Annotated in this window: 205 protein-coding genes, 1 other RNA gene and 1 riboswitch (2 of these 207 only partly in view); of the genes, 112 read left to right on the top strand and 94 right to left on the bottom strand. The window is 67.8% G+C overall.

The features are described from left to right. The 3 genes from fhuE to C1927_RS17825 all read right to left on the bottom strand — a co-directional run. On the bottom strand, nt 1-1,102 hold the 5' portion of the coding sequence (fhuE, locus tag C1927_RS17835; RefSeq protein ID WP_108747363.1) for a ferric-rhodotorulic acid/ferric-coprogen receptor FhuE. The gene continues 1,061 nt to the left of window position 1, outside the view; 1,102 of the gene's 2,163 nt are visible here — the first part of the coding sequence; it begins with the start codon at nt 1,100-1,102; the stop codon falls past the left edge of the window. A gap of 271 nt (nt 1,103-1,373) precedes the next feature. After that, nucleotides 1,374-1,925: a M23 family metallopeptidase gene (locus tag C1927_RS17830; protein ID WP_108747362.1), complete on the bottom strand. Its 552-nt coding sequence runs from the start codon at nt 1,923-1,925 to the stop codon at nt 1,374-1,376. Then, nucleotides 1,922-2,395, bottom strand: a complete 474-nt coding sequence (locus tag C1927_RS17825) for an Lrp/AsnC family transcriptional regulator (RefSeq protein ID WP_108747361.1) — start codon at nt 2,393-2,395, stop codon at nt 1,922-1,924. The genes C1927_RS17830 and C1927_RS17825 overlap by 4 nt, the downstream gene beginning before the upstream one ends. A 72-nt stretch (nt 2,396-2,467) precedes the next feature. Here C1927_RS17825 and C1927_RS17820 point away from each other — a divergent pair, with 72 nt between their 5' ends. Beyond that, on the top strand, nt 2,468-3,343 hold the full coding sequence (locus C1927_RS17820; RefSeq protein WP_108747360.1) for an EamA family transporter: 876 nt from the start codon (nt 2,468-2,470) through the stop codon (nt 3,341-3,343). 106 nt (nt 3,344-3,449) lie between these two features. On the opposite strand, the gene C1927_RS17815 is transcribed toward C1927_RS17820, so the two are convergent. From C1927_RS17815 to C1927_RS17800, 4 genes are all read right to left on the bottom strand, one after another. Then, on the bottom strand, nt 3,450-4,187 hold the full coding sequence (locus C1927_RS17815; RefSeq protein WP_174208737.1) for an endonuclease/exonuclease/phosphatase family protein: 738 nt from the start codon (nt 4,185-4,187) through the stop codon (nt 3,450-3,452). A gap of 54 nt (nt 4,188-4,241) precedes the next feature. Beyond that, on the bottom strand, nt 4,242-5,060 hold the full coding sequence (locus tag C1927_RS17810) for a thiol:disulfide interchange protein DsbA/DsbL (protein WP_079223323.1): 819 nt from the start codon (nt 5,058-5,060) through the stop codon (nt 4,242-4,244). Nucleotides 5,061-5,166: 106 nt separating this feature from the next. After that, nucleotides 5,167-5,811 (bottom strand): thiol:disulfide interchange protein DsbA/DsbL, encoded by a 645-nt coding sequence (locus C1927_RS17805; RefSeq protein ID WP_079223321.1) that lies wholly within the window; start codon nt 5,809-5,811, stop codon nt 5,167-5,169. Nucleotides 5,812-5,917: 106 nt separating this feature from the next. Beyond that, nucleotides 5,918-6,718: a c-type cytochrome gene (locus C1927_RS17800; RefSeq protein WP_108747359.1), complete on the bottom strand. Its 801-nt coding sequence runs from the start codon at nt 6,716-6,718 to the stop codon at nt 5,918-5,920. 157 nt (nt 6,719-6,875) lie between these two features. On the opposite strand from C1927_RS17800, the gene yihA reads away from it, so the two are divergent. Then, entirely contained in the window at nt 6,876-7,478 is a 603-nt protein-coding gene (gene yihA, locus C1927_RS17795) for a ribosome biogenesis GTP-binding protein YihA/YsxC (protein WP_079223317.1), read from the top strand. A gap of 98 nt (nt 7,479-7,576) precedes the next feature. Here yihA and C1927_RS17790 read toward each other — a convergent pair whose 3' ends face one another. The 3 genes from C1927_RS17790 to C1927_RS17780 all read right to left on the bottom strand — a co-directional run bounded on the left by C1927_RS17790 (nt 7,577) and on the right by C1927_RS17780 (nt 10,787). Beyond that, nucleotides 7,577-8,551 (bottom strand): MBL fold metallo-hydrolase, encoded by a 975-nt coding sequence (locus tag C1927_RS17790; protein ID WP_079223316.1) that lies wholly within the window; start codon nt 8,549-8,551, stop codon nt 7,577-7,579. Nucleotides 8,552-9,261: 710 nt separating this feature from the next. Then, complete coding sequence (locus C1927_RS17785; protein ID WP_079223314.1) at nt 9,262-10,086, bottom strand: helix-turn-helix transcriptional regulator; 825 nt, start codon at nt 10,084-10,086, stop codon at nt 9,262-9,264. Then, nucleotides 10,083-10,787 (bottom strand): VIT family protein, encoded by a 705-nt coding sequence (locus C1927_RS17780; RefSeq protein WP_108747358.1) that lies wholly within the window; start codon nt 10,785-10,787, stop codon nt 10,083-10,085. Before C1927_RS17780 ends, C1927_RS17785 begins: the two co-directional genes overlap by 4 nt. A 151-nt stretch (nt 10,788-10,938) precedes the next feature. Between C1927_RS17780 and C1927_RS17775 the strand changes: the two genes are divergently transcribed. Both C1927_RS17775 and C1927_RS17770 read left to right on the top strand, forming a co-directional pair. Beyond that, entirely contained in the window at nt 10,939-12,303 is a 1,365-nt protein-coding gene (locus C1927_RS17775; protein ID WP_108747357.1) for a glutamate--cysteine ligase, read from the top strand. A gap of 48 nt (nt 12,304-12,351) precedes the next feature. Then, nucleotides 12,352-12,759 (top strand): hypothetical protein, encoded by a 408-nt coding sequence (locus tag C1927_RS17770; protein ID WP_159095377.1) that lies wholly within the window; start codon nt 12,352-12,354, stop codon nt 12,757-12,759. A gap of 86 nt (nt 12,760-12,845) precedes the next feature. Here C1927_RS17770 and C1927_RS17765 read toward each other — a convergent pair whose 3' ends face one another. Then, the gene (locus C1927_RS17765) at nt 12,846-13,898 is read right to left on the bottom strand and encodes an NAD(P)-dependent alcohol dehydrogenase (RefSeq protein ID WP_079223306.1); all 1,053 of its coding nucleotides are present in this window, start codon (nt 13,896-13,898) and stop codon (nt 12,846-12,848) included. A gap of 107 nt (nt 13,899-14,005) precedes the next feature. Here C1927_RS17765 and C1927_RS17760 point away from each other — a divergent pair, with 107 nt between their 5' ends. Beyond that, nucleotides 14,006-14,890, top strand: coding sequence for a LysR family transcriptional regulator (locus tag C1927_RS17760; protein ID WP_108747355.1), 885 nt, complete (start codon nt 14,006-14,008; stop codon nt 14,888-14,890). Nucleotides 14,891-14,938: 48 nt separating this feature from the next. Here the strand turns inward: C1927_RS17760 and C1927_RS17755 are convergent, their stop codons facing one another. Next, entirely contained in the window at nt 14,939-15,355 is a 417-nt protein-coding gene (locus tag C1927_RS17755) for a VOC family protein (RefSeq protein ID WP_079223302.1), read from the bottom strand. A 115-nt stretch (nt 15,356-15,470) separates the two neighbouring features. On the opposite strand from C1927_RS17755, the gene C1927_RS17750 reads away from it, so the two are divergent. Further along, nucleotides 15,471-16,148 (top strand): SMI1/KNR4 family protein, encoded by a 678-nt coding sequence (locus tag C1927_RS17750; RefSeq protein WP_108747354.1) that lies wholly within the window; start codon nt 15,471-15,473, stop codon nt 16,146-16,148. A gap of 49 nt (nt 16,149-16,197) precedes the next feature. Here C1927_RS17750 and C1927_RS17745 read toward each other — a convergent pair whose 3' ends face one another. Next, the gene (locus C1927_RS17745) at nt 16,198-17,301 is read right to left on the bottom strand and encodes an alkene reductase (RefSeq protein WP_079225371.1); all 1,104 of its coding nucleotides are present in this window, start codon (nt 17,299-17,301) and stop codon (nt 16,198-16,200) included. Nucleotides 17,302-17,429: 128 nt separating this feature from the next. Here C1927_RS17745 and C1927_RS17740 point away from each other — a divergent pair, with 128 nt between their 5' ends. The 5 genes from C1927_RS17740 (at nt 17,430) to fghA (ending at nt 21,068) form a co-directional block, all read left to right on the top strand. Next, complete coding sequence (locus tag C1927_RS17740; protein ID WP_079223299.1) at nt 17,430-18,338, top strand: LysR family transcriptional regulator; 909 nt, start codon at nt 17,430-17,432, stop codon at nt 18,336-18,338. Nucleotides 18,339-18,419: 81 nt separating this feature from the next. Beyond that, nucleotides 18,420-18,695, top strand: a complete 276-nt coding sequence (locus C1927_RS17735; protein ID WP_079223297.1) for a metal/formaldehyde-sensitive transcriptional repressor — start codon at nt 18,420-18,422, stop codon at nt 18,693-18,695. Between the two features lie 58 nt (nt 18,696-18,753). Continuing rightward, the gene (locus C1927_RS17730) at nt 18,754-19,863 is read left to right on the top strand and encodes an S-(hydroxymethyl)glutathione dehydrogenase/class III alcohol dehydrogenase (protein WP_108747353.1); all 1,110 of its coding nucleotides are present in this window, start codon (nt 18,754-18,756) and stop codon (nt 19,861-19,863) included. 8 nt (nt 19,864-19,871) lie between these two features. Further along, nucleotides 19,872-20,216: a YqcC family protein gene (locus C1927_RS17725; protein ID WP_108747352.1), complete on the top strand. Its 345-nt coding sequence runs from the start codon at nt 19,872-19,874 to the stop codon at nt 20,214-20,216. A gap of 21 nt (nt 20,217-20,237) precedes the next feature. After that, nucleotides 20,238-21,068: an S-formylglutathione hydrolase gene (fghA, locus tag C1927_RS17720; protein ID WP_079223294.1), complete on the top strand. Its 831-nt coding sequence runs from the start codon at nt 20,238-20,240 to the stop codon at nt 21,066-21,068. A 90-nt stretch (nt 21,069-21,158) separates the two neighbouring features. On the opposite strand, the gene C1927_RS17715 is transcribed toward fghA, so the two are convergent. Next, nucleotides 21,159-22,022, bottom strand: coding sequence for a PA4780 family RIO1-like protein kinase (locus C1927_RS17715; RefSeq protein ID WP_079223293.1), 864 nt, complete (start codon nt 22,020-22,022; stop codon nt 21,159-21,161). A 234-nt stretch (nt 22,023-22,256) separates the two neighbouring features. Between C1927_RS17715 and C1927_RS17710 the strand changes: the two genes are divergently transcribed. Continuing rightward, complete coding sequence (locus tag C1927_RS17710; RefSeq protein WP_108747351.1) at nt 22,257-23,702, top strand: GGDEF domain-containing protein; 1,446 nt, start codon at nt 22,257-22,259, stop codon at nt 23,700-23,702. A 62-nt stretch (nt 23,703-23,764) separates the two neighbouring features. On the opposite strand, the gene C1927_RS17705 is transcribed toward C1927_RS17710, so the two are convergent. Beyond that, complete coding sequence (locus C1927_RS17705) at nt 23,765-24,106, bottom strand: hypothetical protein (RefSeq protein WP_108747350.1); 342 nt, start codon at nt 24,104-24,106, stop codon at nt 23,765-23,767. Between the two features lie 69 nt (nt 24,107-24,175). Continuing rightward, on the bottom strand, nt 24,176-24,616 hold the full coding sequence (locus tag C1927_RS17700; RefSeq protein ID WP_108747349.1) for a universal stress protein: 441 nt from the start codon (nt 24,614-24,616) through the stop codon (nt 24,176-24,178). Nucleotides 24,617-24,757: 141 nt separating this feature from the next. Between C1927_RS17700 and C1927_RS17695 the strand changes: the two genes are divergently transcribed. The 4 genes from C1927_RS17695 to C1927_RS17680 all read left to right on the top strand — a co-directional run bounded on the left by C1927_RS17695 (nt 24,758) and on the right by C1927_RS17680 (nt 29,856). Further along, nucleotides 24,758-25,666, top strand: a complete 909-nt coding sequence (locus C1927_RS17695; RefSeq protein WP_079223289.1) for a LysR family transcriptional regulator — start codon at nt 24,758-24,760, stop codon at nt 25,664-25,666. A 199-nt stretch (nt 25,667-25,865) separates the two neighbouring features. After that, entirely contained in the window at nt 25,866-27,380 is a 1,515-nt protein-coding gene (locus tag C1927_RS17690) for an MFS transporter (RefSeq protein ID WP_108747348.1), read from the top strand. A gap of 26 nt (nt 27,381-27,406) precedes the next feature. Continuing rightward, on the top strand, nt 27,407-28,444 hold the full coding sequence (locus C1927_RS17685; protein WP_108747347.1) for an HlyD family secretion protein: 1,038 nt from the start codon (nt 27,407-27,409) through the stop codon (nt 28,442-28,444). After that, entirely contained in the window at nt 28,441-29,856 is a 1,416-nt protein-coding gene (locus C1927_RS17680; protein ID WP_108747346.1) for an efflux transporter outer membrane subunit, read from the top strand. The genes C1927_RS17685 and C1927_RS17680 overlap by 4 nt, the downstream gene beginning before the upstream one ends. 147 nt (nt 29,857-30,003) lie before the next feature. Here the strand turns inward: C1927_RS17680 and C1927_RS17675 are convergent, their stop codons facing one another. From C1927_RS17675 to C1927_RS17655, 5 genes are all read right to left on the bottom strand, one after another. After that, nucleotides 30,004-30,342: a hypothetical protein gene (locus C1927_RS17675; protein WP_079223285.1), complete on the bottom strand. Its 339-nt coding sequence runs from the start codon at nt 30,340-30,342 to the stop codon at nt 30,004-30,006. Between the two features lie 69 nt (nt 30,343-30,411). Beyond that, entirely contained in the window at nt 30,412-31,353 is a 942-nt protein-coding gene (locus tag C1927_RS17670) for a DegV family protein (protein WP_108747345.1), read from the bottom strand. 92 nt (nt 31,354-31,445) lie between these two features. Then, nucleotides 31,446-32,078 (bottom strand): DsbA family protein, encoded by a 633-nt coding sequence (locus C1927_RS17665; protein WP_108747344.1) that lies wholly within the window; start codon nt 32,076-32,078, stop codon nt 31,446-31,448. Nucleotides 32,079-32,097: 19 nt separating this feature from the next. After that, nucleotides 32,098-33,360: an amidohydrolase family protein gene (locus tag C1927_RS17660; RefSeq protein WP_108747343.1), complete on the bottom strand. Its 1,263-nt coding sequence runs from the start codon at nt 33,358-33,360 to the stop codon at nt 32,098-32,100. Continuing rightward, nucleotides 33,360-34,766 carry an amidohydrolase gene (locus C1927_RS17655; RefSeq protein WP_108747342.1) on the bottom strand — a complete coding sequence of 469 codons (1,407 nt, stop codon included), beginning with the start codon at nt 34,764-34,766 and terminating at the stop codon, nt 33,360-33,362. Before C1927_RS17655 ends, C1927_RS17660 begins: the two co-directional genes overlap by 1 nt. 152 nt (nt 34,767-34,918) lie before the next feature. On the opposite strand from C1927_RS17655, the gene C1927_RS17650 reads away from it, so the two are divergent. Further along, nucleotides 34,919-35,695 carry an AMP nucleosidase gene (locus C1927_RS17650; protein ID WP_079223275.1) on the top strand — a complete coding sequence of 259 codons (777 nt, stop codon included), beginning with the start codon at nt 34,919-34,921 and terminating at the stop codon, nt 35,693-35,695. 43 nt (nt 35,696-35,738) lie between these two features. Continuing rightward, entirely contained in the window at nt 35,739-36,278 is a 540-nt protein-coding gene (locus tag C1927_RS17645) for a DUF924 family protein (RefSeq protein WP_108747341.1), read from the top strand. Between the two features lie 71 nt (nt 36,279-36,349). Here C1927_RS17645 and grxD read toward each other — a convergent pair whose 3' ends face one another. Next, the gene (gene grxD / locus C1927_RS17640; protein WP_108747340.1) at nt 36,350-37,276 is read right to left on the bottom strand and encodes a Grx4 family monothiol glutaredoxin; all 927 of its coding nucleotides are present in this window, start codon (nt 37,274-37,276) and stop codon (nt 36,350-36,352) included. Nucleotides 37,277-37,336: 60 nt separating this feature from the next. Here grxD and C1927_RS17635 point away from each other — a divergent pair, with 60 nt between their 5' ends. Then, a complete protein-coding gene (locus tag C1927_RS17635; protein ID WP_108747339.1) occupies nt 37,337-38,116 on the top strand; it encodes a polysaccharide deacetylase family protein in 780 nt (259 codons plus the stop codon). A 75-nt stretch (nt 38,117-38,191) separates the two neighbouring features. On the opposite strand, the gene C1927_RS17630 is transcribed toward C1927_RS17635, so the two are convergent. From C1927_RS17630 to C1927_RS17620, 3 genes are read right to left on the bottom strand one after another with little or no spacing between them, the layout of a single operon-like run. Then, nucleotides 38,192-38,908, bottom strand: a complete 717-nt coding sequence (locus C1927_RS17630; protein WP_108747338.1) for a class I SAM-dependent methyltransferase — start codon at nt 38,906-38,908, stop codon at nt 38,192-38,194. Nucleotides 38,909-38,911: 3 nt separating this feature from the next. Continuing rightward, a complete protein-coding gene (locus C1927_RS17625; protein ID WP_108747337.1) occupies nt 38,912-39,529 on the bottom strand; it encodes an SGNH/GDSL hydrolase family protein in 618 nt (205 codons plus the stop codon). A gap of 2 nt (nt 39,530-39,531) precedes the next feature. Beyond that, on the bottom strand, nt 39,532-40,806 hold the full coding sequence (locus C1927_RS17620; protein ID WP_108747336.1) for a pyridoxal phosphate-dependent aminotransferase: 1,275 nt from the start codon (nt 40,804-40,806) through the stop codon (nt 39,532-39,534). A gap of 123 nt (nt 40,807-40,929) precedes the next feature. Here C1927_RS17620 and rsgA point away from each other — a divergent pair, with 123 nt between their 5' ends. The 3 genes from rsgA (at nt 40,930) to C1927_RS17600 (ending at nt 46,378) form a co-directional block, all read left to right on the top strand. Then, nucleotides 40,930-42,030, top strand: coding sequence for a ribosome small subunit-dependent GTPase A (gene rsgA, locus C1927_RS17615; RefSeq protein WP_237772109.1), 1,101 nt, complete (start codon nt 40,930-40,932; stop codon nt 42,028-42,030). A 185-nt stretch (nt 42,031-42,215) separates the two neighbouring features. After that, complete coding sequence (locus C1927_RS17610; RefSeq protein WP_108747335.1) at nt 42,216-43,469, top strand: flavohemoglobin expression-modulating QEGLA motif protein; 1,254 nt, start codon at nt 42,216-42,218, stop codon at nt 43,467-43,469. A 620-nt stretch (nt 43,470-44,089) separates the two neighbouring features. Further along, nucleotides 44,090-46,378: a TonB-dependent receptor gene (locus C1927_RS17600; RefSeq protein ID WP_108747334.1), complete on the top strand. Its 2,289-nt coding sequence runs from the start codon at nt 44,090-44,092 to the stop codon at nt 46,376-46,378. Between the two features lie 94 nt (nt 46,379-46,472). Here C1927_RS17600 and C1927_RS17595 read toward each other — a convergent pair whose 3' ends face one another. The 9 genes from C1927_RS17595 to tssI form a co-directional block, all read right to left on the bottom strand. Beyond that, on the bottom strand, nt 46,473-46,742 hold the full coding sequence (locus C1927_RS17595; protein ID WP_079223245.1) for a PAAR domain-containing protein: 270 nt from the start codon (nt 46,740-46,742) through the stop codon (nt 46,473-46,475). Nucleotides 46,743-46,746: 4 nt separating this feature from the next. After that, nucleotides 46,747-47,277 carry an META domain-containing protein gene (locus C1927_RS17590; protein WP_079223244.1) on the bottom strand — a complete coding sequence of 177 codons (531 nt, stop codon included), beginning with the start codon at nt 47,275-47,277 and terminating at the stop codon, nt 46,747-46,749. Then, nucleotides 47,274-48,737, bottom strand: coding sequence for a DUF2875 family protein (locus tag C1927_RS17585; RefSeq protein ID WP_079223242.1), 1,464 nt, complete (start codon nt 48,735-48,737; stop codon nt 47,274-47,276). Before C1927_RS17585 ends, C1927_RS17590 begins: the two co-directional genes overlap by 4 nt. Next, nucleotides 48,734-50,722 carry a DUF2235 domain-containing protein gene (locus C1927_RS17580; protein WP_159095376.1) on the bottom strand — a complete coding sequence of 663 codons (1,989 nt, stop codon included), beginning with the start codon at nt 50,720-50,722 and terminating at the stop codon, nt 48,734-48,736. Before C1927_RS17580 ends, C1927_RS17585 begins: the two co-directional genes overlap by 4 nt. Further along, a complete protein-coding gene (locus tag C1927_RS17575; protein ID WP_079223238.1) occupies nt 50,715-51,296 on the bottom strand; it encodes a DUF3304 domain-containing protein in 582 nt (193 codons plus the stop codon). The genes C1927_RS17580 and C1927_RS17575 overlap by 8 nt, the downstream gene beginning before the upstream one ends. Further along, nucleotides 51,293-51,868, bottom strand: a complete 576-nt coding sequence (locus C1927_RS17570) for a DUF3304 domain-containing protein (RefSeq protein ID WP_108747333.1) — start codon at nt 51,866-51,868, stop codon at nt 51,293-51,295. The genes C1927_RS17575 and C1927_RS17570 overlap by 4 nt, the downstream gene beginning before the upstream one ends. Beyond that, nucleotides 51,868-52,503: a hypothetical protein gene (locus C1927_RS17565; RefSeq protein WP_152027116.1), complete on the bottom strand. Its 636-nt coding sequence runs from the start codon at nt 52,501-52,503 to the stop codon at nt 51,868-51,870. The genes C1927_RS17570 and C1927_RS17565 overlap by 1 nt, the downstream gene beginning before the upstream one ends. Before the next feature lie 101 nt (nt 52,504-52,604). Continuing rightward, nucleotides 52,605-53,438, bottom strand: coding sequence for a DUF4123 domain-containing protein (locus tag C1927_RS17560; protein WP_079223233.1), 834 nt, complete (start codon nt 53,436-53,438; stop codon nt 52,605-52,607). Further along, complete coding sequence (gene tssI / locus C1927_RS17555) at nt 53,435-55,948, bottom strand: type VI secretion system Vgr family protein (protein WP_159095375.1); 2,514 nt, start codon at nt 55,946-55,948, stop codon at nt 53,435-53,437. The genes C1927_RS17560 and tssI overlap by 4 nt, the downstream gene beginning before the upstream one ends. Nucleotides 55,949-56,172: 224 nt before the next feature. On the opposite strand from tssI, the gene C1927_RS17550 reads away from it, so the two are divergent. Next, a complete protein-coding gene (locus C1927_RS17550; protein WP_159095374.1) occupies nt 56,173-57,276 on the top strand; it encodes a DUF4274 domain-containing protein in 1,104 nt (367 codons plus the stop codon). 33 nt (nt 57,277-57,309) lie between these two features. Here C1927_RS17550 and phbB read toward each other — a convergent pair whose 3' ends face one another. From phbB to C1927_RS17535, 3 genes are read right to left on the bottom strand one after another with little or no spacing between them, the layout of a single operon-like run. Then, complete coding sequence (gene phbB, locus C1927_RS17545; protein ID WP_079223230.1) at nt 57,310-58,050, bottom strand: acetoacetyl-CoA reductase; 741 nt, start codon at nt 58,048-58,050, stop codon at nt 57,310-57,312. A gap of 25 nt (nt 58,051-58,075) precedes the next feature. After that, entirely contained in the window at nt 58,076-59,404 is a 1,329-nt protein-coding gene (locus tag C1927_RS17540) for a CitMHS family transporter (RefSeq protein ID WP_079225368.1), read from the bottom strand. Nucleotides 59,405-59,459: 55 nt separating this feature from the next. Further along, nucleotides 59,460-60,596, bottom strand: a complete 1,137-nt coding sequence (locus C1927_RS17535; protein ID WP_108747878.1) for a porin — start codon at nt 60,594-60,596, stop codon at nt 59,460-59,462. A 307-nt stretch (nt 60,597-60,903) separates the two neighbouring features. Here C1927_RS17535 and C1927_RS17530 point away from each other — a divergent pair, with 307 nt between their 5' ends. The 5 genes from C1927_RS17530 to C1927_RS17510 are packed head-to-tail and all read left to right on the top strand — an operon-like array spanning nt 60,904 to nt 65,165. Continuing rightward, complete coding sequence (locus tag C1927_RS17530) at nt 60,904-61,596, top strand: response regulator transcription factor (RefSeq protein WP_108747331.1); 693 nt, start codon at nt 60,904-60,906, stop codon at nt 61,594-61,596. Beyond that, the gene (locus tag C1927_RS17525; RefSeq protein ID WP_079223226.1) at nt 61,589-62,980 is read left to right on the top strand and encodes a sensor histidine kinase; all 1,392 of its coding nucleotides are present in this window, start codon (nt 61,589-61,591) and stop codon (nt 62,978-62,980) included. The genes C1927_RS17530 and C1927_RS17525 overlap by 8 nt, the downstream gene beginning before the upstream one ends. Further along, on the top strand, nt 62,977-64,032 hold the full coding sequence (locus C1927_RS17520) for an ABC transporter substrate-binding protein (protein ID WP_108747330.1): 1,056 nt from the start codon (nt 62,977-62,979) through the stop codon (nt 64,030-64,032). Before C1927_RS17525 ends, C1927_RS17520 begins: the two co-directional genes overlap by 4 nt. A 29-nt stretch (nt 64,033-64,061) precedes the next feature. After that, nucleotides 64,062-64,709 (top strand): response regulator transcription factor, encoded by a 648-nt coding sequence (locus C1927_RS17515; RefSeq protein WP_079223223.1) that lies wholly within the window; start codon nt 64,062-64,064, stop codon nt 64,707-64,709. A 3-nt stretch (nt 64,710-64,712) separates the two neighbouring features. Then, complete coding sequence (locus C1927_RS17510; RefSeq protein ID WP_079223222.1) at nt 64,713-65,165, top strand: DUF695 domain-containing protein; 453 nt, start codon at nt 64,713-64,715, stop codon at nt 65,163-65,165. 37 nt (nt 65,166-65,202) lie between these two features. Here the strand turns inward: C1927_RS17510 and C1927_RS17505 are convergent, their stop codons facing one another. The 3 genes from C1927_RS17505 to C1927_RS17495 form a co-directional block, all read right to left on the bottom strand. Beyond that, nucleotides 65,203-66,039, bottom strand: coding sequence for an ankyrin repeat domain-containing protein (locus C1927_RS17505; RefSeq protein WP_079223220.1), 837 nt, complete (start codon nt 66,037-66,039; stop codon nt 65,203-65,205). 92 nt (nt 66,040-66,131) lie between these two features. Then, a complete protein-coding gene (locus C1927_RS17500; protein WP_079223218.1) occupies nt 66,132-68,780 on the bottom strand; it encodes a PAS-domain containing protein in 2,649 nt (882 codons plus the stop codon). Between the two features lie 68 nt (nt 68,781-68,848). Next, entirely contained in the window at nt 68,849-70,015 is a 1,167-nt protein-coding gene (locus C1927_RS17495) for a porin (protein ID WP_079223216.1), read from the bottom strand. Between the two features lie 331 nt (nt 70,016-70,346). Between C1927_RS17495 and C1927_RS17490 the strand changes: the two genes are divergently transcribed. Beyond that, nucleotides 70,347-71,690, top strand: a complete 1,344-nt coding sequence (locus C1927_RS17490) for a dicarboxylate/amino acid:cation symporter (protein WP_079223214.1) — start codon at nt 70,347-70,349, stop codon at nt 71,688-71,690. 228 nt (nt 71,691-71,918) lie between these two features. Then, complete coding sequence (locus C1927_RS17485) at nt 71,919-74,210, top strand: NADP-dependent malic enzyme (RefSeq protein ID WP_079223212.1); 2,292 nt, start codon at nt 71,919-71,921, stop codon at nt 74,208-74,210. A 140-nt stretch (nt 74,211-74,350) separates the two neighbouring features. On the opposite strand, the gene C1927_RS17480 is transcribed toward C1927_RS17485, so the two are convergent. Further along, nucleotides 74,351-75,007: a basic secretory family protein gene (locus tag C1927_RS17480; RefSeq protein WP_237772108.1), complete on the bottom strand. Its 657-nt coding sequence runs from the start codon at nt 75,005-75,007 to the stop codon at nt 74,351-74,353. 65 nt (nt 75,008-75,072) lie between these two features. Beyond that, nucleotides 75,073-78,423 (bottom strand): GH92 family glycosyl hydrolase, encoded by a 3,351-nt coding sequence (locus C1927_RS17475; protein ID WP_079223209.1) that lies wholly within the window; start codon nt 78,421-78,423, stop codon nt 75,073-75,075. Between the two features lie 418 nt (nt 78,424-78,841). Between C1927_RS17475 and C1927_RS17470 the strand changes: the two genes are divergently transcribed. From C1927_RS17470 to C1927_RS17450, 5 genes are all read left to right on the top strand, one after another. Next, nucleotides 78,842-81,583, top strand: a complete 2,742-nt coding sequence (locus C1927_RS17470; RefSeq protein ID WP_079223207.1) for a TonB-dependent receptor — start codon at nt 78,842-78,844, stop codon at nt 81,581-81,583. A 142-nt stretch (nt 81,584-81,725) separates the two neighbouring features. Beyond that, nucleotides 81,726-81,923: a zinc-finger domain-containing protein gene (locus C1927_RS17465; protein ID WP_079223205.1), complete on the top strand. Its 198-nt coding sequence runs from the start codon at nt 81,726-81,728 to the stop codon at nt 81,921-81,923. Between the two features lie 12 nt (nt 81,924-81,935). Continuing rightward, a complete protein-coding gene (locus tag C1927_RS17460) occupies nt 81,936-83,051 on the top strand; it encodes a glycosyltransferase (RefSeq protein ID WP_108747329.1) in 1,116 nt (371 codons plus the stop codon). Then, entirely contained in the window at nt 83,032-84,363 is a 1,332-nt protein-coding gene (locus tag C1927_RS17455; RefSeq protein ID WP_079223201.1) for an O-antigen ligase family protein, read from the top strand. The genes C1927_RS17460 and C1927_RS17455 overlap by 20 nt, the downstream gene beginning before the upstream one ends. Nucleotides 84,364-84,693: 330 nt before the next feature. Further along, the gene (locus C1927_RS17450; protein ID WP_108747328.1) at nt 84,694-85,143 is read left to right on the top strand and encodes a transposase; all 450 of its coding nucleotides are present in this window, start codon (nt 84,694-84,696) and stop codon (nt 85,141-85,143) included. Nucleotides 85,144-85,611: 468 nt separating this feature from the next. Here C1927_RS17450 and C1927_RS17445 read toward each other — a convergent pair whose 3' ends face one another. Next, a complete protein-coding gene (locus C1927_RS17445) occupies nt 85,612-86,529 on the bottom strand; it encodes an LpxL/LpxP family Kdo(2)-lipid IV(A) lauroyl/palmitoleoyl acyltransferase (protein ID WP_079223198.1) in 918 nt (305 codons plus the stop codon). 60 nt (nt 86,530-86,589) lie between these two features. On the opposite strand from C1927_RS17445, the gene waaA reads away from it, so the two are divergent. Both waaA and C1927_RS17435 read left to right on the top strand, forming a co-directional pair. Then, entirely contained in the window at nt 86,590-87,888 is a 1,299-nt protein-coding gene (gene waaA / locus C1927_RS17440; RefSeq protein WP_079223196.1) for a lipid IV(A) 3-deoxy-D-manno-octulosonic acid transferase, read from the top strand. A gap of 212 nt (nt 87,889-88,100) precedes the next feature. Further along, on the top strand, nt 88,101-89,354 hold the full coding sequence (locus C1927_RS17435; protein ID WP_079223194.1) for a hypothetical protein: 1,254 nt from the start codon (nt 88,101-88,103) through the stop codon (nt 89,352-89,354). A 468-nt stretch (nt 89,355-89,822) separates the two neighbouring features. Here C1927_RS17435 and C1927_RS17430 read toward each other — a convergent pair whose 3' ends face one another. The 3 genes from C1927_RS17430 to C1927_RS17420 all read right to left on the bottom strand — a co-directional run bounded on the left by C1927_RS17430 (nt 89,823) and on the right by C1927_RS17420 (nt 92,662). Continuing rightward, a complete protein-coding gene (locus C1927_RS17430; protein ID WP_079223192.1) occupies nt 89,823-91,181 on the bottom strand; it encodes a TolC family outer membrane protein in 1,359 nt (452 codons plus the stop codon). Between the two features lie 16 nt (nt 91,182-91,197). Beyond that, complete coding sequence (locus C1927_RS17425; protein WP_079223190.1) at nt 91,198-91,845, bottom strand: protein-L-isoaspartate O-methyltransferase; 648 nt, start codon at nt 91,843-91,845, stop codon at nt 91,198-91,200. Between the two features lie 139 nt (nt 91,846-91,984). After that, nucleotides 91,985-92,662, bottom strand: coding sequence for a TetR/AcrR family transcriptional regulator (locus C1927_RS17420; RefSeq protein ID WP_079223188.1), 678 nt, complete (start codon nt 92,660-92,662; stop codon nt 91,985-91,987). A gap of 121 nt (nt 92,663-92,783) precedes the next feature. On the opposite strand from C1927_RS17420, the gene C1927_RS17415 reads away from it, so the two are divergent. From C1927_RS17415 to C1927_RS17395, 5 genes are all read left to right on the top strand, one after another. Then, entirely contained in the window at nt 92,784-93,914 is a 1,131-nt protein-coding gene (locus tag C1927_RS17415) for an efflux RND transporter periplasmic adaptor subunit (protein WP_108747327.1), read from the top strand. Between the two features lie 4 nt (nt 93,915-93,918). Further along, nucleotides 93,919-97,071 (top strand): efflux RND transporter permease subunit, encoded by a 3,153-nt coding sequence (locus C1927_RS17410; protein WP_079223184.1) that lies wholly within the window; start codon nt 93,919-93,921, stop codon nt 97,069-97,071. Nucleotides 97,072-97,495: 424 nt separating this feature from the next. Continuing rightward, complete coding sequence (locus C1927_RS17405) at nt 97,496-97,798, top strand: hypothetical protein (protein ID WP_152027115.1); 303 nt, start codon at nt 97,496-97,498, stop codon at nt 97,796-97,798. Nucleotides 97,799-97,981: 183 nt separating this feature from the next. Beyond that, nucleotides 97,982-98,458 (top strand): hypothetical protein, encoded by a 477-nt coding sequence (locus C1927_RS17400; protein WP_079223180.1) that lies wholly within the window; start codon nt 97,982-97,984, stop codon nt 98,456-98,458. After that, nucleotides 98,458-98,685 (top strand): hypothetical protein, encoded by a 228-nt coding sequence (locus C1927_RS17395; protein WP_079223178.1) that lies wholly within the window; start codon nt 98,458-98,460, stop codon nt 98,683-98,685. The genes C1927_RS17400 and C1927_RS17395 overlap by 1 nt, the downstream gene beginning before the upstream one ends. Nucleotides 98,686-98,724: 39 nt before the next feature. Here C1927_RS17395 and C1927_RS17390 read toward each other — a convergent pair whose 3' ends face one another. Then, nucleotides 98,725-99,057: a hypothetical protein gene (locus C1927_RS17390; protein WP_079223176.1), complete on the bottom strand. Its 333-nt coding sequence runs from the start codon at nt 99,055-99,057 to the stop codon at nt 98,725-98,727. 128 nt (nt 99,058-99,185) lie between these two features. On the opposite strand from C1927_RS17390, the gene C1927_RS17385 reads away from it, so the two are divergent. Then, on the top strand, nt 99,186-99,656 hold the full coding sequence (locus C1927_RS17385; RefSeq protein ID WP_079223167.1) for an SEL1-like repeat protein: 471 nt from the start codon (nt 99,186-99,188) through the stop codon (nt 99,654-99,656). Nucleotides 99,657-99,796: 140 nt separating this feature from the next. On the opposite strand, the gene gdhA is transcribed toward C1927_RS17385, so the two are convergent. From gdhA to ilvC, 10 genes are all read right to left on the bottom strand, one after another. Beyond that, nucleotides 99,797-101,146, bottom strand: a complete 1,350-nt coding sequence (gene gdhA / locus C1927_RS17380; protein WP_108747326.1) for an NADP-specific glutamate dehydrogenase — start codon at nt 101,144-101,146, stop codon at nt 99,797-99,799. 100 nt (nt 101,147-101,246) lie between these two features. Further along, a complete protein-coding gene (leuB, locus tag C1927_RS17375; protein ID WP_108747325.1) occupies nt 101,247-102,308 on the bottom strand; it encodes a 3-isopropylmalate dehydrogenase in 1,062 nt (353 codons plus the stop codon). Further along, the gene (leuD, locus tag C1927_RS17370) at nt 102,298-102,876 is read right to left on the bottom strand and encodes a 3-isopropylmalate dehydratase small subunit (RefSeq protein ID WP_108747324.1); all 579 of its coding nucleotides are present in this window, start codon (nt 102,874-102,876) and stop codon (nt 102,298-102,300) included. The genes leuB and leuD overlap by 11 nt, the downstream gene beginning before the upstream one ends. Further along, nucleotides 102,876-104,294, bottom strand: coding sequence for a 3-isopropylmalate dehydratase large subunit (gene leuC, locus C1927_RS17365; protein WP_108747323.1), 1,419 nt, complete (start codon nt 104,292-104,294; stop codon nt 102,876-102,878). Before leuC ends, leuD begins: the two co-directional genes overlap by 1 nt. Nucleotides 104,295-104,354: 60 nt before the next feature. Then, nucleotides 104,355-105,128 (bottom strand): class I SAM-dependent methyltransferase, encoded by a 774-nt coding sequence (locus C1927_RS17360; RefSeq protein ID WP_108747322.1) that lies wholly within the window; start codon nt 105,126-105,128, stop codon nt 104,355-104,357. Nucleotides 105,129-105,138: 10 nt separating this feature from the next. Further along, complete coding sequence (locus C1927_RS17355) at nt 105,139-106,722, bottom strand: 2-isopropylmalate synthase (RefSeq protein WP_079223156.1); 1,584 nt, start codon at nt 106,720-106,722, stop codon at nt 105,139-105,141. Continuing rightward, on the bottom strand, nt 106,719-107,810 hold the full coding sequence (locus C1927_RS17350; protein ID WP_079223154.1) for a threonine dehydratase: 1,092 nt from the start codon (nt 107,808-107,810) through the stop codon (nt 106,719-106,721). Before C1927_RS17350 ends, C1927_RS17355 begins: the two co-directional genes overlap by 4 nt. A 93-nt stretch (nt 107,811-107,903) precedes the next feature. Beyond that, nucleotides 107,904-108,152 carry an ACT domain-containing protein gene (locus C1927_RS17345; RefSeq protein WP_079223152.1) on the bottom strand — a complete coding sequence of 83 codons (249 nt, stop codon included), beginning with the start codon at nt 108,150-108,152 and terminating at the stop codon, nt 107,904-107,906. Further along, entirely contained in the window at nt 108,136-109,872 is a 1,737-nt protein-coding gene (gene ilvG / locus C1927_RS17340) for an acetolactate synthase 2 catalytic subunit (protein WP_108747321.1), read from the bottom strand. Before ilvG ends, C1927_RS17345 begins: the two co-directional genes overlap by 17 nt. A 38-nt stretch (nt 109,873-109,910) precedes the next feature. Next, nucleotides 109,911-110,885, bottom strand: a complete 975-nt coding sequence (gene ilvC, locus C1927_RS17335; RefSeq protein WP_079223148.1) for a ketol-acid reductoisomerase — start codon at nt 110,883-110,885, stop codon at nt 109,911-109,913. Nucleotides 110,886-111,611: 726 nt separating this feature from the next. Between ilvC and ggt the strand changes: the two genes are divergently transcribed. Beyond that, entirely contained in the window at nt 111,612-113,330 is a 1,719-nt protein-coding gene (gene ggt, locus C1927_RS17330) for a gamma-glutamyltransferase (protein WP_108747320.1), read from the top strand. A gap of 555 nt (nt 113,331-113,885) precedes the next feature. Here the strand turns inward: ggt and C1927_RS17325 are convergent. Beyond that, nucleotides 113,886-115,463 carry a BCCT family transporter gene (locus tag C1927_RS17325; protein WP_079223146.1) on the bottom strand — a complete coding sequence of 526 codons (1,578 nt, stop codon included), beginning with the start codon at nt 115,461-115,463 and terminating at the stop codon, nt 113,886-113,888. Between the two features lie 138 nt (nt 115,464-115,601). Continuing rightward, nucleotides 115,602-115,703: riboswitch (TPP riboswitch) on the top strand. 83 nt (nt 115,704-115,786) lie between these two features. Here C1927_RS17325 and thiC point away from each other — a divergent pair. The 5 genes from thiC (at nt 115,787) to C1927_RS17300 (ending at nt 124,883) form a co-directional block, all read left to right on the top strand. Further along, nucleotides 115,787-117,583, top strand: coding sequence for a phosphomethylpyrimidine synthase ThiC (gene thiC / locus C1927_RS17320; RefSeq protein WP_108747319.1), 1,797 nt, complete (start codon nt 115,787-115,789; stop codon nt 117,581-117,583). 122 nt (nt 117,584-117,705) lie between these two features. Then, a complete protein-coding gene (locus C1927_RS17315; protein ID WP_079223143.1) occupies nt 117,706-118,377 on the top strand; it encodes an ion channel in 672 nt (223 codons plus the stop codon). 258 nt (nt 118,378-118,635) lie between these two features. Beyond that, nucleotides 118,636-120,951: a winged helix-turn-helix domain-containing protein gene (locus C1927_RS17310; protein WP_108747318.1), complete on the top strand. Its 2,316-nt coding sequence runs from the start codon at nt 118,636-118,638 to the stop codon at nt 120,949-120,951. Between the two features lie 115 nt (nt 120,952-121,066). Next, nucleotides 121,067-121,966, top strand: a complete 900-nt coding sequence (locus C1927_RS17305; RefSeq protein WP_079223139.1) for a helix-turn-helix transcriptional regulator — start codon at nt 121,067-121,069, stop codon at nt 121,964-121,966. A gap of 49 nt (nt 121,967-122,015) precedes the next feature. Beyond that, entirely contained in the window at nt 122,016-124,883 is a 2,868-nt protein-coding gene (locus C1927_RS17300; RefSeq protein ID WP_079223138.1) for a TonB-dependent receptor, read from the top strand. 153 nt (nt 124,884-125,036) lie between these two features. Here the strand turns inward: C1927_RS17300 and C1927_RS17295 are convergent, their stop codons facing one another. Together C1927_RS17295 and ppa are read right to left on the bottom strand one after the other, a co-directional pair. Beyond that, nucleotides 125,037-126,158, bottom strand: coding sequence for an HDOD domain-containing protein (locus C1927_RS17295; RefSeq protein WP_079223137.1), 1,122 nt, complete (start codon nt 126,156-126,158; stop codon nt 125,037-125,039). A 151-nt stretch (nt 126,159-126,309) separates the two neighbouring features. Next, nucleotides 126,310-126,846 carry an inorganic diphosphatase gene (gene ppa, locus C1927_RS17290; protein WP_005410935.1) on the bottom strand — a complete coding sequence of 179 codons (537 nt, stop codon included), beginning with the start codon at nt 126,844-126,846 and terminating at the stop codon, nt 126,310-126,312. Nucleotides 126,847-127,032: 186 nt separating this feature from the next. Here ppa and C1927_RS17285 point away from each other — a divergent pair, with 186 nt between their 5' ends. The 5 genes from C1927_RS17285 to C1927_RS17265 all read left to right on the top strand — a co-directional run bounded on the left by C1927_RS17285 (nt 127,033) and on the right by C1927_RS17265 (nt 132,719). Further along, entirely contained in the window at nt 127,033-127,530 is a 498-nt protein-coding gene (locus tag C1927_RS17285) for a hypothetical protein (protein ID WP_079223136.1), read from the top strand. Next, nucleotides 127,530-128,006 (top strand): hypothetical protein, encoded by a 477-nt coding sequence (locus C1927_RS17280; RefSeq protein WP_079225364.1) that lies wholly within the window; start codon nt 127,530-127,532, stop codon nt 128,004-128,006. The genes C1927_RS17285 and C1927_RS17280 overlap by 1 nt, the downstream gene beginning before the upstream one ends. Before the next feature lie 82 nt (nt 128,007-128,088). Continuing rightward, complete coding sequence (locus tag C1927_RS17275) at nt 128,089-128,589, top strand: RNA polymerase sigma factor (protein ID WP_079223135.1); 501 nt, start codon at nt 128,089-128,091, stop codon at nt 128,587-128,589. Between the two features lie 103 nt (nt 128,590-128,692). After that, the gene (locus C1927_RS17270) at nt 128,693-129,649 is read left to right on the top strand and encodes a FecR domain-containing protein (protein ID WP_108747316.1); all 957 of its coding nucleotides are present in this window, start codon (nt 128,693-128,695) and stop codon (nt 129,647-129,649) included. A gap of 154 nt (nt 129,650-129,803) precedes the next feature. Next, the gene (locus C1927_RS17265) at nt 129,804-132,719 is read left to right on the top strand and encodes a TonB-dependent receptor (RefSeq protein ID WP_108747315.1); all 2,916 of its coding nucleotides are present in this window, start codon (nt 129,804-129,806) and stop codon (nt 132,717-132,719) included. Between the two features lie 97 nt (nt 132,720-132,816). Here C1927_RS17265 and C1927_RS17260 read toward each other — a convergent pair whose 3' ends face one another. Beyond that, nucleotides 132,817-133,074 (bottom strand): DUF2789 domain-containing protein, encoded by a 258-nt coding sequence (locus C1927_RS17260; protein ID WP_079223132.1) that lies wholly within the window; start codon nt 133,072-133,074, stop codon nt 132,817-132,819. Between the two features lie 109 nt (nt 133,075-133,183). On the opposite strand from C1927_RS17260, the gene C1927_RS17255 reads away from it, so the two are divergent. The 5 genes from C1927_RS17255 to C1927_RS17235 are packed head-to-tail and all read left to right on the top strand — an operon-like array spanning nt 133,184 to nt 136,109. Next, on the top strand, nt 133,184-133,774 hold the full coding sequence (locus tag C1927_RS17255; RefSeq protein ID WP_079223131.1) for a biliverdin-producing heme oxygenase: 591 nt from the start codon (nt 133,184-133,186) through the stop codon (nt 133,772-133,774). Nucleotides 133,775-133,787: 13 nt separating this feature from the next. Then, a complete protein-coding gene (locus C1927_RS17250) occupies nt 133,788-134,252 on the top strand; it encodes a YbaN family protein (protein WP_079223130.1) in 465 nt (154 codons plus the stop codon). Next, the gene (exbB, locus tag C1927_RS17245; RefSeq protein WP_079223129.1) at nt 134,239-134,967 is read left to right on the top strand and encodes a tonB-system energizer ExbB; all 729 of its coding nucleotides are present in this window, start codon (nt 134,239-134,241) and stop codon (nt 134,965-134,967) included. The genes C1927_RS17250 and exbB overlap by 14 nt, the downstream gene beginning before the upstream one ends. Further along, on the top strand, nt 134,968-135,393 hold the full coding sequence (exbD, locus tag C1927_RS17240; protein ID WP_079223128.1) for a TonB system transport protein ExbD: 426 nt from the start codon (nt 134,968-134,970) through the stop codon (nt 135,391-135,393). After that, a complete protein-coding gene (locus tag C1927_RS17235; protein WP_079223126.1) occupies nt 135,390-136,109 on the top strand; it encodes an energy transducer TonB in 720 nt (239 codons plus the stop codon). The genes exbD and C1927_RS17235 overlap by 4 nt, the downstream gene beginning before the upstream one ends. Nucleotides 136,110-136,144: 35 nt before the next feature. Here C1927_RS17235 and C1927_RS17230 read toward each other — a convergent pair whose 3' ends face one another. After that, nucleotides 136,145-138,172, bottom strand: coding sequence for a sodium-translocating pyrophosphatase (locus C1927_RS17230; protein ID WP_079223124.1), 2,028 nt, complete (start codon nt 138,170-138,172; stop codon nt 136,145-136,147). 266 nt (nt 138,173-138,438) lie between these two features. On the opposite strand from C1927_RS17230, the gene C1927_RS17225 reads away from it, so the two are divergent. After that, nucleotides 138,439-138,942 carry a hypothetical protein gene (locus C1927_RS17225; RefSeq protein ID WP_108747314.1) on the top strand — a complete coding sequence of 168 codons (504 nt, stop codon included), beginning with the start codon at nt 138,439-138,441 and terminating at the stop codon, nt 138,940-138,942. A 98-nt stretch (nt 138,943-139,040) separates the two neighbouring features. Here the strand turns inward: C1927_RS17225 and C1927_RS17220 are convergent, their stop codons facing one another. The 3 genes from C1927_RS17220 to C1927_RS17210 all read right to left on the bottom strand — a co-directional run bounded on the left by C1927_RS17220 (nt 139,041) and on the right by C1927_RS17210 (nt 141,794). Further along, on the bottom strand, nt 139,041-139,433 hold the full coding sequence (locus C1927_RS17220) for a DUF488 family protein (RefSeq protein ID WP_079223120.1): 393 nt from the start codon (nt 139,431-139,433) through the stop codon (nt 139,041-139,043). A 126-nt stretch (nt 139,434-139,559) separates the two neighbouring features. After that, the gene (locus C1927_RS17215; protein ID WP_079223118.1) at nt 139,560-140,354 is read right to left on the bottom strand and encodes a hypothetical protein; all 795 of its coding nucleotides are present in this window, start codon (nt 140,352-140,354) and stop codon (nt 139,560-139,562) included. 183 nt (nt 140,355-140,537) lie between these two features. Continuing rightward, entirely contained in the window at nt 140,538-141,794 is a 1,257-nt protein-coding gene (locus C1927_RS17210) for a 6-phosphofructokinase (RefSeq protein ID WP_079223116.1), read from the bottom strand. Nucleotides 141,795-141,930: 136 nt separating this feature from the next. Here C1927_RS17210 and C1927_RS17205 point away from each other — a divergent pair, with 136 nt between their 5' ends. The 3 genes from C1927_RS17205 to C1927_RS17195 all read left to right on the top strand — a co-directional run bounded on the left by C1927_RS17205 (nt 141,931) and on the right by C1927_RS17195 (nt 144,764). Continuing rightward, nucleotides 141,931-142,494: an adenylate kinase gene (locus C1927_RS17205; RefSeq protein ID WP_079223114.1), complete on the top strand. Its 564-nt coding sequence runs from the start codon at nt 141,931-141,933 to the stop codon at nt 142,492-142,494. Between the two features lie 330 nt (nt 142,495-142,824). After that, the gene (gene mpl, locus C1927_RS17200) at nt 142,825-144,189 is read left to right on the top strand and encodes a UDP-N-acetylmuramate:L-alanyl-gamma-D-glutamyl-meso-diaminopimelate ligase (RefSeq protein ID WP_108747313.1); all 1,365 of its coding nucleotides are present in this window, start codon (nt 142,825-142,827) and stop codon (nt 144,187-144,189) included. After that, nucleotides 144,186-144,764: an LON peptidase substrate-binding domain-containing protein gene (locus tag C1927_RS17195; protein WP_079223110.1), complete on the top strand. Its 579-nt coding sequence runs from the start codon at nt 144,186-144,188 to the stop codon at nt 144,762-144,764. Before mpl ends, C1927_RS17195 begins: the two co-directional genes overlap by 4 nt. 150 nt (nt 144,765-144,914) lie before the next feature. Here the strand turns inward: C1927_RS17195 and C1927_RS17190 are convergent, their stop codons facing one another. Next, complete coding sequence (locus tag C1927_RS17190) at nt 144,915-146,909, bottom strand: bifunctional DedA family/phosphatase PAP2 family protein (protein ID WP_108747312.1); 1,995 nt, start codon at nt 146,907-146,909, stop codon at nt 144,915-144,917. Nucleotides 146,910-146,994: 85 nt separating this feature from the next. Between C1927_RS17190 and C1927_RS17185 the strand changes: the two genes are divergently transcribed. The 6 genes from C1927_RS17185 (at nt 146,995) to C1927_RS17165 (ending at nt 150,566) form a co-directional block, all read left to right on the top strand. Next, nucleotides 146,995-147,657: a serine/threonine-protein kinase gene (locus tag C1927_RS17185; RefSeq protein ID WP_108747311.1), complete on the top strand. Its 663-nt coding sequence runs from the start codon at nt 146,995-146,997 to the stop codon at nt 147,655-147,657. Further along, complete coding sequence (locus C1927_RS17180; protein ID WP_079223106.1) at nt 147,654-148,160, top strand: DUF2867 domain-containing protein; 507 nt, start codon at nt 147,654-147,656, stop codon at nt 148,158-148,160. The genes C1927_RS17185 and C1927_RS17180 overlap by 4 nt, the downstream gene beginning before the upstream one ends. A 123-nt stretch (nt 148,161-148,283) precedes the next feature. Next, the gene (locus tag C1927_RS21470; protein WP_152027114.1) at nt 148,284-148,769 is read left to right on the top strand and encodes a hypothetical protein; all 486 of its coding nucleotides are present in this window, start codon (nt 148,284-148,286) and stop codon (nt 148,767-148,769) included. 302 nt (nt 148,770-149,071) lie between these two features. Then, a complete protein-coding gene (locus C1927_RS21465; protein WP_159095167.1) occupies nt 149,072-149,542 on the top strand; it encodes a hypothetical protein in 471 nt (156 codons plus the stop codon). A gap of 125 nt (nt 149,543-149,667) precedes the next feature. Next, nucleotides 149,668-150,171 (top strand): hypothetical protein, encoded by a 504-nt coding sequence (locus C1927_RS17170; protein WP_108747310.1) that lies wholly within the window; start codon nt 149,668-149,670, stop codon nt 150,169-150,171. Between the two features lie 32 nt (nt 150,172-150,203). Continuing rightward, a complete protein-coding gene (locus tag C1927_RS17165; protein WP_108747309.1) occupies nt 150,204-150,566 on the top strand; it encodes a DUF4288 domain-containing protein in 363 nt (120 codons plus the stop codon). 95 nt (nt 150,567-150,661) lie between these two features. Here C1927_RS17165 and C1927_RS17160 read toward each other — a convergent pair whose 3' ends face one another. Continuing rightward, complete coding sequence (locus C1927_RS17160) at nt 150,662-151,342, bottom strand: hypothetical protein (protein WP_108747308.1); 681 nt, start codon at nt 151,340-151,342, stop codon at nt 150,662-150,664. A gap of 108 nt (nt 151,343-151,450) precedes the next feature. On the opposite strand from C1927_RS17160, the gene C1927_RS17155 reads away from it, so the two are divergent. The 3 genes from C1927_RS17155 (at nt 151,451) to C1927_RS17145 (ending at nt 154,347) form a co-directional block, all read left to right on the top strand. Then, entirely contained in the window at nt 151,451-152,269 is an 819-nt protein-coding gene (locus C1927_RS17155) for an NAD(P)-dependent oxidoreductase (protein WP_108747307.1), read from the top strand. Nucleotides 152,270-152,367: 98 nt separating this feature from the next. Continuing rightward, nucleotides 152,368-153,363 (top strand): YiiG family protein, encoded by a 996-nt coding sequence (locus C1927_RS17150; RefSeq protein WP_108747306.1) that lies wholly within the window; start codon nt 152,368-152,370, stop codon nt 153,361-153,363. A 33-nt stretch (nt 153,364-153,396) separates the two neighbouring features. Continuing rightward, nucleotides 153,397-154,347 carry a YiiG family protein gene (locus C1927_RS17145; protein WP_108747305.1) on the top strand — a complete coding sequence of 317 codons (951 nt, stop codon included), beginning with the start codon at nt 153,397-153,399 and terminating at the stop codon, nt 154,345-154,347. A gap of 119 nt (nt 154,348-154,466) precedes the next feature. Here the strand turns inward: C1927_RS17145 and C1927_RS17140 are convergent, their stop codons facing one another. Further along, complete coding sequence (locus C1927_RS17140) at nt 154,467-155,339, bottom strand: ion transporter (RefSeq protein WP_108747304.1); 873 nt, start codon at nt 155,337-155,339, stop codon at nt 154,467-154,469. A 63-nt stretch (nt 155,340-155,402) separates the two neighbouring features. On the opposite strand from C1927_RS17140, the gene C1927_RS17135 reads away from it, so the two are divergent. Then, the gene (locus tag C1927_RS17135) at nt 155,403-156,629 is read left to right on the top strand and encodes an acetylornithine transaminase (RefSeq protein ID WP_079223099.1); all 1,227 of its coding nucleotides are present in this window, start codon (nt 155,403-155,405) and stop codon (nt 156,627-156,629) included. A 57-nt stretch (nt 156,630-156,686) separates the two neighbouring features. Here C1927_RS17135 and C1927_RS17130 read toward each other — a convergent pair whose 3' ends face one another. After that, on the bottom strand, nt 156,687-157,289 hold the full coding sequence (locus tag C1927_RS17130; protein WP_108747303.1) for an HAD-IA family hydrolase: 603 nt from the start codon (nt 157,287-157,289) through the stop codon (nt 156,687-156,689). Nucleotides 157,290-157,411: 122 nt separating this feature from the next. On the opposite strand from C1927_RS17130, the gene azu reads away from it, so the two are divergent. After that, on the top strand, nt 157,412-157,861 hold the full coding sequence (azu, locus tag C1927_RS17125) for an azurin (RefSeq protein WP_079223097.1): 450 nt from the start codon (nt 157,412-157,414) through the stop codon (nt 157,859-157,861). A gap of 145 nt (nt 157,862-158,006) precedes the next feature. On the opposite strand, the gene hemL is transcribed toward azu, so the two are convergent. Further along, a complete protein-coding gene (gene hemL, locus C1927_RS17120; RefSeq protein ID WP_108747302.1) occupies nt 158,007-159,296 on the bottom strand; it encodes a glutamate-1-semialdehyde 2,1-aminomutase in 1,290 nt (429 codons plus the stop codon). 16 nt (nt 159,297-159,312) lie between these two features. Next, complete coding sequence (gene thiE / locus C1927_RS17115) at nt 159,313-159,939, bottom strand: thiamine phosphate synthase (RefSeq protein ID WP_108747301.1); 627 nt, start codon at nt 159,937-159,939, stop codon at nt 159,313-159,315. Nucleotides 159,940-159,973: 34 nt separating this feature from the next. Between thiE and C1927_RS17110 the strand changes: the two genes are divergently transcribed. After that, the gene (locus tag C1927_RS17110) at nt 159,974-160,198 is read left to right on the top strand and encodes a rubredoxin (protein WP_108747300.1); all 225 of its coding nucleotides are present in this window, start codon (nt 159,974-159,976) and stop codon (nt 160,196-160,198) included. 34 nt (nt 160,199-160,232) lie between these two features. Here C1927_RS17110 and C1927_RS17105 read toward each other — a convergent pair whose 3' ends face one another. The 8 genes from C1927_RS17105 to C1927_RS17070 all read right to left on the bottom strand — a co-directional run bounded on the left by C1927_RS17105 (nt 160,233) and on the right by C1927_RS17070 (nt 164,287). Continuing rightward, complete coding sequence (locus C1927_RS17105; RefSeq protein ID WP_079223091.1) at nt 160,233-161,078, bottom strand: SirB1 family protein; 846 nt, start codon at nt 161,076-161,078, stop codon at nt 160,233-160,235. 125 nt (nt 161,079-161,203) lie between these two features. After that, nucleotides 161,204-161,647 (bottom strand): DUF192 domain-containing protein, encoded by a 444-nt coding sequence (locus tag C1927_RS17100; RefSeq protein ID WP_108747299.1) that lies wholly within the window; start codon nt 161,645-161,647, stop codon nt 161,204-161,206. 19 nt (nt 161,648-161,666) lie between these two features. Continuing rightward, nucleotides 161,667-162,314, bottom strand: coding sequence for a ribose-5-phosphate isomerase RpiA (rpiA, locus tag C1927_RS17095; protein WP_108747298.1), 648 nt, complete (start codon nt 162,312-162,314; stop codon nt 161,667-161,669). Between the two features lie 22 nt (nt 162,315-162,336). Further along, on the bottom strand, nt 162,337-162,816 hold the full coding sequence (locus C1927_RS17090) for an EVE domain-containing protein (RefSeq protein WP_079223085.1): 480 nt from the start codon (nt 162,814-162,816) through the stop codon (nt 162,337-162,339). Next, entirely contained in the window at nt 162,813-163,406 is a 594-nt protein-coding gene (locus tag C1927_RS17085) for a 5-formyltetrahydrofolate cyclo-ligase (protein WP_079223083.1), read from the bottom strand. The genes C1927_RS17090 and C1927_RS17085 overlap by 4 nt, the downstream gene beginning before the upstream one ends. 83 nt (nt 163,407-163,489) lie before the next feature. Continuing rightward, nucleotides 163,490-163,675: non-coding RNA, 6S RNA (gene ssrS, locus C1927_RS17080), on the bottom strand. Nucleotides 163,676-163,772: 97 nt separating this feature from the next. Further along, on the bottom strand, nt 163,773-164,069 hold the full coding sequence (locus C1927_RS17075) for a cell division protein ZapA (protein WP_108747297.1): 297 nt from the start codon (nt 164,067-164,069) through the stop codon (nt 163,773-163,775). Then, nucleotides 164,066-164,287: a TIGR02449 family protein gene (locus tag C1927_RS17070; protein ID WP_079223080.1), complete on the bottom strand. Its 222-nt coding sequence runs from the start codon at nt 164,285-164,287 to the stop codon at nt 164,066-164,068. The genes C1927_RS17075 and C1927_RS17070 overlap by 4 nt, the downstream gene beginning before the upstream one ends. A 151-nt stretch (nt 164,288-164,438) precedes the next feature. Here C1927_RS17070 and C1927_RS17065 point away from each other — a divergent pair, with 151 nt between their 5' ends. After that, on the top strand, nt 164,439-164,987 hold the full coding sequence (locus tag C1927_RS17065) for a UPF0149 family protein (RefSeq protein WP_079223078.1): 549 nt from the start codon (nt 164,439-164,441) through the stop codon (nt 164,985-164,987). A 5-nt stretch (nt 164,988-164,992) separates the two neighbouring features. Continuing rightward, entirely contained in the window at nt 164,993-166,315 is a 1,323-nt protein-coding gene (locus C1927_RS17060; RefSeq protein WP_108747877.1) for an aminopeptidase P N-terminal domain-containing protein, read from the top strand. Nucleotides 166,316-167,199: 884 nt separating this feature from the next. Here the strand turns inward: C1927_RS17060 and pepQ are convergent. From pepQ to rph, 7 genes are all read right to left on the bottom strand, one after another. Continuing rightward, nucleotides 167,200-168,531 (bottom strand): Xaa-Pro dipeptidase, encoded by a 1,332-nt coding sequence (gene pepQ, locus C1927_RS17055; protein ID WP_108747296.1) that lies wholly within the window; start codon nt 168,529-168,531, stop codon nt 167,200-167,202. A gap of 75 nt (nt 168,532-168,606) precedes the next feature. Then, on the bottom strand, nt 168,607-168,981 hold the full coding sequence (locus tag C1927_RS17050; RefSeq protein ID WP_108747295.1) for a PilZ domain-containing protein: 375 nt from the start codon (nt 168,979-168,981) through the stop codon (nt 168,607-168,609). After that, nucleotides 168,978-171,254 (bottom strand): DUF1631 family protein, encoded by a 2,277-nt coding sequence (locus C1927_RS17045; protein ID WP_108747294.1) that lies wholly within the window; start codon nt 171,252-171,254, stop codon nt 168,978-168,980. The genes C1927_RS17050 and C1927_RS17045 overlap by 4 nt, the downstream gene beginning before the upstream one ends. 157 nt (nt 171,255-171,411) lie before the next feature. Next, nucleotides 171,412-172,644 carry a radical SAM family heme chaperone HemW gene (gene hemW, locus C1927_RS17040; protein WP_254051595.1) on the bottom strand — a complete coding sequence of 411 codons (1,233 nt, stop codon included), beginning with the start codon at nt 172,642-172,644 and terminating at the stop codon, nt 171,412-171,414. Nucleotides 172,645-172,701: 57 nt separating this feature from the next. Continuing rightward, entirely contained in the window at nt 172,702-173,298 is a 597-nt protein-coding gene (gene rdgB / locus C1927_RS17035) for an RdgB/HAM1 family non-canonical purine NTP pyrophosphatase (RefSeq protein WP_108747293.1), read from the bottom strand. Continuing rightward, the gene (locus C1927_RS17030) at nt 173,298-173,684 is read right to left on the bottom strand and encodes a VOC family protein (protein WP_108747292.1); all 387 of its coding nucleotides are present in this window, start codon (nt 173,682-173,684) and stop codon (nt 173,298-173,300) included. Before C1927_RS17030 ends, rdgB begins: the two co-directional genes overlap by 1 nt. Beyond that, nucleotides 173,681-174,406, bottom strand: a complete 726-nt coding sequence (gene rph / locus C1927_RS17025) for a ribonuclease PH (protein WP_079223066.1) — start codon at nt 174,404-174,406, stop codon at nt 173,681-173,683. The genes C1927_RS17030 and rph overlap by 4 nt, the downstream gene beginning before the upstream one ends. Before the next feature lie 124 nt (nt 174,407-174,530). On the opposite strand from rph, the gene C1927_RS17020 reads away from it, so the two are divergent. The 11 genes from C1927_RS17020 (at nt 174,531) to C1927_RS16965 (ending at nt 186,571) form a co-directional block, all read left to right on the top strand. Further along, the gene (locus tag C1927_RS17020; RefSeq protein WP_108747291.1) at nt 174,531-175,391 is read left to right on the top strand and encodes a YicC/YloC family endoribonuclease; all 861 of its coding nucleotides are present in this window, start codon (nt 174,531-174,533) and stop codon (nt 175,389-175,391) included. 59 nt (nt 175,392-175,450) lie between these two features. Beyond that, nucleotides 175,451-175,900, top strand: a complete 450-nt coding sequence (locus C1927_RS17015; protein ID WP_108747290.1) for a hypothetical protein — start codon at nt 175,451-175,453, stop codon at nt 175,898-175,900. A 197-nt stretch (nt 175,901-176,097) separates the two neighbouring features. Then, nucleotides 176,098-176,763, top strand: coding sequence for a guanylate kinase (gmk, locus tag C1927_RS17010; RefSeq protein ID WP_108747289.1), 666 nt, complete (start codon nt 176,098-176,100; stop codon nt 176,761-176,763). Nucleotides 176,764-176,873: 110 nt separating this feature from the next. Further along, complete coding sequence (gene rpoZ, locus C1927_RS17005) at nt 176,874-177,170, top strand: DNA-directed RNA polymerase subunit omega (RefSeq protein ID WP_079223054.1); 297 nt, start codon at nt 176,874-176,876, stop codon at nt 177,168-177,170. A 105-nt stretch (nt 177,171-177,275) separates the two neighbouring features. Continuing rightward, a complete protein-coding gene (locus C1927_RS17000; protein WP_079223044.1) occupies nt 177,276-179,438 on the top strand; it encodes a bifunctional (p)ppGpp synthetase/guanosine-3',5'-bis(diphosphate) 3'-pyrophosphohydrolase in 2,163 nt (720 codons plus the stop codon). A 134-nt stretch (nt 179,439-179,572) separates the two neighbouring features. Then, nucleotides 179,573-179,959 (top strand): RidA family protein, encoded by a 387-nt coding sequence (locus C1927_RS16995; protein WP_046987316.1) that lies wholly within the window; start codon nt 179,573-179,575, stop codon nt 179,957-179,959. A 7-nt stretch (nt 179,960-179,966) separates the two neighbouring features. After that, nucleotides 179,967-182,078 (top strand): ATP-dependent DNA helicase RecG, encoded by a 2,112-nt coding sequence (gene recG / locus C1927_RS16990; RefSeq protein ID WP_108747288.1) that lies wholly within the window; start codon nt 179,967-179,969, stop codon nt 182,076-182,078. Nucleotides 182,079-182,514: 436 nt separating this feature from the next. After that, nucleotides 182,515-183,453 (top strand): nucleoside hydrolase, encoded by a 939-nt coding sequence (locus C1927_RS16980; RefSeq protein ID WP_108747286.1) that lies wholly within the window; start codon nt 182,515-182,517, stop codon nt 183,451-183,453. Nucleotides 183,454-183,541: 88 nt separating this feature from the next. Next, a complete protein-coding gene (locus C1927_RS16975) occupies nt 183,542-183,784 on the top strand; it encodes a type B 50S ribosomal protein L31 (protein WP_079223041.1) in 243 nt (80 codons plus the stop codon). 296 nt (nt 183,785-184,080) lie between these two features. Further along, the gene (locus C1927_RS16970) at nt 184,081-185,358 is read left to right on the top strand and encodes a citrate synthase (protein ID WP_079223040.1); all 1,278 of its coding nucleotides are present in this window, start codon (nt 184,081-184,083) and stop codon (nt 185,356-185,358) included. A gap of 163 nt (nt 185,359-185,521) precedes the next feature. Then, nucleotides 185,522-186,571: a hypothetical protein gene (locus C1927_RS16965; protein WP_108747285.1), complete on the top strand. Its 1,050-nt coding sequence runs from the start codon at nt 185,522-185,524 to the stop codon at nt 186,569-186,571. Between the two features lie 154 nt (nt 186,572-186,725). On the opposite strand, the gene C1927_RS16960 is transcribed toward C1927_RS16965, so the two are convergent. Together C1927_RS16960 and C1927_RS16955 are read right to left on the bottom strand one after the other, a co-directional pair. Next, entirely contained in the window at nt 186,726-187,388 is a 663-nt protein-coding gene (locus C1927_RS16960) for a hypothetical protein (RefSeq protein WP_108747284.1), read from the bottom strand. A 229-nt stretch (nt 187,389-187,617) separates the two neighbouring features. Then, complete coding sequence (locus C1927_RS16955) at nt 187,618-190,038, bottom strand: penicillin-binding protein 1A (RefSeq protein WP_079223037.1); 2,421 nt, start codon at nt 190,036-190,038, stop codon at nt 187,618-187,620. Between the two features lie 219 nt (nt 190,039-190,257). Between C1927_RS16955 and C1927_RS16950 the strand changes: the two genes are divergently transcribed. The 13 genes from C1927_RS16950 (at nt 190,258) to tkt (ending at nt 206,018) form a co-directional block, all read left to right on the top strand. Beyond that, nucleotides 190,258-191,316 carry a pilus assembly protein PilM gene (locus tag C1927_RS16950; protein WP_079223036.1) on the top strand — a complete coding sequence of 353 codons (1,059 nt, stop codon included), beginning with the start codon at nt 190,258-190,260 and terminating at the stop codon, nt 191,314-191,316. Then, nucleotides 191,316-192,197 carry a PilN domain-containing protein gene (locus C1927_RS16945; RefSeq protein ID WP_108747283.1) on the top strand — a complete coding sequence of 294 codons (882 nt, stop codon included), beginning with the start codon at nt 191,316-191,318 and terminating at the stop codon, nt 192,195-192,197. Before C1927_RS16950 ends, C1927_RS16945 begins: the two co-directional genes overlap by 1 nt. Next, complete coding sequence (gene pilO, locus C1927_RS16940; protein WP_108747282.1) at nt 192,194-192,850, top strand: type 4a pilus biogenesis protein PilO; 657 nt, start codon at nt 192,194-192,196, stop codon at nt 192,848-192,850. Before C1927_RS16945 ends, pilO begins: the two co-directional genes overlap by 4 nt. 26 nt (nt 192,851-192,876) lie before the next feature. Next, nucleotides 192,877-193,383: a pilus assembly protein PilP gene (locus tag C1927_RS16935; protein ID WP_079225360.1), complete on the top strand. Its 507-nt coding sequence runs from the start codon at nt 192,877-192,879 to the stop codon at nt 193,381-193,383. A 21-nt stretch (nt 193,384-193,404) separates the two neighbouring features. After that, the gene (locus tag C1927_RS16930; RefSeq protein ID WP_108747281.1) at nt 193,405-195,372 is read left to right on the top strand and encodes a type IV pilus secretin PilQ family protein; all 1,968 of its coding nucleotides are present in this window, start codon (nt 193,405-193,407) and stop codon (nt 195,370-195,372) included. Between the two features lie 166 nt (nt 195,373-195,538). Then, nucleotides 195,539-196,588, top strand: coding sequence for a MoxR family ATPase (locus tag C1927_RS16925; RefSeq protein ID WP_079223032.1), 1,050 nt, complete (start codon nt 195,539-195,541; stop codon nt 196,586-196,588). Nucleotides 196,589-196,596: 8 nt separating this feature from the next. After that, nucleotides 196,597-197,526 (top strand): DUF58 domain-containing protein, encoded by a 930-nt coding sequence (locus C1927_RS16920; protein ID WP_108747280.1) that lies wholly within the window; start codon nt 196,597-196,599, stop codon nt 197,524-197,526. Further along, complete coding sequence (locus C1927_RS16915) at nt 197,523-197,972, top strand: DUF4381 family protein (RefSeq protein ID WP_108747279.1); 450 nt, start codon at nt 197,523-197,525, stop codon at nt 197,970-197,972. The genes C1927_RS16920 and C1927_RS16915 overlap by 4 nt, the downstream gene beginning before the upstream one ends. Beyond that, nucleotides 197,969-198,973, top strand: coding sequence for a VWA domain-containing protein (locus C1927_RS16910; RefSeq protein ID WP_108747278.1), 1,005 nt, complete (start codon nt 197,969-197,971; stop codon nt 198,971-198,973). The genes C1927_RS16915 and C1927_RS16910 overlap by 4 nt, the downstream gene beginning before the upstream one ends. Next, nucleotides 198,970-200,781, top strand: coding sequence for a VWA domain-containing protein (locus C1927_RS16905; RefSeq protein WP_174208695.1), 1,812 nt, complete (start codon nt 198,970-198,972; stop codon nt 200,779-200,781). The genes C1927_RS16910 and C1927_RS16905 overlap by 4 nt, the downstream gene beginning before the upstream one ends. A gap of 44 nt (nt 200,782-200,825) precedes the next feature. Further along, a complete protein-coding gene (locus C1927_RS16900) occupies nt 200,826-202,472 on the top strand; it encodes a BatD family protein (RefSeq protein WP_254051594.1) in 1,647 nt (548 codons plus the stop codon). Between the two features lie 57 nt (nt 202,473-202,529). Further along, nucleotides 202,530-203,864 (top strand): dicarboxylate/amino acid:cation symporter, encoded by a 1,335-nt coding sequence (locus C1927_RS16895; protein ID WP_079223022.1) that lies wholly within the window; start codon nt 202,530-202,532, stop codon nt 203,862-203,864. A gap of 156 nt (nt 203,865-204,020) precedes the next feature. Further along, on the top strand, nt 204,021-206,018 hold the full coding sequence (gene tkt, locus C1927_RS16890; protein ID WP_079223020.1) for a transketolase: 1,998 nt from the start codon (nt 204,021-204,023) through the stop codon (nt 206,016-206,018). Between the two features lie 88 nt (nt 206,019-206,106). Here the strand turns inward: tkt and C1927_RS16885 are convergent, their stop codons facing one another. From C1927_RS16885 to C1927_RS16875, 3 genes are read right to left on the bottom strand one after another with little or no spacing between them, the layout of a single operon-like run. Continuing rightward, nucleotides 206,107-206,709 (bottom strand): NADAR family protein, encoded by a 603-nt coding sequence (locus C1927_RS16885; RefSeq protein ID WP_237771968.1) that lies wholly within the window; start codon nt 206,707-206,709, stop codon nt 206,107-206,109. A gap of 44 nt (nt 206,710-206,753) precedes the next feature. Continuing rightward, the gene (locus tag C1927_RS16880; RefSeq protein ID WP_079223017.1) at nt 206,754-208,706 is read right to left on the bottom strand and encodes an acetyl-CoA hydrolase/transferase C-terminal domain-containing protein; all 1,953 of its coding nucleotides are present in this window, start codon (nt 208,704-208,706) and stop codon (nt 206,754-206,756) included. Nucleotides 208,707-208,740: 34 nt separating this feature from the next. Next, on the bottom strand, nt 208,741-209,298 hold the full coding sequence (locus C1927_RS16875) for a flavin reductase family protein (protein WP_079223015.1): 558 nt from the start codon (nt 209,296-209,298) through the stop codon (nt 208,741-208,743). Nucleotides 209,299-209,415: 117 nt separating this feature from the next. On the opposite strand from C1927_RS16875, the gene C1927_RS16870 reads away from it, so the two are divergent. Genes C1927_RS16870 through C1927_RS16860 form a run of 3 tightly spaced genes read left to right on the top strand, consistent with a single transcriptional unit; the run spans nt 209,416 to nt 211,605 of the window. Then, nucleotides 209,416-209,781, top strand: coding sequence for a BlaI/MecI/CopY family transcriptional regulator (locus C1927_RS16870; protein ID WP_079223013.1), 366 nt, complete (start codon nt 209,416-209,418; stop codon nt 209,779-209,781). Beyond that, nucleotides 209,774-211,036 (top strand): M56 family metallopeptidase, encoded by a 1,263-nt coding sequence (locus C1927_RS16865; RefSeq protein WP_108747276.1) that lies wholly within the window; start codon nt 209,774-209,776, stop codon nt 211,034-211,036. Before C1927_RS16870 ends, C1927_RS16865 begins: the two co-directional genes overlap by 8 nt. 8 nt (nt 211,037-211,044) lie before the next feature. Beyond that, on the top strand, nt 211,045-211,605 hold the full coding sequence (locus C1927_RS16860) for a hypothetical protein (protein WP_079223010.1): 561 nt from the start codon (nt 211,045-211,047) through the stop codon (nt 211,603-211,605). A 43-nt stretch (nt 211,606-211,648) separates the two neighbouring features. On the opposite strand, the gene C1927_RS16855 is transcribed toward C1927_RS16860, so the two are convergent. The 3 genes from C1927_RS16855 to C1927_RS16845 all read right to left on the bottom strand — a co-directional run bounded on the left by C1927_RS16855 (nt 211,649) and on the right by C1927_RS16845 (nt 214,026). Next, nucleotides 211,649-212,449 carry an MBL fold metallo-hydrolase gene (locus tag C1927_RS16855; RefSeq protein ID WP_079223008.1) on the bottom strand — a complete coding sequence of 267 codons (801 nt, stop codon included), beginning with the start codon at nt 212,447-212,449 and terminating at the stop codon, nt 211,649-211,651. Between the two features lie 10 nt (nt 212,450-212,459). Next, nucleotides 212,460-213,278, bottom strand: a complete 819-nt coding sequence (locus C1927_RS16850; RefSeq protein WP_079223007.1) for a S1/P1 nuclease — start codon at nt 213,276-213,278, stop codon at nt 212,460-212,462. A 118-nt stretch (nt 213,279-213,396) separates the two neighbouring features. Further along, nucleotides 213,397-214,026 carry an OmpW family outer membrane protein gene (locus C1927_RS16845; RefSeq protein WP_079223005.1) on the bottom strand — a complete coding sequence of 210 codons (630 nt, stop codon included), beginning with the start codon at nt 214,024-214,026 and terminating at the stop codon, nt 213,397-213,399. Nucleotides 214,027-214,219: 193 nt separating this feature from the next. Between C1927_RS16845 and gap the strand changes: the two genes are divergently transcribed. The 8 genes from gap to C1927_RS16805 form a co-directional block, all read left to right on the top strand. After that, a complete protein-coding gene (gene gap, locus C1927_RS16840) occupies nt 214,220-215,224 on the top strand; it encodes a type I glyceraldehyde-3-phosphate dehydrogenase (RefSeq protein WP_079222994.1) in 1,005 nt (334 codons plus the stop codon). A gap of 123 nt (nt 215,225-215,347) precedes the next feature. Then, the gene (locus tag C1927_RS16835) at nt 215,348-218,038 is read left to right on the top strand and encodes a DUF2339 domain-containing protein (protein ID WP_108747275.1); all 2,691 of its coding nucleotides are present in this window, start codon (nt 215,348-215,350) and stop codon (nt 218,036-218,038) included. Further along, nucleotides 218,035-219,411, top strand: coding sequence for a DUF3999 domain-containing protein (locus tag C1927_RS16830; protein WP_108747274.1), 1,377 nt, complete (start codon nt 218,035-218,037; stop codon nt 219,409-219,411). The genes C1927_RS16835 and C1927_RS16830 overlap by 4 nt, the downstream gene beginning before the upstream one ends. Nucleotides 219,412-220,125: 714 nt before the next feature. Next, on the top strand, nt 220,126-221,301 hold the full coding sequence (locus C1927_RS16825; protein ID WP_108747273.1) for a phosphoglycerate kinase: 1,176 nt from the start codon (nt 220,126-220,128) through the stop codon (nt 221,299-221,301). After that, a complete protein-coding gene (locus C1927_RS16820; protein WP_108747272.1) occupies nt 221,298-221,966 on the top strand; it encodes an HAD hydrolase-like protein in 669 nt (222 codons plus the stop codon). Before C1927_RS16825 ends, C1927_RS16820 begins: the two co-directional genes overlap by 4 nt. A 214-nt stretch (nt 221,967-222,180) precedes the next feature. Continuing rightward, nucleotides 222,181-223,647: a pyruvate kinase gene (gene pyk / locus C1927_RS16815; RefSeq protein ID WP_108747271.1), complete on the top strand. Its 1,467-nt coding sequence runs from the start codon at nt 222,181-222,183 to the stop codon at nt 223,645-223,647. 226 nt (nt 223,648-223,873) lie between these two features. After that, nucleotides 223,874-224,878, top strand: coding sequence for a class I fructose-bisphosphate aldolase (locus tag C1927_RS16810; RefSeq protein ID WP_079222984.1), 1,005 nt, complete (start codon nt 223,874-223,876; stop codon nt 224,876-224,878). Between the two features lie 136 nt (nt 224,879-225,014). Beyond that, on the top strand, nt 225,015-225,708 hold the 5' portion of the coding sequence (locus C1927_RS16805; protein ID WP_108747270.1) for an ABC transporter substrate-binding protein. 344 nt of this gene lie beyond the right edge of the window; the window shows 694 of its 1,038 coding nt (coding positions 1-694); the start codon lies at nt 225,015-225,017; its stop codon lies beyond the right edge, outside the window.

The following is a 225,708-nucleotide window of genomic DNA, read 5'->3' as shown; positions in this document are numbered from 1 at the left end:
CCTTGCGTTCGGTGTTGTAGAAGCCGGCCGACGGCGAAATGCCCGCACCGGTGTTCTTGTCAAAGAACGAGGCGCCGGTAACCCAGTCGTTGTAGGCCGGGTAGAACAGCTTGTCGTCGGCCTTGGTCTCGTCATGCGTGGCGCCGATCTTGAACTTCCAGCCGTTGGCGAAGCCGTGCTCCAGGGTGGCGAAGGCGCGCTTGCTGGTGGTGTCCCAGTAGGTCCAGTTCGGGCTGGCATTGAACGATTCGTCGTAGCCGGTGCTGGTGCCATCGGAGAACAGCATCGGGAAGCCGCCCCAGGTCGCGCCGTTGGCGCGCTTCTGCTGGTAGTCGTAGCCCACGCTCAGCTGCGTATCGGGGGTCAGGTCGGCATCGATGACCATGTAGCCCAGCGTCTTGTGCTGGTTGTAGCGGTCCATCTGCGCATCGGTGTCCAGGTAGCTGCCGATGACACGGCCACGCACGGTGCCGCTGGCATTCAGTGCGCTGCCCACGTCCACCGTGGTGCGGGTGCGGCCCCAGCTGCCGACGTTGACCGAGACGCTGCCGGCCAGCTCGGCGCTGTCGGCGTGCTTGCGGATCAGGTTCACCGACGCCGACGGGTTGCCGGCGCCGCTGAGCAGGCCGGTGGCACCACGCACCACTTCGACGCGGTCGTACAGGGCCAGGTCCAGGCCGGAATCACCGTAGCTCCAGTTCTGCACCATCTGCGTCGGCAGGCCATCGAACTGGTAGCTGTCGATGTAGAAACCGCGCGCGTAGAACTCGGTGCGCTCGGTATCGGACTGGGTGCTGCTCACGCCCGTGGTGTTGCCCAGCACGTCGATGATGTCGTCGAGGTTCTGGTCCTCGATGCGCTGGTGGCTGATGATGCTGACCGACTGCGGAATCTCGCGCGGAGCCAGGTCGAAGCGGGTACCGGCCGAGGTCCTGCGCACCGAGTAGCCTTCGGCGCGCTCACCCTTCACCACCACCTTGTCGAGCGTGGTCGGGTCGGCGGCGGTTTCGGCGAAGGCGGCGGGCGCGGCGGCCAGGCACAGGGCGGAGAGCACCGCCGCGGAGAGGCGATGCGGCAGCAGGGCAGGGGTCGAACGGATCATTGGGTTTCCTGGACGGGCACGTGCGTGCGTCCGACCGGCTTCCCGGATGGTCTGGCGCCGCGGCTGGTGGGGGTCTCACGCCGCTGGCGGGGCCCTGCGCTGCAGGGCGGTGGCTGGGCAATGCGAAGAAGGGCGAACCGTCCTGGCTGCCCGGAAAACGCAAACATGGTAATGCGAATTGTTTCTATTTACAAATGGGCGAGGTCGTGCCTACATGCGGCCAGTCCGTCGTAGAGTCGAGCTTGCTCGACTGCACTGGACTGCAGGCCTTTCAACGCAGCAGCGGCAGCGGGTCGCGGGCGCCGTCCGTACCGTAGATGCCCCAGTGCAGGTGCGGCGGCGTGCCCTTGGCATTGCCACTGTCGCCCACGTAGCCCAGCAGCTGGCCGGCCTGCACCACCTGGCCACGTGCCAGGCCGTCGGCCCAGTCTTCCAGGTGCGCGTAGTAGTAACGCTCACGACCGGGCCCGATCACCCATACCTGGCGTCCGCCCAGCCCGCTTTCGCGCACGTCGGCGATGACGCCCACCGTGGCACTGCGCACGGGCGTGCCGCGCTTGCCGAAGATGTCGATGCCGGCATGCGTGCGGTCACGGCCGCGCGGGGCACCGAAGGTGTCGGCGATCTGCCTGGGCCGCACGCCGTCTACCGGTACCGGCAGTTCAGTGGCCACAGGCATGCGCCCCAGCGTCCACAGCATCTTCGGTGCCGCCGCCCACGGGCTGTTCCACAGGGAGAGCGCGGCGATGCCGGCGGCCAGCAGCAGGGCGCCGGACAGCAGCCAGCGGCGCAGGCGTCGGGCAGGGGAGGGCGGCGAGGTCATGCCAGCGGGACCGAGAAGCTGCGCTTCAACGTGCCCAGCGCCACCGAGGTGCGGAAGCGCTCGATGTTGTCGTCGCCGCCGAACAGTCGCTCGGTGATCGCTTCGTACTCTTCCATCGAGGCCGCCGAAAGCAGCAGCATGAAATCGCCGTCGCCGGTGATCGAGTAGCACTGCTGCACGGCCGGGTCATCCTGCACGCGGCGGCGGAACGGGGCGACCTTCTCGCGCTGCTCGCTGACCACGCGTACCTCGACGATGATCGTGAGCGGGCGCCCGACCCTGGCCGCGTCGAGCACGGCCACGTTGGCGGAAATCACGCCGCTGTCCTGCAGTCGCTTGATGCGCCGCTGCACGGCGGGCGTGGACAGGTGCACGGCCTCGGCAATCTGCCGCTGCGGCAGGGCGTTGTCCCGCTGCAGCAGGTCGAGGATGGCGTGGTCGAAACTGTCCAGCACGGGGGCGGTAGCCATGGCGAGCAGAAATTGCGCGGACGGGCCCTCAATTGAGCCAAGTGCTCGCCGCCAGCGCAATAGACTGGGCGCATGCAGACTTCCCGATTCGCGCCGATGTTGCCGGCGCTGGCGGTGCTCGGCTCGGTTACCGCGCTGGCCATCGGCACTTCCTATGCCAAACACCTGTTCCCCCTGGTCGGCGCGCAGGGCACCAGCGCGTTGCGCGTGGGCTTCTCGGCCCTGTTGCTGCTGCTGTTCTGGCGGCCGTGGCGCTGGAAAACCAGCCGCGTGGATGCGATGACCATCCTGCGCTACGGGCTGACCCTGGGCCTGATGAACCTGCTGTTCTACATGGCCATCCGCACCATTCCCTTCGGCATTGCCGTGGCCATCGAGTTCACCGGCCCGTTGACGGTGGCGATGCTGTCCTCGCGGCGGCCGATCGACTTCCTCTGGGTGGGCTGCGCGCTGCTGGGCCTGTTGCTGCTGCTGCCGCTGGGCGGCGGGCCGGCGCTGGATCCTGCCGGCGTGCTCTACGCCATGGGCGCCGCGGCGTGCTGGGGCCTGTACATCGTCTTCGGCAAGCGCGCCGGCCACCTGCATGCCGGCCATACGGTTTCGCTGGGGCTGCTGGCCGCGTCACTGGTGGTGGTGCCGGTGGGCGTGGCCCACGCCGGCATGGCGCTGCTGGAGCCGAAGATCCTGCTGGCGGGCCTGCTGGTGGCGCTGGTGTCCAGCGCGATCCCCATGTCGCTGGAAATGATGGCGCTCAAGCGCCTGCCCAAGGAAACCTTCGGGATCCTGATCAGCATGGAACCGGCGGTGGCCGCGCTGTGGGCGATGCTGTTGCTGCACGAGCAGCTGGCCGGCGTGCAGTGGCTGGCAATCGGCTGCACGGTGGTGGCTTCGGTAGGCAGCACGATGACCGCGCGGCGGTTGAGAACGCCGGTGGTGCAGGCGGGGTAGCGCCGGGGTGTGCCCGGCGGAGAGCGTGCGGACCAACGGTCCGCACCCACCAGAGCGGTAGGTGCGCACCCACCGCGCCAACCAAGGTTGGCACCTACCAAACGGGTCAGCGCAGGGCGTCGGCGGGGACGTCGATGGCCATGGCCAGGGCCAGGTGGTCGGAGAACGCGGCCGGTACGGCTTCCACGCTGCGGGTCTGCAGGTTGCTGCTGACCAGGATGTGGTCGATGGCCCGGTCCGGGCGCCAGCTGGGGAAGGTCGGCACCACGCAGCCCGGCGGCTGCAGCCGGGTCTTCTGGTACAGCACCTGCATTTCCGGGCGCTCGGCCAGGCAGTTGAAATCGCCCATCAGCACGGCGTTGGGATGGTCGGACAGCAGCTCGGCGATGAAGCCGAGCTGGGACATCCGCGAACCCGCACCCAGTGACAGGTGGGCCACCGCCACGGCCAGGCCGTCCTCGCCATCGCCGAACTTGGCCAGCAGTACGCCGCGCCCGCCGATACGGCCGGGCAAGGCGTGGTCCTGTACTTCCACCGGTTCCAGCTTGCTCAGCAGGCCGTTGGCGCTGGACGCCACCCCTCCCATGCGCCTGTTCGGCTGGTGGCTCCAGTAGTTGAAGCCGGCGCGCTGGGCCAGGTAGTGGGTCTGGTTGGTGAAGCCCGACCGCAGGCTGCCCGGGTCGGCCTCCTGCAGGCCGACGATGTCATGGCCGCGCGCCAGGGTGGCGATCGCGTCCAGGCTGCTGCGCTTGCGTCCCGCCGGCAGCGCATGTGACCAGCTGCGGGTCACATAGTCGCTGTAGCGGCGGGTGCTCGAGCCGGCCTGGATGTTGGCCGTCAGCAAGCGCAGGGTCCGTGTGTGGGGGGAAGTCACGGCCGGCAATGCTTTCTCTCTGGATCAGTGCGCCTGGGCCGCACCGCGTTCGCGGGCGATCAGGTGGTCGGCGATGCGCAGCATGTCCGGGAAGGTCTTGCCCTTCACCAGGTACTTGCCGTTGATGATGATCGACGGGGTGCCGCTGATCTGGCTGCGCTGGGCGAACTGCTTGGCCGAGTTGGTCTTGGCATTCACCGCGAAGCTGCCCATGGTGGCGGCGAACTGCTTCGGATCCACGCCGTAGCCGGCGTAGAACTTGGCGATGTCGTCGACCGAGTCGGCGCCGCGCTCACCCTTCAGGGTCTGCTGCGAGTGGATGGCGGCGTACAGCGCCTCGTGGGTCTTTTCCTGCACGCCCAGGGTCTGCGCGGCGTAGAAGGCACGGGCGTAGTTGTCCCAGGTGCCGCCGAACATGGCCGGCACGTAGACGAAGTTCACGTCGCTGGGCAGGCCGGCCTTCCACGGGCCGACCAGTGGCTGGAAGGCGGCGCAGGCCGGGCAGACGTAACCGAAGATCTCGACCACTTCGACCTTGCCGGCAGCCGGCTGGAACGGCTGGCCGTTGCTGATCAGCTGGTAGTCGGCGCCTTCCACCGGGGCCGGGCCGGTCAGCGCGGTGGTGGTCGGGGCGGGGGCCGCAGCGGTGTCGGTGGCGGCCGGGGCAGCGCCTTCGGCGCCGGCAGCGGGCTCGGCGGCGGGGGTCGCGGCAGGCTCGGCGGCAGCCGGGGTCGCGGCCGGTTCAGCCGGAGCGGTGGTGTTGGTGGTGCCATCGTCGGCCTTGCAGGCCGCCAGGATCGGCAGCAGGGCTGCAAGTGCGAAAGCAGCGATACGGGTCTTCATTGAAACGTCTCCAGCATCTGGAAAGGTGGGGCCGGCGGCGGGCGCCGGCCAGGGGGAAATGATGACATGCGGCGGCGACAGCGCCGTGTCGATGGTCGGGATTGGTTCAGCGGCGGGCGCGGGCTTCGGAAATCAGCTTGGACGCGATGCGCAGCTGGTCCTCGAAGCTGTTGCCACGCACCAGGTACTGGCCGTTGATGATGATGGCCGGCGTGCCCGGGACCTGGGTGCGCTGGGCGAAGGCACGGGCCTCGGCGACCTTCTTCTGCACCGCATCGCCACGCAGGGCCTGCTTGTAGCGGTCGGCGCTCACGCCATAGGCGCTGTAGAAGGTGGCGAGCTCATCGGCCGAGACGTTCTGCATCGGCAGCGAACCCTGCTCGTGCAGGGCCTTGAACACGGCGGCGTGGCTGCGCTTGGCCACGCCTACTTCATCGGCGGCGTAATAGGCCAGGGCCCAGGCATCCCAGGCACCGCCGAAGGCGGCCGGGACCGGGGTGAAGCGCACGTCGGCCGGCAGCTTGGCGGCCCAGGCTTCCAGTTGCGGCTCGAAGTGGGCGCAATGCGGGCAGGTGTAGCCGAAGACTTCAACGACTTCGATCTTGCCGGCCAGGGGCTGGAACGGGCCGGACTTGGCGATGCGTTCGTAGTCTTTGCCTTCAACCAGCGGGGCATTGGCGGGGGTGGCGGCGTAAGCGGCCAGCGGCAGCATCACCAGCAGGGACAGCAGAAGGCGGGGAATCAACCTCATCGACACGCATCTCCATTGAAAATAACAACGCCGGCGCAGCCGCCGGCGTGAAGGAAACATACCGCAGCCGCGGGCCGCCGTGGCGACCCGGGCCGACCAGTGGCGGTCAGGGGGCGGCGGCCGGTTGCGCGGCGGCGGCTTCGGCGGCGATGTCATCGGCCTTGTTGTGCAGGCCCTGCAGGTAGCTGGAGAGGGCCTGGACTTCCTGTTCGCTGAGCTTCTGGGCCACGGCGGCCATGATCTGGAAGTGCGCCTTGTCGGTCTCGTTGGTCTGCCCGGCCTGGTACTCCTGCAGGCGGCGAGCGACATAGCTGGCGTGCTGGCCGCCGATATGCGGATAGGCCGGGCCCGGGTTGCCGGCGCCGCTGGGGCCGTGGCAGGCCATGCAGGCCGGCAGGCCGCGCGTGGCGTCGCCGCCGCGGTACAGCTGCTGGCCGATCTCGTAGAACTTCATGCCCTTGTAGGGGCCATCGGTCACGGCGGTATCGTCGGCGATGCCGGCGGTGGCCTTCTGGGTGGCGAAGAACGCGCCGATATCGCGCATGTCCTGCGGGGTGAGGTTCTGCACGAAGGGCACCATCGCCACCGATGCGCCGGAACTGCGCTGGCCGTTGGCGATGAGGGCCATCTGCTGGGCCACGTAGCGCTCGCTCTGGCCGGCGATGGACGGGTACATCTCCACCGTGGAATTGCCGTCGGCCCCGTGGCAGGCCGCGCAGGCCGAGGCCTTGGTCTGGCCGGCCTTGGCGTCGCCCCACGTGGTCTTGCTGAAATCGACCTCCAGCGAGGCCGTGCGGATCGGCCCGTTGTCCGGCAGCGGGGTCAGCGTGGTCTGCGCGAAGGCAGCAGCGGCAACGACGACGGCAGTGGCAAGAGCGGATACGGCAAGAACGCGAGCGTGGCGCATGCTAAAGCTCCGTATGGACCGGGCCGGGCGGTGGCCGCCGGCATCGCCCGGATTATCAACGCCGTTTCCGCGCACGGTCAACGCAGCAGTGCAGCATTTTCCCGGCCGGCGGCGCCGGGAACGGGCGCGCGGCGCCGCAACATGCGATCCTAGGCACATGTCATTGCTCATCGAACGCGCCCGTTACCACCTCTCGGCCCATAACGTGCGGCAGCTGCCGCCCGATGAAGGGGCCGAAGTGGCTTTCGCCGGCCGCTCCAACGCCGGCAAGTCCAGCGCCCTCAACGCGCTGACCCGGCAGAACTCCCTGGCCCGTGTGTCCAAGACCCCCGGCCGCACCCAGCAGCTGGTGTTCTTCCAGATCACCCCGGAAGCGCACCTGGTCGACCTGCCCGGTTACGGCTACGCCAAGGTGCCGCTGGACCTGCAGGCGCACTGGCAGGCCTTCATCGACCGGTACTTCCGCACCCGCGAAGCCCTCAAGGGCCTGGTGGTGGTGATGGACATCCGCCACCCGCTGAAGGACTACGACCGGCAGATGCTGTCCTACGCCGTGCAGCGCGGCATGCCGGCGCACGCGCTGCTGACCAAGGCCGACAAGCTCAGCCGCAGCCAGCAGATGCAGACCCTGCAGAAGGTGCGCAAGGAACTGCATTCGGCCTACGGCGACAGCGTCAGCGTGCAGGTGTTCTCCGGTGAGGACCGCACCGGCGTGGATGAAGCCCGCGGCGTGATCGGCGGCTGGCTGGGGCTGGCGTAAGGCGTCTGCTGGTCGCCCGGCTGGCAGCCGGGCGCTACCGACCTGCCTTCTGGTAGTGCCGGCCGCTGGCCGGCAACGGCGCCATGCCCGGCGGCACTTCATTTCAACGGCGAATACTCCGCCGGTACCCACGCATAGGCCTCGCCCTCGCGGCGCACGTGGCCCAGGCCGGGGAACGGCAGGTGCGCACCGGCCACCCACCAGCCCTGGGCGGTGGCCTGCTGCAGCAGCCCGCGACGGCTGGCGATGGCCGCCGTGCGGTCCGCATCGGCCTCGAAGGCCGCTTCCGGGTGTGCGAACTGCACCGCGTGGAAGTGCAGCACATCGCCCCACACCAGCAATGACTGGCCCTGGCTGTCGAACCGGTAGGAGACATGGCCGGGGGTATGGCCGTGGGTGTCCATCGCCACCGCGCCACCGGGCAGGGCATCGCCGGGGCTGAAGGTGCGCAGGTGACCGCTGGCCTGATACGGCGCCACCGCGTTGCGCGCCAGCGGGAAAGCGAAGCGCACGCCCTCCGGCGCACCGGCTTCGCTGGCCGGGTCCAGCCAGTAATCGGCATCGGCCCTGGACAGCCACACGGTGGCATTGGGGTAGGCCGGCTGGCCCTGCGCATCCAGCACGCCACACATATGGTCAGGATGGGCGTGGGTGAGCAGCACGTCGTCCACCTCCGCCGGGTCCACGCCAGCCGCGCGCAGGTTGCCCAGCACCTGGCCCAGGCCGGGACCGAAGCACTGCGCGGTGCCGGTGTCGACCAGGGTGAGGTGGTTGCCCTGGCGGACCAGGAAAGCGTTGACCGCGGTCTGCAGGCCTTTGCTGTCTTCGGGTACATAGCGGCCATCGAGCAGGCGGGTGACCAGGGTGGGCGCGACACCCACCACTTCCTGCCGGCCCAGCGCGACCACGCCATCGAACAGGGCGGTGACCTGCAGGGCGCCGACGCGCTGGTGGTAGACGCCCAGCACCTGTTGGGCGGGGGGCGGCGAGGTGGCTTCGGCCATGGCAGCCAGCGGCAGGGAGGACAGTGCCAGCAGCAGCGCGGCGCGCAGGGGCAGGTGATGGAGGTTCATGAGGGACTCGGCAAGGCGGGGGATTCCGTTGCCGTGCAGCGTGCCGGGTGGCGCGCGCGCGATGCGCTCAAACCACTGCGTGGAATGCTCAGGGGGCTGTGTACGGCAGGGCTTGCAGCCCTGCACCTGCTGCAGATCAACGTCAACGTCAACGTCAAAAGCAGAAGCTGGCTTCCTGTGGGTTGGCGGGGTGGGTCCGGTAGCAGGGGACGCCGTAAACCCATCCATGGGGGCTTGGTCGCGGCATCCATGCCGCTCACACCCCTGCCACCGGACCCACCCCGCCTTCGACAGTTTCCCGCGGCTGTTGGTGCCAGCTGCTGTTGGTGCCAGCTGCAATTGGTGGGTGCCGACCGTTGGTCGGCACGGGGTCGGCTATCGATGTCTGACAGATGTGTCGACCAAGGTCGACACCTACCAACCGCCTGCGGCAGTAGATCCACGCCATGCGTGGATGAATTCATTCGATATCTGACAGATGTGCCGACCAACGGTCGGCACCCACCAACAGCTGCGTGAACCTGTCGAAGGCGGGGCACTGTGGGTTTGCGGGGTGTGAGCCGCATGGATGCGTCGACCAAGCCCCCATGGATGGGTTTACGGCGTCCCCGCAAACCCACAGTGCCCCGCCATCCCACGGAATGCAGGCTTTTGACGTTGACGTTGCTTCTGCAGGTGCAGGGCTGCAAGCCCTGCCAGACAACCCCACCCTAGATGTCTGTCGGAGCCAACCCGTACCGCTCGGCGAAGCGCTTGCTGAAACTCGCCGCCGATCGATACCCCGCGCGTGCGGCCACCGTCTTCAGTGGCAGGTCCGTCGTGTACAGCAGCGTCATGCCGTGTGCCAGCCGCGCTTCGGTCAGCAACTGCCGCAGGCTGGTGCGCTCGGCCGCCAGGCGACGGCGCAGGGTCGCGCCGCTCAGCGCGAACTGGTCTTCAACGTCGCGCGACTGCCAGTCCCGCGCCGGCTCGGCCGCGATGCGGTCGCGGATCTGTTCGCCCAGGCTCGGTGCCTGCGGCAGCAGCAGGTTGCCGTGGCCCTGCCGGCACCACGCCAAGACCAGCTCGGCCAGGGCCAGCCGTGCCTCGCTGTAGTGCCCATCCTGCAGCGCCTGGCGCCAGCGCCGCAGCACTGTGCCGTGGTCGCCCAGGCGTGGCTGCGCGATCGCATCGCCAGCGGCCGGCAACGCCTCGCTCCACAACGTGCGCGCCGCGCCCAGCACTTCCGCGCACAACGGCACGATGGCACTGAGGTAACGGCCGGTGCCCGCATCGGGCGTGTTGACCACATCGATCCGGCAGCGCTGGGTGAACAGCAGCATGTCGCCGGCGTGCACGGTCAGCGACTGGTGCGCCGTGCGTACCTGCTTGCTGCCTTCCAGCAGGATCACGAACTGCGGTTGTGGAATGTCCACCGAGCTGGCGCCGTGTTCGCGGCGCGCGGTGATGCAGGCATAGCCTTCGGCGCGGTCGCAGCCGGCCAGGCTGGCCATCTCCGCCAGCAGGGCGACGGCCGGTGGCAGCATCGCGGTCATGACAGGTGGGCTCCCAGCAGTCTGCCAATGCCGGCGGCGGCGGCCATCGCCAGCGCGCCCCAGAACATCACCCGCACGGCACCGCGCACCGGCGGCGCACCACCGGCACGGGCGGCCATCGCGCCGGTCAGGCACAGGCCGAGCAGGGTGCTGGCGGTGGTGGCCACGGTGACCTGCGCCGCGCTGGAGAACAGGGCGGTGAGCACCGGCAGCGCCGCGCCGCAGGTGAAGGCACCGGCCGAGGCGAGGGCGGCCTGCAGCGGGCGCGCGCGCAGGGTGTCGGTAATGCCGAGTTCGTCGCGCGCGTGTGCGCCCAGCGCGTCGTGTGCGGTCAGCTGTTCGGCCACCTGCCGGGCCAGTGCCGGCTCCAGGCCGCGATGCCGGTAGATCGCGGTCAGCTCGTCCAGTTCGCTGTGCGGGTCTTCGTGCAGTTCGCGCATTTCCACGGCCAGGTCGGCCGCTTCGGTGTCGGCCTGGGTCTGCACCGACACGTATTCGCCGGCGGCCATCGACATGGCACCGGCGACGGTGCCGGCCACGCCAGTGGCCAGGATCGTGCTGGCCGAGGCGCCGCTGGCGGCCACGCCCACCACCAGGCCGGCCACCGAGACGATGCCGTCATTGGCTCCCAGTACGGCGGCGCGCAGCCAGCCCACGCGATCGGCGCGGTGCAGTTCCGGGTGTCGTGAATGGCGGCTCATGGCCTGAGTGTACGGGGGTCAAGAGGTCGTCGGTAGGATGCTGAAACCCGTCACCGTCGCATGCTGCGAAGGGCCGCCACGCTATAGTGCGCCCTTGCGATGGAAGGCCCCCAGCCCCACATCCCCTGCCACTGTCCAGCGAGTCCTCCCCTTGTCGAGCCCCAGCCACGTCGCCGATACGCCCATTACCGACCGCTCGGAGCTGGTCGAGGTGCTTGCCTCCGGCGAAAAGCCCCGTGCGCAGTGGCGCATCGGTACCGAACACGAGAAGTTCGGGTTCCGCCTGGATGACCTGCGCCCGCCGACCTTCGAAGGCGAGCGTGGCATCGAAGCCCTGCTCAACGGCCTGACCCGCTTCGGCTGGGAACCGGTGCAGGAGAACGGCAACACCATCGCCCTGCTGCGTGACAACGCCTCGGTGACGCTGGAGCCGGCCGGCCAGCTGGAACTGTCCGGCGCGGCGCTGGAAACCATCCACCAGACGTGCGTGGAAACCGGCACCCACTTGAATGAAGTGGCACAGGTGGCCGGCGAACTGCAGCTGGGCTTCCTCGGCATGGGCTTCCAGCCGAAGTGGCGCCGCGATGAAATGCCGTGGATGCCCAAGGGCCGCTACAAGATCATGCGTTCGTACATGCCCAAGGTCGGTTCGCTGGGCCTGGACATGATGACCCGCACGTCCACCGTGCAGGTGAACCTGGATTACGCCACCGAAGCGGACATGGTGAAGAAGTTCCGCGTGTCGCTGGCGCTGCAGCCGATCGCCACCGCGCTGTTCGCCGATTCGCCGTTCACCGAAGGCAAGCCGAACGGCTACCTGAGCTACCGCTCGCACATCTGGACCGACACCGACGCCGACCGCACCGGCATGCTCGACTTCGTGTTCGAGGATGGCTTCGGTTACGAGCGCTATGTCGATTACCTGCTCGACGTGCCGATGTATTTCTCCTACCGCGATGGCATCTACCACGACGCCAGCGGGCAGAGCTTCCGTGATTTCATGCAGGGCAAGCTGCCGGTGCTGCCCGGTGCGCTGCCGACGCTGCGCGACTGGTCGGACCACATGACCACCGCCTTCCCGGAAGTGCGCCTGAAGAAGTACCTGGAAATGCGCGGTGCCGACGGTGGCCCGTGGAGCCGCCTGTGTGCGCTGCCGGCGTTCTGGGTGGGCCTGTTGTACGACGACACCGCGCTGGATGCTGCCTGGGACCTTGTGCGCGATTTCAGCCTGGCCGAGCGCCACGCGCTGCGCGACGGCGTGCCGAAGCATGCCATGGGCCTGCCGTTCCGCAACGGCACCGTGCGCGACCTGGCCCGCGAAGCCGTGAAGATTTCCGTGGAAGGCCTCAAGCGCCGCGCCGCGCGCAATGCCGATGGCCAGGACGAAAGCAAATTCCTGGACGTGCTGCAGGAAATCGTCGAGTCGGGCCTGACCCCGGCCGAGCGCAAGCTGGCGCTGTTCCATGGCCGCTGGCATGGCGACGTGGACCCGGTGTTCCGCGAGTTTGCTTATTGATCGCGCTGCGTGGCCGCCGGGCATGGCCCGGCGCTACCGTCCCTTGCCATGAGCCAGTTCATCTTGTTCGAGCAGAATCCTGCCGCAGAGGGAACAGGGCGGGATGAAATGGCGGCAGCGCGGAACAGTGACTTCCTGGCTGAAGTTGCCGACCTCTACTTCCCTGGGGCGGAACAGGTAGTCAGTTGCGCCGCAGTTGCCGGGGATGCCAGTGATCTGATCAACGACGTCTACCTGCGCATCAGATCCAACTCAGATGTGGAAGGCTCGCGTATCGCCCGGCTGGTGAAGCGTGCGTTCGAGATGAACATCGGGTTCGTGTTCTGGGCTGGATCGGACTACAGGGATCTGCCCGCCATAGGGTCCTATGCGGACTTCCTGCAGGCGCTGGCGGAGCAGGCTGAGCAACAGCCCGTTGACGTCTTCATGAAATGGATTCCGCATCGTGTCGGTTGATTTGACTGGGCTGACCGTGTCAGCCGGCTGTGCGCCAGAAAAAACCCCGGCATTGCCGGGGTTTTTTCGTTCCATGACTGTGGCGATCAGGCCTTGATGGTGGCCATGTCGATCACGAAGCGGTAGCGCACATCGTTCTTCGCCATGCGCTCCCAGGCCTGGTTCACGTCCTTGATGTTGATCACTTCAACATCGCTGACGATGCCGTGCTCGGCACAGAAGTCCATCATTTCCTGGGTTTCGGCCATGCCGCCGATCGCAGAACCGGTGACGTGCTTGCGGCCGAAGATGACCGTGCCGCCCATCAGCGGCGGGTCCAGCTCGGTGATGACGCCGACCAGGCACATGGTGGCATCGCGCTTGAGCAGGCTCATGTACGGGTTGGTGTCGTGGCTGACCGGCACCGTGTTGAGCAGGAAGTCGAAGCTGTTGGCGTGGGCCTTCATCTGTTCGGCGTCGCGCGAGACCAGCACTTCGTCGGCGCCCAGACGCTTGGCGTCGGCACCCTTTTCCGGGGTGGTGGTGATCATCACCACGGTGGCGCCCATCGCCTTGGCGAACTTCACGCCCATGTGGCCGAGGCCACCCAGGCCGATCACGCCCACCTTCTGGCCCGGGCCGACCTTCCAGTGGCGCAGCGGCGAGTAGGTGGTGATGCCGGCGCACAGCAGCGGTGCGGCAGCCTTCAGGTCCAGCTTTTCAGAGACCTTCACCACGAAGCGCTGCTCGACCACGATGTGGTCGGAGTAGCCGCCCATGGTCAGCTCGCCGGTGTTGCGGTCGTGGCTGTTGTAGGTATAGGTCGGGCCCTTTTCGCAGTACTGCTCCAGGTCGTGGTCGCAGGCATCGCAATGGCGGCAGGAATCGACCATGCAGCCGACGCCGGCGAAATCGCCGACCTTCAGGGTGGTGACGGCCGGGCCGACCTCGACCACGCGGCCGATGATCTCGTGGCCGGGCACCATCGGGTATTCGGCGCCGCCCCAATCGTCGCGGGCCTGGTGCAGGTCGGAATGGCAGATGCCGCTGTACAGCACTTCGATGCGGATGTCGTTGGCGCCGACGGCGCGGCGTTCGAAGGTGAAGGGCTCAAGCGGGGCGGTGTTGGTGCGTACCGCATAACCATGGGCGAGGGACATGGGGAATCCTTGGCGGGGTTTGTCGAAAGGCGCTTTACAATACGCCCCTCGTTCCGGCCTACAAAGCCCGGATATCGGCATGATTCATCAAGGCAGACTGCACAATCATGGCCACTGACAATCTTTCGCACCTGGCGGCCTTTGCTGCGGTGGCGCGCCATCGCAGCTTCCGCAAGGCTGGCGGCGAGCTGACGCTGTCGACCTCGGCGGTGAGCTATGCGATCCGCGCGCTGGAAGAGCGGCTGGGGGTGGGCCTGTTCCACCGCACCACCCGCAGCGTGGCCCTGACCGAGGCCGGGCAGCGCCTGCTGGACCGGCTGCAGCCGGCGCTGGGCCAGGTGCATGACGCGCTGGAAGAAATGAACCAGTTCAGGGACAGTCCGACCGGCCTGCTGCGCATCAATGCGGCCCGCTCGGCGGTGCCGAACCAGCTTGGCCCGCGGCTGACCCGCTTCCTGCGCGCGCACCCGGATGTGCGCCTGGAGCTGACCGAGAACGATGGGCTGGTGGACATCGTGGCCGAAGGTTTTGATGCCGGCGTGCGCCTGCACGAGTTCGTGCCCGAGGACATGGTGGCGGTGCCGTTGGGGCGGGCGCTGCACGGCATGATCGTGGCCTCGCCGGACTACCTGCGCCGGCACCCGGCGCCGCAGCATCCGCGCGACCTGCTGCAGCACGAATGCATCCGTTTCCGCTTCGCCAGCGGGCACCTGTACAAGTGGCAGTTCGACCGCAATGGGCAGTCGCTGGAAATCGATGTGCGCGGGCGGCTGACGCTGAGCGAGCAGACCACCATCATCCGCGCGGTGCTCGATGGGTTCGGCCTGGCCTACGTGCTGGAAGATGCCGCGCGCCCGCACCTCGAGGCCGGGACAATGGTGGCGGTGCTGCAGGACTGGAGCGAACCGTTTCCCGGCTTCGTGCTGTATTACCCGAAGCAGCGGCAGATGGCGTCGGCGCTGCGTGCGTTCGTGGACATGCTGCGGGAGTGATGCGGTGCCGACCAACGGTCGGCACCCACCGTGGATGGCCGGCGCCGCTCACTCCACCAGCGCGTCGTACCCCAACCCGACGAACTGGATCAGGCAGAACCCGTGCCCGAAGGGATCGGCCAGCACCGCCAGCCGTCCCCAGCGCCGCTCGCTCACCGGCAGTTCGATCACCGCGCCTGCAGCCACCGCGCGTGAGAGCGCGACGTTGATGTCTTCCACCACCCAGTCCAGGTGCAGCGGCGTCCAGTGCCGCTCGAAATCGCGCACGTCGCCCTCATCGGTAGCCACGCTGCCGTCGTCGCTCTGCAGCAGGTACAGCGGGGTGGGGCCGCCGAGCAGTTCCAGCGCGGCCGCCCCCAGGCGGCGGCCGGCATGCAGGCCGAACGCTGCAACGTAGAACGCTTCGGCAGCGGCCAGGTCGGGCACATCGATGTTGACGATGAAGGTGCGGGCGGGGGAGTCCATGGCAGGGGTCTGCGGAGGCCGGTTGCACGCAGTCTAGACCTGCTGGAGCAGGCTGCGGGTTCATCTGCCGGGTGAATTCAGGCAAGGTAGGTGGCTCCCCATGAAAAGGACATCCATGAGCAGATTGACCGACATCGAACAGGCGACCGGCCAGGCATTCCCGCCGCTGTTCCAGCAGCTGCATGACGCAGGTCGGTTGAGCTGGGGTGGCAGCCACCCGCAGTGGTCCGAAACGGTGTTTCCCACGCTGCAGGACGACCCGCCGGTGCTGCTGTATGCGCAGGAGTACGAGCCGCTGGAGCACGACGAGCTGCTGGAGGCGTGGCAGGAGCTCACGGCCGAAGATCACTACAATCCCCTGCGCGCGGACCTGCAGCTGCTGCCGTTCGCACGCACCGGCGCAGGTGACAGCTATTGCTTCTGGACCAATGCCCCCGGTTTTGACGAGCCGCCGGTCGTGCTGGTGTGGCATGACGATGATCGTGCCGATGTACTGGCCGCCAACTACCAGGACTTCGTGTTCCGCAAGATGGTTGAAGCGGTGGCGGACTATGAGCGGCCGTACTCGCTGCTGTCGCATGGCGAGCTGGCCGTGAACCTGCAGCGCTGGTTGCAGAACCACCAGCCGGTTCTGCGCGCCGACCAGTATGCGGCAGTGGCGGCGCTGTTCGCGCGCGAGGGCGAAATCGCTGAAGGCGACATCACCGATGACGACGCGCAGGCGCTGGTACAGCAGGTGATCGGCTTCCCGCGGCTGGACGAGTCGTTCGCCTACGTGCGCGAGGACGCTTGAACGCATGGGGTCAGATCCGCGCCTGGCGCGGCTCTGACCCCATGCCCGGTCAGACCGCGACCGGGTAATCCAGATACCCTTCGCGGCCGCCGCCGTAGTAGGTATCGCGATCGGGGGTGGCCAGTGCGATGTCCTGCTGCAGCCGCGCGACCAGGTCCGGGTTGGAGATGAAGGGCTGGCCGAAGGCGGCGATGTCGATGGTGCCTTCATCGACCAGGCGCAGCGCGTACTCACGGGTCATGCCGCCGGCCAGCAGCACGGTGCCGCCGTAGGCCTGCTTGAAGGCCTTCAGGAACGCCTCGCCGATGGCGCGCTCGCCGTGCAGGTAGTTGTCATTCAGATGCACGTAGGCCAGCCCGCGCTTGCCCAGTTCTTCGGCCAGGTACAGGTAGCTGGCCTCGTTCTCGGCATAGGCCGGCATGTCGAAGACCTGGCTGTTCGGTGCCAGGCGCACGCCGACGCGGTGCGCACCGATGCGCGCGGCCATCGCATCCACGGTGTCCAGGATCAGCCGTGCGCGGTTGCGCAGCGACCCGCCGTACAGGTCCTGCCGATCGTTGGTGAGCGGGTTGAGGAACTGCTCGAACAGGTAGCCATTGGCAGCATGCAGTTCGATGCCATCAAAGCCGGCGGCGATGGCATTCTCCGCGCCGCGCACGAAGTCGCTGACGATGCCCGGCACTTCCTCGGTGCGCAGGGCGCGCGGCGGGGTCGGGTCGACGCGGCCGCGGCTGCCATCGTCCAGGTACACGAACGCGAAGTACCTCGGATCGCTGCCCACCGCACGCGTACCGGCGCTGACCGGCTGGCCGCCGTCGGGCTGCAGCGAGCTGTGCGACATGCGGCCGACGTGCCACAGCTGGGCGAAAATGGTGCCCTGCGCCGCGTGCACGGCGTCGGTCACCTGCTTCCAGCCCGCCACCTGTTCGTCCGACCAGATGCCGGGCACATCGACGTAGCCCTGGCCCTGCGGCGACACCGGCGTGCCTTCACTGATGATCAGGCCGGCACTGGCGCGCTGCTGGTAATACTCGGCGGTCAGCGCGTTGGCCACGGCGCCGGGGTTGCGCGCGCGGGTCATCGGCGCCATCGCGATGCGGTTGTGCAGCGGGGTTCCCGCCAGGTCGAAGGGGCGGAACAGCAGGTCGGTCATCTCGGTCATCTCGGTGTGGGGGAGGGCGCCCGCGGCGCCATGCACACAGGATGGAGTTGACATCGAGGCACATAAAGAGCTTCGATTTCCCATTTGGCGGGACATCATGTCCCCAATGGAGGCTGCAGATGCTGCCCGTGGAATCCCTGAACGGCCTGGTGACCTTCGTCACCACGGCCCGTGCCAGCACCTTCACCGAAGCGGCCGAGGCGCTGGGCATCTCGCGCTCGGCGGTGGGCAAGGCCATCGCGCGGCTGGAGGCGCGGCTGGGCGTCCGCCTGTTCCATCGCACCACCCGGCGCATCTCGCTGACCACCGACGGCGAGGCCTACTACGCCTCGTGCGCGGCCGCGCTGGATGAGATTTCCGCCGCCGAGGCCTGCCTGGGCTCGGCCGCGCACCTGCCCAGCGGGCGCCTGCGCATCGACATGCCCTCGTCGTTCGGCCGCCTGGTGGTGATGCCGGTGCTGCTCAAGCTCTGCCAGCAGTACCCGGACCTGCAGCTGACGGTGACCTTCACCGACCACTTCGTCGACCCGATCGAGGAGGGCATCGACCTGCTGATCCGCTTCGGCAGCCTGCAGCAGGCCGAGCACCTGGTGGCGCGCCGGCTGGGCAGCCAGCGCCTGGTCACCTGTGCGGCGCCGTCCTACCTGCAGGCGCACGGCGTGCCGCGCAACGTGGACGAGCTGCGCCAGCACCGCAGCATCGTCGGCTACCGCCATGGCCAGCCGATGGCATGGCGGATCGGCCCGGACGGGGAGGGCGGCACCTTCATTCCCTCGGCCACCCACCAGCTCAACGATGGCGACGCGGTGATCGACGGCGCCATTGCCGGGCTCGGCATCTGCCAGATGCCGGTCTCGCTGGTGCGGCGGCACCTGCAGTCCGGCGCGCTGCAGTCGGTGCTGGACGACTGCATGCAGCGGCACATCGAGATCCACGCGCTGTGGCCGCCCACCCGCCACCTGCGGCCGAAGGTGCGCTACGTGGTGGATGAGCTGACCCGGCTGGCCAGCACCGGTGCGTTCGACTGAACGCCTTCGATCGCCTGCTGGATTGAGTGCCGGCGCCGCCTGTGTATACTATCCCCCAGTATAGTTCCGCAGGTGGCCGCCATGCCGCATTCCCCCGAAGAGAAGAAGAAGGTCCTGGCCCGCGTGCGCCGTATCCGCGGCCAGTGCGATGCGCTGGACCGTGCGCTGGAGGCGGGTGCCGACTGCGGGCCCGTGCTGCAGCAGATCGCCGCCATCCGTGGCGCGGTCAACGGGCTGATGTCCGAGGTGATGGAAGCCCATCTGCGCGAGGAATTCGGCCAGCCGGCCACTTCCGACGAACAACGCGCCGAACGCGTGCGCGAGATGAGCGGGCTGATCCGCTCGTACCTGAAATAAACAACGGCGCAACATAGCGCCGCCCATCCTGTTACTGCCTGTCTTTGGAGAGTCCGCCATGAAATCCCGTGCCGCCGTCGCCTTTGGTCCTGGCCAGCCGCTGCAGATCGTCGAGATCGACGTCGCCCCGCCGAAGGCTGGCGAAGTGCTGGTCAAGATCACCCACACCGGTGTCTGCCACACCGATGCGTTCACCCTGTCCGGCGATGACCCGGAAGGCCTGTTCCCGGTGGTGCTGGGCCATGAAGGCGCCGGCATCGTGGTGGAAGTGGGCGAGGGCGTGACCAGCGTCAAGCCGGGCGACCACGTGATTCCGCTGTACACCGCCGAGTGCGGCGAATGCCTGTTCTGCAAGAGCGGCAAGACCAATCTGTGCGTGTCGGTGCGCGCCACCCAGGGCAAGGGCGTGATGCCCGACGGCACCAGCCGCTTCAGCTACAACGGCGAGCCGATCTACCACTACATGGGTTGCTCGACCTTCAGCGAGTACACCGTGGTGGCCGAAGTCTCGCTGGCCAGGATCAACCCGGACGCGAACCCGGAGCACGTGTGCCTGCTCGGCTGCGGCGTCACCACCGGCATCGGTGCGGTGCACAACACCGCCAAGGTGCAGGAAGGCGACAGCGTGGCCGTGTTCGGCCTCGGCGGCATCGGCCTGGCGGTCATCCAGGGTGCGCGCCAGGCCAAGGCCGGCCGCATCATCGCCGTGGACACCAACCCGTCCAAGTTCGAGCTGGCCCGTGAATTCGGCGCCACCGACTGCATCAACCCGAAGGACTTCGACAAGCCGATCCAGCAGGTCATCGTTGAAATGACCACCTGGGGCGTGGACCACAGCTTCGAGTGCATCGGCAACACCAGCGTGATGCGTGCGGCGCTGGAATGCGCGCACCGTGGCTGGGGCCAGAGCGTGGTGATCGGCGTGGCCGGTGCCGGCCAGGAGATCTCCACCCGTCCGTTCCAGCTGGTAACCGGCCGCAAGTGGATGGGCACCGCCTTCGGCGGCGTGAAGGGCCGCAGCCAGCTGCCGGGCATGGTGGAAGACGCGATGAAGGGCGATATCGAGCTGGCCCCGTTCGTGACCCACACCATGGACCTGGACAAGATCAACGAAGCCTTCGACCTGATGCATGAAGGCAAGTCGATCCGCTCGGTCGTCCATTACTGAGCCTGGGCATGGGCTGGCTGGATGCCCTGCGCCGGCCGCGTGCGGAAGATCCGCGCGCGGCCCTGGTCGCCCCGATCGAGCAGGCGCTGCGCGCGCTGGGCTGGGTCGAGGGCGAGGTTGGTGCGCCGCGTGCGGTGGATTCGCCGTTCGGCATCGATGAGATGCCGTTCGAGCACTGGCTGGCGCAGGTGTTCCTGCCGCGCCTGCACGAGGCGCGCGCCGATGGCCACTGGCCGCCGCGCAGCGACGTGGCGGTGGCGGCCTGGCGCAACCTGGACGGCCAGCCCGGCGTCGAACCACTGCTGCAGCTGCTGACCCGGCTGGATGCAACGATCAATACAGGCGTGCGCTGACGCGCCGCGCAGGAGAACACCATGGAACGCATCGAACACCGCGCCTGTTTCGGTGGCTGGCAGGACGTCTACCGCCACCACTCGGCCACCCTGGGCTGCGATATGCAGTTCGCCGTGTACCTGCCGCCGCAGGCGGCCACGCAGGCGCTGCCGGTGCTGTACTGGCTGAGCGGCCTGACCTGCACCGAACAGAACGTCATCACCAAGGCGGGTGCGCAGCGCTACGCCGCCGAGCACGGCGTGATCCTGGTGGCGCCGGATACCAGCCCGCGCGGCGATGACGTCGCCGATGCCGAAGGCTACGACCTGGGCAAGGGTGCCGGTTTCTATCTCAACGCCACCGAACAGCCGTGGGCGAAGCACTACCGCATGCACGACTACGTGGTGCACGAACTGCCGGCGCTGATCGAAGCGAACTTCCCGGCCAGCGATGCGCGTGCGATCAGCGGCCATTCGATGGGTGGGCATGGCGCGCTGGTGCTGGCGCTGCGCAACCCGGGCCGCTACCGCAGCGTGTCGGCGTTCTCGCCGATCGTCGCGCCCAGCCAGGTGCCGTGGGGCCAGAAGGCCTTCACCGCGTACCTGGGCGACAACCCGGCCGACTGGGCGCAGTGGGATGCCACCGCGCTGGTGGCCGATGCCAGCGAGCGCCTGCCGCTGCTGGTCGACCAGGGCGATGCGGATGAGTTCCTGCAGAACCAGCTGCAGCCCGAACGCCTGCAGCAGGCCTGCGAGGCCGCCGGCCACCCGCTGACCCTGCGCCTGCAGCCGGGCTATGACCACAGCTATTACTTCATCGCCAGCTTCATCGGCGAGCACATCGCCCACCACGCCCGCGCGCTGCACGCCTGAGTTGTAGTGCCGGCCGCTGGCCGGCATTGCCTTCGGAACCGTCGAGCACGCTCGACGTTACGGCGGCCAGCCGCCACGCATGGCGTGGCGCTACCTGTCGTCGTCTTCTTCCGCCGCTTCACGGCCCTGCTGGCGGATCAGGGCTTCTTCGCGCGCATCGTTGATGGCGTGGCGCACGCTGTCCAGGTCGATGGTGGATTCATCGTGCACGAAGGTGCCGGTCAGCTCGCTGTCCGGCAGCAGGTTGCCCGCCTCGAACAGCGCCCACATTTCCTCGCCATACCAGGTGTCCAGCAGTTCGGGGGCGAAACGGCCCAGGTAGGCGGTGAGGTTGTTGACGTCCCGCAGCAGCATGCTGCGCGCGGCATTGTTGCCGCCGGCACTGACCACCTGCGGGAAATCGATCACCACCGGGCCATCGGGACCGACCAGCACGTTGTACGGCGACAGGTCGCCATGGATCAGGCCGCAGCACAGCATGCGCACCACCTGGCGGACCAGGGTCTGGTGGAACTGGCGGGCCTGTTCCGGCTCCAGCACCACCTCGCCCAGGCGGGCGGCAGAGAAACCGTCGGCATCGGTGACCAGCTCCATCACCAGCACGCCGTGGTAGTAGCCGAACGGCTCGGGCACGCGCACGCCGGCATCGCGCAGCTGGTACAGCGCGTCCACCTCGGTGTTCTTCCAGGCCGTTTCCTGCTGCTTGCGGCCGTACTTGCTGGCCTTGCCCACCGCACGCGCCTCGCGGCTGCCGCGCACCTTGCGGCCTTCCTGGTACTGCACGCGCTGCTGGAAGCTGCGCTGGGCCATGTCCTTGTAGACCTTGGCGCAGCGCACCTCGTTGCCGCTGCGTACCACGTACACGGCCGCTTCCTTGCCGCTCTTGAGCGGGCGGAGCACTTCATCGATCACGCCGTCGTCGATCAGCGCACGCAGTCCTTCAGGAGTTTTCACGGGGTCTCGGGGCGGCCGGCGCGGAGGCGCTTGCTGGGATGGGGAGGGATTTTCGCATTTACAGGTCGCGGCTGCCCAGCGGCTTCCCGGGGTGGCCTGCGGCAGTCGCCTGGCATCCGCCCCAGGAGACGGCGGCCACCGTCGCGGATCCGCCTTTTCCAAAGCGGATCACGCCGCGGTGGCCGTGTGCTGCGGTATGGTGCGCGCATACGGCCTTGCGGATGGGGGTAGTGCATGCCGGTAGTGCTGGCGCTGCTGTACCTGTTTTGCCACGGGTTGGTCGTGGCGTTCTGGCCTGGGACGGCCGGTGGCGGTTCGTTTGGCTTCCTGACCGCGGCCCCCTTGCTGGCCGCGGCCGCCTGCCTGTGGCGGGCGCAACGTGACCGGGCGGCGCTGGGGTGGCGTGCCACCGCGCTGGCCCTGCTGCTCTGGGCCGGCGGCATGGGCTTCAACATGCTCGATGCGCTCAGTGCCGGGCGGGCCAACATCACCCCCAGCGTGAGCCTGCTGCTGTATGTGCTGTATGGCGTGCCGCTGGTGTTCATCCTCGCCCGGGCCCGGCGCGAGCGCTGGACCATCAGCCTCATCGACGGCCTGATGGCCGCCCTGCTCGGCGTGCTGTTCTTCGTGCACACGCAGTCCTTCGCCGACCGCATCGACGTCGATGACCAGGCGATGGCCAACATGCAGCACATGTTCGACATCCAGAACCTGTGCATCGCCGCCTTCGCCGTGGTGCGCTGGCTGGCCGGCGATGTGCCGGAGCGGCGGGTGTTCTTTCGTGCGCTGGCCCTGTACGCGCTGGGCTACCTGCTGGTGGCGTTCTACATCAACCATTACACCGCCGAGCAGTCCTTCGGCGCCTATAACGACCTGCTGATCGACATGCCGTTCCTGCTGCTGGCCCTGCTTGCACTGCGCCAGGCACCGGCCCGCGGCGTGGTGCTGCACCCGCGGCTGTCGCGGCTGGTGCAGGCCGGCGGGCCGATGATCCTGCCGCTGCTGCTGCTGGTGGTCGGCACCCTGGTGGTGGACCACGCGCGGCCGCTGGCGCTGGCTGGGTTCGTAGTGGCCACGCTGGGCTTCAGCCTGCGCAGCACCCTGCTGCAGATCGATCTGCTGGAACGCCAGGCCGGGCTGGACCAGCTGGCGCGGCAGGATGGCCTGACCGGCGTTGCCAACCGGCGCCAGTTCGACACGGTGCTGCAGGCCGAGTGGAACCGCGCCCGCCGCAGCGGCACCGAGCTGGCCCTGCTGCTGGTGGATATCGACCACTTCAAGGCGTTCAACGACCAGCACGGCCACCCGGCGGGCGACCGATGCCTGCGCGCCGTGGCGGCCGTGCTGCAGGCCACCGCCGGGCGCGCGGCTGACAGCGTGGCGCGCTATGGCGGCGAGGAATTCGCGGTGATCGTGCCGGGCAGTTCGCTATCGGGCGTGCTGGCGCTGGCCGAGCGGCTGCGCCTGGCAGTGGAAGCGCTGAGCCTGCCCGAAGGCCCGGTCAGCATCAGCATCGGCGTGGCTTACCTGCACCCGCCGGCCACGGCCAGCGCCGACCAGCTGCTGGCCGACGCCGATGCCGGGCTGTACGCCGCCAAGCGTGCCGGCCGCAACCAGGTGACCCTGCACGCCCGGGTGCTGGACGATGAGAGCGGCGAAGAAGGCGTGATCGACTGCTGAGGCGTTGCCGGCCTGGCGATCAGCACAGGCCCGGCAACGACGCCGGGTCTGTGCGTGGCATGTCAGTCGGCAGTGACGTCGACAATCTTGACGTCGTTTGCATCCTGCGCCAGCGCGATGATCTCCGCGGCGGTCATGCCGCTCACATCGTCCTTGATCGGCACGATGGACGGATCCGGTCTGCCGGCGAGATCGTAAGCGCTATTCACGCCGCGCATGTTGAGCTTGAGCATCGCGACGGCCAGCTCCGCCTGCCCGGCAGCAGGCAGGGCATCGAACATGGCCGCGAAGCTGCTGCTGGCCGCTTCATCACTGCTCGCGTCGATGCGCGGCACTTCCTTGGCGATGGCGCTGCCGGCACACATTGCCAGCAGCAGGCCGGTACAGATCAGGGTCTTGCGCATGACAGATCCTTGTCTCGGTTGATGGGACCACAATAGCGGCCCGGCACCGTGCGGGCAACGTGCGCGATGTCAGCCGCCGCGCGTTTCCACCAGCACCGGGCACGGCGCGTGGTCCAGCGTCCACTGCGCCACCGAGCTGTCGAGCAGCCGCTGCAGCCGCGACAGGTGGCGATGGCCGATCACGATCAGGTCGGCCCCCAATTCGCGCGCCTGGGTGCTGATCACTTCGCCCGGATCGCCCGCCGGCAGCAGCGGGCGGGCATCGATGCCGCGCTCGCGCAGCTGTGCGATGGCGTCCTGCAGCAGGCCCTCGGCCTTCGCCTGCTGGCGCGCCGCGGCGGGGTATTCGCGGCGGTCGGCGTCGCCGGCATCGGCGGGCAGGGCAAACTCCGGGTCGATCACGCAGAGCAGGTGGATGCGGCTGCGCGGGCCGGCAACGTGGGTGACCAGGTCCAGCAGGGCGTCGTGCTGGGGGCCGCCATCGAGGGCGACCAGCAGGGTGGTGAACATGGGGAGGCTCCTTGGCAGGCGGTGATGGTCGCCCATGCCGCGCCGCGCACCCATGCCGTGCGGCGCAGGCAATACCTGCACGGGATGCAATCGACTTTGGCCAAGGGTGTCGTAGAGTCATTCCATCTGCTGGAGAATGCCATGCCCTTGCCTGACCTGAACCTGCTGCTCGCGCTGGATGTCCTGCTGGATGAAGGCAGCGTCGCCGGTGCGGCACGCCGGATGAACCTCAGCGCCCCGGCCATGAGCCGTACCCTCGGGCGGATCCGCGAGGCGCTGGGCGATCCGGTGCTGGTGCGGGCCGGCCGCGGGCTGGCGCCGACCCCGCGCGCGCTGGAGCTGCGCGAGCAGGTGCGTGATGTGATCGAGCAGGCGCACCGGGTGTTCCATGATGGCCGCGAAGTGGACATCCAGACCCTGGAGCACACCTTCAGCATCCGTGCCAACGATGTGTTCATCGGCAGCTACGGCGGTCGCCTGCGCGAGGTGTTCCGCCAGCAGGCGCCACGCTGCACGCTGCGCTTCATGCCTGAAGGCGATACCGACGATGATGCGATGGTGCAGGGCCGGATCGACCTGTTCATCAGCACCGCCGGCAAGCATGCACCGGAGACCAAGGTGCAGAACCTGTTCACCACGGCGCTGCTGGGCGCGGCGCGCGAGGATCATCCGTTGTTCGACGGGGACATCACCGCCGAGCGTTTCGCCGCCTGCGACCACATTGCCGTCTCGCGGCGGGGCATCGCCCATGGTCCGATCGATGATGAGCTGGCGCAGATGGGCCTGGCCCGACGGGTAGCGATGGTGATCCCCACCTTCCATGGCGCGATCTTCGCAGCGGCCGCGTCGGACCTGGTGCTGCCGCAGATGCCGAGCGTCATGCTCGATCGCATCGCTTACATGGGGCTGCCGCTGCGCATGTTCCCGCTGCCGGTATCGGTGCGCACGGTTGCCCTGGTGCAGGCCTGGCACCCGCGCATGGACAACGATCCGGCACACCGCTGGCTGCGCCGCGCGATCAAGGCGATGTGCGACGCTGACGCCGTGTAGGTCCTGAAGGCGTGCCGACCAACGGTCGGCACCTACCAGAATCGACATCCCCCCGGATACGTGCGTCCCGCGCACGGGTGGCATCGCACCCACGCCATTTTTCGCAGCAGTGGGCCTGCCTAGACTGCGCTCCCCACCGTCACCGAGCGCACGCCATGTCGCTTCACCTGCCGTGCGCTGCACGGATCGGCCGGCACCGATGAGCGCGGTCGCCTTGCCCCGGGCACCCGCCGCGCCCTCTGCCCCCACCTTCGACCGCCGCATCGTGGTGGGCCTGTGCGGCGTGCTGCTGGTGGTGCTGGTGTCGGGTTTCAACGAGAACATCACCAAGGTCGCGCTGGCCGACATCCGCGGCGCGATGGGCTTCAGCGTCGATGACGGCAGCTGGATCATCAGCGTGTACAGCGCGATGTCGGTCAGTGCGATGGCATTCGCGCCGTGGTGTGCGGTGACGTTCTCGCTGCGCCGCTTCGCCCTGGTGATGATTGCCGCCTTCATGCTGCTGGGCGTGCTGTGCCCGCTGGCACCGGACCTGCCCACCTTCCTGCTGCTGCGCGCGCTGCAGGGCCTGGCCGGTGGCGCGCTGCCGCCGCTGCTGATGAGCGTGGCGCTGCGCTTCCTGCCACCGGGCATCAAGCTGTACGGCCTGGCCGGCTATGCACTGACCGCCACCTTCGGGCCAAGCATGGGCACGCCGCTGGCCGCGCTGTGGGTCGAGCACGCGGGCTGGCAGTTCGCGTTCTGGCAGATCGTACCGTTCTGCGTGGCTGGCATGGCGATGGTCGGCTGGGGCCTGCCGCAGGACCCACTGCGGCTGGAGCGCTTTGCCCAGTTCAACGGCGTGGGCCTGGCCCTGGGGCTGCCCGCGCTGGTCATGCTGGTGCTGGGCCTGACCCAGGGCGCGCGCCTGAACTGGTTCGATTCGCCGTTGATCACGGTGCTGCTGGGCGGCGGCAGCGGCCTGCTGGTGCTGTTCCTCATCAACGAATGGTTCCACCCGCTGCCGTTCTTCAAGCTGCAGCTGCTGGCCCATCGCAACCTCAGCTACGCGCTGGTGACCTGCGTGGGCGTGCTGTTCGTGCTGCTGGCCGTCATTTCCATTCCCTCCGGCTACCTGGCCAGCGTGCAGGGTTACCGCCCGCTGCAGACCGCGCCGATGCTGCTGTGGGTGGCGCTGCCGCAGGTCATTGCGCTGCCGCTGGTGGCCACCCTGATGAACCAGCGTGCGGTGGATTGCCGCTGGGTACAGGCGGCAGGGCTGTTGCTGCTGGCCGCGGCCTGCTTCCTCGGCGCGCACCTGGACGTGCAGTGGAACCGCGACAACTTCCTGTGGGTGCAGTTGCTGCAGGTGGTGGCACAGCCGATGGCGGTGCTGCCGTTGCTGCTGCTGGCGACCACCGGCCTGGCACCGCAGGACGGTCCGTTCGCCTCGGCCTGGTTCAACACCGTCAAGGGTTTCTCCGCGGTGTTCGCCGGCGGCGTGCTCGATGCGGTCGGGCAGTCGCGGCGCCACCTGCATTCCACCGCGCTGGTGGACCACCTGGGCAACCAGCCGTGGCTGCCGGCCAGCACCGATCTGCCCGCACGCCTGCACGCCCAGGTCCAGGCGCTGACCTCGGCCGACCTGTACTGGCTGGTGGCGCTGGTGGCCCTGGGCTGCCTGCCGCTGCTGCCGTGGGCGACCCGCGTCCATCCGCCACGTGCCGTGGCCTGACTCCCACTTTTCAAGGACTCCCCCGCATGAGCCTCAACAAGACAACCCTCAATACCGGCCTTGCGCTGGGCGTGCTGGCGCTGGCCATCGGCGGCTGGCTGCTGCTGCGCGACGGTCGCTACCAGCGCACCGACAACGCCTACGTCAATGCTGATTTCACCGTGGTCGCACCGAAGGTGGCCGGCTTCGTCAGCAGCGTCGAGGTGCAGGACAACCAGAAAGTAAAAGCAGGTGATGTGCTGGCCCGCATCGATGACCGCGACTACCAGGTGGCACTGCAGGCGGCGCGCGCCGACCTGGCCAATGCGCGCGCGCAGCTGGCCAATGCGCAGGCCGCGCTGGCACAGCAGGGCTCGCTGATCGAACAGGCCCGCGCCAGCGTCGATGTCAGCCGTTCCGAGCTGACCCTGGCCAGCGCCGACCAGCAGCGCTACCGCGAACTCGCCCGCGATGGCGCCGGTACGGTGCAGAACGCGCAGCAGGCGCAGTCGAAGCAGGCCGTGGCCAATGCGCACCTGCAGCAGGGGCAGGCGGCGCTGAGCACCGCGCGCCAGCGCACCGGCATCCTCGCTGCCGGCGTGCAGTCGGCGCAGGCCGCCGTGCAGCGCGCCGAAGCGGCGCAGGCGCGGGCGGAACTGGATCTTTCGCACACCGAACTGCGCGCACCCATCGACGGGGTGGTCGGCCGCCGCGCGGTACGCGTCGGTGCCTACCTGACGCCGGGCACGGCGGTGGCGGCCGTGGTGCCGCTGCAGCGCGCCTTCGTGGTCGCCAATTTCCAGGAAACGCAGATGACCCGCATGCACGCCGGCCAGCCGGTGGAGCTGACGGTGGACGTGTTCCCCGGCACGCGCCTGCACGGCCACATCGACAGCATCGCCCCGGCCACGGGCGTGACCTTCGCCGCCGTCGCGCCGGAAAACGCCACCGGCAACTTCACCAAGGTGGTGCAGCGCATTCCGGTGAAGATCGTGCTGGAACCGGGCCAGCCGCTGCTGGACCAGTTGCGCGCCGGCATGTCGGTGGAAGCGCGCGTGGACCTGCAGGGCGGGGAGGGCGCATGAGCACGCGTCGCGCAATGAAGACGCTTGCCAGTGCTGCGCTGTGCCTGGCCGTGGCGGCGTGCACGATGGGGCCGGACTTCGTGCGGCCGCAGGCCGGGCTGCCGGCGCAGTGGCAGGGCGAGGCCGTGACCACCACGCCTCTCGACGACGATGCAGCCTGGTGGGCCGGTTTCCATGATCCGCTGCTGGGCCAGCTTGCCGGGCAGGTGCTGCAGTCCAACCTGGACCTGCAGCTGGCCGCCAACCGGGTGCAGCAGAGCCGCGCGGCGCGTGGCATCAGCGCGGCCGACCGGCTGCCCTCGGTGGCGGCCAGCGCCAGCGGTGTGCGCGCACGCAACAGCGAGGTCGGCCTGAGCGATCCCTCCGGCAATGCGGGCCGCGAGGACTTCGGCCTGTTCCAGGCCGGCATCGGCCTGAGCTGGGAGCTGGACCTGTGGGGCCGCGTGCGCCGCCAGGTGGAAGCGGCCGACGCCCGCGTGCAGATGGCCGAGGAGGACGCGCATGCGGTGCGCATTGCGCTGCTGGCCGAAACCGCGCGCTCCTACCTGCAGCTGCGTGCGACCGCGCAGCTGCTGGCGATCACCGAGGACAACCTGCGCATCGCCGCCGACATCCAGCGCCTGACCGAGGCGCGCCAGCGCCAGGGTGTGGCCAGCACGCTGCAGGTCTCGAGCGCCGCGGCGCAGGTGGCCGCGCTGCAGGCACGCATCGCCCCGCTGCGGCACCGCCAGTCGCAGCTGCGCAATGCACTGGCCTTCCTGCTGGCCAGGCCACCGCAGGCAGTGGATGCGCAGCTGCAGGACGTGCGTGCCGATTGGCCGGTGCTGCCGCCGGTGGCGGTGGGGCTGCCCAGTGAACTGGCCGAACGCCGACCGGACATCCGCCGCGCCGAAGCGGCGTTGCATGCGGCCACCGCGAACATCGGCGTGGCCAAGGCCAGCTTCCTGCCGCGCATCACCTTGAATGGCGATGCGGGATTCCAGGCAAAGCAGCTGGATGACCTGGACGGCTGGGATGCACACCGTTTCAGCATCGGGCCGTCGATCAGCCTGCCGATCTTCCAGGGCGGGCGCCTGAAGGCCAATCTGGCGTTGAGCCGGCTGCAACAGCAGCAGTCGGCGCTGCAGTTCCAGCGCACGGTGCTGCAGGCCTGGCATGAAGTGGACGATGCCATCGACGGCTACGCGGCCGAGCAGCAGCGCAGCACGCAGCTGCAGGTGGCCGTTGCGCAGAGCGAAACCGCCCTGGGCGCGGCGCGCCGGCAATACCAGGCCGGCGTGGTGGACATGCTGGATGTGCTGAGTACCCAGCGCATCGCGCTGGACAACCAGGCCGCGCTGGCCAACAGCCAGGCCACGGCCGCCATCGCCCGGGTGGAGCTGTACCGCGCGCTGGGCGGTGGCTGGCAATGACATGAAAACGCCGGGCATGGCCCGGCGCTACCCATCATGGCGGTAGCGCCGGGCCATGCCCGGCGGCTCGGTAGTGCCGGCCGCTGGCCGGCATCTCGGTGGATGCCGCGGTTGCCGGCCAGCGGCCGGCACTACCAGAACGAGGCCTCAGCGCACGTCGCGCAGTTCCCAGTGGTGGCCGGCCAGCAGCCGCAGGCGCTGCTTGAACACGTCGCTGTCGATGCGGGTGGTGGCCACCAGGTTGATGCGCAGGTCCTTCTGCTCACCGGTAACGGTGGCGTCCGGGTCGGTCACGCCCCACTGCGGTTCCACCGCATCCGGGTCGGGCTGCTTGGCCTTCCAGCGTTCGAACAGGGTGCCGCTGCGCAGGGCGTCCTGCAGCTCCTCGGCGAAACCGCCGGCGCTCTGCGAATGGAAGGACAGGTCAGGGTCGTTGCCGCGGGCCTTGGACGGGTCGGGCAGGCTGATGTGGTACTGCGCAGGCATGGTTCTTCTCCTTGAGGTGCGGCAAGGCTGGCACAGCCGCAGTGCAATGCTTGTGTACGCCAGAACGGCTTATTCGAAGCGATGCGGCCCGTCGGCAAAGCCCACCGTCACCGCGCCCTTGCCGACGTTGACCATGCCGGTCAGGCTCATCACCGATTCGTACACGGCCACCGCGTGGCTGGCGCAGACCTCCTTCATCTGCGCATAGCCGGGCAGGGCCCGCAGTTCCTCCAGCTCGCCGCCGTAGCTGACGCAGACGGCGGGGGTCATCAGGCCGCTGCGCACGCGCTGGCTGACCACGCCGAACAGCTTCTGCACGGCGTTGTCGAAGCCCTTGATCTTGGCCACCGGGCCGGTTTCGCCACGGTAGCCATGCAGCACCGGCTTGATGTCCAGCGCACTGCCCAGCGCCGCGCTGAGCAGGCCGACGCTGCGGTCGCCCTTGTGGCGGGCGCGGGCGCGCATGTAGTACAGGTCGCGGGTGACCATGTAGCCGTGCACGTTGCCGGACAGTTCTTCCAGCCGCTCGCGGATCTGCTGCACGCTGGCGCCACTGTCGCGCAGGCGCACCGCTTCCACCGCGGTCACCGCCTGCGCGGCGAACAGGTTCTGGGTATCCAGCACGCGCAGCGCGAACGGCGAGTTGTAGCCCGCCGCCTGGCGCACCGGCTTGTAGTCGTTGAGGATGGCGAAGCTGGCCTGCAGCGCGTTGTCGTGGATCGGACTGCGCGTCTTGGTGATGGTCATGCAGAACACGTGGTCGTAATCGATCACCAGCTGCTGCAGGAACAGATCGCGGATCTGGTTGACGCTGAAGGGGATGGTTTCGGCTTCGGCGCCATGCTCGGCCACGTGGGCGTGCAGGAAGCTGAGGGTGGCCTGCTCGTCACGGTGGTCGGCCAGGACCGCTTCGCCGATCCGCACGGTGATCGGCAGCAGCACGATGTTGTGCTCGGCAATGAAATCCTGCGGCAGGTCGCAGGCCGAATCGACGACGATTCCGATGCGCATCCGGCTCCCCCTCCAGGGCGGTTGTAGGTTCGGAATGTGAAAGCTATCGCAATTTTATCCGGGGCGCGCGAGGGAATCACGCCACGTCCTGTTCAGCGACTGCGCTGCGCCGCCACTGGAAGCGTTATCACGGCCTGCCAGTCCGGGCGCTGCAGCAGGCTGGGGTCGGCCAGCACGGCGGCCATCATCGGGTGGGCATCGTTGCCCCAGAACAGTTCCCCATCGATGGACAGGGTCGGTACGCCGAAAATGCCACCGTCGATGGCCGCTTCGGTATTGCGGCGCAGCTGCTCCTTCACCGCAGGCTCGGCGCAGGCCGCCTGCACGTCGCTGATGCCCAGCCGCGCCGCCGGAATGCGCAGCATCTCGGCACTGTCACCGGCGTTGCCCTCGCGCCAGATCCAGTCGAACAGCACGTCCACCGCCTGGGGGCTGGCACCGGCGGCCAGGCACAGGCGCAGCGCGGCCAGCGGGTTGAACGGATGGGCGGGCGGGAAGCGCAGCGGCGTGCCTTCGGCCTGTGCGGTCCACAGCAGCTGCCGGTAGATGAAACGGCGCTTGGCCGGAATCTCGGCCGGGCCCAGGTTGCCCAGGTGGTGCAGCACCGCACCGAAGGCGATGGGCACCGGCTGGATGGCCGCGAACTGCGGCAACTGCTTGACCTTCTGCCAGTGCAGGTAGGAATAGGGCGAGACGAAATCGAAATACCAGCGCAGGGTCGGCATCGGCGGATTCCTCGGGCGGTCAGGGGTGCGCGTTGTGCTGCAGGTAACGGTCACGCAGTTCGGTCTGGCGCGAGCGCATCGGCATGGCGCGTCCGCCCAGCCAGACCTGTTCGGCATAGTGCGCTACATCCAGCGGGTCGCCTTCCCACAGCACCAGGTCGGCGCGCTTGCCCGGTTCGATGGTGCCGATCTGGTCGGCCACGCCCAGCACCTGGGCGGGCACCCGGGTCAGGCCGGCCAGGCCATCGGCCCACGGCAGGCCATTGGCCACCGCGTTGCCGGCCAGCTGGCGCATCTTGCGCGCGTTGTGCGAGGCATCGTCGCGCTGGGCGAAGCTGACCGGCACGCCCGCACGCTGCAGGCGGGCGGCGTTTTCCAGGGTGGCGCCGATCTGGTCGAAGCTGGTGGGCAGGTTGCCCAGTGCATCGACGAACACCGGTACCTGCGCGGCCGCCAGGTCCGCCGCCATCTGCCAGGCCTCTGCGCCGCCGGCGATGGCGATCTTCACCTTCTCGCGCGCGGCCCAGCGCAGCAGCTGGCGGATGTCGGCGGCACGGTCCACCTCCACCACGATGCGGCCCTGGCCGGCGAGGTAGCGGGCCAGGGTGCGGCGGCCCGCGGGCGTCAGCAGGGCATGCGGCGAATCGGCGGCGACCTGGCCGCGCGCTTCGTCCACCATCTGCTGCAGCAGCATCCACTGCGCCGCACGCGACTGTCCGGTCAGTTCCGAAGCGGCCGCGCCCAGGCGCAGGAACAGCGCACGCGGTCCGATCGGGTCGGCACTGCCATCCAGGCGCATCACCCCGCCCTGGCCGGCCACGAAGCCACCGCCGGTGGCGGCCCCCAGCGCGGTGAAGCCGATGCCGTCCAGGCGCGCCACGGGAATCAGCACCGACGCCGGGTTGTAGGCGAGGGTGACGTCGAATTCCGGTCGCAGCGGCTGCTCGCCCAGCTTCAGCGTGCTGTCCACGGTGCTCGATTCACCGGAGACCTCCTCGATGCCGATCTCGGTGATGCCACCGAACAGCGCCGGGGTCAGCGGGCGGCCATTGGCCTCGACCACGGCCACCCCGGCCGGTGCGGCCAGGCCGGGGCCGACGGCACGGACCAGGCCGCCCTGCACCAGCACATCGGTGTTCTGCAGGCTGCCGCGCGCGCTGGCGGTGTGCACCGTGGCATTGCGCACCAGCAGGTCCTGCGCCGATGCAGTACCCGCGATGCCTGCCAGCACGATGACGGTAGCGCCGAGCCATGCGCGGCGGCTCTTGTTCAACACGGCCATCAGCGCACCTCCTGGCCAAGCTGGAAATCCGAGCGCGGCAGCGATTCCGGCGCGGTGCGGTCGTACAGGCGGCGGCCGTCGACGAACACCTGTTCGGCCAGCGCATACGAACTGAAGGGATTGCCGTTCCACACCACCACGTCGGCCATCTTGCCGGCCTCCAGGGTGCCGGTCTGGCCTTCGATGCCCAGCGCCTTGGCGGCGTTGGCGGTCATCCAGGTGATGGCATGTTCCGGGGCGATGTCCGGCATGCGCGCGCGGCGCGCCGCCGCCATCACCTTGGCGGCCTCCTGGTTGAGGCGCTGGATGCCCTCGGGCGAGTCGGAATGGACGATGGCGCAGCTGTTCTTCGGCCGGTCCACCAGCGCGATGTTCTCGGCGATACCGTCGAAGGCTTCCATCTTGAAGCCCCACCAGTCGGCCCAGAGCGCGCCGCAGACGCCGTCGGCAGCCAGCCGGTCGGCCAGCTTGTAGGCTTCCACGCCGTGGTGGAAGGCGGCCACCTTGAAGCCGAATTCCTTGGCCAGGTCGAGCATGGTGGCCATCTCGTCGGCGCGGTAGCAGTGGATGTGCACGCGGATGTCGCCCTGGATGGCGCCGGCCAACGTGTCCAGCTTGAGGTCGCGCTTGCCGCCGGCATCACCGGCGCTGTCACCCTTGTCGCTGCCGAACCAGCCCTTGCGCTTGGCCGGCTTAGGGCTGTTCTTGGCGATGTAGTCGGCCGCGTCGATGAAGGCGGCGCGGTAACCGGCCACGTTGCCCATGCGGGTGGCCGGGGCGGTGCCCTTGCCGCCATAGACGCGCTTGGGGTTCTCGCCGCAGGCCATCTTCAGGCCCCAGGGCGCACCGGGGAACTTCATCGCCTGATAGGTGGTGGCCGGCACGTTCTTCAGCACCACGCCACGGCCGCCGACCAGGTTGGCCGAACCGGGCAGCACCTGCATGCTGGTCACGCCGCCGGCCAGTGCGGCGGTGAAGCCCGGATCCTGCGGCCACACCGAGTGCTCGGCCCAGACGTTGGCGGTGACCGGGGCGGTCATCTCGTTGCCGTCACTGTGGGCGCTGACCCCCGGGCTGGGGTACACGCCCAGGTGCGAATGCACGTCGATCAGGCCGGGGGTGACCCACTTGCCCTGCGCATCGATGCGGGCGATGCCGGCATCGGCCTGCAGCTGCGGGCCGACGGCGACGATGCGGCCGTCGCGCAGCAGCACGTCGGCGTGCTCCAGACGCTGGCCGGTGCCGGTCAGCACGGTGGCGTTCTGGATCAGCACCGGGCCATCGGGATGGGCCTGGTAAGTGCTGGGGTAGGGGTCGGCGACGAAGCGCGAGGCGCCCACCGCGGGGGCGGTGCCCAGTGAGGCCAGTGCCAGGCCCAGCCCGGCGCGCAACAGCGTGGATGGCATGCAGATTCCCCTGGCAGGCACGTGAATCCGCCGACGCTATCCGGCGCCGGGGGCGCTTGCCAAGTGACCTTGGGCACCCCGCAGGCGGCCCCAGGTGTAGGGCGGCAGGCACACGCCTACAATGGCACCCCCCACGCCGTACCGGATGCGCCATGAAGAGCAAGCAGGAAATCGTCGACAACTGGCTGCCACGCTATACCGGCGTGCCCCTGGACCAGTTCGGCCAGCACATCCTGCTGACCAACTTCGGCGGCTACCTGCACACCTTCGCCGAGCTGACCGGGGCGCCCATCGTCGGCCTGGACCGGCCGATGGCCAGTGCCACCTTCGACGACATCACCATGATCAACTTCGGCATGGGCAGCCCCAATGCCGCGATCATCATGGATCTGCTGTCGGCGGTGATGCCCAAGGCGGTGCTGTTCCTCGGCAAGTGCGGTGGGCTCAAGCGCAAGAACCAGCTGGGCGACCTGGTGCTGCCGATCGCCGCCATCCGTGGCGAGGGCACCTCCGGCGACTACCTGCCGCCGGAAGTCCCGGCGCTGCCGGCATTCGCCCTGCAGCGGGCGGTGTCCACGATGATCCGCGACCTGGGCCACGACTACTGGACCGGCACGGTCTACACCACCAACCGCCGGGTCTGGGAGCACGACGAGGCCTTCAAGGAGCGGCTGCGGGCAATGCGCTGCATGGCCATCGACATGGAAACGGCCACGGTGTTCGCCGCCGGCTTCGCCAACCACATCCCCAGCGGCGCCCTGCTGCTGGTGTCCGACCAGCCGATGATCCCCGACGGGGTCAAGACCGAGGCCTCCGATGCCAAGGTCAGCTCCCAGTTCGTGGAAAACCATATCCAGATCGGCATCGAGGCGCTTAAGCTTATCCGGCGCAACGGCAAGTCGGTCCGCCACCTGCGCTTTGACGAATGATGATGACGGCCTGGCGCGGCGCGCCGGCCCTGGAGAGCAGGTGATGGACGTTGCCGCGCAAGTGGTGGAATTCTGGAAGGAGGCGGGCCCGGCGAAGTGGTTCGCCCGCGATGATGCGTTCGACGCGCGGTTCCGCGAGCTGTTCCTGGAGGAACACCATGCGGCGGCCTCGCGCGGGCGCGAACACTGGCTGGGCAGTGCCGAAGGCGCGCTGGCGCTGATGCTGCTGCTGGACCAGTTCCCGCGCAACTGCTTCCGTGGCACGGCCCATTCCTTCGCCACCGATGGCCTGGCCCGGCATTACGCCATGCGTGCCATCGAGGAAGGGCTGGACCTGCAGCTGGTGCCCAAGCTGCGCGCCTTCATCTACCTGCCGTTCGAGCATTCCGAAGATCCGTTCGACCAGGATCGTTCGGTGGCCATGTTCGACGTGCTGGGTGACAAGGAATACCTGCAGTACGCCGAAGTGCACCGTGACGTCATCCGCCGCTTCGGGCGCTTCCCGCACCGCAATGCCGTGCTGGGCCGCATTCCCAGCCCGGAAGAACTGGATTTCCTCGCCGAAGGCGGGTTTGCAGGGTAGGTCCACGCCATGCGTGGATAAAAAAACGCCGGCATTCGCCGGCGTTTTTCGTAGGTTCCAACCGTGGCCGATCAGTACTTCGGCACGCCGTTGTCCACCTCGTCCGACCAGGCGTCAATGCCGCCGGTGACGTTGAACACCTTGGTGAAGCCCAGGGTGCGGAACTGCTCGGCGGCCTGCGCGCTGCGGCCACCGTGGTGGCACAGGAAGGCCAGCGGGGTGTCCTTGGGCAGGCCTTCCAGCTCGGCGCGGCCGTTGCCGTCGAAGCTCTTGAATGGCACGCCGATCGCGGCGATGGCGCGCTCGTCGGCCGGGCGCACGTCGACCAGGGTCACGTTGCCGGCGCGCACGAGGTCGTCGGCGTCACGCACGCTGATTTCCTGCACGGGCTTGGGCGCGTTCGGGTTGTCGATGGCCAGGCCCTTGCCGCGGATGTCATCGACCCAGTCGATGGTGATGCCGTCGGCGCGGCGTGCGCTGGACAGGTCGAACTGCACGCGCAGGCCGTTGGATTCGGCAGCGATCGCGCTGTCATCGTGCGGAGCCAGCTGGAAGTTCGGCTGGAAGCGCGCATCGATGGTCAGCTGCAGCGAAGCGCCCGGGGCATCGGCCAGCGCACCCTTCAGCATTTCCACGGCGGCCGGGGTGACGGTGATGCGCGGCGGGGTGCGGTCCGGCGCGGCCAGGCCGAGCACGCTGCTCAGTTCGCCGCTGGCGGCCATCTGCAGGATGATGTCGCTGCCACCGACCAGTTCGCCGTCGATGTACAGCTGCGGGATGGTCGGCCAGTCGCCGTAGGCCTTGATGCCTTCACGGATTTCCTGGTCGGCCAGCACGTTGACGTGGGCGAAGTCGACGCCCAGGTCCTGCAGGGCGCCCACGGCCTTGGCCGAGAAGCCGCACTGCGGCATCGACGGCTGGCCCTTCATGAACAGCACGACGCGGTTGTCGTTGAGGAGGGATTCGATGCGCGAACGCAGGGCGGGATCGAGGGACATGGGCAGTCTAGGGTCCGTAAATTCGAATCACCCATTCTACGCCCCATGGCATCATGGGGCATGACCAACGCAGGAACATTGCATCGCATCCCGACCCGGCCGTGGCGCTGGCTGCCCTGGCTGGTGGCGTCGCAGGTGGCGGTGATCCTGGTCTGGGTGCTGGCCGGCTGGCGCTGGGGGCTGCCGCTGATGGTGGCCACCCACGCGCTGTTCATGGTGCCGGTGTTCCTGCCCAACAGCCGTTTCTACACGCCGGTGCTGGACCGCCTGGCCGACCCCGGTGACAGCGTCTGGCTGACGATCGACGATGGCCCCAGCGCGGAGACCCCGGCGCTGCTGGACCTGCTGGACCGGCACCAGGCGAAGGCGACTTTCTTCCTGGTCGGCGAGCGCGCATTGGCGCACCCGGCCCTGGTGGGGGAGATCCTGCGCCGCGGGCATGACCTGGGCAACCACAGCCACACCCACCCGCAGACCCGGTTCTGGCGGCTGGGCCCGGCGGCGATGCGTGCCGAGATCGAAGGCTGCCACCAGGCGCTGGAAGCGGTCAGCGGCCGCCCGGCGCGCTGGTACCGCTCGGTGGTGGGCATGACCAACCCGTTCGTGGCGCCGGTGCTGGCGGCGCTGGGCCTGGTGCGCGTGGGCTGGAGCGCGCGCGGCTATGACGGCGTGGGCTGCACGCCTGACGGCGTACTGGCCCGCCTGCTGCCCGACCTGCGGCCCGGTGCCATCGTGCTGCTGCATGAAGGTGCCGCACACGGCCACAACCTGGCCATCATCGAACGCGTGCTGCAGGTGCTGGACCAGCGTGGCCTGAAGGCGCGGCTGCCGTCCCTGTAGTGCGGTAGCGCCGGGCCGCGCCCGGCGAGCGCATGGCGCGGCCTGCTTCTGGAATCCGCCGGGCATGGCCCGGCGCTACCGCGCCCGCTGTGCCACCAGCAACCAGCTGTTGAACGGCGTGCGCCCATGCAGCGGCCGCACCTGGCCCACCTGCAATCCCGCCTCGGCCAGCGTCGCCCGCAGCCGTGCGGGGTCGGGGTAATGCCGCGGCCGCGTACCCATCCAGCCCACCAGCCAGGCCAGGCGATCGGCCACGCGCGTGGTGCGGTCGCGGCGGTCGCCGGTGGCCAGCGGCGTGCGCAGCAGCAGGCTGCCCCCGGGGGCCACCCGTGCGCTGGCGGCGTTCAGCAGCGCCAGCTGCGGCTGCGCGTCCAGATACTGCAGCACGTCCAGCAGCAGCACGTGCCCGGCCTGCGCAGGCAGCGGCGCCTGCACGTCCAGGCAGTCGAAACGCACATCGTCCAGGCCGGCACCGGCCCGCTGCGCGCGGGCGATCTTGCCGGCATCCACGTCCACGCCCAGGTAGGGCTGGCGGCGGCCGCGCTGGCGCAGCACGTGGGCGAACAGGCCCAGCCCGCAGCCCAGGTCGAGCAGCGGCAGGGCATCGTCGGGAAGGTGCTGCAGCACGCCGTCGTACAGCGGGTCGCTGCCCAGCTTGCCGCGCGTGTAGTAGTAGTCGCGGCGGTTGCCCCAGGCCTGCACCGGGCGGAACGCCTCGGCAATGGCCCGTGCCTGGCCGCGCTCCAGCGGCGAACAGTCCAGCGGTGTGCCGTTCCCTGGCAGGCCATCCATCGCTCAGTCCGTGCGCTGCAGCAGCTGCGTGGCCACGGGCAGAGCGCGTTCGGCCCACAACGCATACATCCGCGCGGACGGATGCAGGCCATCCCCGGCGATCATCGCCGGGTCGGTGCCGTGCGTGCGGCTGATGTCGGTGATGTCGACGAAGGCCACGCCACGCTGGGTGCTGATCACCTCGGCGGCGGCGTTGAATTCGTCGGTCTCGATCTCGACGCGGGCCAGGTCACGACCGCTGCCGGCGCCGAACGGGGTCGAGCCCCAGTCGGGGAAGGACAGCACCAGCACGCGGCCGGCATCGCCACCGGCAAAGCCGATCGCACGCTGCAGCAGCGCCTCGAACTGGTGGCGGTACTCGTCCAGCGGGCGCCCGCGGTACTGGTTGTTGACCCCGATCAGCATGCTGACGAACCCAAACGGGCCCTGCGGTGCGGCCGCATCGATGCCGGCATCGAGCTCGTCGGTGGTCCAGCCGGTGGTGGCGATGGTCTGCGGGTCGGCCAGGTCCACGCCCTGCGCGCGCAGCGCCGCCGCCAGCTGGTGGGGCCAGCGGCCTTCGACCGCGACCGCCTCACCGATGGTGTACGAATCGCCAAGTGCCAGGAAGGACAGCGCCACGCTCAGGCCACCGAGCGGCGCGGCTTCAGCGGCACGACCTTGGTGGCGTCTTCGGCACGGCGGGCCAGCACGCGGTCGATGCGCGCGAACACATCGCGCATCACCGAGGCTTCCGGCAGCAGGGTCACGCGGAAGTGGTGGCGGTAGGGCACGTTGAAGCTCGAGCCCGGTACCACCAGCACGCCTTCGTTGTTCATCAGGTCCAGCGCGAAGTTGTGGTCGTCGAAGCCCTTGGCGGCAGCACCGACCACGGCCGGGAACGCGTACAGGGCGCCGGCCGGCGCGACCAGCGACAGGTGTTCGCTGGCTTCGCAGGCCTCGATCACCGCGCGGCGGGTTTCATACAGGCGGCCGCCGGGGGCACACAGTTCGGAAATGGTGTCCGGGCCGTTTACCGCGGCGTCGATGGCGTACTGGCCCGGCACGTTGGCGCACAGGCGCAGCGCACTGAGCAGGTCCAGTGCGGCGCGGAACTCACCCAGGCGCGCATCGTCGCCAGTGAGGTGGGCCCAGCCCACGCGCCAGCCGCAGGCGCGGTGCACCTTGCTCAGGCCACTGAAGGTCAGGCACGGATGGTCGCCGGCCAGTGGCGCGACCGGCTGGAACACCGCGTCGTCGTACAGGATCTGGTCGTAGATCTCGTCGACCAGCAGCAGCAGGTTGTGGCGGCGGGCGATCTCGACCACGCGCTCCAGCAGCTCGCGCGGGTAGCTGGCGCCGCTGGGGTTGTTCGGGTTGATCAGCACGATGGCGCGGGTGCGCGAGGACACCAGCGTCTCGATCTCGGTCGGGTCGGGCTGGAAGCCGTTCTCCGGCGCGCAGCGGTAGTACACCGGGCGGCCGTCGTTGAGGATGGCGGCGGCCGACCATAGCGGGTAGTCCGGCGAGGGCACCAGCACTTCGTCGCCCGGGTTCAGCAGGGCGCGCAGCGACAGGTCGATCAGCTCGCTGACGCCGTTGCCGACGAACACGCGGTCCGGATGTGCATCGGGCGCACCACGGCGCGCATAGGCGGCGGCGATGGCATCGCGGGCCACCGGCAGGCCCTGCTGGTGGGTGTACGGGTCGGTGCGGCCCATGTCATCGGCAATCGCGTGCTGCAGGTGCTCGGGCGCGCGGAAGCCGAAGTTGCCGGGGTTGCCGATGTTCAGCTTGATCAGCTTGCGGCCCTGCGCTTCCAGCTCCCGCGCTCGCCGGGCCAGTTCTCCGCGGATTTCGTAGCGCACTTCGGAAAGGCGCTCGCGGGTGGCCAGGGGCTTGTGCGACGTGGTGGACATGGGGGCTGGGCCGTCAAAAGGCATGGGGTTTCCATCCTACCGGAATTGCTGCAGTGCATGGCAAGGCCCCAGGGCCTGCCATTGCTGGGCTGGCAGGGCATCGGGCCGGTTAGAATGGCGGCGATGACCCAGACCCCCGATTTCAACGCCCTGCAGACCATCGGCTGGCCCTGGCCGGGCCCGCCGCAGCAGGCCGACTGGCAGGCCGCCATGGCCGCGCACCCGCAGGCCCGCCCAGCGCGCGTGATCGAACAGCACCGCACCCACTATGTGGTGGCCGATGGCCCGGACGCCTCGATCAAGGCCGAGTCGCTGCCGGAATGGCAGCGCCCGCGCTTCCCCAGCCACGAGCGGCCGGCGGTGGGTGACTGGGTGCTGCTGGAAGGCATCCGCATCGTTGCGCTGCTGCCACGGCGTACCGCCATCAAGCGCGGCGCGGCTGGCGAGCATTACCACCAGCAGGTGATCGCGGCCAACATCGATACGGTGTTCATCGTCTGTGGCCTGGATGCCGACTTCAACCCGCGCCGCATCGAGCGCTACCTGCTGCTGGTCGGCGGCGGCGGTGCCGAACCGGTGGTGGTGCTGACCAAGGCCGACCAGACCGAGTACAGCGAAGACGCGCTGGCGGTGCTGGAGGAGCTGGAGATGCAGGGCATCGCGCTGCACGCGATCAATGGCCTGGATGCCGACAGCGTATCGGTGCTGGAGCCGTGGCTGGGCCCGGGCCGCACGGTGGTGCTGGTGGGTTCGTCGGGCGCCGGCAAATCCACGCTGACCAACACCCTGCTGGGCGAGCAGCGGATGAAGACCAATGCCGTGCGCGCCAACGATTCGCGCGGCCGCCACACCACCACCCACCGCGCGCTGATGCCGCTGCCGATGGGCGCGTGCCTGATCGACACGCCCGGCATGCGCGAGCTGAAGCCGACCGGCGAAGAAACTCTGTCCGAAGGCGGCTTCGCCGACATCGAGGCACTGGCGGCGCAGTGCCGTTTCAATGACTGCATGCACCAGCAGGAGCCGGGCTGCGCCGTGCGCGCTGCCATCGATGCCGGTGAGATCGAAGAGAGCCGGCTGCAGAACTACTTCAAGCTGAAGGAAGAAGTGGCTGCCGCCGCCGCCAAGCTGGCTGTGCGCCAGGCCGAAACCGCGCAGGAGCGCGGCGGCAAGAAGGGCAAGGGCCAGCAGTTCCGCCCGGCGGGCAAGCCGCGCAGGCGCTGATGGGTATCGCGGGGTCGGATCCCATTGCGCGGCAATGGGTTCTGACCCCTGCAATGGACCCGCCTTCACCTGCTCTGGTAGGTGCCAACCTTGGTTGGCACGGAGGTGTCCGTAGCCCCGCCTGTGGCGGATGCCAACCAAGGTTGGCAACTACCATCTCGCGGGCAGGGCGTTATAGTCCGCCCATGGAAACGACCGCGACGCTGGACCATGACGTGGCCCACCATGCGGCACTCGACGCACGACTGGTCGAGGCCGTGGGCGGCATCCGCCTGCTGGGGCTGACCAGTTGGCCGGCAACGGTGCAGGCACCGTTCCTGGACAGCGTGGCCCGAGGCCAGCCGGTGCTGCCGAAGGTGGAGTACCCGAAACTGGATTTCAGCGAGGAGCGCCGCGCGCTGGCCGCCATCGCCGCCGAATGTGATCCCGGCCATCCGTTGGGCCACTACGTGCAGCAGTCCGCGCAGAGCTGGGACCTGGCCGCGCAGTTGTTGGAAAGCCTCGGCACCGCCGCCGTGGACCGCTGTTCGGTGCAGCTGTTCGGTGCGCCGGAACAGCCGTTGCCCGGCAACGGCCCAAGCACGCGCGAGGCCGCCCGCCACTTCATCCAGATCGCCAGCGAACTGGACAGCGAACTGCTGGCGCCGGAAGAACAGGTGCCGGTGTCGGCCATCGCCCTGCAGCTGCAGCTGCAGAACGACCTCGACGGCTTCTTTGAATCGCGCATCATCCAGGTGCAGCTGGACCCGGAACTGGTGTCCAAGGCGGCCGCTGGCCCGACCCGCATACGCCTGCGCACCAGCGCACGTTTCAGCGCCTACGACCGCGCGCAGCTGTTCCACCACGAAGCGCTGGTGCATTCGCTCACTGCATTGAACGGCCGCGAACAACCGGTGCTGCCCAGCCTGGCCCTGTCTTCGCCACGGGTGACCGCCACCCAGGAAGGCCTGGCCACGTTCGCCGAGCAGATCACCGGCAGCATCGACATCGAACGGCTGAAGCGCATCAGCCTGCGCACCGAAGCCATTGCGATGGCACGCGAAGGTGCGGACTTCATCGAGGTGTACCGCTATTTCTGCGAGGCCGGGCAGAACCCGGAAGAAAGCTTCGCCTCGGCGCAGCGCGTGTTCCGCGGCGTGCCGCCGAGTGGAGGCCTGGCCTTCACCAAGGACACGGTGTACCTGCGCGGGCTGGTGTCGGTGCATACCTTCTTCCGGCACATGCTGGCCGAGGATCGCCTGCAGGTCTGCCGCTGGTTGTTTGCCGGCAAGATGAGCCTGACCGATGCGATTGCCTTCGCACCGTTGTTCGAAAGTGGCGTGTTGAAGCCACCGCGCTGGCTGCCGCACTGGGTGAGCCGTGCGAACGGATTGGCGGGCATGCTGGCGTTCTCGTTGTTCGCCAACCGGATACGGATGGACCAGCTGGCGCCGGAGTGAAAGGCGTTGGTGTGGTTTACGCGCCTTCCTGATATCGGAGGGGAGGAGGCGGGTCACCCTGGCCAGGACACGCAAAATCCCCTCCATGGTGCTCGATGGCGCCATCCATGGCGCCAACGGTCCTGTCCAGGGTGACCCGCCTCCTCCAGATAGTTTCCTGCGGGCGCGGTGGAAATCCCCACCGAAGGAATTCGCAAGAATCAAGAACAGAACCGGGATCCGACCCCGTGCCGACCAACGGTCGGCACCCACCAACAGCAGCAGGTTCCAACAGCTCGCAGGAAACTGTCGAAGGCGGGGTGGGTCCGGTTGCGGGGGCGTGAGCCGCATGGATGCGGCGACCGAGCTTACATGGACGTACTTGCAGCGTCCCCCGCAACCGGACCCACCCCGCCATCCCACGGAGTGCAGGCTTTTGCTTCTGAAGTTGCCGGCCAGCGGCCGGCACTACCGCTTCTGCGGGTGCAGGGCGCAGCCCTGCCGAAAAACCCCCCGAACGAGACGCGCGTCACTGCCCGCAACACCCGCGCCACTTCGTAAAAAACATTTCATCTTCCATTCGCATAGTGGCGGCGCGCCGTGCCGAGTCGCGGCGGACTCCCCCCATGCAATGGATCCACATGCAGACCCGACACCTCACGATCGCCGTGGCGATCGCGCTTTCCGCCGCCAGCGCGCATGCCGCTGAAACCACCGATGCCACCGCCGACGCCGCGCTGAGCGCACAGACGCTCGACACCGTGTCCGTCATCGGCCAGGGCGAAACCCGCCAGGTGCAGCGCATCACCGCCGTGGACAAGCAGGTGCTGCCGCCTGGCACCAGCGGCCAGAAGATCCTCGACCGCCTGCCGGGCGTGTCGGTGCAGTCCAACGATGCCTTCGGTGCGAACGAAGAATCGCAGACCATCAGCCTGCGCGGCTTCGACAAGAGCCGCCTCGGCTACACGCTTGATGGCATCCCGCTGGGCGACAACAGCTACGGCAACTACAACGGACTGAGCATCGCCCGCGCACTGATCGCCGAAAACCTCGCCGGTGCTGAACTGTCGCAGGGCATCGGTTCACTGGGCGTCGCCTCCACCAGCAACCTCGGCGGCACCATCCAGTATTTCTCGATGGACCCGTCCACCGAATTCGGCGGCCGAGCCAGCGTCACCGTGGGCGATGACAACCAGCGCCGCGGCTACCTGCGCGTGGATACCGGCGACATCAACGGCTTCTCGGCCTATGTCTCCGGCGTGCACCAGGACCAGGACATGTGGGCCGCGCCTTACCAGAACCAGACCACCCGCCAGTTCAACGCCAAGGCCGTGTGGAACGTGGGTGACCACCGCTTCGGCGCGTTCGTCGCCACCTCGCGCGCCAGCCAGGCCAACTACGCCTATCTCTCCAAGGACATGCTGGACCGCGGCCTGGGCTGGGACTGGAACATCTACGCGCCGGACTGGGACCGCGCCGTCGCGGCCGCCTGGTGCGCCCCCGGCACGCGCGATCCGGCCAAGTGCCAGTTCAGCGGCGGCGTCAACAGCATCGACGATGCCTACTACCAGAGCCGCGCACTGCGCGATGACAACCTGTACTCGGTCGATGCCGACCTGCGCCTGGGTGAGCAGGGCCGCCTGAAGCTGGTGGCCTACCACCATGACAACCGTGGCCAGGGCCACTGGTGGGCGCCGGGCCAGCCGTCCTATCCGGGCACCGACCAGATGCTGCCGATCTCCATCCGCAGCACCAACTACACCATCAACCGCGATGGCCTGACCGCTGCACTGTCGTGGCAGGTGGGCATCCACGAGCTGGAAGCCGGCCTGTGGTACGAGCAGAACGACCACAACGTGTCGCGCAATTTCTACTACATCAGTGGCCCGTTCCTGGATGATCTGTACCTGAAGAATCCGGACCGCCTGCTGTTCAACCAGGACTTCGACATCCGCACGCAGCAGTTCTACGTGCAGGACCGCATGCGCTTCCTCGACCAGCGCCTGACCGTGGACGTGGGCATCAAGAGCCCGAACACGCGGATGCGCGCCACCGCAAAATCCGGTGTGGAAACCAGCATCGCCTCGGGCACGCTGACCGCCAAGGAATCGGTGCTGCCGCAGGTCGGCCTGGGCTTCAAGCTCAACGCCAACAATGAGCTGTTTGCTTCGTACGCCGAAAACATCGCGGCCTTCGTCGGCGGCGGCAGCGGCGGCCCGCTGCAGGTCTCGCCGGAATCGTTCGCGGCCAGCGCCGGGCTGGAACCGGAAAAGTCGAAGAGCCTGGAAGCCGGCTTCCGTACCTTCGGCGAGAAGTACCAGGCCTCCATCGCTGCGTACAACGTGAAATTCGACAACCGCCTGCTGTCGCTCAACCCGTGCTCGAGCATCGAAGTCGGCACGCGCCCGGAGTGCGTCACCCGCTTCATCAACGTGGGTTCGGTGAAGAGCCATGGCGCCGAGCTGACCTTCATCCTCAAGCCGGTTGATGGGCTGCAGTGGTACAACGCGCTGTCCTGGAACAAGACCACCTACGAGGATGACTACACCTCCGGTGGCGCGATCGTGCCGGTGGCCGGCAAGATCACCGTGGATACGCCGCAGCGCATGGCGTCCAGCGAGATCAGCTGGAACCGCGATGGCTTCTTCGCCAGCCTGCGCGCCAAGTACACCGGCAAGCGCTACTACACCTACACCAACGACCAGTCGGTGCCGGGCGTGACCACCTTCGATGCCGGTGCCGGCTATGACTTCGGCCCCGGCATGGGTTTGCGCAACATCCGCGTGTCGTTGAACGCGACCAACCTGACCAACAAGCGTTACGCCGGCCAATTGAGTTCGTTCGCACCGACCGATCCGACCGGCACGCGTTATGCCATCCATGCCAGCGCGCCGCGCCAGGTGTTCATGACGGTGGCGGCGGAGTTCTGATCGGGTAGGGATGACGCATCCACGCGTGGCGTGGATCTACTGAACGGTGGATCCACGCTGTCGGGGAGGGGCACGGGTCGGCTATTGGTCGTGGTCACTCCACCTTGATGTGTGCGGCCTTGCCGGCGATGGCATGGCAGCCGCAGCTGAGCAGGTGGCCTTCCAGCACGATCGGCATGCCGTTGGCCAGATGGGTGCTGCTGCCCTCGACGAAACTGTGCTCGCCGGGGTGCAGGGAACAGCTGGCGTAGTCACCCTTCACCGCCAATGGATGCCCATTGATGCGATGGGTGGAAGCATGTTGGCAGCGGGTGACCTCGCCGCCGCCCGTGGTGGAATCGCCTTGGCAGATGGGGGAAGGCATGGCATCACCACCGGCCCGGAGGAGGCGTGCGGTAGATCAATGTCGCGGTCACGCGCTCGCCGTCCAGCAGTTCCAGCACCGCATCGTCCTTGCCAAGGCGGTAGCCGGTTGCGGTGCTGAGTGCGGTGGCAAAGCGGTCACCGATCGTGTCGAACGTTGCCTTGTGGCACCTCGCACCTGTGCGGGCGACAGCCTCGATGGCCAACCCTTCATTGCCTTGCAGGTGGTAGACGCCGCTCAGCGGCTGGCAGCCCGCGAACCCGGTGAGGCGGTGGCCGTCCGCCTCGAAGATGACGAAGCCGGCCTGGGAGCGAGGGACGAGCTGGACCGCAGGGTGATGGTCGTCAACCGGAAGGTGGCTCAGTTTCCAGACGGTATGAAGCAAAGGCTGCGGGGCTTCGGGACCCGCCTGCCAGGGCTCCGGGGCGTACCAGGGGCGGGATGGGGCTTCAACGGCCTGAGGCGCTTCTCTCCTGCACGCTGCCAGAGTGAACGGAAGTGCCAACGCCAGAAGCAGCGTGGTGTAGTTCTTCATGCGATTTCCTTGTGGAGCGACGCATCTGATGGGGCGTGGGCAAGGACCGGCTGCAGCAGCAATCCTTCTGCGGAAGCAAACACGACCACATGGTTGCCCCCGCTGTGGGCGGCCAGGGCCAGCGAGGAGGCGCCTGAGCCACTGCCCAGCGCGCCCACCTCCGTGTGAATATCCGTGGCGTGTTCGGGGGCGGCCAGGTCGATGGGCTCACTCAGGCCAGCCAGCGCACGCCGGAGCGCGCGGAGTGACCCAGGCTCGGCCTGGCTGTCGAACCAGATGTGAAACGCACCTTGAGGAAGGGCGGTGGTAAGCGCGTTCCATGCATCCACAATGCGCTGCTGCTGTATGCCATGAGAATCCGGAGCTTCGGTGCGCCGCTGGATCGGGATGAAGACCGGATGTGGCAGCGATGCCAACACGGGCGCAGCCTCCCACTGTGCGACCTGTTCGTGTGTCCACGGCGCGGGGTACCACGGGTCATGGGTGCCCGCCGCGCGCTCTGGAACACCGTCGGTCATTTCCCCGGACATGGCCTGGTGCCAGGTTGAGCTTGGATGAACGTGGGTTTCGGGTATGGCGAAGCGCGATGGGATCATCGATTCCATGGCGTCCCGCCACCAACGATAGGGCATGCGCAACGCGTCTACATCCACACGCGACCCCGGTATGGCTTCAGTGCGGATACGCGACGGCAGATGCTCACGAGTGATCCAGAGCAGCACGATGCTGTCGCAAGGAGATTGTCGAGGCGCTTGCTGCCCCGTGTCGCCGCGGATCAGGCGCCCATCGACGCTGAGCAGTGCGATGCTGTCCAGCAGTGGCGTCTCGTCCATCATCCGATGCAGTTTCTGCAGCAGCGGCGCGAGTGAGAGCCCATCCACATCCTGTTCGCGCAGCAGTAGTCGGGCGGGCTGATCGGATTGCATCTTCATCAGGCCCGGCCAATGCCGGGCGGCATAGCGACTGGCCTCTGTAATGGAAGGGGCCAGTGTCAGAATCGGCAGCGGACCGCCATCGGGTACGCGCGCTGCAAGCATGTCCATGGCGAGGGCCAGTTGCACCTGCAGCTGCATTCCGTGTTCGGCAGAGTCGTTGTCGACAGGCGCGCCTGCATTCTCCGCAGGCACTGAGTGCCTGCGATGCACAATCGAGGAAGCCAGCTCCGCAGCGGCGCTGCCCGCCACCCAGGCATGACACGCGCGGATGCTGAGCGTGGCGGGTGCACGTGTTGGGGTGTGGGCGTGAGGCTGGGCCGGAGCCTGGGCAGCCGGAGACCGGAACGCCTGCTGCAACGCGTACCCTGCCGTGCAGACAAGCGCGGCCGCGATCACGCCGCCGAGCCAGGGCACCAGCGCCGCAGCCCCGGCATTCTCTGTCGGGTCAGTCGCATAGAGGGCCATCAGCACAGACCAGGCCACGGCCAGCAGGAGGAATGCGAGCGTCCAGGCAGAGCGGCTCATGACAAGCCATCCGCATAGGTAAGGCGTCGGCTCATGCCCACTGGCTTGATTGTCGGGGACGGCTGTGCCAGTGGTCCAGAAGGCGTTACCGGCGTCGTTGTACCGGAAGTGATGCGAAACACCTGACGACGACGCAGGTAGCTCCAACGAGGCTCGCGGCGGGTGGATGTGGCAATTGCATCCAGGGCGTCGAGCTTGCCATCCATGACTGATGCCGGTCTGGCATCCGTGAAGATCGGTTGGCCGCCATCACGGAAGATCTTCAATGCCCGCCGGTCCTCGACGTTCAACGGGTCGATCGGTGGCGGTGGCCTGTCCTCACCAGAGGCCGGACGCTGTTCCAGCCGTCGCTGATACTCCGGCAGCGTGACCTCGTCATAACGGCGCCGCGCATCTCTATAGCGTCGATCCTTCTCCTCCAGTTCCTTGTGCATGTTGTCGTAGTCGCGCTGGCACTGCGGGTCAGTCAGAACGAATGCCGCGCGGGAATCATGGACGTGGTCTTCCAGCAGTCTGCGGACGGCGGGCGAGGGATCGGGCGAGGTATTCCAATAACGCTTGTACATCTCCCGCATGGGCGGAAAGCCGGTGGCGTAGCCGTAGACCGCGGACCAGCGACTCACCATGCTGCGAACGGTGCCACCCATGCCCTCGCAGGCCTCCACATCCTGGTGCAGCTCGACGTTGGACTGGTCGAGATTGATGTAGTCCTGCATCAAGGCTGGCTTGCACTGCCGGACGAACGGCTGGGCAATGTAGTCGTTCCTGCGCAGCACGCTGCGACGCCAGCCGATGTAGTCGAGATAGTGATGGTGCAATTGCCGCATCAAAGGTGCACCGCCCTTGAAGCTGCCGAGGCGGCTTTGATGCGCATCAAACGCACTTTGAAGCTCGGGGGAGATGGCGAAGTCATCTGCGAGCCCCTGTTCCTTCAGGGTTTCGAGGTCAACCAAGGGCACACCTGCTGCATGTGCCCGGCGATACATGTCGTTGAGCGGAATCTGCGACAGCATGTCCTGCTGCTGCTGACGAATGGCGCCGGAACGGTTCGTGCCTTTACCCTGGGTAATGGGGCCGTAGCCGCCACCCACGTCTGAGTGCATGCCAGGGTAGATGATCTCCAAGCGCTGAGGCGCATCACCCTGTCCTGCGCCGATGGTGGTAAGCGGGAACGAATTTCGCGCCTCGTGGGCAGCGATCATGTGCACGCACTGCTCGACGAAGCCTGGAATTTTCATGTGAAGGGGCTCAGCCCACTTCAAGTGACCATCGCCGGGCAGTATGGGCACCGAGTCGGCTACATGCACCGATGCCACCGTGTCGAACAGCCCCATGAAACGCACCCGCAGCGGAATGCCACAGATGGCAGCCTGTTTTCCGCCGGTCCAGTCGATGAGCTGATTGAGGAACGCGCGGGCAGCAGTGGCGCCACGTGAGAAGCCAAACAAGTCCAGGGTGATGCCGGCAATGTGGGGTGCGGCGGGCTTGGGGTGGGCGAGAATGCCAACCAGTGTAGTGGTCCAGACCTTCACCTGCTCCTCGTCTTCGATGGCGCGGATGAGCGCCTGCTCGTTCTCTTCGACGATGGGCGGGTAGCCACTGAGCCTGGCGATCCGGTTGGCGACGTATAGGTAGGCATAGCGCAGGCGGCGGTCGCCATAGAAGCCATCACGCGCGCCAAGAGGGTGCGGTTCGTGCTCGCCGATGGACGGAAACGGCGTGCCGACGCCGGGGATGTAGAGTCTACTTTGACCAGTTTCGGATTTTTCCAGGCAGACATCGAAAAGCCGTGCGACGTTGCTGTGTGATCCACTCGGCCTGTCTTCATCTGCGTGGTTGCGCGTGCCATCGAAAAAGATGGAGAACTCAGCGGTGATCTGACAAGGCATCGAGCCTGAGCTGAATTGTTGCGCTACAGGATTGAAGTGAAGGGTGCCCGGTGCGTCGCCGGGCAGCCAGGCGAACTCGATCTGCTGCTTACTCATGTTCGCCAATGCCTCTCTTCTCATTGAAGTTCTTGTAGGGAAAGGACGCGCCCGGATAGTCCGGATCGCTTGGAAAGAGCGCACTGGGAATGACCAGCACTTCATCGTTCTCAAAGATGTGCACCCAGGTCTCCGCAACGTAGGTGTAGGGTTGGACCGATACGTCCTTTTCCACCCAGCGGCAGCCCTTGTCCTTTGGCTCTCCCGGCACGTAGTCAATGTTTCGCCTGCAGCGGCGCCATTTCACGCGAACCGTCAGTCCGGGATACCAGCGGGTCGGCAGGCTGAGGACGCCCAGCATCGTGCTGCCTCCTGTGCCCGCGCTGTCACCTCCCTTTCCGTTCACATAGACCGGCCGAACGAAGGTATCCGTCGGCTCGTAATCCATGGAGGTCAGGTTGCTGCCGATGTACGTCGGCGGCTCGGGTGCCCTGTCTGCACGCGCGCATGCGCAGAGCGCTGCGATCACAATCAGCGGTAGGGTGCGGGTTGGCCCACGCCAAGGTCTGATGCGTGTCGTGAGCTGGCGCAGAGTAGAGCTTTCGCAAAGCTTCTCGATCTTCTGCTTGTTCATGCAGCACCAATGCCCCTCTTCTTATCGAAGCTCTTGTATGGATGTCTCGCGCCGGGATAGTCGGGATCGCGTGGGGAGAGCGCACTGGGAATAACCAGAACCTCATCGTCCTCAAAGATGTGCAGCCAGGTCTCGGCCACATACGTATAGGGCTGGAGTGCAACATCCTTCTCTACCCAGCGGCACCCTTTGTCCTTGGGCTCTCCAGGGACATAGTCCAGATTCCGATCGCAGCGCCGCCACTTCACGCGAACGGTAAGGCCCGGATGCCACCGCGCTGGAAGGGTCAAGACACCCAGCATGGTGCTGCCTCCCGTCCCCGCGCTGTCGCCTCCCTGTCCATTGACATAGACCGGCTGAACAAACGTATCGGTTGGTTCGTAATCCATCGAGGTCAGATTGCTGCCTATCCAGGTCGGCACGGGTTGCGGTACTTCTCGGGTCTTCCAGATCACCAGCAGCACGGCGGACAGGGCGACGTACACAATGAGCAGCGCTGCTTTTGCCACGGGGTGCAGCGAACCCAGTTTCAGCAGAAGCGAACCTCCCGGCGAACGAGAACGGTCGTGCATCACTCCTCCTCAACGGCTCCGGTCACCGCGTCCACCGGGTAATGGAGCTGAGCATCCTCTTCCCCCGCGTCTGCATCAGCGCGGTGTGGAACAAGCGTGCATATGCCAAACGCGGCCGACGCTGCGGTCGTCAACAGCGCTACGGTGATCCACGCTCGGCCTGCAGATCGGGCCTCAATGGCACGTTCAGCCGCCGAGCGCTCGTCCGCTTTTTCCAGCTCCCGGGCCCATCTCGCTTCTTCCCGCCTGGCGCGGAAGTGCAGGCCGAAGATCACCAGACCGGCCGGCACCATGACCGCGGGCAGGTACAGGGGCAGCAGCATCCGCAGATATCCGTCGCCGTACTGCGCATAGCCGAACGCCATCACCAGCACGGCGGCGGCGGATCCCACGGCCATCTGATCGAGTGCACGTGCATGCCGCATTGCGACGGCGTGGTTGAGGAAACCCCGGCGCATGCCATTGACGATGAGAAATACGGGCACTGCCAGTACCAGCGCGAAGCCAACCGGACTTTCCTCGCTTGCGTAGGGCCTGCTGCCAGCGATATCGGGCTGGAAGGCGGGCAGCAGCGAGACCGCCAGAGTGACCAGGGCCAGGGACACCAACACGTCCAGCAGGATCCAGTCGAGCATGATGGCTTCCTCCCGCAGACTTCCGTCTCCATCGTCGGCCTTCGGTGCGTCCGGGGAAGCGTTCTTTCGATCTGTGCCGTTCAAAGGTGTGTTCTCCATTGTCAGATTGAATCGGATGAAGGTCGAACGACCTCCGCATTCCCCAGGGCCATCCACAGATCCGCGCCTCGCAGCGCTTGTGCATGCACCGGATGCGCGCGAAGCGCGTCGGCGTCCTCACTGCAACGCATACCCCAGGCAACCCAGCTGGCCAGATCGCTGGGTTCGACATAGCCGTGCTGCCGTGCTGCGGCAATCAGTGTTGTCGCCAGAGCGTGGCGCGCTTCCCGGGATGTAGCTGACGGCATGGAGCGAAGCGTGGGTTTCAGTGACTGCAGCAGCGCATCAGCCAATCCCGATTCAGCGAGCGCCGCCGTCTGGTCCGCGTCCCAGCCAGGAGACGCATCCCCCACAGCAGCCATGGCATGCAGCGGGGGAATCGCCAGGGGCATCGCCCGTCCGTCGCGGTCTGACAGCCACCACCCGGCCCACGGCGTGCTGAAAGCGACAAGCTGGGCGGGACGCCACACTTGGATCGCCGCACGCAGCACCCGCCCATCTGCCAGCCGGGTGTACTGCATGCCGGCTGCGTCGCCGTCGCGGAGCCAATGGCGCAGGTGCACGAGCGTCTCTCCGAAGGTGCAGCGGCTGGCCAGCCAGTTCATTCCCGGGCCGCTGCCGTCCAGCCCCAACGACACGGCGTGGGCAGGGGACATCAGCCAAGGGCCGAGCGCCTGTGCCGCCCCGGGCAGATCTGAAAACAGCGAGACGGCGTCGCCTGCTCGGTCTGCCAGGCGTGCGCCCACGTCGCGCTGCATTGCGCCGTCCACCAGCACCAGCGGCTCGATACCGGGCTGCGTGCTGCAGTCATTCCACCGTGGGGGCAGCGGATTCATGCCGCGCCCGCCAGCTGCACGCGGGCACTGCCTGCGGCCGCCGCTCTGGCCAGGCAGGGCAGGCAGATCGGCGGGAGTTCGGTCGGCAACGTGCGGCTCCAGTGGTCGCTTGCCGGGCCTTCCCAGCGGTGCTCGGCACCGTGGAACGCCAGAGCCCCCTTGCTGCCGACCGTCACCCCATCACCGATGCGGATGAAGCTGCCATCGGCGGCCACCAGGCGGATGCTGGGCGCGGACAGCACGATGTCCCCCTTTTCGGTGCTCAGCTGCATGCCGGCGAGCGCATGACCGTCCAGCAGCCCATCACGGGCCTGCAGCTGCAGGTCACCCTGGTTGGCGACGGCCTGCACGCCGCCCTCGGCCACGAACATCGACAGACCTTTGCCGGCCAGCAGTTGCATGCGTTCACCGCTGGTGTGCTGCACCCGTCCCTGCGCCACCACATCGTGGTGCTGGCCGCTGACATGCAGCTGGCTGGCAGGCGAGGCACTGACCAGGCCGGCAGATGCCGCCAGAGCAATGACTGGCTCGTTGGCTGCGACGGCATCCCCCGACCAGCCCTGGAGTGCCGTATCCATCGCTGCCTGGGCATCGGCGTCCGGTGCGCCGGCCTGCAGGCGCGTGGCCATCTCGGCCAGGGTGCCGAACAGCTGGCGGCAGGTGCCAAGTACGTCCAGCAGCTCCGGCAACGCCATCTGCGGGCCGTTGCCACCGGTCTGCGCATGGCTGCTTACCAGCAGGCCTTTGGCCGAGCGCAGCGCCAATGCCGCATCGGTGCGCAGCTCCGCACCCTGGCCGCGTGCCTGCGCGTTGCCATCGCGGCGTGGTGTTGCCACATGGCCCAGGTGCAGTGCACTTTCGAAGGGGCTGGATCGCAGCGTCGTGCCCAGTGCCTGGCCGGTGTCGTCCATCGAGAGTTCATTGAATCCGTCACCACCGTGCTCGTGGCTGCGGATGCCCGACACGGCGCGGTTGGCCGGCAGGCTGCCCATGCCACCAAAGCGTGGCGTTGCGTGGCGCCCGTTGTAGACGCCAGCGATGACCAGAGGACGATCAATGTCGCCGTGAAGAAAGGCGACGACCACTTCCTGACCCACCCGTGGCAGGAACTGATGGCCAAAACCGTCACCTGCACTGGGCATGGCCACGCGCACCCAGGTGGATGACCACGCGTCCTGCCCATCGCGATTGGCCGGTTCATCCTGGTCACGCTGCCAGTGAAAGCGGATGCGGATGCGCCCAAAGGCATCGGTGTACACGGTCTCGCCCTCCGGCCCCACCACCGTCGCGGTCTGCATGCCGGGCGCATTGGGACGCAACAGGGGGCGCGTGTGCATGGGTACCAGCGGCATATCGCCCGGCACCGCGCGGAACCGGGTGAGGCATTGGCCTGCCGGAGGCAGGTGCCCAGCTGCCGGAGCGAGGGAGGCCATCGCATCAGGGAGGTTGTTGGTGGCAAGCACGTGCACGCCACTGATGAGGAAGCCCGCAGGCGCCGGTGCCCCGGCTGTACCAGGTCGTCCTTCCACCAGCACGCTGTCGGCGGTGGCAAGCCCGCGGAAGTCGCCCTCGCCGAGCCACGTCCTCGACCTCAGCTCCTGCGCCTGCATCTGCAGGCGCGCGTAGCGGTTCATGTCTGCGGTGTTGCTGCCGTAATAGAGGGTGCGTGCCTGATGGCTCTCCAGGCCCTGCACACTCCGGGCCAGATCGGCACGTGCCGAAAGCGCGAGATCGTCGCTGCCGCGCAGGCGCTGTGCGCTCGCATAGTCGAAGCTGGACAGCGTGTGGCGCGAGGGAATCAGCCTGTGCAGCAACTGCCACCCCTGCAGATGCGGCGTGCCGTCATCCGTACCGGCGGCGCGGTGCGGCAGGGCGACGGCGCCGTCAGGATCAAACAGGGGCTGGTCGCTCAGAACAAGCACGTGGCGCGGCGTGCCGTCCACCCGATCGAACTCGAACCGGTAGCTGATGCCTTCTTCGGCCAGCAGGCGCTCGATGAACTGCTTGTCCGATTCGTTGAACTGCACGCAGTACGAGCGCACGTCATGCTGCGCCAGCAATGAGCGCCGGTGGTCGAACGCCAGGGCAATGCTGGCGTTACCCTGGCGGTGCTCTTCAAGGATGCATGCCACGATATCCGGCACGCTCATGTCCTGGAAGACGCGGCAGGCCGTCCGTCGGTCCAGCAGGGCCAGCGCTGACACGACCCGCAGCGTGACGTTCTGCCACACGCCGTCCTGTGCTGTACACCGGATGGCATCGACGATGCCGCAGAACCAGCGACGCCCGTTGCCGGGGCGGGTGATGCCGACGCCTACAACGCGGCCCTGCAGTGCCTGTACGTCTTCAGGGCTACCCTGCACCAGACCGTAGGCGTTGAGAGCGAAATCCTCGTTGAATGCATCCCGGTAGTCGAGCGACTGGATGAAGACCGACGGTTCATCTGCGCCCGGTCCCCAGCAGGTATCGATCAGGCGATCGCCACTCACGGGTTTCGCAATCGTGTGCATTACAGCGTGCCTCCCTGGCAGAGTGTTGGCACAGGGTGCGGTCCGTTGACTGCCGTGGTCTATAAGACGATTACGAAAAATGAAGCTGGTTTTTGGCTGGGTGCGCTGTAAGGGTGGCGTGGATCGTGGCGGATGCATCCACGCACGGCGTGGATCTACTGATTCCACGCCAGAGGGGAGGGGCGACTAGACTGCGCGGGTCCCGCTGTGATGGAAGCCTCCCCTTGACCCCCGACGAGTACGACCGCGCCTCGCGCACGCTGCTGCAGGAGTACCTGCTGCAGGCATCACCTGCGCAGCGCCATATCTATGTTGCGCGCCGCAACTACGACGACAGCCCCGAGGTGCTGGCCTGGCTGGCAGGGCGCAGCGAGCTTGATCGCGCGACGGCCCTGCTGATGTACTGGTCGCTGGGCGCAGCCTGGTTCGCCCAGTACGCCAGCGATGGCGACGTGCCCGAGCATGAGCGCGATGCCTACGCGATCGTCCACGGCATCGAGCAGCGCTATCTGGCAGGCTTCTATGCCGATCATGGGCTCGCCTTCGATCCGTGCAACTGGCCGGGCCCATCGGCGGGCGATCATCCCGCGCTGACGGTACGCCGTGCCGTGCCGGACACCCTGCTGGCTGCCGTGGTGGGCGCGCGGGCGGTCGATCCTTTCGCGGAGGTGATTGACGAAACCTTCGATGACGGCCTGCCATTGGACGTGGCTGCACAACTGCAGGATCTGGCCGCTGCGATGCAGCCTGATCGTGGCCCGGCCCTGGGCGATGCCGTCGCCGGCAACGTCGACATCTATGCTGAAGCGGTCCCACCATTGTTGTCGCCGCTGACGACGGCATCGGATGCGGGCTGGCCGGTACTTGAGTCCTTCCTGCGCCAGGCATCGCCGCAGCAACGCCACCAGGTGATGCTGTTCGCCGAGGCCAGCTCACTGTCAGATGCGCTGCAGTGGTTGCTGGAACAGCCGACGCTGGCGGCGTCCAGCGCACTGGCGCTCTACTGGAACCTGGGCGCGTCGTGGTACGTCCCGTTCGCCATGATCGAGGATGTGCCGGAGTCGCACCGCTACACCGCTGCGGTGTTGCGACAGATCGAGCAGCGCCTGGCTGAAGGCGCCTACGCGGATCACGGGCTGGGTTTCGACCTGGAATGGAACCGGCCACGGTTCCCTACACGCTGGCCGGGCCGGGAAGTGCTGCGCGCGATTCCCGCCCTGATGTGGCTGCCGCGCCCGGGTCAGATCGTGCAGGAATCGGACGACGTGGATTTCATCAGCGGCCTGCCCGAAGACATCGCCGATGCGCTGGCGAACGCCCGCGGGTAGAAGCAGTAGATCCACGCCGTGCGTGGATGGGCCTCACCCCATGTACAACCCACCATTGACCGGGTAATCCGCACCGGTCACATACGAGGCTTCATCCGAGGCCAACCAGGCCACCAGGCCGGCCACTTCCTCCGGCCGGCCCAGGCGGCGTACCGGCACCGATGCGGCCAGCCGGTCCAGCACGTCCGGCGGGAAGCTGCTGATGGCCTGGCTGGCGATGTAGCCGGGCGACAAGGTGTTCACGGTGACCCCGCGCGAAGCGACTTCAGCAGCCAGGGCACGGCTGAAACCGTGCATTGCCGCCTTGGCCGTCGCGTAGTTCACCTGGCCGATCTGGCCCTTGTGGGCGCTGACCGAACCGATGTTGACGATGCGGCCCCAGCCGCGCGTGGCCATGCCATCGACCACCTGCTTGGTCAGGTTGAACAACGCGTTGAGGTTGGAGGCGATCACCGCATTCCAGTCCTCCACCGTCATCTGCCGGAACAGCAGGTCGCGGCTGCCGCCGGAGTTGTTGACCAGCACGTCCACTTCGCCCACTTCGGCGCGCACCTTGGCGAAGGCTGCCGAGGTGGATGCCCAGTCGGTGGCGTTGCCTTCGGAGGCGATGAAGTCGAAACCCTGTTCGCGCTGCTCGCGCAGCCAGTTGGCCTTGCGCGGCGAGTTGGGGGCGCAGCCGGCGACCACGGTATGGCCCGAACGGGCCAGGCTCTGGCAGATGGCAGTGCCGACACTGCCCATGCCGCTGGTGACGTAAGCGATTCGAAGCGTCATTGCAGAAGGCTCCTTGGTGTCCGGATCAGGATGCGAAGGGATACAGGCCGAACAGCAGGCCGCCGACCATCAACAGCAGCGAGATGGCGATCGCCCACTTCAGGGTGAACTTCTGGTGGTCGGCGAACTCGACCTTGGCCAGGCCCACCAGCAGGTAGGTGGACGGCACCAGCGGGCTGAGCAGGTGCACCGGCTGCCCGGCCAGCGAGGCACGGGCCATTTCCACCGGGGTGATGCCGTAGTTGCCGGCGGCCTCGGACAGGATCGGCAGCACGCCGAAGTAGAAGGCGTCGTTGGACATGAAGAAGGTGAACGGCATCGACGCGATGGCGGTGATGACGGCCAGGTACGGGCCCCACGACTCGGGGATGATCGCCAGGAAGCTGTGCGACATCGCCTCGACCATGCCGGTGTTGTTGAGGATGCCGGTGAAGATGCCCGCGGCGAAGATCAGCGCCACCACCGACAGCACGTTGCCGGCGTGGTTGACCACGCGACGGCGCTGTTCGGCCAGGTTCGGGTAGTTGATGACCAGGGCGATGGCGAAGCCGACCATGAACAGCACCGGCATCGGCAGCACGCCGGCGATCAGCGCGCCCATCAGGGCCAGGGTCAGTGCCAGGTTCACCCACAGCAGCTTCGGGCGCTTGATGTCCTCGGCGTCTTCCACCGACGGCAGCGCGTTGTTGTCATCAGACACGCTGTTGTCCATCCAGCTGCCACCCTGCGGCAGGGTCACCACGCCCAGGCGGCGGCGTTCCTTCATGCCCAGGTACCAGGCCAGCAGCAGCACGCCGGCACAGGCGATCACCATCGACGGGATCAACGGCACGAACACATCGGCCGGGTCCACGTGCAGCGCGGTGGCCGCGCGTGCGGTCGGGCCACCCCAGGGGGTCAGGTTCATCACGCCGCCGGCGAGGATGGTCACGCAGGTCATGTTCAGCGCGTTCATGCCCAGGCGCTGGTACAGCGGCAGCATCGCCGAGACGGTGATCATGTAGGTGGTCGAGCCATCGCCGTCGAGCGAGATCAGCATCGCCAGCACGGCGGTGCCGAGCACGATCTTCATCGGATCGCCCTTGACGAAGCGCAGGATGATGCGCACCAGCGGGTCGAACAGGCCCGCATCGATCATCACGCCGAAGTAGAGGATGGCGAACATCAGCATCACGCCGGTCGGCGCGATCTTCTTGATGCCTTCCAGCATCATTTCGTCGATGTTGGCGCCAAAGCCGCCCAGCAGGGCGAAGATGATCGGGATGGTGATCAGGGCGACCAGCGGCGACAGTCGTTTGCTCATGATCAAGTACATGAACGTAATGACCATGCCAAAGCCGAGGATGCTCAGCATCATCTGCGGACTCCTTGCGTACTGCGGTTGAAGAGGGGGGGAGGGAGTGCGTGGCTCAGAAGTCGAACTGCAGGCGGCCGGTGACCGCGCGGGTGCGGTCCAGCGTCACCCCGGCCAGGCGGTCACGGTTGCGGCTTTCGATCAGGTCGAGCATGAAGCGCAGGTTGTCGCGCAGGTACCAGTTGCCGCCCAGCGTCCAGGCGGCGGTGCTGCCGCGGCGCAGGTCGGGCGCGCCGTCGAGGTGCTGGGCGCCCCACATCTGGTCGTAGCGCAGCGCCAGTTCGAAGGCACCGGCCTTGTGGCGGATGTCCTTCACCCGGGCGAAGCGGCCGGTCTTGCGGTCGTAGGCCTTGCTTTCGCCGGTGACGAACCAGCTGAGCATGCCGTAGGCGGCCATCACATCGCCGCGCTGGGCGCCGTCGTCGAAGGTGGCACCGCTGAATTCGCCCTGCCAGGACAGCGGGCCGCGCACCTGCGCGTATTCCAGCGACCACTTGTTGACGTCGGTGTCGCGGCCGGCAGAGAAGTCGACCAGGGTCAGGCGGCTTTCGTCGGACAGGTGGCCGGCCGGGCGCGGGCGGATCTTCAGGCCCGGGGTGCCGTTGCTGCCGGGGTTGTCGTAGGCCTCATGCGCCAGCGACAGGCCCAGGTGCAGCACGTCGCCATCGCTGGGCGAGGGCGCCCAGGTGACGCGGCCACCGGCGGCGCGACCCTTCACCTGCCAGGCATCGATGCTCTCCAGGCTGTAGAGGCTGGCGGCCCAGGTGAAATCACCCGGGTTGGCCTGCCAGGACGCGCCCAAGCGGTACAGCGGCGCCAGCGTGGTGCCGGCGTTGCCGCGCTCCAGGAAGCTGCCGTAGTTGGAGCTGGTGCGGTCATCCAGAGAGAAGTACTGCTTGAACTGGCCCACCGTCAGCTTGCCGGCCTTGCCGAAGCTGCGGCTGAGGTAGACATCCTTGGCCTCGACGCGGTCACCGGAAAAGTCCGCCTCGGCCTTGTAATCGACCACGAAGAACTTGCCCGACACGTCCAGCCAGGCGCGGCGGATCTCGGTGTCGTCCTTGTTCGGGGTGCCGCGGTCGTCGTTGTCGAACGTGGCGAAATCCAGGTGCAGGCGGCCGCCGACGGTGGCGGTGACCGGCCGGTCGTCTTCCGCAAAGGCCGGCGCGGCCAGCGCAGCCAGGGCCATCATGGCGGCGGGGCGCTGCCAGGCAAACTTCAGTTCCACAAACCCTCCCAGGTGCGCGCCGGGCGCGCGGCAATCGTGGGCACCGGATGGTGCGCGGCCGCAGTCTGGGTTGCCGTAGCTGTCATCGTCCTGTCAGCGGTTTGTGCGGTGCAGCGTAAAACGGGCCGCCGCGCTCGCTGGGCACGGCCCGGCGCTACCGCCGCGACGGTGCCCCGGTAGCGCCGGGCCATGCCCGGCGGATTGCCCGCCACACGCCGCCACGCCGCACGCGGTAGCATTCGCTTCCCCCGATCTCCTCCATTGCCTGCCGATGCGCCTGCTGCTGGTCGAAGACAATCCGGATCTGGCCGATGCCATCATCCGCCGCATGCGCCGCAGCGGGCACGCGGTGGACTGGCAGGCCGACGGCCTGGCCGCCGCCAGCGTGCTGCGTTACCAGAGCTTCGACCTGGTGGTGCTGGATATCGGCCTGCCCAAGCTGGATGGCCTGCGCGTGCTGGCCGGCATGCGCGAGCGTGGCGACAGCACGCCGGTGCTGATGCTGACCGCGCGCGATGGCATCGAGGACCGCGTGCAGGCACTGGATGTCGGTGCGGACGATTACCTCGGGAAGCCCTTCGACTTCCGCGAATTCGAAGCGCGCTGCCGCGTGCTGCTTCGCCGTGCGCGCGGCCAGGCCAGCGAAGTGGTGCAGGTGGGCGGCTTCCAGTTCGACAACGCTGCGCACCGCGTCAGCGTCGATGGCGAGCCGATCGAGCTGCCCAATCGCGAATACCGCCTGCTGGAAATCCTGGTCGGCCGCCTGGGCCAGGTGGTGGGCAAGGACGAGATCGGCAATGGCCTGTTCGGCTTCGATGACGAGGCGGGGCCGAACGCCATCGAGCTGTATGTGGGGCGGCTGAGAAAAAAACTGGCCGGTGCACCGCTGCGCATCACCACCGTGCGGGGTGTCGGCTACCTGCTGGAAGAAGCCGGCGACGGCAGCAGTGACGCCGATGGCTGAGGCACGCAGCGCAGCGGCCGCGCCAGGATCGCTGCGGCGCACCCTGCTGCTGTACCTCGGCACATTGCTGGCGGTATTCGCGGTGGCCCTGCTGTTTGCTGCGCGCGACTACGGCCAGCGCGCCGCCAACCGTTCCTACGACCATCTGCTGGTGTCCTCCGCCCTGTCCATCGCTGATTCGGTGGCGCTGGTCGATGGCCAGTGGCAGGTGGACCTGCCGTACGCCGCGCTGGACCTGCTGGCGATGGCACCGGAAGACCGCGTGTTCTACCGGGTGGCCGACAGCCGCGGCAACCTCATCACCGGCTACGGCGATCTGCCCGCGCCACCGCGCCGGCCCGGCACGCAGCCGCAGCTGTTCGACGCAGGCTACAGCGGCGAGACCGTGCGCTTCGTGGTGGTCAGCCGCAGCTTCGCCGCAGCCTCCGCACAGGGTGAGGTGCAGGTGCAGGTCGGTCAGACCCGCCGTGCGCGCGAGGCGCTGGCGCAGGACATGGTCAACCGCGCGCTGCTGGCCATCGGCGTGCTGTCGCTGTTGCTGCTGGCTCTGGTTGCCTTCGGCGTGCACCGCGCGTTCCGGCCGCTGGTGCGGGTGGAACGAGAGTTGTCGCGCCGCGAACCGTCCGACCTGAAGCCGCTGGATGCGCGCGTGCCGCGCGAGATGGACCAGATGGTGGCCGCACTGAACCGCTTCATGGAACGCCTGTCCAGCAGCAACGAGACGCTGCGCGCGTTCATGGCCGAGGCCGCCCACCAGATGCGCACGCCGCTGGCCGCGCTGCGTGCACAGGCGCAGCTGGCACTGGACGATGACGACCCGGATGACATGCGGCGCAGCCTGCAGGCCATCGAGCGCAATGCCACCCACATGAGCCGCCTGCTCAACCAGCTGCTCAGCGATGCCAGTGTGATCCACCGTTCCAACCTGCAGCGGTTTGCTGCGGTGGACCTGGCCGAGACCGTGCACCAGGCCCTGCATGAAGCATTGCCACAGGCGGGGCCTGCGCCGCGCGTGCAGCTGGCGATGACCGCCGAGCCGGTGCAGGTGCATGGTGATGCGCTGCTGCTGCGCGAGGCGATCAAGAACCTGGTCGACAACGCATTGAAGTACGGCGGCGACGGCGCGCTGCAGATTGCGCTGACCGTGGAAGGCGGGCAGGCCGTGCTGACCATTGCCGACCATGGCGCCGGCATTGCCGCGGCCGATGCCGGGCGCGTGTTCGAGCGTTTCGCCCGTGGCGAAGGCGCGCCCGCCGGTGGTGCCGGCCTGGGCCTGGCCATCGTCAAGCGCGTGGTCGACAGCCATGGCGGCCACATCGACCTGAGCAACCGCCCGCAGGGCGGCCTGGTCGCCACCATCCGCCTGCCCCGGAGCAGCCCATGATCCGCCTGATCGTCGCCGCCTTCGCCCTGCTGCTGGCCGTGCCCGCCGTGGCCGCACCGGGCGATGTGCGCCGCTTCGCCGCGCAGGGCCCGGCCACCGCGCAGCTGCGCATCCACGGCAGCACCGATATCGAGGTGTTCGCCGTGGTCATCGCCGATTACCAGCGCCTGCACCCCGGCACCGAAGTGGTGTACGAAGACATCATCACCCAGGACCTGTACGCGCGTTACCTGCACGACCGGGCCGGACCGGACTCGCCGGACCTGCTGATTTCCAGCGGCATGGACCTGCAGACCAAGCTGGTGAACGACGGCCACGCGCTGCCGCACCGCTCGGCGCAGACCGCCGCGCTGCCGGCCTGGGCGCAGTGGCGCAGCGAGGCGTTCGGCATCAGCTACGAGCCGGTGGTAATGGTCTACAACACCCGCCGGCTTCCCGCCGCGCGGGCCCCGCATACGCGCCGCCAGCTGCTGGACCTGCTGCGCGCCGAGGGCACGCCGCTGCGCGGCAGGGTCGGCACCTACGATATCGAGCGCAGCAGCGTGGGTTACCTGCTGGCTACCCAGGACGCGCAGCGCGGCAGCATCGCCGGTGCGCTGCTGGGCGCGCTGGGCGACAACGCGGTGCTGCGCGAGGAGCGCACCGGCGTGCTGCTGGACAAGGTCGCCAGTGGCGAACTGTCGCTGGTGTACAACGTGCTGGGTTCGTACGCACAGGCACGCATCGATGGCGGTGCGCCACTGGCCATCATCGAGCCGGAGGACTACACCCTGGTGGTGCTGCGCACGGCGGTGATTCCGCGTACCGGGCCGCACCCGGAGGAAGCGCGGCGTTTCCTCGATTACCTGCTGTCGCCGCGTGGCCAGCAGGTGCTTTCACGCGAGGCGCGGCTGATGCCGATCGTCACCGGCAACGCGCGCAGCGACGACGCACCGGGCCGCAGCCGCCGCCCGATCCAGCTCGGCCCGGGGCTGCTGGTGTACCTGGACGCGCTGAAGCGCCGGCAGTTCCTCGATGCCTGGCGCAGCAGCGTGGAGCCGGCCGGGCGCTGACGGCGCCGGCCTGCACGTACAATGGCGCCATGAGCGAATACACCATCCTGATCGCCGATGACCACCCGCTGCTGCGTTCGGCGGTGGTGCAGTCGCTGCGGCAGAGCCTGCCGCTGGCGCAGGTGCGCGAGGTGGCCAGCGCCGATGCCTTGGCCGAAGCCCTCGACGCCCAGCCCGAGGTCGACCTGGTGCTGCTGGACCTGACCATGCCCGGCGCGCACGGTTTCTCCGCGCTGCTGCACGTGCGTGGCTCGCATCCGGATATCCCGGTGGTGATCCTTTCCTCCAACGACCACCCGCGGGTGATCCGCCGTGCCCAGCAGTTCGGCGCGGCCGGCTTCATCCCCAAGTCCGCCCCGGCCGAAACCATCGGCCAGGCGGTACAGGCCGTGCTCGACGGCAGCTTGTGGTTCCCGGCGATGGCACCGGAGCGCAGCGAGTCCGATGCGCTGCTGGCCGCGCGGTTGGCCCAGCTCACCCCGCAGCAGTTCCGCGTGCTGCTGTGCCTGGCCGATGGCCTGCTCAACAAGCAGATCGCCTACGAACTGGGCCTGGCCGAGAACACGGTGAAGGTGCACGTGACCGCCATCCTGAAGAAGCTCGAGTGCCACAGCCGCACCCAGGCCGCAGTGCTGGTGAAGGCACTGGAGCCGGAAGGCGACGCAGGCGGAATCTGACCGATGCGGGTCATCCCGGCACCGTTCTACGCCCTTGTCGACACGGCCTTCGGCGACGATCCGGCGGTGGTGGTGGTCAACACGGCGCTGCGGAACTTTGCAGGTCGCGACGCATTTCCCTGGCACCTGCGGATCGGCATCGCCTGCAGCGGGTTGGGTGACAACGGCATGCCCACCGCGGAGGAACTGGAGGTGGTCACGCGGCTGGAAGGCCACTTCGAATCAAGTATTGGCGCGGACGGCAATGCCGTTTTCCTCGCGCGCATCACCGCCCGTGGCGAACGCGTGCTGCTGTATCGGGTAGATGATCCCGAACAGGCGAATGACCGCCTGCAGCAGCTGCTCGCTGCACCCGTGCAGCTGCGGGAATGGGAGTTCCAGATGGAATACGACCGCGACTGGACGCTGGCCCAGCCCGAGCTTGACCTGCCGCTGCAGGATCCCCGGGTCAACTGACCCGTGTAGCGCCGAGCCCATGCTCGGCTGATTCCTGTCACGCACTGAGGGACCGCAGATCGATGCTGGGGCGCATGCGTTCGGTGCCGTCCCACTCGGCAGGCAGGCCCACGCTGGCGAAGGCATCGACGATGGCCTGGCCGATCCGCTCCATGGCAGCGCTGTCGGGCGGGCCCCAGAAGCCAATGGAAATATCGCTGGTGCGCTTGGCGCGCTTCATGTCATCGCCGGAATAGAAGCAGAAGCCCTTCAGGCCGGCAGCGGTGCCGCCGCGCTCTACAAAGCGCTCATGGGTGTCGTCATGGCCGTCGTCCTGGGTATCGCCCTGCGCGTGGGCAGTCACGATGCCTGCGGCTTCCAGAGCTACGAACGCCGCATCGATCCTGGTCCGCGCCAGCTTCCACGCGGTGGCGGACATTTTTTGGTCCAGCTTGCGCACGATGACCTCGGGAGTGGCGCGGCCGGTCAGCGCGGACAGCAAGGCCTTCACCCGCGGTGACCAGGCGTTTTCCACTATGTGGTTGCCATGTGCGTCGCATACATCCGGCCGCGCTCCAGCGTCCACCAGCAGCTGCACCGCCTCGGGTCCGTCAGGCGAGAACTCCGCCGCAAGGTACAGCGCTGTGCGTCCGCCCGCGTCGATGTGCTCCAGCGGGCTGCCGGCATCGATCAGCAGGCGGAGCGTTGCGAGGACGTTCTCCATGGGGGCGCGATCCAGGCTGGATGCGGCCCTTTCCAGTGCGGTGAATCCAAAGGCATCCACTGCATGCACATCTGCGTCAGCAGCGAGAAACGCCGCCGTGGTCTGGGCGTCGGCAGCGCACGCGGCGGCAAACAGATCAGCGGGAGTTTCCGTCTTCGGGGGTGTTGGCATGCGTCAACCGTCCGGGCACAGGGAGGGCTGTCGATTGTAGGCACTGCAGCCGAGCATGGGCTCGGCGCTACAACGAGCAACGTCAGATTCCGTTACCCGCGATGCCGCAACAGCATCTGCGTCATCAACGCGCGCAGCGCCGGCGGTCGCACCGGCTTGGGCAGGAAGCCCCAGCCCTGCTCGGCCGCATGGGCCTTCAGCGCGTCATCGCGCTCGGCAGTCACCAGGATCACCGGCGGCCGTGCCTGCCACAGCGTGCACAACGCTTCGTACAGATCCGGGCCGTGCCACTGGCCCATGCGCACGTCCAGCAGCAGCAACTGCGGCACGTTCAGTGCGCTGGCAATCTCCAGCGCGCCCTGCGGGCCATCGGCCAGCTCCACGTTGCAACCCCAGCGCTCCAGCAGGGCACGCGTGGCCGCGCACACGCGCGGGTCATCGTCGATGCTCCACACCCGGCACCGGCGCAGCGGGCTGTCGTCGGACGGTTCGGCCGCCAGCACGGGTGGCGGTGCCGGCGCGGCCACATCGTCGGCATGGCCCAGCGCCACGCTCACTGCAAACACGCTGCCCTTGCCCAGGGTGGAGCGCAGGCTGATGCGATGGCCCAGCAGGCGGCCGATGCGTTCGACGATGGCCAGGCCCAGGCCGGCGCCACGTTCCTGTTCGACGCCATCGTTCAGGCGGCGGAATTCCTCGAAGATCTCGCCCTGCAGGCTTTCCGGAATACCCGGGCCCTGATCGTGCACTTCGATGCGCAGCTGGTCGCCCACGCGGCGGCAGCCGATCAGCACGCGCCCGCGCGGGGTGTAGCGCAATGCGTTGGACAGGAAGTTCTGCAGGATGCGGCGCAGCAGTGCTTCATCGCTGACCACCACGGCGCGCGTGTCGACCCAGTGCAGCTGCAGGCCGCGGCTCTGTGCGGCGATGCCGAACTCGCGGGCCAGGGTTTCCAGCAGCGGCGACAGCGCGAACGTGCGCACGCGGGTCTGCAGCGAGCCTGATTCCAGCCGCGAGATGTCCAGCAGGCTGTTGAGGATGGCGTCCTGCGCGGCCAGTGCGGCATCGACGTGCTCGCTCAGTTCGCGTGCTTCACCGCTCAGGCGGGCGCGCAGCACGGAGACGAACATGCGGGCGGCATTGAGCGGCTGCAGCAGGTCGTGTACCGCCGAGGCGACGAAGCGGGTCTTGTAGCGGTTGGCCTGCACGGCTTCGCGGCGTGCTTCGTCCAGGTCGTGGGTGCGCTCGGCCACGCGGTGTTCCAGCGCATCGGCCAGCGAGCGCAGTTCGCGCGCGGCGTTCTTGTAGCTGGTGATGTCCGCGTAGCTGGTGACGAAGCCGCCGTCGGGCAGGGGGTTGCCGCGGATTTCCAGCACCGTGCCGTCGTCCTTCTCGCTTTCGCGCATGTGCGGGCGGCCGCTGCGCAGGTGGTTCAGGCGGCGCTCGATGGCATCGTCGATGGGACCGGGGCCGAGCAGGCCGCGGCGGGCGTTGAAGCGGAACAGCTCCTCGATGGGCCGGCCCACGCGGACCAGCCCCTGCGGGAAGCGGAACAGCTCGATGTAGCGCGAATTCCATGCCACCAGGCGCAGTTCGCGGTCGATGATGACCACGCCCTGCGGCAGGTGTTCCAGGCTGCGGCTGAGGCCACTGTCGGCATCGGTGGCGGCCTGCAGCAGGCCATCCTGGGCGGTGCGCAGTTCCTGCGCGTGCTGCTTGAGCAGGGTTTCCAGCTCGCTGCGGCTGCGCTGGCGGTGCCGCGACAGGCGCCGGCGCTGCTGCACGAACAACACCAGGAAGCCCAGCGCCAGCCAGACGGCGGCACCGGCCATCGCGGCGGCGCGGCCCGCGCTGGCCGCACCGCTGGCGTCGTGCAGCAGGTGCAGGCTCCAGTCCTCGTCGGGCAACGGCAGTGTCTGCCAGAGCATCGCCTGCGGCAGGGCCGGGTCGAGCAGGCGGACCATGCGCCCGCCATCGGCCAGCACGTCCTCGGTGCGCACGCGCAGCGGCTGCAGCGAACGGTCGGCGTACTGGCGGGCGTCGAGCATCTCGCGGCGCTCGTCCGCGCCCAGCGGGCGCAGCAGGCGGTAGCGCCACTCATCGCGGTTGGCCAGGAACACCACATCGTGGTTGTCGCTGGCCAGTACTACGTCGGGGCTGCCCAGCCATTCCTGTTCCAGCGCGGACAGCTCGATCTTGATGACGATCACGCCGATGCGCTGGCCATCGCCATCGACGATCGCCTCGGACATGAAGTAGCCCGGCACGCCGGTGGTCATGCCGATGCCGTAGAAGCGGCCCCGGCCGTGCGCCAGTGCCTGCTGGTAGTAGGGGCGATAGGCGTAGTCCTCGCCGACGTTGGTCGAGGGCTGGTCGAAATTGCTGGCCGCCACGGCCACGCCATTGCGGCCGACCAGGGTGAGGGTCGAGGTGCGGGTGACCTGGTTGGCGCGCTGCAGCTTGAGGTTCAGGCGCTGCGTTGCGGCCGGTGTCAACGGCGCGCGCAGCGCCTGCAGCAGGTCCGGGTCCAGCGCCATCACCTGCGGCAGGGTGCCGAAGCGGTCGATGCGCTGCTGCAGGCCCTGGCCGTACAGCTGCAGCTGGCGCTGCACCTGGTTGCTTTCAGCGGCCAGTGCCCGCCGCCAGGCGAAGTGGCCAGCGGCGATCGCGCACAGCACGGTGCCACCGACCATCACCGCGATGGTCAGCAACAGCATCCGGTGGCGGCTGAGCCAGTACATGGCGGCAGTCTACGCAGGGCCGGCGGGCGTGGCATGCACGCCCGCCGGTTTCTGGACCGTGGAAGGGATCAGAAGTGCATCTGCGCGCGCAGTTCGAAGATTTCCGGGGTGCTGTGCACGCCACGGCGGCTGGCATCGACCTTCACGTAGTTCGCCTGGAACTTGAAGTGGCTGGTCAGGTACCAGTTGGCGCCCACGGTCAGGTCGTGCTGGCGGCCGCCGAGGATGCTGCCATCGTCCAGATCCAGGCGGCTGTAGCGGGCCAGCAGCTCGACCGCGCCGTAGCTGTGGGCCGGCTTGATGTTGGCCACCGCGCCGGCGTTGTACGGGCGCGATTCGCCGGTCAGCACCCAGCTGGCCATGGCGTACTCGCCATTGCCGGTGTAGTCGGGCAGGCCCTTGCGGGTCACCGTCGCCTGCAGGGCTTCGGCCTGCAGCGAGAACGGGCCGCGGATCCAGATGCCTTCCAGGCCGGTGCGGCGGATCTGGTCGGCGGTGACCAGGGCGCCGGAGTCGACCAGGCGGATGTCGGTCAGGCCGGCTTCCGGGCGCGCGCGCAGGCGGGCGCTGGCTTCGTGGTGCACGTCGCGGCCGTCGCTGTAGCCGCGCGGGTTTTCCTGCGAATAGGCCAGGCCCAGGTGGACCACATCGCCCGGTGCCTTCACCGGGGTCCAGACCGCGCGCACGGCCTGGGTGGTGCCCGGGTTGTCACCCTGCAGGTCCTTGCCGCCGTAAGCGCCAGCCTGCAGCAGGTACTGCGGGCGTTCCAGCACCCATTCCACGCCGGTGCGGCGGCCTGCGTAGAAGGCCTGCACGGGCAGCGCGGTCTCCAGGAAGCTGCCGGCGCGCGAGGAGGTGTTGGCGTCCAGGCCGACCGGGGTCTTCATGTAGCCGAAGCGGAAACGGCCGACGTCACGGCCGAAGAAGGCCTTGCTCTCGAAACGCACGAACACGTCCAGCCAGGTGTCGGCCTGGAAATCGTAATAGACCATCGCGTCGTACACGCCCTTCTTCTTCAGGGTCGCGCCGAATTCCTTGCGACGCACCGCGTCATCGTCTTCGATGCCGCTGGCCGAGGAAAAGTCGTTGTAGTCGTAGGCGATGTTGGCGGTGGCAGCCAGCTCGGTACCGTCGCTGAAGGCGTACTTGGTCGGCCAGTTGTCGAAATCGGCGGCGGAAGCGAAGGCGGGCAGGGTGGCCAGCGACAGGGCCAGCAGGGTCGGAATCGGGCGCATGGTGGTGCGGCTCTCTCTCTCGGATGCGTGTGGACAGGACAACAACGGCCGCAATGGCCGGAACTTTCGCAGGGGGGCGCCCGATCGTTCAGGTCGGGCCGGCGGCCGTGCCCGGGACAGGCGGTACGGCGCCAGTGTAGGCACCCGCGCCACCTGAACCGGGGGGCTAGTACCAATAGGTTATCTGCGCTGGCGTGCCCGGCGCGTACAAAGGCGTCCATTGGTCGCACCTCCGCACACGCCGTGCCGGGCCTGCGGCCAGATCCACGGAGGCGGTCCCTGTGCCATCAGGGGCCGTTCGCGACAGAACTCTCCCCTTCCGGAGTCCGCCATGCACATCCCGACCACCCCGGCGCTGCCCAGCAAGCCGCTGCCGCTTTACCGCCAGCTGTACTTCCAGGTGATCGTGGCGATCATCCTGGGCGCCGTCCTCGGCCATTACGAGCCGTTGATCGGCGAGAAGATGAAGCCGCTGGGCGATGCCTTCATCAACCTGGTGAAGATGATCATCGCGCCGGTGATCTTCCTGACCATCGTCACCGGCATCTCCGGCATGACCCACCTGCGCACGGTGGGCCGCGTCTTCGCCAAGGCGATGGCGTACTTCCTGTTCTTCTCCACCCTGGCCCTGATCGTGGGCATGATCGTGGCGCACGTCGTGCAGCCCGGCGCGGGCATGAACATCAACCCGGCCGAGCTGGACCAGACCGCGGTCCACAGCTACGTCGAGAAGTCGCATGACCTGACCCTGGTCGGCTTCCTGATGGACGTCATCCCGAAGACGCTGATCAGCGCCTTCGTCGATGGCAACATCCTGCAGGTGCTGTTCGTGGCCGTGCTGTTCGGCATCGCGCTGGCCTCGGTGGGTGAGAAGGGCAAGCCGATCGTGAACTTCCTGGAGGCGCTGGTCGCCCCGGTGTTCAAGCTGGTGCATATCCTGATGAAGGCCGCCCCGATCGGTGCCTTCGGTGCCATCGCCTTCACCATCGGCAAGTATGGCGTGGGCTCGCTGATCAACCTGGCCTGGCTGGTGGGTTCGTTCTACCTCACCGCCTTCCTGTTCGTGGCCGTCATCCTGGGCGTGGTCTGCCGCCTGTGCGGGTTCTCGGTGTTCAAGCTGGCCCGCTACCTGAAGGCCGAACTGCTGCTGGTGCTGGGCACCTCGTCCTCCGAATCGGCGCTGCCGTCGCTGATGGAGAAGATGGAACGCGCCGGCTGCAGCAAGTCGGTGGTCGGCCTGGTGGTCCCCACCGGCTACTCGTTCAACCTGGACGGCACCAACATCTACATGACCCTGGCGGCGCTGTTCATCGCCCAGGCCACCAACACCGAACTGACCCTGGGCCACCAGATCGCCCTGCTGCTGGTCGCCATGCTCAGCTCCAAGGGCGCGGCCGGTGTCACCGGTGCCGGCTTCATCACCCTGGCCGCCACCCTGGCCGTGGTGCCGGAAGTGCCGGTGGCCGGCATGGCGCTGATCCTCGGCGTGGACCGCTTCATGAGCGAATGCCGCTCGCTGACCAACTTCATCGGCAATGCGGTGGCCACGGTGGTGGTCTCGCGCTGGGAAGGCGCGCTGGACCGTGACCGCCTGAAGCTGGCGCTGGACGGCCGCGAGAGCGAGCTGCCGCCGCCGGTCGATGCCGTGCCGGAGGCACTGCCCGCCAAGGGCTGACACAGGTGTGTGGTACTGCGGGGCCGGTCACGTGAGTGGCGCGGCCCCGCAACGTTTCAAGGCGACCCATGGCTGTCATGGGCAACGCCGAAGCTGGTCCCCGGACCCGTCGCATACGGCACGGAATTGTGCGGTCGCAGCATGGTTGCGACAGGATAGCGACAGGTCCAGGCCCTCCAACGGGGGTATCATCCCCTGTCCCCCTTGCCCATTCATTAATCCAAGTCGATGTCCAACGAAGATTTCAAACAGGCCGCCCTCGATTACCACCGGATGTCCCCGCCGGGCAAGATCAAGGTCTCTGCAACCAAGCCCATGCTGACCCAGCGCGACCTGTCGCTGGCGTATTCGCCGGGCGTTGCGTACGCCTGTGAAGCGATCAAGGCGGACCCGCAGCAGGCCAGCGAGCTGACCGCGCGCGGCAACCTGGTGGCGGTCATTTCCAACGGCACCGCGGTGCTGGGCCTGGGCAACATCGGCGCGCTCGCCGGCAAGCCGGTCATGGAAGGCAAGGGCGTGCTGTTCCAGAAGTTCGCCGGCATCGATGTGTTCGACATCGAAGTGGACGAGACCGACCCGGACAAGCTGGTCGACATCATCGCCTCGCTGGAGCCGACCTTCGGCGGCATCAACCTGGAAGACATCAAGGCCCCGGAATGCTTCGTGGTCGAGCGCAAGCTGCGCGAGCGCATGAAGATCCCGGTGTTCCATGACGACCAGCACGGCACGGCGATCATCGTCGGCGCAGCGGTGCTCAACGCCATGGCCATCACCGGCAAGAAGATCGAGGAAGTGAAGCTGGCGACCACGGGCATGGGCGCCGCCGGCATTTCCTGCGTGAACATGCTGGTGCAGCTGGGCCTGAAGCCGGAGAACATCCTGGCCTTCGACCGCGAGGGTGTCATCCACACCGGCCGTACCGACCTTGACCCGGAAAAGCAGCGCTATGCGCGCGACACCGACAAGCGCACCCTGGCCGAGATCGTCGACGGCGCGGACATCTTCCTGGGCCTGTCGGCCCCGGGCATCCTGACCGCCGAGATGGTCAAGACGATGGCACCGGATCCGGTGATCTTCGCCCTGGCCAACCCGACCCCGGAAATCATGCCGGAACTGGCGCGCGCCGCCCGTCCGGACGCGATCATCGGCACCGGCCGTTCGGATTACCCGAACCAGGTCAACAACGTGCTGTGCTTCCCGTACCTGTTCCGCGGCGCGCTGGACGTCGGCGCCACCGCGATCAACGAGGAAATGAAGATCGCCTGCGTGCGCGCCATCGCCGCGCTGGCCCGCCGTGCGGCCACCGACATGGGCTCGGCCTATGGCGGTGACACCCCGAGCTTCGGCCGTGAATACCTGATCCCGCGTCCGTTCGACCGCCGCCTGCTGGTGGAGCTGTCGGCCGCCGTGGCCCAGGCCGCGATGGATTCGGGCGTGGCCGCCCGTCCGATCGCCGACATGGGCGCCTACCGCGACAAGCTGGCCCAGTTCGTCTACCGCACCAGCCTGATGATGAAGCCGGTCTACGACCGCGCGCGCAACGACAAGCAGCGCGTGGTCTACGCCGAGGGCGAAGAAGAAGTGGTGCTGCAGGCAGTGCAGAACGTGGTCGACGAAGGCCTGGCGCACCCGATCCTGATCGGCCGCCCGGACGTCATCGAGTCGCGCATCGAGCGTCTCGGCCTGCGCCTGAAGGTCGGCGAGAACATTGAAGTCACCAACATCAATGACGACCCGCGCTTCAACGAATACTGGCAGTACTACCACGGCCTGACCGGCCGCCGCGGCGTGACCGTGGCCGCGGCGAAGAACCTGATGCGTTCGCGCCCGACCCTGATCGCCGCCGTGATGGTGGCCCGTGGCGAAGCCGATGCGATGCTGACCGGCATCGTCGGCCGCTTCCACAAGAAGCTGGGCTACGTGCGCAGCGTGCTGCCGCTGGAGTCGAAGGTCACCTCGACTTCGGCCATGACCGGCGTGATCAACCAGCAGGGCGTGTTCTTCTTCGTGGACACCCACGTGCAGGAAGACCCGACCGCCGAGCAGCTGTGCGAGGCGACCCTGCAGGCCGCCTACCGCATGAAGCTGTTCGGCATCGAGCCGAAGGTGGCGCTGCTGTCGCACTCCAACTTCGGCAGCCACGATTCGAAGGACGCGCTGAAGATGCGCCAGGTGCGCGAGATGTTGCTCAAGCGCAACCCGCGCCTGAACGTGGACGGCGAAATGCAGGGCGACACCGCATGGGATGAAGCCCTGCGCCAGAAGCTGCTGCCGGGCTCGACCCTGCAGGGCCGTGCCAACCTGTTCGTGCTGCCGAACCTGGAAGCGGCCAACATCGCCTACAACCTGGTGCGCGTGTTCACCGACGGCGTGGCGATTGGCCCGATCCTGATGGGCGTGAACAAGCCGGTGCATATTCTCACCACCAGCGCGACCTCGCGCCGCGTGCTGAACATGACCGCGATCGCCGCCGTCGATGCACAGATCCGCAAGCAGCTGGAAGCGGAAAAGAAGGCGTAAGCCCTCGTTCCCGCGACCGCAGCAGAAACGCGCCCTACGGGGCGCGTTTCTGTTTCCACCCGGCGGAAAGGGTAGTGCCGGCCGCTGGCCGGCATTCCGCGCCGTTCAAATGATCCGCAGCAGCCGGCCAGCGGCCGGCTCTACCGGGCCGTCGGCGCATCCATTCGCGGCCCGGCGTACGCGCTCCACAGCGCAGGCAGTGCCTTGCCGGTGTGCGTCTGCCACAGCGCCGGTGTGTACTGGCCGGCACGCAGCGCCTTGTCCAGCGCCAGCACAAGGCCGGGATGTCCGCCCTCGGCCCACTTCAGGAACGCGCCGGTCACCCGGTAGCCGCTTTCCACGGTCTGGCCCGCGCCGACCTTCTGCGGCAACGCCCAGCCGGCGGCGGCATTGCCCATGCCGTAGCGGTCGCGCGCGTAATCAGCGATGCCTTCCACCAGCCAGCCCGGCACCTGCTGGTCGCCGTAGCTGGGATAGCCCTGCACGATGTGCATTGCTTCGTGCGTCACCAGGTCCAGGTCAGCCGGATGCTTGGCCAGCCAGCCGGGGTTGATGGTGACGGTGGCCGCCTTCTCCTTGTCCCCCACATAGGCCACGCCGTCGTAGCCGGGGTCGATGACGATGCCGACCCGGCTGGGCGCGGCCGGATGGAAATCCGCCCGCTCGCGCAGGTAGGCCGAGAAGAAGGTCTCGATGATGCGCGCGCGCATCGGTGCATCCAGCGCGTCGGTGGCGTCGGTGTAGTGCAGGGTCACGCCCTGGCGCATCTCGGTGGTCTCCAGGGCATGCGCAGGCATGCTGGCGAGGGCGGCAGACAGGGCGGTGGCGGACAGCAGCAGTCGGAACGCAGTCATCGGTTTCCTCAACGGGCCAGGGTGGAAGCGGGGGCGAGCAGTTCGATCTCGGCCAGGGCCAGGCGTCCCGGCGCGCCGAGGCGCAGGCGGTACTCGGCATGCCGGGCAGGCGTGGCGATGCGGAACGGACGGGTCTGGCGGGGCGAATCGAAGGTCTCGCCGCTGCGTTCGTCCAGTACGACCCACGCGCCGCCATTGCTGCGCGCTTCCAGGGTCCAGCTGCCGCCACGGATCGCACCGTCGCCGCTGGTCAGCGTGTACATCGTCGGCGCGCCATCGCCCACCGCAGTCAATGCAATGGTGGCACCGGCGCCCAGCGGCACGGCCGTGGTCGCATCGTCATCCAGCAGCGCCGGCACGGCACGGCCATCGGCCAGCGCCGCACGGGCACCGTTGCCGAGCAGGTCATGCAGCATCTGCGGGCGCTTGCCGGGCGCGGTCAGCGAACGCGGCACATCGTCGGCACCGCTGCCCCAGCGCGACGGCTGCGGGCCCATCACGAAGTCCAGCGTCGCGCCCTTGGCGATCACCTCGTGCGGCACCCACGTCTTCGTCCACGGCTTGCCGTTGATCTTCAGCGACTGCACGTAGACGTTCTGCGCCGAGTTGTTGGCCGCGTTGACGGTCAGCACCGCGCCGCCCTGCAGTTCCACCCGGGCGTGCTCGAACGCCGGCGAGCCGATCACGTACTCCGGCGCGCCCATGCGCAGCGGGTACAGGCCCAGCGAGGCCAGCACGTACCAGGCCGAGGTCTCGCCGTTGTCTTCATCGCCCGGGTAGCCTTGGCCGATCTCGCTGCCGACATAGAGGCGAGACAGGATCTCGCGCACGTGCTGCTGGGTCTTCCACGGCTGCCCGGCGTACAGGTACATCCACGGGATGTGGTGCGCCGGCTGGTTGCTGTGCGCGTACATGCCCATGCGCACATCACGCGCCTCGGTCATTTCGTGGATGGTGCCGCCGTAGGAGCCTGCCAGCGCCGGGTCGGCGGTTTCCGGGGTCGAGAAGAAGGTGTCCAGCTTTGCCGCCAGCTTGTCGCGGCCGCCGTACAGCGCGGCCAGGCCTTCGCCGTCGTGCGCGGCGGTAAACGCGAACGTCCAGCCATTGGATTCGGTGTAGTCGTAGCCCCACACGCGCGGGTCGTAGGCCTTGGCATCCAGGCGCCAGCTGCCATCGGCCTTGCGGCCCTGGAAGAAACCGGCGGCCGGGTCGAACAGGGTCGAATAGCCGGCCGCGCGGTAGCGGAAGTACTCGGCCTCGGTGGTGTAGCGCTCGCGGGCGGCCTTGCTGGTCGCGCGCTTGGCCAGGGCCTCGGCCATGTTGGCGATGCCGAAGTCGTTCAACGCGCCTTCCATCGTCCACGACATGCCTTCATGCACGTCGGCGCTGGCGTAGCCGCGGAACGTCGAACGGTCCATGCCCTTGCGGCCGACGTGGCGGTCCGGCGGCACCACGGTGGCGTTCTTCAGCGCGGCGGCATAGGCCTCGGCCGGGTCGAAGCCACCGATGCCCTTCAGCCAGGCATCGGCGAAGGCCACGTCCGAGCTGGTGCCGACCATCAGGTCCGCATAGCCCGGCGAGGACCAGCGCGCGATCCAGCCGCCCGCGCGGTACTGCTCGATGAAGCCCTGCACCAGCTTGCCGGCATCGTCCGGGGTGAACAGCGCATAGGCCGGCCACGTGGTGCGGAAGGTGTCCCAGAAGCCGTTGTTGACGTACACCTGGCCATCGCGCACCGGTGCGAAGCTGCGGGTGGCGCTGCCGTCGGTGTTGTTGTCCTCGGCGCTGGCCTGGCTGGCATAGCGCCAGTCGGGCGCGGCGGCGGTGCCCGCATTCTCGTGGCCGGAATTGGGGTACAGGTACAGGCGGTAGAGGCTGGAATACAGCGTGGTCTTGGCATCGTCGCTGGCATTGCCGATGTCGAAGCGGGCCAGGCGTGCGTCCCAGGCGTCCTGCGCGCGGCCGGCCACGCTGTCGAGCGTGTCGGCGGCGGCGATTTCCAGGTCCAGGTTGTGCCGCGCCTGCTCGACCGAGATCAGCGAGGTGGCGATGCGCATGGTCACCTGGCGGTCGCTGCCGGCGTCGAACTTGATGTAGCCGGTGGGGCGGCCGGTGTCGATGCGGCCGCTGCTGCGCCACGGCTTGTCGAAGCGGGCGACCACGTACATGCGGGTCGCACCATTGGACAGCCCGCTGCGGGTGTCGGTGTAGCCGCTGAGGGTCTGCGTGGCTGCATCCAGGGTCAGGCCGCCACGTGCATCGACGTTGTCGAACAGCAGGTTGGCATCACCGCCCTCGGGGAAGGCGAAGTGGAACAGGGCGGCATGGTCGGTCGGCGCGATGGATGCGGCGATGCCGTTGTCGAAGCGCACGTCGTAGCGGTACGGCCGCGCGCTTTCATGGCTGCGGTCGAAGGACAGCGCGCGCTTGCCACGGTCGGCCTCGGGTACGCCGCTGCTGGCCGACGGCATCACCTGGAAGGTCTGGCGGTCACCCATCCACGGGCTGGGCTGGTGGCTCAGTGCCAATGCCTGCAGCTGCGGGCGGTTCTTCGCATCGTTCTGCTCGTTCCAGCGGTACAGCCAGTTCAGTGCACCGGCATCGGTCACCGGGGTCCAGAAGTTGAAGCCGTGCGGTACCGCGGTGGCCGGGAAGTTGTTGCCACGCGAGAAGGTGCCGTTGGCCTGGGTGCCGCGGGTGGTCAGCACCCAGTCCGAGACCCGCTGCGGCACGGTGCGCGGCTGCGCATCCAGGCGCACGTCGTCGATCCAGCCGGACACCGGCGCGCCGTCGGCGCTGGCCACCTCCAGTTCGATGGCGACCACGCGGCGGCCGCGCAGCGCCGGCACATCGCCCAGGCGCACCGCCTTGCGTGCCCACTGCTGCGGGTACAGCGTCTTCGATTCGCCCTGCGCGCGTGCACCCAGCGCGATGCCGTGCTGGTCGCGCGCGCTGCTGGCGGAAACGCGGCTGCCATCGTCCAGGCGCAGGTCCAGCGAGACATGGGTGGAGGCCACGGTGTCCTTGCCGACGATCTCCGGCAGCACCAGCCAGGACAGGGTGGTATCGGCATCGATGGCCAGGTCGGTGCTGAACAGCTCGCGCCGCGCGCTGCCACCGGCGGCCTGGTAGTGCAGGGCGCGCAGGCCGCTGTAGCCGACGTTGGGCTTGGCGGCATAGGGCTCGGCCGGGCCGTTGCCGATTTGCACCTGCAGGGTGCCGCCGGCCTTGTCCGGTGCCGGCTCACCCGCTTCGAACGAGGTCTGCAGGCCCTGCGCCAGTGCGGGCAGGGCGGGGGTGGCGCAGGCCAGGGCGAGGGCAAGCGGAAGCAGGGCGCGGCGCGGATCGGACAGGGTCATGCAGGGTCTCCCGGTAGGGCAGGCGGCAGGCAGAACCCGCATCGGCACGCACCACGGACAGCATCGCGCCCGCCGCCCAGGGGGCAGTGGAAAGGGGCGATGCCGGTCCGGTGGGGGTCGGGCCATGCGATCGGGTCAGGGTCGGAATCGTCCCGATCCTGCCTCAGCCCGTTGCCCCCTGACAAGTGCAATTAGTTCGATCCAAATCCGGCAAAACCGTTTCATTTCAAATTATTGACAGGTGACCTTGGATCGATTTAAAAGTGCGCAGCTCACCCCCTGTACCGGAATGCCCCGCATGTCCTGATCCGGGCCGGCGCTGTTGCCGCCCTGCTGTTACCCGCCACTGCCGTCCATCCACGACCTTCCCGTCCGCCCCCCACCGGCTGGACCGTCATCCGCCTCTGGAGAGAGCTTGATGAAACCCCGGTTGTTGTCGTTGTTGATGTCGTCGTTGCTGTTGTCGCCGCTTGCCGTACAGGCCCAGTCCGCTCCGCAGGGGGAGGGCGCCGATCCGCCGCGCACCCGCGACCTGGATGCGGTCAAGGTCACCGGCTCGCTCATCCCCCGCGCGCAGGTGGAGGGCCCCTCGCCGGTCACCACCATCACCGCCGAGCAGATCCAGGCGCAGGGGTTCACCACCGTGTTCGACGCGCTGCGCTCGCTGCCGGTGTCGAATGGTTCCGTGCAGGATTCGCAGGGCACCGGGTTCTACACCCCGGGCGCCAAGACCATCAGCCTGTTCGGCCTGGATCCCAGCTACACCCTCACCCTCATCAACGGGCGGCCGATCAACAGCTACCCGCTGGCGTACAACGGCAACACCAGCATCGCCGACATCGCCAACATCCCGCTGGGCATGGTCGAGCGCATCGACGTGCTCACCGGTGGCCAGTCGTCGGTGTACGGCTCCTCGGCCATTGCCGGCGTGGTCAACATCGTGCTGAAGGACCGCGTGGAAGGCACCCACCTGCGCTACCGCGTCGGCGGCTACAGCCAGGGCGGTGGTTCCAGCCAGCGCTTCAGCGCCAGCAGCGGCCAGACCTTCGGCAACCTCGATATCAGCTACGGGCTGGAATACACCAACCAGAAGGCGATCTACGCCTTCGACCGCAGCCGCATCGACAGCGTCAACGACAACCCGACCGGCCCGCAGGATCCGTCGCGCAGCTTCCTGCGCATGCGCATGGGGCCCAATGCCTACATCGATCCGGGCGCAGCCACCTGCGCGCCCCTGTCGGACCTGTTCGGTGGCAGCACCGTGTACGCGCACCGTGATATTTCCGGCGGTGGCTATTACTGCGGCACCCCCGACAACGTCGGCACCGCCTCGCTGTACAACTCCAGCCAGGACGTCAACGCCACCACCTTCCTGCGCTACCACGTCAGCCCGGATACCGAGCTGTACGCGGACGTCCTGTTCGGCTTCGGCCGGCCGACCTACAGCGGTGGCAGCCCGTTCTGGAACAAGACCTTCTACAACCAGACCAGTGGCCAGTACGAACAGTGGCAGCGCATCTATGCGCCGGAGGAAGTCGGCCTGGATGCCAAGGACCAGCGTGTCTACACGCGCTCGCTGAATGTCACCGCCGGCGTGCGCGGCGTGCTCGGTGGCTTCGACTACGACGTCTACGTCAACCGCTCCAGCACCGATGTCACCCGCAAATCCACGGACTTCCTCGCCAGGAACGGCGTGGACGATTACTACCTGGGGCCGATGCTGGGCATGCAGGATGGCTACGAGGTCTACGCGCCGGACCTGTCGCGCCTGTACCAGCCGATCACCCGTGACCAGTACGACAGCTTCAGCGGCCTCAACCGTGCTGCTTCCAGCGCCTCGCGCACGGCAGTGACGGCGCTGCTGACCGATCGCTCGCTGTTCACCCTGCCGGCCGGCGACGTCGGCTTCGCGCTGATCGCGCAGGGCCAGCGCGAGAAGTTCTTCAACCAGTCGGCCGATCCGAATGCGGGCGTGCTGTTCCGCGGGCAGACCGCCGGGACGTCGGCGCAGGGCCAGCGTGACCTGTACGCGCTGGGTGCAGAACTGCAGGTGCCGATCTTCGATACGTTCAGCGCCAACCTGTCCGGCCGCTACGACAAGTACGCCCTGCAGGGCGGCGGTGGCAACGGCAAGGCCACCTGGAAGCTGGGCCTGGAGTACCGGCCGATCGAATCGCTGCTGCTGCGCGGCAGCTACGCCACCGCGTTCCGCTCGCCGGACATGTTCTACCTGTTCTCGCGCGAAAGCAGTGGCTACACCACCAACACCGATCTCTACCAATGCCGGCAGGCCGGCTACACCTCCGACAATTTCGACGAGTGCGACCAGTCGGGCCTGTCGGTGCTCTCCTCCAGCACCGGCAACCGCGACCTGAAGGACATCACCGCGCGCACCTTCACCTATGGCGTGGTGTGGTCGACGCTGGACAACGCCCTGACGATGTCGGTGGACTACAACTCGGTGGTCATCGAGAACGAAGTGCGCATCCTCGGTACCGACAGCATCCTCGACACCGAGGCCAACTGCCGGCTGGGGGTCTCGGAAAACGGGCAGACCCAGTTCGACATCACGTCGCCCACCTGCCAGCAGGTGCTGGGCCAGGTGCAGCGCAAGCCGGCCACCGATCCGCTCAATCCGAACGGCGTGGACAAGGTGTTCTCCTATCCGATCAACATCGCCAGCCAGCGCCAGAACGGCGTGCAGGCGGCGCTGGACTATCGCTGGAACACGCAGTCGGTGGGTGATTTCGCGGTCAATGCCGGCTACTACCGGCCGCTCAAGCACACCACCCAGGACAAGGAAGGCGACCCGGTCTACGACCAGTTGTGCTGCGCCAATTCCAACGAACTGCAATACCGCGCCACGCTGGGGGTGAACTGGAAGCGCGGGCCGTTCACCGCCAGCGCCTTCGGCATACGCAATGCGCCCTCCTGGGACAGCCGCGGCGAGCAGCGCAACATCGGCCCGTGGACCACCTGGAACGCCACCGTCGGTTACCGCATCAACGATCTGGCCAGCCTGCTGCTGACGGTCAACAACCTGACCGACGAGATGCCGCCGATCGACCGCAGCAACGGCAACTGGCCGTACTACGACCAGGGCATCTACAACGCCTTCGGCCGTTCGGCTTTCCTGGAACTGTCGCTGGACTTCCAGTAAGCCGGTGCGCCTGGACCCCGGGGCCGGCCAGCGGCTGGCCCCGGCAGGCGCCTGCGGCGGGGGCAAAGGGCAGGGGGCGGCCGGGGTGCCGCCCCAAGGTGCTAGAATCGCAGGCCTCGCAATCCGTTCATCGACACCCGCCATGAGCCATACCGCCACCGCGCCCGCCAACGCCGAAAAGCGCTACACCGTGCACCGCAGCGACCTGCCGCTGAGCTGCCCGACCCCGGAAATGGCGCTGTGGAACTCGCATCCGCGCGTGTACCTGCCGATCGAAGACGAGCCCAATGGCGAAGCGCAGTGCCCGTACTGCGGTTCCACCTTCGTGCTGGCCGACTAAGCAGGCCCGTTGATGCGCCGACTGACCGTGGTGCAGTTGCTGCCGGCGCTGCACTCCGGTGGCGTCGAGCGCTCGACCCTGGAAATCGCTGCGGCCCTGGCCGCCGCCGGCCATCGCGCGCTGGTGGTGTCCGCCGGTGGCCGCCTGGTGCAGCCGCTGCTGGACAGCGGGGCCGAGCACCTCACCCTTGATATCGGCCGCAAATCGCTGCTGACCCTGCGCCACCTGCCCACCCTGCGGCGGTTGTTCGCCGAGGTCGGCGCAGACATCGTGCATGCGCGTTCGCGCCTGCCGGCGTGGCTGGGCCTGTACGCGATCCGGGCGATGCCCGCCGCGCAGCGCCCGCACTGGGTGACCACCGTGCATGGGTTGAATTCGCCCAGCCGCTACAGCGCGGTCATGACCAGCGGCGAGCGCGTCATCTGCGTGTCCAGCACAGTGCGCGACTACGTGCGCCAGCATTATCCGACGGTGCCGGAACAGGCCCTGCAGGTCATTCCGCGCGGCGTCGATGCCAGCCAGTTCCCGCGCGTGGCCCGTGCCGACCGCCGGCCGCGGCTGGCGCTGGCTGCCGAGTACCCCTGGCTGGCCCAGGTCGACGGCCCGCTGCTGCTGCTGCCGGGCCGCGGCACCCGCCTGAAAGGCCATGCGCATGCCCTGCAGCTGCTGGCCGGCGTGCGCGCTGCCGGCGTACCGGCGCAGCTGTGGATGCTGGGCACCGATGAGCCCGGGCGCGAAGCCTACGTAGCCGAGCTGCGCCGCCAGGCGGCCGCGCTGGGCGTGGCCGAGGCAGTGCAGATCACGCCCCCGACCGCGCGGATCGCCCAGGCCTACGCCGCCAGCGATCTGGTGCTGCAGCTGTCGGACAAGCCCGAAGCCTTCGGCCGTACCGTGGTCGAGGCGCTGTCGGTCGGACGCCCGGTGCTGGGCTGGGACCATGGCGGCGTGGGCGAACTGCTGCAGCAGCTGCAGCCGGCCGGCGCGGTGCCGCTGGGCGATGCCCGGGCGCTGGGTGAACGTGCGCTGGCCCTGCTGGCACAGCCGCCGTCCTTGCCGGGCCGTATCCCGTTTACCCTGCAGGCCATGCAGCGCGACACCCTCCGTCTCTATGCCGACCTTGCAGGCTGACGCCGCTCCCATCGCGGGTGACGCGCGCGCCGGGCGCTGGGCGCCGTGGTGGGTGCTGGCCTATGTGGCCCTGTGGCCGTTGCCGGGCATCGCCGAGACCGTGCTCGGCCTCGGCGCGGTATACGCCGCGGTGCGCATGGTCATGCGCCGCCTGCAGCGCCGGCCGCACCTGCTGACGCCCGCCGCATGGGCACTGACCTCGATCCTGTTCCTCGGCTACTGGCTGCCGCAGGCATTCTCGGCGTTCGATGCGATCGACCCCGCCGCCTCGTGGACCAAGGCCGCCGCCGGCCTGCGCTACCTGCCTTTCATGTGGCTGGTGGCGATCGCCGTGGCCACGCCGCAGCGGCGGCGCCTGATCTTCGGTGGCCTGGCGCTGATCACCGCGCTGTGGACGCTGGATGCGCTGGTACAGGCGGTGGCGGGCACCAGCCCATGGTTCTGGTCGCTGCAGCAGCTCAAGCTGGCGGTCAGCGGCCATGCGCTGTGCCCGGCCGAGGAGATGGCGCTGGCCGACCGCCTCAGCGGTCCGCTGGGGCCGTGCAACCTCAAGTTCGGCCAGGTCCTGGCCAGCCTCTCGCCGTTCCTGCTGCTGCCGGCCGCGCGCCGCTTCGGTACGCCGGGCTGGCTGCTGGCCGGCGCGGCGCTGGCCATCGTGCTGCTGCTGGCGGGTTCGCGCGCGTCCTGGATCACCTTCGCCGTCATCGTCGCCTACAGCGGCGTGCGCCAGCTCGGCTGGAAGCGGCTGGGCCTGCTGGCGCTGGCCGGCCTGCTGGCGTCGGCGGCGCTGACCGCCAGCGTGCCGCAGCTGCGCGAGCGCGTGACGCGTACCGCGATGGCCTGGGATGGCGGCACCGATGGCGTCGACCAGGCGTTGTCCGGGCGCGCCCGCATCTGGAGCGCGGCCGGCTGCATGATTGCCGGTCACCCCATCAACGGCGTCGGCGCACGCGGCTTCCGCGATGCCTACCCGCAGTGCGTGGACGAGCAGGGGCCGGCGGTATGGGGTGCCGAACCGGCGCTGCACGCGCACCAGATCGTGCTGGAAATCCTCGCCGAAACCGGCGTGCTCGGCCTGCTGCTGTGGCTGGCTGCCGTCGCCCAGGCCTGGCGTGCCTGGCGCTTCGCACCGCCGGCGGCACGCGAGCGCGCACGCCCGGCGATGCTGGCGCTGGCCGCCACCGTATTCCCGCTCAACACGCACCTGGCGTTCTATTCCGCGTTCTGGGGCGGGGTGACGGTGCTGCTGGCCGCGTTGTTCGTCGGTACCCTGCTGGCCCGCGAACCGGACGACGTACCAAAGGCCGCGTGATCGCGCATCCACGCATGGCGTGGATCTACTGCGATTGCCGGATGGGCATCCACGCATGGCGTGGATCTACCGCGATTGCCGGATGGGCATCCACGCATGGCGTGGATCTACTGCGATTGTCGGATGGGCATCCACGCATGGCGTGGATCTACTGCGATTGTCGGATGGGCATCCACGCATGGCGTGGATCTACTGGATTTATCCGCGCGTGGCGTGGATCTTCCGCGGGCGTTGCAGTAGATCCACGCCATGCGTGGATGGAGCTTTCCCGACACCAATACGGGCAACCTCCCAATACCGACGCTCGCGTGCATACCGCACGCTGGCGCCATGGCCAGCCCAAAACTCCGCTACGGTCGCCACTCCAGCACCGGCATCGTGTACTCATTGACCACGACCACCATTGGCCGTGAACCGTTCTTCGCCGATGCAGACAACGTCGCGGTGCTGGTCGACGCCCTGCGCTTCGTGGAACGCGCCGGTGTGAGCCACAGCCTTGCCTGGGTGGTGATGCCCGACCACCTGCACTGGTTGATGGAGCTGCAGACGGGCACCCTGGCCGAATGCATGTCGCTGCTCAAATCCCGCAGCAGCCGTCTGCTGAACCAGCAGCTGGGTCGGCGCGGCGCACTCTGGCAGCACGGGTACCACGACCACGCGGTACGCACCGACGAGTCATTGCACGAGAAGGCGATGTACATCATGGCCAATCCGGTGCGTGCCGGGTTGGCGTGCGAGTTGGGGGAGTACCCCTATGCGTGGTGCCGGTGGCCGTTGTGAAACGGTGGCGTCGGCTGGACATCATCCACGCATGGCGTGGATCTACTGGGCGACGTACATCCTGGCCAACCCGGCCCGCGCGGGATTGTTGTAGATCCACGCCATGCGTGGATGGCGTGGTGACGGGCGCGGCCGGACATCATCCACGCATGGCGTGGATCTACTGGGCGACGTACATCCTGGCCAACCCGGCCCGCGCGGGAGTGTTGTAGATCCACGCCATGCGTGGATGGCGCGGTGACGGGCGCGGCCGGACATCATCCACGCATGGCGTGGATCTACTGGGCGACGTACATCCTGGCCAACCCGGCCTGCGCGGAAGTGTTGTAGATCCACGCCATGCGTGGATGGCGCAGTGACGGGTGCGGCTGGACATCCCCGGTCCGCGCGGGATTGTTGTAGATCCACGCCATGCGTGGACGGCGCGGTGACGTGCGCGGCTGGACATCATCCACGCATGGCGTGGATCTACTTGTAGAAATCGCTGCGGCCGCCCGGCTGGCGCTTGAAGCGCCGGTGGATCCACAGGTACTGGTCCGGGGCCTCGCGCACCATCTGCTCGATGGCCTGGTTGACCCGCGTGGTATCGGCTTCCACGTCCTCGCTGGGGAAGTTCTCCAGCGGCGCGCCGATCTTCAGGAAGTACTTCCCGCCCTCGCGGCGGTGGAAGTAGGGGATCACCGCGCAGCCGGTCATCCGCGCCAGCTGATGGGTGGCGGTGATGGTGGCAGCGGTATGGCCGAAGAACGGCACGAACACGGTGTCCTTGCCGCGCATGTCCTGGTCCGGTGCGTACCACAGGAATCCGCCCTTCTTCAGGTGGCGCACGGTGGCACGGATATCCTCGTTGGCGTACATCGCCTTGGCATAGCGCAGCCGGCCGAACTTCACCGCCCACTCGTACACCGGGTTCTTGTGCTTGCGGTACATGCCCGACAGGTCGACGTGGTCACACAGCAGGCGGCCGCACATCTCCAGGGTCATGAAGTGGCCCGATACCAGCAGCACGCCGCGGCCTTCGGCCTGCATCTGCTTGAGGTGTTCCAGCCCTTCGATCTGCACCTGCGGGCGGATGCTGTCGATGCTGCCCCACCACGAACGCGCGCATTCGAAGATGCCCACGCCGAGGGCGTCGAAGCTGTCCCGCACCAGGCGGTTGCGCCAGGCCTCGTCCTTCTCGGGGAAGCACAGCTTGAGGTTGACCTCGGCGGCACGGCGGCGGCTGCCAAGCGTGCGCCAGGTGATCCAGCCGACGCCTCGGCCGAGCGCGCGCTGCAGCATCCAGGGCAGCCGGGCGATGCCGAACGCGGCGAACATGGCCGCGAACATCGGCCAGTTGCGGGGATCGGCCAGGGACGGGCGGACGGCGGTAGAGGCATCGGACATGCCGCCATTCTACCAACCCCGCCGCGTGTCTTTCCCGGGGGGCTCCCGTATCCTTGCTGCATGCGTAAAGACCCTGTCGAATGGATCCTGCGCGGCCTGTATTCGGCCGTGCTCTACATCCTGCTGCCGATCACCGTGTACCACCTGGTGTGGCGCGGCTTCCGGGTCCGTGAATACTTCCGGCGCTGGGATGAACGCTATGCGTCCTACCCGCAGCCGACCGGCCAGCCGCGGGTCTGGCTGCACGCGGTCTCGGTGGGCGAGGTCAACGCCGCCGCGCCGCTGGTCAACGCCCTGCGCGAGCAGCGCCCGGACATCCGCTGGGTCATCACCACCATCACCCCGACCGGTTCAGAGCGGGTGCGCGCGCTGTGGGGCGACGCGCTGGACCACGTCTACCTGCCGTACGACGTACCGGGCAGCGTCAACCGCTTCCTCGGCCACTTCCAGCCCAGCCTGGCCCTGATCCTGGAAACCGAACTGTGGCCGAACATGCTGTTCGGTTGCCGTGACCGCCGCATCCCGGTCTACATCCTCAACGCCCGCCTGTCGGCCCGCTCGCTGCGTGGCTACCGGGTGCTGGCCGCACTCATCCGCCGCGCGCTGCGCACGGTCACCTGCGTGGCCGCGCAGTCCGACGACGATGCCGCGCGCTTCGTGCAGCTGGGCGCAGCGCCGGAGCAGGTGCAGGCGCTGGGCAACCTGAAGTTCGACATCACCACGCCGGACGTGCGGCCGTTCGTGGCCCAGTTCCACGCGAAGGTGCCGGCCACGCGGCCGGTGTGGATCGCGGCCAGCACCCACGATGGCGAAGAGCAGGCGGTGATCGACCTGCACCGGCGCCTGCGCGAGCGCCATCCGGACCTGCTGCTGCTGTGGGCGCCGCGCCATCCCGAGCGCTTCCCGAAAGTGGAAGCGCTGGCCCGCGAGCAGGGCTGGAGCGTGGCCACGCGCCGTGCACAGCAGTGGCCGGGGGCCAGCACCGAGGTGTTCGTCATCGACACGCTGGGCGAACTGATGCCGTTCTACGGCTGCGCGCAGGTCGCCTTCGTCGGCGGCAGCCTGCAGGCCATCGGCGGGCACAACCTGCTGGAACCGGCGGCGATGGGCACGGCGGCGGTCACCGGCCCGCACCTGCACAACTTCGCCGAGATTTCCCGGCGCATGCGCGAGGCCGGGGCGCTGCTGATCGGCGAGGACGTGCAGGCGGTGGGCGACCTGCTGCAGCACCTGCTTGATGATGCGCAGGCCCGCGAGGACATGGCGCGGGCCGGCTGCACCCTGGTGAGCAACGGGCGTGGCGCCCTGCAGCGCACGCTGGCGCTGGTCGCCCCGCACCTGCCGCCACCGCGCGACTGACGCGAGGGCGGGGTGCCGCACAGGCACTGTCGCGTTCAACAATTTCAAGCCTGCTTGATGACGTCCGCACTGTCGTAGCCGGGCCGCCAGGTGCTGCCTCGCGTGCGTGCCATCACAACGCAGCACACGTTCGGCCGATTCTGATTCCGTCTCGTTGCCCGGGCTGCCAGCCTGATGTCGACCACGCTTGGGCGGCATCAAGGGAGCTTGTGATGAAGGACGACAGCGGTGCCGATCCAGGCAGCGGGCGCGCGGCATTCGACCGGTTGGGCAGCGACCACCTGCTGGTGCTGGCGCTGACCCTGCTGATCGGTGGCAGCGTGATCGCGCTGGTCGGGCAGAACACCGCGGCACGGGCAGGGCCGGCCATCGTCCTGAGCCTGCTGCTGGCCGCCGCAGGTACGGCGCCGCTGCTGTTCTGCCTGCGCGAAGTGATGCGCCGCATGCCCGGTGGGGCCGGGCTGCCGGCAGCGCTGCTGGACGTGTGCGGGCCGCGGCCTGCAGCCGTCCTGCTGGGCCTGCTGCTGCTGGATCTGCTGGCCACCCTGGCCGGCGCCGCGCAGTCGGGTGCCCACCACCTGTACGCGACCGTCAGTGCGCTGGGCCAGCCGCCGCAGCGCTGGCTGCCGATGCCGCTGGCAGCGGCGCTGGGGCTGTTGCCGGTGGGCGTGGCGGCCATGCTGCGCCCGCGCCGGGCGGTACGGCTGGCCTGCGTGCTGCTGAGCGTGAAGTTGGGCCTGGGCCTGCTGCTGGTCCTGCTGGCCGCACGCTACGTGCACTACGGCAACTGGGTGCCGTGGATGCCATCATCCACCGGGCCGCACCGGTTCGGGCTGGGCGGCGTGGTGGCCGCGGCCGTGCCCCTGCTGGGGGTGTTTGCCAGCGCCGGGCTGCTGCTGGGCATGGCCCCGCGGGTGCAACAGCCCCATCGGCAGCTGACCCGGGTGGGCGGTGGCGCCGCCCTGGTCGCGATGCTGATGCTGATGGGCCTGGCGGCGCTGCAGTCGGGCCTGGTGCAGTTCGCCGCGCTGGACAGCACGCGGCCACTGTCGGTGGCCGTGCAGGGCGTGCCGCACCTGCAATGGATGTTGCCGCTGCTGCCGCTGGCGGGCTGGGCCGGGCTGGTAGCGCTGCAGGTGGTGGTGCTGCTGCTGATGATGGACCTGCTGCCGGCGCTGTGGCGGCGGTCGGGCGGCGGCGCTGATGATCGCGACCCGGGCCGGGTGACGCTGGCCTTCGGCGTGGCGGCGCTGGCCATGCTGCTGGTGCCGTGGCTGCCTGAGCGCGAGGTGCTGCCACCGGGCTTCGGCGCGCTGCCGGTGCTGGCGGTGCTGTGCCTGGGCCTGTTGCGCCCGTACCCACAGGTGCCACCGCGTCGCGTGGCGATGATCCGCCTGCTGGCGTCGTTGGCGGCGTTGTTGTGCCTGGCGCCGCTGGCCCGGCAGATCCTGCCTTGGCTGGGGTAGGCACGGGATCGCGCACGGCAGCCACGCATGGCGTGGCTCTACTGCAATCAACGCCTCCCTCCAGTGGATGCACGCGCAGTCGGTAGATCCACGCCATGCGTGGATGCACGCGCACCCGGTAGATCCACGCCATGCGTGGATGCACGCGTACCCGGTAGATCCACGCCATGCGTGGATGCACGCGTACCCGGTAGATCCACGCCATGCGTGGATGCACGCGCAGCCGGTGGATCCACGCCATGCGTGGACGCACGCGCAGCCGGTGGATCCACGCCATGCGTGGATGCACGAGCAGCCGGTGGATCCACGCCATGCGTGGATGCACGCGCACCCGGTAGATCCACGCCATGCGTGGATGCACGCGCAGTCGGTAGATCCACGCCATGCGTGGATGCGCATCTCGCGACCCGCGCCCACAAAAAAGCCACCCTTGCGGGTGGCTTCTTCGTTCTACCGGAAGGCGACGGCTCAGTTCGTGGTCGTCGCCGGGTTGCCGGCATCCTGGGTCAGCAGGCGGTTGATGTCCTGCAGTTCCGCCACATCCAGCGCACCCAGCGACTGGCTCAGCAGCAGGCGGTTCTGCAGGAAGGTGTAGCGCGCGTTGGCGTAGTCCAGCTGCGCCGAGAACAGGATGCGCTGGTTCTGGATCACGTCCAGCACGGTGCGGGTACCCACTTCCAGGCCGACCTGCGATGCGTCGTACGCGCTCTGTGCCGAGACCACCGCCAGGCGGCGGGCTTCCACTTCGCTGATGCCCTGCACCAAGGTCTGGTAGGCATTGCGGGTGTTGCGGTCCAGCGCACGCTTCTGCTGCTCGTAACCGTCCTGGGCGATGTCACGCTGGGCCAGCGCCTGGCGCACGCCGGACTGGGTGGCACCACCGGAGAAGATCGGCACGCTCAGGGTCAGGCCGATGCTGTTGGTGCGTGCATCCGGGGACAGCGAACCGGCACCGGTGCTGTCGCCCCAGGTTGCGCTCTTGCCCCAGCTGCCGCCCAGCGACAGGGTCGGATAGTGGCCGCCACGGGCCGCCTGCACGCCGGCTTCAGCCGCGCTGACCTTCAGTTCCTGCGCCTTCAGCGCCGGGTTCTGGCTGGTCGCCTGCTGCACCAGTTCACTGATGTTGCCGCGGTTGGCCGGCACTTCCGGACGGAAGTCGGCCGGCAGGCCCTTCAGGTTCATCACCGGCTGGCCGGTCAGTTCGGTCAGGGCCTGGTAGTTGTCGGCCAGGGTGTTCTGCGCAACGATGGTGTTGGCGCGTGCCTGGTCGTACTGGGCACGCGCTTCGTGCACGTCGGTGATCGGCGCCAGGCCCACTTCCAGGCGCTTGTCGGCGAAGTCGAACTGCTTCTTCGCGGCCGCTTCATTGGTCTGTGCGGCGTTCAGCGATTCGATCGCCACCAGCACGTTGAAGTAGGCCGCCGAGCTGCGCACGATCAGGCTGTCGTTGGCCGAATCGAGGGTGAAATCCGCCGCCTTGCTCAGCTCGCGCTGCGAGCGCAGGTTGCTGATCTGCGTCCAGTTGAACAGCGTCTGGCTGCCATCGATCGTGTAGTTGCGGCGCTTGCTGGTGACCGAACCGGAGTTGGCATCGGCATTGGCTTCGCTACGCGAACGGTTCAGCGAGGCCGTGCCGTTGATCTGCGGCAGCAGCGCGGCACGCGCCTGCACGGCGCCTTCCTTGTCGTACAGCCGGGTCGATTCGGCGGCCGACAGTTGCGGATCGCCATTGCGTGCCATTTCGTAGACCTGCAGCAGGTCGGCGGCATGGGCGGACAACGGCAGCAGGGCAGTGGCCAGCGCAACAGCGAGGGATCGGCGGATCATTGCGGCTTCCTTGGACTCAGAGGTGGAACTGGGGGGCCGGGGCGGCACCACGCAGGTAATCGATATCGGTTTCAAACAGCGATTCGGTGCTGCCATCGGCCTTGACCAGCAGGGCTTCCATCGCCGGCGAGCGGCCATGGATCACGAACAGGCGACCGCCCGGACGCAGCCACGAGGCGAACTGTGACGGCACGACGTCAACCGCGCCAGTGACACAGATCACGTCAAAACGGCGTTCGGTCTGCCAGGCCAGCGCATCGGCCACTTCGACGCGGACGTTGGTGCCCAGGCCGGAAGCGTCCAGGCGGGCGCGCGCGGCGGCGGCCAGTTCCGGGTCGATTTCCAGGCTCAGCACGTCGCGCGCCAGCGCGCCGATGCAGGCAGCCAGGAAGCCGCTGCCGGTGCCGATTTCCAGCACTTCGTCACCCGGCTGCAGATCCAGTGCCTGCAGGGTACGGCCCTCGATGACCGGCTTCATCATCTTCTGGCCATTGCCGATCGGCAGTTCAACGTCGGCATAGGCCAGCGCCCGGTGCGCGTCGGCGACAAAGGCCTCGCGCGGCAGGCGGGCGAGGACGTCGAGCACCTTGATGTCCAGCACGTCCCAGGGACGGATCTGCTGTTCCACCATCAGTTCGCGGGCGTGGGCGTAATCAATCGTCATGAGGTTCAAATCCAGCGCAGTGGGCCGGCCATTTTACCGGTGCCGGAGGCCGGCGGCGCGCCCAGAGCATCAGCTTTCGGGCGGCCGGGGTCGCAGTGCCGGAAGTCATCGCGACCTCCGGTTCGTTCAGTTTGGTGCTTCAGGCGCTTCCAGGCCCTCGCGGCGCATAGGCGCGCAGGAAGAAATCGACGCTGTCGGGCACGTGGCTGGAAGCATCGCACTGCCCCGGTGACAGCGGCATGCCGCACATCCGGTTCATATGCACTTCGCCCTTGATGAGGGTCAGGAACTGCTGGCCCGCCAGCCGGCAATCGGGGATTTCCAGCTCGCCGCGCGCGGTGCGCGAACGCAGGAAATCGGCCAGCGCCTCGCAGGTTCGCTCCGGGCCGGCCTGCCAGAACAGTTCGCGCAGCCGTTCGTCGGTTTCCGGGGCCATCATCACCCGCTGCACCGAGATCGCCGCGTCGGAGGTGATCATCTCGAAGAAGGCCTGGCCGATGCCCAGCAACTGGTCGCGCAGCGGGCCTTCGGCATCGGCCACGAACAGCGCGTCCGGCAGCATCTCCATGCACTTGGACTGCACAGCTTCGGTGAAAAGCGTCTCTTTATCGCCAAAATGGCTGTAAACGGTCAGCTTCGACACACCCGCCTGGGCGGCGATGCTGTCCATGCTCACGCCGGTATAGCCCTGCTCGACGAACAGGGTCTTGGCTGCTTCAAGGATCGCCGCGCGCTTGCCGAGGTCCTTCGGACGCCCGGGTCCGGCGGCCTTGGCAGCAGGCTTGGCCGACGCTTTGCGGGAAGTGGGAGAACTCATTGGCGTAATACTAGACCAACCGGTTCGATATTTATACTATACCGGCCAGTTTACTAAATTGGGGCCTGCGCTCGTGCGGGCTCCCCCGCGTTTGAACCCTGCGTTTTCAGGACGTTGACCGATGAAGAGCGTGCGCTGGCTGGGCGGTATGGTGTGGGTGGTGGCGCTGGCCGCCTGTTCGGGGCCGGAGCAGGCGCCGCAGGCGGCGGTGCCGGTGCTGGTGGTGCATCCGGGCGAGCAGGCCGGGCAGGGCACGGCGTCATTCCCGGGCGCGATCCGTGCACGCCAGGAAAGCCCGCTGTCCTTCCGCGTGGGCGGCAACCTGGTCAAGCGCCACGTCGATGCCGGCCAGCGGGTGAAGCAGGGCGATGTGCTGGCCGAGCTGGACGTGGCCGACTTCGCGCTGCAGGCGCGCGCCTCGCAGGCGCAGCTGGCCGCGGCCGAAGCCGACCTTGCACGTACCCGCGATGACCTCAAGCGCTACCAGGTGCTGGCCGACCAGCAACTGGTCAGCCGCTCGCAGCTGGACCAGCAGAGTGCTGCGTTCAAGGCGGCGCAGGGCCAGGCCAACGCCGCCCGTGCCAACCTCGATGTGCTGCGCAACCAGGCCGGCTACGCCCAGCTGCGCGCGCCGGCCGACGGCGTGATCGCCAGCCGCGAGGCCGAGGCCGGACAGGTGGTATCGGCCGGCCAGACCATCTTCAATCTGGCCGCCGATGGTGCCCGCGAAGTGCTGATCGATCTGCCCGAAGCGACCTTCCGCGATTACGCCGTGGGCCAGCCGGTGCAGGTGGAACTGTGGAACCGGCCGGGCCAGCGCCTGCCGGGCACGATCCGCGAGATTGCCGCGGCAGCCGATCCGCAGGCCCGCACCTATGCCACCCGGGTCAGCCTGGCCGCCGACGCGCTGGCCGATGTCGAACTGGGGCAGAGCGCGCGGGTGTTCAGCAGCGCCGGCCGCCCGGGCACGCTGCAGCTGCCACTGGCCGCCCTGCAGCGAGGTGCCACCGGCGCTTCCAGCGTCTGGGTGGTGGACCCGTCCAACAGCACGCTGAAGCAGGTGGCCGTCACCACCGGTGCCTATGGCAGCGACAGCGTGCCGGTGCTGTCCGGCGTCGGTGCCGGTGACTGGGTGGTGGCCGCCGGTGGCCACCTGCTGCGCGCTGGTCAGCCCGTGACCGCCGTGGACCGGCAGAACCGCCCGGTGCTGAAGCCAGCCACGCCGGCCGCTGCGCCGAAGGCCAAGGAGTAAGCCGGTGCGCCGCTTCAATCTTTCCGAGTGGGCGCTGGCCAATCGCCCGCTGGTGCTGTTTGCCATGCTCGCCTTCGCGGTGATCGGCGCATGGTCGTACAAGCACCTGGGCCAGTCCGAAGATCCGCCGTTCACCTTCAAGGCGATGGTGATCCGCACGCAGTGGCCCGGTGCCACCGCCGAGCAGGTGTCGCGCCAGGTGACCGAGCCGATCGAGAAGGCGCTGATGAACACCGGCGAATACGAGTTCATCCGCTCGTACTCGCGTCCGGGCGAATCGCAGGTGATCTTCATGGCGCGCGACAGCCTGCGCTCCAAGCAGATCCCGGACCTGTGGTACCAGGTGCGCAAGCGCGTGGGCGACATCCGCGCGACGCTGCCCCGCGAGATCGTCGGCCCGTTCTACAACGATGAGTTCGGTGATACCTACGGCAACATCTATGCACTCACCGGCAAGGGCTTCGACTATGCGGTGATGCGCGATTACGCCGACCGCATCCAGCTGGAACTGCAGCGCGTGCCCGACGTCGGCAAGATCGACCTGGTCGGCCTGCAGGACGAGAAGGTGTGGATCGAGCTGTCCAACACCCGCCTGGCCACGCTGGGCCTGTCGATGCAGCAGGTGCAGCAGGCTTTGGCTGACCAGAACGCCATTGCCGGCACCAGTTTCTTTGAAACGCCGACCGACCGCGTGCAGCTGCGCGTGACCGGCCAGTTCGACAGCATCGAGGCGATCCGCCAGTTCCCGGTGCGTGCCGGCGAGCGCACCGTGCACCTGGGCGACATTGCCGAGGTCAAGCGTGGCTTCGCCGATCCCGCCTCGCCGAAGATGCGCTTCATGGGTGAAGAAGCCATCGGCCTGGCCGTGGCGATGAAGGACGGTGGCGACATCCTCAAGCTGGGTGCGAACCTGGATGCGGAGTTCGAGCGCCTGCAGAAGACCCTGCCCACCGGCATGCAGCTGCGCAAGGTGTCCGACCAGCCGCAGGCGGTGGAAGAATCCGTCGGCGAGTTCGTGCAGGTGCTGACCGAAGCGGTGGTGATCGTGCTGCTGGTCAGCTTCTTCTCACTGGGCCTGCGTACCGGCCTGGTGGTGGGCGTGACCATTCCGCTGGTGCTGGCGATGACCTTCTTCGTCATGCACTACTTCGGCATCGGCCTGCACAAGATCTCGCTGGGCGCGCTGGTGCTGGCCCTGGGCCTGCTGGTGGACGATGCGATCATCGCGGTGGAGATGATGGCCACCAAGATGGAGCAGGGCTTTGACCGCCTGCGCGCGGCCAGCTTCGCCTGGGAATCGACGGCGTTCCCGATGCTGACCGGTACCCTGATCACCGCGGCCGGCTTCCTGCCGATCGCCACGGCGGCGTCGAGCACGGGCGAGTACACCCGTTCACTGTTCCAGGTGGTGACCATCGCGCTGGTGGTGTCGTGGATCGCTGCGGTGCTGTTCATCCCGTACCTGGGCGACAAGATGCTGCCGGACCTGTTCAACCCGCAGCCGCCGAAGCCGGGCAGCCTGTCCGCGCGCTGGCTGGCCCGGCGCCGGCAGTGGGCCGACCGCTACCCGGCGCTGGCCAACCTGCTGCGCCCGGCCGAGCACGGCCATGACCACGATCCATACCAGCGGCCGTTCTACCAGCGCTTCCGCCGCTTCCTTGATGCGTGCCTGCGCCACCGCTGGTGGGTGATTGCCGCGACCATCGGCCTGTTCGTGTTCTCGCTGATGATGTTCCGCTTCGTGCCGCAGCAGTTCTTCCCCGATTCGACCCGGCCGGAACTGATGGTCGACATCGAACTGGCCGAAGGTGCCTCGCTGCGCTCGACCCAGGCCCAGGCCGAAAAGCTGGAAAAGCTGCTGCACGGCCGCGAGGACATTGCCAACTACGTGTCCTACGTGGGCACCGGCTCGCCGCGCTTCTACCTGCCGCTGGACCAGCAGCTGCCGGCGACCAACTTCGCCCAGTTCGTGGTGCTGGCCAAGGACACCCACGCCCGCGAAACCGCGCGCGACTGGCTGATGAAGGAGGTCATTCCGCAGTTCCCGGACGTGCAGATGCGCGTGACCCGCCTCGAAAACGGCCCGCCGGTGGGCTACCCGGTGCAGATGCGCGTGTCCGGCGAGCACATCGAGCAGGTGCAGGCCATCGCCCGCCAGGTCGAGGCCAAGGTGCGCGAGAACCCGCACGTCATCAACGTCAACCTGGACTGGAGCGAACCGAGCAAGGTGGTGCGCCTGGTGATCGACCAGGAGCGTGCACGCGCGCTGGGCGTGAGCAGTGCGCAGGTCAGCCAGTTCCTGGCCAGTTCGCTGGCCGGGCAGTCGGTGAGCGTGTACCGCGAAGGCAACCGCCAGATCGAGATGCTGCTGCGCGGCCCGGCCGACGAGCGTGACCAGCTGGAACTGCTGTCCAGCCTGGCCATGCCCACCGCCAACGGTGGCAGCATCACGCTGTCCCAGGTGGCCACGATGGAGTATGGCTTCGAGGACGGCATCATCTGGCACCGCAACCGCCTGCCGACGGTGACCGTGCGTGCCGACATCGGTGATGGCATGCAGCCGCTGGACGTGGTGCAGCAGCTCCTGCCGACGCTGGATGGCATCCGTGCGCAGCTGCCCAGCGGTTACCTGCTGGAAACCGGCGGTACGGTGGAGGATTCGGCACGCGGCCAGGATTCGATCAAGGCCGGCATGCCGCTGTTCCTGATCGTGGTGGCGACCCTGCTGATGCTGCAGCTGCGCAGCTTCTCGCGGGCGGCGATGGTGCTGGTGACCGCGCCGCTGGGCATCATCGGTGCCACGTTGTTCCTGCTGCTGTTCCGCGCGCCGTTCGGCTTCGTGGCGCTGCTGGGCACCATCGCGCTGGCCGGCATGATCATGCGCAACTCGGTGATCCTGATCGACCAGATCCAGCAGGACATCGATGCCGGGCATGACCGCTGGCATTCGATCATCGACGCAACGGTCCGGCGTTTCCGCCCGATCGTGCTGACCGCGCTCGCCGCCGTGCTGGCGATGATCCCGCTGTCGCGCAGCGCGTTCTACGGCTCGATGGCGATCTCGATCATGGGTGGCCTGATCGTCGGCACCGTGCTGACCCTGGTGTTCCTGCCGGCGCTGTATGCCGCGTGGTTCCGGGTCAAGCCGGGTGAGTAGAGTCGAGCTTGCTCGACTGCCGTTATCGGGGTCGGATCCCTTTCCCGCAGGGAAAGGGCTCTGACCCCATCCACGACCCCATCCACGCATGGCGTGGATCTACTGGGGCATCCGCGAATGGCGTGGATCTACGGTAGAGCCACCCCATGGGTGGCTGCAGGAAAGGTCGGCGCTGCCGAAGGCAATTCTGCTCGGCAATCGCTGATGCTTAAGACGGTGTATTGTCGCCTCTGCCCGCCATCCCGCGCGATGGCGAACCGACAGCCTCCGCACTGCGTGGCATGCCGCAATCAGCCTTGATGACACTTCGAGGCAATGATCCGCTCCCCATCAAGGGGAGTCCGGCGATGTGAGCGTACCGCGCCGAAGAAGGGGAGGGCTATGAAGAATCAAGGACGTCTGTATACCCAGGGAGGCTTCGTCGATGAATGATCGGAATGTTGTGCTGAGCGCGGAGCGGGTGGTTTTCTACTCGATGACGGATGAAAGGTCATTCTTCGAGTGGCTTGCGAGGATGCCATTCGTACTGGATGTCGCAGGTCGAGGGCTTGTGATTGAAATAACCGTCGATACGTTGATGGTCGATGATGATGGACTCAGGGAGCTGATCGCATTGTTTCAGCGCTACCGAGTATCGATGCGACAACTGCGTGTATTCGACTGCGAGGAATTTTCCCGCTGGTTCAGGCGTCGCAATACCTTCTGGTACAAGAAGGTTTTCTGCTGATCCTCATCGATTCGCGCGGCATCACTTCGACCTGCGCGCGGCCTACTGCCATGAGCGCTTATGCATACTACGCAGTGGGTCGCCTGGCCCAGACCCAGGGCGGAGCAACGGGCACGCCGATTGAAGCCTACGGCGCGGAGCGTGCGCTCATGGCATTTGGCTAGGTACTGGAGGGGTGCAGCAATGGCAGATATCTATCCGGTCGGCGTTGCTTCTGGCGGAAGCGTGGTCTGGTTTGCGTGGGTCTCAGACGACTACGATCATCTGATGTCAGTCGATGGGATGGCAGTTCATGCCTTCAACCGGGATGCGCTTGATCTGGCGGTCGCGACTGCGGGAGGCACTCTGGACTGGGACGGCGAGACTGAGTTTGATGTTGATTCGTTGATCGCTTCAGCCCGCTCGGGTGTCGGCGTTGAACCTGAAGCAGTCATCAACTTCTGGAACTTCATGACGGATCTGCTCAGAGTCGTTGAGAATGTTCCAATGCAGATGTTCCATTCCGAGTTGATCGATACGTATGACGTGTTCTTCTCTCAGTGTGGGATCGCCGGAGCAATCGGGCTGGAGTCAGTTCCCTTCTCAAGGCGGGATCTCGATGCATTGCTGATCGTCCTGCGTGATGGATGGCAGATGGTGGGAATGGAGGCCATAGGGTGATGAAAACTGGATTGTTCCTGCGATACGCGGCCGTGATGGTCCTCGTTTTTCTGGGTTGGTGGTTCTACAGGTACGTGAGCCCGGCGCTGATGACGTTGATTGCGTTGGTCATCATGGCGGGAAGTACCCTGTGGTTCCTTGTGGCTGTGGCAAGAGAACCCGAAGCCATGGCCGGAAAGGCCAGATCCTGGTGGCGAATGGTCTGGGATGGCTTCTGGGGATTGTGAGGTTCTGGACGTGGTAGAGCCACCCCATGGGTGGCTGATTCAAAGCGCGGGTGACGTACGGTGCGCGATGCCACGAACCGACAGCAGAAAGAACACGGCGGAAGCCAAGGTCAGCAGTACGGGAATGATCTGGTCGATGGCCAGGTACAGTGCGGTGGCCCAGGTTTCGGGCAGGCGGTTGCCGTTGTAATAGACCACTACCGCCAAGGCTGGTGAGGCAATGAATGGCCACGCACACATCGCCGTGCTTGACCACGCGAATGCCGCGCTGCTGCGCATGCGTATGCGACGGTGCAGCATCCAGGCAGCAATGGCCGAAAGCAGCAGGGCCAGGCTTGCTGCAGTACCGTGGATCAGATCGAAAGTGGGCACAGCCGGGCTCCTTGGCAATAACGTGGTTCCAGTTGCGGCATGATGCCCCATCCACGCACGGCGTGGACCTGCCGTAGAGCCACCCCGTGGGTGGCGGCTTCGAAACCGACCGCACAGGAGCACCCCTCATGACTGGATTGCCGACCGATCTCTCAAAGGAAGCCAATCGCTTGCTCGACCTGGGGCGGACGGATGACCTTGCTGCGCTCGTGCGTGATGCGCTGAAGTCCGGATCTGCCGAGTCGATATTCCTGTCTTCCTGCTACGGATCCACGGGCGAGAGCGAGGAGGACTTCAATGCGAGGAGTCTTTCCCAGTCGATGCTTGCGGCTGAGATGGGCTATGCGCCCGCTCAGTTCCGTTTGGGCCAGTATTTTCTGTTTGGCGATTTTGTCGAGATGGATGCTGGCAGGGCGGAGCAGTACTTCAAGTCGGCAGCGGAATCAGGGTATCCCCCTGCAATGTATGAATATGGCTTGGCCTTGCGCAACGGCGTACCCGCTGGGGAGTCCTGCGCAGAGGCGATGTCCTGGATTGCTCGGGCCGCCGAGGCGGGAGACGAACTTGCCGCGGAGTACATGGCCAGCATGGACGATTAACATCACGGGTTTCGCGTCGGCCGCGCTGACTGCCGTCGCTGTGCCTGCGCTGTTCAGTCTCTTTTGGATGGGGTCAGAGTCTTTCCTGCGGAAAGGATCCGACCTCATCCACGACCCCATCCACGCATGGCGGGGATTTACTAGTACAACCCCTGCGCCAGCATCGCGTCGGCGACCTTCACGAAGCCGGCGATGTTGGCGCCGTCCACATAGTTGACGCTACCGTCCGCGCGCTTGCCGTGGCGCACGCAGCTGGCGTGGATGTCCTTCATGATCGCGTGCAGGCGCTCGTCCACGTCGGCATGGTGCCAGGACAGCCGCTGCGCGTTCTGGCTCATCTCCAGGCCCGACGTCGCCACACCACCGGCATTGCTGGCCTTGCCCGGTGCGTACAGCGTGCCGGCCTGCAGGAACACGTCCACCGCTTCCAGCGTGGAGGGCATGTTGGCGCCCTCGGCCACGCACTGCACGCCGTTGTGCACGAGCGTGCGGGCGTCGTCCTCATCCAGCTCGTTCTGGGTGGCGCAGGGCAGGGCGATGTCGGCCGGCACATGCCAGGGGCGCTTGCCGGCGAGGAACTCGAAGCGGGTATCAGCGGCCAGTTCCTGCAGGCGGCCGCGGCGCGCGTTCTTCAGTGCCATCAACTCCTGCAGGGCCTGTTCGTCGAAGCCGTCGCGCGCGTACAGCGTGCCGCCCGAATCGGAGAAGGTCAGCACCTTCGCGCCCAGCTCGGTCGCCTTCAGGGCGGCGTACTGGGCCACGTTGCCGGAGCCGGATACCAGCACGCGTGCGCCGTGGGTTTCGCGTCGGGCGTGGTGCAGCATCTGTTCGACGAAGTAGACCGTGCCGTAGCCGGTCGCCTCCGGGCGCATCAGGCTGCCGCCATAGGACAGGCCCTTGCCGGTGAACACGCAGGCGGCATCGTTGCTCAGCTTCTTCATCATGCCGGCCATGTAGCCGACCTCACGCGCACCCACGCCGATGTCACCGGCGGGCACGTCGGTGTCCGGGCCCAGGTGACGATGCAGTTCCAGCATCAGCGCCTGGCAGAAGCGCATCACTTCGGCGTCGCTGCGGCCCTTCGGGTCGAAGTCCGACCCGCCCTTGCCGCCGCCCATCGGCAGCGTGGTCAGTGCGTTCTTGAAGGTCTGCTCGAACGCCAGGAACTTCAGGATCGACAGGTTCACCGACGGGTGGAAGCGCATGCCGCCCTTGAACGGGCCGATGGCCGAGCTGTGCTGCACGCGCCAGGCGCGGTTCACATGGGCCTGGCCGGCGTCATCGCTCCAGGCCACGCGGAACTGGATCAGCCGCTCCGGCTCGACCAGGCGTTCCAGCAGGCCCTGCTGCAGGTAGCGCGGATTGTCCTGCAGGAACGGCCACAGGCTGTGGACCACTTCCTTCACTGCCTGCAGGAACTCGGGCTGGTGCGGGTCACGGCGGGCAACGTCGGCGAGGAACTCGTCGGGGGAACGATGCTTCAAAGACATTCCTTGGATTGAGGCCTGTGCGGGGCGGCGGCTGCGCGGTCGGCATGAAGGTGGGGCCAGAGCCTTTTCCGGTGGAAAAGGATCCGACCCCTTTCAGGTGTCAGCGCAGCTTGGCGAGCACCGCGTCGGTGGCAGCAGCGGTGCTGACCGCCTGGCCCTTGGCCGCGAGGTCGGCGGTGAACACGCCGTCATCCAGCACCGCATGCACGGCGGCTTCCACCGCAGCGGCTTCGGCGTCCAGGCCCAGCGAGTGGCGCAGCAGCATGGCGGCGCTGAAGATCGTCGCGTAGGGATTGGCGATGCCCTTGCCGGCGATGTCCGGTGCCGATCCGTGGATGGGTTCGTAGATGCCCACCGCGCCCGGCTCGCCCAGCGAAGCCGACGGCAGCAGGCCCAGCGAACCGGCCAGCATCGACGCTTCGTCGGTGAGGATGTCGCCGAACATGTTCTCGGTGACGATCACATCGTACTCGCGCGGCTTGGCCAGCAGGTGCATGGCCATCGAGTCGACCAGCTGGTGTTCCAGCGCCACGTCCGGGAACTCCTCGCGGCCGATGCGCGCGGCCACGTCACGCCACAGGCGCGAGGTCTCCAGCACGTTGGCCTTGTCCACCGAAGTGACCTTGCCGCGGCGCTGCTGGGCCAGGCGGAAGGCGCTGCGCAGCACGCGCTCGATCTCGGCCACGGTATAGCGGCACAGGTCGCTGGCGCTGTCGGCGTCGCGGGTCTTGTCGCCGAAGTAGATGCCGCCGGTCAGCTCGCGCACCACCACGAAGTCCACGCCCTGCAGCAGCTCGGCCTTGATCGGCGAGGCGTGCAGTGCGGCTTCATGGGTGCGCACCGGGCGCAGGTTGGCGTACAGGCCCAGCGCCTTGCGGATCGCCAGCAGGCCCTGTTCCGGGCGCACCTTGGCGTTCGGGTCGGACCACTTCGGGCCACCTACCGCGCCCAGCAGCACCGCGTTGGCGGCCTGGCAGGCGGCCAGGGTGGCGGCCGGCAGCGGTTCGCCGTGGCGGTCGATGGCGATGCCACCGATGTCGTGCTCACTGAAGGAGAAGCTGTGGTTGAAGCGTTCGGCGACGGCCTTCAGGACGGCAACCGCAGCGGCGGCCACTTCCGGGCCGATGCCATCACCGGGCAGGACAACAATTTCAGCGTGCATGCTCACTCTCGTAACGTTCGATTTCAGGGACACGGCCCAACAGATACCCCAACTGGTCCACGCCTTCCAGCAGGCAGGTCTGCGAGAAGCCGTCCAGCGGGAAGGAATAGACGCGGCCGTCGGGCGTGCGCAGCTCGCGCGCGGCGACGTCGATGGTCAGTTCATCGTCCGGGCGCTGCATCAGCGCCTGCACGTCGGCTTCGTCCAGCACGATCGGCAGCAGGCCGTTCTTCAGCGAGTTGCCGCGGAAGATGTCGGCGATCTCGCTGCTGACGATGGCACGCAGGCCCAGGTCGGTCAGCGCCCACGGCGCATGCTCGCGCGAGGAGCCACAGCCGAAGTTGCGGCCGGCCAGCAGGATGCTGCGGCCAGCGTTGTGCGGCTGGTTGAAGGCGAAGCCGGGCACCGGCGAGCCGTCGGCCTGCCAGCGCCAGTCATTGAACGCGTTGCGGCCCAGGCCGGCACGTTCGGTGGTGGACAGGAACCGAGCCGGAATGATCTGGTCGGTGTCGATGTTGGTCTGCGCCAGCACCACGCTGGACGAGGTCAGGGTACGGAAACCGGCCATCACGCCACCTCCTGTGCGAACAGTTCGCGGGTGTCGGCCACCTGGCCCTTCACCGCCGCCCACGCCGCACTCATCGGCGAGGCCAGCAGGGTGCGCGACCCCGGGCCCTGGCGGCCCTCGAAGTTGCGGTTGCTGGTGCTCACGGCCAGCTGGCCGGGGGCGACCAGGTCGCCGTTCATGGCGATGCACATCGAGCAGCCCGGCTCGCGCCATTCGGCACCGGCCGCGCGCACGATCTCATGGATGCCTTCGGCCTCGGCCTGGCGCTTGACGATTTCCGAGCCCGGCACCACCAGCATGCGCACGCCCTCGGCAACGTGGCGGCCACGCAGCACCTGCGCCACTTCGCGCATGTCGCTCAGGCGGCCGTTGGTGCACGAGCCGACGAACACCACGTCCACCGGGGTCCCTGCCAAGGCCTTTCCGGCCTGGAAGTGCATGTAGTCCAGGCCCTTCTGTGCGGCGGCATCGTTGGCGGCCGGAATGGGCGTGTCCACGGCGATGGCGGTGCCCGGGTGGGTGCCCCAGGTCAGGGTCGGGCGGATGTCGGCGGCATCGATGCGCACTTCGCTGTCGAAGCGTGCGCCTTCATCACTGCGCAGCTGCTGCCAGCGCGCCACCGCGGCGTCGAAGTCTGCGCCCTTGGGGCCGCGCGGGGTAGCGGCCACGAAGTCGAAGGTGACCTGGTCCGGGGCGACCATGCCGGCACGCGCACCGGCTTCGATCGACATGTTGCACAGGGTCATGCGCTGTTCCATGTCCATCGCTTCGATGGTGCTGCCGCGGAACTCGATGACGTGGCCGGTGCCACCGTTGACGCCGATCACGCCGATGATGTGCAGGACCACGTCCTTGGCGCCGACGCCGGGTGCCAGCGGTCCATCAACGGTGATCGCGAACGTCTTCGCTTTGCGCTGCAGCAGGCACTGGGTGGCCAGCACGTGGCCGACTTCGCTGGTGCCGATGCCGAAGGCCAGCGAACCGAATGCACCGTGGGTGGAGGTGTGGCTGTCACCGCAGACGATGGTCATGCCGGGCTGGGTGAAACCCTGCTCCGGGGCGATGACGTGGACGATGCCGCGGTTGTCCGAGGCCATGTCGAACAGTTCGATGCCGTGCTCGGCGCAGTTGCGCGCCAGGGTGGCGACCTGCGCTTCGGAGGCGGCGCTGGCGTAGGGCAGCTTGCCGTCGGCACCGGCCGGCAGGGTCGGGGTGGAATGGTCCATCGTTGCCTTGGTGCGATCCGGGCGGCGCGGCGCCAGGCCGCGCGAACGCAGCTCGGTGAAGGCCTGCGGCGAGGTGACCTCGTGGATCAGGTGCAGGTCGATGTACAGCACGGCGGGGGCGCTGTCGGATTCGGGAACCACCACGTGGGCGTCCCACAGTTTGTCGTACAGGGTGCGGGGTGCGGAAGTCATGCGTATGCCTGGCAGAAGTACGAAAGAACGAACATCAGTAAAGAAAGCGGAACGGTCAAGTCAGCGACGGCGGGCGAGCACGCGCAGGCGCACATAGTCGGCCAGCGGCTGCCCGGCTGCGTTGCGCGGCAGGTCGTCCAGCAGGGCCGCAGCCGCTTCGCGCACCGTGCTGCGGGCGGCGGCCGGCAGGTCGTCCAGCAGCGGCGCGGCGAACACCCGCAGCCAGCCGGCGCCGCCGGTGGGCAGCGCGGTCGGGCGCGGCGTGGTTTCGATCAGCTGCACCTGGAAGCCATGCTGGCGCAGGCGGTCGGCGTAGGCATCGGCGGTGGGGAAATACCACTGGAACGCACTGGCGCCGTGGCCGTGGGCCACGCGTGCGGCCTGCACCGCAGCGATGATCGTGGCCACGTTGCCATGGCCGCCGAACTCGGCGACGAAGCGGCCACCGGGACGCAGGGCACGGCGCACGCCTTCCAGCACGCGGTCCGGGTTGCCCATCCAATGCAGCGCGGCATTGCTGAACACCGCATCGAACTCCGCGTTGAAGGTCAGCGCGTGGCCATCCATCACCTGCGCATCGACACCACGCGCGCGGGCGGCATTGACCAGTTCCGGCGAGGCATCCACGCCGTGGATGCGCGCACCGCTCAGGGCCAGTTCGGTGCTGAGCACGCCATCGCCACAGCCCAGGTCGAGGATGCGTTCACCGGTGCGCGGGTCGAGCAGGCGCGACACCGCACCGCCGAGCAGCGGCACGAAGCCGGCATCGATCGCATAGTCCTGGGCGTTCCACTGCTGGCCAGCGGCCGGGGTGGGGGTGTCGAAGGCGCTCATCTCAGGTTCCTCAGGCAGTGGCGGCGGTCGGGGTTTCGGTGCTGCTGGTGGCCGCCTGGCGCTGGCGCAGCAGGCGGTTGGCCACGTCCAGCCAGGCCAGGGCAGAGGCTTCGATGATGTCCTTGCTGGTGCCGGTGCCGTCGTACTCCACGCCTTCGTGGCGCACGCTCAGGTTGGCTTCGCCGCGTGCATCGGCACCGATGCCGACGCTGTGCACCTGGTAGCTGTCCAGCTGCAGCTGCACGCCGGTGGCCGAGGACAGCGCGCCGAACAGGGCGTCGACCGGGCCATCGCCCTGTGCGGTTTCGGCCACGCGGTTGCCTTCCGGGTCGGACAGTTCGACCAGGGCGTTGGCGCGGCTGCCGACGTCGCTGATGGTCATCGAGGCCAGGCGGTAGCCCTGGTTGTTGGCGCCGCCCTGCATCAAGGTCTGCAGGTCGGCATCGGTGACCACGCGCTGCTGCTCGCACATCGCCTTGAACTGCTCGAAGACCAGCTTCAGTTCGTCTTCTTCCAGCCAGAAGCCCAGCGCACGCAGGCGCGATTCGACGGCGGCGCGGCCACTGTGGCGGCCCAGCACCATCTGCGAATCCTCCCAGCCCACGTCTTCCGGGCGCATGATTTCGTAGGTGCCGCGGTGGCGCAGCATGCCGTGCTGGTGGATGCCCGATTCATGGGCGAAGGCATTGGCGCCGACGATGGCCTTGTTGCGCTGGACCGGCATGCCGACCAGGCGCTGCAGCAGCTGCGAGGTGCCGACGATGCGCGGGGTGTTGATCGCGGTGTCCTGCTCGTAGAAAGCCTGGCGCACCTTCAGCACCATGGCGATTTCTTCCAGCGAGCAGTTGCCGGCGCGTTCGCCGATGCCGTTGATGGTGCACTCGACCTGGCGCGCGCCACCCTCGACGGCCGCCAGCGAGTTGGCCACGGCCAGGCCCAGGTCGTTGTGGCAGTGCGCGCTGAAGATCACGTTGGCCGCGTTCGGCACGTCGGCCACGCCGGCGATGACCTGCTGGAACATCGCGCGGATCTCTTCCGGCGTGGTGAAGCCGACGGTGTCGGGCAGGTTGATGGTGGTGGCACCGGCCGCGATCGCCGCGCGCGAAACCTCGATCAGGTAATCCAGCTCGGTACGGGTGGCATCCTCGGCCGAGAACTCGACATCGTCCACATAGGTGCGGGCCAGGGTGACGTGCTTGCGTACCGATTCCAGCACCTGTTCGCGGGTCATGCGCAGCTTGTGCTCGCGGTGCAGCGGGCTGGTCGACAGGAACAGGTGCAGGCGCGGGTTGGCTGCGGCTTCCAGTGCGCGTGCGGAGGTTTCGATGTCGGCCTGCAGGCAGCGCGACAGCACGGCCAGGGTCAGGCCGGGGCGGCGCAGCTCACGGCCGATCAGGGCCATCGCTTCGCGGTCGGACTGCGAGCTGGCCGGGAAGCCGGTCTCGATGATGTCCACGCCCAGTTCGTCCAGCGCACGCGCCATCACCAGCTTCTGCGGCGGGCTCATGCTGCAGCCGGGGGACTGCTCGCCGTCACGCAGGGTGGTGTCGAAGATGCGGATGCGCGGGGTGGTAATTCGTTCGATGGTGGTCACAGGGAAATCTCCTCGACAGCGGGCGCGACGGCTTTCAGGTTGGAAGGGGAAGAGGTGGGGGAGGCGGGGGCGCTGGCCTTGCTGGGCGAGCGAGGGGTTTCACTGCGGCGCCGGCGCGGTTTGCGCGGCGGCCGGGGGCGGATGTCGGTGAGCAGGCCGGCCAGTACGCCGGCATCGATGTTGCCGCCGGACACCACCGCGCACTTGCGGCGGCCGGCCACGCGGCGGCCCGCAGCCAGGGCCAGCGCGCCTGCGCCCTCGGCGATGATGTGTTCTTCCAGCGCCAGGCGGACCAAGGTTTCGCGCAGTTCGGCTTCGCGCACGATCACCACGTCGTCCAGCAGCGAGGCACACAGGCGGCGGGTCAGGTAACCGGGCACCTTCACCCGCACGCCGTCGGCCAGCGACGGCACCGGTGCGATCTCGTTGACATCACCGTGGATCGCGCGGGCCATCGAATCGACGCCCTCGACCTGTGCGCCGATGATGCGCACGCCCTGCGATTTCAGCGCCAGCGCCACGCCGGAGGCCAGGCCGCCGCCGCCGATCGGCACGATCACCACGTCCGGCGCGTGCGGCGCCAGCTCGATGCCGACCGTGCCCTGGCCGGCAATCACGTCGGCATCGTCGAAGGCGGACAGGAAGCGGTAGCCGTGGCGCTGCGCCAGCTCGACGGCAAAGGCGAAGGCCTCGTCATAGCTGTTGCCGTGCTGGCGCACGGTGGCGCCCCAGTGGGCAACGCCGGCGATCTTGGTCGCCGGTGCGCCGTGCGGCATCACGGTGATGGCCGGCACGTCCAGGCGGTAGGCGGCCCAGGCCACGCCCTGGGCGTGGTTGCCGGCCGAGGCGCAGATCACCGGGCGGGTGTCGCCGCGTTCACGGCCTGCCAGCAGGGCGTTCAATGCGCCGCGCACCTTGTAGGAACCGGTGCGCTGCAGGTTCTCCAGCTTCAGCCAGGTGCCGAAGCGCTCGGCATGGTGCAGCGGGGTGGGTGGCAGGAAGCGGCGCAGGCGGGCCTGCGCAGCCAGGACGTCGGCGACGCTTACGTCGCCGACATCGCTTTCCTTGCTGGCATCAGCGGCCGGCATGGGCCACCAGCGGGGAGACCGCCGCGTGCGGGCACGGGCGACGAAGAAGACGCCTCCGTGCCGGCACCGTGGTCGATACGGTACGGGTGTTCATCATGCAGCTCCTTCCACGGGTGTCAGCTGTACCGACACGCAGTCGTAGATTTTTTCCATCTGCCGGCACAGCGTTTCCGGCGGCCGCTGGCCATCGACCACCAGCTGCAGGTGCCAGCGTCCGTCATCGGCGGCCACCGGCGCGCCGCTGATCGCGCGCGGGGCGAAACCGCGGCGTTCGGCCATGCCGATCACGCGCAGCAGCGCGCCTTCGGCCGGGTGCAGCACCAGGTCAAGCCGGTATTGCATTGGGGGTCTCCTGGCGGACGTGGGCGGGGTTGCTTTCCAGCATGGTGCTGTTGGCAGTGTTGGGCGGCACCAGCGGCCACACGTTGGCGCGCGCGTCGATGGCCACGTGCAGCAGGGCCGGGCCGGGCTCGGCCAGCAGTGCAGCCAGGCCGCCTTCCACGTCGTCGCGGTTGTCGATGCGGGTGGCCGCAATGCCGAACACCTTGGCCAGGGCCACGAAGTCCGGGTTGTCGGACAGGTCGATCTCGCTGTAGCGCTCGGCGAAGAACAGTTCCTGCCACTGCCGCACCATGCCCAGCGAACTGTTGTCCAGCAGCACGATCTTCACCGGCAGGCGGCAGCGGGCGATGGTGGCCAGCTCCTGCACGTTCATCATGAAGCTGCCATCGCCGGACACCAGCACCACGGTGCGGTCGGGGCAGGCGAACTGCGCGCCCATCGCCGCCGGCAGGCCGAAGCCCATGGTGCCCAGCGCGCCACTGGTCAGGTGGTTGCGCGGGTGGTTGAAGCGGCAATGCTGGGCCACCCACATCTGGTGCTGGCCGACATCGCAGGCGATGACCGCATCGGCCGGCGCCACTTCGCTCAGCCGCTTCAGCAGCGCCGGGGCATAGATGTGCTGGCCCGGTGCGTCGTAGCGGGCGGCGAAGCGGTCGCGGTGCTGGGCACAGCGCTTGCGCCATGCGTCCTGGTGGGCCTTGGGGGAGGGGAAGGCCGCACGCAGGGCACGGATGGCATGGCTGACATTGCCCGGCACCGCGACATCGGCGCTGCGCAGCTTGGAGATCTCATAAGCATCGGCGTCGATGTGGACCACGCGGGCAAACGGGGCGAACTCGGCCAGCTTGCCGGTGGCACGATCATCGAAGCGCGCACCCAGCACCAGCAGCAGGTCGCTTTCCTGCACGGCCATGTTGGCCGCGCGGGTGCCGTGCATGCCCAGCATGCCCAGCGACTGCGGGTGCTGCGGGGGCAGCGCGCCCAGGCCACGCAGGGTCATCACGGTGGGGATGGCGCTGGCCTCGACGAAGTCGCGCAGGTCCTGCACGGCTTCGCCCAGGGCAATGCCACCGCCGGCGTAGACGACCGGCTTTTCGGCCGCCGCCAGTGCTGCGATGGCTTCAGCGATTGCTGCATCGGCCGCCGCCGCGGGCGGTTCGACACTGGCCGGCACGTGCGCCGGCAGGTGGCTGGCATCGGCCAGCTGCACGTCCTTGGGCAGGTCGATCAGGACCGGGCCGGGGCGGCCCTCGCGGGCGATGCGGAAGGCATCGGCAACCACGCGCGGCAGGTCGTCGACGCTGCGCACCAGCCAGCTGTGCTTGACGATGGGCAGGGTCAGGCCGAACACATCCAGTTCCTGGAAGGCATCGGTACCCAGCAGCGGGGTGCCGACCTGGCCGGTGATGCAGACCATCGGCACCGAGTCCAGCATCGCATCAGCGATGCCGGTGACCAGGTTCGACGCGCCGGGGCCGGAAGTGGCCACGCAGACGCCAACCTGGCCGCTGGCGCGGGCGAAGCCATTGGCCGCCAGCGCTGCACCCTGTTCGTGGCGCACCAGGATGTGCTTCAGCGACGAATCCACCAGCGCGTCGTAGAACGGCATGATGGTGCCGCCGGGGTAGCCGAACAGCGTACGGACGCCCTCGGTCTCCAGCGCCTGGGTCAGCCAGCGCGCGCCGTTGGGCGGCGCGCTGCGGTGTGTGGGAGAGTTCATGGGGGAACCTTGCAAAGCGGGTGGGGGAGGCCGCGTGGTTACGCGGCCTGTCCTTGCAACCAGACCATCTTGGCGCGCAGTTCCTTGCCTACCTTCTCGATCGGGTGCTCCAGGTCGGCCTGCTTGTACTTGTTGTAGTTCGGCAGGCCCGCTTCGTACTCGGCCACCCAGTTCTTGGTGAAGGTGCCGTCCTGGATGTCCTTCAGGACTTCCTTCATGCGCTCCTTGGTGCCGGCGTCGATCACGCGCGGGCCGCTGACGTAGTCGCCGTACTGGGCGGTCTCGGAGACGAATTCCAGCATGCGCGAGATGCCGCCTTCGTAGAACAGGTCCACGATCAGCTTCAGTTCGTGCAGCACTTCGTAGTAGGCGATTTCCGGCTGGTAGCCGGCTTCCACCAGGGTCTCGAAGCCGGCCTGCACCAGTGCCGAGGCACCGCCGCACAGCACCGCCTGTTCGCCGAACAGATCGGTTTCGGTTTCTTCCTTGAAGGTGGTCTGGATCAGGTTGGCGCGGGCGCCGCCCAGGCCGGCCGCATAGGCCTTTGCATGCTGTTCGGCATTGCCGCTGACGTCCTGGTGGATCGCCCAGATGCACGGCACGCCGCGGCCGATCTCGTACTCGCGGCGGACCAGCGCGCCCGGGCCCTTCGGCGCCACCAGCACCACGTCCAGGTCGGCGCGCGGTTCGATCATGCCGTAATGCACGTTCAGGCCGTGGGCGAACAGCAGGCAGGCACCCTGCTTCATGTTCGGCGCCAGCACCTCGTTGTACAGCTTCTTCTGCACCATGTCCGGGGTCAGCACGGCGACCAGGTCAGCGTCTTTCACCGCTTCGGCCGGTGCCACCACGTTGAAGCCATCAGCCTGGGCCTTGGCTTCGGTCGGGCCGCCCGGACGCAGGCCTACCACCACGTCGAAGCCGGATTCGCGCAGGTTCAGTGCGTGGGCGCGGCCCTGGCTGCCGTAGCCGATGACGGCGATCTTGGTCTGGGGCAGTTCGTTGGTGCTCATGGGGGAGGTTCCTTGCGTGGGAAGAAAAAAGACGGCCGGCAGTCGAAGCGACGTACCGGCCGGTCAGGGGAAAACGGTGGGGGAGGCGCCGTGCGTCGCACGGGCACAGCCACCACGAGGCGTCGTGGGGTGGCAGGTCCGGGTTTTGCAGTTGGCGGTGTTCATGGTGGTTGCGTCTGAAACCAGGTCTTGAAATGAAAAAACCCGCACCGGGGCGGGTGCGGGTTTTTGTCGAGTTCCGGTGTGTCTGTTGCTTACACGCTGGCTCGTCCCGCACCTGTTGGTTGGGTAATAAGTACGAGCACGAGAATCGAACGCAGCGAGGCGGCGCCGGTGTCGGCGGCTTCAACGTGGGTTCGCGGTGGCGTGGTGTGGTGCAACATGTGATCGAGAGAAACATGGGCGATTCGGCAGTGTCAACCCTGGCAACGGATATTTTTTTGGTTTCCGCTGCATCCGGCGCAATCGCTTGTGGCACAAGGATGGTTTCCAGCGAAAGTGTTTTGGTGAACCAGAATTCACTCTTTTCAGGGGGTCTTTTTGCGCGGGAATGGGGGTCTTTCGCCGCTGCGCTCGCCGGGCACGGCCCTGCGCTACCGGATCCTGCGCAGGTAGCGCCGGGCCATGCCCGGCGGAATGCGGCCGCCGCCCATGACCTCTGCCCGATACCGCGTGAAGGCCGCAACGGCGAAGATCGGGGGACCACCCTTCCATCGGAACCCGACCGTGTCCCGACGCCTTGCCCGTTCCCTGCTTGCCGCCGCCCTGCTGGCGACCCTGCCGACCCTGGCTTCCGCCGCCGATCGCATCACCGGCCACACCTTCGCCACCCGCTCGGAGGTGATCGCCCCGCACGCCATGGCCGCGACCTCGCAGCCGCTGGCCACCCAGGTCGCGCTGGACGTGATGAAGGCCGGTGGCTCGGCCGTCGATGCAGCCATCGCCGCCAACGCCACCCTGGGCCTGATGGAGCCGACCGGCAATGGCGTCGGCGGTGACCTGTTCGCGATCGTCTGGGATCCGAAGACCCAGAAGCTGTACGGCTACAACGGCTCGGGCCGCTCGCCGAAGTCGCTGACCCTGGCCGAGTTCCAGCGTCGCGGCCTGAAGGACATCCCCGCCACCGGCCCGCTGCCGGTGTCCGTACCCGGCGCGGTCGATGGCTGGTTTGCCCTGCACGAGCGCTTCGGCCGCAAGCCGATGGCCGACAACCTGGCCCCGGCCATCCGCTATGCCCGCGAGGGGCACCCGGTGGCCGAGGTCATCGCCTACTACTGGGACCGCTCGGTACCGAAGCTCTCGCAGTACCCCGGTTTCAAGGAGCAGTTCACGATCAACGGCCATGCCCCGCGCAAGGGCGAGATGTGGAAGAACCCGAACCTGGCCAACACCCTGCAGCAGATTGCCGACGGCGGCCGCGATGCCTTCTACAAGGGCGCCATCGCCCACACCATCGGCGACTACTTCAAGGCCAACGGCGGCTACCTGAGCTACCAGGACATGGCCGACCATCATGGCGAGTGGGTTGAACCGGTCAGCAGCAACTACCGTGGCTATGACGTGTGGGAGCTGCCGCCGAACAGCCAGGGCATCGCCGCGCTGCAGATCCTCAACGTACTGGAAGGCTACGATTTCTCGAAGATTCCGTTCGGCTCGCCCGAGCACGTGCACCTGTTCGTCGAAGCCAAGAAGCTGGCCTTCGCCGACCGCGCGCGCTTCTACGCCGACATGGCCTTCCAGCCGGCACCGGTGCAGAAGCTGATTTCCAAGGAGTACGCCGCGCAGCGCCGCGCGCTGATCTCGATGGACAAGGCGCTGAAGGAAGTGCAGCCGGGCACGCCCAAGCAGCTGGAGGAGGGTGACACGATCTACATGACCGTGGCGGACGCCGACGGCATGATGGTGTCGCTGATCCAGTCCAACTACCGCGGCATGGGCAGCGGCATGGCACCGCCGGGGCTGGGCTTCATCCTGCAGGACCGCGGCGAGATGTTCGTGCTGCAGAAGAACCACCCCAATGGCTACGCACCGGGCAAGCGCCCGTTCCAGACCATCATCCCGGGCTTCATCACCAAGGACGGCAAGCCCTACGCCAGCTTCGGCGTGATGGGTGGCGCGATGCAGCCGCAGGGCCACGCGCAGATCGTGATGAACCTGGTGGACTTCGGCATGAACCTGCAGGAAGCCGGCGATGCGCCACGCATCCAGCACGAGGGCTCGACCGAACCGACCGGGCAGGCGACGGCGATGAGTGACGGTGGCGAAGTGAACCTGGAAACCGGCTTCCCGTACGAGACGGTGCGCGCGCTGATGCGCAAGGGGCATCGCATCGTGTTTGCCGACGGCCCGTATGGCGGCTACCAGGCGATCATGCGTGATCCGGAGAGCGGGGTGTACTACGGCGCTTCGGAGAGTCGCAAGGATGGGCAGGCGGCGGGGTACTGAGGTTCCCGGCCAACGGGCTGAGCCCCCTCTGCGGTGGTGGTGGTTTCAGGGATGCTTGGCTTGGCCGGGCGGGTGGATTGTCTGGGGGACGCCGTAAATACGTCCCTGTAGGCTCGGTCGCCGCATCCATGCGGCTCACGCCCCCAGCCAACCCACCCGCCCGGCCCCTGACAGTTTCCGTGGCCGCCACCGCAGGAAAAGAAAAAAGAAGAGCAAAGGCAAAAGCAACAGCCACAGCCGCGCGCTTTGGGTTGGGGTCGGATCCGTTCTCCGCAGGAAAACGGATCCGACCCCTTCTTGTTTTCCGATACACCTCATCCACGCATGGCGTGGAGAACCAACCGTCACCGGGAAACTGTCGGGGGTGGGGCGGTGTGGGTGGGCAGGACCGTTGGCGCCATGGATGGCGCCATCGAGCCCCCAGGGACGGGTTTACGGCGTGTCCTGCCCACCCACACCGCCCCGCCCAACCAGCAGAAACCCAGAGCCGCTTCTGCCGTTGCCGTCGCCGTTGCATTGAGCAGGTGCAGGGCTGCAAGCCCTGCAAAAACACCCTCAATCCGAATCCTGCGCGCGCGCCGCCTCCGCCTGCGTCTCTTCCTGCGCCGCCATCTCGCGCGCTATCCACGCATCGATCATGTGCCGCTGCCGCAGCGCCTGCCGCCGCTCCCGCGTGTACTCCTCATCCAGCACCCGGTACAGCGACACCATCACCAGCACCATCAGCAGCGCGAACGGCAGCGCCGCGATCGTGATCATCCCCTGCAGCGCATCCAGGCCGCCGGCCAGCAGCAGCGCCCCTGCAATCAGCGCAATGCCCACGCCCCAGGCCAGCTTGCGCTTCAGCGGCGGATCGCCCGCTTCGTCGGTCGACATGCTGGCCAGTACCAGCACTGCCGAATCGGCCGAGGTCACGAAGAAGATCATCAGCAGCACCAGCGCGATGCACGACAGCAGCAACGGCAGCGGCATGCTGTCGAACAGGGTGAACAGCACGGTCTCGTAGCCATTGCCCAGCGCCTGCACCAGATCGGCATGGCCGAAGATCTGCGACCAGATGGCCGTGCCGCCGAACACCGAGAACCAGAAGAAGCCCAGCAGCGTCGGTGCCAGCACCACGCCCACCACGAACTCACGCACGCTGCGCCCGCGCGAGATGCGGGCGATGAACGAACCCACGAACGGTGCCCAGGAAATCCACCACGCCCAGTAGAAGATCGTCCAGTCGGCCACCCACGTGCTGGACGAGAACGGCGACATGCGCAGGCTCATCGTCACCAGTTGGTTGAGGTAGGATCCCAGCGTGGTGGTGAACGTATTGAAGATCGCGCCGGTCGGGCCGAGCACCAGCACCAGCGCCAGCAGCAACGCCGCCAGCGCCAGGTTGAAGTTGGACAACCACTTGATGCCCTTGTCCACGCCACTCAGCGTGGACGCCATGTACAGCACGAACGCCACCGCGATGATGGTCAGCTGCAGGGGCACGCCGGCATGCAGGCCGAAGATGCGCTCCACGCCCGCGCCGATCTGGATGGTGCCGAAGCCCAGCGTGGTGGCGACGCCGATCGCGGTGGCGACGACGGCGGCGATGTTCACCACCTTGCCGATCCAGCCGCGGTGGTGGCGGCCGATGATCGGCTGCAGCATGTCGCTGACCAGGCCGCGTCCGTTGCGGTTGAACTGGAACCAGGCCATCGCCAGGCCGATCAGTGCGTAGATCGCCCACGGGTGCAGGCCCCAGTGGAAGAACGCGTAGCGCATCGAAGCGCGCGCCGCTTCCATGCTTTCAGGCGCCAGCCCTTCCGGTGGCTTGCTGAAGTGCGAGATGGGCTCGGCCGCGCCCCAGAACACCAGGCCGATGCCCATGCCGGCGGCGAACAGCATCGACATCCAGCTGGCGCGCGAGAATTCGGGTTCGGCATCTTCGCCGCCGATACGCAGGTTGCCGAAGCGGCCGAACGCCAGGTACATCAGGAACACCAGCGCGAGAAACACCACCAGCAGGTACAGCCAGCCGATGCCGCGGATGAGTTCGCCGAGGATGCTCTGCACGACGCTGTTGAAGGGGCCGGGAGCCACACCGGCGAGCAGCACCAGCAGCAGGACCAGTGCAATGGAAACGCGAAACACCATGAAGGAGCTTCTCCGATCAAGGGATTGAGGGGAGCGAGCCAGAGCTTGCAGCGAGTACCGCGCATGCGGCACCGCATCACGTTACTGAACGGAATGTCATCGTTCCGTTAACGACGGTCGCTCTGTGTTCTAATGCGCGGCAAGAAGCGGGGGTACCGCGGCCTGGTGGTCGCGGTTGAGATAGTCCCTTGGAACCTGATCCGGCTCATACCGGCGTAGGGAAGCTTTGCAGTGCAGCCGTGCCCGGAGTCCGCCCAAGGACCGTCCGGGCGCGGTGCGCAGTGCGCCGCCGCTTCGTCCCTGACCTTTCTGGACGATGCCCGATGAACGCACAGCTTTCCGCCCTGCAGCAACAGGCCCAGCAACTCTCCGCCTCGGTGACCGAGCCGATTGCCGGTTCGCGCAAGATCCACGTGCCCGGCTCACGCCCGGACCTGCGCGTGCCCATGCGCGAGATCGTGCTGGCGCGCACGCCCGCGCTGTTCGGCGGCGGCGAGAACGCGCCGGTCACCGTCTACGACACGTCCGGCCCGTACACCGATCCAGAGGTGCAGATCGATCTCTCTGCAGGGCTGCCGGCGTTGCGCCGTGGCTGGGTGGAGGAGCGTGGCGATACCGAGCAGCTTGATGGCTTGAGCTCTGCGTTCGGCCGTGGCCGCGAGCAGGATGCAAAGCTCGACCCCGTGCGTTTCCCGGCGCGCAGCCTGCCACGGCGTGCGCGTGCCGGTGCCAACGTCACCCAGATGCATTACGCGCGGCGCGGCATCATCACGCCGGAAATGGAATTCGTCGCCATCCGCGAAAACCAGCGGCTGGAAGCGATCCGTGATGCAGCGCTGCTGCGACAGCATCCGGGGCAATCGTTTGGCGCTGCCATCCAGAACATCATCACCCCCGAATTCGTACGCGATGAAATCGCCCGCGGGCGCGCGGTGCTGCCCAACAACATCAACCACCCGGAAAGCGAGCCGATGATCATCGGCCGCAACTTCCTCACCAAGATCAACGCCAACATCGGCAACAGCGCGGTGTCCTCGGGCATCGCCGAAGAGGTGGAGAAGCTGGTGTGGGCAATCCGCTGGGGCGGCGACACCGTGATGGACCTGTCCACCGGCAAGCACATCCACGAAACCCGCGAGTGGATCATCCGCAACTCGCCGGTGGCGATCGGCACGGTGCCGATCTACCAGGCGCTGGAGAAGGTCGACGGCCGCGCCGAAGCGCTGACGTGGGAGATCTTCCGCGACACGCTGATCGAACAGGCCGAGCAGGGCGTGGATTACTTCACCATCCATGCCGGCGTGCTGCTGCGCTATGTGCCGCTCACCGCCAGCCGGGTGACCGGCATCGTCAGCCGCGGCGGCTCGATCATGGCCAAGTGGTGCCTGGCCCACCGCAAAGAGAACTTCCTCTACACGCATTTCGAAGAGATCTGCGAAATCATGAAGGCCTACGACGTGACCTTCTCGCTGGGCGATGGACTGCGCCCGGGCTGCATTGCCGATGCCAACGACGCAGCACAGTTCGGAGAGCTGGAAACGCTGGGCGAACTGACGAAGATCGCCTGGAAGCACGATGTGCAGACCATGATCGAAGGCCCTGGCCACGTGCCGATGCAGCTGATCAAGGAAAACATGGACAAGCAGCTGCGCGAATGCGGTGAAGCGCCGTTCTACACGCTGGGGCCGCTGACCACCGACATCGCACCGGGCTACGACCACATCACCAGTGCCATCGGTGCGGCGATGATCGGCTGGTTCGGCACGGCGATGCTCTGCTACGTGACGCCGAAGGAACACCTGGGACTGCCCAACCGCCAGGACGTGCGCGACGGCATCATGGCCTATCGCATCGCAGCGCATGCGGCGGACCTTGCCAAGGGCCATCCCGGTGCGCAGGTGCGCGACAACGCACTGAGCAAGGCACGCTTCGAGTTCCGCTGGGAAGACCAGTTCCACCTCGGCCTGGATCCGGAAAAGGCCAAGGCCTTCCACGACGAAACGTTGCCGAAGGATGCACACAAGCAGGCGCATTTCTGTTCGATGTGTGGCCCGAACTTCTGCTCGATGAAGATCACCCAGGATGTGCGCGACTACGCCGAGGCAGGTTGGCAGCGGTAGCGCCAGGCCATGCCCGGCGAGCGCAGCGGTCTGTGGAAACCGCCGGGCATGGGCCCGGCGCTACCACCACGCATCCACGCCGCACCGGCTATCCTCGCGCCATCGACCAGGGGAAGGACGCCATGCCCGTTGCCATCACCACCCGCTGGCTGGCCATCGCCCGCCGTCATCCTTCTGCCTGGTTGCTGGGTGCGCAGCTGATTGCCGTGCTGCTGTACCCGGCGCTGGATGACACTGCAGGCGGGCGTGCCGCACTCGGCGTGTTCGGCATGGCCGTGCTCGGCCTTGCGCTGTGGGTGGTGCAACGCAGCCCGCTGGGAACATGGCTGGCGCTGGTGCTGGCCATCCCGTCAGTGGTGTTCTCCATCGCCGGTGCGCTGCTGGACCGCCCGGCGCTGGGCACCACGGCGCAGCTGCTGGAAAGCCTGCTGTATTTCTATACGGCAGGCGCGTTGATCGCCTACATGCTGCAGGACCACAAGGTCACCCGCGATGAACTGTTCGCTGCCGGTGCCACGTTCACGTTGCTCGCGTGGGGATTCGCGTTCGCATTTGCAGTGTGCCAGCAGTGGTATCCGGGCAGTTTCCAGGGCAGCGGAGAGGGCCCTCAACGCACGTGGATGGAACTGCTTTATCTGAGCTTCAGCTTGCTGTCCGGGGTAGGGCTCAGTGACGTGGTTCCACTGCATCCGCAGGCACGCGCATTGGTCATGCTGGAGCAGTTTTCCGGGGTTATGTACGTCGCTCTGGTGGTTTCGCGACTGGTCGGCCTGACCATGATCCGGCGGCTTTGAAAATGAACGTCAGATAAAAATTTCGCGCCCAAAAGGGCGCGAATGATGTTGCTGCTTATGTGAATGCGTCGGCGAGAGAGAGCCTGATGTCGTCCACGCGTAGGCGAGGTAACCTGCATAGGCTAATATTCGTCGGCTTGGTTTTTTTTGCGGTATGCGCTGATGCTTTTTGCGGAATCTGGCTTCTCGCTGTGCCCCGGACTGAGTGGTATCGACCCATCGTTGTTTCCGTGGCCCGTTTCAAACCTGTAGCAGCAGATGACCAGCAGCGAAACCCAGCCGCCTGAAGCCGATCGCATACGCATCGGCGATTGCACCGTGACATTGTCCTCGCGAGAGGTCGATGTCGTGGGCGCGCGTCGTCCGCGTCGGCTGACGCCGAAGGCGTTGGGCGTGCTTCGCGTGCTGCTGCGTCAACCCGGGCGCGTGGTCACGCGCGAAGAACTGTTCGCCGAAGTGTGGCCGGATACGCTGCCGACCAACGATGTGCTGACCCAGGCCGTGACGCAGCTGCGCAAGGCGTTCAGCACCGACCAGGACAACGGCCAGGCGTACATCGAAACCATCGCCAAGACCGGCTATCGATTGCTTGTACCGGTGCAGGTGCTGGCCGATGCAGCGCCGGAAGGCGCTGAAGACGCAACGCCGCCGCTGGCCGAAGCCATCGATGCTGCGCTGGCAGCGCCGCCGGCTGCTGCGCAGTCGCTGGCACGCCGTCGCTGGCGTCACTGGCGCCGGCGCCTGCTGCTGGCGCTGGGCATTGCCATGTTGCTGGCGTTGCTGGTGATGACCGTGCTGCTGGTGCGGCGTCCGTCGCCGGTGAGTTCGCCGGTGGATGCCGCCGTGGAAGACGGCACGCGCGTGATCGGCAGCCCCGAGCGCCCGTACCGGCTGATCACCGCAACCGCTGGATTCGAGACCTATCCCACGCTGTCGCCGGACGGTTCGCAGGTTGCCTATGAAGGCGCCAACGAGGACGGCAAGGGCGGCAACGCGATCAAGGTGCAGACCTCAGGCAATGCGCCGGCGCGCCAGCTGCTGTCGCCGCCGGAAGGTGCCAACGATCGTTTCCCCACCTGGTCGCCGGATGGCCGCGAGATCGCCTTTGCGCGTTTCGGCGCTGGCGGCAGCTGCCAGGTGCTGGTGGCCAGTGCCACCGGCGGCGCGCTGCGCCAGGCCACCCGCTGTGATGGCACCGAACTGCTGAGCTTCGACTGGACGCCTGATGGCCGTGGCCTGGTGTTCGGCAGCATGGTGGGCCGTTACGCCCATCGCGGCATCCGCGTGCTGGACCTGCCCACCGGGCAGTGGCGTGCGCTCGATTACGCCGTGGACGAGGACGATTTCGACTACGCGCCGCGTTACTCGCCGGACGGCCGCTGGCTGGTGTTCGTGCGCAACCCGCAGCTGGGCGATCTGTGGCGTGTGCCGGCTGCGGGCGGCACGCCCGAGCAGTTGACCAACGAGGCAGCGGAACTGCGCGGCTGGGCCTGGCTCGGCGATGGCCGCAGCATCGTGTTCGGCCGCCGCGTGGACAGCGAAGCGCGCCTGTACTACCTGGACGTGGCACGGCGCACCCTGCGTGATGCCGGCCTGGATGATGCGCAGTGGCCGGCGGTGTCGCGACGCGGCGACATGCTCGCCTTCGTCCATCGCCGCGCTCAGTTCGGCGTGTTCAGGATGCCGTCGACCGGCGCCAGCGAGCGCCTGTTTGCCTCCAGTGGGCGTGACGGGCAGCCGATGCTTGCCCCCGATGGCCACCAGATGGTCTTCAGTTCCGACCGTTCCGGCAGCTTCGCGCTGTGGTGGGCGGACCTGCAGCGGCCTGATTCGCTGCGGCCGATCGAAGGGCTGCGCCCGGAAGGCCGGCAGGCCCCGGACTGGTCCGAGGACAGCCGCCAGGTGCTGGTGGTAGGCCGCGATGAGCATGGCAAGGCGGTGGTCTATGAGATCGCTCCCCGCGACGAGCGGCTGCAGCTGCTGCCAGTGCCGGTCGAGCAGCCCCTGCAGGTCCTGTACGGGGCGGCGCCGGACCAGTTGCTGGTGCTGGAGCGTGATGCGGACCAGCACACCCGCTTGAGCCTGTTCGACCGCAGCAGCCAACCGTGGCGGCGCCTGGCCAGCCTGGAAGGCGTGTCCCAGGCCCGCTTCGACCGCAGCGGCGGGCGCGTGGTGTTCACCCGCTTGGCCGCAAGCGGGCTGTGGTCGATCGATCCGGCCCTGGCGCCGGACAGCGTCCAGCAGATCAGCCAGGACCGGCCCAGCCGTTGGCGCTACCGGACCTGGACCGTGGCGGGGCAGGGCGGTGTTGATTACCTGGGCACGAGCAATGCCTGCGCCACCACGCTGGTGCGCATGCGCGATGGCCAGGAGCAGCCGGAGCGCTGCCTGGATGCGCAGCGGCTGAGTGCTGGCAATGGCCTGAGCGCCAGCGCTGACGGAAACGACCTGTACCTCGCCCTGGCGGTCAGTGACGGCGCCGACATTGGCGTCATGCGCCTGCCCCGGCAGCCACCGCCGCTGTTTCCGGCCTTCAGCAAGTTTATGATTTTCAAAGAGAATGGGCCTTCGTAACTTCTTCGTGGGGATCTCGTCGCGAATTCGTGGCGATCTCGTCAGACTTTCCTGACGCGGAGGCACCTGATTAGGCAAAACGGTGGCCTGTACTTGGCAAATCCGTGGTGCCTCCATGCGTCAACTCTCCCTGGCCGATCGCGGCCAAACCGTGTCCCTCGACAAGGCCATCGACGACGTCTCGCCGACCTGCCTGGGCGTGGCCCGTCTCGGCAGCCTGCAGACCTCCGGCACCAGCTTCACGGTGTGGATGCAGGTGCGTGGCACCTCCTGGGTCGAGGCGAAGGAAGGCCGCTTCCGGCTGCGCCAGGGCGAATGGATCGCGTTCGAGAAGGAATCGCGCCCGCTGGTGCAGGCCGGCCGCAACGGCCTGTGCGTGGGCCTGAGCCTGAACGCCGAAGCGCTGCGCGTGCTGGCCGAGATGGCCGACTGCGGCCTGTACGCAGGGCGCGGCCGGATGAGCCGCAGCGACGCCCGTGTCGGCCTGCGCCTGTGGCGTGATGCGCTGGCCAATGGCCTGCCGGCGCCGGCACTGCGCCCGCTGCTGCTGCACCTGGCCGGCCTGCAGCGCAGCATGGCGGACAACGTGCAGCGTTGCCCGGGCCGCTCGCGCAGCCGCAAGCGCCAGGTATTCGGCCGCATGCAGCGCGCCCGCCTGTACCTGGAAGGCAACAGCCACCGCGTGGTGCGCATCGGCGAACTGGCCGAGCTGACCAACTTCTCCAGCTGGTACCTCTCCAAGACCTTCCAGAGCCTGTACGAGGAAAGCCCGCAGTCGCTGTCCGCACGCCTGCGCCTGGAGCGTGCCGCAGACCTGCTGCGCGACACCGACATGATGGTGGGCGAGGTGGCCGCCGCCAGCGGCTTCGACAACTGCTGCAGCTTCGCCCGCGCCTTCCGCGCGCGCTATGGCACCTCTGCTTCGCGTTTTCGTGAAAACGGCGCGAAGCTTCCGCCACAATCGGCAAAGTCTCCGGGTGTGTCGCGCAAATACAGCGCTGCAACGCAATCGTAACGTGCTGGGGTGTTTTAACACGCTGCTAACACGTACCTTGGAGAGATTGATGAACTTCCGTAATCCCGCAGTGCGTCTCGGCCTGCTGCCGGCCGGCATTGCGCTGGCGCTGACGCCTGCGTTTGCTTCCGCCCAGGAAGCGGCTTCTGGCACCACCGACCTCGATCGTATTTCGGTCACCGGTTCGCGCATCCGCGGCGCCGCCATGGAGACGCAGCAGCCGATCCTGACGATGACCCGTGAAAGCCTGGAAAAGCAGGGCTTCTCGAGCGTCGCTGACGTGCTGAACAACCTCACTTCGGCCGGCTCCCCGGCCATCTCCCGTTCGGAGTCGCTGGCTTCGGGCGAGAACGTCGGCGGCTACTACGTCGACATCCGCAACCTGGGCGCCGAGCGCACCCTGGTGCTGATGAACGGCAAGCGCCTGGGCGCTTCCACCGCTGGCCTGCAGGACCTGAGCCAGATCCCGATGTCGGCCGTTGAGCGCATCGAGATCCTGAAGGACGGCGCGTCCTCGATCTACGGTTCGGATGCCATCGCCGGCGTCGTGAACGTGATCACCCGCAAGAACTTCGACGGTGGCGAAGCCCAGGTCTACGTTGGCCAGTACGGCAACGGCGACGGCGACACCGAAACCTATTCGATGACCCTGGGTGCCCGCGGTGAGCGCGGCAGCCTGACCCTGTCGGCCGAATACAACAAGCAGGATCCGGTGTGGGCCAAGGACCGCTGGTACAGCCGTGACGGCTCGCTGGGTCCGAACTCGACCTCGGCTGACTGGAGCCCGATCAGCCAGAACAGCACCTGGTGCAACCCGACCCTGTACGACTGCTCGCGCACGTCCAAAACCGCGGTGTGGGAAACCCTCAACGCCGGTGGCAACCCGACCAACGCAGCCGACTACCACGAGCTGACCGAAGACGAGTACTCCAACGCCAACCAGCAGATGACCCTGCTGACCGGCGTGAAGCGCAAGTCGGTCTACATCAACGGCACCTACGACTTCACCGATTCGATCAGCCTGAACACTGACCTGCTCTACAACGAGCGCCAGACGTTCCAGCAGATCGCCGGCTACCCGTACCAGTCCAATTCGACGGACATCAACACCCCGCTGAGCGGCAGCAGCGCCTTCAACCCGGTGAAGGGCCAGGACGTCAGCTTCCGCCGTCGCCTGTGGGAAGTGCCGCGTACCACCGACAGCCAGCTGAAGACCCTGCGCTTCGCGCCGACCGTCAGCGGCTACTTCGACTTCGCCGGCAAGACCTTCGATTGGGACGTCGGCGCACTGTGGAACCGCAACGAGTCGATCAAGACCAACCGCGGTGACATGAGCCTGATCGGTGCCCGCCAGGCACTGGGCGCTTCGTACATCGACGACAACGGTGTCGCCCAGTGCGGCGTCAAGGGCGTGCTGGACCCGTCGCTGTCGGGCTGCCGCCCGTGGAACCCGCTGCTGCCGTACGGCGTTGCAGGCCAGGGTTCGCTGGCTGACCAGGAACTGCAGGACTTCCTGTTCCCGACCTTCACCACCCGCGGCATCACCAAGACCACCAGCTTCACCGCCAACCTGGCCGGTTCCATCGTGACCCTGCCGGCCGGTGACCTGGGCTTCGCCCTGGGTGTCGAGCACCGCAAGGAAGAAGGCAGCTACGTGCCGGACGCCTTCGCACAGTCGGGCCAGTCCACCGGCCTGGGCCAGAAGCCGACCCGCGGTGAGTACGATCTGAACGAGGTCTACCTCGAACTGAACGTGCCGCTGCTGGCTGACGTGGCCTTCGCCAAGGAACTGACCCTGAACGTTGCCAGCCGTTATTCGGACTACAGCAACTTCGGTGGCACCACCAACAGCAAGTTCGGCCTGACCTGGCGTCCGATGGACGGCCTGCTGGTCCGCGGCACCTACGCCGAAGGCTTCCGCGCCCCGACCATCAGCGACCTGTACGGTGGCCTGAGCTCGAGCTTCGAGTCGTACATCGATCCCTGCGGCATCAGCGCTCCGGGCTCGGTCAACGGCAACGCTGCGTGCAACGCCGGCGGCGTGCCGGTGGGCTACACCCAGGTTGGCCAGGGCAACAAGGTCTGCTCGACCCTGCCGTGCCAGTCGGGTGACCAGTTCGTCTCCGGTGCCAACCCGAACCTGAAGCCGGAAACCTCGAAGAGCACCACCTTCGGCCTGGTGTGGAGCCCGCAGTTCGTGCAGGGCCTGGACCTGTCGCTGGATTGGTACAAGTACGAAATCAGCGACATGATCATCGCTGACAGCGTCGACCGCATCCTGCGTGACTGCTACGTGCTGGGCAACTCGGCCCGTTGCGCGGACGTCGTCCGTGCCGATGACGGCCACGTGAGCGCCATCACCTACGGCACCGCCAACCTCGGCAAGATGGAAACCGAAGGTTACGACCTGGGTGTCAAGTACCGCCTGCCGGAGCTGGCCATCGGCCAGTTCAACATCGACTGGACGACCAGCTACATGTCCAAGTACGACGAGCAGGGCCAGAACGCTGCAGGCAACAACATCATGATCGGTCGTGTCGGCGAAGCCGGCCTGTTCCGCGTGCGTTCGAACCTGGGCGTCAACTGGCAGTACGGCGATTTCGGCGTGAACTACACCGCTCGCTACTACTCGGGCATGAAGGAAAGCTGCATCGACACCGGCGAGTTCTGGTGCAATGCGCCGAACCACTACGCCAATGGCGAGGCTGATCCGCTGCGCAAGACCGGCTCCAACACCTTCCACGACCTGCAGGTCAGCTGGAAGGCACCGTGGGATGCCACCATCGCCCTGGGCGCCAACAACGTGTTCGATCACAAGGGTCCGCTGATGTACTCGGCCCCGAACTCGTCGTTCGCCTACTACGGTGGCTTCGACGTGGGTCGCTTCCTGTACATGAAGTACACCCAGCGCTTCTGATCCATCGAAGCGTCGCAATAGGTACGTAGTAGAGGAGGGCGGGCCGCAAGGTCCGCCCTCTTTCTTTGTGCGGCGCCTGGCGTGTGGCGCCCGCCCATGAAAAAAGGGCAGGCCTCGCGGCCTGCCCCCTGGTCTTTGCCCGCGCCGCCAGGCTCAGGCTTCGGTCGGTACCAGCCCCATCAGGCTGTTGGCATGCTCGCGCCACTGCGGCAGCTTGTTCAGCACGCCGGCACGCTGCAGGTAGTCCTCGTCCACCGGGTCGCCGTTGACCAGCGCCAGGGCCACGTGCACCGCACCGGTCACCCAGAAGCTGCGCGTGTTGGCACGCTGCGGCTGCAGGTGGAAGGCCACTGCTTCGATGATCGGCATCGGCAGGCCCCACAGGCCCAGCAGGTAGGCACCGGCCTCGGCATGGCCGGGGCGCGGATCGTCGGCCAGTGCCGGTTCGCTGCGCTCGTTGCGCACGCCCGGCAGCAGCAGGCCGATATCGGCCAGCAGGGCGGCCGTCGCGCCCAGCTCGGCACTGGATTCGGGCAGCAGGCGCGCGGCAAGGCGCGAGGCCATCAGCGCGCGCTGCTGCAGCGAATTGCGCTCGGCAGTGGACAGCGTCGGTGCGGAAAACACCTCGCTGGCCAGCACCAGGTCACGCAGCGTGGCCAGGCCCAGGCGGGTCACCGCGGTGCGCAGGTCGGCAATGGTGCGGCCCTGGCTGAAGAACGCCGAATTGGACAGCTGCAGCACCTTGGCCGCGATCGCCGGATCGGCGGCAACCAGCTTGGCCACGTCGGCACTGTCGGTGTCGTCGTCATGTTCCAGCGCCTGGGTCAGGCTCAGGTACAGGTGCGGCGGCGAGGGCAGCTTCTCGATGCGGCCGATGGCATCGCGCAGGCGCGGGCTGTCCAGCACGTCGCGCAGCTCTTCCAGGCTGGTCAGCGCTTCCAGCAGCACTTCCGGCGCCAGCGGCAGCGGCAGGAAGCGGTGGGCCACGCCGATCAGGCGCGCCGGCGGCGGCCGGTTGCCGTGCTGGGCATCGACCAGCGCGATACGGATGGTTTCAGGCCGCAGCGTGCGGATCTGGCCGAGCAACGTGGTTGCGTTGAGGTCGGGCAGCTGCGGGCAGACGATTACCGCATCCACGCCCTGCGCAGCCACCGCGGTCATCGCAGTGTGGCCATCGACGGCGGTCAGCGGTTGCCATTCTTCCCCAAGATCGGCAATGAATTCGCTCAGCTCAGCCGGCAGGCTGGCTGAATCCCCAACTAGCAGAATACGCACGACACATTCCCCTGGCTGTCTCGACGGTGTGCGTCGATGACGTGTGAAGTGACGCAATTTACCTAATACGGCGCCAACAGTGATGGCCCGCAGTGTTGAAACGTGACCAGCATCGCTCCGGCGCGCAGCACCGGAGCGATCCTGTTCAGGCTCAGGCCTTGCTGTCGAGGTGGCGCTGGTGCGCCTCGATCAGGATCTGCTTGGCCTCGGCCGCGCCACCCCAACCGTCCAGCTTGACCCACTTGCCCTTTTCCAGGTCCTTGTAGTGCTCGAAGAAGTGGCCGATGCGCTCCAGCCAGTGGCTGGACACCTGGGCGATGTCTTCGACATGGGCGTAGCCGCTGAAGATCTTCGAGACCGGCACGGCCAGGATCTTCTCGTCGCTGCCCGCTTCATCGCTCATCTTCAGCACGCCGACCGGACGGCAGCGCACGACCGAGCCCGGGACCAGCGGCAGCGGCAGCACCACCAGCACGTCGGCCGGGTCGCCATCGCCGCACAGGGTGCTCGGCACGTAGCCGTAGTTGCACGGGTAGCGCATCGGGGTCGACAGGATGCGGTCGACGAAGATCGCGCCGGTTTCCTTGTCCACTTCGTACTTCACCGGCTCCGAGTCCTTCGGGATCTCGATGATGACGTTGATTTCTTCCGGCGGGTTCTTGCCGGGCGAGACGAGTTCCAGACCCATGGTGTGCTCCAGGTGGGGGATGTGGACGGATAGCTGACCATTTTATGCCTTTGCCGGGCGCTGTGCAGGGTAGGGCAGCGCCGACCTTCGTAGTGGTCCCCGCCGGAGGTGCCGGAGCGGGGTTCCCCGATGGGGCCGGTGCGTGGGGCGGGGCAGGCTGTGGCTTCATTCCCGAGGAACGCCGCCATGACCTGGATACGCTGCTGTGGCCTTGCCGTCCTGTTGTCCGTTACCCCGCCGGCGCTTGCCGGCAGCCATGTCGATCTGATCGATTTCCCCACCAGCGAGGCCAACTGGGACCGCTTCTACGACCTGGAAGCTGCCCTGATGCAGGGGTTTGACCGGATCTGCGCCGATACGATCTGCGCCGGTGACTACACCAACTACCGGGTGATGCAGGTGCGCTGCGCGGTGCAGCGGCAGGCCGGCGTGGTCGACCGCTGCGCCTGGGTGGTGGCCGCCAGCGAGCTGCGCGTGCAGCCGGATACCGGCGAAGTGGAGGTGGACAATGGCCGCTGGGTCTGTCCTGTGGACCTGCAGCCGGGCGTACCGGTGGAAGAGTTCCACGCGGTGCTGTCGGGGCCGGACGGGGTGGAGGCGCCATTCCCCGGCCTGGGCCGGGGCCTGTTTGACGGTCTGCTGGGGTGCCTGCAGGGGCCAGGCAACCATGGGAGGGTGCAATGATGCGCGTCCTGGGATGGATGATCGGCCTGCCACTGTTCCTGGCGGGCGTGCCCGCCCTCGCCGGGGACCGTTACGTCGATGCGCGGCTGTATCCGGACCAGGGCAGTGGCTGGGAGCGCTTCCGCGGCGTTGAACGTGCACTGGTGGCCGGCTTCGACGACGTCTGCGGCGACACCTTCTGCGAAGGCGAGTACTACAACCTGCAGGCCATGCGCCTGCGCTGTTCGGTGGAGCGGGCCAGTGGCCAGGTGGCGGGTTGCACCTGGACGTTCGCGGGCAGCAACACCTCGGTGCTGGATGACGGCAGCATCGAGGTGGATCTGCGCAGTTATGCCTGCGTGCTGCCGCTGGCGGAGGGCACGCCCCTGGAGAGCCTGCTGCACGCGCTGGAAACGGTGCCGCCTCGGGATTCCATCGACGTGCCACTGCCCGGTGCCTCGACCAGTGTCTACGACGCGCTGGTCGATTGCCTGTAGGCCCGGCAATCGATGCAAACGTGACTGATTCGCATTTACGGAGTAGCATGCGCGCCGCCCCCGTCTGTCCCGTCCTCCGCGCATGCCTTCCAATGCCGCCACCCTCACCGAACTGCTGATCCGTGAACGGCCGGCGCTGCTGCGCCGGGTGCAGCGCATCCTCGGCGGCGACAGTGGTGCCGAGGATGTGATCCAGGCGGTCTGGTTCAAGGCGCGTGGTGTCGACAACCAGCAGTGCATCGACAACCCACGGGCCTACCTGTACCGCCTGGCGATCAACCTGGCCACCGACCATGGCCGCGAGTCGACGCGCCGCAACCGCCTGCTGGCCGAGCACTACCTGTGGCAGGAGGAGGACGAGGTGTCCACCGAGGATCAGGTGATGGCCCAGGATGAGCTGCAGCGGGTGCTGGATGCCGCCGGGCACCTGCCCGAGCCGACCCGCACCATCTTCCGCCTCAACCGGCTGCAGGGGCTGACCCAGGCCGAGATCGCCCGCCGCCTGGGAGTGTCGGTCACCACGGTGGAAAACCACGTGCGCAGCGCCCTGGCCCGGTTGGCCTGGGCCCGCGAGGGTCGATGATCAATCGCCCTTGGGGGCCGCTGCACGACGAACGTCTTGATCCACGGGCCGCAGTGCGGTTCCGTCCTTTCCACTGCGCCTGACCGCGCCCGCCTGCCAGCCGATGAGCCCGCACTCTCCTTCCAGCGCCCGCGCAGACGACCCCGTGGCCGAACAGGCCCGGGACTGGATCGTGTTCCTGGCGTCCGGCGAGCACAGCGATGCGCGCATGCAGGCGTTCGAGCAGTGGCTGGCGCAGCCAGGGCATCGTCGTGCCTTCGAGCACGAACGGCGCCTGTGGCGCAGCCTCGGCGCATCGCCGGTGGCAGCGGCCACAGCCGCAACGCTTCCAGTGGCGCGTGGGCGTGTGCGTTCCCGTCGCCGCCTGCACTGGGCCGCCGCCGCCGCTCTGGCGCTGCTGGTAACCGCCCCCGACGCCTGGCTGCGCCTGCAGGCCGACCATCGCAGCAACCACCAGGTGCAGGCGGTGCAGCTGCCCGACGGCAGCCGTGCGGTGCTCGATGCCGACAGCGCCATTGCCGTGCACTTCGATGCACGCGCCCGCCGTATCGAGCTGCTGCAGGGTCGCGCCTGGTTCGAGGTGACCCCGGATGCGCAGCGCCGCTTCAGCGTGGCCGCCGGCAATGGCGTGGTCGAAGACATCTCCACCGCGTTCACCGTCGCCCGCCATGACAGCACTGTGGAAACCGAAGTGGGGCAGGGACGGGTGCGCGTGGCCAACCCGATCGATGGCGGCTGGACCTACCTGCAGGTGGGGCAGCGCGCGATGTACGGCGCACACAGCGGCGTGACCCGCCTGGCGGACGTGGCTGCCGACCGCGTCGGCGCTTGGCGCCAGGGCGAGCTGCTGCTGGATGACGCCACGGTGGTCGATGCCGTGCAGGAGGTGGGCCGCTATCGCCGTGGCCCGACCTTCGTGCGCGGTGACCTGTCGCACCTGCCGGCAGTCAGCGCGGCCCTGCGCATCGACCAGCCGGAACAGGCGCTGGACACGCTGGCCGCGACCGCGGGCCTGCAGGTCACCCGCCTGCCCTTGGGCGTAGCCATCGTCCACCGGTAGATCCACGCCATGCGTGGATGAATCGGCCTTGGGGTTCCCCGCGCCCCATTCGTCCTACCAGCGAACGTACCCGCCGCCGCCACGTACGTCGTTGTGTCCGCGCCCCGCGCGGATGACGCCGCGCCCGCGGCTCCGTTCCCCTCACAGGTTTCCCATGTCCGACTTCCGTCGTCCGGGCCGCGCACCGCGCCCGTCCCGTCTGTGCATCGCCCTGCTCGCCGCTGGCCTGGCCGGCACCGCGCCGACCGTGCTGGCCCAGTCCAGCACCACCGCGCCCGCCGCGCTGCTGCGCTTCGACATTCCTGCCCAGCCGCTGGATGGCGCGCTGCGCGCCTACATGCGCCAGTCCGGCGTGCAGGTGGCCTATCCGGCCACGCTCGGCAACGGTGTCACCTCGCAGGCGGTCAGCGGCACGCTGTCGGCCAGTGATGCACTGTCGCGCCTGCTGCAGGGCAGCGGCCTGGTCGCGCGGCGGGTCGGCAGCGACGCGGTGACGCTGGAAGCGGCGCCGGCACAGGCTGGCAGCGGCGTCATCGTCACCGACACGCTGAGCGTGTCCGGCGAGCACATCGAAGGCGGTGCGGTCAGCGATGAAGCGCGCCTGCTCGACAGCTACCGCAGCGTCGGTTCCACCACCACGATCAACCGTACCCAGCTGGAACGCTTCCGCGGCACGTCCAACGGCGACATCGTCAAGGGCGTGGCCGGCGTCACTGCGGGCGATCCGCGCGTGGGCAACGGCTTCGACGTCAACATCCGCGGCATCCAGGGGCAGAGCCGCGTGCCGGTCATCATCGACGGCGGCCAGTCCAGCATGGACACCTACCGTGGCTACGCCGGCCAGTCGCAGCGCACCTACCTGGACCCTGACCTGATCTCGCGGCTGACCATCACCAAGGGCCCGAGCCTGCAGGCCAACGCCTCCGGCGGCATCGGTGGCGTGGTGGAAATGGAGACGTTGAACGTCGATGACGTCCTGCGCGAAGGCCGCGATGTCGGCGTACGCGTGCGTGGCGGCCTGGCCAACAACAGCGCCAACAACCTGCCGGGCTACGACGCCGCACCGCGCACCGACCGTGGCGCCAGTGGCAGCCAGTTCTTCAACGTCGCCGCCGCCGGCCATTGGGATCGCTTCGACCTGGTCGCCGCCTATGCGTATCGCGACAACGGCAACTACTTCGCGGGCAAGCACGGCTACGACGATTTTCCGCAGACGCGGCGCACGCTGGCACCGCTGAACCCGCCGCGCACGGAAGTGTTCAACACGTCCTCGCGGTCGAAGTCGGCGCTGCTCAAGGGCACCTGGCGCATCGATGATGTGCAGACCCTGGAGCTGGGCTACCGCCGCTATGAAGGCACGGCGGGCGAGATCATGGCCTCGCAGATCATCCGCGTGGACCGCGACCGCGTGCCGCAGTGGGACCCGGGCCACGTCGACATGGACAGCTACAGCGCGCGCTACCGCTTCAACCCGGACAGCGACAAGGTCGACCTGCGCATCAACGCCTGGTACACCGATACCGACAGCGTGATGTACAACAACCTGACCGGCATCACCCCGTGGTACTACGACCGCCGCACCGAGTGGTACGACGCACCGAGCTTCAGCGGCAACCCCGGCTACAAGGACGCCTACCGCAATCCGCTGCGGCAGAAGCGCTTCGGCCTGGACGCCAGCAACACCTCGATCTTCGAGACCGGCGCCGGCCGCTTCACCCTCGACTATGGCCTGGCCTACAGCGACGAGGACATCGCGCCGGGCAGCTCCGGCCCGATCATGCACGATGACCTGGTCAACAACCGCTTCCTGCGCAACGCCGAGCGCAAGGAATACAGTGCCGTGGCCTCGCTGAAGTGGGCGCCGGACGAGCATTGGGAAGTGCAGGCCGGTGGCCGCTGGAACCGCGTGGACGTGCACGACCGCAACCGCCTGGCCACCCCGGACAAGTACGAGGTACAGGGCCAGTACCGCTACACCGAACTGCTCAACGGCGACCCGAGCCTGCCGTCGTGGCGGGCCAAGCGCATCGCCCTGCTGAACTGGTACCCCGATGCCAACGGCAACTTCACCCAGGACTCGCTGCTGGCCTCGCCCTACGAGCGCGGTACCGTGGCCGACATCGGCGGCTGGAACTTCTACGACGCCGATGATGCCGAAGACCTGGAAGTGCCGGTCAGCTGGACCTGGTCCAAGCCGATCCGCCGCCGCGACAGCGCCTTCTCGCCGACCGCCAGCGTCGCCTTCCGCTTCAGCGAAGACAGCATGGTCTACCTGAAGTACGCCGAAGGCACCAAGCTGCCGAGCCTGTTCGAGACCACCCTGGGGCTGTTCACCGCGGCCAAACCGGTGGCCGAACTCAAGCCCGAACGTGCGCGCAGCTGGGAACTGGGCGCCAGCACCATCCGCCACGACCTGTTCATCGCCGGTGACCGCCTGGCGCTGAAGCTGGCCTACTTCGATACCCGCATCGACGACCTGATCACCCGCGATTACCGCACGCTGTCGGCCGGCCTGATCCGCAACGTCGACCAGTTCAAGGTGTCGGGCCTGGAGTTCCAGTCCAGCTATGACAGCGGCAAGCTGTTCGCCGACCTGTCGGCGCACTACTACTTCAAGGCCAAGACCTGCGCACCGGACATCGCCGCCGAGCGTCGCGCCTATGGCGTGCAGCGCAGGATCGAGGAACTGGCCAACACGCCCGACTGCGTCGATGGTGGATTCGAGGGTTCGTACTCGAACACGCAGAACCCGCCGCGCTACATGGTCAACCTGACCGTCGGTTCGCGCCTGTTCGACGAGCGGCTGACCTTCGGTACCCGCGTGGTCCACAACGCCGGCCCGATCAGCAAGCTGGACAAGGAATGGAACGTCGGCCTGTCGGCGATCCAGCAGCTGTACCGGCCGACCACCCTGGTGGACGTGTTCGCCAGCTGGAGCTTCAACGACCAGCTGTCGGTGGAAGCCAACGTCGACAACCTGACCGACCGCTACTACCTGGACCCGCTGGCCCTGGGCGTGATGCCGGCCCCGGGCCGCACCGCGCGCCTGGCGTTGACCTGGAAGTACTGACCGGCCATCCACGCATGGCGTGGATCTACTGAAAAACCGGGGTCGGATCCCTTTCCAGCGGAAAGGGCTCCGACCCCGGCAGGGCTGCAGGGCGCGCTTACCGCCCGGTCGCGGCCTTCACCGCGTCTTCGTGCAGCGCTTCATTCAGTTCGTCCACCACGGTGCTCCAGGCTGCATCGGCCTGCAGCGATTCGGCCAGGAACTGGCGCTGCGCATCGCTCCAGTACGCGGCATCGGCCACTTCCACGCCGTTGGCCAGCTGGTGGCCGGCGATGAACCCGGCAATGGCCTCGGCGCTGGCGTCCAGGCCCAGCTGCAGGAACAGGTTGGTCATGCTCGGTTCGGTGGTGATCATCGGATGCTGCCTGGAGGGGAAAGGTAAGCTGCATTATCGGCGCATGCCGCCTTGGGGGAACCCCCTCGTGGCACGTCTCATGATCGACGCTTCCCCCTGGCACCCCCCGATGACCGCGACAACTTCCCCCGACGACAGCCGCAGCGTGCGCCTGAAGGCCGCCACCCGTGACAGCCATGGCGCGCTCGACAAGCGCATCATGGCCGGCGACATCTTCGCCGACCGTGGCAACTTCGCCCGCTTCCTGCGCGTGCAGTACCGTTTCCACCGCAGCATTGATGCGCTCTATGCCAGCCCCGCACTGGACGCACTGCTGCCGGCCCTGCACGAACGCCGCCGCCTGCAGCAGGTGCGCAACGACCTGCAGGATCTCGAGCAGACCCTGCCGGGCCAGGACATCGCGCCGTTGGCTGCGGACCTGCCGCTGCCGGCCGCGCTGGGCTGGCTGTACGTGGCCGAAGGCTCCAACCTGGGCGGCACGGTGCTGTACAAGATGGCCGCCGCGCTGGGCCTGGACCGTGATTTCGGCGCCCGCCACCTGGCGGCACACCCCGATGGCGCCGCCCGCCACTGGCGCGAGTTCACGGCGGCGCTGGACGCGGTGCCGCTGTCGGCCGAGCAGGAACAGCAGGTGATCGATGCCGCCGACGCTGCCTTCCGCAGCGTGCATGGCCATGTCGAAGTGGAATTCGGCGCATGAGCGGCCATCGCTGATGCGCTGGCTCTGGTTCGCGCTGGGCTGGCTGATGGTCGGCCTGGGCGTGATCGGTGCGTTGTTGCCGGTGATGCCCACCACCATTTTCCTGATCCTGGCGGTGGGCTGCTTCGCCCGTAGTTCGCCGAAGTTCGAGCAGCGCCTGCTGGCCCATCCGCGCTATGGCCCCTCGCTGCGCCTGTGGCGCGAGCAGGGGGCGGTGTCGGGCAAGGGCAAGGCGTTCGCCAGCGCCGGCATGGCGGTGGGCTTCGCGCTGTTCTGCTGGGGCGCGCATCCGTCCTGGCGGCTGCTGCTGGGCGTGGGCCTGTTCTTTGCGGCCAGCGCCGGCTACGTCCTGAGCCGGCCAGCGCCCCGGCTCGATCCCACCCCGCTGGTGGAAGTGGACGATGCCGAACCCCGCGCGGCCCGCCGCCGCGCGTCTCCTCATGATTCTGATGGAAACCCCGACGATGCTGCCTGCTGACCTGGCGCCCCTGGCCACTTCCGCCCTGACCCCGTGGGGCATGTACCTGGCCGCCGACGTGGTGGTCAAAGCCGTGATGATCTTGCTTGCCGTCGCTTCGCTGGCCACCTGGACCGTGCTGCTGGCCAAGGGCTGGGAGCTGTCGCGGCAGGCGCGCGCGCTGCGTGCGGCCCGCGCGCGGCTGCTGGAGGCGCCAAGCCTGCCCGCCGGCGATGTGGATGCTGCGCTGGCCGAAGGCACTGCGGCGGCGATGCTGGAGGCGGCACGCAGCGAACTGCGCCTGTCGCAGGACCTGGCGTGCCGCGACGGCATCAAGGAACGCGTCGCCTCACGCCTGGACCGGCTGGAACTGGACACCGCACGCGTGCAGCGGCGCGGCATCGGCGTACTCGCCAGCATCGGTGCGGTGGCGCCGTTCGTGGGCCTGTTCGGCACCGTGTGGGGCATCATGAACAGCTTCATCGGCATCGCCCACAGCAACACCACCAACCTGGCCGTGGTTGCACCGGGCATCGCCGAGGCGTTGCTGGCCACCGCTCTGGGCCTGGTCGCGGCGATTCCTGCCGTGCTGGTCTACAACCACTTCAGCCGCGTGCTGGCTGGCCTGCGTGGCCTGCTGGGTGATCTGTCGGCGGCGGTGCAGCAGCTGGTTTCGCGCGATCTGGACCGTGCCGCTGCGCGTGCCCCGGCCAGTGCACTGCGTGCGGTGCACTGAATGGCGATCAGGACCGCATCCGACCGCGACGACACGCCCGAAGAAGCGCACGAGATCAATGTCACGCCCTTCATCGACGTGATGCTGGTGCTGCTGATCATCTTCATGGTGGCCGCGCCACTGGCCACCGTGTCGGTACCGGTGCAGCTGCCGGCCAGCAGCGCGCAGGCCACGCCCAGCGATCAGGCACCGGTGTACGTGACCGTGCAGGCCGACCTGTCACTGCGCGTGGGCGAAATGCCGGTCGCGCGCGACGGGCTGTCCGCTGCGCTGCAGGCGGCCACGCACGGCGATGCGGAGCAGCGCATCTACCTGCGCGCCGACCAGCGCGTGCCTTATGGCGAGTTGATGGCCACCCTCGATGCACTGCGTGCGGCGGGTTACCTGAAGGTGGCCCTGGTTGGCCTGGAGCAGGGCGCACGATGAGCACGCTGCGGCGCTGGGCGACCAGCCTGGCGATCGTGCTGCTGGCACACGCGGTGCTGGCCAGCGCCGTGTGGTGGTGGCATGCGCGCGCGACACCGGCGCCCACGGCAGCGCCACCGGCCGCGCTGATGCTGGAGCTGGCACCGACCGTGCAGGCGCCACCGGCACCGCCACGCGCGCTGCCGACCGGGCCGCTGCAGCAGGAACAGCAGCGCCGCGAGACCACGCCGCAACCGCCGCCCGTGCCCAAGGTGCCGCCGCAGCCGCAGGGGGATCTGCCGCCGAAGCCGCAGGTGCCGGCCAGCACGGCGCAGGACAGCGCGGACGCCAATGTCGAGCGCAGCACCGCACCGCCGGAGGTTCCCGCCGACGTTGCCACGCGATACGCCGCGCAGCAGACCACCGCTGGCGAGCGCAGCCGCGCCAACGCCACCTGGCAGGGCCTGTTGCTGGGCCACCTGCAGCAGCACCGGCGCTACCCGCGCCAGTCCGAGCGCCTGCGCCAGCAGGGCGTGGTGTATGTGCGGTTTGCCGTGTACCGCGACGGGCGCGTGTCCGCCGCGCGCATCGAGCGCGGCAGTGGCTTCGCGTTGCTGGACCAGGAAACCCTGGAAACCGTGCAGCGCGCCAGCCCGGTTCCGGTGCCGCCGGCCGAAGTGGCCGGCGACCCGGTGGAAGTGATGGTGCCCGTGGCGTTCCACCTGCGCGGCCGCTGATCCCGCCCGGCCTGCCATCCACGCATGGCGTGGATCTACAGCAGCGGCACCAGCAGCAGCGCCACGATGTTGATGATCTTGATCAGCGGATTGATGGCTGGGCCGGCGGTGTCCTTGTACGGGTCACCGACGGTGTCACCGGTCACCGCGGCTTTGTGCGCCTCGCTGCCCTTGCCGCCGAAGTGGCCATCCTCGATGTACTTCTTGGCGTTGTCCCAGGCGCCGCCGCCGGTGGTCATTGAAATGGCCACGAACAGGCCGGTGACGATCGTGCCGATCAGCAGGCCGCCCAGCGCGCGCGGCCCCAGCAGCAGGCCCACCACCACCGGCACGGCCACCGGCAACAGCGAAGGCACGATCATTTCGCGGATGGCCGAGCGGGTCAGCATGTCCACGGCCCTGTCGTACTGCGGCTTGGCGGTGCCCTGCATGATGCCGGGGATCTCGCGGAACTGGCGGCGTACTTCCTCCACCACCGCACCGGCCGCGCGGCCGACGGCTTCCATCGCCATCGCACCGAACAGGTAGGGAATCAGGCCGCCGATCAGCAGGCCGATGATCACCGTGTGGTCGCTGAGGTCGAAGCGGAACTCCTGGCCGGGGTTGGCCGTCTGCAGGTTGTGGGTGTAATCGGCAAACAGCACCAGCGCGGCCAGCGCCGCCGAACCGATCGCATAGCCCTTGGTCACCGCCTTGGTGGTGTTGCCCACCGCATCGAGCGGGTCGGTGATGTCGCGGATGTCCGAGGGCAGCTCAGCCATCTCGGCGATGCCGCCGGCGTTGTCGGTGATCGGTCCGTAGGCATCCAGCGCTACGATCATGCCGGCCATCGACAGCATCGCGGTGGCGGCGATGGCGATGCCGTACAGGCCGGCCAGCGCATACGCACCCCAGATCGCCGCACACACGGCGACCACGGGCAGGGCGGTGGACTTCATCGAAATGCCGAGGCCGGCGATGATGTTGGTGCCGTGGCCGGTGGTCGAGGCCTGCGCCACGTGCTGCACCGGCTTGTACTGCGTGCCGGTGTAGTACTCGGTGATCCACACGATCAGGCCGGTCAGCACCAGGCCGATCAGTGCGCAGCCATACAGCGCCATCGGGCCATGCACGTTGTCGTTCATCAGCCCGGTGGTGATCGGGTAGAACGCGATGGCGGCCAGCACGCCGGAGACGATCACGCCCTTGTACAGCGCGCCCATGATCGAGCCGCCCGGCTTCACCTTGACGAACAGTGCGCCGATGATCGAAGCGATGATCGACACCCCGCCCAGCACCAGCGGGTAAAGCACCGCATTGGCACCGGCTTCGCTCAGCATCAGGCTGCCCAGCAGCATCGTGGCGATGACGGTGACCGCGTAGGTCTCGAACAGGTCGGCAGCCATGCCGGCGCAGTCGCCGACATTGTCACCGACGTTGTCGGCGATCACTGCCGGGTTGCGCGGGTCGTCCTCGGGAATGCCGGCTTCCACCTTCCCCACCAGGTCGGCGCCGACGTCAGCGCCCTTGGTGAAGATGCCGCCCCCCAGGCGCGCGAAGATCGAGATGAGCGAAGAACCGAAGGCCAGGCCGACCAGCGCGTGCAGCGCCTGTTCCATCGGCAGCCCCATGCGCAGCAGCAGTGCGTAGTAGCCGGCCACGCCCAACAGGCCCAGGCCGACCACCAGCATGCCGGTGATGGCACCGCCGCGGAAGGCCACGTCCATCGCCGCGCTGATGCCGTTGCGTGCGGCCTCGGCGGTGCGCACGTTGGCGCGGACCGAGACATTCATGCCGATGTAGCCGGCCGCACCGGACAGGACCGCACCGACAGCGAAACCAATGGCGGTGTACCAGCTGAGGAACACGCCGACCAGCACGAACAGCACCACGCCGGCCACGCCGATGGTCAGGTACTGGCGGTTGAGGTAGGCACGCGCGCCTTCCTGGATCGCGGTGGCGATCGCGATCATGCGTTCATTGCCGGTGGGTTGGCGCAGGATCCAGCGCGCCGAGATGATCCCGTAGAGGATCGCGAGAATGGCGCAGCCCAGCGCCAGTGACAGCCCATGACGTTCCAGCATCAGACCCCTCCGCAGAATGGATGGTGAGCATCCAGTGGCGATGAACGGCACCACGAGGGGGACGACGGGTTGCAGCCTGGAACCAACCCGTGCCGACCGGAACGGTCGTCCGACGTATGGCGGTGTTCAGCATTCCCTGGTGCCCGCAGTATGCGTCCCGGCTCTTGTAGAGTCGAGCCATGCTCGACTTGCCCCTTCGCGCCATCCTTTGCACCCCGTTAAGCCACGCTCTGCAAGCCTGCGCACAGTCCTGACGGAGATTCCCCATGCGCCTGTCCCTGCTGATGCTTGCCGCCCTGGTGCCGGCCATGCCCGTGCTGGCCGCGGAAACGCCTGAACTGCAGCGGGCGGTCGGTGCCCCGCAGGCGGTGGGCGCCGTGCACACCCTGCGGCAGATTCCCGAGGCCTGCGCGCGGCTGGAAGGCGTGTTCACCGGCCAGGCCGCCGAGCCGTACCGCTTCTCCGCCGTGCGTACCAGCGAACAGTGCCAGCCGCGCGCCCGCTTCGTTGATTACGTCAAGGCACAGCCCAGTGCCGACAAGGGCTGGAAGCTCAACGACGTGATCCGCGTGCCGAATGCCGCCTGCCCGGCACAGCAGGCAGTGGTGCGGGTGTGGCGCCTGCCGGTCAACAATACCCAGGCGCTGGATGGCCAGGGCCAGTCGCGCATCTACCTGGAAGAGGCAAAGAAGCAGGCCGCCGCCGGCAAGATTCCGCAGGTGACGATGTTCGCCGCGCAGCTGCAGGTGGAAGGCAAGGCCTGTAATTGATACAGGTGGGTGCCGGCCATCGGTGAGTTATCGGTGGGTGCCGACCGTTGGTCGGCACCGATGTCGGCACCCGTGTTTCATCCACGCATGGCGTGGATCTACTCCCCGGCCAGCTTCGCCCCGCGCGCAACCAGCAGCTCGCGCAGTGCCGTGCGGTGGCAGTGCGCCTCGTCTTCGCAGTAGCACCCCACGGCGATGTCGCTGTGCTGCGACAGCGCCGCCAGCAGATCCAGTGCATGCGCCGCATCGGGCGCCTTCATTTCGGCCTTGTAGTGGCGGAAGAAGGCATTCCAGTCCGCCGCGGTCGTCGCCCCGTGGGCCTGTTTCACCAGCTCCGGGCTGGGGGCCAGGGTCGGAAACCAGACGTCATACCAGTCCTGCCGGGCGAATTCACTGCGCGCCACGCCACGTGGCGGCCGCCGCACCGTGCCGATGCGCAGGCCCTCACCGGGCGTGCGCGGGCTGCCAAGACGGACCACATGCAGGGCCATGCTGTTTCTCCTTGCGCAGGACCGCATCTTCGCGCCCGTGACGTGCCGCAGGCGTGAACCGGGCCGCAAACAGAAGGCCCGGGCACTTGCGCGCCCGGGCCTTCGGTCATGCGATGCCGGCGGCGGTCAGTTGCCGCGGCAGTCCTTCAGCCACAGCACGCGGCCGATCTGGTCGTAGTTGTCGACCACGCCGGTCAGCGTCACCTTCTCGCGCGGGCGCAGGGACAGCGCATAAGCGGTCTGGTTGGCAGCGAACGAGCAGGAGATGGCCACGCGCTCGAAATCGATGCTGCCATCGCTGGGCAGGTCGAAGGTGGTGTTGTAGGTGCCTCCGCTCTTCAGCACCGAGGCGATGCGGCCGGTGATGACGTAGGTCTTGCCCTTGTAGCGCGGCTCGATCGCAGCGGGGTTGTCCTTGTTCTGGTTGCGCAGCTGGAAGCCGAAGCGGTCGGCGGCAATGGTCACTGCCGATGCCTGCGGCGTGGCCTTGGCAGCCTGGTCACCGGCCTTGCCCGGCTTGACCTGGTTGAGCAGCTTGCACATCTCGGTACGGACGCCGTCAGCCGAGGCGATGGCCCCCTTGTTGACCTTCACCACCATGGCAACGGTGCCCTGGCCGCCTTCGGAGGTGGCGCTGATGATCATCGGGATCGGCTTGTGCGCCATGCTCTCCGGTTCTTCGATCAGCATCGAACCGCCTTCGATGTCCTCGCTCAGCACGTCCATGTTGGCGTTCTTGGCGATGACCCGCATCTGGCCGATGGCGCTGGCCACGCTCAGGTCCGGGTGGCTGACCGACGAAGTGAAGGTGGTGCCGGTGAAGGGGTTGCCCTTCTTCTGGAAGTTGGCTTCGCAGGTCGCGGCGAACGCGGGCGCGGCAGCCGTGCACAGCAGCACGGCGAGGAAGGTCTGGCGCTTCATGGATACAGTCCTTGTGGTGTGGCACTACGCGCCCGCAGGAGCGGGCGACAGACGGGTTGGCACGCATCGGCCCCTTGCCCCGGGCCGGGCCCCGATTGTGGGCTGCTTCTCAGATCGCCGCAATCCAACCAGCAAGGGCCCTTTCCGCTGGAAAGAGCCCTTGGCTGCAAGTTGTGACGTGGATCAACCTTCGAAGGCGGCCAGCTTCTGCTTCACCGCCACGTTCTTGAGGGTGACGTACTTCGGCAGGCCGTCGCTGCCGTAGGGCAGGGGGGCTTCGCCCTTGATCAGCGGCGACAGATAGGCGCGCGCCTTGGCGGTGATGCCGAAACCATCGCGGCGGATGAAGCTGGCGGGCATCTTCTTCTCGTGGTTGGCGATCTTCGCCAGCGGCGCGGCCTCGATCTTCCAGCGGTAGGGTGCATCGCTGCTGCGCACGATCACCGGCATCACCCCGTTCTGGCCCTTCAGTGCCAGCTGCACGGCCGCCTTGCCCACCGCCTGCGCCTGTTCCCAGTCGGTCTTGCTGGCCAGGTGCCGGGCCGAGCGCTGCAGGTAATCGGGCAGGGCCCAGTGCACCTTGAGGCCCAGCTGGTCCTTGACCCGGCCCGCCAGGTGCGCGGCGACGCCGCCCAGCTGCGAATGGCCGAAGGAGTCCTTGCTGCCGCCGGCATCGGCGACGAAGCGGCCGTCGGCGGTGGCGATGCCTTCGGAGGCCACCACCACGCAGTAGCCGACGCGCTCGACCACGGCCTTGACCTTGGCCAGGAAGGTGGCCTCGTCATAGGCACGCTCGGGCAGCAGGATGATGTGCGGGGCCTCGTCCTCGCCGTTGCCGGCCAGGCCCGCGGCGGCGGCCAGCCAGCCGGCATGGCGGCCCATTGCTTCGTAGATGAAGACGCGGGTGGAGGTCTCGGCCATCGCCGCCACGTCCAGCGCGGCCTCGCGCACGGAAACCGCGGTGTACTTGGCCGCCGAGCCGAAGCCCGGGCAGGTGTCGGTCACGGCCAGGTCGTTGTCGATGGTCTTGGGTACGCCGATGCAGGTCAGGTCGTAGCCGGAGGCCTTGGCCAGCAGCGAGACCTTCAGCGCGGTGTCGGCCGAGTCGTTGCCGCCGTTGTAGAGGAACCAGCGCACGTCGTGGGCGCGCAGTACCTCCAGCAGGCGGTCGTAACGGGCCCGGTCGGCCTCCAGCGATTTCAGCTTGACCCGGCACGACCCGAAGGCGCCGCCCGGGGTGTGGGCCAGGGCGCGGATGGCGGCGGCACTCTCCTTGCTGGTGTCGATCAGCTCCTCGCGCAGGGCGCCGAGGATGCCGTTGCGGGCGGCCAGGACCTTGATGCCCTTGGCCCGGGCCTGCTCGATGACCGCCGCTGCGGTGGCGTTGATGACCGCCGTGACGCCGCCGGACTGGGCGTAGAGGAGGGTACCGTTGCGCATGCTTCTACCTGCTCGGTGAGGGGGACATTGCAGTGACATTACCCGTATGCGCTAAAGTGGCGCTATTGCGGTGCAGCGATACCGGTCCGTCCGGGGCGCGAACTTTCTTTGTTTTCAACACGTTGGAGTCAGGTCAATGCGATTGGTTCTGTTGGGACCGCCCGGTTCGGGCAAGGGGACGCAGGCGACGCGCCTGAAGGAAAAGCTGGGCATCGCCCATATTTCGACCGGTGACATGCTGCGCGCGGAAATCGCCGCGGGCTCGGAGCTGGGCAAGCAGGCCAAGGCGGTGATGGATGCCGGCAACCTGGTGTCCGACGACATCCTGCTGGGCATGCTGGAGTCGCGCCTGACCCAGGCCGATGTCGCCAAGGGCTTCATCCTGGACGGCTACCCGCGCAATGTGGCCCAGGCCAATGCGATGGACGGCCTGCTGGCCAAGATCGGCCAGCCGCTGGATGCCGTGGTGCAGCTGGACGTGGCCACCGAGCTGCTGGTCGAGCGCATCGCCGGCCGCGCCCAGGAACAGGGCCGCGCCGACGACAACCCGGAAGCGGTGCGCCAGCGCCTGCAGGTCTACAACGACCAGACCGCCCCGGTGGTCGACTTCTACGCCGGCCGTGGCACCTTGGCCCGCGTCGATGGCGTCGGTGACCTGGACGAGATCGAAGCCCGCATCCTGGCGGCGATCAAGGGCTGATGGCGGTCGGCCGGCCCTGTGCCGGCCACCGTGCAGCCACGACGAAACAGGCCTGGTCCTTGCGGACCAGGCCTGTTTCGTTTCATAGGTGCCAGCGATGAGCTTGCTCAGGGCTCCGCAGCATGAGCTCCCTTGGGGATGGCCTCTTGGGGAGTAGGACCGGTTCGGGTACTACGGCTGGCTTCCTGAATTGTGTACGGGTTCACATACCCGCGCTATCGGGAATTCCCTGACAGACGATTGGAGTTTTCTCACAACCGGTGTAGGAGTTGTCTGACCCCATTGCAGACAATGGCCCTATACAGCCGTGATCGGTCACAATCCCCGGTCATGAGCAGCGTACATATCCTTGCAATCGCCGGCACCTTCATGGGTGGCGTGGCCGCCCTGGCACGGGAACTGGGCCACACGGTCAGCGGCAGCGACCAGGCCATCTATCCGCCGATGTCCACCCAGCTGGAGCAGCTGGGCATCGCCCTGGACCAGGGCTACCGCGCCGACAGCGTGCCGCCGGGCACCGCCGAGGTGGTGATCGGCAACGCCCTGTCGCGCGGCAATCCGGCCGTGGAAGCCGTGCTCGATGCCGGCCAGCGCTATATCTCCGGCGCCCAGTGGCTGTCCGAGCAGGTCCTGCCGGGTCGCGACACGCTGGCCGTGGCCGGCACCCACGGCAAGACCACCACCACGACCATCCTCACCTGGCTGCTGGAAAGCGCCGGGCGCTCGCCGGGCTTCCTGATCGGTGGCGTGGCCGAGGATTTCGGCGTCTCCGCCCGCCTGGGCCAGGGCCGCGAGTTCGTGGTCGAGGCCGATGAGTACGACACCGCCTTCTTCGACAAGCGCAGCAAGTTCGTGCACTACCGGCCGCTGGTGGCCATCCTCAACAACCTCGAATACGACCACGCCGACATCTTCCCGGACGTGGAGGCCATCGAGCGCCAGTTCCACCACCTGGTGCGCACGGTGCCCGCGCGTGGCCGCCTGATCGTCAATGGCGAGGACGCGCACCTGGCCAAGGTGCTGCAGATGGGCTGCTGGACCCCGGTCGAGCGCTTCGGTTTCGACCCGGCGCTGGAATGGCATGCCGAGCTGCTGGCCGCCGATGGCAGCGCGTTCCGCGTGCATCACCGTGGGCAAGCGCTGGGCGATGTGCACTGGTCACTGCTGGGCCGCCACAACGTGCTCAATGGCCTGGCCGCGCTGGCCGCCGCACATGCGGTGGGCGTGGCCCCCGCCGAGGTGATCCCCGCGCTGGCGCGCTTCCGCAGCGTCAAGCGCCGCATGGAAGTGATCGGCAGCCACGACGGCATCACCGTCTACGATGATTTCGCCCACCACCCCACGGCGATCGCGACCACGCTCGAAGGCCTGCGTGCCAAGGTCGGCGACGCGCGTATCGTGGTGGCGATGGAGCCGCGCAGCAATTCGATGCGGCTGGGTGCGCACGCGCAGGCGCTGGCGCCGTCGCTGGGACTGGCCGACGAAGTGGTGTTCCTGCACCGGCCGGAACTGGCCTGGGATGCCGCAGCGGTGATCGCTGCCGTGCGTGGCCAGGCCCATGCCGTGCCGGACACCGACGCGTTGCTGGCGCAGCTGCAGTCCAGCGCGCGCAGCGGTGACCACGTGGTGTTCATGTCCAACGGTGGCTTCGACGGCGCTCCGCGCCGCTTCCTCGCCGCCCTGCAGGCCCGATGAGTACCGACGTTTCGCTGCCGCTGTTCCCGCTGCACACCACGCTGGTGCCCGGCGCGGCGGTTGGCCTGCGCGTGTTCGAGCGCCGCTACCTCGACCTGGTGCGTGACACCGGCCGCAGCGGCGAGGGCTTCGGCGTCTGCCTGATCCTGGAAGGGCAGGAAGTGGGGGAGCCGGCCACCCCGGCCGCCTACGGCGTGCAGGTGCGCATCGAGGATTTCGATGTCGGTGCCGATGGCGTGCTGCAGCTGCGCCTGCGCGGCACCCGTCGCTTCCATGTCGAGCGTACCCGCGTGCGCGACAACGGCCTGGTCGTGGCCGATGTGCGCTGGTGCGAAGAAGACCCCGATGACGAACTGAAGCCGCAGCACGCGCTGCTGGCCACGGTGCTGGGGCACATCATCGAGCAGGCGGGCGAGGCGTATGCGCCGGCGAACCCGGCGCTGCTGGACCAGGCCAGCTGGGTCGGCTGGCGGCTGGCCGAACTGCTGCCGCTGGGCGAGCAGCAGCGCCTGCAGCTGCTGCAGATGGACGACCCGCACCAGCGCCTGCAGCAGTTGCTGGGCTGGATGCCGTAACAGCCATCCACGCGTGGCGTGGATCTACGCCGCCGGGCATGGCCCGGCGCTACCCCTCCGCGTTCCGGTAGCGCCGGGCCACGCCCGGCGGATCCATCACGGCGTGGTCCGCGTTCCGGTAGCGCCGCCGGGCATGGCCCGGCGGGTCCATCACGGCTGAGTCTTCAACCGCAGCACCGGCAACCCGGTCTCGGCATGCACGTCCTCGTGCTGCGGCATGCCCTGCACGGCGTCCTTCACCGCATTGAACGCGGGGTCGATGCCACGCACCGGATGCCACATCCCTATCCACTCGAAGTGACGCTCGTAGCGCAGGGTCTGTGCACTGCCCAGCCACAGCGGCACGTCGCCCGGCTGCAGCTGGCCCGGTGCCTGCCACAGGCGCAGCACGTAACGCTCGTCCGGCTTTGCGCCCTGGCGCACCATCAGCAGGGCCTCCACGCGCGTTTCCAACGTGGCCGGCAGCACCGGCAGTTCGTCGGCGCCGGTGTTCTTGTCCAGCATCAGCAGCGCTTCTTCCCAGCCGGCCTGCGCCTGCACGGTCCAGCCGCGCGCCTGCAGCTGTGCCTGCAACGGCGCCAGCGGGCCGGCCACCTGCACGTCCAGCGGCCAGCGCTGGTCATCGTCGAACTCGTTGCGGCGCGCCGGCAGCTTGGCCCAGTCATGCTGCCACCAGGCCTGCATGTCGATCGCAGTGGGTGCCGGCAGGGTCGGTTCGAAGCGTTCCAGCTTCACCGGGATGTTGCGCGGCGCGTACCACATGGCCGCGACCGCGAAGACGCCGTAGAACAGCCACGCCACCGGCTTCACCCAGAACGAGCGGTTGAAGCGGCGGCGGTAGGCGATGCCCAGCACCAGCAGCCAGAACGTGCCGAACAGCATCCCGCCGATGACGTCGCTCAGCCAGTGCGCGCCCAGGTACAGGCGTGAGAAGCCGATCAGGCTGACCACGATGCCCGAGACGAGGTACGGCCAGACGCGGGTACGGCCGGGCATCTCGCGGGCGATCAGCACCGCGAAGAAGCCGAAGGTGATGGTGGCCATGGTCACCGACACCGAGGGGAAGCCGAAGCCGCTGCTGGCATCGACCGGGCGCACCACGTCAACGGTGGTGCCCAGGAGCTTGGTCAGGGCCAGGCCGAAGGCCAGTGCGGCCAGCCAGTGCGCGGCGGCCATCCAGCGTCGGCGCCACACCAGGTAGCCCATGGCCGCGGCGGTGGCCGGCATCAGCACCTGCCACGCGCCCAGCGAGGCCAGTGCCGCCATCGGGTAGTCGGCCAGCGGGTTGCGCAGGGCCAGCATGGCCTGGTGCACCAGCAGGTCGATGGCCAGCGGTTCGCCATGGGCGACCACCACGGTCAGCAGCGCGAACCAGCCCCAGCCCAGCAACAGCAGCATCAGCGCCAGCATCGCCAGCGGTACCGATTCACGACGCTTGGGGTCGAGCACGCCCACCGTGTAGCGGCCCAGCGTGGGGTGGCGGTTGGACCAGTCCAGCAGGCGCGCCAGCCAGTGGTCCATGCGCGCAGCCGACCAGCGGTAGCCGTACAGCACGATGGCCCAGACCAGGCCCAGGATGACCATCAGCAGGCCGACCACCACCACCAGGCGTCCAGCAACAGCGGCAACCGCGTCATACGCCTCGCCCAGGATCCAGCCCGGGGCCAGGAACAGCACCGCCCAGGACAGGCTGGCGATGCCGCTGGCCTGCACGTAGCGGCTGGCCGGCATCTTCAGCATGCCGGCGATGGCCGGCACGAACGGCCGGATGGCGCCGACATAGCGCGCGATCAGGATGCTCTTGAAGGCATTGCGGCGGAACAGGTTCTCGCCACGGTCCAGCAGCTGCGGGTAGCGGCTGAACGGCCAGACCCCACGCAGGCGGTCGCCCCAGCGGCGGCCGATCCAATAGCTGATGCCATCACCGGCAAACGCACCCAGCGCCGCCGCGGCCACGGCATACGGCCCGGAGATCTGCCCCAGGCCGATGAACACGCCCACTGCGAACAGCAGGGGCAGCGCCGGCACGATGGCACCGAGAATGATGACCGCATCGCAGAAGGCGATCAGAAAAATAACCGCGCCCGCGAGTACGGGATGGGCGGCAATCCACGCGAGGGTGGCGTCGATCCATGAAGAGTCCATTGCCCGATTATAGAGGCGTGAAGGTGACTGGTTCCCAGCGGCTTGGTGACCGTTTGCAACCAGCGCCATCGCCTAGAATGGGCGCATGCCGCACTCGACCGACGCTCCAACGCATGCCCTGAAGGCCGACAGCTTCGGCCGCATCCTGCTCGTGCAGGGGCCGCAGGGCCCCTTCGTGCGTCGTGACCTGGGCGCAACGCCGCTGTGGTTGCGCGTGCCAGCGTGGTGGCTGGCCCGCCGCGAAGCACGCGCGCTGCGGCATATCCACGGCATGGCCGACGTGCCGCAGCTGCTGGACTGGGATGGCCGCCACCTCGATCGCAGCTTCATGGCCGGCGATGCCATGTACCAGCGCCCGCCGCGGGGTGACCTCGCCTGGTTCCGTGCTGCGCGCCGGCTGCTGCAGCAACTGCACCGGCGGGGCGTGGCCCACAACGACCTGGCCAAGGAGGCCAACTGGCTGGTGACCGAGGACGGCCGCCCGGCGCTGATCGATTTCCAGCTGGCGGTGATCGGCAACCCGCGCTCGCGCTGGATGCGCCTGCTCGCCCGCGAAGACCTGCGCCACCTGCTCAAGCACAAGCGCATGTACTGCCGCGAGTCGCTCACCCCGGTGGAGAAGCGCGTGCTCAAGCGCACCTCGTGGGTACGCGAGCTGTGGTTCGCCACCGGCAAGCCGGTCTACCGCTTTGTCACCCGCCGCATCCTGCATTGGGAAGACAACGAAGGGCAGGGGCCGAAGCCGTGAGTCCATCGCAGGTGGTGACCGCGCCGCCGAGTGCGGCCAGCGTGCTGCGCGCGCAGCTGCCTGGTGCCGGCTTCGTGCACGCCTGCCAGGCTCGCACCCGGCGCGATGGCCGCAGCGCGCTGCAGGCCTACCGCGATATGGCCGCGACCATTCCCGGCTGGTTCGATGGCCTGATGGCGCTGCGCAACCGCGGCATGCGCCTGCTCGGCATGAAGGACCTGGGTTCGTTGCGCGCCGTGCAGGAGACCGAAGCGCCGCAGCCGGGCCAGCGGCTGGGCATCTTCACCCTGCAGTCGCTGGATGAGGACGCCATCGTGCTGGAAGACAACGACCGCCATCTGCGTGTGCAGCTGGCGCTGCAGTGGCAGGGCGATGTGCTGGAAGTGGCCACGGTGGTGCATACCCACAATGCGTTCGGGCGGGTCTACATGCTGCCGGTGGCGCCGGTGCATCGATGGATCGTGCCGCATCTGCTGCGCAGGCAGGTGCAGGCCTACGACTGAAGACGGGATGTGTTGCGAAGCGTCGAGCCGGCCCGCGTGGTGCGGGCGCGCATGCGGACGCAAGGGGACGGCGTGAATCAAATCATTGTCTGGCAGGGCCGCGCGGTCCAGGAGGGGTAGGGGGTGTCAGTCCGTGCAAAGCAGAAGTGGGACATCGGAAGCGTCTTTCTGCTTCCGCTTGAGGATGGCGATTCGTGTGTTGGCCAGGTGATCGGGCGTGAGGCGCACGTTCTGAATAGTGCGGTGATTGCGCTGTTTGATTTCAAAGGTGCCTGGGCCGATGGAAATATTCCTTCGCTGGGATTGGATGGCTTGTTTTCGGCACTTTTTGTAACCCGCGACCTGCTGGATTCAGGTCGTTGGAAGGTGATCGATGTTCGTGACACTGGTGGCGTGGTCGAAGCGGCCCCCTATGAGACGCTGCGCAGGAGCGGATTCATCGGCGCCAAAGTTCGAGGCTCGGGTATCGTGGAAGAGTTTGTAAATGCCTTCTACGGTCTTGCGCCTTGGGATGATTGGTATGTGCCGGACTATCTTGATGCCTTTTTGATTTCGGCTAGCAAGAAACCGACTGATCATCTTGTGTACTCGGGAAGGCACGCTGTATAGATGAAGGGGGTGCCTGTGCATCGATGGCTGGATGACTCATCAAGGAAGATCGCGTGAGGGGGGCGTCTGGTTCATGGCTGTTCTGCTGTGCGGAGTGTTGATTGCCTGCAAGGGCAGCATGCACGGCAACGTCGCTGTCCCGTATCCTGACCGCTGCGCCCATCGCCGGAATCCGCAAGCTGATATCCGTCGCAGCAGATCATGACGTTGCAGACGGCGGGCTGCCCTCGGGCGTTGAGGTCACCTACCCGGTCATGGCCGTGGACGCGCTGTAAAAAATCCAAAGCCGGATGAGGTGATCCATGCTGGTTGGTTTGAAAAAGATCCATAGGCTGCTCCCAATGGTCCTTCTGTTGGGGGCCGTTGAGTCGACTGCGCAGGTTGCCGCTGAAGGTGGAGGGCGGTGTCAGGATCTGACAGGTGCGTACGAGGGAGTTCAGTACTGCCAGATTCCGATCCATGCGCTCCTCGCCAACTCGGTCGATTACAGAAACAGGAACGTTGCAGTGTTTGGTTATCTTCTTCATGGAGAGGAAGGTGGGGATGTCCTTGGGCCGTCAGCCGATGCTCTCCGTCGCATTGATTTCATCGCATGTGCGGCGGTGGACCTTGATGGTGTGAGATACGAGGATTCTTCAGACGTGCTCGAGCCGGGAATATACTTTGCAATGGTGCAGGGGGTTTACGTTGATGGGGCGGTGAATGGCGCTTGCGTAGGGTCCATTGAACGACCGATCATTTCGAGAGTATCGAAAGTTGAAGAGGCGGATTGAGTGGCGTTGCGCATGCAGGGAGTGGGCAAGCCTCCATGCTCGGTAGCTTGCCCGATGGTTGATGTTCGGGTGAGTCGCGTTTGCCGGTCAGCGCAGGCATTGATGCCGCCGGAAAGGTGGGGGCGATGATTGATTTTGATGAATCGGCTGATGTTGCGAAAACGCTTGCCTGGTACATGAGCAGTTTCTTCGAAGGCTGTGAAGAGGGCTTTGTTGCGGACTTCATGGTTTTCTGTTGGCAGACCCTTGATCCAGGGAGTGTCGCAGCCACGGATCTGCGCGGCGATCTTTTCGATGCCTGCGCTGGGCAGCTCCGCGAACTTCTGCAGTCGGTTGAAGAAACCTGCGGGCCGTGGAGTCCGCCTGCCTTCTGGAAGCGCTACATCGAGTGGGCTGACTACGCGACCCTGTTCAGCATCGAAGATCAAAGGGAATTCGCGCAGCATGATCCCGGCTATATCGAGCCCGCGTTCTCCGTGTTCGCGTTCACCGGAGGGCAGGAGATGCGGGCAGAGGCGATGACCGTGCTCGCCGGTTGTGCGGCTTCCAGCACCAAGCGGGCATCGTATGTGAGGTCTGTCATCGAAAGCCGCCTTCGCGTCGAAGCATTTGCGGTCCGCACGCGTTGATTTCAGCACCAGGCAATTGATCGGGGTGATGTATGTGGTACTGCGCACATGCCATTTTTTACTACGAATGCGAAGGGCAGGAGTCGTTCCTGGTGCATGAGAACGTCTACCTGATCCGCGCGGACAGCGACGAGCAGGCGCTGGCGGATGCAACGGCTCTGGCCTCCGAGTACGAGGATCTGAGCGGCCGCCTGATGGGGGACGACGGCAAGCCATCCCTCTACCGGTTCGCCGGAATCCGCAAGCTGATATCAGTGGAGACTGACGAGCACACTGCTGAGGGACGCCTGCACTCCGGTGTGGAAGTAACGTACTCGGTCATGGCCGTGGACACGCTGGACCAGGTGCAGCGTCTTGCCGGCGGTGATGCCCTCGACGTTCTGTACCAGGAATAGACCAAGGCCGCCGGGCATGGCCCGGCGCTACCTCAAGGGCACGCTCCGGTTCGGTAGCGCCGGGCCATGCCCGGCGGGCACGCAACGTTCCGGTATCACGGCGCCGCCGGCACCACCTGCTGGCCGATGAAGTTGCGCTTTCCATCGAAGTCATAGCCGATCTGCAGCTGGCCGACATCCGGGCAGGCATGGCAGTCGCGCAGCGGCGTGCGGTACAGCAGGCGGATGCCGCCGCCATCGAGCGGTGCAGTACCGGCCGCCTGTGCGGGTGCGAACGGCGTGGCCTGCGGATGCGCGGCCAGCACCGCCTGCACGCCCGGGTCGGCGCGCAGGGTGTCGTCCAGCTGCACCGCGTCGACATCGATGCGCTTGCCAGCGGCATCCACCAGTCGCGTGCCTTCGTTGGTGTTGGCGCGGAACGGGTATTCCACCGTAGCCACGCCCAGGCCATCGTGTTCATGCCAGGCCGTCACGTAGGCCAGCTCGCCGCCGGTGGACAGCTGCTCGGCAGCGGCGACGGCATCGGCGCTCGCACCGGCGGACTTCATCGTTTCAGCCAGGCACGCGCGCGTGGCGTTGTTCTCGCCCTGGCGGCACGCATTGAGGTCGCCATCCCAGACCACCGACTCGCTCCAGCGCAGTGAACCATCGGCCGCCTTGTTGGCGGCAGGCGCATCGCCCGTGGCGGGTTCGGTGCCGGGTTCAGGCGAACGGCCCTGGCAGGCGGTGAGCAGGGCCAGGCCCAGGGCAGGCAGCAGCAGGCGGGAACGGCGCATGGCGTATACCTCGTGCGTGTGACCGGGGCGCCAGTATCGTCAACGCGCGGTGAACTCCGCGTCGGCGCGGCATACTAGCGGCTCATCGCATACGCTGGAGTGTGGAACGTGGGCAGTCTGCAGGGCAAAACCCTTTTCATCACCGGTGCCTCGCGTGGCATCGGCCTGGCCATCGCACTGCGTGCGGCACGCGATGGCGCCAACGTGGCCATCGCCGCGAAGTCGTCGGTGCCCAACCCGAAGCTGCCCGGCACCATCCACAGCGCCGCCGAAGCGGTGACCGCAGCCGGTGGCCAGGGCCTCGCGCTGAAGTGCGACATCCGCGAAGAGGACCAGGTGAAGGCTGCCGTGGCTGCCACGGTGGATACCTTCGGTGGCATCGACATCCTCATCAACAACGCCAGCGCGATCTGGCTGCGCGGCGCGCTGGACACGCCAATGAAGCGGTTCGACCTGATGCAGCAGGTCAATTCGCGCGGCAGTTTCCTGTGCGCGCAGGCCTGCCTGCCGTACCTGCTGCAGGCGCCCAACCCGCACATCCTCACCCTGGCCCCGCCGCCCAGCCTGGAACCAAAGTGGTGGGGCCCGCATACCGGCTACACGCTGGCCAAGATGGGCATGAGCTTCGTTACCCTCGGCCTGGCCGCTGAATTCGGCCCGCAGGGCGTGGCGGTCAATGCGCTGTGGCCGCGCACCGTCATCGCCACCGATGCGATCAACATGATCCCCGGCGTGGATGCGGCCGGCTGCCGCACGCCGCAGATCATGGCCGACGCTGCACACGCGGTGCTGGTGCGCGAAGCCGCCGGTTTCCACGGCCGCTTCCTCATTGACGACGAAGTGCTGGCCGAAGCCGGCGTGACCGATCTGTCCGCTTACGCGGTGGACGCCTCGCGGCCGCTGCTGCCGGACCTGTTCCTGGATTGATCGGCGGCGAGTGCTTCTGAGGCAGTGGTCAAGGATGGCCACGGCCAAGGTTGGGTAGAATGTGGGGCTGGAACCGTTTTCAACAAGGACGTACCCCTATGCGACCGATTTTCCGCGCGGCCACCCTGGCTGCTTCGCTCTCCCTCGCCCTGGCTGCCTGTGGTGGCAAGCCTGCAGCCCCGGCCGATGCCGCCGCCAACGCCGGCAAGGGCGACACGGCGGCCGCCGACACCGGGGCCGACAGCGACCAGGCCCTGATGGGCAAGCTCAACGGCTACATCGAGTGCTACAACGATGTGGACCGCAAGATCCACGCGGGCATCGGCCCGTACACGGTCTGGATGAAGGACCCCGAGGCCGGCCCGACCGGTCGCGAGGAACGCCCGATCGGTCCGCCGGACCTGACCGCAGGTGACCTCAAGCTCTGCGACAAGGCACTGCCCGAAGCCATCGCCGCGCAGCCGTCGCTGCCCGAGCTGGACAAGGCAGCGCAGGGCTATCTGGATGCACTGCATGCACTGCAGCCGATCACCCACGAAGCGGCCGACTACTACCAGCGCGACGACTACGAAGACGATGGCTTCGCGCGCGGCAAGGCGCTGCACGCGCCGTTGATGTCTGCATTCGGCACCTTCGTAGAGGCCAGCGGTGTGTTCAGCGATGCGCTGGATGTCGCGAACGACCGCCTGCAGGACTCCCAGCTGGCCAAGGTGGAAGCGCAGGAAGGCCGTACCCGCAACTTCTATCGGTTGGCCATCATGCGTGATGCCAAGGCGCTGATGGACCTGATGGCCGAAGACAACTTCGACGTGACCGAGGCGCGCCGGCGCCTGGATGCGTTCAACGCGATCTCCGACGAGGCCCACGCCAAAGTGGCCGAGCAGGAGCCGGGCAAGCTGGACTGGAACAGCTTCGAGCGCACCGCCGAGAATTTCCGCCGCGAGAGCAAGGAGCGTCTCAAGCGCGTCGCTGATAAGACCCCTTACAGCGATATCGAGCGGCGCATGCTGGACACCACCATGGCACCGCACGGCTCGCCGGGTAAGCTGATGCAGGAATACAACTCACTGGTATTCCAGAGCAACCGCCAATAAGGCGGTGCTCTTTTTTTTCTGCAAGGAACTGATGTGAACGCTTCTGTACGTGTACTGCCGGTGCTGCTGCTCGGCGCCGTGGCCGGCCTGGCTGGCTGCAACAACTCCACCGGCCTGTCGCTGGCTGATCCCAGCCTGGCCAAGGTCAATGCCTACATCGAGTGCTACAACGGTGTGGAGCAGCCCATCCACGAGGGCTTCGAGACCTACACCGGCTGGATCAAGGATGTCGAGGCCGGCCCGACCGGCAAGGAAGCGCAGCCGCGCTCGCCGGGCAAGGTGCTTTCGCACCGGGTGGAGTACTGCGGCCAGCCGCTGACCGACGCCCTGGCGATGGCACCGGCGACGCCGATGGATGCGTCGGTGCGCGACTACCAGCAGGCATTCCAGGCCTTGTACGCGAAGATCGAGCAGGCCGATGGCTACTTCACCCGCGAGGAATTCCGTCGCGATGGTGGCGAAGGCATGCGCAGCCAGCATGCGCCGCTGATGCAGGCCTATGCGGCGTTCTTCAAGGCCAGCGAGGCACTGGACGTGGCGCTGGAAAAGAACGAGGAAGACCGCCGTGCCGCGCAGCTGAAGGAGATCGAAAAGAGCGAAGGCCGCTCGATGGCCTATTACCACCTGCGCCTGGTGGGCGAGGGCAAGCAGCTTGCGGTGGCCTTCCAGGATGAGAAGCCGGACGTCACCGAGCTGCGTACGCGCCTGGCGGATTACGAGGCGCTGGTGAAGGAAATGCAGGCCGCCGGCATCGGCAAGGACGACCCGATGTGGGGCCATGTGCAGCGCTCGGCCGAGATGCTGATCCGCAAGGCCGGCCGTGGCATCGAACGCATCGAGCAGGGCAAGCCGATCAGCGCCGAAGGCCTGGCCGCCGAGCGCAAGGCCTCCGGCAGCTGGCTCACCTCCGCCCCGGAAGGCGCGCAGTCGGACATCCTGGATGGGTACAACGACCTGGTGACCACCAGCAACCGCATGCGCTGACGGGTGCATCCACGCATGGCGTGGATCTACTGGCTCTGGTGGGTGCGGACCGTTGGTCCGCACTGTGCCGGGTCTTATCCACGCATGGCGTGGATCTACTGGCTCAGGATGGCGTGGATCTACTTGTTGAAGGTGTCCGGCAGGGCACTGCCGCACCTGCGGCAATGGCGCGCGTCGGGTTCGTGGCCTTCCAGCCCGCACTGCGGGCAGCCACGCGCATCCCGGCGCGCCGCCATGTCGGCCTCGCGCATGGTACTGGCCAGCTCGGCGGTGTAGATGCCGGTGGGCACGGCGATGATGCTGTAGCCGATCAGGATCAGCACCGAGGTGACGAAGCGGCCCAGCACGGTCTGCGGCACGATGTCGCCGAAGCCGACCGTGGCCATGGTCACCACCGCCCAGTACATGCTGGCCGGGATGTTGCTGAACCCATGCGCCGGGCCCTCGATGATGTACATCAGGGTGCCGGCGATGATCGTGATGGTGATGACCGTGAACAGGAACAGCAGGATCTTGCGCCGGCTGCGCCACAGCGACTGCAGCAGGACGCCGCTTTCCTCGATGTAGCGGGTCAGCTTGAGGATGCGGAACACCCGCAGCATGCGCAGTGCGCGCACCACCAGCAGGCTCTGCGCGCCGGGGATGAACAGCGACAGGTAGGCCGGCAGGATCGACAGCAGGTCGATGATGCCCCAGATGCTGACCGCGTAGCGCAGCGGCCGCTTCACCACCGCCAGCCGCAGCAGGTACTCGATCGTGAACAGGGCGGTGAAGCCCCATTCGATGACGTACAGCCAGTCCGACCACGCCACGTGCAGGTGCTGCACGCTGTCGATCATCACCACCAGGATGCTGGCGATGATGGCCACCACCAGGATCAGGTCGAAATTGCGGGACGGCCGGGTGTCGTGGCGGTAGATGATGTCGAACCAGGTCCGGCGCCAGCCGGAAGCGGTGGCGGGGTTCAGCTGGGGGGCGGAAAACGGGCGCATCCGCACATTGTGCCGCAGGGGCTGGGGGGCGAGAATGGGGGTTCCTGAACCCACTCCACTGCCATGACCGCCGCTACCGATCCGTTGATCTCCCTGTCGCACTACTACCTGCCGGTGTACAAGCCCCGCCAGGTGGTGCTGGAGCGAGGCCAGGGCGCCCGCGTGTGGGACAGCCAGGGCCGCGAGTTCATCGACCTGGCCGCCGGCATTGCCGTGTGTGGCCTGGGCCATAACGACCCGGACCTGGTGGCCGCGCTGGTCGAGCAGGCCGGCAAGCTGTGGCACACCAGCAATGTGTTCTACAGCGCGCCGCCGCTGCACCTGGCCGAGGAACTGGTGCAGGCCAGCCGCTTCGCCGAGCGCGTGTTCCTGTGCAATTCCGGCGCCGAAGCCAACGAAGTGGCGATCAAGATGGTCCGCAAGTGGGCCTCCAGCAAGGGTCGCCCGGCCGACAAGCGCGTCATCATCACCTTCCGCGGCAGCTTCCACGGCCGCACCATGGGCGCGGTGACCGCCACCGCCCAGCCGAAGTACCAGGAAGGCTACGAGCCGCTGCCCGGTGGTTTCCGCTACATCGACTTCAACGATGAAGTGCAGCTGGAAACCGCGATGGCCGCCGGCGACGTGGCCGCCGTCATGCTCGAGCCGGTGCAGGGCGAGGGCGGCGTGATGCCGGCCAAGTCCGGCTTCCTCAAGCGCGTGCGCGAGCTGTGCGACCAGCACGATGCCCTGCTGGTGCTGGACGAGATCCAGGCCGGCATGGGCCGCACCGGTACCCTGTTCGCGCACTGGCAGGACGACGTGGTGCCGGACATGGTCACCCTGGCCAAGGCACTGGGCGGTGGCTTCCCGATCGGCGCGATGCTGGCCGGCCCGAAGGTGGCCGAAACCATGCAGTTCGGCGCCCACGGCACCACCTTCGGTGGCAACCCGCTGGCCGCTGCCGTGGCCCGCGTGGCCCTGCGCAAGCTGGCCTCGCCGGAGATCGCCGCCAACGTCAGCCGCCAGTCGAAGGCGCTGCGCGATGGCTTTGCCCGCATCAGTGAAGAGTTCGGCGTGTTCAGTGGCGTGCGGGGCCGCGGCCTGATGCTGGGTGCGGTGCTGAGCCCGGCCTTCGCCGGCCAGGCCGGTGCCATCCTCGACCATGCCGCCGACCAGGGCCTGCTGACCCTGCAGGCTGGCCCGGACGTGCTGCGCTTCGTGCCGTCGCTGAACATCACCGACGAAGAAGTGGCCGAAGGCCTCAAGCGCCTGCACGCCGCAATCGCCGCGTTCGTCGCCGCGCGCTGATCCCGGCGCCGGGGTCGGATCCCTCTCCAGAGGAGAGGGCTCTGACCCCGATCATGATCACCGCACCGCGTAGCGCTTCAGTACCTTGCCCAGCCCGCGCCCGTCGTGCACCGTTTCCGCGTGCAGGCCGGCAGCGCGTGCGCCGCGCACGTTGGCGAACAGATCATCGACGAACAGGGTGCGTGCAGGCGCCACCTGCAGCACCTCGAGCACGCGCAGGAACACCGCAGGCTGCGGTTTGCGCAGGCCGAAGTCGGCACTGCAGAACACCCGGCCGTTCAGTGCGGGGAACAAGGCCGGCAACAGGCTGGGCAGTGCCTGCACCATCAACGCGCCGTTGTTTGTAAGCACCGCCAGCGGCACCTGCAGGTGTTCCAGGCGTTGCAGCACCGCATCCTGCGGGTGGCTGGCGGCCTGGCGCGCGGCAATCCACGTGCGTGCATCCACCGTGCGCCCCAGTTGTTGGCCCAGGCGTGCAAGATAGGCGGTGGCATCGAGCGCGCCACTGTCATGCGCCGTTTCCAGCCCGCTTTCATACAGTGCTGCCTGTACCGACGCGGCCGGCACATCCAGCGCCTGCGCCAGGTGCAGCACGCGCTGCGCGCGCTGGTACTGCACCAGCACGCCGTCCACATCCAGCAGCAACAGGTCGATCCGCATGGCCTGAGCATGCCATTGCCGTCAATGCGCGAACACCCTGCCGCGTGCGTGCGACAGACGGTCGCAGACGATGGCGGGTGGCCCTGCCTAGAATGGCCGGTGAACCAGAAGGAGACGCAACGATGAAGGCTTGGATGGTGGCAGTGGGACTGGGCGCGGTGATGCTGGCGCCGTCGGCGATGGCGCGCGTGTGCGCGGTGAGCATCGACAGCACCGACCAGATGAGCTTCAGCACGCGCCAGATCAAGGTGGCCGCCGACTGCAGCGAAGTGGACCTGACCCTGCGCCACACCGGCAAGCTGGCGGCCACGGCGATGGGCCACAACTGGGTGCTGACCCGCACCGCCGACTACCAGCCGGTGGCGATGGCCGGCATGCGCATGACCCTGGCCGACAGCTACCTGCCCAAGGCCGACAAGCGCGTGCTGGCGCACACCAAGGTGATCGGCGGCGGCGAAACCACGCGCGTGCGTTTCTCCACCAAGGGCCTGCAGAAGGGCGGCGATTACACCTTCTTCTGCTCGTTCCCCGGCCACTTCGCGATGATGAAGGGCAGCTTCGTCTTTGGTTGATGGCAGCCACGCATGGCGTGGCTCTACTGGTAGATCCACGCCATGCGTGGATGCCGTGCCACGGCCATGCGTGGTAGATCCACGCCATGCGTGGATGCCGTGCCACGGCAATGCCAACCAAGGTTGGCATCTGCCGGGCGTGGGCTCAGCCCTTGGCAGCCTTGAACGCCACGCGGGCAGCGGCCAGGGTGGCATCGATCACTGCGTCGTCGTGCGCGCTGGACATGAAGCCGGCCTCGTAGGCCGACGGTGCCAGGAACACGCCCTGTTCCAGCATCGCGTGGAAGAAGCGGTTGAACGCCGGGATGTCACAGGCGGTGGCCTGCGCATAGGTCTCCACCTTTTCATTGGTGAAGAACAGCCCGAACATCGCGCCCACGCAGGTGGTGGTCACGGCCACGCCCGCTTCGGCGGCGGCCGCTTCCAGGCCTGCACACAGGCGCGCGGTGCGTTCGGCCAGGTCAGCGTGGAAGCCCGGCTGCGATACCAGTTCCAGCATCGCCAGGCCCGCAGCCATCGCCACCGGATTGCCGCTCAGCGTGCCGGCCTGGTAGATCGGGCCGGCCGGGGCGATCTGCTGCATCAGCTCGCGGCGGCCACCGTAGGCGCCCACCGGCATGCCGCCGCCGATGATCTTGCCGAAGGTGCTCAGGTCCGGGGTAACGCCGTAATGCGCCTGCGCACCGCCGAGGGCCACGCGGAAACCGGTCATTACTTCGTCGAAGATCAGCAGCGCCCCATGCTGGGTGCACAGTTCGCGCAGGTGCTGCAGGTAGCCCTCGCGCGGCGGGATGCAGTTGGCGTTGCCCACCACCGGTTCGATGATGAGGCCGGCGATGTCATCGCCCTGCTGTTCGAACAGCGCAGTAGCGGCGTCGAAGTCGTTGTAGGGCAGGGTCAGGGTCAGTTCGCTCAGGCCGGCCGGTACGCCCGGCGAGGTCGGCACGCCCAGGGTCAGCATGCCGCTGCCGGCCTTGACCAGGAACGAGTCGCCGTGGCCGTGGTAGCAGCCTTCGAACTTGACGATGCGGTTGCGGCCGGTGGCGCCACGGGCCAGGCGGATGGCCGACAGCGTGGCCTCGGTGCCGGAGTTGACCATGCGCACCATCTCGCAGGACGGCACCAGGCGGGTGATGGTCTCGGCCATGGTCACTTCGGCCGCACAGGGCGCGCCGAAGGACAGGCCGTTGTCGATGGCCTTCTTCACCGCCTGGCGCACGGCCGGGTGGTTGTGGCCGACGATCATCGGGCCCCAGGAACCGACGTAGTCGATGTAGCGGTTGCCGTCGACGTCATGCAGGTAGGCGCCATCGGCGCGCTCGACGAAGAACGGCTCGCCGCCGACGGACTTGAACGCGCGCACCGGCGAATTGACGCCACCCGGCAGCAGCTGCTGGGCGCGGGAGAACAGGGCGTGGGACTGGTCGTGGTTCATGGGGCTTTCCTGGGCGTTACGCGAACTGGGCGAGGAAGGCGCGCTGGGTCGCGACCGGGTCCTGTGCGGCGTAGATGCCGCTGACCACGGCCACCAGGTCGGCGCCGGCATCGATGATGGGACCGACATTGTCCGGCGTCAGGCCACCGATCGCCACCCGCGGCACACCCAGTGCGGCGCTTTGCCGCAGCAGGTCGGCATGGGCGCGGCTGCTGGTGACCTTGGTGGTGGTGGGGAAGAAGGCGCCGAAGGCCACGTAGCTGGCACCGGCAGCCACGGCCTTTTCGGCATTGGCCAGCTGGTCGTAGCAGGACGCGCCGATGATGGCGGCCGGGCCGAGCAGGGCACGCGCGCTGGGGATATCGCCGTCGGTGCCGCCCAGGTGCACGCCGGCTGCGCCCACGGCCAGGGCCAGCGCCGGGTCGTCGTTGATGATGAGCGGCACGCCCTGGGCGGCGCACAGCGCCTGCAGGGCGGTGGCCTGCTCCCGCCGCAGCGCGTCGCTGGCGGTCTTGTTGCGGTACTGCAGCCAGGTGGCACCGGCGGCCAGCAGCGGCGCGGTGCGCGCCAGCAGGCGTGCGGTATCGGGTTCATCCGGGGTGATCAGGTAGACGCCGCGGGGCGCCGGGGAAGCAGAAGTCATTGATGGCTACCGGTGAGTGGGCCGCGATGGGACAATGGCAACCCGTGAATCCAGCCCTGATTATCCGATGACCGACGCCACCCCCACCACCTTGCGTACTTGGATGTGCGTGGTCTGCGGCTTCATCTACCGCGAAGCGGACGGTCTGCCGGAAGAAGGCATCGCCCCGGGCACGCGCTGGGAGGACATTCCCGAGACGTGGACCTGCCCGGACTGCGGGGTGACCAAGGACGACTTCGAGATGGTCGAGATCGATTGATCGAGGGCCGCCGGGCATGGCCCGGCGCTACCGGTCAATGCAAGCGCGGCATCGGCCCACCCAGGTCGATCAGCTTCTCGCGCAGCCACTGCGCATCGCTGGCCTCGGGGTTGCGGCGCAGGTACTGGCCAAGGTCGTGGCGGGCGCCGGCCAGGTAATCCAGCTGCAGGTACGCCAGGCCACGGTCGCGCAGGGCGTCGTCCTGTTCCGGGGCCAGCTTCAGCAGGCGGTCGGCACTGCGCGCGGCGCGGTCCCACTCGCTGGCTTCGGCATACACGCCGTGCAGGTTGCGCAGCATGCGGATGAGGATCGCGCGTGTCGGCGCCGGGTCGAGGATCTGCGCCAGCACCTGGTCGTCCGGGGCCTGCCCGCCGAGGTGCGACTTGGCCCGCTCGCGCAGCTCGTCCACGTCCAGCGGGCGGCCGCCGTTGAACGGGTCCATCACCAGCACGCCGTCATCCACCGGCAGGCGCACCAGGAAGTGGCCGGGGAAGGACACGCCATCCAGCGGAATGCCCAGCCGGCGGGCGACTTCCATCTGTACCAGGGCCAGCGAAATGGGATTGCCCAGCCGTCGCTCGAACACCTGGTTGAGGTAGCTGTTGCGCGGGTCGTAGTACTCCTGGTGGTCGCCGCTGTAGCCCAGTTCGTCGAACAGGTGGCGGTTGACCGCGGCCATCTTCAGCGGCCAGCGCTCGATGGTGTCCACTTCCGCACGCAGGTGGTCGACATGGCTCTGCACCAGCGCGTCGTACACGCCGGGCTGCAGGTCGGGGTATTCATCGCGCGCGATCAGCAACGCGGTCGGCAACAGTGGCAGCGCCTCGTCATCGACGTCGGCCAGTGCGTCCCAGTCGGGGAGTGTGATCCGGTCCTGCATGGCCACAGACTGGAGGCAATTGCAGGCGGTTTCAAGCGGTGTGGCGTGAAAAGAACCTGCCATGAAGAAACGGGGTCAGAGCCCTTTCGCGCGCGAAAGGGATCCGACCCCGGATTCCGGCAGCCTTATTTTTCGATGCCCGGGCCGAACGTCAGCGGGGTGCCGTCCTTCAGCTTCAACTTCTCGGCCTGCCCGGCGTTGAGCTCCAGCACGTACCGCGCCGGGCCGCCGCTGGGGTAGGGCGGGCACATGTCGCCGGCCGAGCACGGCGGCACGTCGCGCTGCTGGCTGACCAGCTTGCGCTCGCTGTCGAAGTACAGGATGTCCAGCGCGATCTTGGTGTTCTTCATCCAGTACGCCTGCATCTCCTCGCGGTCGTGGATGAACAGCATGCCGTGGTCGGCCTGCATCTGGTCGCGGAACATCAGCCCGCGGGCGCGGGTTTCGTCATTGGTGGCCAGCTCGACCTGGTAGCGGGCGCCATCCAGTTCCACCCAGTGGCGGGCGGCATCGGTGGCACAGCCGGTCAGGGCCAGCAGGGGGAGGATCAGCAGCGAGCGCAGCGACATGTCAGCGTCCTTTCGTAAATCAGAGCACGACCGGCGGTTCGCCGCCGACGATCACCACATCGGCGCGACGGCGGGCGAACAGGCCGACGCAGACCACGCCCGGCAGCTGGTTGAGCTCGCGCTCCAGCTTTTCCGGGTCGGTGATCTCCAGGTTGTGGATGTCCAGGATCTGGTTGCCGTTGTCGGTCACCACGCCCTCGCGCCAGGTCGGCTGGCCGCCGGTCATGTCGCGGATCTGGCGGGCCACCAGGCTGCGTGCCATCGGGATCACTTCCACCGGCAGCGGGAACCTGCCCAGCACCGGCACCTGCTTGCTCGGGTCGACGATGCAGACGAAGTGCTCGCTGGCCTCGGCGATGATCTTCTCGCGGGTCAGCGCGGCACCGCCGCCCTTGATCAGGCACTTGTTGGCGTCGCACTCATCGGCGCCGTCCACGTACAGCGACAGGGTGCCGGCATGGTTCAGCTCGATCACCTCGATGCCGTGCTGCTTCAGGCGGGCGGTGCTCTGCTCGGAACTGGACACCGCGCCCTTGATGCGGTGCTGGATGCGGGCCAGGGCATCGATGAAATAGGCAACGGTGGAACCGGTGCCGACACCGACGATCATGCCGTCCTGGACGTATTCGATGGCTTTCTCGGCGGCCAGGCGCTTGGCTTCGGACATGGGAGGACTCTCAGGCAGGGAATCAGGATTTTTTTTCGAGCGACAGCAGCAGCTTCCACTGCGCGGCCGTTACCGGGAACACCGACAGGCGGTTGCCCTTGGCAACCAGCGGGAAGCCCTCGCCGAGTTCGTCGGCGTGCAGCTTGATCTCGTCCAGCGCAATCACCTGCTTCAGCTTGCGCTCGAAACCCACGTCCACCAGCATCCAGCGCGGATTCTCGCGCGTGCTCTTGGGGTCGTGGTAATCGGATGCCGGGTCGAACTGGGTGTCGTCCGGGTAGGCCGCGCTGGCCACCGTGGCCAGGCCGACGATGCCCGGCACCTTGGTATTGGAGTGGTAGAACAGGATGCCGTCGCCGACCTGCATGCCATCGCGCATGAAGTTGCGCGCCTGGTAGTTGCGCACCCCGTTCCAGGGCTCGACCTTCACCTTGGCCAGGTCATCGATGGAAAAAGCGTCCGGTTCGGACTTCATCAGCCAATAGCGCTTGCGGGCGGTCATGCGTTCACGGGGGCAGCGGAGGGGAACAGGGTGCCGTCTTCGGTGCAGATCGCATCCACCGGCACGTCCCACGACGCCACCGGCAAGGACTCGACCTGCTGCACCGCGAACGCAGCACCGACCAGCCAGGGCGGCGCCGGCCGGTCGTGGCGGAAGGCGAAGCTGCGATCATACCAGCCGCCCCCCATGCCCAGCCGCCGGCACTGGTGGTCGAAGCCCACCAGCGGGGTCACCACCAGCGCCATCTGCGCCGGTTCCAGGGTGTCTGCCAGCGCCACGTCGGGTTCGGGGATGCCGTAACGGTTGCTGGTCAGCGGTTGGCCGGGGCGCCACGGCGCGAAGCGCAGCACCTCGCCGGCCAGCACCGGCAGGCAGTAGGTGAGGCCTTCGGGCAACTGCAGTTGCCAGCGGTGCAGGGCGATCTCGCCATCCAGCGCCCAGTAGCCGGCCACCGGGCCGGTGCGCGGGGCGAAGGGCAGGGCAAGCAGGGCATAGGCCAGCGATTCGGCGGCGGCGATGCGCGCGGGCGCGGAAAGATCGCGGCGGCGTTGCCGCAGGTCGTGGCGCAGGGCCTGGCGCGGGTCGGTCATGGCAGCGTGCGGCGGGAAACAGCCGCCATTGTGCCGTAAAGAACAAGGGCGACGCCCGAAGACGCCGCCCTTGCTGGAATATTGCATTCTCCGCAATGTCGATGCATGCGAAACGACCTTGAACCCGGGGGCTCAAGTGGGAACGCTGGAGAACCATCGGGCTTCCCGCTACAAGGCGGACCTGCACTCCCGGCGCTGTCGCGCTCCCGGTGTCGTTCTTAAGGGACAAGGCGAATGTTTGCACATGCCGTCGAGTACCGCAGAGAACGCGTGGCCATTATAGCCAGCACGCGCGATCTGGATAGGCCGTTCGTCGGCAACAGTACGTGCCAATTCAGTTATGAAAAGGCGCGACGCACACCCTTCTCACGTGCTGCTGTCGATCGCCCGGTCCAGGCGCCGGTTCAGATCGGCCAGGGTCTGCTGCAGGGCCACGGCCTGGCGGGCATTCTCATCCCGCAGCTGCTGCAGCTCGTGGGCCAGGTTGAGCGCGGCCAGCACCGCCACCCGGTCGACCGCGGCCATGCGGTTGCTGCCGCGGATCTCGCGCATGCGCGCATCGAGCAGGCGCGCGGCGGCCATCAGGCTGTCGCGTTCATCGCCACCCACGCCCACCGTGTATTCACGATCGAGGATGCGGACACTGACCGGTTCGGCGCTCATGTGTGCTGCTCCAGGGATTTGAGCCGGCTGATCATCGCTTCCACCCGCGAGCGTGCCTGCTCGTTCTTGGCCAGCAGCGTCGAGCGCTCGGCCACCAGCTGTTCCTGCTGGTGGCGCAGGCTGCGGTTCTCCTCGGCCAGGCGCTGGTTGCGTTCGAGCAACGCTTCCACGCGGGCGGCGAAGGCCTGCAACTGGGCAAGGGGATCGGCGGGTTCCATGCCGCACGATAGGCAAGCCGGGCAAGGGCGGTCAAGCGTTGCCGCAGCAGGGCCGGGCCGCCACGAGGAGGAGCCGGTTGGGTTGCTACACTAGCGGGCTCACGGGCGCGCGCGTGCGCGCCCCGGGTTTCCCTTACGAACGAGCCGCACGATGACCGAACTTCCCTCCGTCGACGACGTTTCCCGCGCCAGCCAGGAACTGGGCCTGGGCGCCACCGCTGCCGAGCTGCATGGCGGCCTGTGCGGCTGGCTGGCGGCCGGCGGCGCCCCCGGCAATGACTGGCCGGCACGCGTGCTGGCCGACGACAACCTGGCCCCGGTGGCTGACGGCAGTGCGCTGGCGCAGCTGCTGGAGGCCACCATCAAGCAGCTGGAAGACCGCGACTTCGCCTTCGAGCTGCTGCTGACCGACAACGACGACGTGGCCGCGCAGGCCGACGCGATGTTTGCCTGGACCCGCAGCTTCCTCGGTGGCTTCGGCCTGGGTAGCGGCGGCCGCCGCCCGACCCTGTCCGAAGAGGGCGAGGAAGCGCTGACCGACATGGCCAGCCTGGCCCGTGCCTCCAGCGAGGATTTCGAGGCCGGTGGCGAGGACGACGACGAAGCCCTGTCCGAGATCGAGGAGTTCATCCGCGTGGCGGTGCTGCTGCTGCACGGTGACGTGGTGCTGGCCGCGCGCCACCGCCAGCGCCTGAACTGATGGACATCAAGCAGCGCACCGGCATCGCGGCCGGCGAGTACAAGCGTCGCCGCCGCCAGTTGATGGACATGGCCGGCGATGACGCGATCCTGGTGCTGCCGGCCGCATCGGAGAAGGTGCGCAGCCTGGATACGCATTACCCGTACCGCCAGGATTCGGATTTCCAGTACCTCAGCGGCTTCCCCGAGCCGGAAGCGGTGCTGGTGCTGATTCCCGGCCGTCGCCACGGCGAGGTGATCCTGTTCTGCCGCGAGCGCGATGCCGAACGCGAGGCCTGGGACGGCGGTCGCGCCGGCCAGGAAGGCGCGGTGGCGCAGTACGGCATGGACGATGCCTACCCGATCGACGACCTGGACGACATCCTGCCGGGCCTGCTGGAAGGGCGGTCGCGTGTCTATTACCACTTCGGCCGCGATGCGGACTTCGACCTGAAGCTGATCGGCTGGGTCAACCGCGTGCGTTCGCAGGTGCGCCACGGTGCGCAACCGCCGCATGAGTTCCTGGAACTGGGCCACCTGCTGCACGAACAGCGCCTGTTCAAATCCGGTGCGGAGGTGGCGCTGATGCACCACGCGGCGCAGATCAGCGTGCGTGCGCACCTGGCAGCAATGCGCGCGGCGAAGGCGGGCATCCACGAGTACGAACTGCAGGCCGAACTGGAGCGCGTGTTCCGCGCCAACGACGCCGTGCCGGCCTACTGCAGCATCGTGGGCGCTGGCCGCAACGGCTGCATCCTGCATTACCGCGACAACAACGCTCGGTCGCGCGATGGCGAGCTGGTGCTGATCGATGCCGGTGCCGAGTACCGCGGCTACGCCAGCGACATCACCCGGACGTTCCCGGTGAACGGTCGTTTCAGTGCCGAGCAGCGCGCGCTGCACGATCTGGTGGGTGAAGCACAGGCGGCGGCGCTGGCCCAGGCCAAGCCGGGCGTGGCCTACGAGACCGGCCACCTGGCGGCGGTGCAGACCCTGACCGAGGGCCTGCTGCGGCTGGGCCTGCTGAAGGGCACGCTGGAGAAAAACCTGTCCGAGGGCCTGTACCAGCGGTTCTACCGGCACAAGACCGGGCATTGGATCGGGCTGGACGTGCATGACGTGGGCGACTACCGCCTGGCCGGCGATTCGCGCCTGCTGGAGCCGGGCATGGCGTTCACCATCGAGCCGGGGCTGTACGTCGGCGCCGACGACACGACGGTGGAGCCGCGCTGGCGCGGTATCGGCATCCGCACCGAGGACGACGTGCTGATTACCGATGACGGCCATCGCGTGCTGACCGAAGGATTGGCGCGTAGTGCCGACGAGATTGAAGCGGTGATGGCGGGTTGAGGGTTTGTTTGCAGGGCTTGCAGCCCTGCACCTGCGGTAGTGCCGGCCGCTGGCCGGCAACCTCAACAGCAAAAGCGGGCTATCCGTGGGATGGCGGGGCGGTGTGGGTGGTCAGGACACGCCGTAAACCCATCCATGGGGGCTCGATGGCGCCATCCATGGTGCCCACCCACACCGCCCCGCCTCTGACAGTTGGCCGGTCGCCGTTGGTGGGTGCCGACCGTTGATCGGCACATCTGTCAGGTATCGAATGAATCATCCACGCATGGCGTGGATCTACTGGCACGCGCGGCGGTTGGTGGGTGCCGACCGTTGGTCGGCACATCTGTCAGATATCGAGTGAATCATCCACGCATGGCGTGGATCTACTGGCAACGGTGGCTGTTGGTGGGTGCCGACCGTTGGTCGGCACATCTGTCAGATATCGAATGAATCATCCACGCATGGCGTGGATCTACTGGCAACGGTGGCTGTTGGTGGGTGCCGACCGTTGGTCGGCACATCTGTCAGGTATCGAGTGAATCATCCACGCATGGCGTGGATCTACTGGCAACGGTGGCTGTTGGTGGGTGCCGACCGTTGGTCGGCACATCTGTCAGGTATCGAATGAATCATCCACGCATGGCGTGGATCTACTGGTAGGTGTCGACCTTGGTCGACACAGAGCGAGCGCAGCGAGCGACCCGCTCTTGATCTTTTTTTTATGTTTCCGTGGTTGGACGCGCACGGAAACTGTCAGAGGCGGGGCGGGGTGGGTTCGCGGGGGTGTCCGCGGCATGGATGCTGCGGCCAAGCCCCCAGGGATGGGTTCACGGCGTCCCCCGCGAACCCATCCCGCCCCGCCAAGCGCGGCATTTTGAATTCAGCACCCAACCACGAGGGGCTCAGCCGTTGGCTGCAGCAAACTCCGGGCGCGTCAGGTTGTCTGCTTCGCCCTCGGTGCACAGCACCTCGTCCTCGATGCGGATGCCGCCATACGGGCGGAAGAAATCCACGCGGTCCCAGTTGATCGCATCGCCATGGCCGGCGGCCTTCACTTCGTCCAGCAGCATGTCGATGAAGTACAGGCCCGGCTCGATCGTCACCACCATGCCCGGTTCCAGCACGCGGGTCAGGCGCAGGTAGGGGTGGCCGGCCGGGCGCTCGATGCGGCCGCCTTCTTCACTGGCCGCGAAACCGGCCACGTCGTGCACCTGCAGGCCGATCAGGTGGCCGATGCCGTGCGGGAAGAACGCGGCGCTGACGCCGGTCTCCAGCGCGGTCTGCGGCGATACCTTGATGACGCCGAAATCCTTCAGCACGCCCATCAGCGAAAGATGCGCGTCCACGTGCAGCTGCTTGTAGTCGAAGCCGGCACGCACCGCCGCGCACATCTGCTGCTGGGCCGCGTCCACCGCGTCGATCATCGCGGCAAACTCGTCGTGGCCCTTGGCCGCATAGGTGCGGGTGATGTCGCTGGCGTAGCCATGCGCGCTGGCGCCGGCATCGATCAGGAAGCTGCGCAGCGGCTGCGGCGCCGTGCGGCCCAGCTCGGTGTAGTGCAGCACCGCAGCGTGTTCGTTCAGCGCAACGATGTTGCCGTACGGCAGTTCATTGGCATCCTGGCCCACGGCCTGGCAGTAGGCCATGTGGATGTTGAATTCATCGGCACCATTGCGGAACGCGGCTTCGGCAGCACGATGGCCGCGTACGCCCAGTACCTGCGCCTGGCGCATCAGCGCGATTTCGTACGGCGTCTTGCAGGCGCGGTGCCATTCCAGATGGTTCACCACCGGCGCCGGGTTGTTCGGCACGTAAGTCCCCAGCGCGCTCTGCGGCTCGCCCAGGATCGCGCAGCGCGCCGGATCGGCCGGCAGCAGGGCCAGCGCGTCTTCCGGCTTGCGGATGATGTGGATGTCGAAGTGCTCCACCCACCAGCCGCTGGGCGCGTCCGGCACCACGTGCCAGTAGTCGAACGGCTGGTGGAAGATCACCGCCGGACGCTTGCCCGGGGTGAACACCACCCAGCTGTTGGGCACGCGGGTGAGCGGCAGCCACGCCTTGAACTGCGGGTTCACCGCGTACGGGTAGTCACGATCGTCGAACACCTGGTAGTGCAGGGTGCCGCTGGGCACCACCAGGTGGTCGAAGCCGCCGCGTGCCAGCGCCTGTTCGGCGCGTCGGCACAGCACGGCCAGGTGGTCGGAATACAGGGCGCCAGGGTCTTGCTGGATCATTGCGGTGGCTCGACACGGAAAACGGCCCTAGATTCTGCCGCATACCGCAGAAAACCGCTGTGCAGGAACCGGCACTCAGCCTGTCGAAACCGGCGCCTCGTCGCTGTCCTCGCCGATCCAGGCGCGCAGCAGATGCCGATGTTCGCGCGACAGGGTCAGGAAGCGGAACCCAGCCCAGCTCTGGCCCGGGGCATGCGCCGGCTCGCTCCACAGCAGGTGCACGCCCACATCGATGGCTGCGCTGCGGCCATCGCCCAGCGGCAGCGGGAAGCGCAGCTGGTACAGCGCGTCGTCGCGCAGGGGCTGGCTGGCCAGCATCAGCATGCCGGTTTCGGACACATTGCCCAGCCGGCCCACCACGCTGTCGCGCATCTGGTCGGTGACCGGGACCAGGTCGGACACCTGGCGGCGCGGTGCGCGGCGGGTGTCCTGCGGCGGTAGCTGGCTCATGCGTCAGGCTCCTGGCGGCGGCGACCGGCCAACGCGCGCAGGGCCGACAGGCTGGCCTGCCACGCGCGGTCGACCAGGCGGCCTTTTTCTTCGGTGACCAGCTGCGCCCGGCCAGCGGCCATCTGCCGGGCCAGCGTATCCAGGTCGGTTTCGCTGCTCTTCTGCCCGCGCGGATTGACGAACAACACGTGGCCGGTCAGCAGGCTGTACCAGGACAGTCGCTGGCGGCGCACGCTGCCGTCCTCGTCGGCCAGGTCGAACCAGCTGCCGAAGGGCAGGCTGGTCAGCTGGTCATGGCTGGCCTGTTCGGCCGCCGTGCGCGGTGCGGCGGCGTGAGCGCCGGTATGGGGCGCCGCATGCTCGCCCAGGCGTGCACGTGCCTTCAGGCGCGCGCTCAGCTCGGTGCGTGAGGTGTGCTCGTCTTCGCCGCCGGGCGTGGCCAGGCGACGGGCGACCGCCGAAGCTTCCTCGGGGTGGTAGCCGACCTGCAGCAGGGCCGCTTCCACTTCCGCGGCCAGCGGCGCGTCGGGCACGCTGTCGGCCTCGGCCGGTGCGGCGGTGACGGCTGCAATGCGTTCGGTCTGCTGCAGGCGCTCCTGCCACTGCGCCGAGTCATCGCCATGGCGCAGCCGGGTCAGGGTCAGCGCGTCGGCCCAGGCCTCGCGCAGCAGGGTCTGCACGAAGCGCGGCGGTTCCTGTGCCTGGCACTGCTGGTCGATCTGCGCGCTGGCTTCGCGGCGGGCCAGGGCCAGCCGTTCCTTGCCGCGCGCTGCCTCGACATGGCGGCGTTCGGCCAGCTCGGCACGGTGGGCGGCGGCGCGCTGGTGCTGCTGGATTTCCTCGTTGGCCGCCGCAAATGCCTCCGGCGTGCGTGCGTCCTGGCCCAGCAGGCCCTGCACGCTCTGCGCCAGCCGCTGCATCAGCTGCGGGTCCACATCGTCATCGCCCAGCCAGTTGGCGCCGGCTTCGGCGATGGTGTTGAGCAGTTCGCGTGCAGGGTGTTCGTCGCGCACGAAGAAGGCGGGGTCGGCCATCGCCGCGCGTGCCAGCGGCACCTGCAGGCGGGCCAGCAGGGCGGCCGGGACGGGGTCGGGGCGCTGTTGCTGCTGCACCTGCTGCAGCAGCAGGCGCAGCAGGTCCAGGTGGTCGCGGTCATGGCTGGCCAGCTGGGCCTGCGCACCGTGCTCGCTGCGCAGCTGCGCGGTCACCGCGGTCTGCAGGTCGGTGATGCTGGTGGCGGCACCGGCCTGTGCCTGCAGGCGCGCCAGCACGGCATCCACCAGCCCGCTGGGCACCGAGGGCGGTTCGATGGCCATCGGTGCGGCATGCCGCGCCTGTTGCAGCAGGTCGTGCAGCAGGTTGGCCGGTGGCGTGGTCAGTTCCGGGTTGGGCGCTCCCGGCGGCGTGGCATCGGCGAAGGCGTTCTGCATCAGCGCCGACCACGAACCGGCGCGGCCCGAGCCGCTCCAGCCGGTCAGCGGTTCGGCCGAGCGCGGCGCGGGCTGCGTCGTGCGACCGCCGCCGACGGACTGGGTGATGATCCGGCGGGTGCTGGACGACCGTGCCAGGTACGGGGTGTAGACCAGGCCGGGCAGCACGCCGTGCTGCGCCAGCAGGGTGTTGGAGCGCTCCAGGACGTCGCCGAGGCGTTCCAGCAGCTGGCGTTCGAAGCTGCGGTAGAGCGCCAGCTGCAGTTCCGCGCTCAGGCCATCCTGTTCGGCCAGGCGCCGCACCAGGGCGCACAGCGCCTGCGGTGCCAGTGGCAGGGTGTCGTTGTCGAACGCGGGGGCGGCGGCCAGCACCGCAAGGCGCTGGCCCAGCAGGTTCAGCGCATTGCCCGAACGCTGGTTCTCCCGGCGCACCATCTCGGTCAGCACCAGGGTGCGGTCCACTTCGTGGTCATCCACCAGCGACAGCCCCAGCAGGCCCGGCGGGCGGGCGGGTGCGGCCGCCGGCGCGATGTCCTGCGGCGCGCGCAGCTGCACCAGGCTGTCGGCCAGCGCATCGAGCATGCGCTCGCAGAAGGTGCCGGCGAACGCATGCAGCTGGCCACGCTGGGCCAGCAGCTCGGCCTGCATCTGCGGGTTGCGGGCGTGGTCGGCATCGTGCAGCAACGCCTGTTCGGCCGCTTCCACGGTGAGGATCAGCGGGGCGGTCAGCACATGCCGGCACAGCACCAGCAGTTCACCCAGCAGCTCGCGCACGCGTGGGGGAAGGTCTGCGGCGGCCAGGCGCGCGCTGTCAGGGGTGGCAAAAGGGAAAGCGGCAGACATCGGGAGCAGTTCCGGGATTCCCGCGGATCGACATGGGAATCTACCGTGTCGGCAGCCGCGGGCGCTACTTGAGGACTTTCTGCGGTGGGCACCCGTTCAAACGCAGCGAAGGCCGGCCAGCGGCCGGGCCGTGCCCGGCGGGTGCGACGCAGGAGGATCAATCCTCCAGGAACAGGCTCACCACATCATTGGTGAAGCGGCGGCCCAGCTCGGTGGGCTGCACATGGCCATTGGCCACGGTCAGCCAGCCGCGCTGCACGGCCTCGGCCAGCGGCGCATCCAGCACGCTGCGCGGCAGGCCGGTGCGCGACTCGAAATCGCGCAGGCCGAAGCCTTCATGCAGGCGCAGCAGGTTCAGCATGTACTCGAAGGGCAGGCGGTCGGCCGCGATCACGTCGTCGCCACCGAACGAGGCCGGGCTGCCGGCGCTGTCCATGTAGGCCTGCGGGTGCTTGAGCTTCCAGCGCCGCAGCACGTGTTCCTCGGCACCGGAACTGATCTTGCCGTGCGCGCCGGCGCCGATGCCCAGGTAATCGCCGAAGCGCCAGTAGTTCAGGTTGTGCGCGCTCTGCCGGCCGGGGCGGGCATAGGCGCTCACTTCGTACTGGCCGAAACCGGCCTGTGCCAGCAGCGCCTGGCAGTGTTCCTGCATGTCCCAGGCATGGTCCTCGTCGGGGATGCCCTGCGGCGGCCGCGCGAAGAACACGGTGTTCGGTTCCAGGGTCAGCTGGTAGTGCGAGATGTGTGCCGGCTGCAGCGCGAACGCGCGCTCCAGGTCGGCCTCGGCACCGGCCAGGGTCTGTTCCGGCAGTGCGTACATCAGGTCGATGTTGAAATTGTCGTAGCCGGCGTCCTGCGCCATCTTCACCGCGCGCTCGGCTTCGCCACTGTCGTGGATGCGGCCCAGGCGCTTCAGCGCGGCATCGTCGAAGCTCTGGATGCCGAAGCTGAGGCGGTTCACGCCGGCCGCGCGGTAGCGGTCGAAGCGGCCGTGCTCGGCGGTACCCGGGTTGGTTTCCAGGGTGATCTCGGCATTGGGCGCGAAGCGCAGGCGCGCGCTGGCCTGCTGCAGGAAGCGGTCGATGGCTTCCGGCGGGAACAGGCTGGGCGTGCCGCCACCGAAGAACACGCTGTGCACCACCCGGCCCCAGACCAGCGGCAGGTCCTGGTCAAGGTCGCGCAGCAGGGCGTCGATGTAGGCCTCGAACGGCAGCTCGCCCTTGGCCTGGTGCGAGTTGAAATCGCAGTACGGGCACTTGCGCACGCACCACGGCAGGTGCACGTACAGCGACAGCGGTGGCGGTACCAGGCGCGGCGCGGTGTCGTGCGCGTGGTCGCCGGAACAGGCTTCGCCGGGCAGGTGGTTGCAGTGGTCGTGGTCGTGCGGCATGGGCTTCATCGGTAGTGCCGGCCGCTGGCCGGCTTCCCTTGGGTAATCAGGACGGCATCAGAGCCAGGTGGCCAGCTGCTGCTTGAGCTGCTGCAGGGCGGTGGCGCGGTGGCTGATGGCATTCTTCAACGCCGGCTCCATTTCCGCAGCGGTCAGGCCGTGGGTGGTATCGAGGAACACCGGGTTGTAGCCGAAGCCGTTCGTGCCGCGCAGTTCGCGGATGATCTGCCCTTCCCAGCGGCCTTCGCAGATCAGCGGCTGCGGGTCGGTGGCATGGCGCAGCAGCACGATGACCGCATAGAAGCGGGCACTGCGCTGGCCATCGGGCACGTCCGCCATCGCGTCCAGCAGCTTGGCGTTGTTGGCCGCGGCATTGGTCGGGTGGCCGGCGTAGCGCGCGCTGTAAAGGCCGGGCGCACCGCCGAGGGCATCGACGATCAGGCCCGAATCATCGGCCAGTGCCGGCAGGCCGGTGGCTGCGCAGGCCGCGCGTGCCTTCAGCAGCGCGTTCTCGACGAAGGTCAGGCCGGTTTCCTCCACGTCCCCCAGGCCCAGTTCGGCGGCCGAGGTGATCTGCAGCGGCAGGTCGGCGAGGATCTCCTGCATTTCCACCAGTTTGCCGGCGTTATGGCTGGCAAGCACGAGCGTCTTCATCAGCGGGGCTCCAACAGGTCCCAGGTGTTGCCGTACAGATCGCGGAACACCGCGACGGTGGCATAGGGCTCTTCGCGCGGCGCTTCCAGGAATTCGACGCCGGCGGCGACCATTGCCGCGTGGTCGTGGTGGAAGTCATCGGTGTTGAGGAAGAAGCCGACGCGGCCGCCGGTCTGGTTGCCGATGCGGCTGCGCTGTTCCTCGTTGCTGGCGCGGGCCAGCAGCAGGGCGGCAGCGCTGCCATCGGTCGGCCCGACCACCACCCAGCGCTTGCTGCCCTGGTCGATGTCGTCCAACAGGGCGAAGCCGAGCTTGCCGGTGTACCAGGCAATGGCTTCGTCGTAGTCGGCCACCACCAGGGTGGTCAGGGCGATGCGGCGGTTCATGCCGACAGCGCCGCCTGCTGTGCGGCCAGCAGCTCGCCCACGCCCTTTTCGGCCAGGCCCAGCAGCGCGTCCAGTTCATCGCGGCGGAAGGCGTGGCCTTCGGCGGTCCCCTGCAGCTCGATGAAGCCGCCACCGTCGTTCATCACCACGTTCATGTCGGTGTCGCAGTCGCTGTCTTCGGCGTAGTCCAGGTCCAGCACCGGGGTGCCGCGGTACACGCCCACCGACACCGCCGCGACGGCGCCGAGGATCGGGTTGCGCTTGACGTCGCCACGCTTCATCAGCACGTTCACCGCATCGACCAGGGCCACGTAGGCGCCGGTGATGGCGGCGGTGCGGGTGCCACCGTCGGCCTGCAGCACGTCGCAGTCCAGGGTGATGGTGCGTTCGCCCAGCGCGTTGCGGTCGACGCACGCACGCAGGCTGCGGCCGATCAGGCGCTGGATTTCCAGGGTGCGGCCGCCCTGCTTGCCACGCGCCGCTTCACGGTCGCTGCGGGTGTGGGTGGCGCGCGGCAGCATGCCGTACTCGGCGGTCACCCAGCCTTCGCCCTTGCCACGCAGGAAGCCCGGTACGCGGTTTTCCACGCTGGCGGTGCACAGCACGCGGGTTTCACCGAAGCACACCAGCACCGAACCCTCGGCATGGCGGGTGAAGCCGCGTTGGATGACGACCGGACGGAGCTGGTCGGGCTGGCGGCCGCTGGGGCGGGAATCGGACATGGTGCGGGTTCCGTAAGGGCAAGGGAGTACGCCGCCATGCCCGCGACCTTGAGGGGGCGGGCAGGGGGGCTCTGGTGAGGGCGCTAGGGTACCATTCCCCCTTTGCACGCACCGGACACATTCCATGATTCGAAGCATGACCGCCTATGCCGGCGGCGAGCGCGTCACCCCGTGGGGCACGCTGGGCTGCGAGCTGCGCTCGGTCAACCACCGGTTCCTGGAAGTGGGCACCCGCCTGCCCGAGGAACTGCGTGCGCTGGAGCCGCAGCTGCGCGAGCGCATCGCCGCCCGCCTGAGCCGCGGCAAGCTGGACCTGGTCATGCGCCTGCGCGCGCCGGAAGGTGCCGCCAGCCTGCAGGTGAACGAAGCGCTGCTGGGCCAGCTGGGCCAGCTCGCGCACCGCCTGACCTCCGATTTCCCCAACCTGCAGGTCAGCTTCACCGAACTGCTGCAGCTGCCGGGCGTGACCCAGGGCGAGGCCACCGACGCCGCCGCCCTGCAGGCCGAGGCGCTGTCCCTGCTGGACCAGGCACTGGACGGCTTCGTCGCCGCCCGTGAGCGCGAGGGCGACAAGCTGGCCGCCGCCATTGCCGAGCGCGTGGATGGCATCGAGCGCATCGCCAATGACGTGCGCACGCTGATTCCGGCCATTCGCGACGGCCAGCGCGCCAAGCTGGCCGGCCGCCTGGCCGACCTGCCGCACCCGGTCGACCCCGGCCGTGCCGAGCAGGAACTGGTGATGTGGCTGCAGAAGCTGGACGTGGACGAGGAGCTGGACCGCCTGGGCAGCCACATCGTCGAGATCCGCCGCGTGCTGAAGCAGCGCGAGCCGGTGGGCCGTCGACTGGACTTCCTGCTGCAGGAGTTCAACCGCGAAGCCAACACGCTGGGGTCGAAGTCGGTGGACAGCCGCACGTCCAATGCCGCGGTCGAACTGAAGGTGCTGATCGACCAGATCCGCGAGCAGGTGCAGAACATCGAATGATGGGCTGCGGGGCGCCTTCGGGCGCCCTTCTTCATTGGATTTGCTGGAGGCGGGTACGCATGGACGACGCGAACGATCTCCGTCTGGCGATGCGCGCCACAGTGGATCTGCTGGACGAGGTTCTGGACGTCGCCGGGCTGGAGAACGACGCACGCGCCACGGCGACGCTGGCCCTGGCCTTCTGCGACCGGCTGGGGGACCGCCTGGATGCCGATCAACGCGCGGCGGTCGACGCGGCGCGCTGCTACTGGAGCCAGCAGGACAGGACAGGGCGACACCGGTGGCACGCTGTCCATGCGTCCCGGCTCGATCAGCAGCGGCACGTCCTCGGCCCTGTTGACCGGCTGGTCTGGTGCAGCCTGGTCGACAACTCCGGGCTCACCGGATTCATGGGCGAGTGTCTGGTGCTGGAAGCGCTTGCTGCCGGCCTGGGGCTGGATGACGTCGAAGCGGTGTTGTGCGGCTCGGTTCCGGGGTTTGCTGCGGCGAGGATGCACCGGCCCCGCTGAGGGGGCGTTCCTGCGGCGGTGGGATCAGCCATCCCGGCCCGCTCTGTTAAAGTTGCGTGCCCGCACCCCGGGGAGCCATCTGCCGGGCCTGGTTCCAGGATGTTCCGTGCAGCTCCCGCCGTGCTGGCGCGATCCTCCGCGCCGGTTCTGGAACATCGAGGATAAATTTTGCGAAATCAACAACTTGGGTTCCGCGCATGAGCGCTCCGTCCACTCCGTCGGCCGCCGTTGCGCGCGGTACGCTGTACATCGTTGCGGCCCCCTCGGGCGCCGGCAAGAGCAGCATCGTCAACGCCACCCTGGCGCGTGACCCGCAGATCGCCCTGTCCATTTCCTTCACCTCGCGCGCCATGCGCCCGGGTGAGGTGAACGGCGAGCACTACCACTTCGTCAGCGCCGAGACGTTCGAGGAAATGATCGCCGACGGCGATTTCTTCGAGCATGCCTGGGTGCATGGCGACTGGAAGGGCACCGCCCGGCAGTCGGTGGAGCCGCAGCTGGCCGCCGGCCAGGACGTACTGCTGGAAATCGACTGGCAGGGCGCCCAGCAGGTGCGCCAGCTGGTGCCGGGCACGGTGACGGTGTTCATCCTGCCGCCGTCCAAGCAGGCCCTGCAGGACCGCATGCGCAAGCGCGGCCAGGACAGCGAGGCGGTCATCGCCCAGCGCCTGGGTGCCGCCCGCGATGAAATGCTGCACTTCAACGAGTTCGACTACGTCATCGTCAACGAGGTGTTCGACACCGCCGTGGACGAGCTGTGCGCCATCTTCACCGCCAGCCGCCTGCGCCGGGAGGCCCAGAAGGTCCGCCACGCCGGCCTCATCCAGGCCCTGCTGACCCCGGATACGGGCGCAACTGACTGATTCCAAAAGAATCGGGTGGGGGTTGGCTTGATTTTGTCCAGCCCCTGCCAGTACACTCCGTCCCCTTTCCCTCATTCGACTGAGCGGCCGACCGGTCGCCGGGAGCCCGTATGGCCCGCATCACCGTAGAAGATTGCCTGGAAGTCGTTAACAACCGTTTCGAGCTGGTCATGATGGCCTCCAAGCGTGCCCGCCAGCTTGCCAACGGCGTGCAGGCCACCCTGGACAACGACACCGAAGACAAGCCGACCGTGCTGGCACTGCGCGAAATCGCCGCCCGCAAGATCGACAACGCGCTGATCGACGAAGTCGAGAAGGCCGAGCGCGAGCGTGCCGAGCGCGAAGCGCTGGAGTGGGCCGCCGCTGAAGTGGTCGCCGACGAAGACATGTCCAAGAACGACGATTGATCGCATCGATCAATGCCGTTGCTTGACCGCTGAACAGCCCGCCCCGTGCGGGCTGTTTCGCATTCAGGGTTTGCCGTAATCGGCGCGCTGGCATAGGCTTCTGGCATGAACCCAGGCCCCACTGCCAAGGTAGCCGCGCCCACCGCCGCGGCCGTACCTGATTACGTCCTCCAGCTCGAACGCGCCGCCCATTACCTGCCGCCGGAACAGCTGCCGCTGCTGCGCCGTGCCTGGGAAGTCGGTGCGTCGGCGCACGCTGGGCAGACGCGCAAGTCGGGCGAGCCCTACATCACCCATCCGGTGGCCGTGGCCCAGGTCCTGGCCGAGCTCGGCCTGGACGTGGAAGCGCTGATCGCCGCGATCCTGCACGACACCATCGAAGACACGCCGCTGACCCGCGAGGAGCTGGCGTCCGAGTTCGGCGAAGCCGTGGCCGAGCTGGTCGACGGCGTGACCAAGCTGGACAAGCTGAAGTTCCGCGACCGCCAGGAAGCGGCCGCCGAGAGCTTCCGCAAGATGCTGCTGGCCATGTCGCGCGACCTGCGCGTGATCATGATCAAGCTGGCCGACCGCCTGCACAACATGCGCACCCTCGGCGCGCAGAGCCGCGAAGCGCGCGGCCGCATCGCCCGCGAGACGCTGGAGATCTACGCGCCCATCGCCCAGCGCCTGGGCATGAGCCTGGTCAAGAGCGAGCTGCAGAACCTCGGCTTCAAGGCGCTGTACCCGTGGCGCCACGCCATCATCGAAAAACACATCCGCAGCCAGCCGGTGGTACGCCGCGAGGCGATGGCGCAGGTGGAAGTGCAGCTGTCGCAGCGGCTGGCGAAAGAGGGCATCGAGCACCGCCTGGTCAGCCGCATCAAGACCCCGTGGAGCATCTACAACAAGATGCGCGACGAGAACAAATCCTTCGACCAGGTGATGGACGTGTTCGGCTTCCGCCTGGTCGTGCGCAGCGTGCCCAGCTGCTACCACGCGCTGGGTTCGGTGCACGCCACGTTCAAGCCGCTGGATGGCCGCTTCCGCGATTTCATCGCCATTCCCAAGGCCAACGGTTACCAGTCGCTGCACACCGTGCTGTTCGGGCCCTACGGTTCGCCCATCGAAGTGCAGATCCGCACCGAGGAAATGGACCTGATCGCCGAACGCGGCGTGGCCGCGCACTGGACCTACAAGTTCGGTGGCGATTCGCCCAACAGCGCGCAGAGCCGTGCCCATGCCTGGATCGTCGAACTGATCGATTCGCAGCGCGCCGCCGGTTCCTCGCTGGAATTCCTCGACAACGTGAAGGTCGACCTGTTCCCGGACGAGGTCTACCTGTTCACCCCGAAGGGCAAGATCCTGGCCCTGCCGCGCAATTCCACCGCGCTGGATTTCGCCTACGCCGTGCACACCGACGTCGGCAACATGGCGGTGGCCTCGCGCGTGGACAAGAAACTGGTGCCGCTGCGCACCAAGCTGGTGTCCGGGCAATCGGTGGAAATCATCACCGCGCGTTCGGCCACGCCCAAACCGCAGTGGCTGGAATTCGTGGTCACCAGCAAGGCGCGCACCGCCATCCGCCACCAGCTCAAGCAGCTGGAACACGAAGATGCCGTGCAGCTCGGCCACCGCATGCTGGACCGCGCGCTGGAAGCAATGGATTCGTCGCTGGAACGCCTGCCCAAGGGGCGCCTGGATGCGTTCCTGGCCGAACACCGTTTCCCGCGCCTGGAGGCCCTGCTGGCCGAAGTGGCGCTGGGCAACTGGATGCCGACGCAGGCCGCGCAGGCGCTGATGGCCTATGCCGAACTGCGCGGCGGCCCGCATTCGCGCCACCACTCGCAGGAAAAGATCCTCATCAACGGCAGCGAGCGTGGCGTGGTCACCTTCGCCGGCTGCTGCCAGCCGATTCCCGGCGACGAGATCATGGGTTACCACACCGCCGGCAAGGGCATCGTGGTGCACCGCATGGACTGCCCGAACCTGGCCGAGCTGCGCAAGTCGCCCGAGCGCTGGGTGCCGATCGGCTGGGACACCACAGTGTCCGGCGACTACGACACCGCGCTGGTGGTGGAAGTGGAGAACGGCACCGGCGTGCTGGCGCAGCTGGCCGCGGCCATCGCGCAGAGCCATTCCAACATCGAACGCGTGGATTACCTGGACCGCGACTTCAACGCCGCCGTGCTGGCGTTCAACATCCAGGTGCGCGACCGCAACCACCTGGCCGAAGTCATGCGCCGCCTGCGCCGCCTGTCGGTGGTGCAGTCGGTACGCCGCCAGTAATGCGCGCCTGGTAGTGCCGGCCGCTGGCCGGCAATCGCGTGGACCTGCTGCGTTGCGAGGTTGCCGGCCAGCGGCCGGCACTACCGGGTTGCTACAATCACCGCTCTGTTTTCCCCCAACGCACCGGAGCGACCATGTCCCGCCAGATCATCAACACCGAAAAGGCCCCGGCCGCCATCGGCCCGTACTCGCAGGCCGTGCGCGCCGGCAACACCGTGTACTTCTCCGGCCAGATTCCGCTGGACCCGGCCACCGGCGACATCGTCGGCGCCGGTGACGTCGAAGCGCAGGCCCGCCGCGCCTTCGACAACCTCAAGGCCGTGGCCGAAGCCGCCGGCGGTTCGCTGGACAAGGTCGTGCGCCTGGGCCTGTACCTGACCGACCTGGCCGAGTTCGCCAAGGTCAACGCCGTCATGCAGGACTACTTCCAGGCCCCGTTCCCGGCCCGTTCCACCATCGAAGTCTCCGGCCTGCCCAAGGGTGCCAACTTCGAGGTCGACGCGGTGATGGTCATCGACTGACCCACCCGTGGCACGCAAGGCGGCGGTCACCCCGGCACTGTCACCGTCCGGCGAAGCATCCCTGGCGATGCTTGCCGGCGTGGGTCCGGCCGTGGCCGCCAAACTGCAGGCGCGTGGCCTGGCCACCCTGCAGGATCTGTGGCTGCACCTGCCGCTGCGCTATGAGGATCGCACCCGGCTGACCCGTATCGAAGACCTGCGTTCGGGCGTTCCGGCGCAGGTGGAAGTGCGGGTCACCGCGGTCGAACGCGGCATGCGGTACCGGCCGATGCTGAAGGTCGCGGTGGAAGACGAAGGGCAGGGCACACTGGTGCTGCGCTTCTTCCACTTCCGCCAGCAGCAGGTTGGGCAGTTCGCGGTGGGCAATCGGCTGCGCTGCTTCGGCACGCCCAAGCCGGGCCACCTCGGCCTGGAAATCGTCCACCCCAGCTACCAGGTGCTGGGCCGCAACGACGACCCCGAACTCGGCGATCGCCTCGACCCGGTGTATCCCACCGTGGAAGGCGTCGGCCCGATGACCATGCGCAAGCTGATCGGCCAGGCCCTGGACCGCCTGCCCGAGGAAAGCACGCTGGAACTGCTGCCTGCCGGTTGGCTGGACGGCCTGGGCCTGCCCTCGCTGCGCAGTGCGCTGCTGACCGTGCACCGGCCGCCGCCGGACGCTGACCTGGCCGCATTGGCGGCCGGCACCCACCCGGCGCAGCGCCGCCTGGCGATGGAAGAACTGCTGGCCCACCACCTCAGCCTGCGCCGCCAGCGCATCGCGTTGCAGGCGCACCACGCGCCGCCGCTGGCTGGCCCGGGCAAGCTGGCCAAGGCCCTGCTGAAGCAACTGCCGTTCGCCCTGACCGGTGCGCAGGCGCGCGTGTTCAAGCAGATCCGCGACGACCTCGCACGCCCCAGCCCGATGCTGCGGCTGGTGCAGGGCGATGTCGGCTCCGGCAAGACCGTGGTCGCCGCGCTGGCAGCGATGCTGGCGGTGGAGCAGGGCAAGCAGGTGGCGTTGGCTGCGCCCACCGAACTGCTGGCCGAACAGCACCTCAACAACCTGCGCGGCTGGCTGGAACCGTTGGGCGTGCGCGTCTGCTGGCTGGCCGGCAAGGTCACCGGCAAGGCGCGCGCGAAAGTGATCGAGCAGGTCGCCAATGGCGAAGCGCAGGTCGTGGTCGGTACCCATGCGCTGATGCAGGACGCGGTGGTGTTCCAGGATTTGGCGCTGGCCATCGTTGATGAGCAGCACCGCTTCGGCGTCCACCAGCGCCTGGCACTGCGTGACAAAGGGGCGGGCGCCAACAGCGTGCCGCACCAGCTGGTCATGACCGCCACGCCCATTCCGCGCACGCTGGCGATGTCCGAGTACGCTGACCTGGATGTATCGGCCATCGACGAACTGCCGCCGGGACGTACACCGGTGCAGACCGTGGCCCTCAACAACGATCGCCGCCCGGAACTGATCGAGCGCATCGCCCTGGCCTGCCAGGAAGGGCGACAGGTTTACTGGGTGTGCACGCTCATCGAGGAAAGCGAAGAGCTGGATGCCACGCCGGCGCAGGCCACCTACGAATCGCTGCAGGCGCTGCTGCCTGGCGTGCGCGTGGGCCTGGTGCACGGCCGCCTGAAGGCGGCGGAAAAACTGGCGACGATGGTCGCGTTCAAGGCCGGCGAGATCGACCTGCTGGTGGCGACCACCGTCATTGAAGTGGGCGTGGACGTTCCCAACGCTTCGCTGATGGTGATCGAGAACGCCGAACGACTGGGCCTGGCCCAGCTGCACCAGCTGCGCGGCCGTGTCGGCCGTGGTTCGGCGGTATCGCGCTGCGTACTGCTGTACCAGGCGCCGCTTTCGCAGATGGCGCGCGAGCGCCTGCAGACCATGCGCGAAACCAACGATGGCTTCGTCATCGCCGAGAAGGATCTGGAATTGCGCGGCCCCGGCGAACTGCTAGGCACCCGACAGACCGGCCTGGCCGGCTTCCGCATTGCCGATTTGGCCCGCGACGCCGGCCTGCTGCCGGGCGTGCACGAGCTGGCCGAGCGCCTGCTGGACCAGCAACCAGCATTGGCCGACCGCGTGGTCAACCGCTGGATCGGCACCGCCGTGCGCTACGCCTCGGCCTGATCCCCGTAGCGCCGAGCCCATGCTCGGCTGCGCTTCGCGCTTCGCGCTTCGCGGTAGTCGAGCATGGCTCGACGCTACAAAGATCATTCTCGATCATCTCGTGGATGTGTCGACCAAGGTCGACACCTACCAGAGCAAAACGCCGTTCCGACAGACCGCGGGAAACTGTCGAAGGCGGGGTGGGTCCGGTGGCGGGGGCGTGAGCCGCATGGATGCGGCGACCGAGCTTACATGGACGTACTTGCAGCGTCCCCCGCCACTGGACCCACCCCGCCATTCCCCAGGAAACCAGTTTTTGCCGTTGCTGTTGAAGTTGCCGGCCAGCGGCCGGCACTACCGCGGGTGCAGGGCGCAGCCCTGCCGAACCCCCAAGCCCCGTACTTGCAACGGTCATCAACCCGGTCCACACTTCGTTGCCGATCTGAAGACGGCAACGATGACCCACAAGATCCCGCTGTTGATCGACACCGACCCCGGTGTGGACGACGCCCTGGCCCTGCTGATGGCCTTCGCCGATGAACGGCACGAGGTGGTCGCCCTGACCATCGCCGCCGGCAATGTCGGCCTCGACTACACCGTCCGCAACGCCCTCAAGCTCTGCGACATCGTCGGCCGCACCGATGTGCCGGTGTTCGCAGGCAGCCCCGATCCGCTGATCCACCCCTCGATGGACGCTGCCCACGTGCATGGCCGTGATGGCTATGGCGACGTGGACCTGCCGCCGCCGAGCCGCCAGGCCGAGGCCGAACACGCGGCACTGGCCATCCTGCGCCTGTCGCACCAGCATGCCGGCGAACTGATGCTGGTCATGCTCGGCCCGCTGACCAACCTCGCGCTGGCACTGAAGCTGGACCCGACCCTGCCCCAGCGCATCAAGCGCATCGTGGTGATGGGCGGCGCGGTCACCTGCCACGGCAACATCACCCCGGCCGCCGAATTCAACATCGCCTTCGATCCGGAAGCCGCGCATGTGGTGTTCACCTCGTTCAAGCACCTGCTGGTGTCGGACTGGGAAGCCACCGTCGCCCACGGCCTGCCGCTGGAGCAGGCGGAGCAGTGGCTGCAGGCCGATTCCGACCGTGCCCGCTTCTACGAGCTCATCTCGCGCAAGACCCGCGCGCTGTCCGAAGACGCCAAGGGTGGCCGCTGGTACACCGCCGATGCGGTGGCCATGGCCTGGGCGCTGAACCCGGAAGGCCAGCTGCAGGTGGAATCGCGTCCGCTGAACGTGGAGCTGAACGGTACGTTCAGCCGTGGCGCCACCATCGTCGACTGGAACCGCCAGACCGGCCAGCCGGACAACTGCGACCTGCTGATGGCCTACGACCAGGCGCGTTTCGAGGCCCTGGTCCGCCAGGCGCTGGGCGCGGACTGAGCCCGATGTGCAAACACCGGTTGCCCCGCGCGGCAACCGGTGTTTATAATGCCGCTCTTGACCACCAGCCCATTTACGGTGTGAGCCCATGAAGGCCGATATCCATCCGAACTACCGCGACGTCGTCTTCGAAGACGTCACTTCCGATTTCAAGATCCTGACCCGCTCCACCATGGCGACCAAGGAAACCACCACCTGGACCGACGGTAATGAATACCCGCTGGTCAAGGTCGAAATTTCCTCGGCTTCGCACCCGTTCTACACGGGCAAGCACAAGGTGATCGACACCTCGGGCCGTATCGACAAGTTCCAGAAGCGCTACGCGCGCTGATCCGTCGATCCAGCTTTGAACCGACGGCCGCGCTTTGCGCGGCCGTTTGTTTTTGTCCGGCGCCCACCCAACGGGCGTTTGGAATGGCGGAACAGACCGTTCAGGGGATGGCATCTTTGCCCATCAAGGCCGCTTGCTGGCAGGGTTCCTCCTGCCCGTCGTCTACGACTTCCGTCTAGCACCCGACAAATGCTGCTGTGCGATAATGACCTGATCCCCGGCACAGGCCGAGGACGTCATTCACGTGCCTGACCAATGCGCTTGGGCAGGCGCCTTCCCATGAAGGAGCGCACACAGTGTCCGATCTTGATCAGGTCACGCTCAACGCCGGCGACAAGTCGGTCGTTCTGCCCGTCATCAAACCCACCCTCGGCAACGACTGCGTCGACATCGCGAAGCTGACCAAGGAAACGGGGTTCTTCACCTACGATTCCGGCTTCACCGCGACGGCCAGCTGCAAGTCCGCCATCACCTACATCGATGGCGACAAGGGCGTGCTGCTGTACCGCGGCTACCCGATCGAACAGCTGTCGGAAAAGTCCAGCTACATCGAAGTGGCGTACCTGCTGATCAACGGCGAGCGTCCGAGCGCCGAACAGCTGAAGGCCTTCACCGATGAGCTGACCGCCGAAGCCAACGTCGATGAGTCGATCAACACGCTGATCGGCAGCTTCGCCAAGGATGCCCACCCGATGGCCATCCTGGCTGCCGCGATCGCGCAGCTGTCGGCCATCTACCACGACTCGCTGGACCTGTCCGACGCCGAACAGCGCCGCCAGGCCGCTGTGCGCCTGATCGCCAAGGTGCCGACCCTGTCGGCGCTGATCTACCGCCACGGCAAGGGCCTGCCGGCCAACAAGCCGGACACCTCGCTGGATTACGTCAGCCGCTTCCTGAAGCAGACCTTCGAGTCGGCCGATGGCCAGTACGATCTGAACCCGGACGTGGTCAAGGCGCTGGACCTGCTGTTCATCCTGCACGCCGACCACGAGCAGAACGCCTCGACCTCGACCGTGCGCCTGGTCGGTTCGACCGGTGCCAACCCGTATGCCTCGGTCGCCGCTGGCGTCACCGCGCTGTGGGGTCCGGCCCACGGCGGTGCCAACGAAGCCGTGCTGAAGATGCTGGAAGAGATCGGCACCGCCGACAACGTCGAGTCCGCCGTGGTCAAGGCCAAGGACAAGACCTCCGGCTTCCGCCTGATGGGCTTCGGCCATCGCGTCTACAAGAACTTCGATCCGCGCGCCAAGGTCATCGGTGAGATGACCGGCAAGGTGCTCAAGCAGCTGGGCGTGCAGGATCCGCTGCTGGACGTGGCCGTGAAGCTGGAACAGGCCGCGCTGCAGGACGAGTACTTCGTCGCCCGCAAGCTGTACCCGAACGTCGATTTCTACAGCGGCATCATCTACAAGGCGCTGCAGATCCCGACCGAAATGTTCACCGTCATGTTCGCCCTCGGCCGTACCTCCGGCTGGGTGTCGCATTGGCTGGAACAGCAGGTCGATCCGGAAATGAAGATCGGCCGTCCGCGCCAGGTCTACACCGGCGCAGACGTGCGCGATTACCAGGGCTGATCGCCCGCGGTAAGTCGTGATGAGAACGCCCCGCATCGCGGGGCGTTTTTTTTTGCGCCGCGCCAAGACCGCGTGATTCAAGGGTCTCGCCAGCTTCACAACGGCACGCGCAGCCTCAGTACGCACGCTGCACCCGCAGCACCCGATACGGAGCGTCCACCCCATGAGTACCCGATTCGACCCACCCGAGCGCGGCCCGCTCGGCGCCGACGTCGCCACCGTCGTCACTGCACCCATCGTCGCGCCGCCCAGCGAAAGCGCGGTGTCGTGGGGTGCGATCTTCGCCGGTGCCGCTGCGGCGGCCGCGCTGTCCCTGGTGCTGCTGATCCTCGGCGTCGGGTTGGGCCTGTCTTCGGTGTCGCCGTGGTCGTTCGAAGGCGTCAGCAAGGAAACCTTCGGTTGGTCCAGCGTCATCTGGCTCACCTTCACCGCGCTGGCCGCTTCCGGCCTGGGTGGTTACCTGGCCGGCCGCCTGCGTACCAAGTGGACGCAGATCCACGGCGATGAAACCTACTTCCGCGATACCGCCCACGGCTTCGTCTCGTGGGCCGTGGCCACGCTGCTGACCGCCGGCCTGCTGACCTCGGCCATCGGTGGGGTGCTGGGCACGGGTGCAAAGGTGGCGGGCGCCACCGCAGGCGCCGCAGCATCGACCGCAGGCGTCGCCGCTGCGGGCGCTGGCAGTGCCGCTGCCGCCGCGCCGGACGGTGATCTCAACTACTGGGTTGATTCGCTGTTCCGCAGCGCTACCCCGCCGGGCCCGGAGGCCGCCGCTGCGCCGCCGGCTCCGCAGGCACCGGGCGCTGCCCCGGGCAATGCGCCCATGGGCCCGGCCACAGCGCCGCCGCCGCCGCGCCCGATGCCGGGCAACGGGCCGATGGGTGACCGCCGCGAAGTGCGTGCCGAAGTGAACCGCATCATCATCAACAGCCTGCAGGGCGATGGACTGGATCCGGCCGACACCGAGTACGTGTCTCAGCTGATCGCACGCGAAACCGGCATGAGTCCGGCCGAAGCCCAGGCGCGCGTGACCGACGTGCAGACGCGCATGCGGGCTGCGCTGGAAAAAGCCAAGAACACCGCCAAGCAGGCCGCCGACGATGCCCGCAAGGCAACGGCGTACGCCGCACTGTGGTTGTTCATCACCCTGCTGATCGGCGCGTTCTTCGCCAGCCTCAGCGCCACCTGGGGCGGCCGCCGCCGCGACCTGTAACCCGCATTCCATGCAAGGAGACCTGACATGAAAATGATCCTGCTCTGGCTGTTGGGCGTGCCGATTCCGCTGTTGATCCTGTACGCGATCTTCTTCTGATAGTGCGCGTTCGAACGATCTGGACATCAGGCCGCCGAAGGGCGGCCTGATGTGTTTACCGCTGCTGCTGGGCGCCCCCGCCGATGTAGGCGGTGATCTCTGCTTCGGCCAGCAGCTGCCGCAACTGGGCGATGGAGGCGCGTCGCATCGGCTTCTCATCCACCGGTGACAGCGGTGCCTGGCGCAGCGCGTCGTAGGGCAGTACGGCCAGGTCGAAGGTCAGTTCCTCGGCACTGAACACCCACACCGGTACGTCCAGGTTGCGTTCGCGGTCCAGGCGCAGCCGCCGCACGCGCGATTCGGCGGGGATGCCGTGCTCGTCCAGGAAGCGATGCACGGCTTCCGGATCATCGCTGTGCAGGTGCAGCTGCACGGGGCTGTTGGCATCGGCGGTGCCGTCCAGCACCGGACCGACCAGGCGCGGGGCAAACCCATGCAGGAATTCCAGGGCACGCACGGCAGCCTCGCGGCGGCGCTGCAGGTCGTTGCCGTGCTCTGGTCCGGAAAACAGGCGCTGGTACTCGCGCAGGGCGTCTTCGATCTCGACGTTGCGGGGCAGGGAGGCATCGTCGTGGATGCCGAGGCGGCTGGCGGCCTTCAACTTGGCCTGGTGGTAGTCGCGGATGCCGCCTTCGGCCATGAGGCGGGCGGCTTCGTGGGCGAGGCGGTGGCGCCGCTCGCGGGTCTGGCTGGCAGCATGCTGACGTGCCCGATGCATGCAAAGACTCCTGATGCGACCTGGGTGCAGGGTAGCGCAGGGATGTGACACCTGCGTGGGGGTGGGTGTAGGTAGCGGCCAACCTTGGTTGGCCATCGTTGAGAGCGCCAACCAAGGTTGGCATCTACCAGAGCCCAAGCGCCATTCCGCGCCGGCCCTCGGTAGCGCCGGGCCATGCCCGGCGGATGCCAAAGTGCCAACCAGCGGTTGGCACCCACCACTACCTGCCTCAGAAGATGTCGAACGCGGCCGCGTCAGCCTGCGGGGTGTTCTGCAGGTTGAGGTCGTAGTCGGTCAGGCGGTCCATGTCTTCCACCTTCACCCACTCCACGGCGCCATTGAGCGTGGCCTGGACCATGCCGGCCGGCGGTTCGTTCTCGGCCAGCGGCACGTCCTTCAGGGCGACGCGCATGTAGTCGATCCAGATCGGCAGGGCGGCCTTGCCACCGTATTCGCGGTAACCCAGCGAGCGGAAGTCGTCGCGGCCCACCCACACAGTGGTGACGTACGGGCCGCCGAAGCCGGAGAACCACGCATCGCGATGGTCGTTGGTCGAACCGGTCTTGCCACCCAGGTCGGCGCGGCCGAGCACCTTGGCGGCGGTACCGGTACCGCGCTGGACCACGTCGCGCATCATCGACACCAGCTGGTAGGCGGTGCGGGCGTCGATCGCGCGCGGGGCGGTGCGGGCGTCCGGGTTGGCCGGCGCGGCCGGGGCCTCGGTGGCCGGCTTGGCCGCCGCGGTGGCATCGGGCTTGGGTGCCGGGGCACCGAAGTTGAAGCCATCCACCACCTGGTTCACCGGCTGGTCGCTGGTGCCTGCGCACTCGCGGCAGGCCAGGGCCGGGTTCTCCTTGAACACCAGCGTGCCGTCGCGGTCGCTGACCTGGTCGATCAGCCAGGTGTCCACGCGCGAGCCGCCGTTGGCGAACACGGCGTAGCCGCGGGCCACCGACAGTGGCGTCAGCGAAGCGGTACCCAGCGACATCGACAGGTTCGGCGGCAGCTCCGATTCGGCAAAGCCAAACTCGCTGATGTACTTGCGCGCGTAGTCCACGCCCATGCCATCGAGCAGGCGCACCGAGACCAGGTTGCGCGACTGCACCAGGGCCTCGCGCAGGCGCATCGGGCCACGGAAGCCGCCGCCGTCGTTCTGCGGGGCCCAGGTCTTGCCGCGGCGGTCGCGGAACACGACCGGGGCGTCGAGCACGATCGAGGCCGGGTTGTAGCCCTTGTCGAAGGCGGCCGCATAGACGAACGGCTTGAAGCTCGAACCCGGCTGGCGGCGTGCCTGGGTGGCACGGTTGAACTTGTTGCCGGAGAAGCTGAAGCCGCCGACCAGGGCCTTCAGGGCGCCACTGTGGGCATCCAGGGAGACCAGGGCGGACTGGCCGCGCGGGATCTGGTCCAGCAGCCACTCGCCTTCCTTGGCCCCGGCACGCACGCGCACGATGTCGCCGCGCTGCACCAGCTTGCCCGGGGTCTTGTTGGTCCACTTGGCGGCGGCGGCCGGCAGCACGACCTCGCTGCGGTTGGCCATGACCACCGTGGCGCTGCCGTCGGCGCCGGTGCTGGCGACGATGGCCGGCAGCAGGCCGGCCTGGCCGGGAATGCCGCGCAGGTGCTCGGCCAGGGCGGCAGCGTCATCCGCGGCGCCCAGCTGCACCTGCTTTTCCACGCCGTGCCAGCCGTGGCGGTGGTCATACAGCAGCAGGCCGTCACGCACGGCCACGTTGGCCGATTCCTGCAGGGTGGAATCGATCGTCGTAGTGACGTGATAGCCCTTGTTGACCACGTCGCCGCCGAAGCGGGCGATCATTTCCTGGCGCACCAGCTCGGCCACGTAAGGGGCATACACCTGCACCGGCGGCTCATGCGGGGTGGCATGCATCGGCACCGCCTTGGCGGCGTCCGCTTCGGCCTGGCTGACGAACTTCAGGTCCGCCATGCGCTGCAGCACGTAGTTGTCGCGGCGCTGGCGGGCACGCTCCGGGTTGGAGATCGGGTTGCCCGAGGAGGGGAACTTGGGGATGCCGGCCAGCGAGGCCATCTCGTCCAGGTCCAGCTCGTTCAGCTTCTTGCCGTAGTAGAACTCGGCGGCCGCGGCCACGCCGTAGGCACGGTTGCCGAAGAAGCTCTTGTTCAGGTACAGCTCGAAGATCTCGTCCTTGCTCAGCTCCGACTCGATCTTGCGGGCCAGCAGGATCTCGGCCAGCTTGCGGGTGTAGCTGTATTCGGAACTCAGGAAGAACTGGCGGGCGACCTGCTGGGTGATGGTCGAGCCACCCGGCACGCGGCGGTCGCTGGTGGTGGCCAGCAGCCAGACCGCGCGGGCGATGCCCTTGTAGTCCACGCCGCCGTGCTCATAGAAGCGGGCGTCCTCGGTGGCCAGAAAAGCCCTCTTAAGGTTCTCCGGCACGTCCTTCATGGTGATGGGGGTGCGCCGGGTTTCACCGAAGACGGCCATCAGCTTGCCGTCGGCAGCATAGACGTACATCGGCTCCTGCATCTCCACGTCGCGCAGGGTCTGCACGTCGGGAAGCTTGGACGATACGGCGTAGTACAAGCCGCCCACGGCGGCAGCACCGACCAGCGCCAGGACCAGGACAACAACAAAGATCCAGCGCAGCCAGCGGCGGAGACGAGTCATCGGTGTCAGATTCCGATTGCGAATTTCGTGGTCGCAGAGTATAGATTACGCAAGGTGGCGGCTGGGGCCGGCACCGGGGAACGCAAGGGGAATTGCCAGGGGCTGCGTGTTCATCCTGTGAGGGATTTCACAGCAGGGCGGTTGCCATTCGCTAAAAATACGTTATTAATGCGCGGACGCAGATCCTGTGTCCAAGTGCCCGTCGGCAGGGGAGAAACCGTGGGGCTCATCCCAAAAAGTCAGTCGCCGCTCATTGGCGTCGACATCAGTTCGACTGCGGTAAAGCTGTTGCAGCTTTCCCGCAGTGGCAACCGTTTCCGCGTGGAACACTACGCCGTGGAACCGTTGCCGCCGAATGCTGTGGTTGAAAAGAACATCGTCGAAGTGGAGGCCGTGGGTGAGGCCATCCGCCGGGCGATGAACCGTTCCGGAAGCAAGGCCAAGCTGGCCGCTGCCGCCGTGGCAGGGTCGGCGGTGATCACCAAGGTGATCCCGATGCCGGCCGACCTCGACGAAGCCGACATGGAAGCCCAGATCGAGCTGGAAGCGGTCAACTACATTCCGTACCCGATCGAGGAAGTGAACCTGGACTTCGAGGTGATCGGGGCGATCCCGAACAACCCGGAAATGGTCCAGGTGCTGCTGGCTGCCTCGCGCTCGGAGAACGTCGAGCTGCGCCAGTCGGCGCTGGAGCTGGGCGGCCTGCAGGCCAAGGTGATGGACGTGGAGGCCTTCGCGGTCGAGAACGCCTTCGCCCTGGTGGCCAGCGAGCTGCCGGTGTCCCATGACGGCGTGGTCGCCCTGGTCGACATCGGCGCGACCATGACCACCCTCAACGTCCTGCGCGGTGGCCGCAGCCTGTACAGCCGCGAACAGGTGTTCGGCGGCAAGCAGCTGACCGACGAGATCATGCGCCGCTACGGCCTGAGCTACGAGGAAGCCGGCTTGGCCAAGCGCCAGGGCGGGCTGCCGGAAAGCTACGAAGTGGAAGTGCTGGAACCCTTCAAGGAGGCGACGGTCCAGCAGATCAGCCGCCTGCTGCAGTTCTTCTACGCGGGTAGTGAATTCAACCGTGTCGACCACATCGTGCTGGCGGGCGGTTGCGCCGCGCTGGCCGGTCTGCCGGAAATGGTCGAAGAGCAGCTGGGCGTGCCGACCGTGGTCGCCAACCCGCTGGCACAGATGACCCTGGGCCCGAAGGTGCAGGCGCAGGCGCTTGCCCAGGATGCCCCCGCGCTGATGATCGCTACCGGTCTGGCACTGAGGAGCTTCGACTGATGGCACGCATCAATCTATTGCCCTGGCGCGCCGAACGGCGCAAGCAACGCCAGCGCGAGTTCGGCGTCATGCTTGGCATGGCCGCACTCGGTGGCCTGCTGCTGTCCCTGCTGATCTGGTTCTATTACGACATGCAGGTCAGCGGCCAGCAGGATCGCAACGCCTACCTGCAGACCGAGATCGAGAAGGTCAAGAAGCAGAACGAGGAGATCAAGCGCCTCGACGAGCAGAAGAACCGCCTGCTGGCCCGCAAGGCCGTCATCGAGCAGCTGCAGGCCAAGCGTTCGCAGATGGTCCATCTGTTCGACGCCCTGGTCCGCACGATTCCCGATGGCGTCGTACTCACCGCCCTGACCCAGGACGGTGACATGCTCACCCTGGAAGGCCGGACCCAGTCCAATGCACGCGTTTCGGCGTACATGCGCAACCTGGAAGTGTCCGGCTGGATGACCAGCCCGGAACTGTCGATCATCGAAGCCAGCGCGCCGGACAAGGAGTCGAGCCAGGGGAACCTGCTGGCTGACGTCAAGGCCCTGCCGTACAAGTTCAAGGTGACGGTGAAACTGCCGGCGCAGAGCGATGAGTCGACCACGCCAGGCCTGAACGCCGATGGTTCGGTCGCGGCACCGGGTGCTGCGGCTCCGGCGGTCGCGCCGCTGGCGGCTGGCGCCGATGCCGCTTCGGCCGCCCCGGCACCTGCCCAGCCCGGCGCAGCCCCGACGCCGCCGCCGGCACCGGCTGCCCCCGCGAAGGCACCGGCTGCCCAGCCCGCTCCGGCGGCACCGGCAGCCACCCCGGCGGCCCCGCCCAAGCCTGAAGGGAGCCGACTGGCCCAACCGCCGCAGGCCTTCCATGCCCCGCTGCAGGGGGACCGCGCATGAGCAAGAAATTCGACGTCAAGAGCCTGGATTTCAACGACATCGGCAACTGGCCGCGGAACGCGAAGATCGTGTTCTGCGCGCTGATCGCCCTGGTCATCATGTTCGTCGCGTACATGCTGCTGATCAGCGGCAAGCGCGAGGAGCTGGAGGGACTGGAGTCACAGGAAACCACCCTGCGTGAGCAGTTCAGCAAGGAACAGGCGCGCGCGGTGAACCTGGAGCCGCTCAAGCAGCAGCTGGCGCAGATGGAGCAGGTCCTGCAGCAGATGCTCCGGCAGCTGCCCAGCAAGACCGAGATGCCGGACCTGATCATCGACATCTCGCAGACCGCGCTGTCCAGCGGCCTGACCAACCAGTTGTTCGAGCCGGAACAGGAACAGATCAAGGAGTTCTACGCCGAGAAGCCGATCAAGCTGAAGATGGTGGGCAGCTACCACCAGTTCGGCGCGTTCGTCAGTGGCGTGGCCTCGTTGCCGCGCGTGGTCATCCTGACCATGCACGACATCAACCTGAAGCCTGTCGACAAGGCCAACGGCAACAGCCGTGCCGGTGCGCTGGAGCTGTCCGGTACGGTCAAGACCTACCGTTACCTGGATGATGCCGAGGTCGCCGAACAGCAGCAGCTTGAAGCCGGCAAGGAGGCGCAGCCGTGATCCGTTCCTTCATTGCACGAGGCGGCATGGCCCTGGCGGTGTTGATGCTGGCCGGCTGTGGCCGCGGCGTCACCAGCACGCCGGGCGACGCGCCCAACCTTGAAACCTGGGTCGCCAGCGAACGTGCACGACCGGCGCAGCCGCTGGAGCCGCTGCCGGTGATGCAGCAGTTCGAGACCTTCGAATACTCCGCGCAGGGCATGCGCGATCCGTTCACCGATGCCTGGACCAATCCGCAGCAGGGGGCTGGTGGAACCCGTCCGGATCCGAACCGGCGCAAGGAGCCGCTTGAAGGCTTCCCGCTGGATGCGCTGGACATGGTGGGTACCATCGGTACCGGAGGCGGCACTGTCGCCCTGGTGATGGGGCCCGACAAGGTGACCTACCGGGTGCGCCCGGGTGGATACCTTGGGCAGAGCGACGGGCGGGTCACCGCGGTCTACGAAGACCGCGTGGAACTGATCGAACTTGTGCCGGACGGCGCGGGGGGCTGGCTGGAACGTCCGGCCACGCTCGCGCTCGATGATCAATGATCGTTTACTGGGGATAGCACGATGACTTTTCACCAAGCCAAGGGGCTGCGACCCATCCGGCGCTCTACCTTGAACCGCATCAGCGCGCTGGGAGTCGCGCTGATGCTGGCCTGCGCTCCGGCGCTGGCTGCCGCACCGGCTGAAAAGCCGGCCAGCACCGCCGTTGCAGCGCAGGCCACCGCGCCGGCATCGCTGGCGGTGCAGCGGATCGATTTCAAACGCGGCGAAGACGGCAGTGGCCGCCTGATCGTCGAGTTCGACGGCCAGGGCGCCATCCCTGACCTGCGCACGCAGGACAACAGCGTGGTGGTCGACGTCGGCAATGCCCGGCTGCCGGCCAACCTGCAGAAGCCGATGAACGTCACCGACTTCGCCACGCCGGTGCAGCGCATCGACGCCAGGCCGTCCGGCGCAGGCACCCAGCTGGTGCTGAGCACCGGCGGCGCGGTTGAATCGCTGGCCTACCAGAGCGGCAACGAGTACGTGGTGGAGATCAGTGCCCGCAAGGCACCAGCCGCCGTCGGTGCCGTCACCGCAGGCAGCGTCACCCAGGCCGCCAAGGGCGTGCCGCAGCGTGGCTACAGCGGCAAGCCGGTGACCTTCAACTTCCAGGACGTGCCGGTGCGCACCGTGCTGCAGTTGATCGCCGAAGAATCCAACCTGAATGTCGTGGCGTCCGATTCGGTGCAGGGCAATGTGACCCTGCGCCTGGTCAACGTGCCGTGGGACCAGGCACTGGACATCGTGCTGCGCGCCAAGGGCATGGACAAGCGCCAGGATGGCAGCGTGATCTGGGTCGCGCCGCAGGCTGAGCTGGCCAAGTTCGAGCAGGAAAAGGAAGACGCACGCATCGCCATCGAGAACCGCGAGGATCTGGTGACCGATTACGTGCAGATCAACTACCACAGCGCCTCGCAGATCTTCAAAGCGCTGACCGAAGCCAAGGGCATCGGTGGCGGTGGTGGTGGCAGTGGTGGCAGCAGCTCCAGCAATGAAGAGAGCGGCTTCCTGTCCTCGCGCGGCCGCATCGTGGCCGACGAGCGCACCAACACCCTGATGATCAGCGACATCCCGAAGAAGATCGCGCGCATGCGTGAGCTGATCAACGTGATCGACCGCCCGGTCGACCAGGTGCTGATCGAGAGCCGCATCGTCATTGCCACCGATACCTTCGCCCGCGAGCTGGGTGCGAAGTTCGGCATCAGCGGCAGCCGCGACAATGTGTACTTCGGTGGCAACCTTGATTCCACCCTGAAAACGCGCAACTCGCAGGTGGCCGCCGATACAGCCAACGCCAACGCCGTGCGTGACTGGATCACTGGTGGCAGCGTAGGCCCCGCTCCGGTTCCGATTTCGTCCACCATTGAACGTGGCTTGAACTGGAGCCTGCCGGTGGCCTCCACCAGCAACCCGGGTTCGCTGGCACTGTCGATCCTCAACGCGGGCTACCTGCTGGACGTCGAACTGTCGGCCATGCAGGAAGAGTCGCGTGGTGAAGTGATCTCCAACCCGCGCGTGGTGACCACCAACCAGCGCGAGGCCCTGATCAAGCAGGGTAAGGAAATCGGCTACGTGACCATCAGCGGCGGCGGTGCCGCCGGCGGTGCCGCCACCCCGAACGTCCAGTTCAAGGAAGTGGTGCTGCAGCTGAAGGTCACCCCGACCATCACCGACGACAACCGTGTGTTCCTGAACATGGAGGTCAAGAAGGACGAAGTGCAGCGCTACATCACCCTGGCCGGTTACGGTGAAATCCCGGAAATCAACCGCCGCGAAGTCAACACCGCCGTGCTGGTGGAAGACGGCCAGACCGTGGTGATCGGTGGCGTGTACGAGTTCACCGACCGCAGCAGCGTCAGCAAGGTGCCGTTCCTGGGCGACGTGCCGTTCCTGGGCAACCTGTTCAAGAAGCGTGGCCGCAACAAGGACAAGGCCGAACTGCTGGTGTTCGTGACCCCGAAGGTGCTGCGCGTGGCCAAGAAGAGCTGAGCCAGCCATCACACGCTGTTCGAACCGGGGCCGCCATGTGCGGCCCCGTTTCGTTGTGGCGCCACGCCTTGCGCGGATGGCCATTCATCCGTCCTTGATCCAATCCCGGGACCGGCCTGCGATGATGTGGGGAACCCGTGCCACCCCGCGCCGGTCAAAGGCCCCCATGAACCTGCCACCGCCGATGCCCGATTCGTCGAACGCGCCGCCTGACGCGCCAGCCACCGCGCCGCCCGCGCAGGCCCCCTCGCAGCTGCATGCGGCCTTCATCGGCCTGCGTGACGCCCTGTCGGCCGAGATCGTCGGCCAGGCCGCGCTGGTCGAGCGCCTGCTGATCGCCCTGCTGGCCGACGGTCACCTGCTGGTTGAAGGCGCCCCCGGCCTGGCCAAGACCACCGCCATCCGCGCGCTGGCCTCGCGCCTGGAAGCCGATTTCGCCCGCGTCCAGTTCACCCCGGACCTGCTGCCGGCCGACCTGACCGGTACCGAGATCTGGCGCCCGCAGGAAGGCCGCTTCGAATTCGTGCCGGGCCCGATCTTCCATCCGATCCTGCTGGCCGATGAAATCAACCGCGCCCCGGCCAAGGTGCAGTCGGCCCTGCTGGAAGCCATGGGCGAGCGCCAGGTCACTGTCGGCCGGCATACCTATGCGCTGCCGTCGCTGTTCCTGGTGATGGCCACGCAGAACCCGATCGAGCAGGAGGGCACGTTCCCGCTGCCCGAGGCGCAGCTGGACCGCTTCCTGATGCATGTGCGGATCGGCTATCCCGACCAGGCCGCTGAATCGGAGATCCTGCGCCTGGCCCGCGAGCGCGCACGTGGCGCCCTCGGCGACGCGGCGCCCGCACCGGAAAAGCTGCCGATGCAGGTGGTCTTCGACGCCCGTCGCGAAGTGCTGGACCTGCACATGGCGCCGGCGCTGGAGCGTTACCTGATCGAGCTGGTGCTGGCCTCGCGCGATCCGTCGCGCTATGACGCCGGCCTCGGCCGCCGCATCGCCTGGGGCGCAAGCCCGCGCGGCTCGATCGCGCTGGAGCGCTGTGCGCGTGCGCGGGCCTGGCTGGCCGGTCGTGACTTCGTCACCCCCGATGACGTGCGCGCCGTGGCCGCCGATGTGCTGCGCCACCGCGTGCTGCCCAGCTACGAAGCCACTGCCGAAGGCTGGGATGGCGAGCGCCTGGTGCAGGAACTGCTGGCCCGCGTGCCGGCACCCTGAGCCTGCGCATGTCCGATCCATCCGCGCCACAGAGCGCCCGCGTGGTCGAAGGCGATGGCCTGCGCCCGCAGCTGGCCGAACTGGTGGCCCTGCGCCGCCTGGCCCAGCGACCGCCACCGCCACGCCGTGGGCGTGCCGGCAATGCCGGCCAGGCGCCCTCACCGTTGCGTGGGCGCGGCATGGAGTACGCCGAATCACGCGAATACGTCGCCGGCGATGACGCGCGGCACATCGACTGGCGGGTGACCGCACGCACCGGCCGCGCCCACACCAAGCTGTTCCAGGCCGAGCGCGAGCGGGTCAGCCTGATCGTGGCCGACACCTCGCCCGCGCTGTACTTCGGCACGCGCGTGCGCTTCAAATCGGTGCAGGCCGCACGCGCCGGTGCCGTGGCCGCATGGTCGGCGCAGCGTCGTGGCGACCGAATCGGCGCCCTGCGCGGCAGCGACCGTGAACCACCGATCGCGCCAGCCGGCGGGCCGCGTGGCGTGCTGCGCGTGCTCGACGCACTGACCCGCTGGTACGCGCAACCGCCCGCCGATGACCTCGGCCTGGAGCGTGCGCTGGACCACGCCGGACGCGTGCTGCGCCCCGGCGCGCGCATGCTGGTGCTGGCCGATCCCCAGCAGGCCCTGCGCATCGCGCCGGCGCGCTGGAGCGCCCTGGCCCAGCACCATGACCTGACCCTGCTGCTGCTGGTCGACCCGCTGGAACTGCAGCCGCCGTCGGCACCGCTGCAGTTCCTGGCCGCACAGCAGCGCATCGGCCTGGACCTGCGCCGCAGCGAGGTGCAGGACCACTGGCACGCACACTTCGTCGAACCGCTGCAGGCGCTGCGCCAGCAGCTGGCCGCTCGCCGGGTCGATGTGCAGATCCTTTCCACCGACGCCCCCAGCGATGCCTGGCTGGCACCTGCGCCCACCGAGGTGCCGGCATGAGTGCGGCCCTGCCGCTGCGCGATGTCGCGCTGCCGCCGCCACCGTCGTGGTGGCCGCCCGCACCGGGATGGCTGATGCTGGCCGCCGTCCTGCTGCTGGTGCTGGCCATCCTTGTGTTCATCAGCCATCGCCGTCGCCGCCGTCGCCAGCGCTGGCTGCAGCAGTTCGACCGGGAGCTGCAGGCCGCGCCCGCCGCAGCGGCCGAGCTGGCCGCCATCGCCGGGCTGCTGCGCCGTGCCGCGCGGCTGGCCCAGCCCGGCAGCGAAGCCCTGCATGACCAGGCCTGGTGGCAGCGGATCGATCCGAAGGATCAGCTGCCGGAGCCGCAGCGTCGCCTGCTGGCCGAAGGCGCCTACCGGCCGCAGGTCGCAGCAGGCGACGTGGCCGAGGTCCGTCGCTGGGCGCGCGAGCGATACCTGCAGTTGCTGCAGGAGCGCCGCCGATGAGCCTGCTGGCAAGTTACTGGCCCTGGCCGGACCTGCAGCTGGCCTGGCCGCTGGCGCTCTTCGCGCTGCCTGTGCCGCTGCTGATGCACCTGTGGAAACGCCGCGCCGACCCCGGTGCAGCCCTGCGCGTGCCCTATGCCGCAGCCGAGCTGCAGGCATTGTCCGGGGGCGGGCGTATCGATGCGTCCTGGTTGCGCACGCTCATCCTGTGGTTGGCGTGGGCCGCGTTGTGCGTGGCGATGGCACGGCCGCAGCAGCTGGGCGAGGCCATCACGCCGCCGCAGCAGGGCCGGCAGATGATGCTGGCGATGGACGTATCCGGCAGCATGAGCGAGCCGGACATGGTGCTCGGCTCGCAGGCAGTGGAACGACTGACCGCGGCCAAGGCGGTCCTGGCCGACTTCCTCGACCGGCGTGCCGGTGATCGTGTCGGCCTGCTGGTCTTCGGTGACCGCGCGTACACCCTCACCCCGATCACCCCCGACCTGGCCAGCGTGCGCGACCAGCTGCGCGACAGCGTGGTCGGCCTGGCCGGGCGCGAGACCGCCATCGGCGATGCGATCGCGCTGGCGGTCAAGCGCCTGCGCAGCCAACCCGAAGGACAGCGCGTGCTGATCCTGCTGACCGACGGCGTCAGCAACGCCGGTGTGCTGGAGCCGCTGCGCGCGGCCGAACTGGCCCGTGCCGAAGGCGTGCGCGTGCACACCGTCGCCTTTGGCAGCGATGGCAGCATGCGCCTGTTCGGCATCCCCATCGCCAGTGATCGTGATCCAGTGGATGAAGCCACCCTGCGCAGGATTGCCGAGATGACCGGGGGCCGATTCTTCCGCGCCCGCGACACCGACGAGCTGGCTGGCATCTACGCCGAGCTGGACCGGCTGGAACCCATCGCCGCCAAGGGCCCGAGCCTGCGCCCGCGCAGCGAACGCTATGCCTGGCCGCTCGCGCTGGCCCTGTTGCTGGGCGCGCTGGCCTGGTTGTGGCCGGAGCGACGCCGATGATCGCGACCTTCCTGCAGAAGCTCCACGCCGTCCTCCCCGATGCGGGCGCACTGCATTTCCTGCGGCCGGAATGGTTGTGGGCGCTGCTGGTGCTGCCGCTGGTCATCGCCTTCACGCTGTACCGGCAACGCCGCAGCGATGCGTGGCGGCAGGCGGTCGATGCCCACCTGCTGTCGCACCTGCTGGCGGCCGGTGAGCGCCGTCGTACGCGCCTGCCGTGGGCCCTGCTGCTGGGCTGCACGCTGGCGGTGCTGGCCCTGGCCGGCCCCAGCTGGCGCCAGCAGGCGCAGCCGATGTACCAGGCCGGCACGCCGTTGGTGGTGGTGCTGGACCTGTCCAGCCGCATCACCGCCACCGACCTGCCGCCTTCGCGGCTGCTGCAGGCGCGGGCGAAGATCGGTGCGCTGCTGCGTGCGCGGCAAGGGGGCCAGGTCGCCCTGGTGGTGTATGCCGACGATGCCTACACCGTTGCACCGTTGACCGATGACACCGCCAACGTAGCGCTCTATCTGGATGCGCTGGCCCCGGATGTGATGCCGCGCGATGGCCAGCATGCCGACCGTGGCATCGACTGGGCCACCCAGCTGCTGCGCCAGACCGGCACGCTGCGCGGGCGCATCCTGCTGGTCACTGACCAGGCCGATGCTGCCGCTGCTCTTGCCGCAACGCAGGCGCGCAGCCTCGGCCTGCAGGTGTCCGTGCTGGGGCTGGGCACGCCCACGGGCGCAGCCTATCGCGATGGCAGCGGGCAGATCGCGCAGGCGGCGCTGGATGAAGGCAGCCTGCGCACGGTGGCGACCGCCGGTGGGGGCCAGTACGCGCGCATTGCCGCCGATGACCGCGACCTGCGCGCGCTGGACGTGCTGGATGCCAGTGATGGCCCTGCACGGCAGGGCGCGGGGCAGGGCAGGCAATGGCAGGACGAAGGTTACTGGCTGCTGCCGCCGCTGATGCTGCTGGCCCTGCTGGCGTTCCGCCGCCGCGCGGTGCTGGCCGCGGTGCTGGCGGTGGGGCTGTTGCCGCTGTCAGGCAACCTGCAGGCGCAACCCCGCAACACATCGGCCACGGAAACCGGCACGCTCTGGCAGCGTGCCGACCAGCGCGAGCACGAACGCATCGCCGAAGGCGTGCAGGCCTACCGCAACGGCGATTTTGATACGGCGCGCGCGCGCTTCGAAGGCATCGACAGCGATGCCGGCCTGTACAACCTGGGCAACGCGCTGGCGCGGCAGGGCGACTACGACGGTGCCATCGCCGCCTACGACCGCGCGCTGGCAAAGCATCCCGGCATGGCCGACGCGGTGGCCAACCGTGCGGTGGTGGACGCCGCGCGCAAGCGCAAGCCGCCGTCCAGCAAGGACCAGAACAACCGCTCCAACCAGGACAAGCAACAGGGCCAGCAGCAGCCGCAGCAAGGGCAGCAACAGGGCCAGCAGGGTTCGCCGGGGCAGCAGGATCCCAAGCAGGGGCAGCAGGATCCGCAGCAGGGCCGGCAGGATCAACAGCCGCCGCAGCAGGGCAAGCCCGGTGACAAGGACCGCCAGGACGCCGGTCCGCAGGCCGCTGATGCAAAGGCGCAGGCACAGGCCGATGCGGAACAGCGCCAGCGCATGCAGCAGGCCATGCAGCAATCCAGGCCGGGCGAGCAGGGCAAGCCCGCTGTACGCAGCGACGGGCGTACGCCGCAGCAGCGCGAGGAACAGCAGGCCGTGGACGCCTGGATGCGCCGCGTGCCCGATGACCCGGGCTCGTTGCTGCGCACCAAGTTCCAGCTGGAAAACGAACGTAGAAAGAGGGAAGGGCGATGATCGGCGTGCCGCGCAGGACACTCCACGTGACGGTGCTGCTGGCGATGCTGCTGGCCTGGCTGCCATCGGCCGCGCTGGCGCAGACGCGCGCGTGGCTGGAGACGACCAGTACCCAGCTCGGTGAACCGGTCACGCTGCAGGTGGAAACCGACCAGGGCAGCCCGGACTACGCGCCGTTGAATGCCGATTTCGTGCTGGGCGCGCAGGGCAGCAACCGCCAGGTGCAATGGAGCAACGGCAGCATGCAGCAGCGCACCGTCTACTCGGTGACGCTGACCCCGCGCCGCAGCGGCACCCTGCTGGTGCCCTCGCTGCAGGTGGGCAGCCAGCGCACCGAGCCGCTGCAGCTGCAGGTGGGCGCGGGCACGGTGGCCACCGCACAGAGCAATGCCGTCGCCTTCGTCGAAACCGAGGTGGATGATGCGCAGCCCTACGTGCAGCAGAGCGTCGGCGTGGTGGTGCGCCTTTACTTCGCCTCGCAGCTGGCCTCCGGCGAGCTGGTACTGGATACGCCCGAGGGCGCGTCGCTGCAGCGGGTGGGCGAGGACCGCACCGACGTGCGCCAGATCAACGGCCGCCGCTACAACGTGGTGGAGCGGCGCTTCCTGCTGATTCCCGAACGCAGCGGGCCGTTGCGCCTGCCCGGTGCCCGCTTCAACGGGCGCACCGCGGGTGGCTTCTTCGATGATTTCTTCGGCGCCGGCGGCGACGGGCGCATGAATGCCGTCGCCCCCGAGCGTACCCTGCAGGTGCGCGCGCAGCCGGCGCAGGCACCGCAGCCGTGGTTGCCGCTGCATGGGCTGCAATTGCGCTACACCACGGCGCCGGACAGTGCGCGTGCCGGCGAAGCGGCCACCGTGGTGGTCGAAGCCGTGGCCAACGGCGCGACCCGCGCCCAGTTCACTGATCTGCCGGTGCCCGACGTGGGCGATGCCGGGCAGGTCTTCGCCGAGCCGGCCCAGTACGATGAGACGTTCACCGGCAGCACGCCGCGCTTGAAGATCACCCGTCGCTACTCGATCGTGCCGCGCCAGGCCGGTACGCTGGTCGTGCCCGGGCCCAGGCTGGCCTGGTGGAACGTGGACAGCGGCAGCGCCCAGCAGGCCACGCTGCCGGACCTCACGCTGGCGGTGGCCGCCGGCCGTGGCGGCGCTCCGGCCGCGCAGCCCATCGACACACAGGCCGCGCTGCCCGGCGACGACGCGCCGCCGGCCGCACCGACTGCAGTGCCGCTGGGGGCCGCGGACGCGCGCCCGTGGCCGTGGATCGCCGCCGCCGCCGGCCTCGCCCTGTTGTGGCTGCTGACCCTGGCCTGGGGCTGGCGCCGTGGCCGCCGCGTGTCTCCTGCAGGGTCGCCCACGGCCGCAGGCGCCAGCCACAGCGGAGTTCCGCGCGGCAGCGTGGCCGAGCTGCGCCGTGCGCTCGACGGCGAAGGTTTCGACCAGGTGCAGGCGCAGTTGTGTGCGATGGCCGGCGTCGAGCGCCTGGAGCAGGTGATCGAACGCCTGGCTGATCCAGCCCAGCGCCAGGTGCTGCTGGACCTGCAGGCCGCGCGCTGGGGCGGGCAGGGCGAAGCCTCCGCACTGCGTGCACGCCTGCGCGAATGCTTCCGTGACGGACCGCACTGGTCGACACCGCAGGAGGCCGCCGACACTGGGCTGGCGCCGCTGTACCCCACGCAGCGACGCTGAACCGGCGCGGCTTGCGCGCTTTGTTAGAGTAGATTCATTTTTCGAGGAACGCCGCGTATGACAGCAGCTGCTGCCGACAAGAAGAAGTTGCCCCTGCACTGGAAGATGGGCATCGGCTTTGCGATCGGCCTGGTCCTGGGACTCACCGTGCATGCCCTGGGCGGCAGCGTCGATGGCCTGCAGGCCGGTGCCAAGTGGGTCATGGACTACATCACCACGCCGGCGTCGGGCCTGTTCCTCAACCTGATCTTCATGCTGATCGTGCCGCTGATCTTCTCGGCGCTGATCATGGGCGTGTCGGAGATGGGCGACATCCGCGCCCTCGGCCGCATCGGCTGGAAGACCCTGGCCTACACCGTGCTGCTGTCCGGCATCGCCGTGGGCATCGGCCTGGTGCTGGTCAACGTGCTCAAGCCGGGCGCCGGCGTCGACCCGCAGACCGCCGCGCTGATGCTCTCGGAGAACGCCGAGCGCAGCAAGGAAATCGTAGCCGGCATCCATGGCACGCCAAAGGGCATGGACATGCTGCTGTCGATCGTGCCGAGCAACGTGCTGCAGGCCGCGTCGGACAACGGCGCCATCCTGTCGCTGATGTTCTTCGCGCTGATGTTCGGCATCGGCATGGTGCTGACCGATGAAGCGAAGGTCGCCCCGCTGCGCCGCGCCATCGAAGGCGTGTTCGAAATCTCGATGACCCTGATCAACCTGGTCATCCGCCTGGCCCCGTATGCGGTGGCCTGCTTCATGTTCAACCTGGCCGCGCTGTTCGGCTTCGAGCTGATCATCCGCCTCGGCGCCTACGTGGGCGTGGTGGTGCTGGCGCTGGGCCTGCACATGATCGTGACCTATGGCGCGGCGGTGTGGCTGTCGGGCCGTTCGCCGCTGTCGTTCTTCCGCGATACCCAGGAAGCGACGGTCATGGCGTTCTCGACCGCCTCCAGCAACGCCACCCTGCCGACCGCGCTGCGCGTGGCCGACCAGATGGGCCTGCCGCAGCGCGTGTCGCGCTTCGTGCTGACCGTGGGCGCCACCGCCAACCAGAACGGCACCGCGCTGTTCGAGGGCGTGACGGTGATCTTCCTGGCCCAGTTCTTCGGCGTGGACCTGTCCATCGGCCAGCAGGTCATGGTGATGGCGGTCTGCATCCTGGGCGGCATCGGCACCGCAGGCGTTCCCTCCGGCTCGCTGCCGGTGGTGGCGATGATCTGCGCCATGGTGGGCGTGAACCCGCTGGGCATCGGCCTGATCCTGGGCGTGAACCACTTCCTGGACATGTGCCGTACCGCGCTGAACGTGACCGGCGACCTGGCCCTGACCACCCTGGTGGCCAAGGGCGAGGCCGCGGACACCCCGGCCGAGGCCGCTGCCGCCGCCGCCCGCCTGGACAACTGATCCCGGCAACACCTGAACGGGGTCGGATCCCTTTCCGCCAGGAAAGGGTTCCGGCCCCGTTCTGTTTCGGGGCGACGTTGACCTGACCCTGCCGGGCGTCTGTGGGACAATGGCGCGCCCGCAGTTTCGCGGCCGCCTCCCGATTCCGACAGAACCATGACGCAGCCTACCCGTCGCCAGTTGGCCAACGCCATCCGCTTCCTTGCCGCTGATGCGGTTGAAACCGCAAATTCCGGCCATCCCGGCATGCCCATGGGCATGGCCGATATCGCCGAAGTGCTCTGGAACGACTTCCTCCGGCACAACCCGAACAACCCGCAGTGGTTCAACCGCGACCGCTTCGTGCTGTCCAACGGCCACGGCTCGATGCTGCAGTACGCGCTGCTGCACCTGAGCGGCTACGACCTGCCGATCGAGCAGCTGAAGCAGTTCCGCCAGCTGGGCAGCCACACCGCCGGCCACCCGGAACGCCACGAGACCCCGGGCGTGGAAACCACCACCGGCCCGCTGGGCCAGGGTTTCGCCAATGCCGTGGGCTTCGCCCTGGCCGAGAAGCTGCTGGCACAGCGCTTCAACCGCCCGGAGCTGGAGATCGTGGACCACCGCACCTGGGTGTTCATGGGCGATGGCTGCCTGATGGAAGGCGTGTCGCACGAAGCCGCTTCGCTGGCCGGCACCTGGGGCCTGCACAAGCTGGTCTGCTTCTGGGACAACAACCACATCTCCATCGACGGCAACGTCGAGGGCTGGTTCACCGACAACACCCCCGAGCGTTTCGAGGCCTACGGCTGGAACGTCGTGCGTGATGTCGACGGCCATGACCCGGAAAGCATCAAGGCCGGCATCGAGGCCGCGCTGTCGCAGAGCGACAAGCCGACCCTGATCTGCTGCCGCACCACGATCGGCTTCGGTTCGCCGAACAAGGCCGGCAAGGAATCCAGCCACGGCGCCGCCCTGGGCAAGGACGAACTGGCCGCCACCCGCAAGGCGCTGGACTGGAACTACGGTCCGTTCGAGATTCCGGAAGAGATCTACGCCGGCTGGCGTGCCGGCGGTACCGGCACCCTGCGCCAGGCCGAGTGGGAACAGCAGTTCGACAAGTACGCTGCGCAGTACCCGGCCGAAGCCGCCGAACTGACCCGCCGTTCGCATGGCGAACTGCCGGCCGACTTCGTCGCCCAGGCCGACGCCTACATCGCCAAGGTCGCCGCTGAAGGCGCCACCATCGCCTCGCGCAAGGCCTCGCAGCTGGCCATCGAAGCCTTCGCGCCGCTGCTGCCGGAAATCGTCGGCGGTTCGGCTGACCTGGCGCACTCGAACCTGACCCTGTGGAAGGGCAGCAAGTCGGTGGCCAGCGATGATGCCAATGCCAACTACGTGTACTACGGCGTGCGCGAGTTCGGCATGACCGCCATTGCCAACGGCCTGGCCCTGCACGGTGGCTTCATTCCGTTCGACGCCACCTTCCTGGTGTTCAGCGATTACGCCCGCAACGGCGTGCGCATGAGCGCGCTGATCCCGGCCCACGCGATCCACGTCTACACCCACGACTCGATCGGCCTGGGCGAAGACGGCCCGACCCACCAGCCGGTGGAGCACCTGGCCTCGCTGCGCTACATCCCGAACAACGACGTGTGGCGCCCGTGCGATGCCGTCGAGTCGGCCGTGAGCTGGAAGGCTGCGATTACCCGCCAGGACGGCCCGAGCTGCCTGGTGTTCAGCCGCCAGAACCTGCCGCACCAGCCGCGCAGCGCCGAGCAGATCGCCCAGATCGAGCGCGGTGGCTACGTGCTGGCCGACGCCGCCGGTACCCCGGACGTGATCCTGATCGCCACCGGTTCGGAAGTCTCGCTGGCCACCGAAGCCAAGGCCCAGCTGGACGCCGCCGGCCTGAAGACCCGCGTGGTTTCCATCCCGTCCACCGACGTGTTCCTGCGCCAGGATGCGACCTACCGTGAATCGGTGCTGCCCAATGCCGTGCGCAAGCGCGTGGCGATCGAAGCCGGCGTCACCGGTTTCTGGCGCCAGTTCGTCGGCCTGGACGGCGCGGTGATCGGTATCGACACCTTCGGTGCCTCGGCCCCGGCGGACAAGCTGTTCAAGCACTTCGGCATCACCACCGACCACGTGGTGGCCGCGGCGAAGGCGCTGTAAGCAGCTTCGCGAAGCAGAAAGGAAAAGGCCGGCGCAAGCCGGCCTTTTTCGTTGGCCAAGGCAGATCCACGCCATGCGTGGATAACCGCTACATCGCCCCGCGCACGTCCATCAGTGCGAACCCCAGCAGGTTCAGCCCGCGCCACTGCGCCGGGTTGTGCGCGTCGGCGTGGTCCTTGGCCAGGCCGATGCCCCAGATGAAATCCACCGGGCTGGCTTCGACCAGCACCCAGCCTTCGGTCGCGCGCAGGAACGCCCCCAGTTCCGGGTTCTGGGCGAACTTTGCCTTGTTGCCGTCCACCACCAGCTGGTAGCGCGCCTGTACCCAGCGCGCTTCGTCGAAGCCTTCGATCTGGCGGCCCAGTGCCTTGGCCTTGTCCGGTGTGGTGCTGGCGATGATCCTGTCGAGCAGCTCGGTGGCACCGAACAGGCGCGCCTTGCCGGCCATCATGTAGTGCTCGGCGGTGCGGTAATGCACGCCGTCGATGTCGAAGCCAGCGTCATACCACTGGCTGAAACAGGAGGCGGACACACCGCTGCGCGGTGGCTGGTGGCCCCAGAAGCAGAGGTAACGCAGGTCTTCGCCTGCAGCCTGGCGCTGCTGCAGGTCATGCAGGAAACGGGAATCGTCTTTCATCGCTACAGGATAGCGTGCCGCCGTGCCCAGGTAGGTGCCAACCTTGGTTGGCACTGATGCTTGTCCGCCGGGCATGGCCCGGCGCTACCACCGCGCAGTTACGCGGTGCGGGCCAGGGCCAGGCGCAGCAGCCGTGCGTTGAGGCGCTCGCCGAACTCCTTTGGTGCCTGCAGGCCCATGCGCTGCAGGTACACCGCATCACCGTCGCCGGCCGGCTGCCGCAGCGCTGCCCAGACCGTGCGCAGCATGTCACCGCGCGTCTGCGTGTTCGATTTCAGCCAGCCCAGTGCCTTCACCAGCACCTGCTCGATCTCGTTGAAATCGCTGCCCAGCGGGTAGTCGGGCAGGGTGCCATCGGCACGGAACGGGGCCAGTGCCGCGGCCAGGGCCTGCGGTGTGTTGCGCTGTTCGCGCTGCGGGTCCGGGTGCCGCCCTGTACGCAGCTTGCGCGATGCGTAGGCCTGCTGCAGCAGCCCCGCCTGGAACGGCGCTTCGGTGATCGCGGCCATCGCCTGCACGCAGTCGTCGTCGGTCAACGCGCGCAGGTCGGCAATGCCGTACTCGTTGAGGTAGATGTCGCGCAGGTGGCGCGGAATGGTCGTGTGCCCATAGTTCCAGCGCACGTTCGAGGCGCGCTGGCCCTTGTCGTCGCGCGCGGCCCGGAACATCAGCACGCTGCGCGCTTCCGGCAGCGCATGCGCCATCGCCACGAAGTTGTACTGCCCGCCCACGCCGGACACCACGCGGCCGTCGTCCAGCGCATCGGACACCGCCGCACCCAGCGCGGTGGCCATCATGCAGGAATTGAAGAAGCGCGCATGGCGGCGCTGCAGGCGCTCCAGCGTCTCGTTGCCGCCGTACAGCTGGTTGATCTCGCTGATGCGGCGCATGCCGATCGCGCGGCATTCGTCCTCGGGCAGCGTGCGCAGCCATTCGTAGAACTCGGGCGAGCCGAGGTAGAACGCGCCGTGCAGGTACTCGCCCTCGGCTTCCAGCGTGGCATGGTCGATGGACAGCGTGCTGCCATTCTCGATGCGCTGCATGAGCGCCAGATCGTCGTGCACCTTGCGCCGGATGACGCCGGTCTGCACCAGCCGCCGGAAGCCTTCGTTGAGCATTTCGCTGCAGCCGTACAGGCCCACCTCGAACGGGTCCAGCCCGCCGATTTCCTGCACCAGCGGGTGGCTGGGCAGCTGCGGGTCCAGCGCGTTCAAGACGCGGCGGTAGCGCGCGTTGTCGGTGTGGCGCAGCACCAGCGCATGGCTGAGTGCATCGGCCAGGGTGCCGATGCCGATCTGCAGCGTGCCGCCATCGCGTACCAGGGTGCTCGCGTACAGGCCGATGGCGTAGTCCGCATCGGCCACCGGCTGCCGTGGCAGGCCGAACAGCGCCGGGTACGGCGGCGGCGGGGTGATGACCAGATCGAAGAAGGACACATCCACCGTGGCCGTGCCGCCCAGGTAGGGCAGCTGCGGGTCGATCTCGGCCACCAGCAGCGGGCGTGGCAGTCCACGCGCGGCCATCGCGTCCAGGGTGTCCTGGGTGATGTCGTTGTTGCACGACAACGAGAGCCGGCGATCGTCCGGGCGCATCGCCACCTTCTGCACGATCACGTGCGGCGCGCGCTGCGCCACGGCATCGGCGGCATGCGTGTAATTCAGGCTGGTGTAGCTGGACTGCGCCTGGCGCGAGCCGAGCAGCGCACCGGACTGCATGTAGAACTCCTCCACCTCCACATGCGGGGGCAGCGCATCGCGGGCGATCGCATCGGCGTAGGCCAGGCGCGGGAAATCCTCGCCGAAATGGCGCTGCACGAACGGCGCCATGAAGCGCGCCTCCAGGCCATCGCCGCGTGCCTTGGGCGGGTTCAACGACAGTGCGGTGTACAGCTGCAGCGGCCGCGACGCATCCCCTTCCACCCGCGCATACAACGCATTGAGCAGCCGGTGCGGCTTGCCCAGTGCCAGCGGTGCCCCCACCCGCAGCGGCCCGTCCACGCGCGCGAACAGCCAGTCAACGGCGGCGTCGAGGTCGGTCAGGTGTTCGGTCATGCGTGGCGGTCCTGCGGCAAGGAGAGTGCTGGCATTACAGCATGTCGGGCTTGAACCGCCGTCGACGCGAGATTTCCTGCCCCGAAACCATGAACCGGCCATCGCCCCGGTAGTGGAACGTGCGTGGCAGCTTCGGTCGCGGCGCGACGTGGGCGCGCACGATTTCCCAGATGAAAAGGTTGTTGGCCTGCACCTGGCTGTCGTCGTGCAGCCGGCACTCGAAGCTGGAATGGCATTGGCCGACCAGCGGTGCGGCGACGTCGCGGGCGGGCACTGCATCCAGGCCGAACCGTGCGAATTTGTCCACCTCGCGGCCGCTGCAGTTGCCGATGTCCACCACGGTGTCCAGCAGCTCCACGCCCGGCACGTTGATCACGCACTGCCGGCTGTCGCGGGCCAGGGCGAAGCTGTGGTTCTCGTTCCAGATGTAGGTGGCCAGCAGCGAGGGCGAGAAGCCCATCACCATGTGCCAGCCCAGTGTCATCAGGTTGCGCTGGCCGTGGGCCGCCGTGCTGACCAGCACGATGGGGCCCGGCTCGAGGAAACGCCGGGCCTGGTCCACCGGGTAATCCAGCTTGCGCAGCGGCTTCATGCGGGCTCCGTGGGCAGAAGGGCCGATGCTGGGGCAGGCCGGATGAACCGGCGGTCGAGGGCTTGACATCCCGTTCGATTACGCGCGTAATCGGGCTGTCGATTACGGATGTAAACCATGACCCCGATCAGCGAAGCCGAAGCCGTCGTGATGGAGGTGCTGTGGCAGCAGGCGCCGCGCAGTGCCGATGAGGTGGTGGCCGCACTGGCCCACCGTGAATGGGCCGAGCCGACCATCAAGACCCTGCTCAACCGCCTGCTGACCAAGGGCGCGATCGCCGCCGAGCGCGATGGCCGCCGCTACCTGTACCAGCCGCTGCTGCAGCGCCAGGCCTGGGTGGAAACGCAGAGCCAGGACTTCATCGGCCGCGTGTTCGATGGCCGGGTGGCGCCGCTGGTGGCGCACTTCAGCGAGCGCGGGCAACTGACGGCGCAGGACATTGCCGAACTGAAGAAGCTGATCCAGGAGATGGACGATGAATGAGCTGCTCGATGGACTGTGGCAGGCCAGCCTGTGGCTGGCGCTGGGCGTGCTGCTGCTGGCGGCCGCGCGGCCACTGCTGGTGAAGCTGGGCGGCGCGGAGCTGGCCTATCGCAGCTGGTGGCTGCTGCCGCTGCTGATGGTGGCCCTGCTGCTGCCCCTGCCGGCCTTGCGGGCACTGCCGGTGCTGCAGCATGTACCCACGCTGCCGCTGAAGGTGGTGCCGGGCACCGTTGAAGGTGTCACCGCGCAGCTGCCGATGTGGCCGTGGCTGCTGGCCTTGGTCTGGGGGCTGGGCGCCGGCCTGCACCTGGCGCGCGAACTGCGCGCGCAACGCCGCTTCGAGCGCGCACTGGGCACGCTGCAGGCACGTGGCGATGGCAGCTGGCAGGCCAGCGCCGACCCCGGCCTGCCCGCGCTGGTCGGCCTGTGGCAGCCGCGCATCGTGGTCGGCCCGCACTTCGACCAGCAGTTCGATGCCGACGAACAGGCGCTGATCCTGCGCCACGAACGCAGCCACCGCCGCAATGGCGACCACTGGGCCAATGGCGCATTGCTGCTGGCACGGTCGGTGTTCTGGTTCCACCCGTTGTTGCCGTGGGCCGCGCGCCGCTTCCTGCGCGACCAGGAACTGGCCTGCGATGCGCGCACCGTTGCCGCGCAGCCGACGCAGCGCCGTCTTTATGCCAGCACGCTGTTGAAGGCGCAGCTGGTCCATCCGGTTGCACCGATGGCATGTCATTGGCGCAGCCAACCCGTGTTGAAGGAGCGTATCGCCATGTTGAAGCAGTCGAAGCGGAAGGCATTGCCGAAGGTGTCCGGCCAGGTGTTGCTGATGGGGTTGTGCATGGGTGTTGCTGCGTTGGCCTGGGCCAGCCAGGGCGCGGTGAAGGGCACGCCGTCGGTCAGCGCCGAACCGTTCCAGCACGCCGCGGCGGATGCCGCCAAGGCCGGCCTGGACAGCCCGATCCAGGCCCAGAAGATGTCACCGCCCAGCTTTCCGGCCGAGGCTTTCGAGAAGGGCCAGACCGGTGTGGTGAACCTGATCGTGTCCGTCGATGCCAAGGGCACCGTCACCGACGTGCAGGTGGAAAGTGCGACCAACCCCGGAGTATTCGAAGCTGCCTCGATCGCAGCGGCGCGTAAATGGACCTACACGCCGGCGATGAAGAATGGCAAGGCGGTGGCCGGCAAGCTGCGTATCCCGATCACCTACGCCATGGACAACACCGAACCTGCTGGTGGCCAGGCGCAGTGAAGGCAGCGATGAAGGGCGCACCGCTGTGTATTGCAGCGGTGCTGCTGGCAGGCTGCGCCACCCGGGAGCGCGTGACCACGGTCGACACCCGCAGCGAGAACGTCGGCCACCAGCGCCTGCGCGCGGCGGATGGGGACGGTAGCGGGCAGATCCAGCCCTACACGCTGGCGGCCAGCGAGGGCTATCGGATGCCGCAGCTGCATACCGCACCCGACCCGGTGGTGGGCGGGAACGACCCACGCACCTCGCTGGCACCGACCACCATCTGCCTGCAGGTGGTGGTCGACGCGCAGGGGCGGGTTGAACGCAGCCAGCCGCTGACCGACCGCAGTGAATGCAGCGCCGGCCTGGCGGCGGAGAACGGGCCGCTGCTGCAGGCGGCGCAGGCCGCAGTCGCGCAGTGGCTGTACTCGTCCGCAGCGGTCTGCCACTTCGCACCGGGCAAGGTGCCTGATGACCGTGGCTGCGAGGGTGCCGACCGCATCGAACCGGTGGCGGTCACCCTGCAGTACGCGTTCACCTTCGAGATCTTGAAGGGCCAGCACGTGGTACGCACGCAGGGCAGGTAACGGGTAGCGCCGGGCCACGCCCGGCGGTTTTCCACCGCTGTCGTCAGGCGCCGCCAACGATGTTGGCTTTCACCGCCGGTTGCATCAGCCTGGGTTCGGCCAGGGTCGCATCGCGTGCCTCGCGCACGCTGACGAACGCGGCTTCCTCTACGCCGTCGTGCACGTGGATGTTGTGCGCGCGCTGCTCGCCTATGGTGGTCTGGTTGGCGAACGCGCGGCCACCCGGGCCGTAGTCGTGGCAGACGAACACGCGGGTGGCATCGGGCAGGGCAAGCAGGCGCTGGATGGAGCGGTACAGCTGCGCGGCATCACCGCCCGGGAAATCGCAGCGGGCAGTGCCGCCATCGGGCATGAACAGCGAGTCGCCGGTAAACAGCGCATCGCCGATGAGGTAGGCGATGCTGTCGCTGGTGTGGCCGGGCACGGCGATGATGCGGCCCTGCAACTGGCCCAGCGCGAAGGTTTCGCCGTCGGTGAACAGATGGTCGAAGTGTGCGTCCTGCGCTGCCAGCTCCAGGCCGTAGCGCGGTGCGAAGGTGGCCTGCACCTCGCGGATGCCCTCGCCGATGGCCAGGGTTGCCTGCGGGAAGCGCTGCTTCAGCCGCCGCCCGGCCGACACGTGGTCGGCATGGGCGTGGGTTTCCAGCAGCCAGCGCAGGCGCAGGCCCTGCTGCTCGATGGCCTCCAGCAGCGGGCGCACCGGCGCGTCGCTGCTGGCGTCGGTGTCCGGGTCGTAATCCAGGACCGGGTCGATCAGCGCCGCTTCACCGCTGTCCGGGTCGAAGACCAGGTAGCTGAAGGTATTGCTGTCGCGGTGGAAGAAGGATTGGACCTGGGCCGACATCGGAACCTCCTCAGCGCGTGCCGAGCACGCGGTTCAGCAGCTGTGCCAGATTTTCGCCGGCCAGCCGCAGCTGTGCTTCGGCCACCGGGCGATAGCGCTCGGTGTATTCATCGCCGATCTTGTGCGTGGCCGGGTACACGCCCGGCTGCACCGAGATGCGGCAGCTGGCTTCGGCCCAGCGCTGCGGGTCGCGCTGCGGGTTGGACTGGCGGGCCAGCTTCGGCGCCGGCAACGCGCGCAGCACCGGCAGGTAGCCGGCGTCATCCAGCTTGCGGGTGTTGAGCATGCCGCTGTCCCACAGCGAATGCAGGTTGGTACCGCGGTTGCCGAACTGCAGCTGGAAGTCGTTGCCGCCCTTGTCGTGGCCGTAGCCGGCATGCATCGGCTGGTGCACGTCGCCGACCATGTGCACGACGAACTTCAGCGCCTGCAGGCGCTCGCCGTCGGTCAGGCTGTGGTCGCCGAGAATGGCGCTCTGCGCCTTCAGTGCTTCGACGATGCAGTTACCGTTCTTGCAATGCTTGGCCGGCTCGTACTGGCAGCCGTCCTCGGCGATGTTGACGTAGTGCCAGCCGGCGGAGCGACGGCCCAGGCCGGGGTCCTTGGCGCGCAGCTGGTCGGCCCACGGCGCGATGCTGGCCAGGGTGGCGCCGGGCTCGGTGGCCAGCAGGCGGTCGACCTCGGCACGCGCGGCCGGGTTGAGGCGGGTATCGGCCACTTCGGCCACCAGTCGGTGGCCTTGCGCGCCCCAGGCATGGGCGGGGGCGGACAGGGTCAGCAGGGCCGGCGCGAGGGCGGCAGCGAGGATCAGGGAGTGCAGGGCTTTCATGCGCCCATTCTAGCGGGGCGAAGGTAACCGCGGGTTTGACGCAATGTGTCCAAAAAAAGCCCCGGCACACACACCGGGGCAACATGCTGCGAGGTTTGTGGGTGTCCTGGAACTTGAATTAGAACTTGAAGACGTAGGAGACGCCGTAAGCCAGCGGGTCGATGTTGACCGTGCCGATCTTCTCGCCGTCCAGCTTCACCTTGCTGTCGATGTCGATCCAGCGCAGGTCCACGCGCAGCGCGCCCTTCTCGCCGATGGCGAAGTCGATGCCGGCATGCGCGGCCAGGCCCCACGAGTCTTCCAGCTTCAGCTTGCTGGCCGCCAGCGCGCCAGTGGTGTCCTCGCTGAAGAACGTCGTGTAGTTCAGGCCCGCGCCGACGAACGGCGAGACCTTGCCCTTGCTGTTGAAGTGGTACTGCAGGCTTACCACCGGCGGCAGGTGCTTGGTGCTGCCCACGCGGCCCAGGCCGTTGATGTTGATGTCGTGCTTGAACGGCAGCGCGGCCAGCACTTCGATGCCGAGATTGTCGGCGATGAAGTATTCACCGGTGATGGTCGGCTTGATGTCACTGTCGACGTCCACCTTCAGGGTGCCACCGGCCAGCGAGCCGTTGTTCGACTTCGGGGCGACCTGGTGGACGCCGGCAGAGACGGTCCAGTCGCCCTTGGACTGGGCCATGGCCGGGGCGGCGGCCAGCGAGACGGCAGCGGCCAGGCCGGCCAGGATCAGGGGGGAGGTCTTGCGCATGGGGGTGTTCTCGTTGCGGGGTAGATGGGGCCAGTCTCGGCCTCACGCCGCGCTAACGCTTTGATCCGGATCAAATCCTGTCCCGCCGCCTGCCAGCCCGCGGCGCTGGCCGGCGGTGGCCAGTGGGGTGCTGCTAGACTTATGGGCCCTATCCATCCCGCCGCACCTGTCGCGGCTGCAGGAGCTTCTGAACATGGCAATCAAGGTTGGTATCAACGGTTTCGGTCGCATCGGACGCAACGTCCTGCGCTCGGCGGTGCTGAACTTCGGCGATGACATCGAAATCGTAGCCATCAACGATCTGCTGGAGCCGGACTACCTGGCGTACATGCTGAAGTACGACTCCGTGCATGGCCGCTTCAAGGCCGACGTGGCGGTGCAGGGCAACGACCTGCTGGTCAACGGCAAGAAGATCCGCCTGACCCAGGAACGCGACCCGGCCAACCTGAAGTGGGACGAAGTCGGCGCCGACGTGGTGCTGGAAGCCACCGGCCTGTTCCTGACCAAGGAAACCGCGCAGAAGCACATCGATGCGGGCGCGAAGAAGGTCATCCTGTCGGCTCCGTCGAAGGACGACACGCCGATGTTCGTGTTCGGCGTGAATGACAAGACCTACGCCGGCCAGGCGATCATCTCCAACGCGTCGTGCACCACCAACTGCCTGGCCCCGCTGGCCAAGGTCATCAACGACAAGTGGGGCATCAAGCGCGGCCTGATGACCACCGTGCACGCGGCCACAGCCACCCAGAAGACCGTCGATGGCCCGTCCAACAAGGACTGGCGCGGCGGCCGCGGCATCCTGGAGAACATCATTCCGTCGTCCACCGGCGCGGCCAAGGCCGTCGGCGTGGTCATCCCGGAACTGAACAAGAAGCTGACCGGCATGAGCTTCCGCGTCCCGACCTCGGACGTGTCGGTGGTCGACCTGACCGTCGAGCTGGAAAAGGAAGCCACCTACGCCGAGATCTGCGCCGAAGTGAAGGCACAGAGCGAAGGCGCGCTGAAGGGCATCCTGGGCTACACCGAAGACAAGGTGGTGGCCACCGATTTCGTCGGTGAAACCCACACCTCGGTGTTCGATGCCGACGCCGGCATCGCCCTCGACGGCACCTTCGTCAAGCTCGTGTCGTGGTACGACAACGAGTGGGGCTACTCGAACAAGTGCCTGGAAATGGCCAAGGTCGTCGCGGCCAAGTAAGGCCCGCGAAGATCCGCACACGAACCCCGGCTTGCCGGGGTTCGTCGTTCATGGGCCCGGCTGACGTAGCATGGGCCACGGACCGCTGCCGCTGGGGCGCGGCTGCGTTGGGGTAGACGAAGAATGGAAGCACTGATCGTCCTGGTGGTGTTGGCCCTGCTGGCGATACCGCTGCTGCTGGTGGTGGCATTGGTGATGATTGCCGGCCTGCGCCGGCGCGTGGCCGCGCTGGAGAGCGCAGTGGCTGACGGCATCGCGGCCGCTGCCGCCCCGCCGCGTGAGCCCGAGGCCGCCGTGGCGCCGCCACGGCCCGCCGCGCCCGCCGCCGGGACCCGCGAACCGCCGGTCCTGCGCCCGGCTGCGGCCGCTCCGCCGCCGGTGGTATCGCAGGTACCTCCCGTTGCACCGCGTCCCGCGCCCGAACCACCTGCGCCCCCCGTGCCACCCGTGCCACCGCCGGTATCGGCGCGCCCGCCGCTGCCGCCGCAGCCGAAGCAGCCGGCGCAGCCCAACGTCATTGAACGTGCCGTGGGCGCGGCCAAACGCTGGTTCACCGAGGGCAACGTGCCGGTGAAGATCGGCATGCTGGTGCTGCTGGCCGGCGTTGCTGCGCTGCTGAAGTACGTCAGCGACCAGGGCTGGCTGGTGCTGCCGATCGAGCTGCGCCTGGCCGCCATCACCGTCGGTGCGCTGTGCCTGCTGGGCTTCGGCTGGCACCAGCGCGAACGTCGTCGGTTGTTTGCGCTGGCCCTGCAGGGCGGTGCCATCGGCGTGCTGCTGCTGACCATCTTCGCTGCGTTCAAGCGCTTCGAACTCATCAACCCCGGCTTTGCCTTCGCCAGCTCGATCCTGCTGGTGGCGGGCCTGTGCGTGCTGGCCGTGGTGCAGAACTCGCGCACGCTGGCAGTGCTGGGCATCCTTGCCGGCTTCATGGCGCCGCTGTGGCTGTCCACCGGCAGTGGCAACCACGTCGGGCTGTTCAGTTACTACGCGGTGCTCAATGCGGGCATCTTCGCCATCGCCTGGTTCCGCCCGTGGCGCGCGCTCAACCTGCTGGGTTTTGCTTTCACCTTCGGCATCGGCACCTTCTGGGGCGTGCTGCAGTACCGCGCCGACAAGTTCGCCAGCACCGAACCCTTCCTGCTGCTGTTCTTCGCGTTCTACCTGCTGATTCCGCTGCTGTACGCACGCCGCCAGCCGGCCGAGCGCCGCGATCTGGTCGATGGCAGCCTGGTGTTCGGCACGCCGCTGATCGCGTTCTCGCTGCAGGCCGGCATGCTGCACGAGCAGCCGATGACGCTGGCGCTGTGCGCGCTGGGCCTGGCGGCGGTCTATGCGTTGCTGGCACGCGCGCTGATCCATCGCGCGTCGTACAGCGTGCTGGCGCAGTCGCACGCGGTGCTGGCGGTGGGCTTTGCCACGCTCGCGGTGCCGCTGGCGCTGTCGGCGCGTGCCACCGGCGCGGTGTTCGCGCTGGAAGGTGCCGGCCTGGCGTGGCTGGGGCTGCGGCAGAAGCGCTGGCTGCCGCAGGTGGCTGCCGCGCTGCTGCAGCTCGGTGCCGCGTTCGCCTTCGTGGTGGGCGCCGACCACTGGCACGGCGACACCCGGTTCCTGCTCAACGCCACCGCCGTCGGCGCGCTGCTGCTGGCCGTGGCCGGCTTCGCCAGTGCCTGGAGCTACCAGCGCCGCGCGCGGCATGACGTTGCCCTGGTCTATTACCTGTGGGGCCTGCTGTGGTGGCTGGGCGGCTTCGTCCATGAAATCGTCCGCTTCATCGAGCACGCAGCAAAGGCCGATGCCCTGCTGGTGCTGGCGGCGGTGACCGCCTGGCTGGCCGCCGAGGTGCATCGTCGGCAGCCGGCGCGTGCGCTGGGCATGACCGCGCTGCTGATGCTGGCGACGGGCTTCCCGCTGGCGCTGTTGCAGGGCGATGCGCACCAGCAGCCGTTTGCCGGCTACGGCGGGCTGGCCTGGGCGGTGTTTGCGGTGCTGGGCGTGCGCACGCTGTTGTGCCTGCGGCAGAGCGGCGACGGCGTGGGCCGCATCGCCCAGTTCCTGTGGTGGCTGCTGTGGCCTTCGCTGCTGTCCCTGCTTGCGCTGTGGGGCGATGATGCCGCGCAGCTGGCGCAGGGCTGGACGGCGCTGCTGGTGACCCTGCCGTGGCTGCTGCTGGCGGCCGTGTCGCTGTGGCGCTGGACGTGGTTGCGCTGGCCGCTGGGCGACGCCTTCGACGCAGCACGCACCACCCTGCAGACCGTGGTGTTTGGTGTGCTGGCCTGTGCCTGGTGGATCGGCATCAGCCTGGCCGGTGATGCCGATCCGTTGCCGTGGCTGCCGGTGCTCAACCCGGCTGAACTTGCGCAGTGGCTGAGCCTGCTGCTGGCCGCGCGCTGGCTGTTCGGCAGCCAGGCCCCGGCCTCGTTGCAGCGCCTGCGCGTGCCGGTGCTGGCGCTGGCCGGTTTCATCGCCCTCACCAGCACCGTGCTGCACGGTGTCCACCACTGGGGCGGCGCGCCCTGGAGCCCGTCGATGGCACGCGGGAGCCTGGCCCAGACCAGCCTGACGGTGCTGTGGAGCGTGCTGGGCGTGATCGCCTGGGTCTGGGGCTCGCGCCGTGGCCAGCGCGTCCTGTGGATGGTGGGTGCCGTGTTGATGGCCGTGGTGCTGGCCAAGCTGGTGCTGATCGACCGCCAGCACCTGGGCAACCTGCTGGGTATCGCATCGTTCATCGCCTACGGCCTGCTGTGCACGGTCGTGGGCTATCTGGCGCCGGCGCCCCCGGGCACCGCGCCGACCGTGGAGAACACGCAATGAAGACATGGCGCAGTGCATTGCTGCCGATCCTGCTGGCCGTGGCGGGTACGGCATCCGCGCAGGCCAACGATTACCGCAGGCACTACGCCGAGCAGTGGCCGTTGAGCCTGTCCAGCGCGCAGTCCGGCGCTTACCGCGTGGTGCTGGAGCCGGCCATCTACCGCCGCGCTGGCCGTGCCGACCTGGGCGACCTGCAGGTGTTCAACGCCGCCGGGCAGGCGTTGCCGTCGGCGCTGCTGGCCCCCGACCAGCCGCTGGCGCAGCCGCCGGTGCAGCGCGAGCTGCCGTGGTTCGCGCTGCCGCCGCTGGCCGAAGCGCAGCGCAACGACCTGCAGTTGCTGACCGAGCGCGATACCGATGGTCGCGTTCGCCGGGTCGAGGCGCGGGTGGGCAGTGGCGCCGTGGCGAACGGGCAGGGCGGCTGGCTGATCGACGGCAGCGTGCTGGGCCAGCAGCCGGTCGCGGCGCTGGTGCTGGACTGGGTCGACAGCGGCCAACCCCTGCAGGCACAGGTGCAGGTCGACGCCAGCGACGACCTGCAGCACTGGCGCGCGGTGTCGCGCGATGTGCCGCTGGTGGACCTGCAGCGCGCCGGCAAGCGCCTGCTGCAGCGCCGCCTGCAGGTGGATGGCAATGCGCGTTACCTGCGCGTGCTGCCGCAGGGCGAAGCGCGCCTGCCGACCCTGCGCAGCGTGCTGGCCGAACTGCCGCCCGCCCCGGCGACGGTGCCGTGGGAGTGGCTGTCATTGCAGCCGACCGCCGCCGGCAAGGGCGAATACACCTTCGAGCTGGACGGGCGATTCCCGGTCAGCAAGGCCGACGTGGCCAGCACTGACAACAGCCTGGTGCAGTGGACGCTGTACAGCCGCGACGATGCCAGCGCGGAATGGCAGCGGCGCAGCGCGCCGTGGATCGCCTACCAGGTGCAGCAGGGCGCACCGGGCCAGCGCCAGCAGTCGGCGGCACAGTCACTGGCCGGACCGTGGCGTGACCGTTACTGGAAGCTGGTGGCCAGCCCGGTGGAAACGGCCACGGCGCCGACCCTGCGCCTGGGCTACCAGCCGGAAGTGATGGTGTTCCTGAGCCAGGGCGCGGCGCCGTATGCGCTGGCCGTGGGCAGTGCCACCGCACGCCGCGCCGAAGCCCCGATCGCGGTGCTGATCGAGGAACTGCGCCAGCGCAACGACCCTGCGTGGCAGCCGACGCTGGCGCGCCTGGAAGGTGCCCCGGAGACGCTGGCCGGCGCGGCGGCGCTGGAGCCGCAGCGCGACTGGAAGGCATGGTTGCTGTGGGCGTTGCTTGGCCTGGGCGTGCTGGTGGTGGGTGGCCTGGCGGTCAGCCTGCTGCGGCAGAAGCCTGCGCCTTCGGCGTAGGTTCCCGCGAACGGCGCAGCCCCTCGTGGGTGGTCGGTTGGTCGCGTAGAGCAAAAGCCGCGCTTGGCCGGGCGGGTGGGCTGGGCAGGGGACGCCGTGAACCCATCCATGGGGGCTTGGCCGCGGCATCCATGCCGCGGACACCCCTACCCAGCCCACCCGCCCGACCTCTGACAGTTTCCGTGCGCGTCCACCCACGGAAAAGAAAAAAGAAGAGCAAAAGCGGATCTGACCCCGTTCTTTCTCCATCCGACATCAGAAACCGCTCTTGCCTTTGCCATCCGCTCCGCCTCATGAACCTGTCGAGGCCGGGGTGGTGTGGGATGGCAGGGGTGTGAGCCGCATGGGCCCGAGGCATGCCTCGGGCGGGTTGGGCAGGACGCCCAACCCCGGTCTTGCCGTGTGCGCAGGACAGCGCACGCGAGCAAGCGGCGACCAAGCCCCCATGGGTGAGGGCGCTTTGCTTGCGAAGCACTGCTTCGCAAGTGCCCGAACGCACAGCCGCCAGCGGCTGGGCCGGATTGGGGGTTTACGGCGTCCCCTGCCATCCCACACCACCCCGGCCCACCCCAGCACCACGAAGCGCCAGCGCTTTGGCTGTTGCTGTTGCAGTTCGCTGTTGCCGTACGCCTCTGCCTGCCGCAGGCATCGCCACCCGATACAATGCCCGTCTGCCGTACACCGGCATCCCGTCCCCGAGCCAAAGAGTTGCCCATGTCCATCGTCCGCATGACCGACCTCGACCTCTCCGGCAAGCGCGTGCTGATCCGCCAGGATCTGAACGTGCCGATCGAGAATGGCCGCATCACTTCCGAACAGCGCATCACCGCTTCACTGCCGACGCTCAAGCGCGCGCTGGAGCAGGGTGCCGCCGTGATGGTCACCTCGCACCTGGGCCGCCCGAAGGAAGGCGTGTGGACCGAAGCCGACTCGCTGGCACCGGTCGCGGCGCGCCTGTCGGAACTGCTGGGCCGAGAGGTTCCGCTGGTGCGTGACTGGGTCGACGGCGTCGACGTGCAGCCGGGCCAGCTGGTGCTGCTGGAAAACTGCCGCATGAACATCGGCGAGGGCAAGGATGACGAGGCCCTGTCCAAGCAGTACGCCGCGCTCTGCGACGTGTTCGTGATGGATGCCTTCGGTACCGCGCACCGCGCGCAGGCCTCCACCCACGGCGTCATCCGCTTCGCCCCGGTGGCCGCCGGTGGCCCGCTGCTGATGGCCGAGCTGGACGCCCTGGCCAAGGCGCTGGATGCCCCGGCCAAGCCGCTGCTGGCCATCGTCGCCGGCAGCAAGGTCAGCACCAAGCTGGAACTGCTGGCCAACCTGGTCGGCAAGGTCGACCAGCTGATCGTCGGTGGTGGCATCGCCAATACCTTCATCGCCGCCGCCGGCTACAAGGTGGGCAAGTCGCTGTACGAACCGGACCTGCTGGATACCGCGAAGAAGATCGTGGCCGACGCGCAGGCGCGCGGCGCCGCCATTCCGCTGCCGGTGGACGTGGTCACCGCCAAGCAGTTCCTCCCCGATGCAGCCGCCGAAGTGAAGGCCGTGGACGCCGTGGCCGACGATGACCTGATCCTCGACATCGGCCCGCAGACCGCCGCGCAGTACGCGCAGCTGATCGAGAAGGCCGGCACCGTGGTCTGGAACGGCCCGGTGGGCGTGTTCGAATTTGAAGCCTTCAGCAAGGGCACCGAAGCACTGGCGCGTGCCATCGCCAGCTCCAGGGCGTTCTCCATCGCCGGCGGTGGCGACACCCTGGCGGCCGTCGACAAGTTCGATATCGCCGGTGATGTCAGCTACATCTCCACCGGTGGTGGTGCGTTCCTGGAATTCCTGGAAGGCAAGACCCTGCCGGCCGTGGCTGCGCTGGCCGCCCGCGGCGCATGAGCGTCGGGCTGCGTGCTGACGGAGAAGAGCGTGCAACGCTCTTCTTCGACATGGATGGCACCCTGATCGATTCGGAAGTGGGCATCACCACCTGCATCGCCTATGCGCTGCAGAAGATGGGCCACCCGGTGCCGCCGCAGGAAACCCTGCAGGGCTGGATCGGGCCGTCGCTGCGCACCACCTTCACCCCGCTGTTCGGCGACGAGGTGCGGGTGGAGGAGGCAGTGGCCTACTACCGCGAGCGGTTCGACGTGGAAGGCTGGCGGGAGCACACGATCTACCCGGACATCGAAGCGACCGTACGCGCGCTGTATGGCCGTGGCCACCGCCTGGCGGTGGTCACCGCCAAGAACGAACCGCACGCGCGCCGCATCGTCGAGCACCTGCCATTCGGCGGCCTGTTCGATGATGTGATCGGTTCAACCCCGGATGGCTCGCGCAGCAGCAAGGCGCAGCTGGTGGGCGAGGCGCTGCAGCGCCTGCAGCTGCAGCCGGCGCAGTGCTGGATGATCGGCGATCGCCGCATGGACATCGAAGGCGCGCGCCACCATGGCCTGCGCAACGTGGGCGTGCTGTGGGGTTTCGGTGGCGAAGCCGAGCTGATCGAGGCCGGTGCCGACCACCTGGCATGCGAGCCGGCGCAGCTGCTGGCCCTGCTGGCCTGACCTTTCGCGCTCCTGGTCGCCGGGCATGGCCCGGCGCTACCGGGGCAGGTCGACAGGTAGCGCCGGGCCATGCCCGGCGGGCACCGGCCAGCCTATGTCCGGAACATGTCCGCTCGATGTCCCGCAGAGTCAGGCGCCCCAAGGCTGTAACCGTATACATGGGGCGTGAAGGATGTGCTAATTTCCCACCTTTAACGGGAGAGGCCCATTCACCATGTTCGAGCGTCAGCGTCGCACCAAGATCCTAGCCACCCTCGGTCCGGCGACCGACCCGCCGGGCGTGCTGGAGGATCTGTTCCGCGCCGGCGTGAACGTGGTGCGCCTCAACTTCAGCCACGGTGACCCGTCCGGCCAGGCCAAGCGTGCCGCCGACGTCCGTGCCGCCGCAGCCCGCGTGGGCGTGGAAGTGGGCATCCTGGCCGACCTGCCGGGCCCGAAGATCCGCATCGAGCGCTTTGCCGAAGGCAAGGTGTACCTGAAGGCCGGTGACCGCTTCGACCTGATCGCCAGCGACAACGCCGGCCCGGGCGATGCCAGCCAGGTGGGCGTGAGCTACCTCGGCCTGCCGCAGGACGTGGGCCCGGGCGACGTGCTGCTGCTCGACGATGGCCTGATGCAGCTGCAGGTGGTTGAAGTGCAGGGCGACCGCATCATCAACACCGTGCTCAACGATGGCGCGCTGTCCGACCGCAAGGGCCTGAACAAGCAGGGCGGTGGCCTGTCGCTGGGCGCGCTGACCGAGCGCGACAAGGAACTGATCGGCATCGTCGCCAAGATCGGCGTCGACTTCATCGCCGTGTCCTTCTGCCGCAACGCGCAGGACATGAACGATGCCCGCCAGATCGCCGAATCGCACGGCTGCTACGCCGCGCTGGTGTCCAAGATCGAGCGCACCGAAGCCATCGAGAACCTGGAAGAAATCGTCGAAGCCAGTGACGTGGTGATGGTGGCCCGTGGCGACCTCGGCGTGGAAATCGGCGATGCCGAACTGCCGGGCCTGCAGAAGAAGATCATCAAGGCCTCGCTGGCGCAGAACAAGGTGGTGATCACCGCCACGCAGATGCTGCAGTCGATGGTGGAAAGCCCGATCCCGACCCGCGCCGAAGTGCTCGACGTGGCCAACTCGGTCATCGATGGCACCGATGCAGTGATGCTGTCGGCCGAAACCGCCGCCGGTGCCTACCCGGTGAAGGCGGTCGAAGCGATGGCGCGCATCTGCCTGGGCGCCGAGCGCCAGTTCCAGACCGAAACCGACTTCAACGCTTCGCCGCGCAACCTGGAGCGTGCCGACCAGGCCATCGCCATGGCCACCATGTTCCTGTCGCAGCACGTGGGCGTGCGTGCCATCGTGGCGATGACCGAATCCGGTGGTACCGCCCGTTACCTGTCGCGCTTCCGCGCCAAGGCACCGGTGTTCGCGGTGACCCGCCATGACGGCGCCCGCCGCCAGATGGCACTGATGCGCGATGTGTACCCGATCAACTTCGACAGCCGCGGCCTGACCCCGCGCGAAGCGGCACGCGGCAGCATCCGCCTGCTGGTGGAATCGGACCTGCTGCAGGCCGGTGACCGCGTCGTGTTCACCAGCGGCGAGCACATGGAAACCCTGGGTGCCACCAACACCCTGCGCCTGCTGGAAGTGGGTGAAGACGGCCGCGCCAGCGGCCTGGGCGATCTGTAAGCCCTGACGGTATCGGGTCGGCGCTGCCGATCCGGGGTCAGAGCCCCTGCGGGGATCTGACCCCACGCCGACCTGGGGTCGGATCCCCGCAGGGGCTCCGACCCCATGCCGCAGGACACCGTTTGTCCTGCGCAGACATGGAAGCGTTTCCATCCTGTCCTCCACGGCGAGGCAACGGGCAGCGGGGCTATACTTACGTTTTTCCCGCACCCGCCACAGGAAATACATGAGCATCGAACAGCTGGCTGAAACCGCCCAGGCCATGGTCGCCCCGGGCAAGGGCATCATCGCGATCGACGAATCCACCGCTACCATCGCCAAGCGTTTCGCAGGCGTCGGTATCGAGAACACCGAGGAGAACCGTCGTGCCTACCGCGAGCTGCTGCTGACCACGCCGAAGCTCAACGAGCACATTTCCGGCGCCATCCTGTACGACGAAACCATCCGCCAGTCGACCAAGGACGGCGTGCCGTTCGCCAAGTACATGGCCGACCACGGCATGATTCCGGGCATCAAGGTGGACAAGGGTGCACACCCGCTGGCCGGCTGCCCGGGCGAGCTGGTCACCGAAGGCCTCGACGGCCTGCGCGAGCGCCTGCAGGAGTACTACAAGCTGGGTGCGCGCTTCGCCAAGTGGCGTGCGGTCATCAACATCGGCGAGAACACCCCGTCGGGCACCTGCATCGAGTCCAACGCCCACGCGCTGGCCCGCTATGCCGCCCTGTGCCAGGAATGCGGCCTGGTGCCGATGGTCGAGCCGGAAGTGATCATGGACGGTGACCACGACATCGAGACCTGCTACGAAGTCACCGAAGCCACCCTGCGTTCGCTGTTCGACGCGCTGTACCAGCAGAACGTGCTGCTGGAAGGCACCATCCTGAAGGCCTCGATGGTCATCTCCGGCAAGGGCTGCGATGAGCAGGCCGACGCCGAGGAAGTGGCCGAGTCGACCGTGATGTGCCTGAAGAGCACCGTGCCGGCGATCCTGCCGGGCGTGGTGTTCCTGTCCGGTGGCCAGAGCGACGAGCAGTCGACCGAACACCTGAACGCGATGAACCAGCTGGGCAACCTGCCGTGGCCGCTGAGCTTCTCCTACGGCCGCGCCATGCAGCAGGCCGCGCTGAAGCTGTGGGCCAAGGACATGAAGGGCAACTACGCCGCTGCCCAGAAGACCGTGTACGAGCGTGCCAAGGACAACGGCCTGGCCGCGCTGGGCAAGTGGAACGGCTGAGCCGTCCCATCCCCTGCATGAAGTGACACAGCAGCGCCGGCATCATGCCGGCGTCTGCTTTTGCGGGTATCGTTGCTGCTCCCTTGCGCAGGGCCTGTGCGCCAGGGATGTCCGCGAAAGGCCAGGGAGAGGTTCAATGCGTACCACCGCAATCGCGCTGGCCATCGCCACGGTGCTGTCCGTGGCAGGCTGCGACCGCTTCGGCGCGCCCGAGCCGTCGGGCCGGGTGCCGGTCCTGCAGTTCGACAAGCCCGTGTCTGGCGAGATCACCTCGCGCAATGGCACGAACTTCAACGATGGCAGCCATCACCAGCTGTACCAGATCACCCTGCAGGACAAGCAGCGCGTCGGCATCACGCTGACCGGTGCGCTGAGCGGCGCGATGACCGTCTTCCACGATGGCAAGGTGGTGGCCCGCAGCCGCGCCACCGATGAGGGCAGCAGCGTCGCGGTCGCCTTCCGGGCCGACGGCGGCGGCAGTTACCAGGTGGCCGTGAATGCCTCCGGGCCGGACACCTACGGTCCGTTCCGGCTGCGCGCTGAGCAACTCAAGCCCTACGACGGCAAGCCGATCATCAACACCGGGCATATCGCCGACCTGCTGCTGGAGACGTCGCAGACGTACACCCTGCAGGTGGAGGACGCCGGCCTCTACACCATCGATCTGCGCTCGGACGTGTTCGACACGCTGCTGGCGCTGGAGGGCGAGGGCCAGGATGCCGAGAACGACGATGGCGGCGAAGGCAGCGATTCGCGCATCAGCCTGCTGCTGCAGCCGGGCCGCTACACGCTCAGCGTCAGTGCCCTGGATGACGAGGACAGCGGTGCGT

It is taken from the genome of Stenotrophomonas sp. ZAC14D1_NAIMI4_1, assembly GCF_003086775.1.
Classification (GTDB): domain Bacteria; phylum Pseudomonadota; class Gammaproteobacteria; order Xanthomonadales; family Xanthomonadaceae; genus Stenotrophomonas.
Note: the sequence above shows the minus strand (reverse complement) of the source record. Positions and strands in the feature narration are given on the sequence as shown.

Excerpts from the sequence above, each read along its gene's own strand:
- C1927_RS17830 (WP_108747362.1), bottom strand. The coding sequence starts at position 1,925 with ATGACCTCGCCGCCCTCCCCTGCCCGACGCCTGCGCCGCTGGCTGCTG.
- C1927_RS17825 (WP_108747361.1), bottom strand. The coding sequence starts at position 2,395 with ATGGCTACCGCCCCCGTGCTGGACAGTTTCGACCACGCCATCCTCGAC.
- C1927_RS17820 (WP_108747360.1), top strand. The coding sequence starts at position 2,468 with ATGCAGACTTCCCGATTCGCGCCGATGTTGCCGGCGCTGGCGGTGCTC.
- C1927_RS17810 (WP_079223323.1), bottom strand. The coding sequence starts at position 5,060 with ATGAAGACCCGTATCGCTGCTTTCGCACTTGCAGCCCTGCTGCCGATC.
- C1927_RS17805 (WP_079223321.1), bottom strand. The coding sequence starts at position 5,811 with ATGAGGTTGATTCCCCGCCTTCTGCTGTCCCTGCTGGTGATGCTGCCG.
- C1927_RS17800 (WP_108747359.1), bottom strand. The coding sequence starts at position 6,718 with ATGCGCCACGCTCGCGTTCTTGCCGTATCCGCTCTTGCCACTGCCGTC.
- yihA (WP_079223317.1), top strand. The coding sequence starts at position 6,876 with ATGTCATTGCTCATCGAACGCGCCCGTTACCACCTCTCGGCCCATAAC.
- C1927_RS17790 (WP_079223316.1), bottom strand. The coding sequence starts at position 8,551 with ATGAACCTCCATCACCTGCCCCTGCGCGCCGCGCTGCTGCTGGCACTG.
- C1927_RS17785 (WP_079223314.1), bottom strand. The coding sequence starts at position 10,086 with ATGACCGCGATGCTGCCACCGGCCGTCGCCCTGCTGGCGGAGATGGCC.
- C1927_RS17780 (WP_108747358.1), bottom strand. The coding sequence starts at position 10,787 with ATGAGCCGCCATTCACGACACCCGGAACTGCACCGCGCCGATCGCGTG.
- C1927_RS17770 (WP_159095377.1), top strand. The coding sequence starts at position 12,352 with ATGAGCCAGTTCATCTTGTTCGAGCAGAATCCTGCCGCAGAGGGAACA.
- C1927_RS17765 (WP_079223306.1), bottom strand. The coding sequence starts at position 13,898 with ATGTCCCTCGCCCATGGTTATGCGGTACGCACCAACACCGCCCCGCTT.
- C1927_RS17760 (WP_108747355.1), top strand. The coding sequence starts at position 14,006 with ATGGCCACTGACAATCTTTCGCACCTGGCGGCCTTTGCTGCGGTGGCG.
- C1927_RS17755 (WP_079223302.1), bottom strand. The coding sequence starts at position 15,355 with ATGGACTCCCCCGCCCGCACCTTCATCGTCAACATCGATGTGCCCGAC.
- C1927_RS17750 (WP_108747354.1), top strand. The coding sequence starts at position 15,471 with ATGAGCAGATTGACCGACATCGAACAGGCGACCGGCCAGGCATTCCCG.
- C1927_RS17745 (WP_079225371.1), bottom strand. The coding sequence starts at position 17,301 with ATGACCGACCTGCTGTTCCGCCCCTTCGACCTGGCGGGAACCCCGCTG.
- C1927_RS17740 (WP_079223299.1), top strand. The coding sequence starts at position 17,430 with ATGCTGCCCGTGGAATCCCTGAACGGCCTGGTGACCTTCGTCACCACG.
- C1927_RS17735 (WP_079223297.1), top strand. The coding sequence starts at position 18,420 with ATGCCGCATTCCCCCGAAGAGAAGAAGAAGGTCCTGGCCCGCGTGCGC.
- C1927_RS17730 (WP_108747353.1), top strand. The coding sequence starts at position 18,754 with ATGAAATCCCGTGCCGCCGTCGCCTTTGGTCCTGGCCAGCCGCTGCAG.
- C1927_RS17725 (WP_108747352.1), top strand. The coding sequence starts at position 19,872 with ATGGGCTGGCTGGATGCCCTGCGCCGGCCGCGTGCGGAAGATCCGCGC.
- fghA (WP_079223294.1), top strand. The coding sequence starts at position 20,238 with ATGGAACGCATCGAACACCGCGCCTGTTTCGGTGGCTGGCAGGACGTC.
- C1927_RS17710 (WP_108747351.1), top strand. The coding sequence starts at position 22,257 with ATGCCGGTAGTGCTGGCGCTGCTGTACCTGTTTTGCCACGGGTTGGTC.
- C1927_RS17705 (WP_108747350.1), bottom strand. The coding sequence starts at position 24,106 with ATGCGCAAGACCCTGATCTGTACCGGCCTGCTGCTGGCAATGTGTGCC.
- C1927_RS17700 (WP_108747349.1), bottom strand. The coding sequence starts at position 24,616 with ATGTTCACCACCCTGCTGGTCGCCCTCGATGGCGGCCCCCAGCACGAC.
- C1927_RS17695 (WP_079223289.1), top strand. The coding sequence starts at position 24,758 with ATGCCCTTGCCTGACCTGAACCTGCTGCTCGCGCTGGATGTCCTGCTG.
- C1927_RS17690 (WP_108747348.1), top strand. The coding sequence starts at position 25,866 with ATGAGCGCGGTCGCCTTGCCCCGGGCACCCGCCGCGCCCTCTGCCCCC.
- C1927_RS17685 (WP_108747347.1), top strand. The coding sequence starts at position 27,407 with ATGAGCCTCAACAAGACAACCCTCAATACCGGCCTTGCGCTGGGCGTG.
- C1927_RS17680 (WP_108747346.1), top strand. The coding sequence starts at position 28,441 with ATGAGCACGCGTCGCGCAATGAAGACGCTTGCCAGTGCTGCGCTGTGC.
- C1927_RS17675 (WP_079223285.1), bottom strand. The coding sequence starts at position 30,342 with ATGCCTGCGCAGTACCACATCAGCCTGCCCGACCCGTCCAAGGCCCGC.
- C1927_RS17670 (WP_108747345.1), bottom strand. The coding sequence starts at position 31,353 with ATGCGCATCGGAATCGTCGTCGATTCGGCCTGCGACCTGCCGCAGGAT.
- C1927_RS17665 (WP_108747344.1), bottom strand. The coding sequence starts at position 32,078 with ATGCCGACCCTGCGCTGGTATTTCGATTTCGTCTCGCCCTATTCCTAC.
- C1927_RS17660 (WP_108747343.1), bottom strand. The coding sequence starts at position 33,360 with ATGGCCGTGTTGAACAAGAGCCGCCGCGCATGGCTCGGCGCTACCGTC.
- C1927_RS17655 (WP_108747342.1), bottom strand. The coding sequence starts at position 34,766 with ATGCCATCCACGCTGTTGCGCGCCGGGCTGGGCCTGGCACTGGCCTCA.
- C1927_RS17650 (WP_079223275.1), top strand. The coding sequence starts at position 34,919 with ATGAAGAGCAAGCAGGAAATCGTCGACAACTGGCTGCCACGCTATACC.
- C1927_RS17645 (WP_108747341.1), top strand. The coding sequence starts at position 35,739 with ATGGACGTTGCCGCGCAAGTGGTGGAATTCTGGAAGGAGGCGGGCCCG.
- grxD (WP_108747340.1), bottom strand. The coding sequence starts at position 37,276 with ATGTCCCTCGATCCCGCCCTGCGTTCGCGCATCGAATCCCTCCTCAAC.
- C1927_RS17635 (WP_108747339.1), top strand. The coding sequence starts at position 37,337 with ATGACCAACGCAGGAACATTGCATCGCATCCCGACCCGGCCGTGGCGC.
- C1927_RS17630 (WP_108747338.1), bottom strand. The coding sequence starts at position 38,908 with ATGGATGGCCTGCCAGGGAACGGCACACCGCTGGACTGTTCGCCGCTG.
- C1927_RS17620 (WP_108747336.1), bottom strand. The coding sequence starts at position 40,806 with ATGTCCACCACGTCGCACAAGCCCCTGGCCACCCGCGAGCGCCTTTCC.
- rsgA (WP_237772109.1), top strand. The coding sequence starts at position 40,930 with ATGACCCAGACCCCCGATTTCAACGCCCTGCAGACCATCGGCTGGCCC.
- C1927_RS17610 (WP_108747335.1), top strand. The coding sequence starts at position 42,216 with ATGGAAACGACCGCGACGCTGGACCATGACGTGGCCCACCATGCGGCA.
- C1927_RS17600 (WP_108747334.1), top strand. The coding sequence starts at position 44,090 with ATGCAGACCCGACACCTCACGATCGCCGTGGCGATCGCGCTTTCCGCC.
- C1927_RS17595 (WP_079223245.1), bottom strand. The coding sequence starts at position 46,742 with ATGCCTTCCCCCATCTGCCAAGGCGATTCCACCACGGGCGGCGGCGAG.
- C1927_RS17590 (WP_079223244.1), bottom strand. The coding sequence starts at position 47,277 with ATGAAGAACTACACCACGCTGCTTCTGGCGTTGGCACTTCCGTTCACT.
- C1927_RS17585 (WP_079223242.1), bottom strand. The coding sequence starts at position 48,737 with ATGAGCCGCTCTGCCTGGACGCTCGCATTCCTCCTGCTGGCCGTGGCC.
- C1927_RS17580 (WP_159095376.1), bottom strand. The coding sequence starts at position 50,722 with ATGAGTAAGCAGCAGATCGAGTTCGCCTGGCTGCCCGGCGACGCACCG.
- C1927_RS17575 (WP_079223238.1), bottom strand. The coding sequence starts at position 51,296 with ATGAACAAGCAGAAGATCGAGAAGCTTTGCGAAAGCTCTACTCTGCGC.
- C1927_RS17570 (WP_108747333.1), bottom strand. The coding sequence starts at position 51,868 with ATGCACGACCGTTCTCGTTCGCCGGGAGGTTCGCTTCTGCTGAAACTG.
- C1927_RS17565 (WP_152027116.1), bottom strand. The coding sequence starts at position 52,503 with ATGCTCGACTGGATCCTGCTGGACGTGTTGGTGTCCCTGGCCCTGGTC.
- C1927_RS17560 (WP_079223233.1), bottom strand. The coding sequence starts at position 53,438 with ATGAATCCGCTGCCCCCACGGTGGAATGACTGCAGCACGCAGCCCGGT.
- tssI (WP_159095375.1), bottom strand. The coding sequence starts at position 55,948 with ATGCACACGATTGCGAAACCCGTGAGTGGCGATCGCCTGATCGATACC.
- phbB (WP_079223230.1), bottom strand. The coding sequence starts at position 58,050 with ATGACGCTTCGAATCGCTTACGTCACCAGCGGCATGGGCAGTGTCGGC.
- C1927_RS17540 (WP_079225368.1), bottom strand. The coding sequence starts at position 59,404 with ATGCTGAGCATCCTCGGCTTTGGCATGGTCATTACGTTCATGTACTTG.
- C1927_RS17535 (WP_108747878.1), bottom strand. The coding sequence starts at position 60,596 with ATGATGGCCCTGGCTGCGCTGGCCGCGCCGGCCTTTGCGGAAGACGAC.
- C1927_RS17530 (WP_108747331.1), top strand. The coding sequence starts at position 60,904 with ATGCGCCTGCTGCTGGTCGAAGACAATCCGGATCTGGCCGATGCCATC.
- C1927_RS17525 (WP_079223226.1), top strand. The coding sequence starts at position 61,589 with ATGGCTGAGGCACGCAGCGCAGCGGCCGCGCCAGGATCGCTGCGGCGC.
- C1927_RS17520 (WP_108747330.1), top strand. The coding sequence starts at position 62,977 with ATGATCCGCCTGATCGTCGCCGCCTTCGCCCTGCTGCTGGCCGTGCCC.
- C1927_RS17515 (WP_079223223.1), top strand. The coding sequence starts at position 64,062 with ATGAGCGAATACACCATCCTGATCGCCGATGACCACCCGCTGCTGCGT.
- C1927_RS17510 (WP_079223222.1), top strand. The coding sequence starts at position 64,713 with ATGCGGGTCATCCCGGCACCGTTCTACGCCCTTGTCGACACGGCCTTC.
- C1927_RS17505 (WP_079223220.1), bottom strand. The coding sequence starts at position 66,039 with ATGCCAACACCCCCGAAGACGGAAACTCCCGCTGATCTGTTTGCCGCC.
- C1927_RS17500 (WP_079223218.1), bottom strand. The coding sequence starts at position 68,780 with ATGTACTGGCTCAGCCGCCACCGGATGCTGTTGCTGACCATCGCGGTG.
- C1927_RS17495 (WP_079223216.1), bottom strand. The coding sequence starts at position 70,015 with ATGCGCCCGATTCCGACCCTGCTGGCCCTGTCGCTGGCCACCCTGCCC.
- C1927_RS17490 (WP_079223214.1), top strand. The coding sequence starts at position 70,347 with ATGCACATCCCGACCACCCCGGCGCTGCCCAGCAAGCCGCTGCCGCTT.
- C1927_RS17485 (WP_079223212.1), top strand. The coding sequence starts at position 71,919 with ATGTCCAACGAAGATTTCAAACAGGCCGCCCTCGATTACCACCGGATG.
- C1927_RS17480 (WP_237772108.1), bottom strand. The coding sequence starts at position 75,007 with ATGCCTGCGCATGCCCTGGAGACCACCGAGATGCGCCAGGGCGTGACC.
- C1927_RS17475 (WP_079223209.1), bottom strand. The coding sequence starts at position 78,423 with ATGACCCTGTCCGATCCGCGCCGCGCCCTGCTTCCGCTTGCCCTCGCC.
- C1927_RS17470 (WP_079223207.1), top strand. The coding sequence starts at position 78,842 with ATGAAACCCCGGTTGTTGTCGTTGTTGATGTCGTCGTTGCTGTTGTCG.
- C1927_RS17465 (WP_079223205.1), top strand. The coding sequence starts at position 81,726 with ATGAGCCATACCGCCACCGCGCCCGCCAACGCCGAAAAGCGCTACACC.
- C1927_RS17460 (WP_108747329.1), top strand. The coding sequence starts at position 81,936 with ATGCGCCGACTGACCGTGGTGCAGTTGCTGCCGGCGCTGCACTCCGGT.
- C1927_RS17455 (WP_079223201.1), top strand. The coding sequence starts at position 83,032 with ATGCCGACCTTGCAGGCTGACGCCGCTCCCATCGCGGGTGACGCGCGC.
- C1927_RS17450 (WP_108747328.1), top strand. The coding sequence starts at position 84,694 with ATGGCCAGCCCAAAACTCCGCTACGGTCGCCACTCCAGCACCGGCATC.
- C1927_RS17445 (WP_079223198.1), bottom strand. The coding sequence starts at position 86,529 with ATGTCCGATGCCTCTACCGCCGTCCGCCCGTCCCTGGCCGATCCCCGC.
- waaA (WP_079223196.1), top strand. The coding sequence starts at position 86,590 with ATGCGTAAAGACCCTGTCGAATGGATCCTGCGCGGCCTGTATTCGGCC.
- C1927_RS17435 (WP_079223194.1), top strand. The coding sequence starts at position 88,101 with ATGAAGGACGACAGCGGTGCCGATCCAGGCAGCGGGCGCGCGGCATTC.
- C1927_RS17430 (WP_079223192.1), bottom strand. The coding sequence starts at position 91,181 with ATGATCCGCCGATCCCTCGCTGTTGCGCTGGCCACTGCCCTGCTGCCG.
- C1927_RS17425 (WP_079223190.1), bottom strand. The coding sequence starts at position 91,845 with ATGACGATTGATTACGCCCACGCCCGCGAACTGATGGTGGAACAGCAG.
- C1927_RS17420 (WP_079223188.1), bottom strand. The coding sequence starts at position 92,662 with ATGAGTTCTCCCACTTCCCGCAAAGCGTCGGCCAAGCCTGCTGCCAAG.
- C1927_RS17415 (WP_108747327.1), top strand. The coding sequence starts at position 92,784 with ATGAAGAGCGTGCGCTGGCTGGGCGGTATGGTGTGGGTGGTGGCGCTG.
- C1927_RS17405 (WP_152027115.1), top strand. The coding sequence starts at position 97,496 with ATGAATGATCGGAATGTTGTGCTGAGCGCGGAGCGGGTGGTTTTCTAC.
- C1927_RS17400 (WP_079223180.1), top strand. The coding sequence starts at position 97,982 with ATGGCAGATATCTATCCGGTCGGCGTTGCTTCTGGCGGAAGCGTGGTC.
- C1927_RS17395 (WP_079223178.1), top strand. The coding sequence starts at position 98,458 with ATGAAAACTGGATTGTTCCTGCGATACGCGGCCGTGATGGTCCTCGTT.
- C1927_RS17385 (WP_079223167.1), top strand. The coding sequence starts at position 99,186 with ATGACTGGATTGCCGACCGATCTCTCAAAGGAAGCCAATCGCTTGCTC.
- gdhA (WP_108747326.1), bottom strand. The coding sequence starts at position 101,146 with ATGTCTTTGAAGCATCGTTCCCCCGACGAGTTCCTCGCCGACGTTGCC.
- leuB (WP_108747325.1), bottom strand. The coding sequence starts at position 102,308 with ATGCACGCTGAAATTGTTGTCCTGCCCGGTGATGGCATCGGCCCGGAA.
- leuD (WP_108747324.1), bottom strand. The coding sequence starts at position 102,876 with ATGGCCGGTTTCCGTACCCTGACCTCGTCCAGCGTGGTGCTGGCGCAG.
- leuC (WP_108747323.1), bottom strand. The coding sequence starts at position 104,294 with ATGACTTCCGCACCCCGCACCCTGTACGACAAACTGTGGGACGCCCAC.
- C1927_RS17360 (WP_108747322.1), bottom strand. The coding sequence starts at position 105,128 with ATGAGCGCCTTCGACACCCCCACCCCGGCCGCTGGCCAGCAGTGGAAC.
- C1927_RS17350 (WP_079223154.1), bottom strand. The coding sequence starts at position 107,810 with ATGCCGGCCGCTGATGCCAGCAAGGAAAGCGATGTCGGCGACGTAAGC.
- C1927_RS17345 (WP_079223152.1), bottom strand. The coding sequence starts at position 108,152 with ATGCAATACCGGCTTGACCTGGTGCTGCACCCGGCCGAAGGCGCGCTG.
- ilvG (WP_108747321.1), bottom strand. The coding sequence starts at position 109,872 with ATGAACTCTCCCACACACCGCAGCGCGCCGCCCAACGGCGCGCGCTGG.
- ilvC (WP_079223148.1), bottom strand. The coding sequence starts at position 110,885 with ATGAGCACCAACGAACTGCCCCAGACCAAGATCGCCGTCATCGGCTAC.
- C1927_RS17325 (WP_079223146.1), bottom strand. The coding sequence starts at position 115,463 with ATGGTGTTTCGCGTTTCCATTGCACTGGTCCTGCTGCTGGTGCTGCTC.
- thiC (WP_108747319.1), top strand. The coding sequence starts at position 115,787 with ATGAACGCACAGCTTTCCGCCCTGCAGCAACAGGCCCAGCAACTCTCC.
- C1927_RS17315 (WP_079223143.1), top strand. The coding sequence starts at position 117,706 with ATGCCCGTTGCCATCACCACCCGCTGGCTGGCCATCGCCCGCCGTCAT.
- C1927_RS17310 (WP_108747318.1), top strand. The coding sequence starts at position 118,636 with ATGACCAGCAGCGAAACCCAGCCGCCTGAAGCCGATCGCATACGCATC.
- C1927_RS17305 (WP_079223139.1), top strand. The coding sequence starts at position 121,067 with ATGCGTCAACTCTCCCTGGCCGATCGCGGCCAAACCGTGTCCCTCGAC.
- C1927_RS17300 (WP_079223138.1), top strand. The coding sequence starts at position 122,016 with ATGAACTTCCGTAATCCCGCAGTGCGTCTCGGCCTGCTGCCGGCCGGC.
- ppa (WP_005410935.1), bottom strand. The coding sequence starts at position 126,846 with ATGGGTCTGGAACTCGTCTCGCCCGGCAAGAACCCGCCGGAAGAAATC.
- C1927_RS17285 (WP_079223136.1), top strand. The coding sequence starts at position 127,033 with ATGACCTGGATACGCTGCTGTGGCCTTGCCGTCCTGTTGTCCGTTACC.
- C1927_RS17280 (WP_079225364.1), top strand. The coding sequence starts at position 127,530 with ATGCGCGTCCTGGGATGGATGATCGGCCTGCCACTGTTCCTGGCGGGC.
- C1927_RS17275 (WP_079223135.1), top strand. The coding sequence starts at position 128,089 with ATGCCTTCCAATGCCGCCACCCTCACCGAACTGCTGATCCGTGAACGG.
- C1927_RS17270 (WP_108747316.1), top strand. The coding sequence starts at position 128,693 with ATGAGCCCGCACTCTCCTTCCAGCGCCCGCGCAGACGACCCCGTGGCC.
- C1927_RS17265 (WP_108747315.1), top strand. The coding sequence starts at position 129,804 with ATGTCCGACTTCCGTCGTCCGGGCCGCGCACCGCGCCCGTCCCGTCTG.
- C1927_RS17260 (WP_079223132.1), bottom strand. The coding sequence starts at position 133,074 with ATGATCACCACCGAACCGAGCATGACCAACCTGTTCCTGCAGCTGGGC.
- C1927_RS17255 (WP_079223131.1), top strand. The coding sequence starts at position 133,184 with ATGACCGCGACAACTTCCCCCGACGACAGCCGCAGCGTGCGCCTGAAG.
- C1927_RS17250 (WP_079223130.1), top strand. The coding sequence starts at position 133,788 with ATGCGCTGGCTCTGGTTCGCGCTGGGCTGGCTGATGGTCGGCCTGGGC.
- exbB (WP_079223129.1), top strand. The coding sequence starts at position 134,239 with ATGCTGCCTGCTGACCTGGCGCCCCTGGCCACTTCCGCCCTGACCCCG.
- exbD (WP_079223128.1), top strand. The coding sequence starts at position 134,968 with ATGGCGATCAGGACCGCATCCGACCGCGACGACACGCCCGAAGAAGCG.
- C1927_RS17235 (WP_079223126.1), top strand. The coding sequence starts at position 135,390 with ATGAGCACGCTGCGGCGCTGGGCGACCAGCCTGGCGATCGTGCTGCTG.
- C1927_RS17230 (WP_079223124.1), bottom strand. The coding sequence starts at position 138,172 with ATGCTGGAACGTCATGGGCTGTCACTGGCGCTGGGCTGCGCCATTCTC.
- C1927_RS17225 (WP_108747314.1), top strand. The coding sequence starts at position 138,439 with ATGCGCCTGTCCCTGCTGATGCTTGCCGCCCTGGTGCCGGCCATGCCC.
- C1927_RS17220 (WP_079223120.1), bottom strand. The coding sequence starts at position 139,433 with ATGGCCCTGCATGTGGTCCGTCTTGGCAGCCCGCGCACGCCCGGTGAG.
- C1927_RS17215 (WP_079223118.1), bottom strand. The coding sequence starts at position 140,354 with ATGAAGCGCCAGACCTTCCTCGCCGTGCTGCTGTGCACGGCTGCCGCG.
- C1927_RS17210 (WP_079223116.1), bottom strand. The coding sequence starts at position 141,794 with ATGCGCAACGGTACCCTCCTCTACGCCCAGTCCGGCGGCGTCACGGCG.
- C1927_RS17205 (WP_079223114.1), top strand. The coding sequence starts at position 141,931 with ATGCGATTGGTTCTGTTGGGACCGCCCGGTTCGGGCAAGGGGACGCAG.
- mpl (WP_108747313.1), top strand. The coding sequence starts at position 142,825 with ATGAGCAGCGTACATATCCTTGCAATCGCCGGCACCTTCATGGGTGGC.
- C1927_RS17195 (WP_079223110.1), top strand. The coding sequence starts at position 144,186 with ATGAGTACCGACGTTTCGCTGCCGCTGTTCCCGCTGCACACCACGCTG.
- C1927_RS17190 (WP_108747312.1), bottom strand. The coding sequence starts at position 146,909 with ATGGACTCTTCATGGATCGACGCCACCCTCGCGTGGATTGCCGCCCAT.
- C1927_RS17185 (WP_108747311.1), top strand. The coding sequence starts at position 146,995 with ATGCCGCACTCGACCGACGCTCCAACGCATGCCCTGAAGGCCGACAGC.
- C1927_RS21465 (WP_159095167.1), top strand. The coding sequence starts at position 149,072 with ATGCTGGTTGGTTTGAAAAAGATCCATAGGCTGCTCCCAATGGTCCTT.
- C1927_RS17170 (WP_108747310.1), top strand. The coding sequence starts at position 149,668 with ATGATTGATTTTGATGAATCGGCTGATGTTGCGAAAACGCTTGCCTGG.
- C1927_RS17165 (WP_108747309.1), top strand. The coding sequence starts at position 150,204 with ATGTGGTACTGCGCACATGCCATTTTTTACTACGAATGCGAAGGGCAG.
- C1927_RS17160 (WP_108747308.1), bottom strand. The coding sequence starts at position 151,342 with ATGCGCCGTTCCCGCCTGCTGCTGCCTGCCCTGGGCCTGGCCCTGCTC.
- C1927_RS17150 (WP_108747306.1), top strand. The coding sequence starts at position 152,368 with ATGCGACCGATTTTCCGCGCGGCCACCCTGGCTGCTTCGCTCTCCCTC.
- C1927_RS17140 (WP_108747304.1), bottom strand. The coding sequence starts at position 155,339 with ATGCGCCCGTTTTCCGCCCCCCAGCTGAACCCCGCCACCGCTTCCGGC.
- C1927_RS17135 (WP_079223099.1), top strand. The coding sequence starts at position 155,403 with ATGACCGCCGCTACCGATCCGTTGATCTCCCTGTCGCACTACTACCTG.
- C1927_RS17130 (WP_108747303.1), bottom strand. The coding sequence starts at position 157,289 with ATGCGGATCGACCTGTTGCTGCTGGATGTGGACGGCGTGCTGGTGCAG.
- azu (WP_079223097.1), top strand. The coding sequence starts at position 157,412 with ATGAAGGCTTGGATGGTGGCAGTGGGACTGGGCGCGGTGATGCTGGCG.
- hemL (WP_108747302.1), bottom strand. The coding sequence starts at position 159,296 with ATGAACCACGACCAGTCCCACGCCCTGTTCTCCCGCGCCCAGCAGCTG.
- thiE (WP_108747301.1), bottom strand. The coding sequence starts at position 159,939 with ATGACTTCTGCTTCCCCGGCGCCCCGCGGCGTCTACCTGATCACCCCG.
- C1927_RS17110 (WP_108747300.1), top strand. The coding sequence starts at position 159,974 with ATGGCAACCCGTGAATCCAGCCCTGATTATCCGATGACCGACGCCACC.
- C1927_RS17105 (WP_079223091.1), bottom strand. The coding sequence starts at position 161,078 with ATGCAGGACCGGATCACACTCCCCGACTGGGACGCACTGGCCGACGTC.
- C1927_RS17100 (WP_108747299.1), bottom strand. The coding sequence starts at position 161,647 with ATGTCGCTGCGCTCGCTGCTGATCCTCCCCCTGCTGGCCCTGACCGGC.
- rpiA (WP_108747298.1), bottom strand. The coding sequence starts at position 162,314 with ATGTCCGAAGCCAAGCGCCTGGCCGCCGAGAAAGCCATCGAATACGTC.
- C1927_RS17090 (WP_079223085.1), bottom strand. The coding sequence starts at position 162,816 with ATGACCGCCCGCAAGCGCTATTGGCTGATGAAGTCCGAACCGGACGCT.
- C1927_RS17085 (WP_079223083.1), bottom strand. The coding sequence starts at position 163,406 with ATGACCGACCCGCGCCAGGCCCTGCGCCACGACCTGCGGCAACGCCGC.
- C1927_RS17075 (WP_108747297.1), bottom strand. The coding sequence starts at position 164,069 with ATGAGCGCCGAACCGGTCAGTGTCCGCATCCTCGATCGTGAATACACG.
- C1927_RS17070 (WP_079223080.1), bottom strand. The coding sequence starts at position 164,287 with ATGGAACCCGCCGATCCCCTTGCCCAGTTGCAGGCCTTCGCCGCCCGC.
- C1927_RS17065 (WP_079223078.1), top strand. The coding sequence starts at position 164,439 with ATGACCGAACTTCCCTCCGTCGACGACGTTTCCCGCGCCAGCCAGGAA.
- pepQ (WP_108747296.1), bottom strand. The coding sequence starts at position 168,531 with ATGATCCAGCAAGACCCTGGCGCCCTGTATTCCGACCACCTGGCCGTG.
- C1927_RS17050 (WP_108747295.1), bottom strand. The coding sequence starts at position 168,981 with ATGAGCCAGCTACCGCCGCAGGACACCCGCCGCGCACCGCGCCGCCAG.
- C1927_RS17045 (WP_108747294.1), bottom strand. The coding sequence starts at position 171,254 with ATGTCTGCCGCTTTCCCTTTTGCCACCCCTGACAGCGCGCGCCTGGCC.
- hemW (WP_254051595.1), bottom strand. The coding sequence starts at position 172,644 with ATGCCGCACGACCACGACCACTGCAACCACCTGCCCGGCGAAGCCTGT.
- rdgB (WP_108747293.1), bottom strand. The coding sequence starts at position 173,298 with ATGAAGACGCTCGTGCTTGCCAGCCATAACGCCGGCAAACTGGTGGAA.
- C1927_RS17030 (WP_108747292.1), bottom strand. The coding sequence starts at position 173,684 with ATGAACCGCCGCATCGCCCTGACCACCCTGGTGGTGGCCGACTACGAC.
- rph (WP_079223066.1), bottom strand. The coding sequence starts at position 174,406 with ATGTCCGATTCCCGCCCCAGCGGCCGCCAGCCCGACCAGCTCCGTCCG.
- C1927_RS17020 (WP_108747291.1), top strand. The coding sequence starts at position 174,531 with ATGATTCGAAGCATGACCGCCTATGCCGGCGGCGAGCGCGTCACCCCG.
- C1927_RS17015 (WP_108747290.1), top strand. The coding sequence starts at position 175,451 with ATGGACGACGCGAACGATCTCCGTCTGGCGATGCGCGCCACAGTGGAT.
- gmk (WP_108747289.1), top strand. The coding sequence starts at position 176,098 with ATGAGCGCTCCGTCCACTCCGTCGGCCGCCGTTGCGCGCGGTACGCTG.
- rpoZ (WP_079223054.1), top strand. The coding sequence starts at position 176,874 with ATGGCCCGCATCACCGTAGAAGATTGCCTGGAAGTCGTTAACAACCGT.
- C1927_RS17000 (WP_079223044.1), top strand. The coding sequence starts at position 177,276 with ATGAACCCAGGCCCCACTGCCAAGGTAGCCGCGCCCACCGCCGCGGCC.
- C1927_RS16995 (WP_046987316.1), top strand. The coding sequence starts at position 179,573 with ATGTCCCGCCAGATCATCAACACCGAAAAGGCCCCGGCCGCCATCGGC.
- C1927_RS16980 (WP_108747286.1), top strand. The coding sequence starts at position 182,515 with ATGACCCACAAGATCCCGCTGTTGATCGACACCGACCCCGGTGTGGAC.
- C1927_RS16975 (WP_079223041.1), top strand. The coding sequence starts at position 183,542 with ATGAAGGCCGATATCCATCCGAACTACCGCGACGTCGTCTTCGAAGAC.
- C1927_RS16965 (WP_108747285.1), top strand. The coding sequence starts at position 185,522 with ATGAGTACCCGATTCGACCCACCCGAGCGCGGCCCGCTCGGCGCCGAC.
- C1927_RS16960 (WP_108747284.1), bottom strand. The coding sequence starts at position 187,388 with ATGCATCGGGCACGTCAGCATGCTGCCAGCCAGACCCGCGAGCGGCGC.
- C1927_RS16955 (WP_079223037.1), bottom strand. The coding sequence starts at position 190,038 with ATGACTCGTCTCCGCCGCTGGCTGCGCTGGATCTTTGTTGTTGTCCTG.
- C1927_RS16945 (WP_108747283.1), top strand. The coding sequence starts at position 191,316 with ATGGCACGCATCAATCTATTGCCCTGGCGCGCCGAACGGCGCAAGCAA.
- pilO (WP_108747282.1), top strand. The coding sequence starts at position 192,194 with ATGAGCAAGAAATTCGACGTCAAGAGCCTGGATTTCAACGACATCGGC.
- C1927_RS16935 (WP_079225360.1), top strand. The coding sequence starts at position 192,877 with ATGGCCCTGGCGGTGTTGATGCTGGCCGGCTGTGGCCGCGGCGTCACC.
- C1927_RS16930 (WP_108747281.1), top strand. The coding sequence starts at position 193,405 with ATGACTTTTCACCAAGCCAAGGGGCTGCGACCCATCCGGCGCTCTACC.
- C1927_RS16925 (WP_079223032.1), top strand. The coding sequence starts at position 195,539 with ATGAACCTGCCACCGCCGATGCCCGATTCGTCGAACGCGCCGCCTGAC.
- C1927_RS16920 (WP_108747280.1), top strand. The coding sequence starts at position 196,597 with ATGTCCGATCCATCCGCGCCACAGAGCGCCCGCGTGGTCGAAGGCGAT.
- C1927_RS16915 (WP_108747279.1), top strand. The coding sequence starts at position 197,523 with ATGAGTGCGGCCCTGCCGCTGCGCGATGTCGCGCTGCCGCCGCCACCG.
- C1927_RS16910 (WP_108747278.1), top strand. The coding sequence starts at position 197,969 with ATGAGCCTGCTGGCAAGTTACTGGCCCTGGCCGGACCTGCAGCTGGCC.
- C1927_RS16905 (WP_174208695.1), top strand. The coding sequence starts at position 198,970 with ATGATCGCGACCTTCCTGCAGAAGCTCCACGCCGTCCTCCCCGATGCG.
- C1927_RS16900 (WP_254051594.1), top strand. The coding sequence starts at position 200,826 with ATGCTGCTGGCCTGGCTGCCATCGGCCGCGCTGGCGCAGACGCGCGCG.
- C1927_RS16895 (WP_079223022.1), top strand. The coding sequence starts at position 202,530 with ATGACAGCAGCTGCTGCCGACAAGAAGAAGTTGCCCCTGCACTGGAAG.
- tkt (WP_079223020.1), top strand. The coding sequence starts at position 204,021 with ATGACGCAGCCTACCCGTCGCCAGTTGGCCAACGCCATCCGCTTCCTT.
- C1927_RS16880 (WP_079223017.1), bottom strand. The coding sequence starts at position 208,706 with ATGACCGAACACCTGACCGACCTCGACGCCGCCGTTGACTGGCTGTTC.
- C1927_RS16875 (WP_079223015.1), bottom strand. The coding sequence starts at position 209,298 with ATGAAGCCGCTGCGCAAGCTGGATTACCCGGTGGACCAGGCCCGGCGT.
- C1927_RS16870 (WP_079223013.1), top strand. The coding sequence starts at position 209,416 with ATGACCCCGATCAGCGAAGCCGAAGCCGTCGTGATGGAGGTGCTGTGG.
- C1927_RS16865 (WP_108747276.1), top strand. The coding sequence starts at position 209,774 with ATGAATGAGCTGCTCGATGGACTGTGGCAGGCCAGCCTGTGGCTGGCG.
- C1927_RS16860 (WP_079223010.1), top strand. The coding sequence starts at position 211,045 with ATGAAGGGCGCACCGCTGTGTATTGCAGCGGTGCTGCTGGCAGGCTGC.
- C1927_RS16855 (WP_079223008.1), bottom strand. The coding sequence starts at position 212,449 with ATGTCGGCCCAGGTCCAATCCTTCTTCCACCGCGACAGCAATACCTTC.
- C1927_RS16850 (WP_079223007.1), bottom strand. The coding sequence starts at position 213,278 with ATGAAAGCCCTGCACTCCCTGATCCTCGCTGCCGCCCTCGCGCCGGCC.
- C1927_RS16845 (WP_079223005.1), bottom strand. The coding sequence starts at position 214,026 with ATGCGCAAGACCTCCCCCCTGATCCTGGCCGGCCTGGCCGCTGCCGTC.
- gap (WP_079222994.1), top strand. The coding sequence starts at position 214,220 with ATGGCAATCAAGGTTGGTATCAACGGTTTCGGTCGCATCGGACGCAAC.
- C1927_RS16835 (WP_108747275.1), top strand. The coding sequence starts at position 215,348 with ATGGAAGCACTGATCGTCCTGGTGGTGTTGGCCCTGCTGGCGATACCG.
- C1927_RS16830 (WP_108747274.1), top strand. The coding sequence starts at position 218,035 with ATGAAGACATGGCGCAGTGCATTGCTGCCGATCCTGCTGGCCGTGGCG.
- C1927_RS16825 (WP_108747273.1), top strand. The coding sequence starts at position 220,126 with ATGTCCATCGTCCGCATGACCGACCTCGACCTCTCCGGCAAGCGCGTG.
- C1927_RS16820 (WP_108747272.1), top strand. The coding sequence starts at position 221,298 with ATGAGCGTCGGGCTGCGTGCTGACGGAGAAGAGCGTGCAACGCTCTTC.
- pyk (WP_108747271.1), top strand. The coding sequence starts at position 222,181 with ATGTTCGAGCGTCAGCGTCGCACCAAGATCCTAGCCACCCTCGGTCCG.
- C1927_RS16810 (WP_079222984.1), top strand. The coding sequence starts at position 223,874 with ATGAGCATCGAACAGCTGGCTGAAACCGCCCAGGCCATGGTCGCCCCG.